Consider the following 230,686-nt stretch of genomic DNA (forward strand, 5'->3'; position numbering starts at 1 on the left):
GTGATGATTATGTTCTTCATTACACCATTAATTAATATTATTGTACCGGAATTTAATGTGCATCACCCGATTGAAAGGGCCTATATGTCTCTTCAATACGGAGGACAAGCAACACCATATATGATGATGGGGATTCTTTTGGCTGTCACAATTCTGGTATCCGCATTTATTTATATGTGGCAAATATTGCGGATCAATCCAGAGGTGGATGAAGATGAAGCGAAACAAGCTTCTTAGTATCATACTGCTTATTGCTGTAGTGTGTAGTACAACGACTGCTGTTTATGGGGAAGGTAATACCAATAACCCTCCCGAGCCAAATATTTATGAAAAAAGAGAGATTAATATTATTAATAATGGCCGAGATAGCAGTATTCAGCGAGATCAGTTACCGCAAGAGCAGCTAGGTTTAACATTTGAAGAACGGGAGCTGACTGAAAGTGATTTGCTAGAAGGTGAGTTATTTCAAGTGTCGGTTATTGAAACAAACACGATTACGACGAAATCAGATCAATTAGGATTATTTTCAACAGAAGATATAGAGATGAGAAGACAAATAGAGGATATTGGATCTGAACAAAGTGATTACGATATTGTGCTAGTGCTTATTGTCGCTGTTGTTTTCATCATTCTTCTAATGTTTGTAATCATTATTCCTAAATTAAAGCCTGCTCCTCCACCTAAAAAAGTAAAAAAAGCATAAAATAAAGAGCTGTCTTCATCCATGTTGATGAGGACAGCTCTTTTATTATTTAACCATTTAGTCTACGTATTTTAAGGCATGTAAATGTAGAAAAACAAAAGAAACAAGAATTGACGATATGGTCGCGGGAAAAAAGGGGGGACATCTCAATACTTATATTGTGAATTTATGACCATATGTGTTTTTTTAAAAAAGATATCCATATGTTTAAATGACAGTACATTGAAATCTTTTCTAGTTAATTAAAAGACGATAAAAATAAAATATTATGTTTATTAGTTTAATAAAAGTGGAGTAAAGAGTGATTTTAATAATTACATAACATTAACATTAATAAGTTAATATTTATATTGATAAATAGTAAAGGATTGTTTATAATTTATTAGAAGCATTCGTACGTACAAATATTATTTTTAAAAATAAATTTATAAGCATGTTCGTATGAGAAATGTTATTTGTACGTATTAAAATGATGAAAGTAGAGGTGAGTCCGTTATAACGTTTTTGGTTTAAATTCCTCGTCTGTTTTGTAAGCGTTATCAGTCTTGTTTGGATTTAATAATCTATGTATCTAAAATGGTTAACTAACTTAATATTTATTAAGAAGTGGGGGAAGAAAATGAAACATATGTCTAAAATAATGTTAACGTTTTCTTTAGCGGTTGTGTTGTTGGCTGGGTGTGGTGGTAATAAGAACACGATAGAATTTTGGACGCCATTAACTGGAGAGGATGGTGCCAACATGGATGCCCTTGTCGATGCTTATAATGCAACAGAGCCTGAGTATGAAATTAACCATGTTATTACCTCCGATATGTATACGAAAATGTATACAGTCCTAAACTCAGGAAGTGGTATTCCAGATCTATCGATTATTCATGCTGATCGTGTTCCCAATTTTGTTAATCAAGGTTTATTGGAACCGATGACCTCCATTCTAGAGGCACATCCAGATATAAACGAAGAGAATTATCTATTGGAAGCTTGGGACGCCGGTACGGTTGACGATACTCAATATACCGTTCCGTTAGATATTCACGGTAGCGCTATGTATTACAATGCGGACTTATTAGCTAAATATGATGTTGAGCATTGGTTAGATGATGATGTTGTGACCTTTGATGAAATGTTATCTTTACAAGGCCAGCTTGAGGAAGGTGAGTATGTTCTTAACGATGCCTTATTAAGCTGGGTCATATTTGCACAAATTCAAAACTTAGGCGGTGATATCCAAGATGAGAATGGGAATCCTGCTGTTGATACACCAGAAATGAAAGAAGCTATTGAAGCGATAAAAGAGCTTTCTGATGCAGGGCTAATGACACCTTTTGGTGAAGATGGCTACTTAGCATTTCAGTCAGGTAATGTGTTGTTCTCTACTGATGGGACGTGGAGTTCACTTGGCCATGCTGAAGTGGAAGGGCTAAATTTTGGGGTTACAAATATTTATGCGTTTGAACCTGATACGTTTCATAATAGAGCTTCCTCTCACTTATTTGCTATGTTAACGAGTGAAGATCGGACAGACGAGAAAGAGGAAGGAATTGGTGAGTTTTTAGATTTCCTCCGAGAAAATTCGATGGAATGGGCAGAAGCTGGACAGATCGTAGCAAGTGTTGATGTTATTGAAAGCCCAGAATATGAGAACTATATGCAATCCTTCTTCACATCAACTGAAAAGCAAACTGACTCATTATACATCTATACGTATGAACATTATCCTTATATTGCAGAAGCACTAGATAATTATTCAGCTGATATGGTACATGGTGAAATAGGAATTGATGAAGGGTTAGCAGAAATGCAACGCTTTGTAGATGATCGCGTATCTGAAGGAACACTTGATTTAGATAATGTGGTAACTGACGAAGAAGAGGGAGAGGAAGAGTAGATCATCATTGGGAGTGATGTGTCGGGTGACCGGTACATCACTTCTACACAAAGGAGTTTGTATAACCATGAATAAAAAAATAAACTTAACACCTGCTTTCTTTATCGGCCCTCACATCATTTTATTCATCGTGTTTATTTTGATCCCCTCTATTTATGGTATTTATGCCTCATTTACGAGGTGGAACTTAGTTAGCGATCCAGTTTGGGTAGGTTTAGATAATTATCGAACAATCCTTTTTAATGAGGACTCAACCTTTTACCATCAGTTTTATAATGGAATGAAAAACACGTTTATTTTTGTTGTAATTAGTGTTCCGATCATGATTGTGCTCCCTTTAATGATTGCAGTATCAATGGAGCATAAAGAAGTTAAATTAAAGAATCTTTTTCAAACGCTTCTATATATTCCTGGCCTTATTTCTATTTCAGCCGCGGCACTAATTTGGTCACTTATTTTTAATAAGCAATTAGGTGTTGTTAGTAATGTGTTTGGCTCTGAACCGGTGTGGGCTGCCACACAACCCTATGCTTGGATAACAATTATTATGATTACTGTATGGGCTGGAATAGGTGGAAATATGATTATTTACCGTGCTTCTATTAACGGTGTCTCTGAAGACTTATATGAATCAGCTGAAATTGATGGAGCTGGATCAGTTAGAAAATTCTTTCATGTTACCTTGCCGTCTATTCGTTTCCCGTTAATTTACACACTTATCATGTCAACTGCAGGTGCATTTAACGTGTTTGCTCAACCATTAATGATGACAGATGGTGGGCCGGGACAAAGTACGACCGTACTCATGATGTATATCCGTGATTTAGCATTTAGTCACGGTGAATCGATTGCAGGTATTGCGTCTGCGATGGCTGTGTTACTTGGAATAGTCATTTTAGTCATTTCAGCGATTCAATATTACTTAATGAGTCGTAATACTGCGTAAACTAGGACTCGGATGTTTTAACGGGGATAAGAAAGGTAGGGTTAGAAGAATGAAAAAAAAGATGAAAGTCTCAAAATATTTATCATACTTATTTCTTATTATTGTATGTGCGATCTGGGTTATTCCGGTTATGTTTGGAATTACGACATCATTCCGATCGCAAACAGAAGTTGTCAATGAAGGGTTTAGGTTGCTCCCTGTGAATTGGATCGTTGATAATTACGTCACTATTTTAGAAAATACCTCGACAGCACCAATCATGCAATGGATTTGGAACTCTATTTTTATAGCGACCACACATACCTTATTAGTTATAGTTGTTATTTCTATTACCGGATACGGCTATACACGAATGAAATTTAAAGGAAGAGATGCTTTGTTTTTTACGTTACTTGCAATTTCTTTCTTTCCCAATGTCGTAAATCTCATCCCTTCTTATAAAATTATCGACATTTTAGGTTGGGTTAACACACCTTGGGCGATGATTGTTCCTGGTTTAGCAGGGATGGCTAATATCTTTTTAGTTAGACAATTTATGAAAGGAATCCCAAGAGAGCTAGACGAATCGGCACGTGTAGACGGAGCGAGTGATTTTCAAATATTCTTTCGCATCATCTTGCCGCTTGTAAAGCCAATACTTGTCGTATGTGGTCTCTTTTCTTTTGTCGGGTCTTGGAATGATTTCCTATGGCCGGTCATCGTGTATACAGATGTGCAAAAAATGCCAGTCACTGCAGGTTTATTGCTACTTCAAGATGTATATGGAAACTATCGAATGATTGGACAGTTGATGGGGTCAGCGATTTTGGCGATTATTCCCACATTATTGTTATTCTTCTTTGCCCAAAAATATTTTGTTCAAGCTATTAAATTAAATGCTGGTATTAAAGGGTAAGTTGGAAGACCTTAAACGAGTATGTGGAGCAATAACAATAGTAGTAAAGCGAGGGGAAGACGATGAGCAGAGGTCTTGAAAGGAAATTATTAATAATTGGGGCGGCGTGGAATATGATCACAGCTTTATTGACGATCTTTAATTATTATTCCTGGTTTAACAGAGAGGGAGCCCAAAGACTTGAGGCAGTAGACTTGAACACAGCCATAGCTGGATCTCAAATGGTTAATAATATCCTTCAAATCATTCTGATCTTCGGTATATTTATGCTTGTAGGGGCCATTATAACCTTTCTAGTTGCGGTCAAAATAAGAGATAATGAGATTCAGAAAAAAGTCGTTATTTGGATTGGATTTTGGGCAGTTGTCCAACTTATGTCAATGGATTTAATTGGTGTTTCTATTTATTTGATAGCTTTTGTTGTGTATCTTGCTAAAAATAAAGCGATAAAAATGAGCTATGAGACTGCTGTTTAAATAACCCACATTTCTAGTTACGTGGTAATAAGACTTTGTAGCTTTCGTACATTCCTTAAATTTCACAACGGACAATAGAAGAAGGAGCTGACAGTCTGTGATACGTATAAAAAAAGGGCAAGAACTTAATATAACAGGTAAGTTAAAGGAAACGATTGAACTGCCAAAAAGAGTGCCAGTGGAATTAGAAAATGGTGTTAAAGTGTATATGACTGTAGAATGGGGGACATCGGCATCTGTTAAATATGAAGAGACTGGAACATATTCAATGTCAGGAAACGTGATTTTAAAAAATTACTCGAATCCATTGATAGAGCAGCGAGCTGATCCTTATATTTACAAGCATACAGATGGTTATTACTACTTTACCGGTTCTTATCCTTTATATGATCGGATTGTATTGAGGCGGGCAAAAACAATAGAAGAGTTGTCAGATGCTGAAGAGGTTGTGATTTGGGAAGCACATGAGTCAGGGATTATGTCTGAACATATATGGGCGCCAGAATTGCATTATATTAATAATAAGTGGTACATCCATTTTGCTGCCGGGGATAAGGCTGACGTATGGGCTATCCGACCATACGTACTTGAGACGGATAGTGACAATCCTCTAGTAGGAAACTGGGAAGAAAAGGGACAAATAAATACACACTTCCAAAGCTTTTCGTTAGATGCTACGACATTTGAACATAAAGGAAAGCGCTATTTAGTTTGGGCACAAAAAGTTGATAATGATTCAGTTTCCAATTTATATATTGCTGAAATGGAGAATCCGTGGACGATAAAAGGAGAACAAGTTCTACTGGCCACACCTGAATATTCTTGGGAACAAGCCGGTTTTTATGTAAACGAAGGACCTGCCATGATTAATCGAAATGGAAACGTATATATCGTTTATTCTGGTAGTGCTACTGATGATAGATACTCTATGGGCTTATTAATCGCAGAGGAAAACAGTGACTTATTAAATCCCCAATCATGGACTAAATTAGCCGAGCCTGTCATGGTATCCAATGAAAAAACAGGTGAATATGGTCCAGGTCACAATAGTTTTACCGTGGCGGAAGATGGGGAAACAGACTTACTTGTTTACCATGCACGGCCCTATAAAAAAATTGAAGGAAACCCACTTTACGATTTTAACAGACATGCTCGGGTGCAAGAGCTTCTCTGGAAAACGGATGGCTCACCATACTTTGGTATTCCTGGGCAAAGGTTAGTTGAAGATAACCCAGAAGTTAAGATGACCGTTACCATTACTGAAGATTAACCACATAGTCGCGTCCTATTTCCAAAATGTTTCTTCACAACATTTATTAAAATGAACAAATAAAATCCTCTACATGCCACTTGTTACGAGTGGTGTGTAGAGGATTTTAGGATTTCCATTTTTGCTAACTGATTGTTTTAATGTCTCCGTTTTCAACAGGTGATCGTCCAATGGAATAGTAATTTATATTGGCAGACGCAACCGTGTTTAAGTCATAGCAGTTTCGTCCATCAAAAAGAAGCGGAGTCGCCATTTTTTCTTTAAATACACTCAAATCTAATTCTTTAAATTCAGGCCAATCAGTAATGATAAACACTGCGTCTGCTCCTGCAAGTGCTTCTTCTGTACTGTCAACATATGTGACGCCCTCCGGAATGACTTTCTTTGCGTTATCCATAGCGATGGGATCATAAGCCGTCACATCAGCACCGGCTAATAATAATTCACTGCTCACAGCGATAGCAGGTGATTCTCGCATATCATCGGTGTTCGGCTTGAAAGCAAGGCCTAAGAGTGCCACTTTTTTCCCTTTTAATGACCCCATAACGGTTTTAGCTTTAGTCGTTAAGCTAGAGTGTTGCTGATTGTTTACGCGAATAACAGATTCTAGTAACTCGAAGTGATGATCGTTATTGGCTGCAATTTGAGCAAGTGCTTTTGTATCCTTAGGAAAACACGAACCACCATAGCCGATTCCAGCATTTAAGAATTTACTGCCGATACGGTCATCCATGCCCATCCCAGTAGCGACATCTTCTATATTGGCCCCGACTTTTTCACAAATGTTAGCAATCTCATTAATAAAACTAATTTTTGTGGCTAAAAAAGCATTTGAGGCGTATTTAATCATTTCAGCGCTTCTAACATCTGTACGATAGACTTGGATACCGAATGGTTTATTAATGTCTTCGATAACATCTCCAGCTTCTTTTGAATCAGCACCAACGACAATACGATCACCATTAAAGGCATCATAAACAGCACTACCCTCACGTAAAAACTCAGGGTTAGAGACGATATTAACCGTTACCTTATGAATGAGTCGTTCGCGAATCTTTTTTAATATATAGTCGTTTGTGCCTACGGGTACAGTACTTTTAGTCACAATAATGACATCATCTGATACGTGTGTCGCAATATCAGCAGTAACTTGGTCAATGAAACGCAAGTCAGCGGTACCATCTTCTTTTTCAGGTGTTCCCACAGCAATGTAGATGACATCTTTGCTATTAAAACCTTCTTCATGACTCGTCGTAAAATGGAGTCGTCCAGCTTCTATATTTCGTGCCATAACCTCATCAAGACCAGGTTCGTATATAGGGGATTTCCCTTCTTGCATGCGCTTAACTTTATGTTCGTCAATATCAATGCACGTCACATCGTGTCCGATATCCGAAAGTGCCACTCCTGTGACTAACCCGACGTATCCTGTTCCTACTACAGCAATTTTCTTCATGATGGTCCTCCTATAATTCTGTAAAAAGCATTAGGCTTTATGATAATAAAGTGCTTGAATGTGAGATGCCTCACGAAAGAACCAGTATGTACCTGACATGTTATAGTGTAGGCTTTCACATACTAGGTTGTACATCCTTTTATATCTTTTTCTCTAAATACTTTTGTGATACACCTTTTAGATAATCAATCATATTATCTTTTAAATCATCTCGTTGTAGCGCAAAATCAACAGTGGCTTTTACAAAACCTAATTTATCCCCCACATCATAGCGCTCTCCAGCGAATTGATAGGCGAGTACAATTTGGCTGTCATTCAATGTTTTAATGGCATCTGTCAATTGAATTTCGTTACCGGCCCCTGGAGCTAGATTATCTAAAATATCAAATATTTCTGGTCTTAAAACGTACCGGCCCATAATAGCATAATTAGATGGTGCTTCTTCTTTAGCTGGCTTTTCAACAAGGTCTGCAACATGAATGACGCCAGGTTCAATTTCAGCAGATTTTGGGGATACGATACCATATTTGGAAACATCCTCATCAGGCACTGGCTGCACACCCACAACTGATGAATTGTAGCGTTCAAAAACATCAATTAATTGTTTAAGACAAGGGTTTCCATTGGCTTGAACGATATCGTCCCCTAAAAGAACGGCAAACGGTTCATTGCCAACAAAGTGTTTAGCACAACTAATGGCATGACCTAATCCTTTTGGTTCTTTCTGGCGAATATAATGAATATTTGCCATATTTGAAATCTGTTGAATTTCTTCAAGAAGTGTTAATTTTTCTTTTTTTAATAATGTTTCTTCCAATTCATATGATTTATCAAAGTGATCCTCAATGGCTCTCTTTCCTCGCCCGCTGATGATCATAATATCTTCTATACCAGATTCAATGGCTTCCTCAACTATGTATTGAATAGTTGGTTTATCAACAATGGGAAGCATTTCCTTTGGTTGAGCCTTGGTGGCAGGTAAAAATCGAGTTCCGAGTCCAGCGGCAGGTATAATCGCTTTTTTAACTTTAGGCATTGTCGCCACTCCTTTCATTCTCTTTTCTACAATACAACCAAACATTTCTACAAGCAAGATTATTTAGATGAAGATTTCGTCAATATTAGTAAAAAAACCTTCTATTTAATAATATATGATCATAAATAAGGGAAAATGTGAAAAAAACATCAATAAATCTTTACGTATTTGAATTTCTAACGTAGAATAGATTATTGAGGTTTTATAAATGATAAACTGTATATAGATTAATTTTGACACCAGTTTACAATAAAAAAGGAGTGTCATGATGGCACGATCTCTTAGTAAAAATAAAAAAAGACCTCGGTCTGTCTTGAAAATTATGCTTATAACATTTTTAGGAGTGTTTCTTTTAGCAGCTGGCGCTTTAGCTTATATGGTTCACCAGCTTGCTAGCGTGACCTCAAGTGCCCAACAAGAGCTTGAACGAGGTGAACGCTCTGAACTGCGGGAAGAAGCAGTTAATCCCGATATCGATCCTGTTTCAATTCTCTTTCTAGGGTTAGATACGCGAGATGGCGACTTAAGTGGAAGAACAGATGCGATGGTCCTCGTAACATTTAACCCGGATGAAGGCACTGTTAAAATGTTGAATATTCCCAGAGATTCTAGAGTGAATATTAGCGGCAGGTATGAACAAGACAAGATCAACCATGCTCATGCATACGGTGGAATAGACATGACTGTCGAAACGGTCGAGCAACTTTTGGATATCCCTGTTGATTATTATGTTTCACTTAATTTTGATGCTTTTATGGAAATTATAGATGATATAGGTGGTATTACAGTTGATTCACCGATGACATTTACTGAAACAGATAACGCTACTTATGGCACGTTGACGATATACGAAGGTGAACAGGAATTGAACGGGGAAGAGGCACTTGCATACGTCAGAATGAGAAAGTCAGATCCTACAGGTGATATTGGACGTGGAGAACGACAAAAAGAAGTCATAGAAGCTGTTATTCGAGAAATGGCCTCCTTTAGTACGATTACACGTTTTAATTCATTAATGGATACAATAGAGCGTAATTTAGATACGAATGCCAGTTTCAATGATATTGTTGCTATGCACTCATACGCAAGCGAACTGGACAACATTGAATCGTTAAATTACGACGGGATAGATTACATTGAAGAAGGTGTTTATTACTTCGTACCAGATGAACGATCGATTACATTAGTGTCACAGCGGTTACAAAAACATTTAGGTTTACGTCAAACGATCGACAGTTATTTACTTGAACCGACAGATACGCAAGAGCCTTCTACAGAGGGGGATGTTGGTGGACAGGGTATAGAAAGCGATACTCCGGAAGATCACTATGTACCTGAAGAGACAGACGTCTATCAGCCGCAGCTAGGTGAAAGTAATAGCGGATTTTAAAAAAATAATGGACAATCTTTATGGCTACATGTTATACTACTAAACGGTGATAAAAACAGCTTAAATAAAGAAAATATATAAAGAAATAACCCATAATTTTTGTTTTTCAATAGTATATGAGCACATATATCTAACATAAAGTGATATATGTGATTGAAATGATGAACGATTGATAAAAGTAGGAGAGACCTTACCGCCTCTCCTACAGGCTCTATTAATTAAGACTCTTCATCCTCATGATCTTCTTCAGTAAGAGCAAAGCTTTCATTGCTCTCCAAGCCAAGATGAGTTCTTAGTTCACCGCTGAGCTGTAATCGCTCTTCTTCGGGGACAATTAAGTACCAGACACCATCGATCATATCTCCAGTTCCTGTGAGTTCCAGTGTTTCCTGATTACGTGTTGCACTCATATAGTTTTGTTGCAAACTAACCATATTGTCGAATGTTAAATTTGTCATAATATTGTTACCTAAGGCATCTAAGATAGACTGTGCACGGGTTATTGAGCTTAGTTGAGCGCCTTCTTTAATCATGCCATGTACGATTTGTCGTTGGCGTTCATTTCGGCCAAGGTCGCCTCGTGGATCTTCTTTTCGCATACGTGCATAAGCTAAGGCTTGATCACCATTTAAGAAAAGCTCGCCTTCATTAAATTCATGCCCGTTTTGTGAAAAAACTAGTTCATTTTGAACACTAACACCACCGAGCGCATCGACCATCTCTTGAAAACCGTCCATATTGACTGTTAAGAAATAATCAATAGGGATATCTAGGTAGTTTTCGATAGCTGCAATTGCCATATCTGGACCGCCAAATGCAAAAGCATGATTTACTTTGTCTTGTTTACCGAGCCCAGGTATATCCATACGGGTGTCTCGGGGAATACTTACCATTCTCATAGATTCATCATCAGGGTTAACTGTGACTACCATCATTGTATCTGTACGCCCTGAGGTGGATTCTTCCGCATCAACACCGAGTAGTAAAAACGATACAGGTTCTCGCGCTTCCATATTGACTACAAATTCTCTCAAATCGGGTTTTTCGCGGTTAAGTTCTGTATGCATACTAGAATTGACCGTTGTTTGGACAGATTTATAGAGATAAAACCCGTACCCTCCTACAGCTAATAGGCTGACTAAAAACAACGCTCCTAAAATAATCATTACTTTTTTCATCGAATCCCCCCACTTTTTAAATGGTTACAATTTTAGTATAATAAGATTGCTATAACTTAGCAATCAAATTTTAAAAGATTCTGAAAAAAAATAATAACTAGCCTGTGATATGGTTTTTTGGGTGAATTCTGCTGCTTGGATAAGGGGGAGCTGTACTAGACTTGAAAAAGTGAGCAAGTGCTTTGCCTGCTTGCCATTAGTGAGTCAATACAAGTATCGATGTTTATCATAAGTAAGTTGTCCGTAAAACCCCCGCTAATTGAAGGTTCGTTTTATGATAAATAATCTAGATCTAGAAATAGTCATGGGAATCTTCTGTTTACTAAATAGTTGGAAAATATGATACTTAATTAAAGAGTGGTAGAAGCTAAAATAGGTGAAGAAACCAGATGATGTACTATTAAAAATTATGAATTAAAAACAAGCAATGATTGATTGGATGTGTTAAATCCAACCGGTCATTGCTTGTTTCATCACAGATAAGCGTCCGTAAATCTCCCTGCTCAAATTAGAGAGCTGAGCGAAAGCGCCACTGATTGAACGGGCGTTTTGTAGGATGAAATTTGGTTTCGACTCTGTCTTTAACGATAACTTTCAGCGACTGCCAATTTGAATCGCCATGTTAGTCTATATATGCAACGAAAAAATTAGATGAGCAGCGGTAACTCTATATTCGTTTTTTATATGTCAGTATGCTGTATGCTATTACAAGAAATTTGGTGAAGTAACACGATAAAAGTGCCAATAAAGGCTTTTTAATAAGGTGTTTTACATACATTAATGGTATAGTAGACGGATAGTTAGAGCTAATTAATTTACCTTCACAAACTGGTACAGAAATGGCTTGAGAAATTCCTACTTCTAACTCTAGTTATAAGCTATATAAAGTGTATAATATAGGTGATCATAATCTTGGTAGATTGGTGGAGTTCATCACACCATCTCGTTCTATAAGCAAAAAAGAAATTTTGCTTCGATAAAGAAAGATTCAAGCTACACAGATAGTGATGTATTCTAAAAAGATGCGAGGTTCATGTAATTCTTCAAAATTGGTACGAGTCATATTATAGTTTTAAAGTTTACTAAATGAACTGTAAGAAATGAATTAGAGGAGTGAGTCACTCATGAAAGTCAGAAAAGCAATTATCCCTGCAGCTGGTCTCGGAACTCGTTTTTTACCAGCCACGAAAGCACAGCCGAAAGAAATGCTTCCGATCGTTGACAAACCGACTATTCAATACATTGTGGAAGAAGCGATTCAATCTGGTATTGAAGATATTTTAATTGTTAGCGGACGTGGAAAGCGAGCCATAGAGGATCATTTTGATAAATCTTACGAGCTTGAAGAAACCTTGCTAAAAAAACAAAAGATGGTCATGCTTGACGAAATTCAAGCTATCTCTAATTTGGCAAATATCCATTACATTCGGCAAAAAGAGCCGAAGGGACTAGGGCATGCGATTAATTGTGCAAAACATTTCATTGGCAACGAACCTTTTGCTGTCCTTCTTGGCGATGACATTGTGCAAACAAAGGATACACCATGTCTTAAACAATTAGTTGATGTCTTTGAACGATATAATTCATCTGTTGTAGGTGTCCAACCTGTTCCAGAAGAGGAAGTATCAAAATATGGGATCGTTGCACCAAAAACATCCGACGTAGATGAAGGGGTTATCCACGTCGCTGATTTAGTGGAAAAACCTAAACGAGAAGAAGCGCCATCTCGCTACGCCATTATGGGCCGTTACGTTTTAAGACCAGAAATCTTCACCATTTTAGACGAATTGCCACCAGGTGCTGGAAATGAAATTCAATTAACAGATGCCATAAAAAAATTGAACGAGGAACAGGTGGTGCTTGCCTATGAATTTACTGGTGACCGTTATGATGTGGGGGATAAACTAGGTTTTGTGAAAGCCACTGTCGACTTTGCGTTACAACGTGAAGATTTACAAGGAGATATGCTTACGTATTTAGAAAGTGTCATAAAAAAACAATTAGTGAAAGAATCATAGAAGGACCTTTATGAGAACACTAGCGGTAGTAGGTACTGGTTATGATGTGACATGTATGGAGATAGATGAAGCTAAAGTAAAACGCATGAAAAAGGGGAATCTTCTTTATCCCACTCTTAAGGGGCAGTAAAACCTGATTGAAGCTTAGCTTTATACAGAAAAGTATCCGTAAATCTGGATCAAAATAGAGAGGAGAGCTAACTCTATTTTGTGTAGTTAAACTATTATAGTCTGGATGACCTCCTTTATTGGACTGCGCATCCAGGCTTTTTTATGCTTCTTTCGATTAAGTTGAGTCGATGACACCGTATCGTTATGTGTTTGCCCTGATGATTAAAAGGCTGTTTAAGCCATCTGCCTATAATAAGAGGCTTTCAGGTTTAATCACAGATTAACCGTCCTAAACCTCCTGCTTCAAAATAGAGAGGAGATAACGGACCCTAATGTCCTAATTGAAGGTTTGTTTTATGATTTCGCTATTGATTTTCTATACGGCTACTAAAGAAATTGTATCTCACCCCATCCCCCCTTAATAAACGCCTCTTGACGTTTGAAAATTTTACATATATAAACCAAATTCATCATAGTAACATACACCTGTAAAAAACTCATAGGTGGCTCTTTCGCTAAGAACAGATACTTTCCCGCTGGTTCGCGCTCCTAATGAATAGATGGAAATTTCAGTGTACACATCCTCCTAGACTCACCATTTTCCACTGCACACTTACATTTCAAAGATATATTTCTTGGACATGAAGTTCCCTCACCCTTTATATTTCCCAGATCTCGTTTTTAACTAATCAACGATCCGTGATTTCAGACAACAGACACTTCAACATAAAGTAAATGTAAAATACCTATACACATCTAAAGAACTAGGTATATTACACTTTAAAACTAACTTTCTCTATGCGCGAGTGAAAAAATCTAGTAATATTGAACTAGTTTATAAATAAAAAAGTATTAGAAGTCATTTTGGAGGGACGTTAATTGAGTATCTATTGGAAGTTATTTTTATCTTATGGTGTCATGATAGGGCTTATCATTATGACGGGGATTTTAGTTTTTATTGGTGTGAATCATGTGCATGAAAACGTGGATAGTATGTACGAAGAGAGGGTCGTACCACTTACCACATTAGCAGAAATTAGCCAGTTAGCAGAAAACACACGTGTACAAATGGTGAGCGCTGTATTAAATCAAAACGAAGAGTTAACTGAACGAGCTGAGCAAAACCTAGAAGATATTCATGAATTGCTTGAAAACTATCATTCGAATATTCATGATTCATCTGAACAACAGCTTTTTGATGATTTTGTTAATAATTGGAATGGTTTTGATGAGATCGTAAAACAAAATATTGCACTAATTCGAAATGACGATTATTCAGAAGCCCAAGCCGGCTTGGGGAGAGGCGGAGAACCTTTTGGTCGTGCAAGCGACCAGCTCAGAGAGTTAATTGATTTAAATGAAGACATTTCGACCAATTTGTATGAAGCAAGTAACAATAGTTATCAATTGGTACTGATGTTATTACTTATAGCAGTAGGTGTCACGATTGTTGTAGCCGTTATTTATGCATACTTCCAAGGAAAGTCAATCATAAAACCGCTACATGAATTAGGTCGCTTTACAGAAAAAATAGCCGCAGGTGACTTGACAGGTGATATGGGAACACTGACGAAGAGAAAAGATGAAATTGGAACGTTAGCTGACAATTTTCAAACTATGTCATTAAACTTAAGGACTATGCTAACAGACGTTATTTCTTCTTCAGAGCAAGTGGCTGCTACTTCAGAACAGTTGATGGCAAGTGCTGAAGAATCTCGCTCTGCTTCTGAAGAAATTACCACATCCATTGTAGAAGTATCTGAAGGGGCGGCGGAACAAACAGAATATGTAGTAACCGCTAAAACTAATGCGGATGAAGTGAAAGAAGATAATAAAACAATTTCAAACCGACTTCATAATGTTCAAGAAAAAGCGAACGAGGTTAATGATTATTCTAATAAAGGTAACGAAGTTTTAGCCGGCACAATGGATCAAATGAGTGTGATTCAAAGTCAAAACGATAGTTTAGCAGATGTCATTGGGAAGCTGACAAAACAGTCAGAAGAGATTGGAAATATCGTGGAAGTGATTACAGATATTGCTGAACAAACAAACTTACTAGCATTAAATGCAGCTATAGAAGCAGCAAGGGCTGGAGAACATGGAAAAGGGTTTGCGGTAGTAGCAGATGAAGTGAGAAAACTAGCTGAAGTCTCTGCTGAATCAGCAGCCAGTATTCAACAAAGAATCGGTGTTATTCAAACGGATATGGGCAGAGCGTCACATGAAATGGAGCAAGGGAAAACCACATTCAAAAATGGGATGGCGTCAATTACTGAAGCTGATCAATCCTTCCATCAAATTCTGAATGCTGTTAAAAATATGAATGAAGCCGTTAAAGAGACAATGACTGTTTCGGACAGTGCGATTCAATCCACAGCTCGTATGGCAGAAGAAATGGAACGGATTTCTGAAAAAACAAAAAGCTTTACAAATAGCGCTGACCATGTGGCAGCAGGTGCTGAAGAACAAAATGCCACGATGGATGAAATTTCAAAAGCTTCTGCTGGACTTGCACAGCGGGCGGAAGACCTTCAAACGCTTGCTAGTAAATTTAAAGTCTCATAGATTGGACCTTTGTTTGAGGATCATCATGCTCTTTAGATTTGAGAAGAGAAAAATGATCCTCATGCATATATATAAAATAGGTTAAAGAAGGTGACGATAATGGAAGTAGGTCAAACAGAAAATGTGAAATGTATGGCAGCTTTAATAGATCCTGACGGCAAATTTAAATACCAGTACAGGGATGAGGTATTAGATGTACACTGCCCTGTGGTCTCATCATTTAATGATGTCCCACTTACAGCAAACCTTGTATTTTACTATGTTCATCAAGAGGAGGATGTGGACTTTCTCACTTCCATTATCAAAGGTGTAGGGAAGACGTTCAGAGGAAAAATCGTTTTAGTGACAAACCCTTTATATAATACGGAATGTATAAGTAAGTTACTTATATTACCAATTCATGGTCTTATCTTTACTAATACATTTAAAATCTATATGGATTCTGTAGCGACGTTTTTTGATAGTTACCCGTTTTTACTAGATCCAGAGCTTCACAAGGTGGTAGCTGAAGATATCTTCACTATCAAGCATAAAAGTAAACCAATAAAAAAATTCGTTCTAAATGACAAACAGATTGAAGGTATTTTGAAAGAAAACGAAAAAATCGTCTTAGAAAAATTAATAAACGGTAAATCTACGGGTGAGATTGCAAACGAAATGTATTTTGCCCCTTCAACAATTAATAATGTCATTGGGAGAATTTTAATGATTTTAAATGCGAATGATCGTACAGAAGCTGTCGTGAAAGCTATCCGAAGTAACTGGGTGTCGAGTATTAAGTAAAACTGTTAAAAGATGAAATGGAATACATTTAGCAATAAAATTAAGGTAATATTATTTATTCTCATCGCTGTTCATTCCATTTTCATCCTATATATCTAAGCCGATCTTAAATGGTTTTCATTGTTAATAATAACTGCCTACACCCTGTAAGATTACGAATAGACTGAAAACAGTCGTTATGATAGAAAAAATTAATAAAATACCACTAATGAGTAGATACTTCGCAAAATGCTCAAGCAAGTGTTCGATAGCATCTTCTGATGATGTTTCTAAATATCGTCTTGCTTCAGTACCCGCCTTATAGAGTAGATAGCCCAAAAATGCTGTCACAACACCAGTAATGAGACCAGAAAAGGAAGAGGCCATAAGACTTATTATGACTGACATTGCCCCTAATATAATGGACCCTATTCCACAGATTTTTCCCCATATTGAGATTCGATTCATGATGTTTTCCAACTAATTTCACTCTCCTTTTTAATAACTTACTAATTGTATGATAGAAGCTGCTAAATAATCGAGGTAGTATCGTCCTATTTTTTAACAAACACAGCATAGATTAAGTAAATGCCTAGGTACATTGTGTCATCATGAAGTCAGACAAGAGGTTACTTACAATTATTTATAAAGTATTTGTAACGATATGATGATAAAGGCACGTTAGATTAGTTATGAATTTTAGGGAAATAATAACGTTCTCTATTCTGACATACACCGAATGTCCTGTTTTTAAATAATTTCCCTATAAATGATTGAAAAGATAAGGAGATTATTGCAAAAATTAGAAAGAGAGACGTTATGTTGAAAGGAGAATGTCGTTGCGACTTAAGTTTATGCTTATACATATGATGTTGTTAATGGTGATAATGGGAGGATGTGACGTTAACGTGCCAGACACACAAGCGTTTCAAGATGAATTTACAAGTGAGTTTATGCAGTCAACGTCGGAAACAGAAGAAGGTTACTATACATTTGAATCAGGGACTGGCGGGTATACGATGTTGTTTCCTATAGAAGGACAAATAGATGACGCCACATATTACAACCAAAATGATTTCAATGAAATCTTTACGTTTGGTGTAAGAAACGAAAAAGATAATTTGGCTTATGGTTTTAAGTTAACATACGAAGATCGGGGAACGACAGAGAGGATAGATACATATTTAAAAATATTATCAAACAGAGTTAATTATGATGGTGAATATAATATATTTAAACAAAATAATAAAACGTACTATTATGCCAAAAGGGAGATAAAGGCAAGTAATGCCTATTTTATTTTTGGCTATATTAAGGCGGATAATGATAAAAAAGGGATTGAATTTATTAGCAATATTTCTTGTTTAGATAATGATAAATACTGTGAGATAGAGATTAAAAGTGAAGAAGAAAAAATTAAAAAAATTATGACGTCAATTGAGTTTAAATGATATGTAAAAGGTGTTGAGAGGGATGGGAAACAGAGAAATTCTTGATTCGGATCAAGTGAGAGCAAGAATGATCCAAATGGAATATAAAGAGATAACCGAATCAGAAATACGCCGTATTTATATAGAAGAAACAGGTACTGAACCACCTGCCAATATCACCATCTACTCATCAGAGGATTTCCCCGAGCTTCGAGAAGGGGATTATTACTCAGGTTTTGATGGCTCAGCTATTCATTTTTATGATGAAGAAAAAGGAATCAATCAAGTGTATACCATTACCCGTGGCAGTGAAGAAAGCGAGAAAGACAGTTGGAAATCTTTTAGGTGGGATAGACTATTTCCTCATAATAAACTCAGTGTAAAATGGTTATAAAGACATATTAAATTAGTTGTGGGATTTGGTTGAAACAATAATATAATCTATTGTTATATATAACGAATGTCCTGTTTTTAAATAATTTCCCTATAAACGATTGAAAAGATAAGGGGTTTATTGTAAAAATTAGAAAGAGAGACGTTATGTTGAGAGGAGAATGTCGTTGCGACTTAAGTTTATGATTATACATATGATGTTGTTAATGGTGATAATGGGAGGATGTGACGTTAACGTGCCAGACACACGAGCGTTCCAAGATGAATTTACAAGTGAGTTTATGCAGTCGACGACGGAAACAGAAGAAGGATATTATACATTTGAATCAGGGACTGGCGGATATACGATGTTATTTCCGACTAATGCACGTATTGGGGATGGAACTTATTATAAACCAGCTAACGAATATGAGCGTTATAGTGTTGCTAATCAAAAAGAAGAAAAAAATATTACCTCAGGAATAAGAATAACATATGAAAATAACCCCTCCATGGAAAATATCGATATTAATTTGAGTGTTCTTTCTATGAAAGCAGGTTATGAAGGAGAGTATGAAACATTCGAATTAGAGGGTAATGTATACAATTATGCTAGTTATGTTTATGAAACACTTAATGGGATAGAAAATCATTATTTTATTAGTTTTATAAAATCTGAGAATAGTACTCAAGGAATAATGTTTATTTATTCAGCATCATGCTTAGATAGTGGTGAAGAATGTGAAATAGACGTGGGATACGAGGAAGAGGTTGCAAAGAAAATAATGACATCAATTGAATTTAAAGATGGTGATTGATATGACAAATAAGGAAGTGCTGGGTTCAGACTCTGTAAGAGCGAGAATTATCCAAATGGAATATAAAGAATTAACCGAATCAGAAATCCGCCGCATTTATATAGAAGAAACCGGTACTGAACCACCCGCCAATATTACGATCTACTCATCAAATGACTTTTCTGAGCTTCAAAAAGGGGATTATTACTCAGGTTTTGATGGCTCAGCTATTCACTTTTACGATGAAGAAAAAGGGATTAATCAAGTGTATACCATTACCCGTGGTAGTGAAGGGAGCGAAAAAGATAGCTGGAAGCCAAAAGATTGGTTTTATAATTTATTTGGTATAGGGTTAGGACAAAATGATAGTCAAATATCTGATGCAAAAAGGTTTACAGAGTTAGTGACTAAAGAGGTCAATAAATCTAATGATTCTCCCATACCTATAAAGAGTATAGGTATGGGACACTCTCTAGGAGGAAACCTCATTACTACTTTACAGCTTATTACTGGCCAATTTGATAATGTCTACGCAGTAAACCACATTCCTCCTAGCATATATCAATTGGCATCTATTGACTCTATATTTGCAAATGAATTAAATGCAATGTTCAAACTAGATTTAGAAAATAACTTCAACGCCATCTACGACATTGATCCCACTGAACTTAAGGAGTTTACGGAAGCGTATTATAAAGAGCGTATTGATGAGACGACGATTAACCGATTGAATATGGAAGAAGACCTTCTATATGCGATGTGGGGGCTGTCGGGATTTATTGATATTGGTGTTGGTGATCCGATGAATTCTATTGAAGGCTTTGATGGGTTACATGACTTTATGAGTCATATTTCTGACGAGGATATGAGAATTGTCCGCCTTTATTTTGCACAATTTGTACAAGGTTATAACAAAGATGGCTTTGATGGTGCCATACGTGAGATCACGGGATTTAGGTTCGATTTACTTGATGATTTAAAAGAAATATTTAGTTCCCATTCAGAAAGTAATATATTCAAAGCAGCTTGGGATACAAGAGAATCAAGTGCCGACTTAGCGCGTGGGTTTGGACCAATGTTACGGGATATGGGTGAGAAAATTCCTCAGCTATATGATGATTTAGTCGTGCTCTATAACAATATTGATCCGTTATTAGATGCTCTTGTAGACTTGGAGGTAATCACCCCCGTTGAACGACAGGAAATTAAGCGAAGCTTAGGTGAAATTTTAGAAAGTGTCGGCAATATAAAAATGTATCTAAATGGGTCTCTAAATCAAGGTTGGATTAATTTAATACGGTCAGGTTATTACATTTACCAAGAAGTCAACAACATCATGGCTAACGTTGACAATCTTAAGCTCCATACAGAAGGATTAATGGACTATTTTGGATTAAGTGGTGAGGCTCATAAAATGAACCATGTCGTCAATGCTCTTGGAAAAAACAGTGAGGGAAATGTGACGAGAGTGTATGAAGGCGGGGATATGTATTTTATTAAACCTCAGGACGTCTTACAAAAAGGAGATAGCCTTCTTGATCGCTTAAAAGAGATGCCAAAGTCGGGCGAGTCACTGTTGAGTGAATTGCGTGACGTAATGGGTAGGGGAAAAGGTCTCGGTAAACTATTCCCTATGTTAGGGCTTGGGTTGGCAGGGGTTTCGGCGATGCGATCCTTCATTGGGGCGAATCAACCTATTAAAGTGAACATATCGTCAGCAGTTAGAATTTATCAAAAAGGCCAGTCAACATGTGATGAAATTAAGTCAGAAGTTGCAAAACTTAAACGCTTATATGAATCAGAATATGAAGAAGGATTTAACGACTGGAAAAGAGTGCTCACAACAAAAATGAATAACATGGAGCAATCTCCTCGGTCTTATCAACAGGAATTGCTTGGTCACACGCCTCCTAGTGCAGAAAAAGTTTGGAAAATTACTAAAATTACCGTTCATGAGGAAGTGGATCCTCTCCCAGCCGCATTGACAGAAAACTTTGAATCTATTTTCGCGTACTATGAAGAAGAAATGGTTGATACGTTGGCACGTGTCGAGCTCATCAAGGAATCAATTGAGACATTATTCAGTGAAGAAGAAGAAATAAGCCACCTTTTTACAATAAACTATCAATAAAGAGAGAGAACAGGGGAATACAATTATGGGGCAAATGACCACTAGTTATCAGTTTATGAGATACATAGACTCACTAGATAAAGCTGGTGTTTTTAACCAGTCATTGGAACGAATTGCAGAGAGACATGAGGAACTAAAAAAGTTTGTTGAAAAAGAGTTACAACATTCCCATGGCGAGATGGTGACGGAAGTGTTGGATGACATAAAGACAACGAGTAAGAATTATCATGACACCGCTGCGCTCTTTCAGCAAGTAATGGATCAAGCAGAAACCGCGTATATAAAGCATTTGAACGCTATGAGATTTCAAAAAATAACGGTGTATTATGACGAAATCGAAACAGGTGTGGGGTCATAGTCACTTACTTTGTACGCTATATCATGATGTAAGGCATGCATCTGGAAATAGCGTTTTTTTGTTGCCATAAAAAACATTGGATTCCCGTGCTATAATCATTCACGAGATACTTGACCCATGGATAAAAGGAGAGGACAGCCAATGCCACAGTTAATCGAGTATGTCTCTAAATCAAAAACAGGATTCGAGAAAGACATGGAAGATACATATTGTGTGACTGATAACTACGCCGCGGTCATCGATGGTGCCACAAACGTATCAGGCCAATTAATTGACGGCAAAACGCCTGGTCAGCATGCGGCACAGCTCATTAAACAGACGATTGAAAGCTTGCAAGGGCCTGAAACCATTGAAGACATTATCACGCAAATAAACGACAGCTATGCTTTATTTTATCGTGAGTATCAGTTAACGGAGGTTATTAAAACAAAACCGTTTTTACGCCCTTCAGCTACAATGGCTTTATACAGTGGCTATGCTCGAAAAGTATGGCTCATCGGTGATTGTCAATGCTATGTGAACGGTCAGCATTATCAGCATGCAAAAGAAGTGGATGCTGTCGCCTCACAAGCAAGACGGTTACTAGTAGAAGCAGAATTAGCCAAAGATAAATCAGTGGCGGACATTGTAGCGTCAGACACAAGTTTTGAGAAAATTAAGCCGTTAATTCAAGCCCAATATGCTTTCACTAATCAACCGCCTTCACAGCCTTTTAGCTATGAAGTGATTAATGGTGAACCGTTATATATGGAAAGCTTCCAAACGGTGGAAGTGCTTGTTGGCATCATCTCTCTGGCGCTTGCTTCCGACGGTTACCCGCACATTTTTGCTACACTAACAGAAACGGAGTCCCATTTGGAACACGTATTACAACGTGATCCGTTATGCATTCATGACAATGTATCCGTTAGAGGCGTCACAAATGGTAAAATCTCTTATGATGACCGTACATATATAAACATCCGGATTGAGTCTGGCAGCTGAACGAGTTTAGCATAAATAACCGTCCGTAAACCTCCCGCCTTAAAATAGAGAGGCAAGCTATTTAGGTGAGAGAAAACGGCCGCTAAAGTCCTGATTCACTAAACCATCAATCAGTGGAAGAACAACGAAAACTTCCACTGATTGATGGTTTGTTTTTAGTATTTACTAAGGGTTGCTTTTAGATGACCGCTTAGTGATAGAAAGGCTAATTAATTATCGTATTCTCGCTCTAAGCTAAAAAATGTGCTCATCTTCTATCGTTTTACAAAAGAAAAAATAGCTCTCTTTCTATGTTGAGCCAGATCAATCATCTGATTAGATGATTGAATAACGGGGAATATAGACAGCAATTAAATTCTATTAACGTATTTGTAATGACAGTCTTGCCATCCCTAAATGATGTACGAAAGGTAAGGCTATCATTTGGGGATAGGGGGTTCACAAATGGTACGTGGAATATGTGGAAAAAGACGAGGAAGGGCTGAGAAAAAGGGTTTAAGCGATGCCCGTCAAAGAAAGACGGGAGTTTTGGGGGCCGTCGTACTTATTGTTTTTGCATCGTTTATTGGTATAGTTACTTATCAGGCATTCTCTTCTAACTCCTCTCATATCACGGTTGAACTTTTAAAAGAACGAAAAAGTCCAGTACTGGATAGCAACGTAGATAAGCCACTTCCCACATTTTTTAAAGAGCAAGACGAGGAACTTAGTACAGCGAGTATGATTGAAGAAGCCCAGCAATCTGTTTACACCATTGTTACAACGGAAGAACAAGGGTCCGGATTCTTATATAATAACGAAGGACATGTGATTACGAGTGCCCATGTTATTAATGATAGTGCCTTTGCCTCTGTTATAGCCGAGGATGATACACATTATGAAGCGACGGTTGAAGGGATATCTGAGTTTATGGATGTGGCTGTGCTTTATGTACCAGAACTAGATGGGTTTGAGCCATTCCCACTAGAAACCGATCAACAATATGGAGCGGGAGAAGATGTTCTAACAATCGGAAGCCCAGAAGGTATGCAAAATACTGTGACGTATGGGGAGATCATCACAACGGAGGAAAACTTATTGATAGAAGAATACGAATATGAAGATCTATATGAAATATCAGCTGATATTATAGAAGGAAGTAGTGGCGGTCCCTTAATTTCAGAAAATGATCAAGTGATTATCGGAATGAATGCCGCCAGAACGTTTGGTGAAAATGCAGTGGGCTATAGTGTTCCGCTATACAAACTAGAAGAAATCATTGAGGATCTCATAAGTTGACAGTTCGAAGAAGGAAAGGAAATAAACTCTCATAAGCTATTAATTAAAGATATAGAGGCTTGGACAAAACCCAGTGATTAAGAACGGCCCTCACTTATGTGAGAGCCGTTTTTTAAATGGTTGGTGGTTCATCTACCAATCTTCACTTGATTGTTCCTCAGTCTCTATTAACTCAACCACTTTAAAGCCATCACTGGTGAGCTTTACCTCGTACTGAGATTCAAACGTTTTACGTTTTGTTTCATGATCGTCTTCATAATAAATAATATAATCTTCAAATGTTGTGACTGTATAGGTCTCATTGTCTGCTGGACTCACCTCAAGAATGTCAGCCCCCATGAACGTTTGGGTAATGCTGCGACCGTCTAGGTAATCAGCGTAATCAGTAATAGATTCTTTGTATTCAGATGAGTCATCATAAATGTAACTAAACGTGTCGTCAGCAGTGCCACCATTTATTAATCGTACGTTTGCGCGGATAAAGTCGTTAAATAAATAATCGAGATAGGTCTCTGCTTCAGCCTGGTACTCTGCTTTTGTAGCCTCTTCTTGACGCGCGACAAATGCTTTTAGCTCTTCTTCATAATCAAATGTGATTGTAAGATTATCGCCGGTAAAGGTTGTATAGGTTCTTTCACGATTCATTAAGGTCCATGACTCAGAACCAGTATTATAGAGAAGTTCGTAGTAATATGCCTCTTCGTAAGGAACGAGTGCTATGTCATCATCATACCAGGACTCATCCTGCTGCCAGTCCTCAGTGACTTGAAGATAAAGCCACCATTGCGAGCCAGTTTGTTCAATATAACTTCCTTCCTTAAAAAGGTGTACATTCTCTAACACTTGAATACGATTATTCGTCATCTCATACAGGTTAGTGCTATGGTCAGTGAGCAATGCTTCAAGATCGGATTGGACCTCTTCAAGCAATGCATCGCTAGCTTCAAGGTGAAGGTCAAGATAACTACGATCAGCTTCAATAGGGAGGGATGAGACTTGTCCGAACGGTGTTTCTTTTTCAATATGAAATGCCATTGAACCATCCAAGAGAACTGGTCCGACAAAGTTAGGACCACGCCCGATAAACATATTGGTCGTCTCACCGTTTATAAATAACTCTGCATCGTCCACATTAGCTGTTAACTCAATATCATCGACATTAAATTGAAGATAGACAGGTGCATCGAAGAAATGAGAAGTGTGGATAGAGTGTTCAAGTTCAACAAAATCGGTGGCAAGCTCAGCGGTGATCTCGTAGTTCCCTGGGGCGAACGCACCTAAATCATACAAACCCTCAGCTGTTAATTCATAGTCTACAGGGTCACCATCTACTTTAAATGAAACCTCTTCTTGATGAACTTCTACTTGAAGAGGGATTGCTTGAAGCACGAATTCATAACGATCATATAGGAACCAGCGTTTCCCTGTTTGTTCAAAAGTGAGTGCTGTTAATCCAGAAGATGCTCCATGGGCTGCTGATAATGTGTTTGAGTCTCTTTGCAGCCACTCACGTTTTTCATCTAAATAGTGATTTAAGCCATTCATAGCGTGGGCATGCTCATGATAAAAATGAATTAAGTCTTTCGCATGGTCTTCAGTTAACGGTTGATCTGTCCCTTCCAGGTGGAGGTACTGTAAAACCGTGTCATGATCTTTTTCTTCTACAGCTGTACGAAATTGCTCAATGATTTTTGTTCCGTCAGCAAGGGCGTCCCCCGTTTTATATACACCAAATAGAACAATAATACCTATTAATCCAGCGGCAACTATTTTTTTCGGCTTACTTGGACGGGGAGAAGACGGTACCACAGATTCAGTCGAGCGTAAATCGCCACCACATGACGGACAAAAGCGTTTGTCTTTCTGTTGTTCTACCCCACAATGTTTACAATAATTCATCGATGTGACCTCCTAATAGATTTAAGAGCGAAACCATGCTGTGACATACATGACGGCAGAACTGAAAGTGAAAGTAGCCAGTGCTGATAGAATGAATGTAACGCTAATTGATGCATGAAATCCCTCAAGGGAAACGATAATACGTAAGAAAAAGGCAAGAAGTAAGCTTAATAGCGTATATGTGCCACTTGCAACGAGCAGTGGTTTAACAAAGCTTTTTCCATAGGTTTGATGCAAAATGATACCTGTCCACACGAACAAAGCCACTGGAATAAGCAAACCGGCTATGACAAAAGGAGAAATACCTCCGATCTCTAAATTAAGAAAGAAAGGGTGGTCACTGGCTGAGAAAAGCCATAATGTTTCACGACCATAGGCACTTAAAAGCATGTCAGGCACTTGAAGTTCAATTGTCTGAAAGTGAATAAGTGGAATAAGATAAGCTGCCGCTTGTAATGATAAGATGAAAGCTAACGTGCCAGCTTCAAAGATGGCCACTTCCTGCATCATATCGCTGTTATAAATATAGATAGTATAGATAGCGAGTGTCGTGAATGATGTGATTAAAAACGCTCTAACTCCGAAATAGATACTCTTTCCGTTAGGAAGCAAATCGTGTAATTCTTTCCCTGATCGTCCTTTAGGAGACGCAAGCAGAAAGCCAATGAATGAGAATAATGTCATGGTGATAAAACTGACACTAAATGCTTGAAACATTGAAAATGATAAACTAACTTGTACTGTCGTATAAAATTCTTCAATTGTCATTGTCCGCCGAGCAATTAAGGCCGTAATCGCCATCATGAGGCCATAAACAATACCACTTGATAAAGCTAGCTTTAGCTTGTCTTTAGGTGTCAGGGTAGTGATTCTTTTGCCAAATATAAAGCCAACTAAACTAAATATGAGTGCCATAAGAATAAGACCGTGGACCACGCCGGCTTGAAACGTTTGAGCGCCCAAAAATTCTCCGGGAATGGTCATGGTTACTTGAACGGAATGAAGATACATTAAAAAGTCAGTCAAACGAAAACCAGTCATAGATAAAATATCAAATTCACCTAAAAAATAATTGGAGACACTGTTATGAATAATAGATGCCACTATAATCATGGCAATGAAAGCGGAAGCGGCTATTTTTAAGCCATCAGCTAACCTTCTTTTGATAGATTCTTTCTGAAATTTCCCTGTAGAAAATAGTGCGGCCTTTCGCTCGGAGGGGGACGGAGAGGAAAGGTGAAAAGATGCCCCACAATGCTCGCAAAATTGATTTAATGCATCTTGGGTGGTTCCACACTTGCCGCACTGTTTTTCGGTAGATGTTGTGATATTAGAAGATGAGAGTTTTGTCCCGTCTTCAGGGCAAAATGTGTGTTGGTCGGAAAACGTATTTCCGCATGTCGAACAATGCATGTTGTCAGCTCCTTAATTAGCGGTCATTAATCGTATATCAGTTTAAATGTCTGTCATGGGTCCTTTAAGTACGTAATTGTTTAGGAAAATGGCGTTAATTGAGGTCTTTCATAGTTTAAGGTCAACCAGGATTCGTTAACCCTTTATCATATTTCGTTTAAATTCTTCAAAATATTGGTTATTGTATGGCGTGATTTCTCCCCTCTCAGCGTAGTGACAAGTCCATAGGATTTCCTTAAATGATTTTAAAATAAACACATGTCTTTATGACTATTATTCTTGAAATATATTCATAAAACAAGGGGAGAAGATATATTTCAACCTTTTATAAAGGGAATTATACTAATAACCTAACAATCTAAATAAGGTAATAAAAGGATTAATTTTCGCAAAAACAGCCCACGTTAATACAGGGCTGTTTAGTGATGCTTGGTAACGGTGTTTTAAACAATGTTATTAAAGTCTCTTGCTTGATGATCGAGCTTCTCAGCAGATTGCGAAATATCAGAAAAGTCCTTAATAGCTGTTTCAACTTGCTGCTGAATAGTTGTGATATTTTCCTGAGCTTTTGTCGTACCTAAAGATATTTTTTCAACTTCTTTTGTCATATTATCGACGTTATTTTTTATTTCGATAATGGTGTCGTCTACTGAAGAAGAAAGCTTACGTACTTCACTTGCCACCACATTAAAACCTCGTCCATGTTCACCAGCTCTTGCAGCTTCAATTGCAGCGTTTAATGCTAATAAGTTGGTTTGTGCTGCTATATCTCTTATTGCTTTTACGAAATCCCTAATTTCACCGGCCTGATTTTGTAGGTTCATTAACGTGCTAGTATTTTCAGAGGAAACGCTCGCAATTCTTTCAATACTTTCGAGGAGATGGTGGCTTCGTTCAATGCCTTCTTCTGAGCGGGTTGCTAACTCTTCAGACATGGATTGAAGGTCATTTACAACATCCGTAATGGCATTCTGTCTTCTTGTAATGTTAGTCGCAATCTTGCTAACACCGATGACACGATGATGGTCATCGAAAAGCGGCATGTACGTGGCTTCAAGCGCAATGCAATTTCCATGTGCATCCAATCGATCGATTTTATCTTGAAAGCTTTTTCCGGAAAATAAGCTTTTCCAGAAGGAATCATATTCAGGACTCTCTGCAAATTCAGGTAGACAGAACTCTTTGTGAGACATACCGATCATCTTTTGGACAGAGTAGCCCATCACATCTGCGAAGATCGTATTAACATATGAAACACGCCGTTCCATATCAAATCTAATAATAGCAAGATTTGATTCGATCGCTTTGATAACAACCTCATCATAAATTTGTTCAGTAGAATTCATGGTTAACACCCCTTAAGTGTGGTCGTGATTAGCACACGTCTTATAGCAGAAAATAGTGTTCTGACGTCTAACTAACACGTTTTTTTAGTCTATTTGTAATGATCCTTAGTACCTATGTAATTAGAGATCATACAGTAACACACATACTAGAGCAATAGTTGCTATAGTTATATAAGTAACTTCATCAAAAAGCATGAATAAAAGATAAAAAATGTAAAATAAGATGAGGGTAAGTAGGCCTAAAATCCAGAAGGATGCTGACTAATAGATTGATTACATATACATTTACTTTAAAAATCTAGCACTTAATGTGAGATTTAATATTTATATCAGCAAATGATTCCGATTTAGTTTTACTTTCTATGAAGTTGCTATCGTATATCTTCCTATTTAATATGGGATCATAAATAACGTCTTTTCAGAAAATCAGTGATATAAGTCTTTAAATGTTTTAAATGAATTCATTTCATAAGTCATGGTTGTATTGTTATTTCAGAACGTAATGATTTATTTTCATTACAGATGAACACTTTCCGTGGGGATCGCCTTCAACTCATTTTACCTTTACAAAGCTAAATGGCGTTTCAGGTGTCGCTTCTTCCCATAGGAGTTGCCATCTTGCATTCCAATTCTTCGTTCCTAATGACGAACAATTTATTGTAAATTCCCAATATTATTCGTTATATTGATCGCGACATGGGATTATGACTTTTATTCAAGTGCAAGTAATAAGCTTAGTAATGGGAAAGTAATAGATTACTCATTCCCCTTTCACAACTATCCGCCTAGAATAACTTAGGTTATGTCTCTGTTCTCCGAACTAAAGACACCCCCCCATTTTCCTGTTTTTCATTTCAGTTCTTTTTATAGCGAAAAAAGGTCAACAATGCCAAAGAAATCAGCTAAACTAACAGAAGGTATATCTAAAAGTTAGTTAGTAACGATAATTTAATGACTCCCTCATTATAGGAGGCTATACAAATGAAGTATCTGTGTTTAATAAGTTTCAGTGTCGTGTTTTTACTAGGGGGATGTGTGACAATGAATGATAGTAACCAATTACAAGATGATCAATCAGAAATAGAAGAGGTTCATGATAGATACGTAAATGTAACTGACTATACAGGAGAAGGCTATGATCTACCGGACGGTGAGGCGACAGATCCTATCGCCACTGAAAAAATGACAGAGATAGAAAAAGCCGTAAGCACTTTTTTCCTGGAAGAATACAAGACAGACGTGATTGTTCATAATGCGGTGGGCAATGCAGATGGCGCAACCGTTTTTGTCCAATCTATTGGTGAGCCCCAATTTCATACATACGCGATGATTGGCATTGACGTAGAAAAGGGAGATATCAAAGCGGAGAACATTTGGACAGAAACAAATCAAGTAGAGCAAGCGATCTTTAGTGGGTTATTAGTTATGATAATGGAAGAAGAATTTTCTGAGTTGGATACGTTCATTTCAGAGATCGCAGCCACTCATCCAGTCGTCGGATTGAGGGAAGAAGCAATTAATAATGTTAAAGCAACGGCGTATACGACACCGTATTACTTTGTCCAGCCGCTGGCACTAAGAGATGAGATGGAACAGATTACACAACTCTATTTTGACAATCCTAATATTAGCGCTGACGAGTTGCGCCAACATTTTAATAAAGAAAGTTATGATGCCGAGAAACTCATTATTTCAATCAGCTTTTTTATGGAAGAGAATGAGCCAGAACCGGCACTTTTTGATAATATTGTGGACAGTTTCAAAGACGTAGAAGGCGTACCCCGTGCCAATTATACATTATCGTTGCATGATAATAAGATTAATAAACAATCAGCTAGCGGAGATCAAAATAACTCACTGGAAATAAGTGACATCATAAAATGAAGGGGGGGATTAATGTGACAACAAATGTGAAGCAAGCGATAAATACAACGATTACGACAGATCAAGACTTGGTAGAATTAGCAGGTTTACACGCCTATTTAGAATATGGTAAAGACCAAGTGTTTGAAGTAAATGAAAAAGTGTACAGAGTTAGAGATAGTTATTTTAATGAAGACCCTACAGGACTGGATGCCATGACCATTCAAAATATGACCTCGGGTGAATACCATATTGTGTATATGGGTACGAATGTCCATGGTAAATATGGAACAGCAGATATTGTGACAGATGTGAAACTGCTAACAGCACCTGTACCTGCCCAGCTTGAAGGAGCTGAACACTATTTTGTAAAAATGGAGCAGAAATACGGGGAGATAACATCTGTAACTGGCAACTCTCTCGGTGGTGCATTAGCGAATATGGTTGGTGTTAGACATGAGCATGTTCGTTCTGTTACATTAAACCCTGCTTTACTCCCTGCTAACGCTGTAGAGACAGATAGAGAGTATGAGAATATCGTCAATTATATTGGCCAATATGATATTTTAAATCTTGGTGTAAGTTCTATTGGACTGGGGAACCAAGTGCCTGGTGCTAGACATACGATTTATAACGGGATACCTTCAACGGCGGGAATTGGGTTCAATCACACAGGTTATATTCGTGAAGACGGCAAACATGTTTCTCATGTGACGGTAGGAACAGAAGGGGCACCGGGCTATGGGGTTATTAAAGTAGATGCCCATTATCATCTCGTATCTAGTATTTGGACAGGTCAGCCTTTGTATGGGGGAAGATCAGAACGAATCGACCTCAATGTTGAGACGATTAGACTGCTAAGTGATGGCATAGAAACTTCTGTGTTAGATAGGTTAGACTGGGCGCAGCAATATGTTAATCATTCAATGGAGATCATCACACATGAAAGTGCGGTATATGATGCTCGTTTAAACCAATTACGTGAAATTTACCAAGAAAGTGTTGAAAACATTGTCGAGGATGGTTTGTTACGGTATATCCGGTTTGGGAATGGCATGTTTAAGCAAGTTATACAAGGGCTTCATATGGTGGTAGATGTTATTGAGGCAAGGTGTGAGTCTTTAAACTTTTTGTTAGAATATCCACCGGTAGCCTTGTTAAAATTTATAACGAAAAAAACGATTGACTTGGACGCTGTATTTGCTGAAATTAGAAGTTATCTCAGGAGGCTAGAGGACCAATTAGATGAATTTATAGCCGCTATTGACGATATTGTAATGAGGAAAATTGAAGACATTTTTAAAGCAGGACAGGAACGTTTTCATGATGTGGTCGTCGGAGAGCTTGCCTCTCACTTTAACTATGTCACTACAAACTACAGTAATATGTTTGACCAAGTAAAAGAATTCGGGACTCAAGTCGATCAAGTGGCAGTGGCATTTGAAACAATCGACAACCGTTTAGCAAGTGCTATCTCCAATCAGTCTGCTGTGGGCGATGTGGGTAAAATTCAGCAAACCACAGCTGTAGAAATGATAGAGTCACCCTATCTCCTTAATTTCATGGCATTAAAAGAACAGTGTTTAAATATTGCAATGGAGCAATTTAAAACGGGAAGCAGTTTTATCGTGCTTCCGATAGCGACGAGCTTAAAAACGACAGTGAGCTTAATTGAATGGTCTGGTGAACAGATTACATCAGTTATTAGAACGGGGACCAATATTCATTTGTATGGCAACCCTGGTAATCTTATTTTAAGCACATTTACGAACTATGATGAGAATGTCAAAGCAAAAGTGAATGAAATACTGGAGCCGATGGACGAGTTAAACGAGATGTTACGTGGTGTTCGTACAGGTCTACAAAAGTTTTTAACGAATTATCCCGTGGTCGTCGATAATTTAAGACCATACATCGATTCTGCCTTATTCAATGATTCCGGCTATTATAATATTCACATTTATAACTCGGCGGCGACGTCTATTTTAAAAGACATGCAGCTCCTGTTTGACGATATCGTCTTTCAATTATCTGACCATGAGGCAGAAGCGATCACTGTCTTGCACGATGTCTCCTCAAGTGTGAAAACGAATATGAGCATTTTAGAAGAACAGATTGAGCGAGCCGCAACGTGGTAAGAAAGAAGTTATATATCACTACCATAAGGTATAGAGTTGGAGTTTAGGAAAGCATCCTAGACTCTTTTTCATTTTTTTTAACCTCATATTTAGGACGTGTTTGGAAGTGAGGGTGAATTCGGATAATCGTGTTTGTTAGTGAGGATAGAGTGCTGTCTATTTGGATAATGCCACGAGTCATCCTTACAAATCTAGCAAATCGTATCAACTGTTGTCGAGAAGCTTTTGTTTCGTAAAATAGGGGCCTATAAAGTATAACGGTTTCTCTCTTTATAAGACTAAGCTATATTTTTTTGTTCAGCAAAAAAAATGAGGCTCATTGTCTTTTTCGACAATTTCCCGGGAAATATCACGGATTTAATTGTCATAGAGAGGCGGGTAGATAAGTGGGGAGCCGATTTAGCTATTTTAGGGTTTACTTATGATAGGAAATCTCTATAAAAATCTAAAAAATATCTCATTTCACTCAAGTTGGCTCTCAGAGTGACTAATAAGATGTATAATTAAAAAGAATACATGATTAATTATGAAAAACGTTAGTTTGAGAGAACATGAATGATAATAGAGGTGTTGAAAATGGACGGCCAAGCATTTTTACAAGTGATCGAAACTCATATGAAAACAGAGGATGAGATTATCCAGAAATTTGTTCTAGATATCCTTCACAAAAGTTATATTGGCGATGAGAACACATTCCTTATAGGACTTGAAGCGAATGAACTATATCTCCAAAAGGAAAAAACAGAAGGCTCTTTATTACCTTATTTAGAGCACCTGCCCGTCTCTCATAGAGAAGTAGAATACATATTAGAGCGCCTTCGTAATGATACGGTTTCAAAAGAGCAACAACCCTTTTATACAGACATTTTAAATCATTTAGATCCGTGTCTTGCTAAAGCCTATCAACATCTTATTTCACAGGTGTTTAAGAAACAGGGCATTCAACTAGGCCGCATGGATTTCTATACAAGTCTTTGCACTGATCAGCGAGATATTGTATTGCAAAAGTTTCACAAAGTTATTCATACGTTAGAAGTCAACGGAACCTTTGATAAAAACGTGTTTATTTTAGGGAAACAAATCGCGTCCCTTATGGTCCACCGTGAGATGATAGGCGCCCTTGAAATCATTCATAGAATTAAAAAAATGAAAAGCAAGTCTATTCTTTCATATCGTGATTTATATGATGTTGTGTTGGCCGGTGAGATGAGGTTAGGGGAAGCCGTACCGGAAATCCTTGCTTTAGCGCAATGGCATTATAGAAATGAATTGTTTTTAGAAGAAATGTGTTACATGCTTATTAAAGTTGGCGCGGAGGAAAATAGTGTCATTGAATCGGTAAAGGCTTTAATTCATGATCCGCGGTTAAGTCATTATGCTATTTATATTCTTAGTAATATTAAAACAGTTAAAGCGAGAGAGACATTAGTGCAAGAGTGGGAACATGTGCAAGGTAAAACAGAAAAAACAATGATTGCGGCAGGTTTATGTGAACATTTAACGGTAGATATGCTATCTAAGATTGACTCGTTTATTCAACATGAAGGCTATGATGAAGCAGTTGCTACACTGGAAGAAGGCCTGTATTGTACGGCTGTTATTCATGACATTGATCATCCAGAAATGGCACGATGGAAAGCATCTCTACAAGAAAGACAAAAGGTTGATAACGGTGTGGAAGAAAAGGGAGAAGAGACACGGTCGAATGACAGGGAAAATCACGTACCAAATAAAGAGGAGTACCAAGACGAAGTGAATGATGAGGCGGCAGAACAATTGGAAAATCAGCGTTTAGAATTGACAGAACAGTCTGCTGACATAGTGACTGAGGAAGAACTACATCGTGACGAAGTGGATGAAGGCAATGAAGCCATAATGGTAAGAGAATCAACTTACTCACAAGAAATGGAAGAAGACAATGACACCATTATGGAAAGAGACACGCCTTTCTCGCGAGAAACGGAAGCCACTCATGAGGAAATAAAAGCAGCGGTTGAACGAATATATAAAGCTGGTCTTCGGCGAAAGCAAGTGAAAGTTGGACGAAATGACCCCTGTCCATGTGGAAGTGGACACAAATATAAAAAGTGCTGTATGTAAGATTCTTTCTTTACGACAATTGAAATGCCAGTGATCTAGAGGAGAAAAGTTATAATAAAGGGAGTGTGGCAAAAGGTGCTATTTGGCACAGTCCCTTTAGACATGGCATAGATTTTTTAATACTATTTTATTTGTAACGCTCTTCTTTAAATGGGTTGGCAGTCATTGAGTAGCCAAGCTCTTCCCAAAAACCCTCCTCATCTTCAGTCATAAATTTAATGCCAGAAACCCATTTTGTTCCTTTCCATAAATAAAAAGAAGAAGGTGGGATAAACCGAAGGGGGAAACCGTGCTTAGCAGAAAGGGTTTCCCAACCTTGATTATGATCTTTCCACCTGTAAACAAATAACGAATCGTCACCTAAGAGGTTATCAAGTGGTAAGTTGGCTGAATAGCCGAATCGGTCCCCATTATAATAACCAAATATTTTTACATGTGTAACACCTTCACGTAAAGTGACTAAATTTAAAAATTCTCGAAAAGCGATCCCTTCGAACGTGTTGCCAAACTTCGACCATGTCGTGACACAGTGCATGTCGATTGAAGATATTGTTTTAGGCAGACGCATGACCTCATCATAAGTTAGGGATAGTTCCTTCTCAACTTCTCCAAAAAGTTTGAAATTCCAATTATCTTTATTAAAAGAATATACGTCTCCCTTATGTAAGATAGGCCATTTCTCTGTTTCGAATTGTCCTGGAGGCAATTGATTTGCCATAATAACCATCTCCTTTAGAATAGTTCGGAAAGCTAAGCAAAATAATAGGAAAAAAAAGATACAATTGATAAACTAACTGTAATGCCACAAATAGATATACCCATGTATAGTTGTTTTTAAAATTAAAAAAGGAGTGTCCAATGTCTATGAATAATAGCAAACGGATGGAAAAAATACCACTATCCATTCTTGATCTCGCACCAATTCTCGAAGGCGGAACGGCAGCGGATGCTTTTAGAAATACGCTTGATTTAGCTCAACATGCTGAGCAATGGGGATACCATCGTTATTGGCTTGCGGAGCACCACAATATGCCGGGTATTGCCAGTGCTGCTACGTCTATTTTAATTAGTCATGTAGCTCAAGGCACGTCAACTATGCGTATAGGTTCTGGAGGGATTATGCTTCCGAATCACGCCCCACTCATAATTGCAGAGCAATTTGGGACATTGGCTTCTCTTTATCCAAATCGGATAGATTTAGGACTTGGTCGAGCCCCAGGTACAGATCAACGTACGGCTTATGCTCTGCGTCGTGGGGATCTTACTAATGGTGATGATTTCCCAGAACAATTAAAGGAGTTAAGAAGTTACATTAATCCTGAATTGGCTGAAGGAAGACTTGCTGTCCGTGCTGTACCGGGGGAAGGCCTTGATATCCCTATTTGGTTGTTAGGATCTAGTGGATTTAGTGCAAGGTTAGCCGCAGAGCATGGATTGCCATTTGCTTTTGCTAGTCACTTTTCTCCTGAAAATACATTACCCGCATTAGACTTATATTATAACCAATTTACACCTTCGCAAGTTTTGCAGGAGCCTTATGCAATGGTTGTAGCTAACGTGGTGGCAGCGGATACTGAAGAGGAAGCCAGTTTTCTATCTTCAAGTCTAGAACTGCAATTTTTAAACCTCATCCGTAATACACCAAGTAAATTGCAGCCACCAGTAGAAAATATAAAAGAATTGTCGTCAGATTACGAGAAGACAATTTTAAAAAAGCAGTTCGGTTCTGCCGTCGTTGGAACAGCGGATAATGTGAAAGAACAGCTTCAGACGTTCTTGTCTGATACTGGGGCTAGTGAGATGATGATTCATTCACAAATTTATGACCATAAAGCAAGACTGCGCTCATTTGAAATAGTAGCGAATGCCATGCAGATTAATCGTTAAAATAAGAGCTTGAACGCTAGGGGCCACCTGTGTTCAAGCTCTTTGTGCTATTTATCCTACTCTTGAGGGGCAGTACCCCCCCCACACTAATTGAAGTTTAGCTTATAACAATTAACCGTCCGTAAAACGCCTGTCTCAAGATAGAGAGGAGAATCTATTTACGTGGGTGATAATGGATGCTAATGTTCTGATTGAAGGTTCTTTTTATGAAATAACAAAACTAGTAATATACACATGCTCTAATTCTACATCCGAGTAAGCCTTATTCAAGCTCTCTTTTATGTCTTCTTCAAATTGTCTTAATTGATCTGGACCTCTAAAAGCACTGCGCTTCTTTCCGGAAATGACGTCAGTAATCGTATATTTAAGTAACGATTGACCATCTGATAATGTTGTCACTTGTGAACTATCAGTAACGACGAATGCAAACGAGACCCTAATGAATTGACCATTGTCCAGCATGTAACCATTTTCTTCTAAATGATAGATGCGGTCCCATTCCTCTTCTTTTGTAAAATCAGCATAAGCTGTTTTAAGCTTCTCATTAGGAATGGCGATCAGGACAACACCTGAAACTAATATAATTAGTGCTAATAAACTTGCACTCAAAATAATAACAAGACGGCGCTTTCCAGTCTGTGTCTTGCTAGTCTCACTAACTTCCATTTCTTCTGCCATCTTTTAAATTGCCCCCTTTTACAGTTGTGCTCTTATATTCAATCATTATAAGATAATACTTTAGTCCCGTATATGAGCCATTTATCTAAACTTTAACAGTAGTATTATTAAGGTATAAAGACCTATTATAAAATATTAATTAGTTCTATTTTCATAAAAATAGCTGTAAAAAATTATGACAAATGCGGTAAAATTGTTGTTAATATCTATCTCAATAAGGTAATATATTAAAAAGTCTTAATATTTTTGATCTTACTAATAGTTTGTTAAAAAAGGAAAAAGACTTTTAGTTTTATGACTATGAATCGGGAGGATAAAAGATGGCGGTATGGAATCGACTTAACATTCGAAATAAAATGTTAACTGTGTTTGGACTTGTACTTATTTTATTTTTAGCAGGTATCGGTTATGTTTACCCACAATTAGCAGCAACACAGGGGGATATTGAAGAACAAAACCTTCGAAGTGAACAAGCGTTGATCGTTACGGAAGTAGGGTCTCTATTTCGATCGATGTATATTATTGTGAGTGACTCTGTACAGACCGGTGAGTTTGATGAAGAAGCATACATAGCTGATGAGACACGTCTCAATGAATATTTAGACGATCTACAACCGGATATGAGTACACATGATGAGCAGGAATTGTTTGAGCAGATTTACACAGCTAAAGATCAATATGGAGAGATTGTCAGTCGTATTGTAGGAAGAAGTGTTCATTCTTCTGGTGAAATTGTAGCATTAAATAACTTACGGAATGAAACGATGACACACATTGAATCGTTAACAGACTTGATGAAAGCACGGGCTGACGATGCTGGGAAAGAAGCTGTTTCATCTCTCGGTGCTGTTCAGATCACATTTTTAATCACGTTTTTAGGAGCCACCATTATAGGATGCATATTGTTCATTTTATTCAGCCAGAACATAAGTCAATCTTTAAAAAAGGCAGTCGGCGTGGCTAAGAATATTAGTGAGGGGAATTTACGTATAGAGACACTAGAAGATAAACGTGATGATGAAGTTGGGCAACTCATTCAAACGATGAATCACATGACAACGAATCTACAATCAGTGTTTCAAGGGATCACAACTATTTCTACAGATTTAGCCTCTTCAGCAGAGCAGATGAGGGCTGGAGCTGATGAAACGAGTCAAGCAAGTGAACAGATATCATCTGCGATCCAAGAAGCAGCTATGGGCACAGAAAATCAAATGGGGCGAACCCATGAAGTTAAGCAAATGATTGATAACATGACGAAATCAATGGATAGAGTGACAGCAAATTCAAAAGACGCCAATGAATTCGTTATATCCTCCAGCACGCAAGCACAAGAGGGGAGTTCAATTATTAAGCAGACTGTGGAGCAAATGGAAACGATAAGAGAGCATTCCTCAGAATCCCATGTAAAGGTTAATAGTTTAGGTGTGAAGTCTGAAAAAATTGGTGGTATAGTGTCAATGATTACGGACATTTCAGATCAAACGAACTTGTTAGCCTTAAATGCAGCAATCGAAGCAGCTAGAGCAGGAGAAAGTGGTAAAGGATTTGCGGTAGTTGCAGATGAGGTAAGAAAATTAGCTGAACAAACGCGCTCCTCAGCAGGAGAAATAGAATCTATGATTGGAGATATTCAAGAAGATATACAATCCTCAATGCATTCAATGGAGCTTGGTGGAAAGGCCGTGGATGAAGGGGTTTTATTAGTTGATAAAGCCGGTGATTCTTTTAAACAGATTGCTAATGTTGTGGAAAATATATCTGTACAGATGGAGGAGATCACAGCTTCAATTGAGGATAGTGCTCTTCATGCGCATAAATTGGCATCGGTAGCAGATGACATTGCTAATGAAGCGGAAGCCGTGGCTGAAAACACGCAAACGGTAGCAGCCTCTGCAGAGGAAACGAATGCTTCAATGGAAGAAATTGCGGCTAATTCATCTAACTTAGCAACATTATCAGACGATCTTAAAAATCGCATCGGTGTTTATCAGATATAATTAAAATTTTTAGATCATAAATGAACAACAACAGATTGCTTTTAGTAACGATTTCAAATCAGCGATCATTTTTCTTGAGTAATAACGTTACCTCTTACATGATTAGTCAGTCCTATTTATCACAAGATAACCGTCCGTAAAACGCCTGCCTCAAGATAGAGAGGTAAATCTATTTAGGTGGCAGATAACGGACGCTAACGTCTTGATTGAAGGCTCGTTTTATGCAGCCCTATGGCTGGTTTGTGGGGAAAATTACTAGAAAGGCGTTATTTTAAGATGAACGACATAATTTAAACTTGGCGCTCGAACAAAAATAATATAAGAATGATCTTATATATGTTTCTAATATAGTAATGAATTTTGGGGAATAAAATAAATTTTTTTTGAAGTGGATCCGAAACGGTGCACTAAATGAATGGAAGTATCAGAAAAACACGTATTATGACATCTTATGTCATAAATTTATTTTATTACTAAAATTAGGGGTTCGTGTGTTATAATCTATCTAACAAAATTAAGAGGGGATTAGTTATGTCGGATGCAATCTTTAAAAAACGTAAAGAACTACTAGAGCTAGCAGTTAAGAATGGGCTAAACTCTACGCCTACCATAAAATGTAGCCAAGAACTTGATGATATGATTATCGCTTATCAGAGAACGCAATTAGCTAAAAAACAAGAACCTTCTCCAGCATATTAATCGGATCAGATAGATCGCTAATCAAGAAAATGAGCTAGGTGAACGTATCCTAGCTCATTTTCTATTTTAATTTGTAAAAGAATTGCCCTAAAAACAAGCTTAATGCTTACAGGGCAATTCTTTTTTAATTGAGTTGATTACATAATGATATTTTTTGTTCAAACTTTGACCTCCTTCTTTGAATGATAATATTCATTCAATTAGGTTAGTAAAATTTTTCTGGGAGCTCGGAGGACAAAATCGGATAAAACTAAAAAAGTATTAATTAATTTTCAAAGGCAGCAATATAATAGCATCACAACCACTCACTATATGAAAAGTGGAGAAGGAGGGATAATTAATTTTTATCTTGAGATCGAGTAAAGGGGGATATTGATGAAACAATATGGGTTAGTCATGATAGTTGTCGTTATAGCGGCCATGCTTATTAGTTGTAGTTCTAACGAACGTAATGATAGTGAAGGTAAAATAGGACTGGCATTGCCCACACAATCTTCTGAGCGTTGGGTGAAAGATGGCGAGAATATGGTAAAAGAATTTGAAGAGCTAGGGTATGACGTAGATATTCAATATGGTGAAGATGTAGTAGAAAATCAAATTGATCAGATCGAGAACATGATAACTCAAGGTGCGGACTTAATTGTTATCGCTTCCATAGATGGTGAGGCATTGACGAGTGTCCTTGAAATGGCGGAAGCGTCGGATATACCTATTATCGCTTATGATAGATTAATCATGAACAGTGAGCATGTTAGCTATTATGCTACTTTTGATAATTATCAAGTTGGTGTCCTACAAGGTCAGTATATTGAAGAACAATTAGGATTAAATAATGGAGATGGTCCTTTCACAATAGAGCTATTTGCCGGTTCTCCTGATGATAACAATGCGTATTTTTTCTGGGATGGGGCTATGTCAGTACTTGAACCTTATATGGATGAAGGTCTTTTAAAGGTAAAAAGTGGGCAGGATGCTTTTGAACAAGGGGCCACTTTACGATGGGATGGCTCATTGGCACAAGAGCGAATGGATAATATTTTAAGTGCGCATTACGCTGATACGAATCTTGATGCTGTTTATTCACCATATGACGGTATAAGCAGAGGCATTATTTCTTCTTTAACATCAGTAGGGTATGGCAGTGACAATCAGCCACTTCCTGTCATAACGGGGCAGGATGCTGAATTATCGTCTGTCAAATCTATTATAGCTGGTGAACAAACACAAACAGTCTTTAAAGATACGAGAGAATTGGCTAGACAGGCAGTCAATATGGCTGATGCGGTATTACGTGGAGAAGAACCAGAAGTGAATGACACAGAAACGTATGATAACGGAATAAAAGTTGTGCCTTCCTATTTAATTGAGCCAATTTCCATTGACAAGGATAATTATGAAGACATCCTGGTTGGCAGCGGCTATTTTTCGGAAGAAGAGCTTAGATGACCCGAGATAACGAGAAGGTGATTTGGCCTTATCACAGATAATCGTCCGTAACACCCCCACCTTAAAATAGAGCAGAGATAGTCACTCTATTTAGGTGGGAGTTAACGGACGCGAATGTCTTGATGGATTGAACAACCAATCTGTGGGGAAGGACCAACGCCCCCCTTGATTGTAGGTTTGATTTATAGGTGCTAAATCATCTTCCATTATGTGAAAGCAGGTGGACCTAATGTCTCGAACAATTCTAAAAATGGCTCACATATCTAAAGTTTTTCCTGGTGTAAAAGCTTTAGATGGTGTAGACCTTGAAGTTGAAAAAGGAGAGATCCATGCGCTGATAGGTGAAAATGGAGCAGGGAAATCGACATTAATGAAGGTGTTAAGTGGCGTACATCCTTTTGGGACATACGAAGGTGATATTTTTTATAAAGGTGAGCGATGTGAGTTTAAAGATATTAATTCTAGTGAGGCTAGAGGGATCGTCATTATTCACCAAGAACTCGCCCTCATTCCTGAGATGTCAATTGCAGAGAATATCTTCTTAGGTAATGAACAAGCAACGAAAGGGTTGATTAATTGGAGCGACACTATCTTAAAAACAACGGAACTGTTAAAAAAGGTAGGCTTAAAGATAGATCCTCAAATGAAAATCAAGCAAATTGGTATTGGTCAGCAACAACTCGTTGAAATTGCCAAAGCATTATCCAAAAATGTACAACTCCTCATATTAGATGAACCTACAGCTTCACTTAATGAAGAAGATAGCGCTAATCTATTGCGTCTTTTAAGAGAATTTAAACAGCTAGGGATGACGTCCATATTGATTTCTCATAAATTAAAAGAACTATTAAGCATTTCAGACAGTTTAACGATTTTGCGTGATGGACAAACGGTTCAATCTTTATCTCTAAAACGCGAAAACATATCAGAGGCCATGATTATAAAAGGAATGGTAGGAAGGGAACTAGACCAATTGTATCCGGAAAAACAGGCGGAAATTGGTGAAACGGCTTTAGAGATTAAAAATTGGTCAGTGGATGATCCAGATAATCCTGAAAGAAAACGACTTGACCGTGTCACTCTCACTGTGAAAAAAGGGGAAGTAATCGGTATCGCTGGGCTTATGGGTGCAGGACGTACGGAATTAGCTATGAGTATTTTCGGTAGATCATATGGGCGCAATATTCGTGGAGAAGTTTATAAGAACGGAAAGCTGATAGATGTAAGTACAGTAGATAAGGCAATATCGAATGGTCTTGCTTATGTCTCAGAAGATCGGAAGGAATTTGGTCTCATTTTAATGGATAGCGTCAAAAACAATCTGACGCTTGCAAACCTTAAAGCTATTTCTCATTATGGTGTTCTTAACTTAAATAAAGAAGTGGAAGTGACAAAAAGATTAATCAAAAAAATGAATATTAAGACCCCAAATCTAGGACAGAAAACGGAACATTTAAGTGGGGGAAATCAGCAAAAAGTCGTGCTCGGTAAATGGCTTCATGCAGAACCAGATGTTCTTATTCTAGATGAGCCAACACGGGGAATAGACGTAGGGGCCAAGTTTGAAATCTATAAGATTATTCGATCGCTCACTGAACAAGGGAAGAGTATCTTACTTATTTCATCAGAGTTGCCTGAAATCCTCGGTTTGTGTGATCGGATTTATACCCTTAATGAAGGCAGAATTACAGGGGAGTTAGTAAGACAGGATGCGGATCAAGAAAAACTGATGATGTATATGACTGAAAGTTGGAGGTCTTAATCTATGACCAAACTAAAATTATTAGTGACTAACAATGTAAGAAAATTTGGTATGATCATTGCTTTAATTGGTATCGCACTTTTCTTTCAAGTATTAACAGGAGGGGCTTTATTAACACCGCTCAATGTGACAAATATCATTATGCAAAATAGTTATATTATTGTTCTTGCCATTGGGATGATGATCATTATTATTACAGGTGAAATAGACTTATCTGTCGGATCAGTAGCAGCTTTTATAGGAGCATTAGCTGGTTTTTTTATGGCTACGTTAAGTCTTCCTGTGAGTGCAAGTGTTTTGATTTGTCTTATTGTAGGCGCCATAATCGGAGCTTGGCAAGGATTTTGGGTGGCGTATATGCGCATACCGTCCTTTATTGTCACCTTAGCTGGGATGCTTTTGTTCAGGGGGTTAACACTTATTGTGCTTGATGGACGAACAATTGCACCACTTCCAGATTCGTTTAGGACGATGAGCGCGGCGTTTTTACCTGATATAAATGCAGGCGGAGAAATTAAGTTACTCACCCTTATTATTGGTTTTGTTGCGTCTGTTCTCTACATTTTATATGAAATAAGATTGCGTAAAGTCGCGAAATTTTATAGATTTAAAGTCACTTCTAAGGGCTTTTTCGTATTTAAAATTAGTTTTTTTGTAGCAGCTCTTAATCTATTTACCTATTTCCTTGCCCTTTATCGGGGGTTACCGGTCGTATTGCTTATTCTGGTTACGCTTGTGCTCGGCTATTCTTTTATTATGTCTAAAACAGTACTGGGAAGACACATTTATGCAGTGGGAGGAAACATGAATGCGGCTCAATTATCAGGTGTAAGAACTAAAAAAATGAAGTTTCTTGCTTTCGTAAATATGGGTGTTCTAGCTGCATTGGCAGGGTTAATTTTCACGGCAAGACTCAATGCTTCAACACCTCAAGCAGGCACATTGTTTGAATTGGACGCTATTGCAGCTGCAGTCATTGGTGGAGCATCTTTTAGTGGAGGAGTAGGATCTATTTTTGGAGCGGTCATCGGTGCCCTTGTCATGGGTGTTCTAAACAATGGCATGTCATTGATGGGGATAGGAACAGATTGGCAGCAAGCCATTAAGGGCCTTGTGTTATTAAGTGCCGTGGCCTTTGACGTATTAAATAAAAATAAAGGAAAAATATAGAGAACCTGGTGAACCGTCCGTAAACCTCTCAGTTCAAATAGAGAGGTGAGATAAAGCTATTAAGATGGGAGAAACTACCAATAAGTGGGAGAGGGCCATACCTCCACTAATTGAAGGTTCGTTTTATGACGTTGTGAGCAGGCGAATTTAATAAATTTAGTGTGGAAGCCATGTTTGTTGTGAATATCTCTCCCAATAGAAATCTGGCTTCCTATGAACTTATCTATGAGAGTTCTTTTCATGGCCAAAGAGTCTAAATGAAAAAGTCAGCCTATAAAAGGCTGACTGGGGAATAGCTTATTAAACCATAACTTTGCATATATCATTAGTGAACTCAACAGGATCCTCAACGGGAAGGCCTTCAATGAGACGAGCTTGGTTATACAGGACATTTGTGTATAACTTAAGCTTTTCTTTATCGTTCGTTAAAGCGTGTTCTAGTGCTTTAAATATATCATGGTTGGCGTTAATTTCTAAGATTTTTTCAGCTTGGACGTTTTGGTTATCTGGCATAGCTTGAAGGACTTTCTCCATTTCAATAGTAACTTCTCCTTCAGTTGTTAGACAAACAGGATGGGATTTAAGGCGCTTAGAGATTCGCACATCGCTGACCTTATTTCCTAGAACTGTTTTCATCTCATCAAACAGTTCCTTATGTTCAGCTGGAGTATTGTCTTCAGCATCTTTTGTTTCCTCATCTGTATCAAGCCCTAAGTCCCCGCTAGACACATTCTTAAATTCTTTTTCATTATACTCACGAAGCATTTTAATCGCAAACTCATCCACATCTTCAGTGAAATAAAGGATTTCGTACCCTTTATCAGCCACCATCTCAGTTTGTGGCAATTTTTCAATCCGATCATAGGAATCCCCTGTAGCATAATAGATAAATTTTTGATCTTCAGGCATGCGATCAACATAATCAGAAAGAGAAACAAGCCCTTTTTTCGTAGATGAATAGAACATGAGTAAATCTTGCAAGTCATCTTTGTTAGCGCCAAAATCACTGTAGACACCGTATTTTAATTGACGACCAAAGGCATTATAAAATGTCTCGTATTTCTCGCGGTCATTCTTCATAAGTGTCTTAAGCTGTGATTTAATTTTAGATTTAATATTTTTTGCAATCGTTTTAAGTTGTCTGTCTTGCTGGAGGATCTCCCTTGAAATATTTAATGAAAGGTCTTCTGAATCAACCATTCCTTTAACGAAACTGAAGTAATCAGGAAGTAGCTCAGAGCATTTTTCCATAATCATAACGCCACTGGAATAAAGCTCAAGTCCTTTTTCGAACTCCTTCGAATAATAATCGAAAGGCATCGTTTCTGGTATAAATAAAATGGCATTGTAACGAATTGTCCCGTCCACATTAATGTGGATATGTGTCAGTGGTTTGTCGAAGCCATAACGTTTTTCTTGATAAAAATTATTGTAATCGTCATCAGTAAGTTCTGATTTATTTTTGCGCCAAATTGGTACCATGCTGTTAATTGTTTGCTCTTCTGAAACTTCTTCAGTTTCATTATCGTCGCTACCTTCTATTGGTTTATGGACAGTGACATCCATTTTTATTGGGTAGCGGATAAAATCAGAGTATTTTTTAACAATAGACTTTAGTTCATATTCTTCAAGGAACTGATCATAGTTTTCTTCGTCGGCATTTTCTTTCAACTTAATTGTAATCGTTGTTCCTGTATGTGATTTCTCTGCTTCTTCAATTGTATAGCCATCGACACCGTCAGATTCCCACACGAAAGCTGTTTCCTCACCAAAAGCTTTTGTTAAAACAGTCACAGAATCAGCTACCATAAACGCGGAATAAAAGCCTACACCAAATTGTCCGATAATGTCGTGCCCATCTTTCATTTCGTTTTCCTTCTTAAACGCAAATGAGCCACTTTCTGCAATGGTTCCAAGATTCTTCTCAAGTTCTTCTTTTGTCATTCCGATTCCTGTATCCTCAATTGTTAAGGTACGATCATCCTTGTTGGTAGTAAGTTTAATGTAAAAATTGTCTTTATCGAATGTAACTGAATCATTCGTTAATGCTTTATAATACATTTTGTCAATAGCATCGCTTGCATTAGAGATTAATTCACGGAGAAAAATCTCTTTTTGTGAGTATATGGAATTAACCATCATTTGCAGGAGGCGTCTTGACTCTGCTTTAAATTCTTTCTTTACCATCATCATGTCTCCCCTTTATATGTAGTTTGAAATCTTATGGATCAATGTTCCTCTAGTAAGGAGGTGTTAACTATTAGCACTCGTTGCTGGAGAGTGCTAATTCAATTTTTATTGTACTTAAAAATATTTAATTGTCAATATTCCTAGTCACAAATTCAGCAATAATTTGGTAAAAAACAGTGAGCATGCTGTGTATTTATAACTTACAAACTGATCGAAGCGAAAAATAATGTATACTAGAGGCATATCATTTAGCTAAAGAGAGGTATAAAAGATGTTTTGTCACAGGTGCGGGGAAGAACTCATGCCAACAGATACAAACTGTCCTACTTGTCGAGCGAAGCGCCGACCAGCTCGGAAGAATGTTTATCTCCTTATAAGTGTGTTCTTTTTGCTAGGAATAGGAGCTGGCATTTTAACTATATTGACTACTTCTCATTGGTCATCACCTGAGGAAGTGGTGTCCACATTTTTATATGAGCATGATAAAACGAGAGAACAGTTCACATTTCCAACTCCTTTTATTGTTAAAGAACGAGAAGAACCAAGAGACTTGACAGAAATGGTTGATGAAGCTCAAAGTTGTGTATATACAATTGTCACGCATAATGAGCAAGGATCGGGTTTTCTCTATAATGAACATGGTTTTGTAGTGACGAATGCCCATGTTATTGATGGAAATTCGACAGCGCTTATAACTACGAATGAAGGTAATGAATATGTAGCAATGGTGGAAGGTTTTTCTGAACATTTGGACATCGCCGTATTATATGTAGAAGAATTAGAAGGAATTGAACCTTTTCCTATAGATGAACATAACATTTTCCCCCCTGGTGAAGAAGTGATAGCTTTAGGAAGTCCGAATGGTGTTAGTAATTCGGCGACAATTGGTGAAATCACTCATTCGGAAAGAGATTTGGTCATTGGCCCTTACACCTATGAAGATATGTATGAAATGACGGCTAGTATTCAGGAAGGTAATAGTGGTGGACCACTTCTATCAAAAAATGCAGAAACATTCATCGGTATTAACGCTGCAAAAAATGTAAATAATCCATCAATTGGGTACAGTGTGCCACTTTATAAAGTTCGGGACATTATCGATGACATTATTTCTTATTAAGTCTATCTTCCCTTAAATGTTTGCCCTAGCTTAAGGCTTTTTTGTGAAGTAATAGCATCTAGCTATTGTATGAAAAGCCGAGCCAATAAGGAAACTGAGGTCCTTTAGAAAAAAAGTGGCCTTCACTAAATTATTATCTTAGCCATCATTCACTTCGAAATTATGGTATAATTAGGTAAATATTTTAGGGGAAGGGGTTATATATGACATCTAATGAAAAGGATTCTTTTAAAGCTGTTTCAGGAATGAAACCCCCTCATCGGCTTCGAAATCGGCTTCGAAAAAGTCATGTATTTATGACATGGTTCGAACGTATTTTTGCATTAGGAGTTTTGGGAACATTGATTTTTCTCATTGTTCATCCTGCCTATAGCGTGTTAGACTTCCCTACTGTATTTTTATGGCTATTTTTCCTCATTATATTTTCCACCACGTGGAACTGGAGTTTTTATTTAGGTTGGAATCAACGGTTTGATGGGAGAATGTGTTATGTGTTAGAAAATGAAGGACTGGCGATCTACTTTAATAAAAAAAAGCTAAAACTAATTCCTTATCGAGACATGAGACATGTAAGTGAATTGAGGGAACCATTAACGAACATGAAAAATGTCCAGCTATTTGGGGATAAATATTGGGTGACCCCGAGATTAAGCTCAGGTACGAGCCAACAATATCCGACCATTCTTGTTTTTTCGACTATGATTGATAAAGGTATTTTGATACAAATGACCTACGAAGCACTTTTAATCTCTCCGGAAAACCCTGATTTTTTTAAAAAGCGTCTTTCGCTAAAGATCTCTGAATGCAGTGTTAGTGAGCCTTCTACGAAAAATTCCTACACTCTTTATTAATTTTACACATATTTGAATGTTATAGACAATAGGCTCAGTAATAAGGATATTTTGAGCGGTTACGTGACCTCTGATGGAGGAGTAACCGCTTATTTTTTATGAGATGGTACTTTTGATGGTCATTTTATGGTATAAAATAATAGGATATGTCGTTAATTAATTTAGGAGGGGAAGAAATGACTACGTTTATCATAATAGGTTTAATAGTGGTGGCGGTTATATTATTAATCATGTCGTTTTATAAGGAAGATTCAAATCATGAAGTAGACCAAAAAATAGAAAACTTTTCTATAAGTTTAATGAAGGAAATGGAACACTTAGATAATAAATTAAAACAGCTTGAAAAAGTTGTTAAGGAAGAAAGACATGTGAAAGATCTTAATCATGTTGTACAGGATGCTGAGGCGATTAAGAAACAAATTGAAAGTCTATCAGCTGAAGGACACAATAATGAAGAGATTGCTCAAGCTGTACACTTGCCTATAGAAGAAGTTGAAAAAGTGATGGTAGAAGAAAAGAAAAGCGAGGTTGTATCAGGATGACGAGAAGCAAATTACGTAGTACAGCAGTAGGCATTCTCATTGCAACAATTGCTTTAGCACCTTTTATTATCTTCGCTGATGATAATAGTGATGCGGCAACAGATGAAGGGCAAGTGAATGAGGAGCAGCCAGACAAAGAAGATTCACATGAAGAGAATGGGTCTGAAGTACTTGTGACTGAGCAAGATATGCTTCAATATATTGAAGAGAATGATTTAGTCGCATTAACCGCTGCTAAATTTGAAGAGCTTCAAGAAGATATAGACCGTTTATCTGAGTTAGAAGACGAGTTGGCTGTCCTTCAAGAGGAGACTGAAGCTGCATCAGTAGATGATGAGGGAGAAGAGTCTACAAGTGACTCTGACGATGTACATCGGCTGTATTTAGTTATTGGTTCTGGTATGAGTGCAGGTGAAATCGCTAATGTCCTAGAAGAAACGAATATTATAAGCAGTGCTAGTGACTTTAGAGAATATATTGAGAATAACGATTTGGAATCAGCGATTAAATCTGGTCAATTTATGCTTGACAGTACAATGAGTGTGAGTGAAATCGTCGGGAAAATCACATAAAAATTGGGGATAGCGGCTGATCGTCACTGCGTGTGGCGAAGGATATCTCTCACTTAATGTAACTTTCGATAAAGGGATAGTTTTTCTGGGTATTGTTTTCTTAACAGACTGTCCAAGTCTTAACTAAATGAGTCGATTTCCGATTTTATAATGTTAGAAGTTAACTTTAAAACGAAATGATCATGTTGAAACGAGGCAATAGATTCTTTGTCTCGTTTTTTTTGCATCATAACGAGACTGTTAAAAGGCGTGTAATAAAAACATTACCTTTTTGTTAGATACCAATCTAATGCATTTTTATATAAAACTTTCTCAGCTTGTGAGGTTGATAAAGCGTTGTAAACTAATTCAATATCAGAATGATCATATGGTCGTTTAGCTCTTGTGGAAGGTAAATCAGTACCAAACATAAGAGCAGCAGGGTTGATAGCATAAATGGATTTTAATGTCTTCTCAATATCAAGGTCCCCTCTACCAAAACCTGTTGCCTTAACTCTCACCCCTTTATCTACTAAGTAAAAAAGGTGTTTGAGACCTTCTTTTGATAAACCTAAGTGATCGATTGAAACGGCCGGGAGACTTTCTAAAGTGGTGACTATTTCCGGCAAATATTTAGAATCAATATACAATTCTACATGCCAGCCTGCTAATTCATATATCCTCTTTGCAACATCATTTAATTTAGATAGGACGTCGTTTCCACTTCGTTGAACATTAAATCGAAGGGCTCTAACACCAACATTATTGAGTTCTAGAATGTCTTCACCTGAGATGCTATAAGGTAATTGTGTTACCCCAACGAAATTTTTTCCTAACGTCTGTAGTGCATCAATGAGGTAAGATTGGTCAAAGCCTTGAAAAGACCCTGAGACAACGGCTCCGCCAACAATTTGCAAATCATCAACTCTCTCCTTATAATCCTGACAAGTAAAAGGCTCAGGAAGAAAATCTTGATTTTTTATTAACGGAAATCGTGGGTCAATGATATGAAGGTGGGAGTCAAACATTTTTCTCATACATGATTCACATCCTCTTTTTAGTGACTAACTCTATATGTAAAATACTAACACAATATCGCCTTTTAAAAGGAATATACTCTTTGAATTGGCAGATTGCTTAAAAGCTGACTAAGCTTTTTATAGTCTTAACATAGTACTCAGGCTGAAAGGGGGCGTGTATAGATAAATCTCCTTTTCGGTCTGAGTACTGTTCAGTGGTAGGTCATATAGTAGTTTGATACACTTGAAGTAAATAACTAATCAGGAGTTGAGAGGATTGGGTGTACCATCTGTTGATCAAATAGTGAATGTCATTGAAAAGTTAGTTGAAATTCCAAGTCCATCAGGAAATACGAAAGAGGTTATCGCATTTGTTGAAAATTATTTGTCTCAATTCGATATAAATGTGAAACGAAATCATAAAGGGGCGCTTATAGCGACACTCCCTGGAAAGGATGATAAGAAGCATCGGATGCTTACGGCTCACGTGGATACACTAGGGGCGATGGTAAAGGAAATTAAGCCGAGCGGGCGTCTTAAATTAACGCCTATCGGAGGTTTTCGATTAAATGCGATTGAAGGGGAATACTGCACCATCCATACTTCTTCGAATGGTAAAGTATTTAACGGTACGATTCTCATGCATCAAACCTCAGTACATGTCTATAAAGATGCAGGAAAGGCTGAACGAAACACAGAAAATATTGAAGTAAGAATTGATGAAAAAGTTACTTCTGCTGAAGAGGTAAAGGAATTAGGCATCGAAGTGGGGGACTTTATTTCCTTTGATCCTCGCATCCAAGTGCTGGACAATGGCTTTATTAAGTCGCGGCATCTTGATGATAAGGCAAGTGTCGGCATTCTCCTTGAGCTGATAAAGAGTATGTCTCTCCAAAAAATAGAGTTACCGTATACGACACATTTTTTAATATCTAACAATGAAGAAATAGGCTATGGGGGAAACTCAAATATTCCTCCAGAAACAGCGGAATATCTAGCAGTTGACATGGGGGCGATAGGAGATGGACAGACAACCGATGAATATACCGTGTCAATTTGTGTGAAGGATGCAAGTGGTCCTTATCATCTTGGTTTACGACAACACCTTGTTCAATTAGCTAAAACCAACAATGTGAATTATAAATTGGACATTTACCCATATTATAATTCAGATGCTTCTGCTGCTATTCGCGCTGGACACGATATTATTCACGGATTAGTAGGACCGGGGATTGACTCTTCTCATGCTTATGAACGGACCCATACCTCATCCATTAAAGAAACGTCCACCTTGCTTTGGCATTATATTCAGTCACCGATGGTTGAGTAGCGATCTTTTCTCTTTAAGGGCACATGAAGATCTACTCTTTCGGAAAGTAACTATAATGTATATCAATTAATAAGGCGACCACGGTAGTGACTGTGGTCGCCTTGAATAATTTATAATGACATCCTATTGCTGGTGATAGATCCTCTGACGGAAAAAAAGGTCATTTCTCTCATGTATACGTCTACACTTGAATGTTTATTCGCCCAAAAATCTTCACTTGAAATCTATTTTCAAATATGTGCAAATTGTTTTAGAAAAGGGCGCTTAATAGAAGAAAGGAACTGAGTTACCAAGCAACTAGGTAACTCAGATAGGTGGTCTTTTCATCATATGAAGAATAATCACAAGAATAGAAAAAAGTATTATAAAGAAAAGCCAATGAGAATGATCCAATGCAAACAAAGGAGAATGGATTAGTGAGCTTGGACAGGCAATATCCCTTTCTTCACAAGGCGAGAGAAATTGAGGGGTGAAACAGGTTGACTAAATAAGTAACCTTGAACAAAATGACATTCCTCTTGCTTTAAAAACTTCAGCTGGTCGGTTGTTTCTACGCCTTCTGCGACTAAACTAATGCCGAGACCCTTGGCCATTCTTATAAGGGTTGAAATAATAATGCTGTCTTCCTTTTTTTGTGGAAGGTTAGCGATAAGTGATTTATCAATCTTTAAAGCATCAAGCTGAAATTTTAACAGATGGGTAAGTGACGAATAACCGACACCGAAATCATCTAACGAAATTCTAACACCTAATTGTTTCAAAGATTCTAGCCGTGAAAAAATAAGCTCAGAAGATTGGATAAGAGATGTTTCTGTAATTTCAATTTCAAACAGATGCGGTGGGATATGATAGTGAGTTAACGCCTGTTTGACTTTCGTAATCAAATCTACTTTTGTGAGATGGAGGGCTGAGATATTAACTGAAATAGGAATAAGAGGTAGCCCTTCGGATTCCCATTTTTGCATCTGCCTACAGACGTTCTCTATTACCCAGTCTCCGATATGACAAATGAGATCACTCTCTTCAGCTAAAGGGATAAACTCTCCTGGAGACACATGTCCTAATTTGGGATGCTCCCATCTTAATAAGGCTTCACCTCCAGTGAGGAGTTGTGTTTCTGGAGAAACCTTTGGCTGATACTCAATAAATAATTGGTTAGTTTGTAGTGCGTTACGTAAATCTTTCTCTAAAGAATAGCGGTGTTTCGATTCCGTCGTCATCGTTGAACAATACACTTTAAATGTATTTTTACCGCCGTTTTTGGCATGATATAAAGCCGTTTCTGAATTTTTCAAGAGATGCTCGAGATCTTTTCCGTGTTTTGGGAAAAGAGCAATGCCGATGCTTCCTGTAATATAGAGTTCATAATCTTTGATCTTAAAAACAGGGCGTAAACTTTCGAGGTATTTAGCAGCTTGATGTTTAGCTTCTGCAAGTTCACAGCTGGACAAGATCACTGCAAATTCATTCCCACTGATCCTTGAAATATAATAATCAGAATGAGAATGTTCTTTCAGACGACTGGCTGTATATTGTAGCAAGTCATCCCCAATTTCATAGCCGAGCATTTCATTAATATGTCTAAAGCGATCCAAGTCAACGTGAAAAATGGCAAAAGTATCGTTAGCCTGTTGCGCTAGAGTTATTTTCTTTTGAAGTGTTTCTTCAAAATGCAAGCGGTTCGGCAAACCTGTGATATGGTCATGATAAGCGATATGTAATAGCTTATTTTCCATTTCTTTACGACACGTAATATCTTGAATGATACCATCCAATCGAATAAGTTTGTTATGGGAATCTAATATCGGATAAGCTTTAAAATGGCCCCATCTCAGTTGGCCAGAAGCATGGTAAAATTGGTAATGAAAGGACGTTTGCTTACCATCTAGCAGGCGGTTAATTGCTGCTGTTACATGGTCTTTGTCTTTAGGATGAATTGTTTCCTTCCAAAGCTTATTAGGTCCGATTAAGTCTGATAGCTTCCATCCCGTAATCTCTTCAAAATCATTTGAGCAAAAAATGATTTTTTTGGTCGTCATATCGAGAGACCAAACGATCTCTTCTATTTGATTGTAAAGGTTCTCTGCTTGAATGTTTTTTTCTATAAGCTTATTTTTAATAGAATGATACTCTGTCGTGTCTTGAATCACCCCGGTTAAACATGCGCTCAACTGGTCACCTTTCTTAATCGGCTTTCCATGTATTCTAATATAGGCAATCGATCCATCGTGTCGTTTTATAGGACAAGAAACCTCTAGAATTCTTCCCTTAAAATATAAATTGTTGATAGATGATTTAAGATGTTTTAGATCTTGTTCTTTAAGAAGGTACTCATATTGCTCAAGCTCATTCATTGATGTAATCCGTTTCTTAATGCCTAATATTTTAGATACTTGTTTAGAGCAATAGAGTTTTTGTGTATGGGAATTATAATGCCATATGCCTCCCTTCACTATTTCTTGCAGTTCATTCAGATTATTTTTTATTTTCAGTAATTTAGAGCTATATTGTGTAATATCCTCAATATTTTTAGCTATACAAGCAAGCTTTTGAATCCCTTGCTCATTTACATAACTGGTGACGTACAAGATAACATGGATACTTGTCTTCTGTGGTGTCGTTATAATAGTGGAAATTGAACGACTGTCTTGACCTAACATTAAGGTTTTTATACTGTCAATTGTATTATTAACTAAGCTGCTATCAATAAATTGATAAAGTGAAAGACCTATGAGATCTTTTTTAGCGCCACCTAGTAACTTTTCAGCAGCCTTGTTTAAGCTAATAAATACGCCATCACTCTTAAGAATAAATGCTGCCTCAGGGTTTAAATCATAAAAAATCGAATAGTCGTCCTGACCTCTGTAAGTCGAAGTGTTTGTTATGGCCTTTCGGTGTTTATACTGTTTAAATCTCATCATGGCGGTAACTCCTTCCATAAATAAAGCATCTCAACGTATCCTTCATTAGATAGACTCAATGTAAGGGGTTGTTGCGATAATGATACAAAGTTCTTATTGCAGCAAATATAAAGTGGTCTACTCAATGGATGGAGAATGACAATGTCAAATTGATCTTTCAATAGCTTTGTTAAACACAAAGGAATAATAGTTTTGCTGAAAGAAGATGTTTACATGAGATCGAAAGCGTTAATATAAAACATAAGATATCCACATAGTACCATAATGTAAGTTGGATAGAGAACAGACCAAGCTATAAGTGTAACAAAATAGTAATCTTGTAAAGATTCTTTCATATTATTGAATTAGAAAGGATGTCTCATAAATGGGTGTGGAAAACAAGTTGGATAGATCATGGCATAATATAGACCCTGATGATGTTTTGACAAGCTTTGAGACCGATGACATGAATGGATTAACGTCTGACATGGTTAGTGAAAGATTGAACAAATATGGTGAGAATGCCTTACCTGAAAAGCAATCAGAAAATAGGTTTATTAAATTTTTGAAACATTTTAATGATGTTCTTATTTATGTCTTGTTGGTGGCAGCTTTCGTTACAGGTTTCCTTGGTCACTATATCGATACTATCGTTATTGTGTTAGTGGCTGTTATTAATGCAGTGATCGGTTATTTTCAAGAAAGCAAGGCTGAAAAAGCATTAGAAGGTATAAAAAATATGCTCTCTTTAGAAGCAAACGTACTCAGAGATGGTGAAAAACAGATCATTCATGCAGATGAACTTGTGCCAGGAGACATTGTCTACTTAAATTCTGGTGATAAAGTACCTGCTGATCTCCGTTTATTATCAGCTAATCAATTAAAAACTGAAGAAGCGGCTTTGACAGGTGAATCAACGTCAACAGAAAAAAGCATTGATACATTAGACGAAGAGACAGTTCTAGGTGATCGGTTAAACATGGCATTTTCCGGAACCGCAGTTACCTCAGGTAGTGGACATGGTGTTGTGATAGCTACGGGAACACATACTGAAATTGGAAAAATCAATGAGTCAATCAATGAAGTTGAGGAATTGAAAACCCCGCTTATGAAGCAGACAGACCGTTTTGGTAAAACAGTCGCTGTTTTTATTCTCGCAGCCTCAGGGCTTATTTACTTGTTTGGTATTTACTTAAGGGATTATGGCGCTGCTGAACTGCTTCTTTCTATCATTGGATTGGCCGTTGCGGCTATACCTGAAGGTTTGCCAGCCATTATCTCGATTATTCTTGCCCTTGGAGTCCAAACGATGGCGAATAGAAAAGCCATTGTGCGGAATTTGCCGTCAGTGGAGACATTAGGAGCTGTATCAGTTATATGTTCAGACAAAACGGGAACCTTAACGAAAAATGAAATGACCGTCACGTCTGTCAGTACTATAGAACATGATTACAAGGTAACAGGTACAGGATATGCACCAGAAGGGGAAATTAAACAGCATGATCAAGAAGTGGACGTGAATGATCATCCTGCGTTAAGAGAGCTATTGATGGTCATGAAAACGTGTAACACAGCTTCTTTAAAACAAGAGGATGGAAGTTGGTATGTGGTAGGTGAGCCGACAGAAGGATGTTTGTTAACATTAGCTGAAAAGGCAGATAATCATATTCCTAGAGGTGACATATTATCGACGATCCCCTTTGATTCTGACTATAAATATATGGCTGTTTTAACGGAAAATGATGAAGGGAAATATATTTATATTAAAGGGGCTCCTGATCGCCTTTTCCAAATGGCTGAAGCAAGTGATGACAATTTTGATAGAGATATTTGGGAAGAGAAAGTAAAAGCGCGCACAACAAAGGGAGAAAGGGTACTAAGTGCTGCGTATAAAAAAGTTTCTGATAATGTGACTAAAATACATCATGAGGACTTGGACGAGGGCGTTATATTTCTAGGGTTGACAGGTATTATTGATCCGCCTCGTGAAGAAGCGATTAAGGCGATTGAAGAGTGTGCAAAAGCAGGAATAAACGTGAAAATGATTACAGGAGACCATAAAGATACTGCATTAGCCATTGGCGAAAAAATGGGGATAGGAGATGGTGAGAAGGGTCTTGAAGGAAAAGAGATAGATGCTATGTCAGACGAAGAATTGTCAGAGGCGATAATGACTTATGATGTGTTTGCACGCACAAGTCCTGATAATAAATTACGTATTGTTAAAGCTTTGCAAAACCATGATAAAATTGCGGCCATGACTGGAGATGGGGTTAATGATGCCCCAGCATTAAAGCGAGCTGATATTGGTGTAGCAATGGGGATAAAAGGGACAGAGGTGGCTAAGGAATCGTCTCAAATGATTCTTACAGATGATAATTTCGAAACAATCGTCGGTGCAGTAGAAGAAGGGCGTCGCGTTTATGCAAACTTAAAAAAGACCATTCTATTCATTTTACCGACTAATGGGGCTCAATCTTTTCTCATTATGGCCAGTATCCTTCTCGGCACGATGATGCCCCTTACACCAATCCAAATATTGTGGGTAAATATGGTCATCGCCATAACAGTATCGTTAGCTCTTGCCTTTGAGCCTGTGGAAGCGGGAGCCATGAGACGTCCTCCACGACCGGTTAAAACACCATTGCTGACCTCCTATTACATTTTTCGAATCATTTTCGTTTCCCTGTTAATTGGAGGAGGTACATTACTTTTAAATGTAGAATTGCTAAGTCGTGGTATTGATAACAATATGATTAATAGCGTGCTTTTGCACACCATCGTCATGATGCAAATGTTTCATTTGTTTAATTGTAGGAATGAATTAAGCATTGCTTTTGATAAAAATTTCTTCAAAAATAAAATTGCTTTTCTCGTATCAGGCGTTCTTATCTTGTTACAACTCGCTTTGTTGTATTTACCATTTATGAATGTGGCATTCGGTACGCAGCCATTGGACATCATCTATTGGATTGTGCCAATTTTAATGGGCATGACAGTATTTGTTATCATTGAAATAGAAAAAGCGATTACACGATATCTTCTACAAAGACGAGATGAATGACAAGTTGATTATTAGTAAAAAGCCCATTCACTTTAGGGATTGGGCTTTTTACGTGATGCCGCAGGCTCATGATGTAGACATGTTTTTTTAGCTGATATGTTTGTATAAGTTTTGTTAATTAACATGTCTCGTAGAGAGGGAGATGTGGAGGGCCACACCATTAAGCTTTTGTAGCTTAGCTGACAGGAAAATGGTTTACCTTTATATTTTATCTCTTCGAATTCAGGCTTAATATATTTTTTTATGCCTGGAGAGATAAATGAGTGATACATATTGACGGCAATAGGCAGTGTTTTTTCCAAGCGAACTTTTTCATAATCAAAAATAATGCCATTTCCCTTTCCTAATAGTTCAAAGACGCCTCTCATATCGATCGGCCCTCTCATGACAAAAATAATAGGGTTTTGTATTAAATCAAGGATATTCATTTCTTTTAATTCATTTTGCCTTTTTACTGGATAAGATGTTAAATAGACGAAATGTAAAGATTGAGGTTTGCCCATCGAATGTAAATATCGTCTCATGATGTATCCCTCCTATTCTAATAAATAGTCATAATGACCTAATTTAATTTAATAATATTAGTTTATATACTCATTTTTTATATTACTCGATCTATTATATATGAAAAAGAGGTACAAATGTCTAATACCTTTTTACTTGTTTTGAGGAAATTTATATTAATAAGCACTACTTGAATAGAAATGGTTAGAGGAAAACGTGGAAAATCCTCTATCAAAGGAGGTGAGTTATAAATGAAAAGATCAATTAAGGATTTTTATAATGTTATGTAGCGGTTGGTGTTTTTAAGTGGACGAAGTGACCGTTGTATATATTCGTCTTAAAGGTTAATGAGAGTTTTTAAAACGTTAGAACAAAGAGGGGGAAACAAGAAGATTTGACTTACGACTCTCTTATATAAGAAAGAGAAAAAAGCTGTTACTTGATATATAAATATATGTTAAATATAACATACTTTAGTCCCTATTATTTGTGAGGTAATCGTGATAAGTTGAAGAGAAATTTACCATACTGACTTGAATTATGTTTAAAGATAAGGCCTTCTAAGTAGCTAGCTGTCCCTTTGAAACCCTCTATAAATAGACAAAAAAGTTAGAAAAAATTGATTAAACCGCATATTGTTTGGTACTATTAAACATAATCTCACGGGATTCTTTGTTGTGAGTGGGACAGTTTATGTCAAAGATGACACAAATTGTCCCACTTACAATGACATTAAGTGCGGGATTTTTAACTTGAAGGATTTTCTGACATTATAACAGGAAAGCTAAAGGTGCGAGTCTTACAAAGTTATACGGCAGCCACATTCAATTGCACTTCTCAGCATGCATTGTGTCATGCGCTTACAAAATCACTTACTAATCTAAGTAAGTGAGGTTTTTATACAGGAGGATGATAAAATGGTTGACAGAAAAGACCCAAACGCTCGTTTAAGAAATGATGTAAAAAAGCTTGGCAACATTTTAGGACAGGTTTTAACTAATCATGGAGGAGAAGAGCTTTTCCAAGCTGTTGAGGAAATCCGAGAGATGGCAAAAGGTTTACGTGAAGAGTTTAATCAATCACAATATGAAGGGTTAAAAGAGAAAATTAATGGGTTGCAATCTCCAGCGAGACAAGATGTGATTCGAGCCTTCTCAACTTACTTTCATCTCGTTAATATTGCAGAACAAAACCATCGTATTCGACGTTCACGACAGTATCGCATGCATGAAGATGGTACAATACAGCCCATTTCAATTGAAAGTGCTGTAAAAACGTTAAAAGATGACAATCATACGCCAGAAGTCATTCAACAAATTTTAGATGATTTGTCCATAGAGCTCATTATGACTGCTCATCCTACAGAAGCTTCTAAGAGAACGGTATTGGAAATTCAAAAGCGAATCTCACAGATCTTACAAGAATTAGACAGCCCACTCCCAACTCGTAAAGAACGAGATGACTTAGAAGAAAGTCTTGTCAATGAAGTAACGGCTTTATGGCAGACCGATGAATTGCGGCACAGAAAACCATCTGTTATTGGCGAGGTAAAAAATGGCCTTTACTATTTTGATCAAACACTGTTTGATGTATTACCTGCGATTCATACAGAATTAGAAGATCAACTGGATGACTATTTTCCTGGTAACCAGTGGCGTGTCCCGAATTTTCTCTTTTTCGGTTCTTGGATTGGGGGGGACAGGGATGGCAATCCATTTGTAACCCCTGAAGTAACGTGGGAAACGTTAAAGCTTCAGCGAGAATTAGCTTTAAAAAAATATGAGGAAGCATTAATTGATCTTATGAGACGCTTCAGTCATTCCTCAGCACGTGTAAAAATTGACGAAACGTTAATCTCAACAGTGGAGAAAGAAGAGAAGACCTATTTGAAGAAAACGGAAACTTGGCCGATTAAGTCTGAAATATACCGTCGTAAATTTGCTATTATACTAAAGCGACTTCGTCAAGTAGGTCATTCCAAAAATGGCTATTCCGAAGCGGAAGATTTGCTAGCAGATTTACAACTTATCGAAAAAAGTGCCCTAAGCCACCAGCAACAAGGTCATAAGCTGAAAAAGTTGGCTAAGTTAATTAGACAAGTAGAATTATTCGGCTTTCATCTTGCCACATTAGATGTGAGAAACCATAGCGGTGAACACGAAGTAGCTATTGCGGAAATGCTTAAAGTTGTTAAGATATGCGATAACTATGCTTCTCTTTCCGAAGATGAGAAGTTGTCAATATTGCAACAAGTATTAGAAGATCCTCGGCCGCTCATGCTGTTAAATGAAGATTATTCAGAGGAAACACAAGAAATCTTTAAAGTTTTCAAACTCATTAAAGAAGCGCATGAGGAATTTGGTCACCGAGCAATAGAAGTCTATCTCGTTAGTATGACGAAATCTTCAAGTGACTTGCTTGAAGTGCTTGTTCTTGCAAAAGAAGCAGGAATTTATAAGCTTCATGCCGATGGGACGGTGGAGAGTAACATCACTGTGGCACCACTTTTAGAAACGATTGATGATCTCATTGCTGGTCCGAAAATAATGAAACGATTATTTAATATGGATGTTTATCGCCATCACATCCGTGAACGAGGAGATCATCAAGAAATCATGCTTGGCTACTCCGATGGGAGTAAAGATGGCGGAACGTTAACAGCTAATTGGAAATTATTTAAAGCTCAACAGGAAATTCATGATATGGCGCGGGAATTTGATATCGGTCTAAAGTTTTTCCATGGTCGAGGCGGGTCCTTAGGCCGTGGTGGCGGACCATTGAACAGAAGTATTGTGTCCCAGCCAGCAGAAACATTAGGAGACGGTGTAAAAATAACGGAGCAAGGAGAAGTTCTATCCTCCCGTTATTTATTAGGGGATATCGCTTTCCGTAATCTTGAGCAAGCAGCGTCAGCATTAATTTCCTCATCGTCAAAAGTTCATACTGAGACGGTTAAAGTAACAGGATTAAAGAAAGAATGGGAAGAAGCAATGGAAATTATTTCAGAACATTCCCTAAAAAAATATCAAGAGCTTGTATTTAATGATAAAGATTTCTTAACCTATTTTAAACAGACAACACCTTTAAATGAACTGAGAGAACTCAATATCGGTTCACGACCGATGGCGCGGAAAAATAGTGATAAATTCGAGAACTTAAGAGCGATTCCGTGGGTATTTGCATGGACGCAGTGCCGACAAAATATTCCTGCATGGTATGCTTCTGGTACTGGTTTAGTAGCATATGCTGCTAAAAGTGAGGATCACCTTAACGTCTTACAAAAAATGTACGCTGAATGGCCATTTTTCCATTCCACAATTAATAATCTTCAGATGGCGCTTATGAAAGCTGATTTACAAACGGCAGAGGAATACGTTGGATTAGTAGAAGATAAAGCGATCGGTGAACGTATTTTTAATGATATTAAGGATGAGTATCATCGTACAAGAGACATCCTATTGAAAATATCCCAAAATGTTGATTTACTGGGGCATACACCAACGATTCAAGAATCTGTGTATCGACGTAACCCTTATGTGGATCCGTTGAGCTATTTACAAGTGGATCTGATTAAAAAGATGAGAGATTCGAACGGGCAAAAATCAGATGAATTACTGACAGAAGTACTGCTCACCATTAGTGGTGTTGCTGCTGGACTCATGAATACAGGTTGATTTTGGGTCAATAACTAATAACAGATGCCCTTTTATGGGTATCTGTTATTTTGTATGTATAGCACAAGGGAGAGAAAATTCTCCAGTAATGACGAGTGCGAAAATCTGTTTAATAGAGATACGGGTAGCATGTTGAAAGATGTAGGAGTAATACGTCACTTTATTATATTTTAAAATGAGTTAAAATAGAGAAACGACGATGACACTCGGACGCCTAATCCTATTCTAAGTAAAGGCTCCTCTGCTGTCTGGATGTTTTGAGAGTTAGTAAAAACATAGAAGAGTTTCGTGTAAGGGTCATGTCTAACGAAGGCTAAAGTTATGAGAAGGGGGTTGTACGATGAGTCGTGATAGTAACCAAAAAGATCCTCGTTTTAAAATTGCGAATCGAGAAGCATTAATAGGAGTTGGAGTTGTTCTAATAAATTTTGGCTGGTGGTACGGGTTTGCTTATGGGCTTGGCTCAGGCTCTGTGGAAGAGTATACATATGTGTTCGGTTTCCCAGCGTGGTTTTTTTATAGCTGTATCGTTGGATTTGTAGTGATGGTAATACTAGTCATAATTGTTGTCAAATACTTTTTTACATACGTCCCTTTTGAGGTTAACCAATCAGAGAATGAGTCAGAAGGAGGACAGGAATGAACTGGGCAGTTGTAGTACCATTAATTATTTTTTTCTTTATAATATTTGGCGCGGGATTTTGGTCATTGCGATTTGTAAAGAAATCGAATCAGTTTTTACATGAATATTTTCTTGGTAGCCGAGAGTTAGGTGGCTTTGTCCTTGCAATGACAATGATAGCGACATATGGAAGTGCAAGTAGTTTCATTGGGGGACCTGGAGCTGCTTATACTCAAGGACTAGGTTGGGTTCTTCTTGCAATGGCACAAGTAGCCACAGGTTATTTTGTTTTGATGGTACTGGGAAAAAAATTTGCTATTTATGCGCGAAAGTATGATGCGGTAACGTTAATTGATTTTTTAAGGATGCGTTATGCAAATAGCCGTGGCGTTGTTTTTATATCAGCAGCAAGTATCATTATCTTTTTATTTTCAGCGATGGTGGCTCAGTGGGTAGGTGGTGCCAGGTTAATCGAATCACTTACAGGACTAGAATATACAACAGCATTATTTATATTTGCAGTGACAGTTCTAATTTATGTCATAATCGGGGGTTTTAGAGCGGTCGCGTTAACGGATATGATCCAAGGCATCGTAATGGTGTTTGGCACACTTATTATTTTAATTGGTACCATTGTGGCGGGAGGCGGTATCTCTGCCATTATCACTGATTTGGCAACAGAAAATCCAAATCTAATATCCCCATTTGGGCATGATGGTGGCTTAACACCAGCTTATGTCTCCTCCTTCTGGATTCTAGTTGGTGTAGGGGTGTTAGCTTTACCTCAAGTCGCAGTGAGAGCTATGTCGTATAAAAATGCCCGTTCTATGCATAGAGCTCTCATTGTTGGTACGTGCGTCGTAGGATTTATTATGCTTGGTATGCATTTAATTGGTGTATTTGCAAGACCTGTTATGCCAGGCATTGACGTCCCTGATAAAGTGATGCCATTAATCACAATGGAAGTTCTACCACCTTGGTTGGCGGGCATGGTGTTAGCGGCCCCTTTGGCTGCTATTATGTCTACAGTGGATTCGCTTTTACTCATTGTCAGTTCAGCAGTTGTGAAAGATATCTATTTAAATTACATAAACCCAGATGCGGAAGAGAAACGGGTAAGGCGTATGAGCCTATGGGTGACGTCTCTTCTAGGAGTGGCTATTTTCACTGCGGCCCTCAGTCCGCCTGATTTACTCATTTGGATGAATTTATTTGCTTTTGGAGGATTGCAATCCGCTTTTATTTGGCCAATTGTGATGGGGCTTTACTGGGAAGGCGCTAATAAGTACGGTGCCATAACGTCTATGCTGACAGGGATTATTAGCTATGCATGTATTCATAACCTTTACCCGCACATGTTGGGTGTGCACACGGTCGTCTTCCCTGTTATTTTTTCCTTCATGACATTTATCATTGCCAGTTGGTTAGGAAAAGAGAAGGAGTTACGCCCCTTGAAATCTGCATAAGTATTAAAAATATGGCGAATACCAAGATACTTCCCAGAGGAAAAATCCTCTGGGTTTATTTTTTGACAGCTAACTCCCGACACAAAATAGGAAGAAGGGCTAACTCAATTTAGGCGGGAGCTAATGGACGCTAATGTCCTGATTGACTCAACGCCTAATCATGGGGGAGTAAGAAAATGTCCGCTGCTTGAAGTTCGGTTTTATTATTCTTAGACGTATATTGTAAGAGCTAAATAAAGAAAATGGCTAAATTTACAAGTGGATAAGCTCTCAAGAATAATAGAGGCCAATACACTGGTTTGCAAAATGCGTTATGATGAAGACCAATCTAAAAAGGAGGTTTTAAAAATGGCCAAGAGGCTGTCGGTGTTCGTCGGGGTATTGTTTGTGTCATTGTATGTGTTTCAGGTGACGACTAACATTCCAGATGTTCATTCGGTGAGATTTCAGGACCCTTTGTTACAAGCTGACAGCGGAAGTGAGTTAGAGACTATGAACAACCAGAAAGATGTGTATGGAGATCCTTCTTTTGGACGTTGGCAGGAGAACAGTCGTGAAACAGTGGTTATTAGCAGGCAGGGAGACGTATATGTGCATACTGGAAGCAGTAAGACAGTCGCGAATTCTAATAACCATTTACAAAATGTATATCCGTATCAATTACCGGCCATGACTGACACGGACACTAAAGCACCCATTCTCCGCTACTTTGATCACATAATTGTTATGATTTTAGAAGAGTTAAGTATGGCAGTAGTCATTGGAGTATATATGTTCTGTAGATTTCAGTATTTAAGGCGGCAAAAAGAGCAGGAGAGTTTAGACCAATTACCTTTCATCTTTTGGAAATAATAAAGCCCCCCCTTTTTGCAGATGATCTCTGCAACTTTTTTTGTTTAAAAGTAATAAAAAAGCGTTGATAGAAACTGTTAGCAAGGTGAAAGGGAAATTAACATAGCATTTTCTTTTAAAGTGACTAGATGTCGTTTTTTATTTTATACGTCTATACATATTTTTTTAGATATTTCTTCATACTTGTTGTAGATTTTATGAGAAAAGAGTGAATACCACGTCTTATTGAATTCAAATTATTTCTAATATAGTATAATAGAGGGTAGTTATAAACTGATATTGTTTTCAACTAAGAAGTTAGTAACCTCTGCTGCTGAGAAAATAGTTTATTCCTCGTATTTTATTGGCGTTCAATTAATTCAAAAAGAAAAGAAGTCAAAGCTAAATGAGCTTTGACCCTATTGATTCTTGAACTTAAAAAGAATCTGGTACACTGTGCTGATTAGGTAAATCTTTTACCGCAAAAGCGTCTCCTCCACTAAATGAAACAATTCCACCAAGTAGTATCGTCACAACACCTAACGCCATAAAATATTTTTTCATTATGTCACCCCCTTTATCTAATCTACAATTTGACAGGCTGCTTAAAGTTCCAAAGGTGCATTCTCATTTAACTATTAATTTAGGAGGGAATTGATAATGAATTATGAGTTAATAGGCGAAAATATAAAGATGTACAGAGAAAAAGCAGGGATGTCACAGACAGACTTGGCTGACGGTATTTGTTCTCAAGCACAAATTAGTCGAATCGAAAAAGGGGAAGTCATACCATTAAGTACGACGCTTTACCAAATAGCGAAAAAGCTAGAAATTGATATAAATGATTTCTTTAATATGGCCCACTACAAACGATTTGACTACATTAACGAAGTGAAAAACGAGATACGAAAGTCTATTAGATTGAAAGACTATCGGACAGTTTATGATATAGTGAATAGTGAAAAAAGAAATGCCGTTTTTTCTTCCCTTGAGCATCAGCAATTTTTAATGTGGCATGAAGGTATTTCAAGTTATTATCTAAAGAAAGGATTCCGCAGGTCTCTTGATGTCCTGCTAAAATCTTTACAATTAACTCGTTCAAAAGAGAAAACTCTTTATTCGGCAACTGAAATTGAGATACTCAATAGTATTGGGATTATTTTCAATGAAGAGGGAGAGTTAACCCTTTCAGTTCAATATTATGAGCAGGCACTGAGAGAAATGCATAAATGTCAAAAGAAAATGGATTTAACAAAAATTAGAGTCTATTATGGCTTAACAAAATCGTTAACGGCACTTGGTAGACACCGTGATTCATTTGCCTATGCTCAAAATGGCATCCGCCTCTGTGCACAATTAGAAAGTTTATATTTATTGGGAGAGTTGCATTTTCAAGCTGGCATGAACTGTTTTCATATGAAACAATTAAAAAAGTCAGGAGTTCATTTATATAAAGCACAATTAACTTTTGAAATTATGGATAATGATGAATATGTGGAGATTATTAAAGCGAATATTAAGGAGCTATTCCCTGTTTAATAGCATGGTTCAACTGAAGTGTAACGCTTCTTTGCAATAGGCATGTTTTGTGGCGTCTGATGACTATTTAAATTTATTAGTTCGCTGGAGGTGAAAGGTTTCGTAGTAAAGGGACCTATTTGACAGCCCTTTTCCATATAACCCCCTTTTGAATGACACTATGAAAAGAATTTGCCCTTTTCAACGTCGTTAAAAAAAATTATAATCAGACTATAAAAAATATTCAGAACTTTGAAGAGAGGCATAAACAGCCAGACTAAAAGGAGAGGGGCTAAACTCATATGGTAGAAAATTTAACACCAATTATTATTACTTTCATCGTATATCTCGTGGCTATGATGGCGTTAGGGGTAATCGCCTACCGATTGACAACGAATTTATCAGATTATGTACTAGGAGGACGGAAGCTTGGAGCAGGGGTAGCAGCATTGTCCGCTGGGGCATCAGATATGAGTAGCTGGCTATTGCTTGGGCTTCCCGGCGCACTTTATGCAGGTGGGCTTGTTGAAGCGTGGATTGCTATTGGATTGGGAATCGGAGCATTTATCAACTGGCAATTTGTAGCGGGACGTCTGAGAGCTTATACAGAATTAGCGAATGACGCCATTACACTACCGGACTTTTTTGAGAATAGATTTGCTGATAAGTCTCAATCGTTACGCATCGTATCGGCATTGCTCATCTTAATTTTCTTTACGTTTTATACATCCGCTGGATTAGTGGGAGGTGCTATATTATTTGAGAACTCATTTGGACTAGATCAAGGGTTGGCGTTGTGGATTGGCGCTCTCGTCATTATTGGTTATACGTTTATGGGAGGCTTTCTTGCTGTAAGTTGGACAGATTTCGTTCAAGGCATCTTAATGTTTTTAGCTCTTATCGTTATACCGATTGTGGCTATTGTAGATTACGGCGGCTTTGGTGCAACCTTTGAGCAAATAAGAAGCATGGATCCAGACAACCTTAATTTAATGGGAGGGGTCGGTGCCATAGGGATTATTTCCTTATTAGGTTGGGGACTTGGCTACTTTGGTCAACCTCATATTATCGTTCGCTTCATGGCGATTCGATCAATGAAAGAGATACCTAAAGCAAAAGCTATTGGTATCTCATGGGTGCTCCTTTCTATGTTTGGGGCAGTTATGACTGGTCTTGTAGGGATTGCTTATTTTGCTGACCAACCACTTGAAAATCCAGAAACGGTCTTTATTGCTTTCACACAAGTATTATTTCATCCAATCGTAGCTGGTATATTACTTGCCGCTGTATTAGCTGCTATTATGAGTACGATTGATTCGCAACTACTTGTCTCCTCATCAGCACTTGCAGAAGATTTTTACAAAGGAATCATTCGAAAAAATGCAAGTGATAAGGAACTTGTCCTTGTAGGACGAATAGGCGTCTTAGTTATTGCGATTATTGCACTTATATTGGCACAAAATCCTGACAGTACCGTCTTAGATCTTGTGGCGAATGCTTGGGCTGGTCTAGGAGCGACATTTGGACCTCTCATTCTATTCTCACTTTTTTGGAAGCGAATGACACGAAATGGGGCTCTAGCAGGAATGATTTCTGGAGGAGGAGCCGTGTTTATATGGATTACTTTTTTGAAAGCAGAAACAGGCTTTTTCTCACTATATGAATTAGTCGTAGGGTTTTTCATTTCTTCCATCATGATTATTTTATTTAGCTATTTTAGTGCACCACCGTCACCTGAAATCACAAAAACATTTGATCGTGCGAGAGAAATGGATAAGAAGCGATTATAAAAATCTTATAAAAACGGATCGTCTTGGGAATAGAAAGAGACGATCTGTTTTTATAATGTCTTAAATGGATGGGTGAAAGTCATAATGCAATGTCACGCTCATATAACGATTATTATATAAAATGTTCGTCATTAGAAACAGAGAATTTGAACGAAAGTGGTGACACCTGTGGAAAAAAGCGAAGTCTGAAAATCCATTATGGCTGAGCTTTGCAAAGGCAGAATGAATTGAAGACGAGTTCCACGCAAAGCGTCCATTAGTAGTGAGAATGAGTCATAATGTGTGGCAATAACGATACAACCAAAGCGTTGCAAGTGAGTTTGCTAACCTTCTCCTCATTAAGGTTACTATTATTCGCTGAAAACATCCGTTGTAACGCTTATAAATCATGCATTACCTCTCGTGCAAAGCATTCTAATCCAGCGATTTATCACATGATTAACTCAACTACCAACCAGTGGGAGAAGAACGAAAGTGCCCACTGATTGGAGGTTCTTTTTATCACGGCTACAACACCTCCTATAATAAGCCTCTTTATTATATTTCCGACTATTTATAGCTGTTTTAGAAGAATAATTAAAGTTTTAGTCGTATTTTGTCGAAATAACTAGAAAGTGATGGTTAAATGTGTAGACCTTCAAAATAAATTTATGTAAGATAGAACTAGTTCTTAATCATGTATTTAGAGTAAGATGATATCCACATATAGGCTTAAAGACATTATTGTGAAGAGGCTAATTTGAGAAGTTAAGAACGTGTGATCTATGATCCCCTCTACACGTGCAGAGATTTCGTGCATCACACATTTAATGACACAGCAGATTGTGATATGGCTATTAGGATAAAGTATGTTACCTTTTTCATTAATAATTATCTAGCTCTATAAAAAGGGGATAGTGTTCATGAGTAAAATAGACAGTCAGCCTAAAAACATATTAATCTTTTCTTTATGCGTGGCTGCTGTGCTTATTTTTGTCATGCTCTATCAATCTAGCGATATATTATTTGGGAAGAATAGTGACGAAATAGAAGATTCATCTATGCAGAAAGTAGCCATACTAACTTCTGATGAGATAAGAGATCAAAGTTGGGGAAGTCTTGCTTATAGAGGCCAACTTAAAATTGAAGAAGAATTTGATATTTCCACTGTATTAGTCAGTGATTTAAATACACAAGACCGGATGTTAGAGGCAACAGAAGAACTGATTAAAGAAGGGGCGACCTTATTTATCGGTCACGGAAGGGAATTTTCCGAGACATTCACTCATTTAGCTGAGAAGTACCCTGACGTTTTTTTTGTCACGCTTCATGGAATGGGCAAACACAAAAATCAGGCTGTGTACACGTATGATCAAAGAAACTTAGAATATTTTATAGCTCTAGCAGCCTCTATGAAATCTGAAACTAAACAAATTGGGGTGCTTGAATCTACAAAAGAAGATAAAAGACATTCTAAATTTCAACAAGGTTTAGCTCATTATGCACCAGAGGTGGAAGTTCATACACAAGTAGTAAACAGTCGAGATGATGGAAAAAAAGCTGTGGAGCTTATGGAACAATTACTGCAAAAAGATGTCGATGTCATTTATTCCAAAGGGAATGCATTTAATCAAGACGTCATTGAATATGCGAAAAAGAAAGGCGTCTATATTATTGGATATCTAGATGACCAATCGTATATGGCGAAAGACCTTGTGTTGACAAGCCTTCTTAACAATGTAAGTGAAGCATATATAGCTATTATGAATGATTATTTTAGCGAAACAGGAATTACAGCAGGGGTTAACGAATTAACTGAGGAAGATGGTGTTTATCAACTTGCACCTTTGGGTCCGATGTTCTCTCACGAAGAAGTTGATTATATCATGAGAGAAATTGAAAAATTTAATGCAGGACAACTATTGTTTGAAGAAGATTGAGGGGAGAAAGACATGAAAGAATGGTTTAGTAAAATGACGTTCAGAAGTAAAATATTGTCTGTTCTCCTGATCATTACGATATTTTTAGGTAGTTTTTCCATCATCGTTATTCAATCATTACAAGAGATGAATCGAATTAGTGATGATCTTAGTAACAATAGTTTACCTGAACATTTTTGGCTATCTCATTGGGAACAAGAATTGATGTCTAAGGAATATATCATTGAGACAGCATTAAATACAGACTTTTGTTGTGGTTTTTTAGAAACGTATGAAAGACATCAGAGTGAGTCCGAAGAAAAAGTGAGTGACGCTCACGGTGAGGTTCCTGAGTCACTTCATTCATTAAAGCGTGATATTGATTTACTTGACTTCACTATTACGAACAATGTGAGGGGATTAATTGAGTATAACGATTATTCAGCGGCGGCCAATCTTGTAGAAGAAGGTTATTTACCACAATTAGAAGACCTACAGTCGATGATCACTCTTAAAAGAGATGACGTCATAGTTTCGCTAGAAGGACACACTGATAGGGTGTCCTCCATTATTAATGAAGCGCTTTGGCTATTTTTGATGATTATGACGTTAGCAATTTTAGTCGGCATTATAGCCTCATATCGAATAAGTGCCGGACTTACAAAACCGGTAGATGAAATTGAAGGAAAGCTTGATCAGATTGCGAGTGGAGATTACGGCTTATTACTTGAAAACCGTGGGCAGATTGAACTTCAGTCACTAACGTCTTCGATCAATAAAATGTCTCTTCGCTTAAAAGAGTCGTTTAACACGATTATTAACGATAAAGTTTACCATGAGCAAATTTTAAACTCCTTGCCATTAGGTATTGTCACATACGAAAAAAAGACAGAAGAACTATCGTTAAATGAAACAGCAAAAAAGTTTTTGGGTAACGATAGTGAGGCGATTCTAGACATTATAAAGCAAGGTATTTTTACAGAGAATAAAGCTTTTTGGCATATGGTTTCCTCACCAGAAATTTATCAAAATATTAAAATACCTTTTTATTCTAAGGAAGGTGACTATTATTTTCTCGTCTCCCAGTCTGAACTAAAAGATTGTCAGGATGACGTCATTGGGAAGGTCTTTTACTTTTTAGATATTACAGAAACAGAAGAGCTTGAGAAAAAAATTCAGCAAACTGAAAAATTAGCTCTTGTGGGGGAGCTCTCAGCAGGTGCTGCTCATGAAATCCGAAACCCATTAGCTGTGATAGATGGTTTCTTATCATTAATGAATAAGTCATTATCAAAAAAGGAACGCGAACAATTTCATATTCCTTTGTTAATTAAAGAACTCGAGAGAATTAATGTTATTATTGAAGAGATGCTGATGCTGACAAAACCGAGCGCGCCAAAAATGGAAATCACTTTTCTAGAAGATATTATTAACGACATCCTTCCACTTATCAACGATTCTCTCGGTCATGAGGATGTCATTTTTGAACTATCCATTGAGCGAATTCCACTCTATATGGATGCGGAACAAATTAAACAAGTATTCCATAATCTAATAAGAAATAGTATTGAAGCGATGGCAGGTAAGGGAGAAGTCACTATCCATAGTGATGCAGATGAAGGGAACTATCATATTTATATCGAGGATACCGGCCCTGGAATTCCAGAAAAATTGCAAAAGAATATATTTAGCCCCTTCTTAACATCTAAGGATAGTGGCACAGGTCTCGGGTTGACCATTGCTCAACGCATAATGGATACTCATAATGGAAAACTAACTCTTGTTTCCTCCTCAGAAAAGGGGACTTGTTTCAAAATAACTCTCCCTATCCCTTATCACAAAAAGAGAATAATGTAATTAAAAGGCTTAGGACTATGTCCCAAGTCTTTTTCCTGCATCGCAAGGAGAGAATTCAAATGATGAGAGTGACCTTCACTTCAGGCGGGTACTAATGTCCGGATTAAAGGGGCATTTTATCGCATTATTAAGTTATATAACTAGTCTCTTTGTTCTTCGAGGTATCCTTCAAGCTCTTAGTAAGGGAAAAAAGCTTTTGTTTTAAGGATGAAAGTATTTGAGAAGTTTGTCACCGTGACCTGAATAATGATATATGAATAACATATTCTACCCTTTTAAAATAGAAGTCATTTTTTAATATGGTTAAAATAAGAATCATGACAATCGACTTTGGACGTTAGATCTATTTTTGGTTATACGTCTGACTGCTATGGATACATTTGGGTATTTAGACCTAATTAGAAGGGAAAGAATCTAAATAGACATGGAAAACTTTTATTAAACAAGAGAGATCCCCTTTATTTACCATAAAAAAGAACCATTATACTGTGTCAAGAAATCGAGTTGCAGTTTCTTATCTTGTTAAACTTAGTCCTATCATCTATTAGTTTTTCTTATTTAGCATAAGAGAGTCATTATTCCTATGAAAATAGATGTGTATGATGAATAATTAAATTTATCCTATGTTTACGGTAATAACTGATACAGATTATAATGAAAGCGCTCTGGAAAATAAAGATAAAAGCAGGTCATTATCACTATTTTAAGGAGGCTAGAGGCATGAAAGATCGTTTTAAACAGGTCCGTCGATTAATCACAGCGAGTATGGCATTTTTTTTAGTAGCAACATCCTTTGTACCGTCAGTTAAAGGGTATAGTGGTTTTGTGGAAAGCACGACTAGCGATTACTTAGTGAGTGAAGCAGCAGTAAACACGACTCACGGGGGGAAACAAGGACCTAAACGACATGTAGAGGACCTCATTGATATTGACTCTACAAGTTTTGTAATTGATTTTGATAAAACATATCCAAAAGGGTTGCCAATCGAAAGATTAGTAAGTGTGTCATTTCATTTGGACAATGACGACGTGATTGAGCCAGATATAACAGATTATTATGTTTCTGAAGAGGATCGTTCACACGTAACAGTCGTGCATACCAATGATGATTTGTTAGGTGAAATTGGAACGATAAAAGCTAACAATGTCAATCTTGAATTTGATTATACAGAAATTGAAAAAACTATGTCCATTGAGGAAGTTAGGGATGGAGAGGTTGGATCCACTTATACGACTGAGGGTGTGGTAACAGCTCACTTTGAAACGGGTGGACAAACAAATATGTTTGTTCAGGATGAGTCTGCCGGCATCTTGCTGAGAGGTCCTGGTTTAGGATCTTTATATGATATTGGGGATAAAATAAAAGTGACAGGTGAGTTAGACCATTTTAGAGATATGCTTCAATTGCTTATTAGTGTGGGGAATTCAGAGGTTGTTGAGCAGCAGGTCGGACTTCCAACACCAAAGCTTGTGAGTGCAGAAGATTTTCAAGAGAATGGTGAGATGATTGAAGCCCAGCTTGTCATGGTTGAACAAGCTAGTGTGACTGAATTAAGAGATTTCGATGATTACAAGGCAACGGATGAGACTGGAGAATTCATCGTGCTTGGATCGGCAGCAAACGTACAGGAAGAAACCGACTATGACTATATAATAGGAGTCGTCAATTACCATTTTTACGAATCGAAATTAATGCCACGCTTTGATGAGGATTTGATTGAAGATATTACTGTTGTGCAACCAGTAAGAGCAACTCCAAACTCTTCTGAAGTTGTGGCAGGGTCTACCGTGCGCTTAAGTACATTTACCGACGAAGCAGAAATATATTATACAACGGATGGATCTGATCCAACTATTAATAGTACGCAATATGAAGAACCTATTGATGTCACAGAAGATGTTACTATAAAAGCGTTTGCTGTTAAAAAAGGGCTTTCAGATAGTGTTGTGACTACTTTTGAATATACGATTCTCCCTGAAGCCGGCACCTTGAATATTTATGATATTCAAGGAACGAGTCACGTTTCTCCTTATGAAAATATGATAGTGCGTGAAGTGCCTGGTATTGTGACTTATACACGAAATAACGGTTTTTACATGCAAAGCGAGGAATCTGATGGTGATGTGAACACCTCTGAAGGCATTTATGTGTATCGACCAGGTCATGACGTTTCAGAAGGTGATTCGGTCCTTGTAGATGGTCAAGTAATTGAGTATGAAGAGCAGGGTTTTGACGATAATCATGATTTAACGACCACCCAAATTGTCGGATCTTTCATTGATGTGGTATCTAGCGATAACTCTTTACCTGACCCAGTAATCATTGGTGAAGATAGAGACATACCTGATGTGTTATTAGCGGACCCAGAAAATTATGATATCAATGATCCAGAAATGTTCGATGCCACTGCTAATGCTCTTGATTTTTACGAAAGTTTAGAAGGGATGCTAATTGAAATCCCTGGACAGATAACTGTCACAGGCCCACAGAAATATAATGAAGTGACCATCATATCTGAGGAATGGGGTCTTGATAATCGGACAGAAGATGGCGGTGTTTATTTAACGGAACAGGAGTTAAATACGGAAGTTATGTTCATGAATGTCCCAAGAAATATGGTTGCAAAGACAGGTGATTTTTTTGCAGAGAGTATAGAAGGGGTTGTGGGCTATAACTACGGAAATTACAAAATACAACCAGTAGGCCCGTTACCGGATCTTCAAGAAGGGGATGCCGAGCGGAGAGAAGAGACAACGATAGCTTTTGAAGAAGATAAGTTAACTGTGGCTACTTATAATGTGGAAAATTATTATCCCGGGGTACCTGAAGAAAAAACGGAACGACTGGCAAATTCCATGGCGAATGAACTAGGTGCACCTGATATTATTACACTCGTTGAAGTGATGGATAATGATGGTGATGTGGATAGTGGAAATACGGATGCAAGTGAAAGCTATCAAACACTCATTGATGAAATTGCTGCTCAAGGGGGACCTGAATATGCCTATACCGATGTGGCACCGGTTGATGGAAATGATGGAGGTATCCCTGGTGGAAATATTCGGGTAGGCCATATTTATCGCACGGATCGCGTTCATATTGCCGAGGGTGATATTGGTGGTCCTACGGATGCTATTAAAATTGACGAGAATGGAGACTTAAATTATGTGTCAGGTTTAATTGAACCAACGAATGATGCATTTACATCGTCTAGGAAGCCTTTAATGACTGAATTTATTTTTAAAGGAGAATCTGTGTATGTAATAGGGAATCATTGGAATTCCAAGCGTGGCGATGATGCTCCTTTTGGAATGGAACAACCACCGGTACAAGGGAGTCGAGATCAGCGACAGGACATAGCTGAAATTATCCACGATTTTGTGTCAGAGTTAAAAAGCTACGATGAAGATGCCAATGTGGTTGTACTAGGGGATTTTAATGATTTTCCATGGTCGCCACCTCTTCAAATACTTGAAGGTAATGACATGCTTTACAATACCATTTATGAACTGCCAAGAGAACAGCAGTTTACTTACAATTATAATGGCAGTTCCCAGTCGTTAGATTCCATTCTCGTTTCCGAGCATTTACAAGCGGGATTAAAAACAGATATTATGACGATTAATTCTCAATTTATGGAGGCGCATGGGCGTGCCAGCGATCATGATCCAATGATAGTGCAGCTAGAGATACCGAATATTGACCCTGATTACGATATGGGTGATGTTATACCGCCTGAGATTATCTTTGCGAAAGATGAGCTTAATAGCGATCCAGTCATTCGGTTAGCGGTAGGCGATGAGTTTGTTCTGCCGGAAGTAACAGCCGTTGACGATGTTGATGGTGATTTAACAGACTGCATAGAGGTAACCTCAAATGTGGATATGTCTGAAGCTGGAACGTATGAAGTCCGATACACGGTGTCAGATAAGGCTGGAAATACAGCTGTGAAGCAACTCACTGTTATTGTTGGTGAAACAACTCCTTTAGCTGAAATAATGAATGGGTCATTTGAGGAGTGGGAAGGTAATCTGCCGAATAAGTGGTTTGGAGATGCTTCAAATATTGCACGGTCAAGAATCGCCAAGTCTGATGAGGCTTATACAGGGGATTACTCTGTACAATTAATAAATGAGAGCAGTACCCATAACCGATTTACCTCCCATGCTTACGGGATTGAAGAAGGAGCGTCATACGAAATAAGTTTCAAGGTTAAAGGAAACGGTGAAATTAGAAATGGTATGTATGCACCGGGTTATCACGGTAATAACTACAGCTCTTATTCACAGTATACGTTAGTTGAGAATGATGAGTGGCAAAACATCACATGGGACTATGAGGCACCTGGTCATGGAGAGGCAGAATTAATTTTTTCCATTCGTGAAACGGGTGGGGAACATCTGCTAATTGATGAAGTTATAGTGACCAAGAAAAACTAACGTTATTTTATTGAGAACGATGTGTAACCTTTATAACAATGATGTTTGTCCTGCCTTGTATGGCAGGACATTTACTTTTAATGAGAGTATAGCAGATACTTGAGAACCTCTTAAATGAAAATGGAAATGATTAACATGGTTTGTTGTGGTACGAATCATAAGCCGTTAATTGTTGTATTTCCTGTACTATCATAATGGATTAACGTGAGGTGGGAAAGGATATAACATGCATGGCTGAATAATTTTATCTTGTCATAATAGCATGTAGCGCTATTGAAGGGTGAGGAGGCTTATTTGTAGCATTATGGAATTTAATGGTAGTCAATGTGTTTCTCGATTATAACTATTACCTACATTGTTAATTGACACCTCATATTTTTATGTACGAGAGCTTTACTATCCTTTACATGAGATAACTGATGATTTTTCTAAGGAATTATTAGCTTTCTTTATTAGTCAGTGTCATAAGTCTACGTTGATTCTAATTAGTTTTATGTGTTTTAATGATATGTCTCAACAAATTATAGGACCCATTTAATCCAATTTAGCTGAGGGATAGTTTGTGACACATCATTTGAACATAGTGATGTTTTAGTGAATATAAATACAAAGTCTGTTTCTTTTAAAAATATTGCCTGCTATAATAAATAACCGATAAGTTTTGCTGGGAGGTACCGGCTTAACTTTTTCATAGGGGTAAGAGAAAGGATGATGACTTCATGCTCAAAACGTTATCAGCCGAATTAACGGTTTGTTCACAAGTAAATGAGGATGGTTTTTTGACAATCGCCGGTTTAGCTAACGGAGAAGGTCTAGCTGAAGGCAATAAATTAGAATTATATCTTGAACGAGTCCCAACTCAATATGAAAAAATAGCAGAGACAACGCTTGATGAATTTTGCTATTTTGAACTAGTAAATATCAAATTGGAAACAAGTGACCTATTGCAATCTCACCTGTATATTAAGGTTAATGAAAACATGTTGGAAAAGGTAAATGTGCATGCTGGCTAACTCAATGGCATAATCAGCAATCTTCGTATACACACTAAGGATGATAATAGACGAGAGCAAGGGACTTAAAACTGTAACCAACATGCTTAGAACTACTGAAATCGAGGGTAGCAAGCAATATTATCTCATTAAGAGATAGACTATGAGAAATGAGGGTGCCTTATTGAGAGGTTGCCCTCTTTTAGTAGGTGAAGTCCATGATTACTTCGAGAATATCAGAATGAATTGTCTCCTAACAGAATTGAGTAAAAGATATCTATTTATATAACATAAAAGGGAGCGTTTATTGATGAAGGAGCGCTATAAATTTATTTTGTATCATTTAATACCTCTTTTAGGATGGATGGGGTTAATATACTATTCCTCCTCTCAAACGTTTGAAGAGCAGACAGTGGAACCAATGTTATTAGACACTAACCTATCTTTTGTTTCTTCTTACTTTGGCTGGGTTTCCTTTTATTATGGAGACTCTCTCGTCAGCTTAGACACGAGGTCTCCTGCTGAATTTGTCGAGTTTTTCATAAGAAAAGGTGCTCATTTAGTCACTTTTGGTATTCTAGCTATTTTAAGCTATCGTGTATTTTCATATTTTTTTAAACATGTCGTCTACTCAAGCTTATTAGCTTTAGTTTTTGTGGTCCTTTATAGTGCGCTTGACGAGTACCGTCAAGCATTGAATCCAGGAAGATCAGGAATGGTAGAGGATGTTATTCTTAACTTTTTAGGAGGAATGCTGGGCGTCATCCTATGGGTGAAGATCTTGAAGGTAATTAAGAAAAAAAGGAAGAGATTTCCTGAAATGTAGTGTGATGGTGTTTTTTATCTTGTATACTTTTATAACATAGATCTTTTTAGCTGAATGTGAAACAGATAATATGAAATTAATGAAAAAATGGTTAGATGGCCTTGCTAGTTTTGTAGGCGCTGATTTAATAGAATACGGAAATGAATGTGATCATCAGTTGCCGACAGAAGATGGACACGATTTGTGGAGTGAGAGTGTTGTAAGCTTCTTTACCCCATAAATGTGACATACAAAGGTTCCGTTTCGGGGAAGAGGGGATAAATGACCAACATAAGCGATAAAGAAAAGGTACATTATCATCAATTCAATGGAAATTATTAAAATAGGCATCATTTTAAGATATAGGATATATTATAAAATAGCTATCGATCATAAGCTCTTATTTTAGAAGAAAAAGTTTAAATTATAAGCCGAAATGCTAGTAACTTATACAATGGTTAGGAGAATGGCCTCATACGTTTGTGTAGTAAGATGATGCCATTGGATAACGTGATCGATCATTCTACAACTAGGAGATTCTACATATAAAGCTTCCGGAAAATTATTCTCTGTTTAGCAGTTTTCTAGAACACTGCATCGCTAGTGAATAAAGTTATTTACACGAAGATTTGTGAGAATGGGGAATATTTTCTTTATTTTTGAGAAAAATGTTGAAAAATTTATACTACTAATATGAAGTATTTTTTATAAAGTTGCACTCACTTAAAATTGGAAGGTGTTTACTGTGATAAGGACAAAATTCATAATAGGATTGTTGACAGTTGTCTCAGTATTAACTGCTTGTAAAAATGAAGAACCACCCCATCCTGAGGAGACATTAGATGTTTATTTAGAAGCATGGCATGAACTCGTTTTTTCGGAAATGCATGAATTACTAAGTGATGCGAGTAAAGAAGAGATCGCAACTTATGATTGGGAGTTTACTGACAGGTACGAGAAGATTTATGGAGATTTGGAGATAACAACGATTGAGACGATGTATGAACCAGTTGATTATAAGGAAGAGAATAGCGATTTAGACGATTTAACAGAAGCGGAATATCCCGTCACAATAGAAATGAACTCTGTGGCTGGGACTATGGCTTATACAACGAATATTCGTTTAGTAAAAGTTGAAGAGGAGAATGAAAAGTCTAGATGGGAAGTGACGTGGGAGCCATCCCATCTAATGATGGGAATGGAAGACCCTCATGATCAGATAAGCGTAGATATTGTGCAACCTAATCGGGGGAGAGTATTCGACAGAGAAGGACGAGAATTAGCGATCAATGGTGAGATATATGAAGCCGGTATCGTTCCTGAAAGTTCGGATGACCTTGAAGCTTCCGCAGAACAATTTGCGTCAGTGTTAGAATTAGAGGAAGAAAAGATTATTGATATGGCGTCACGTTACCCAGATAATCCAGATTGGTTTGCTCCGGTGCAAACGATAGCTTTGAGTGATGATAGGGTGGAGGAATTATTAGATATTCCTGGGGTTCTCCTAAATCGCATTGAAGGACGAGAATATCCTTATGGTGAGATGACGGGCCATTTAGTGGGCCATATCGGACCTATTAGTGCAGAAGAATTAGAAGAAGTAGAGGGGGGAGGATACTCCTCTTCATCAGAAATCGGAAAAAATGGCATTGAGCTACTGTATGAAGATGAGCTGAGAGGATCAGCTGGCGTGACAATATCTATTATTACTAAAGAAGGAGATTTACGAGATCGGTTAATAAATTCTGATCCAGTAGATGGTGAAGATATTTATCTAACAATCGACATAGAGCTTCAGGAAAAGATGGCACATATTATGAGTGAAGACTCCGGTTCAGCAATTGTAATTGATCCCCTCACGGGAGAGACACTAGTGTTGCTTAGCCTCCCGTCCTTTGACCCGAATTTAAGATATTTACAATTGCCGGATCCAAGGGCAGAAGATTTGGTAGAGACAGATACTCTATTCGAACGGCGTTTTCAACGCACCTATACTCCTGGTTCAGTTTTTAAACCGTTTACGGCAATGGCAGGGATTGAAGAAGGAACACTTGATCCAGAAGAATTTTTAACAATAGAAGGAAGTCAATGGCAGCCGGATGATAGCTGGGGAGGCTATAAAATTACACGCGTAAATTCTCAGGAAACTGATGTGGATCTACAAACTGCTATGGCATTATCTGATAACATTTATTTTGCTAGACAAGCACTTGATTTAGGAAAAGACAGGTTTATGGCTTGGGCTGAGGAGGTTGGTTTTGAAGATGAAGGGTTTGTATTTAATTTTCCCGTTGATTCATCGACCATTGCCAATCATGATCTCGAAAATGAAATACTACTTGCTGATTCAGGCTACGGACAGGGAGAAATTCAAATGAGTCCTGTGCATTTAACGGCTCTTTATACGATTATGCTTAATGAGGGAAAAATGATTCAGCCAATTTTAATCCAAGAAAGAGAGGAAAGGGAAGGGAGTGAGCAATCGGGAGCTACTCCAGTAGTGGCAGCGGATACGGCACTGGTTCTCCATGAGACATTGATAAGTGTTGTGGAAGATGAAATGGGGACAGCTCACCGGGAAAATCCAGGACATAGTCGCTCATTGGCAGGAAAGACGGGTACCGCAGAAATGAAAGAAGCGCAAACAGCTGAAAATGGAGAAGAAATAGGCTGGTATGTTAGCTATGACTACGAAAATAAAGATTTATTAACAACCCTCATGATTCAAAATGTGGAAGATAAAGGTGGAAGTGGGTACGTGGTAGATTTAACTAACGCGTTCTGGACAGCCATTAATGAATAAAGATTTTTCCTATGCCGTAACGGTGCTTAAATATAATAAACAAAGGCTGGGGCAAATCTAACTGAAAAAATTATCCTTTAAAAGGTTCTAACTATCAAAAAAATGATGGTGGAACCTTTTAAAGTTGGGCCTTTTATCATTTTTCATTAACTGCTCCGGGTGATCTCCTTTTTCAAGTTCACTGCCATGGAGACAAACATTCACTCATTTTTAACTTTCTCTTTGTAACTTTACTAAAAATGAAACTAAAATTAGCTTTAAAAATTCTCAGACTAGTTCCTCATCAATCTTACATTTTTTATTTTTTCCATCCTTCTCATTCCCCTCCGAAAGCTTTTGTCAGATGGATGGCTTTTGTTGTTACGATAAAGTTTAGCAGGCCATAAAAGGAACGGGAGACACCCAAATTTCCATAAATCCAAATTATGTAAATTGACGCTTCTGTGAACTCTATTGTATTTTTTGCTAAATTAATTTATATTATAACTATCAACTTAGTGAAAAAGTTCACAAAACAATCTCGTTATAGTGTTAACCTACGACAAATCATTTTTAAGTTTTATTGTGAAATACATCACATATAATTAGAGGAGGCATACATGATGTTACAAATTACAGAACGAGCAGCAAACATTTATAAAATGGATATGGAGGTGCAAGCTGAAGAAGAGGTTCGTTTATTTGTAAGAGGAGCTGAAGGCTTTTTCTTAGGTGTAGAAAAAGAGACATCTGAAGAATCAGATTGGAAAACAGTTGTAAACGGCGTACGTTTCTTTGTTAAAGAAGATGATTTATGGATGTTTGATGGAAAAACATTGGACTTCTGTGATAAAGGTGACTGCATTAAATTACACTAATACTTTGTCATGGAATGGCTGATAAACAATTATCATGATTCTAACCTCATATAATAAAAACGCCTCCTTGAGTGTTTGGTTCGTTTATAACACGATGAAAGGTACGGCGTTTTTATTTAGAAAAAAATAGGTGTAGTGAAGTGAAGGATATCGATGCTTAACACTAATATGTGTAGCAGTTGAAGCAATCTGATACCTTACTCGTTGATTGAGCGATTAACTTTACCCTGATAAAACAAGATGTCTCTTCTGAGATATCTGTTTTTTTGTCTTATTAAGTGAACGGATGTTCAGCAGAAAAATCAAACAATGATAACTAAACGATATTTTGTCAGTTTTGTACAATGGACTTTCATGAAAGACAGCTCATGATGAGAAAGGGCTTATCAAAGATAACTGTCCATAAAGCTCCTGATGCAAAAGAGATAGAATAGGGTCATCTATTGAGGTAGGAGCTAATCTTTGTATTATGAAATTGATTCAAATATGACATTTAAAATAATGAGAAATCGTTAACTAACATGTAAATTTATTATTTAATCTGTAAGTGTACAAATATATGTATTGAGGGACCAACAGATAGATGAATATGCATTATTTATTGTAAACGCTTTATATATTTTTTTGAAGAAGTCAAGTGAAATGATGTATTTTTATAAGGTTATTATCATAGTTTTCTAGTAGACCTGTACGAGCAGGAGATTGTCATAGAGGTTACTAAATAAAAAGGTCATAGGGGGATCAAGGTTGGATAAGCCTGTTATTGAAGTTAAGCATTTGCAGACGCATTTTGTGACGGATAGAGGCACAGTTCCGGCTGTAAATGATGTAAGTTTTACTATTCATCAAGGGGAAGTACTTGGCATTGTTGGTGAATCCGGATGTGGGAAAAGTGTCACATCACTATCTATCATGGGACTTCTCCCCCAGCCACCTGGCCAAATCAAAGGTGGGGAGATTTTGTTTCGTAAAAAAGATTCAGATGAAGAAACGCCAGAAAATCTTCTTAATTTAAGTAAGCGTAGGATGAGGCAAATGCGAGGAAATGATATTGCAATGATTTTTCAAGAACCAATGACATCTCTTGATCCTCTGTACTCAATAGGCGCACAATTAACCGAAGCAATAAAGAATCATCAACAGATGTCGAAAAGCGCTCGTATTCAAAAAGCTATTTCTATGTTAAAACTAGTCGGTATCCCTCGAGCGGAAGAAGTTATTTATGATTATCCTCACCAGCTTTCAGGAGGGATGAGGCAGCGAGTCATGATTGCGATGGCGATGGCATGTGATCCGGAAGTCCTGATTGCAGATGAACCGACAACCGCATTAGATGTAACGATCCAAGCTCAAATTCTTTCGCTCATGAAGACGTTAAATCAGACAGAGAAAACAGCTATATTATTTATTACTCATGATTTAGGGGTGGTAGCAGATATATGCCACCGGGTCATTGTTATGTATGCTGGGAAAATAGTAGAACAAGGCGATGTGAGGAACATACTTAAAGCACCAAAACATCCCTACACAAGGGGATTAATTCGATCATTACCGAAATTAACTGATAAGAAAAAACGGCTCTATTCCATTCCTGGGAACGTTCCAAAACCAGGTTCTGTCATCCAAGGATGTTTGTTTGCTGAACGATGTGAGGAAGTGCTTGATGACTGTTTGAAGGATGAGCCGAAGCTTCTGTCATTGGGAGATGACCATCAGTGTCGTTGTTTTCTTTATCAAAGATAACTGTCTGTCAATTTCCCCGCTTCCAATTAGAGGAGAGCGACATCTATTTAGGTGGAGCTAACGGCCAGTAATGTTCCGATTTATTCAACTATCAATCAGTGGGAGAAGAGCGAATGGTAAGTGAACACAAAGACAATGGGTGACACAGCAGCAACGATAGAATTGAAGAGCTAATAGTGACAAGGCTATTACTCAAGCTAAAGGTAGGTGCCGTTTAAAATGTCTGAACCTTTACTCAAAGTTCAACATTTAAAAAAGTGTTTTGATACAAGGGGAGGTGTTTTCGCTCGGAAAACTGGTGAAATAAAGGCTGTGGATGACGTTTCGTTTAGTGTTAAAAGAGGAGAAGTCCTTGGTATTGTAGGGGAATCAGGTTGTGGAAAGTCAACGATGGGAAGAACGCTCTTAAAGCTAATAGAGCCAACCGCTGGAAAAATCGTGTTTGATGGGAGAGATGTCACGTCCTTTTCACCACGAAAGATGCGATACATGAGACGCAATATGCAGATGATCTTCCAAGATCCATACGCTTCCCTTAATCCACGTCATAAAGTAGAAAAAATTATAGGTGAACCATTACTTGTTCATGGAATAGGAGATGCAAAAGAAAGAAGAAAGCGAGTTAGTGAGATGTTAGAAGTAGTAGGTTTATCAAACGATCAAGGAAAACGCTATCCTCACCAATTTAGTGGGGGACAACGACAAAGGATCGGTATTGCTAGAGCGTTAGTCGTAAATCCGAAGCTAATTGTGTGCGACGAGCCGGTCTCAGCATTAGACGTGTCCATCCAGTCGCAAATCTTAAATCTGATGGAGGATCTCCGTGAAGCATTTAATTTAACATATATTTTTATTGCTCATGATCTCAGTGTGGTAAAACACATCAGCCATCGAATTGGCGTTATGTATTTAGGAAGAATGGTAGAGCTCACAAGTAATGACCACCTTTACAACGAGCCGTTGCATCCCTATACGCAATCATTACTTTCTTCCATACCAAATCCTGACCTAGACGCTAAACGTGAACAGATTATTTTGCAAGGAGAAGTGCCAAGTCCATCCAATCCTCCAGGAGGTTGTGCATTCCATCCAAGGTGTCCAGCGTGCATACCTATTTGTGAATCTGTCCGACCTGAATTTCAAGAAATTTCTGAAAATAGATTTGTCGCCTGTCACCTGTATGACAGTCAGACGATTTCTAACGATTAAAATTTTTTTTTTGCCACCGGTACGGTATTTACCCGGAAAACGAGTCTAATCATACCGAGAATGCTTTTAGAACGTGATTAAACAGAGAGAGATGTTCAACAAATATTATAAAAAGAAACTGAAAGGGGACTAAAAGATGTTACGTCTGGCCGCGTTAATAGGAGTGGTATCAGTTGGTTTATTTGTTACGGGTTGCAATAATAATGACAATGAGGTAACGATGGAGTCTAATGACAGTAACGACCATGAAGTGAACGACCACAATGACTTAGACAATGAAGGAAATGAACTTTCTGCAGATCAAACATTAATTTTCGCCCGAGGAGGAGATTCTGTTAGTCTTGATTATGCTAGTGTCACAGATGGCGAGTCTTCCCGTGTGACAACACAAATTTACGAGACGTTAATTGAATTTGATAATAATTCGTTTGATATTGGTCCAGGACTCGCAGAAGACTGGGATATGGAGGAGGGCGGATTGGAATACACGTTCTATTTAAGGGAAGGTGTGACGTTTCATGATGGGACACCATTTAATGCTGACGCCGTGAAACTAAACTTTGAGCGATGGGCTGACCCTAATCATGAGTATCACTTTGCCGAGGAAGGTTATACGTACAGCGTTTATGGGACACAGTTCGGTGGCTTCAGTGGTGACGAGGACCACGTGATTGAGGAAATAAACGTCATAAATGACTATGAAATTCAATTTGTGTTAAAAGAACCATTGGGGTCCTTTATGCAAAATATGGGTATGAGCTATTTCGCTATTACCTCCCCAGCTGCATTTGAAGAGTATGGACCATTAATTAATGAAAATCCTGTGGGAACTGGGCCATTTAAGTTTGTGAGTTGGAGCCGTGATGATCGTATTGTATTGGAGAAAAATGAAGCGTATTGGCAGGACGGTTATCCGAAGCTTGATCAGGTCATTTTTCAAGTCATTCCAGACAATGCCGCTCGGCTGACAGCACTTCGTTCCGGAGAAATTGATATTATGGATGGACTCAATCCAGATGATGTTCCCGTCCTTGAAGGGGAGGCGGGCATTCAAGTATTTGAAGGTGCAACTAATAATGTCGGATATTTAGGTTTTCACGTGGATAAAGAGCCGTTTAATGACCCTGCTGTTAGGCAAGCGCTAAATTATGCCATTGATAAAGAAACGTTAATTATGACACTTTACGCTGGTCTAGCAGAGCCTGCTAAAAATGCCGTGCCACCCGGATATCTCGGTTACAACGATCATATTCAACCTTACGCTTATGATCCTGAACGTGCTCTAGAGCTATTAGCTGAGGCCGGTTATGAAGATGGCTTCGAATTTGACCTATGGACGATGCCTGTGTCAAGACCATACATGCACGATCCAGAAAAGGCAGCTGAAGTTATGCAGGCGAATTTTTCGGAGATTGGTCTGACTGCGAACATAGTGACGATGGAATGGGCGACTTATTTAGAACGGACAGAGCAAGGGGAGCATGACGTATTTATGCTCGGCTGGTCAGGGGTAAATGGTGATCCAGATTATTTTCTAAGTAATCTTCTTCATGGAGATGCCATACCAGGAGGGAATAGAAGTTTTTACCAAAATGATGACGTGGATCGACTGTTAAATGAAGCAAAGCGACAAGTGGAAGAGGAGACAAGAGCGGATCTGTACGAAGAAGCACAAAGTATCATCCATGAGGACGCGCCGATGATTCCGTTAGTTCACTCTACCCCTGTTCTTGCTGGTAGTGATAGCGTTAAAGATTATGTTCCACATCCTTCCACAAATGAAGTGTTGACACATGTGTATTTAGCTGACTGATAAGCATGAGTAGAGCGCGTGTTTCAGCATGAACGCTCTGCTCCTTCTTCAATGAGACTGAATAGTGATAACTATGTATGAATAGGGATTGAGGTGAACAAGGTGATCTCTTATACGGCCAGGCGTTTATTAATGCTTATTCCAGTTTTAATCGGCATGTCGCTCATTACTTTTTCAATCGTCCACCTTATTCCAGGAAATCCTGCCCAAACCATTCTTGGAGAACAAGCAACACCTCAAGCTATTGCTGATTTAGAAGAAAATTTGGGGCTTAATGAACCGTACCTTGTACAGTATGGACTTTATATGAGGGATTTGGCACAAGGGGATTTAGGGACATCTTTAAGGACGAATCGCCCGATAAATGAAGAACTCTGGCCTTTCTTGGCTGCTACTATTGAGTTAACGATTTTCGCCATGATATTTGCTCTCATTGTCGGGGTAAACGCTGGAATTTTAAGTGCATGGAAACAAGGGTCCTTGTTTGATTACATGAGTATGTTCATTGCCCTCATTGGCGTCTCTATGCCTATTTTTTGGTTAGGATTAATGGAACAGTGGATTTTTGCACAGGAACTTGGCTGGCTTCCTGCATTTGGGCGTGAGAATCCTCGCGATCCCATTGATACCACCACTCATTTTTATTTGTTAGATGCTCTTATAGCTGGACGTCCTGATCAGTGGTGGACAGCTTTTAAACATTTGATTTTGCCGGGGATCGCATTAGGCACGATTCCAATGGCCATCATTGCAAGAATGACACGGTCAAGCATGTTAGAAGTACTACGTTCTGATTATATTAGGACGGTGGTGGCAAAAGGATCCGGAACGATTGCTGTAATTTATCGGCACGGGTTTAAAAATGCCATCATCCCAGTATTAACTGTGGCTGGTTTACAAACCGGGACCCTTCTTGGAGGGGCCATTCTCACAGAGACGATTTTTAGTTGGCCAGGTATTGGTAGATATGTTTATGAAGCTATTGGAACGAGAGATTATCCTGTTATTCAATCAGGTATTTTGGTCATAGCGACGTTATTTGTGTTAATTAATCTTACTGTTGATTTGTTATATAGCTATATAGATCCTCGTATTAAGTATTAGACTGGAAATGTGAGGGAGAGAGGAGATATGAAAGACGTGACAATGAAACAGAAAAGAATGTACTCAAATTCCAGTAATGAAGACGTGATTTCTCCTTGGAAAGAAGCTTATTGGCATGTTCGTAAAAATAAGTGGGCCTTAACGGGCTTTTTCATTATTATCAGCTTTATTTTAGTAGGTCTCTTTGCCCCATTACTGACACATTATTCGTATGATTCGATGAATGCTACTGATCGACTTCGTTCTCCTGATAGTGAGTATTGGTTTGGCACCGATGATTTGGGAAGAGACATTTTTACGCGAATTGTTTATGGCGCTAGGATTTCCTTGCAAGTTGGTTTTTTTGCTGTAACAGGGGCGCTCATTTTCGGGACGGCTCTCGGCGTTATTGCTGGCTTCTATCGTGGGTGGCTCGATATGATTATCTCCCGGATATTTGATATCATGTTAGCATTTCCGAGTATATTGCTAGCCATAGCTATCGTCGCTATTCTTGGTCCCTCTTTACAAAATGCGTTAATAGCAATAGCCATTATAAATGTGCCAATTTTTGGGCGGCTAGTACGTTCGAAAGTCATTTCAATCAGACAAGAAGAGTATATTCTAGCAGCGAAAGCCCAAGGAATGAAAAATAGCCGTATATTGTGGCAACACATATTGCCTAATAGTTTGGCACCGATAATTGTTCAAGCCACATTAGGGTTTGGGACAGCCATTTTAGAAGCTGCAGCACTGGGCTTTTTAGGCTTGGGTGCCCAGCCTCCAATACCTGAGTGGGGAAGAATGCTTTCCGATGCGAGACAATACATTCAGAGTGCTCCATGGCTCATGTTGTTTCCTGGACTTTCTATAATGCTGGCTGTATTGGGTTTTAATATGATAGGAGATGGTTTACGAGACGTGCTCGATCCAAAAATGAAACAATAAGAGTATTTATCACAAATAGCCGTCCGTGAAACTCCCTGCTCAAAATAGAGAGGGTAGCTAAATCTATTTAGGCAGGAGAAAACGGTCGCTCATGTCTTGATTCACGCACCTACAATCAGTGGAGGAAGAACGAAAACGACCATTGATTTTAGGTGCGTTTTATGTTGCAAGCCGTCGCACATATGACGGCTTGTTTATATTTATTGAGATGTAATACTCTCCTACAGTTAGTCTATACAGCGAATGAAGTCCTGATTTCTAGTTCAAGAGTTTGTTCAACAGTGGAATTGGTTCTTTTGACCTAATTGTTCGACAAAAACTGAAAGTTAGAAAGGTTTTTTTTATGTTGATATGTCCTTTTTTCAATAATACATAAGGAAAGAGAGCCACAGAAGTTGTATTCAAGGGAAAATTAAACCGGTAAGATCTCACTTTCATTATGATTGATATTTAAGAGATTAATAGCTGAAAATCTTATTCTCATGGTGAAAGCACTGTGTACTGATCAGAAGAAATACGATACTTCTTTCCTGACGCCATAGGTGAGTTAGAGTAGGGGAAGTTCGACATTTTTTTAAATTTAAATGCATCTTATATGTCTCAAAAATGTAATAACAGACAAATTTTCTATAAAACTATCGTTACTAAATGACAGAATTTCTCTATTTTCATTGTATAAGGAGAACTATTGACTTATTTTTATCAGAAAATAGTGAATTTTTGCTAATTTGACGTTAAAATGCTGGATAGAAGTACGTCACAACGATTGTGGACACGTTTGAACAAGAAGGGAGGACCACATATGACGTGTTCATAGATGTAAGTTAACCTCCAGCTTAAGTAAAACTATTTACCTAATTTCTCTACTTTTGATTCTCATTTCCACGACTGATTTCTTTCAAGCATCATGTACTCATTTCAAAATGACAACCTTCATTTTCCATAAGAATTGACTGAATAGCCATAATTGACAATGTGATAAGATCCACATTATTAAAAGGGAGTGGTTGATTTGCTAAGAAATAAACAGAGACAGCAGGGGATTATATGGATGATGGTGGTTGTTCTTATCATGCCAATGATCATGCCGCAAATAGTAAGTGCTACAAGTAATGGAACGTCTACTTCCTATTTAGAAGAGATGGATCAAGACGCACCTGTAGAGGTAGCCGATCATCTGATAGATGAATTTGATGATGAGGAATATGTGACATTCTTATTAAAAATGAAAGAGCAAGTAGATACAGACAAAATCGCTACGGATGTAGCTGCAAATAATATTCAAGTAGCTGGTACGACAGATTTAACGCTTGCACAGCGAACAGCGATCGTTTCCGAGCTTCGGGCGACAGCTACAGAATCACAAGTTGAAGTAAAAGATTTTTTATTAAAAGAAAAAGAGAATGGTAATGTTCAAGAAATAGAATCTTTTTATATTGTGAATGCTTTAGCAGTAACAGCAAATAAAGAGACATTGGAAGCTTTAGAATCGTATGCTGAGATAGATAAAATCCTTCCCAATGAGACGAGAGAACTACATGAAACCACTCGTACTCACGTGGAAGATGAGAATGCACCTTCAGAATTGCCACAAACGTCAGACCCAGAAGTAGAATGGAATATTGAGCAAATAGAAGCGCCGGATGTGTGGGAAATGGGCATCGATGGTTCGGGAATTGTCATCGCCTCGATTGATACTGGCGTGGAATGGGATCACCCTGCTTTAATAAACCAATATCGCGGTTTTGATGCTTCCACTGGAGAAGTAAATCATGAATTTAATTGGTTTGATGCTACCGTTGGAGAAGATGTCCCGTATGATGATTTAGATCACGGCACACATGTGACAGGAACGATGGTAGGAGTTGAAGAAGATGGTTCAAATAAAATTGGCGTAGCACCTGGCGCTCAATGGATTGGTGTTAAGGCCTTTACTGACGATGGCGGCACAGATATGGACTTGCTGGCAGCAGGTGAATGGATACTTGCGCCAACAGATGAAGACGGGAATCCTCATCCTGAATATGCCCCTGATATCGTGAATAACTCTTGGGGAGGAGGCCCTGGGCTAGATGAATGGTATCGACCGATGGTACAAAATTGGCGTGCCGCTGGTATCTTTCCAGAGTTCTCTGCAGGTAACACATCACTAACTAATCCTGGAGGTCTTGGCTCTGTAGCTAATCCAGCCAATTACCCAGAATCTTTTGCTACAGGAGCGACGAATGCTAATAATGAATTAGCCAGTTTCTCTTTGCAAGGACCTTCCCCATATGACGAAATTAAACCGGAAGTCAGTGCACCAGGAGTCAATATTCGCTCTGCTGTTTCAGGTGGAGGGTATGAAGGAGGATGGAATGGCACATCAATGGCTGGTCCTCACACCTCTGCACTCGCTGCTTTATTGTTACAAGTAGATTCTTCTTTGACAGTGGACGAGCTTGAAGACATTATAATGACGACATCGACACCAGCTACAGACAGTCAATTCCCAGAAACCCCTAACAACGGGTATGGGGCTGGAATTATTAATGCATATGAAGCTGTTACAGCCGTTAGTGATGGATTAGGTCGGTTGAGTGGTAGTGTTTTACAGGAGGGAGAAGATTCTGAGCCGCCTGTTCTCCAACATACGCCACCTGAAGAGGTGTTCGAAGGAATTGCTCTTCCACTTGAGGTAAGTGCGGAAGATAATGTGAGTGTCACATCGGTTATATTAATGTATGAAGACGATGGGGAATGGAAGGAGCTAGAGACACAACGAAAAAGTGGTGATTACCGGGCAGGCATTTATAAGGCGAACATGCCTGCTGACGCCATTATAGCTCCTGAAATAACGTATTATTGGGTTGTTGAAGATTTTGGAGGTCATACGGTTGAAAGTGACGTTTATACGGTAGAGGTCCACGACTCTGTTACGACAGGATATGTTCAAGATTTTGAAACTTATCCGGCTGGATGGTTGAGTTTTGGACAAAACAACAGCTGGGAATGGGGAAGGCCAAAAGTTGGACCTTCATCTGCTTATTCCGGTGATCATGTATATGGTACAAACTTAGCTGGTGATTATGCAGATGATATGGACGCTACGTTGATTTTGCCCCCAGTGCAAGTGCCTGATAAGGGAGACTTCTTCCTCGAGTATCATGAATGGTTTGAGTTTGAGATAAACTATGATTATGGCTATGTCGTTGTCTCTACCGATGATATGGATACATGGGATATTGTGCGGACAGTGAATGGCGTATCGGATGAATGGGAATCAGCATATGTTGATTTAAGTGACTATGCTGGGGAACGCATCATTGTTGGATTTAATGCGTATTCTGATTTCCTTATTACCGAGTCTGGTTGGTATATTGATGATGTATCATTAACCGATGAGGTTCAAAATACAGATGGTGGAAAAATGGAATTAGGTATTATTGATTCTGGGTTAAGTTTGTATTCCTCGTTTGGCTCCAAAGCAAATGGACTTGGACGTACAAATGGATTGCACTTAGGACGAACACCTACAAACCCTGCTGAGCATGTTCCACCAAAAGGAAAAGAGAGAGAATTGATTGCTCCTGAACAGAAAACAGATCAGCGACAGAAAGATAAAGACAGTTCAGGTGATGAACAAACGACCGCTGGATTACCGCTTGCAGCGACTGTAAAAGTGAACGAAACAGGTCGACGAACACAAACTAATCCAGCAAGTGGCGCATTTTCATTAACACATCCAGCTGGTCAATTCACAGTAAGGGCCGAAGCATACGGTTTCCATCCTTCTGAAAAAGAAGTATCCATTGAAGCTGATGAGACAGCAGCTGTACACTTTATGTTGGATGAACTAGGTGTTGGATCTGTTTCGGGAGCTGTTTTAAATGAAATTACTGAAGAACCAGTTGAAGGGGCTACTTTAATGCTTAAGGAAGACCCTCGAATTTCAGCAGTAAAATCGGATGAAGAGGGCCGTTATTCTATTGAAGCATATGAAGGGACCTATACGTTAAAAGTTGTGGCGCCATCTTATTATAGTTATGAAACAGAGATAACCATTGAGGAAGATGACATGACAATAGCAGATATTGCTCTAACACCTTTTATAGGGTATCCTGGTGAAATTAGCTATGATGATGGAACAGCTGAAAATGCTCGTGTTTTCTATGAAGCAGGCAATGGATGGGCAGTTAGAATGTCTCTTGAAGAGGGACAAGAGAAAGCCCTTCTCACAGGTGGATTACTCCATTTTTGGGATACTGAATGGCCACAACCAGGCGGTACAGACTTTCAATTAGCGGTCTATGATGCTGAAGGTAACGGCGGTGCCCCAGGTGAGAAAATTGCTGGGCCAATTGATGCAGAAGCATTGCGTGATGGATCTTGGACGCACGTAGATTTGAGTCAGGAAGGGATTATTGTCGACAGTGATTTTTATTTGGTTTATATTCAGACAGATGATAATCCACATGCGCCAGGTTTGGCAACAGACGAAAATGGGCCTTTTTCAGAACGAAACTGGGAGTTTGTTGGAGGGGAATTCTCACAAACACCAGCAGATGAAGGAAATTATATGATTCGTGCATTAGTTGATTATGAGGTGACAGTACCAGAGATTACCTCACCGGAAGACGGCTATATGACAAATGATGAAATAGTAACAGTAGAAGGAAATGGTTCACGAGACATTGATATGATTATTTATAACCAAGGTGAGGAAGCAGGAAACACAACAACAGATGACAAGGGCTTTTTCTCAGTTGATATCACACTAAACGACGGTGAAAATAAATTAACTGCAATAGCTGAAACACCATCAGGATCGAGTGGTGAGTCTGATCCAATTACTGTTATTCTTGATCAAGAGGCGCCAGAGTTGGAAATCCTCAGTCCAAAAGAGGGGGATAAGCTAAACAGTGAAACAGTTAGAGTAGAAGGAAGTGCCACGGATGAGTATCTTGACCACGTGACTGTTAATGGGGCGAAGGCAGAGTTAGACGAGGAAGGGTTCTTTTCCCATAGAATTATGTTAGATGAAGGAGAAAATGAGATAACAGTTAAAGCAGTTGACGGGGCAGGTAATGAGTCAGTAGAAACATTGACGGTTCACGCTAATTTTGGTAAGTATGTCTTATCTGACATTACCCCAGTAGAAGATACAGAACTCAAAGCAGGTGAGACGGTGCTTGTGAGTTTTCATGCAGAGGAAGGGCTCGATAGCTCATTCGTCATTCGAATGCCTTTAACGAATCTACCATCTGCTAACAGAACTGGAAATGCAACAGAACTGCCAATGAGAGAACAATCACCAGGTTATTATGTAGGCTACTACACGGCTACGTCTAATGTGAAAGCTAATGGAGCAGAAGTTGAAGTTATTGCGCGAGATGACTTCGATAACGAAGTAAGGGCGGTGGCAGATGGCAAATTGTTTATAAACGTTGATTAATAGAAATAGAGCTTATGACTGCTGGACACCCTAGAAATAACTTAACAATGGATTCGATCATCGTATACTGATGATCGAATCCTTTTTTTATTGTCTATCTTTTCAATGATGTTAGGGGGGATGATAACCCAATCATTTAGTGAGGACACCTAATATATAAGGCTTTTTATGCAAGATAAACAACACGTACTCCAATTTAATGAAAGAAAAATAAAGGCAAAAGTCCTAACATTTTTTAATCAAAAATGGGTTTAATTAACTTGAATTGTTTATAGATTAAATGGTACTTTAGGAGAGGTTCTAAAGTCATAGAGGAGAGTATATATGAAAAATATGAAAATATTAACTAAATTTCAGTTACTAATGTTCATCACGATCATTAGTCTATCAGTCATTGTCTTAGGGGTGACTTTTTTATCAGTAAAAAGTGGTATTGAGAGCTTTGCAGCAGAGAAGGCAAAATCAGATTTGGACTTAACCTACAATTATGTTAATGAAAAATATGAAGGAGAGTGGCACGAACAAAACGGAGAGCTATATAAAGGGGATCATCGCATTAACGAAGATTACGATTTAGCTGATGAGTTGGCAGAAATGACCGGAGGACTTATTACTATTTTCCACGATCGTCAACCTATTTCCACTAATCTCATTATTGCAGATGAACGCGCGGTTTCTGTGGCGGCGGAAGGTGAAGTGACTGAACATGTGCTTGAAAATGGTGAAAACTACGGTGGTGAAGCAGACATTCTTGGAGTCGACATGCAAACAGCTTATCGACCTATTTTGGCAGAGGATGGGAATGTTATCGGTATGTGGTTTACGGCTACTTCCCAAGAAAGTATTAATGCCATCATGTCAGATATTTTACTTCAAGTAGGTATTATTATTGTTATTGTCGTAAGTTTAATGACAGCTTTACTGATGTTTTTTACGAAACAAATTAAAGGAAGAATTACATCTATTTTAGATAGCTTAAAATTAGCAGGTGAAGGGGACTTTCGTAGCCACCATGACGATAATCGTCGTGATGAATTAGGGGAAATTTCAACTGGATTTAATATTATGAAAGAAAATTTATCAGAGTTATTACAGGATGTGACGACGGCTTCTGAACAATTGGCTTCTTCATCAGAAGAGCTTACGGCTACGAGTGAACAATCTGCTAAAGCAGCTGAAGAAGTAGCAAAAACGATCGATGATATTTCACGAGGTGCCTCACTTCAAGCAGCGGATACAGAAAAAGGTGCAGGAGAAGTTAATGAATTAGGTAAACTGATTGTTCAAGATCAACATTACCTTGATAAGCTTAATCAAATTGCAGAAGAGGTAACGAGTTTAAAGGATGAGGGATTGGCACTTGTAAACGATCTTGTAGATAAAACAACCACGAATAATGATGTGGCAGATCAAATTCATGATATTATTACGGAAACAAATAAAAACACTGAACAAATTGAAAATGCTAGCGGCATGATTCAAAATATTTCTGAACAGACAAACTTATTAGCATTGAATGCTTCAATCGAAGCAGCACGAGCGGGAGAAGCAGGTAAAGGATTTTCTGTTGTAGCGGATGAGATACGAAAACTTGCGGAACAATCCAATAGATTTTCTGAAGAAATTACATCTATTATTCATAAATTAGCAGAAAAAACGATGCATGCAGTTGATAAAATGAGCGAATCGAAAGAAGTATCACGACGACAAACGGAAAGTGTCACAGCTACAAGTGGCACTTTTGAAGGAGTGGCCACAGCCATAGAAAGTATGAAAGTAACGTTAGCGCAGTTGAATGAATCAGGAAACAGCATGGATATGAAGAAAGAGGAAATAATTTCGGTGATTGAAAATCTATCAGCCATCTCTCAGCAAAATGCAGCTAGTACACAACAAATGTCTGCAGCTGTAGAAGAGCAAACAGCATCAATGGAAGAAATTGCAGGTTCTAGCGAATCATTAGCCCATCTAGCTGAGGATTTACAGACTAAAGCAAGTAAATTCACTTATTAAGTAAAAGTAGTAAAGAGCACCTGGAGACTAATCGGTTAATACGTAATCTCCAGGTGTTTATTTAATTTCATCGGTTACTCAGCTTGTTCAATAGAGAAGAAGTTAATGATAAACAGGTAGGTGTGTACCATGAGCTTCGATTAAGTCATCACACATAGCTGTAATATCGGCGAGAGACAGTTCTGCACTCGTATGTGGATCAAGCATAGCAGCTTGATAGATATGACGTTTGTCGAGAGTAGTAGCTGCTTTAATCGTCAATAGTTGCGTATTTATATTTGTTCGGTTGAGAGCAGCTAATTGTTCTGGTAATTCGCCAATATAGCAAGGCATAATGCCATTGCGGTCTGCCACACACGGGACCTCAATACACGCTTTTGTAGGTAAATTAGAAATTATCCCACCCGTATTTAATACATTGCCACCAAATTTGAAAGGAATATTTGTCTCCATTGCTTCAATAATTCGCGAGCCATATTCGTGACTACGTTCATGACTTAATTCGGAATTATGCACAATATCCTCCCGCATTTTTTCCCAACCATTTATTTGATTGACACAGCGTCTTGGGTATTCATCTAATGGGATGTTAAATTTCTCAATGAGTTCTGGATACTGACTTTTGATAAAATAAGGATGATATTCAGCATTATGTTCAGATGATTCGGTAATGTAGTAACCGAATTTATCCATTAGTTCGAATCGGACCATATCATCATGCTTTTCCAACTGTTTTTCTTGAGCACGTTTTTTAATTTCTGGGTACAAGTCCATTCCGTCTTTTTTCACTTCTAGTAGCCATGCCATGTGATTGATACCAGCAATTTTTTCTTCAATCCTTTCATGATCCATCTCTAACCTTTCGAATAACTCCTTGGTACAGACCTGAACACTGTGGCAAAGACCGACGGTTTTGATAGATGTGTATTTGAGCATAAAGCCAGTCAAAGTGGCCATCGGATTTGTATAATTTAAAAACCAAGCGTCGGGGCAGACCTCTTCCATGTCGTTTGCGATAGCCTTCATGACTGGAATCGTTCGCAGTGTTCTAAATATACCACCGATACCCACAGTATCCCCAATGGTTTGGCGTAGGCCATATTTTTTAGGAATCTCAAAATCAATAACAGTACTCGGTTTATAACCACCAACTTGAATAGCATTAATGACATAGTTGGCACCTGATAAAGCGTCTTTTCTGTTTAAATATGAAACAATTCGAATCGTTTTGTTATATTTGTTCGCTAAATGTTTTAGCATTTGTTCAGATTCTTTTAAACGTTTTTCATCGATATCATGTAAAGCAAATTCTGACCCGTTTAGTGCCTCAACGAACATGCAGTCTCCAAGGACATTTTTGGCAAAAATAGTACTCCCTGCCCCGATAAATGTTATTTTTGGCATTGTAAAACACTCCTTTTGGTATATTATTGTTTCTTAAATCGTATAGAGAAAAAAATTAAATAATGTGATACATTAAGGTTAGTATGGAATATTAGCGCTTACAATGGTAAAAAGTTGTTAAGGGAGGGTAACATGTTGTCACTGGATAATTGGCGCGATATAAAAAAAGAAACTATTGCCTTTAGGCAAAGCGGCCGTTTTGAAACAGTCGTTGATCTTGATGTTATAGGGTTGGAAAAAAGAGTATCGACGGAATACAGGTGGCATGGCCTTGAAAGAAAAAGAGGAAATTCATTTGTTTTTCAATATACTCTTTCTGGAGAAGGGGCTATCGATATTCACGGATCAACCTTCAAGCTCACTCCAAGGAAGGCTTTTATGGTTGAAATACCAGGAAAACATTGTTACTATCTTCCGGACCATAGTCATAATTGGGAATTTATTTTCATTACTTTAAATGGGGTGGCGGCAAAAGCTTGCTGGGACCGCCTTTCACAAAGGCATGGTCCTATTTTAGATATTCCTTTAGAGTCACGTGTCATAAAAAAAGTATTTGATATTTATACTCAAGCAACTGAGAAAGCTTTTGAAGATGCTTACATGTCTTCAGCCGAAGCTTACGCATTTTTAATGGAATGCTATCGATTGCTACAGCCAGTTAAAGCAACATCACCTTTTCCAGAGAGCATGAATGATGCGTTAAATTTTATTCACCAACATTATCACGAGGACATAACGATCGAGGATATTGCCGATGCTGCCTATGTATCAAAGTATTATTTAATCAAAATATTCCAGAAGACACTAAACACCACTCCGGGCCAATATGTCACAAACATACGGATTGAAAAAGCGATAGAGCTCCTGGTGAATACGGACTTTACAATTAGAATGATTTCAGAAAAAATAGGCTTTTCTAATGACAATTATTTCAATAAAGTATTTAAAAAAGTAGTTGGGATTCCTCCTGGGGAGTTTCGTAAAAATAAACACCCTGTACCGTTTGAACGGATTGTAATTCATTAGTACACCGATTGTGGAGATATGAAACAATCCAAACACACATAGTATGTCTAAAAACTTGTAAACAATTTATTACAATGATACACTATTAATAAATTTACTAAAATTTTACCTTGTTGTACTATGGGAGGTCACGATGTGGTTACGATAAAAGATATTGCGAAACATGCGGATGTTTCGATAGCTACAGTATCCAGAGTCCTTAATAATGATAAGAACCTTTCCGTAGCCCAAGAAACCCGGGAACGGATTATGAGTATAGCTAGTGAATTAAATTATACCCCTGTCAGACAGAGGCAACAAACGAAGAATAAAAAACCGCCAGTTAATGAAGTGGAGATTGGGATTGTGATGTGGTGTTCGGAAGAGTATGAATGGGAAGACACATACTTTTTATCGATTCGCAGAGGAATAGAGAATGAATGTAACAAAAGGGGTATTTCAGTTAACAAGATTGTACATTTAGGCAATGCTAGCAATATGCAAATTGGCAATATTGATGGGTTGATTGTAGTCGGAGAAACAGATGAAGCTACAGAAGTAAAAATGAGAGAAAAAATTAATAAAAATATGGTGTTTGTAAATGACTCGCCCGATTCTGAAACCTTTGACTCGGTTGTATTAGATTATGAACAAGCCACACAAAAAGCGTTGGCTCATTTATTAGCACTAGGTCATACTGAAATTGGCTTTATCGGCGGAAACGGGATTAATCATACTACTGATAAAAAACAGAAGGAAGACCCGAGAAAGATATATTATCAAAAGATTTTAAAAGAAAAAAACTTGTTTAATCCAGATTATATTTATGAAGTTTGCGATTATTTTATGAGCAATGGGTATGAAGCGATGAAACAGGCGTTGAAGCATGAAAAACTACCTACCGCTTTTTTTATCGCAAGCGATGCCATGGCAATAGGAGCTATTAGAGCATTACATGAAGTAGACATTCAAGTACCAGGAGATATTAGTTTAGTTAGTTTTAACGACATCGATATGGCAGGCTTTGTTCAACCTTCTTTAACAACTATCAAAATATATACGGAGGAAATGGGGAAAATGGCTGTAAAACTCCTGCTAGATCGATTAGCTGGGCGCGAGGTACCAATGAAAGTAGTTGTTCCATCAAATCTAATTATAAGGGAAAGTTCTGCGGAAAAAAGTGAGAAGAAACGTTAACTACTCAACACCCCCATGTTGGAAATACCGTGTAAAGCTTAACTGTATATTTTAAGTTTCTAAAAAATGCGCATAAAACACAACATTCTTAATTCTTTTGAGGTGAAACGTGAACTAAGCACCATAAGAGAGGAAAGAAGCGTGTATGTGCTTTTTTTATTCATGTTAATTTTAGAGAAAGAAATTAATGAAATGTTATGTGTGAGGGAAATCTCTTAATGAAGTAGCGAAACTAATCTTATCTATACTAAATGTGTTAAGGGATAAGCCAACCAACTTCGTGTCTCAGGTGATGGGCTCTTGTAATCAGCTGATGTTGAGGCGCCACCTAATTTCTCGATCTTTCAGCTTTCTAAAATGTGAGATCGATGTGAGAAAGGATAATGTGGTTCCTTTAACAAACACGAACGGTTAATTGTCCCCTATTCGTGTTTATGTTAATTCAACAAAGATAGAATGGTAAGTAACGGATTAGTATAACAGTAAAAAAATAAAAATACCCCTTGCTTTTTTATTAAAACAGAACTATAATTTTACTTAAATAAAAGATTTTTTTAGTTAAATAAGATCTTTTGTTTACTTGATTTACCGTAATTGTTAGCTATAACATTACGCGGATAGTCTCATTATTAAACTAAATATCTAGGGGGAATAAAAATGAAAACGTTTTCCAAAGTGCTGGCTGTTCCTTTAACGATGGTTTTGTTGACTGCTTGTGGTAATGGAGATAATGCTAATGGAGACTCTGAGAATGTCACGTTATCCCTTTACTTAACACTTACAGAAGAGACGGCAGTGAATGCTGTTGAAGAAGTTATTGACGAATTTGAAGACGAATACCCTCATATTTCTATTGATGCTAATTTCCCAGCAGACGCGTATGAAGATTCTATTCGCGTTCGAATGGCTTCTAATGACTTACCTGATTTATTTGATACACACGGTTGGGCTAAAAATCGCTATGGTGATTATGTAGCTGATTTAAGTGATATGGAATGGGTGGAAAACTTTGACGAGTCAATGGAACCTCTATTAAAAGATGAAGACGGGAAAGTATACGCCTTTCCGTTAAATCAAGCAAACGACGGTATTATGTATAACGCAACAATGTTGGAGGAATTAGGTATTGACTTACCTGAAACAGTTGACGAGTGGATAGAGGCGATGGAGACGATTCGTGATGAAACAGATAATGACGTTTCACCATTGTGGATTCCTGGAAATGATCCGTATGCGATCGGACAAATTTTGGATCAATTCTCAACGCCTTTATTAGTCACAGATGAGGATAATAATTATGAAGAAGAATTGCTAGACGGCACATTTGATTGGTCAAATTACACATTACTTCCTGAAACAATGATGGAGATTAAAGAAAAAGATTTAATGAATGTAGACGCATTAACGGCAAGTCCTTCTCAAAGAGCACAATTGATGGCGCAAAACTTAATTGGTTTTACATTTGCAGACGGAGCCTTTGGAAGAGATGTCTATGAACTAAATCCAGACATCCAGGTAGGAACGATGCCGATGCCTGCGTTTTATGAAGGAGACGAGCCTAGCTGGATCGGGGGAGAGCGTCATACGATGGCGGCCTCTAATAACTCAGAAAATCTTGAAGAAGCCAAACTATTTATTGAATTTATGGCTCGCCCTGATAATGCAAGAAAAGTGGCAGAAGGGACGACACTTCCAGCAGGTATCAATGGAGTAGATGCAGATAATTACTACGCTGAATACTACGAAAAATGGTCTCACATTGATATCCAGCCTTACTTTGATAGAGTTTATCTTCCTGGCGGCATGTGGGATGTTTACGCAACAACTGGGTCAGACCTTATAGCTGAATCAATTACACCAGAACAAGTGTCCGAAATAATGGAGGCTGAATATCATCGTCTAAGAAGAGAAAATAATGAGGATGATGAAGAGGAAGCTAATTAACTCGTAATGAGGGGGGAGAATAATCTTTTCTCCCTTTCCTACTTTAATTCTGTATTTAATACGTGGTGAGCAAAAAAAGGAGAATAGAATCGAGCGAAGATGAATGAGGCTATATGCTAAAGAAAGCCTTATTAAGGAGTTGGAATTATGAGTGAGCTCATAAACAAACAAAATTCTACAATGTCTAAGAAAAGAAGAAAAATTTCCAAGGATGAATCCTCTCTCTGGTGGATGTATATACCAGCATTTACTGCTGTTTCCCTTTTTATCATATATCCATTCCTTAATGGCATACAAATATCATTTACAGATTGGGACGGATTCTCTCAGGACTCAAATTGGATTGGTTTAGATCAATACAAGAGATTATTTTCGGACCCGCTGACGTGGTTAGTTGTAAGAAATACACTTCTATATGGTGTAGGAAGTACCTTCTTGCAATTAACAATAGGGCTTTTATATGCGTTACTTTTGAACCGAAGTATTAAGTTTAAAGCGTTAACACGAACGATTATATATTTACCTGTTATTATAAGCCCATTAATTATGGGATACATTTGGGTATTCTTTTTTGCTTATCAAGGTGGAGCATTAAATGATGTCATCATGTGGCTTGGTTTTGATCCTGTTAATGCGTTAGGTAATCCAAGTGTAAATCCGTGGATCATCGTATTAGTGAATACGTATCAATTTGTAGGGATTTCCATGATTATTTATTTAGCAGGGTTACAGGGAATCTCTAAGGATTATTATGAAGCAGCAGATATTGATGGGGCATCAGCATTTCAGCAATTCAAGAAAATTACGCTTCCTTTATTAATGCCTTCAATTACAATTAACGTCGTTTTAAATTTAATCGGCGGATTAAAGTTATTTGATGTTATCGTTTCTCTTACTGGGGGAGGACCAGGTAATGCATCCCAGTCTATGTCTACCTTTATGTATACGCTGTACTTTAGAAGAGAAGATGCAGGATATGCGGCGACACAAGGGGTTTTAATGACATTTATGATTTTAGCCATTAGTTTGATTGCGCTTATATACTTTAAGAGAAAAGAGGTTGAGGCATAGTGAAAACTACCACTAAATGGTTGTTATCCATTCTAGCTTTAATCATATCACTTATCCATTTCATACCATTTTATATATTAATGACGACGGCATTTAAAGATCGAACAGATTTTAGCTCACGATGGTTATTTCCAGATTATGTGTCATTCGCGAATTTTTTTGATGCGTGGGAGCGGGCAAACTTAACGAATGCTTTTATGAATTCAATCATTATAACTGTCGGTGCAGCTGTATTATTGATCTTCTTTGGTTCGATGGCTGCTTATCCATTAGCAAGAGTAAAGTCTAAAGTGAACCAATTTATATTTGGTCTCTTCGTTGCCATCATGGTAATTCCACCGTTAGCAGCATTAGTACCTCTCTACAACTTGGTTGTTCAAATGGGATTGATTAATACTCATGCCATCGCTATATTAAATAACTTTGCTAGCTTTTTACCATTAACCATTTTTCTATATGCTGGGTTTATAAAATCTACGATACCTAAAGAGTTAGAAGAAGCAGCGAGAATAGATGGGGCGGGAACAGTAACACTATTTTTCCGAATTGTCTTTCCGTTATTAAAGCCGATTACTGCGACGATACTCATTATTTCATCTGTCTATATATGGAACGATTATCAATTCGCTATATTTTTCCTTCAAGATAGTAGCGTGCATACACTGACTGTCACGTTATCAAACTTCTTTGGAGAAAATCAAAATAACCTTAATTTAGTTGCAGCGGCAGCTTTAATGGCTTCTTTACCAATGATTATAGTGTTCTTATTTCTGCAGAAGCACTTCGTTTCAGGGTTATCTTCAGGAGCTGTAAAGGGATAATGATAGGACAACTTCGATACGTTTAATTAGGGATTTGGGAGGACATGCCATGGGAATTACTTATAACGAAAAAGACAACACGTTTCACTTACAGGCTAAAGATACTAGCTATATTTTAAATGTGCGAGAAGGTGGCTATCTAGCACATTTGTACTGGGGTAAGAAAGTGGAAAAGTATAACGGTTCGAATGCACTTCGCTATTTTGATAGAGGATTTTCGCCAAACCCTGTTGGAGCAGGAACAGATCGTACTTTCTCGCTAGACACGTTACCACAAGAATACCCTAGTTATGGCACTACGGACTTTCGCAATCCAGCTTTTCAGGTGGAATTGGAAAACGGTTCTACGATTACGGATTTCCGTTACCAATCCCATAAAATCTTAAAAGGTAAGCCAGCATTAGAAGGATTACCTTCCACTTATGTTGAGACGGAAGACGAGGCTTGGACGCTTGAAGTTTTACTGACTGATACAGTCATTGATTTGCATGCAACGGTCACTTATACAGTGTTTACTAACTTTAATGCGATAACAAGATCTGTTCGTTTACAAAATAAAGGCAATGAAAATATGAAGATAGTAAAAGCGGCTAGCATGAATGTAGATTTTCATGAAGCTGATTTTGATTTTGTGACATTGCCGGGGGCCCATATTAGAGAACGCTACATTTCAAGAGTGCCAGTTAGAGAAGGTGTTCAATCAATAGAAAGCCGTAGGGGAGCTAGCAGTCATCAACAAAACCCTTTCATGGCTTTAGTAAGAAAAGAAACGGATGAATGTCATGGTGAGGTTTTCGCCTTTAACTTTGTTTATAGCGGAAATTTCTTAGGTTTAGTTGAAGTTGATCAATTTCAACAGACACGTGTCAATATGGGGATAAACCCTTTTGACTTTTCTTGGCTTTTAATGCCGGGAGACTCATTTCAAGCACCAGAAGTGGTGATGGTATATGCAGATAAAGGATTCAATGACATGTCAAATACGTTTCATAAACTTTACAGAACAAGACTTTGTAGAGGGGATTTCCGTGATAAAGAACGTCCTATATTAATTAACAACTGGGAAGCCACTTATTTTGATTTTAATGAAAATAAAATAATGGAAATTGCAGAACAGAGCAAGGAATTGGGTATTGAATTGTTTGTCCTTGATGATGGTTGGTTTGGAAAGCGGGATGATGATTTTACCTCGTTAGGTGACTGGGTTGTAGATAAAGATAAGCTCCCTAATGGTATGAAGCATTTAGCTGAAAAAGTTGAAGCGATGGATATGCAGTTTGGTCTTTGGTTTGAACCAGAAATGATTTCAGAAGAGAGTGACTTATATCGGAAACATCCTGATTGGTGCATCCATGTTCCAGGTCGAGGCCGCTCTACTGGACGTAGTCAGCTTATTTTAGACCTTTCTCGTGAAGAGGTGTGTCAAAATATTATCGACCAACTAACAGGCATTCTTTCAAATGCCCCAATCAGTTATGTGAAGTGGGATATGAATCGGCACATGACAGAAATCGGTTCAGCCGCTTTGCCTGCTAACCGACAAAGAGAGACAGCTCATCGTTATATGCTTGGTTTGTATAAGATCATGGAAGAATTAACAACAGCGTTTCCGCATATTCTCTTTGAAAGTTGTTCAGGTGGGGGAGGGCGTTTTGATCCGGGAATGCTCTATTACATGCCACAAGTGTGGACGAGTGATAATACAGATGCTATCTCGCGCTTGAAGATACAATATGGCACAAGCTTAGTTTATCCTATCAGTACAATGGGAGCGCATGTGTCAGCAGTACCCAATCATCAAGTACATCGTACCACAACGTTAAAGACGAGAGGTCATGTGGCCATGTCTGGAAATTTTGGATACGAATTAGATGTGACAGAATTAACAGAGAGTGAGCGAAAGCAGGTTTTTCAGCAAACGGCTTTTTATAAAAAAAATCGTGCGTTAATTCAATTTGGTGACTTTTATCGTCTCAAAAGCCCCTTTAATGGGAATGATGCCGCATGGATATTTGTTTCACCTAACAAAGAAGAAGCTGTATTTGTTTATGTGACTATATTAGCAGAACCAGCACCGCCGTTTAAGAAGGTCAAACTTGCCGGATTAGATGAAAGTAAAAGCTATCACATTGAAGAGATTAATCACGATTATAATGGTGATGAGTTAATGAATATTGGATTAAACATCCCATTATTAGAAGGGGATTTCCAGAGTATAATGTGGAAGCTATCAGCGACTTAAACATACTAACAGTATGTGAGACATGGAGTTACTTTAAGTTTAACTCAGTGGAGGAGTAGACATGTTTGATTTTGACAAAAGAATAGAGCTCCCTCATAAAGAAAATGATGTTTTGGCTGTTGGGGAGCTTCTTATTGATATGATATCGGTTGACTATGATGGGGATTTCGCTGGGAAGACGTTTAATAAATTTTTTGGAGGAGCCCCTTCAAATATTGCCATGAATATCACGAAGTTAGGAGGCCATTCAATTGTCGCCTCGGCTGTTGGACAGGATGGTTTAGGTCGGTATTTAATTAACCATTTAAAAGAAGCGGGGATGGATGCTAACTATATTCAGGAAGTGGATTGTGCTACGAGTATGGTATTAGTAACCAAAAGTAAAAGGAGTCCATCCCCTATCTTCTATCGAGATGCGGACATGTATTTATCGTATACTCCGGAGTTAGAACAGGCATTAATGGCGTCTAACATCATGCACTTTTCTTGTTGGCCTATCTCAAGGGTGCCTGTGAGACAGACGATTGAAAAACTAATTGATTTAGCAAGAAAAGAGCGCAAATTAATTTGTTTTGACCCTAATTATCATCCAATGATATGGAAAAAAGATGAAGATGGGGTTGCTTATATTAAATCACTCATTGAGAAAGTTGATATTATCAAACCTTCTGAAGATGATGCTGAAAGGTTATTTGGAAAAGATACGTATGACAATCACATCGCTCATTTTCTAAGACTAGGGGCAAAGCTTGTCATTATGACTCTTGGTAAGGATGGTGCTATCGTATCTAATGGAAAAGAGACGATAACGCTGAAATCGCTTGCTACAGATGTGATAGACACGACAGGTGCAGGAGATGCCTTTTGGTCAGGATTTTACACGGCTATCGTAAAAGGATATACGATTAGAGAAGCGTTAAATTTAGGTTCAGCAGTCAGTGCTTATAAGTTGAAGCATGAGGGTGCTGTTGTTGAACTGCCGAAGCTCCCTGTCATAAAAAAGGTTTATGGAATTTAGGAGGACACGACAATGGCATTAAAAAATAAAGTACAGCTAATCACTTATCCAGATTCTTTAGGGGGAAATTTGCAAGCTCTTAACCATGTACTTTCCACTTATTTTCCTAAAACGTTTCAAGGTGGTGTGCATATTCTCCCTCCTTTTCCTTCATCGGGAGATAGAGGATTTGCACCATTAACCTATTTAGAAATCGAGCCTGAATTTGGAACTTGGGATGATATTAAAACCATTGGTGAAGAGTATGATGTCTTGTTAGATTTGATGGTTAATCACATTTCTAGAAAGTCGAAATACTTTCAAGATTTTTTAAAAAAGGGTCGAAAATCAGCATATGCAGACTACTTTATTACACTAGATAAAATATGGGGAGATGGGGAACCCGTCCAAGAAGATATTGACAAAATGTTTTTACGTCGCTCATTACCATACTCCACGTTCACGATTGAAGAAACCGGAGAGGAAGAAAAGGTCTGGACGACGTTTGGGAAAACCGACCCTTCTGAACAAATCGATCTTGACGTAAAGTCTGAGAAAGTCAAACAGCTTTTCTACGATTTCTTTCATAACTTTAAACAAAACAATGTGAAGATTGTGAGATTAGATGCTGTTGGATATGTGATCAAAAAACTCGGTACAAGCTGCTTCTTTGTTGAACCAGACATTTATCAGTTTTTAGATTGGATTAAAGACCTGGCTGATTCTTTAGATATCGCATTATTACCTGAAGTCCATGCTCATTATACGATTCAATATAAGCTGGCAGAACACGGCTGCTGGATATATGATTTTATTCTACCTTATAGAATTCTAGATACGTTGATTAACAAAAACAGTACTGCTCTTTACGATTATCTTGAAACGAGACCGGAAAAGCAGTTTACGATGTTAGACTGTCATGACGGTATTCCAGTTAAACCAGATATGGATGACTTAATTGATACAAAGGAAGCAAAAGAATTAGTGGATGTATGTTTGGAGAGAGGCTCTAACTTAAGTTTAATTATGTCTGATGAACATAAAGATGTGGATGGGTTTGATGTTCATCAAATTAGGTGCTCATATTATTCTGTACTTAACTGTGACGATGATGCTTACTTAGCAGCCAGAGCTATTCAACTTTTTACACCAGGAATACCACAAGTCTACTATGTAGGGCTTTTGGCAGGAGAAAATAATCACAAAAAAATAGAAGAAACCGGTGACGGAAGGGAAATAAACCGACAGAACTTTAGTGTTGAAGAAATCGAGGCGTCACTAGAAAAAGACGTCGTACAGCGATTATTAAAATTAATCGACTTTAGAAATGACTACGAAGCATTTAATGGAGACTTCAGTGTACAAAAGTCAGCGGATCATGAAGTTATAATGGGATGGGTGAAAGACGGAAAACAGTGCTCATTGTTTATTGATTTAAATAATAGTCAATCTATCATCAAGTATACCGGTGAAAATGGCGAAATTATTAAGTATTATGTATAACACTAAACACTAGTAAATATAATAAAGCTTTTTAAATAATGAATGATAAACGAGACAAGGTTTTAGCCTTGTCTCGTTTTTTTCGTGGGTCTAATAGATAAAAGAGATTGTGTACTTATATAAAGTGACTATAACGTATTTAAATTGAAATAGTTCCTTCATTGTCTGCTTCAGGTCTCACTTCATGTGAATTAATTCACCAGTAAATAGTTTACTAAATAATTTACTAAATGTATTGACTAATAGAGTTATAGGATTTATCATTTGTATGAAAGGGTTTTCATAAAATTTCTTAGGGGGATTTTAAGCATGAAAAAAACAGTTTTGTTGTGTTCTGCTATGGTTATGATGCTTGCTGCTTGTGGAAATGAAGAAACGACTGACAATGCCACAGATAATAATGGTGGAGGGGAGACTCAGACTCTGACAGCATGGGCTTGGAATATTAACATCCCTGTATTGGAAGAGGCGGCTGAACGTTTTGCTGAAGAGAATCCAGGTTTTGAATTAGATATTGTAGAGCAAGGAACACCAGATGTTTATCAACAGATTACAACAGGGCTTCAGGCAGGGGGACAAGGACTGCCTGACATCATGCTTATAGAAGATGATCGTGTTCAAGGTTACTTAAATTCATTCCCAGAAGCTTTTCTGGATTTGTCAGAATACGGTTTTGACGATGAGCATGGCGAGAAATTTCCAGAATTTAAAACAGAGTTATTAACGTTAAATGACAGCATATACGGCGTGCCGTTTGATGCAGGACCAGCAGGTGTTTTTTACAGAGTAGATTTATTTGAAGAAGCAGGAATTGACGCGAATCAAATAGAAACGTGGGATGATTTCATAGAAGCAGGCCATACGTTAAGGGAAGAACTGGATGTTGCTTTAACGGGAATTGATATTAACAATGATGACGGCGTTTACAGAATGATGCTGAATCAGCAAGGGACATTTTATTTTAATGAAGAAGGCGAAATCAATTTGAACTCTCAAGAATCTATACAAGCCATGGAAGTCGTCAAACGGCTTCATGAGGAAGGCTTAAATGAAAATCTTGTAGGGTGGGATGCATGGCTTGGTGGGCTTGCTAACGGTAACGTGGCAACGGCGCCTTCAGGCGCATGGTTAACTGGTTCATTGACTGAACAGGCGCCTAACTTGGAAGGGGATTGGGATGTTATGCCACTTCCAGCCTTTGAAGAAGGTGGGAACCGGGCAGCTAACCTTGGAGGAAGTAACTATATGATATCAGCAAACTCTGAAAATCCAGATCTTGCTTATGATTTTATGGCCTTTTTCGCAACATCTGAAGAGGTGCAACTTGCCGCAATGGAAGGCGGATTATTCCCATCTTTAAACACGATATATGAGGAAGGGGTCTTTTCAGAACCAGTTGCTTATTTTAATGATCAACCGATTTGGGAAATGTTTGCAGGAATGATGGAAGATATTCCATACGCTAACTACACTGGAAATTACGCTGTGGCGAGAGATGAAGCAGAAACGGCCCAAGCAGAAGCCGTTGGTGGGCGCTCAGTTGAAGAGGCGTTAGAACGAGCAGCCAATCAACTGGACAATCGTATAAACTAGTAAGTCAATGGAATAAAGGGTGGATTTTCCAGCCCTTTATTCACTATTTATTATAGATAATCGTCCGTAACTCCCGTCTTAACATGGAGAGGAGAGTTAACTCCATTTAGACAGGAGATACCGGACGCTAATATCTTGATTTACTCAACGATCAATCAGTGGTGATGAACGAAAATCTCCATTGATTGAAGGTTCGTTTTACTAAATTAGAGATCATTAATAAAGGCTGGGTGAAAAAATGAATCAGACGAATAGAGCACCGTACTTTTTTATAGCGCCAGCTGTTATATTATTTTTACTATTTACAGCTTACCCTATATTAGCCTCCCTTTATTTAAGTTTTCAACGTTATGAAGGGGGGAGCTACTCGTTTGTAGGTCTCGCTAATTATAGTCGATTAATGGGGGATTCCATCTTTTGGACCGCCTTAAGTAATACGTTTATTATCTTTATTTTCCAAGTTCCGATTATGTTAATTTTGGCGATGATATTGGCGAGTGTTTTAAATAGTCAGTTGTTAAAGTTGAAAGGTTTTTTTCGAGTATCGTTTTTCTTACCGGCGGTCACATCTCTCGTTGCTTATTCTCTCTTGTTTTCTGTGATGCTACAAGATAACGGCCTGTTTAACGAGCTTTTAAGTTATATAGGAATCGGCCCTATTCCGTGGTTATCAGATGCCACCTGGGCAAAAGTCTCTATTATTATGGCGATGACATGGCGCTGGACAGGATATAATATGATTATTTTTCTTGCAGCACTTCAGAATATTCCAGAAGAAATGTATGAAGCTGCGTCTATTGATGGAGCAGGGAAAATAAGACAGTTTTTCTCTATTACAATACCAAATTTAAAACCTATCATTCTATTTGCGGGTATTTTATCGACCATTGGGACATTGCAATTATTCGATGAGCCATTCAACTTGACGAGTGGTGGACCAGGTAATGCGACGATGACACTTGGGCTTTATATTTATGAAAATGGTTTTGAGTATTTTGACTTCAGTTATGGTAGTGCAGTGGCATATGTGGTTGTTGTGTTAGTAGCCGTGTTATCGTTTGTCCAATTCAAATTTACGGGTGATAAGTCATGAAACAAAAAACGAAAGCACAAGTGATGTTCGGTAAGGTTGGTATGTACGTATTATTGGGAATATTTCTCGTTATCTCAATCTTCCCATTCTATTGGATGTTGGTAGGTTCTACTAATAGCTCTGATAAAATGTTCACGAGTCCGCCGACACTTTCCTTTGGTGGGCAGTTTATGGAGAACTTAATTAATTTAGATAATACCGTTGGAATCGGAAGAGTACTGTTTAATTCGCTTTTTGTTTCTGGTACTTATGTTGTTTTAGCCCTTATCGTCAGCTCTACAGCAGCATATGCTTTTGCTAAATTTGACTTTAAGGGAAGAAATGTTATTTTCACGATTTTGATTTTGTCGATGATGATCCCTTATCAAGCCACATTAATTCCTCTCTTTCAAATGATGTCGGCTTATGGGTTATTAAATACGTATTTCGCGCTTATTGCGCCCCAATTATGCTATCCGTTTGCCATCTTCCTTATGAGACAAAATTTCCTTGCTTTTCCGAGTGAACTCCTGGAATCAGCTAGGTTAGATGGCGCCGGTGAATTTAAAATCTTTTTGAAGATCGTTCTTCCATCAATGAAGCCAGCATTAGCAGCTACATCTATTTTCTTATTTATGTATCAGTGGAACAATTTTATGTGGCCGCTTGTGGCTATTAGAACACAAGACATGTATACATTCCCTGTGGCGTTATCAACCTTAAGTGGTGTATCGTATACCGATTATGGACAAATGATGATGGGGATATCGATCGCCACTGTTCCAATTATGATTTTCTTTCTTGTTTTACAAAGACATTTTATATCAGGGATGCTAGGAAGTGCTGTTAAATAGAAAGGATGACACGATGCTCACAACAGATAAAGACCAATTTTTACTGAATGGCGAGCCGTTCAGAATTCTATCAGGTAGTATTCACTATTTTAGAGTGGTGCCCGGCTACTGGCGGGATCGTCTTGAAAAGCTAAAAGCTTGCGGTTTAAATACCGTGGAAACGTATATTCCTTGGAATTTTCATGAGCCTAACAAACGTGATTTTCGCTTTGAAGGTATGAGAGATATAGAAGCATTTATTAAGGAAGCTGATGCATTAGGATTGTATGTTATTTTACGTCCTTCTCCTTACATTTGTGCTGAATGGGAAATGGGAGGACTGCCGGCTTGGCTGCTAAAAGATAGGGATATGATGTTAAGGTGTGCTGACCCTAGCTATTTGCAACATGTAAAAGAGTATTACGATGTTCTTTTGCCTAAGCTAGCAACTTATCAATATTCTAAAGGTGGTCCTGTCATAGCCTTTCAAATAGAAAATGAGTATGGGGCCTATGGGAATGACAAAGCGTATTTGAAAGCTATTAAAAGAATGTATGAAGCGCACGGAATTCAAGAGTTATTATTTACATCCGATGGTCCTGATATGATAAAAGCTGGCTCACTCGATAATGTGTTAACGACATTGAATTTTGGGTCTAAAGTAAAAGAGGCATACGAGCAGCTCGAGGACTATAAACCAGGTATTCCTAAGCTGTGTGCAGAGTTTTGGATAGGTTGGTTTGACAGCTGGGGCAATCCTCATCATACACGAGAAGCTGATAATACTGGTGATGTATTCAATGACATGCTTGAAGCAGGTGGCTCGGTCAATTTTTACATGTTCCATGGTGGAACGAATTTCCATTTCTATAATGGCGCAAATCATTATCAAACATATGAACCTACAATTACGAGCTATGATTATGATGCCTTATTGACAGAGTCCGGTGATATAACAGATAAATACAGAAACGTGCATGAGGTTCTTCAGAACTACCATTCACAACTTGAACCGCTGCCAACGTTTAAGACAGAGAGGTTAGGGCCGCAAACGATTAAAATGACACGCTCCGTGAGTATTTTTGATACATTGTCGTCAGTTTCACGTCGATTACAGAGTAAAGCCCCACTTTCAATGGAACAGGCTGATCAAGCTTATGGTTATATGCTTTATCGAACACAAGTACCAGGCAAGGGGGCTTACACCATAGATTTAGAGCCTATTAGAGATCGTGCTTACCTTTATATTAATGGGGAATTTAAGAAAACGTTTTATAGGAATGATAAAATAAAGGAAATAAAGCTTGATTTTCCTAATGAAGTCAATATATTCGAGATTTTTGTAGAGAATATGGGCCGGGTCAATTATGGTAAGTATTTAAAGGATCGAAAAGGTTTAATTGATAACATATGGATTAATAATCAGTATATGTTTGACTGGGAGATGTACGCCATTGAGTTAGAGGATTTTTCATTAGATTTTTCAGATCAAACCGAGACGCGCTTTCCAAAGTTTTACACAGGGGAAGTTACGTTGGATCATCCGAAAGATACGTTTATTAATCTAGATGGCTGGAAAAAAGGAAATGTCTTTGTTAATGGTTTTAATTTAGGAAGATATTGGGAAGTTGGCCCTCAGAAAACGCTTTACTTGCCTGGTCCTTTACTTGTTAAAGGCGTAAATACACTATGTGTGCTTGAGTTGGAAGGAACAGCAACTGACCATATTTTATTTACAGACCAGCCGAATTTAGGATAATGTCAGGTACTAAAAGAAAGGAAGAAAGCAGATGGCAACAATTAAAGATATTGCAGATAGAGCTGGCGTCTCAGCATCCACAGTATCAAGGGTCCTAAACTATGACCAATCATTATCTGTGGCAGTTGAAACGAAGAAAAAGATATTTGAAGCAGCTGAGGAGCTTTCTTATCACAAAGTAAGAGGGAGAAAATCAGTTGAAAGGCAGATTGCTTTTTTACACTGGGTCAACGAGCGGGAAGAACTAGATGACATATATTACATGGCTATTCGATTTGGTATAGAGAAGCGGGCGGAAGCGTCACATGTAAAGCTATTGAAATATGATGAGCTTAACTTTGAAAATATTGAAGAGGACATAGAGGGAATCATTGCTGTAGGGCGCTTTAATCCAGACCAAGTGTCTCAATTGAAAAAAGTGTCTAAAAAAATTGTATTTGTGGATTCTAACCCAGATGAGGGTGTGTCAGATGCAGTTCTCGTAGATTTTGAATGGGTGACAAAATTGGTCATTGATTACTTTCTGAAAAAAGGATTTAACGATATCGGATTTATCGGTGGATATGAAACGTATAAAGATACGATTGCTCCGATTCAAGACGCTCGTGAGAAGTATTATCGTGCTTATATGGCGGAAAAAGGGAAATTAAACGAAGCATTTATCTTTGTTTCCAAATTCTCAGTCGAATCAGGCTATCAATTAATGAAAGAAGCGATAGAAAAATTAGGTGATAACTTACCAGAGGCTTTTTATGTGGCTAACGACCCTTTAGCTATTGGGTGTTTACGTGCTTTGCACGAGGCAGGAATATCAGTTCCTGATAGGGTGAGCTTAATTGGTGTCAATGATATCACCGTTTCCAAATACGTCTATCCTTCTTTAAGCTCCGTCAAAATTTATACAGAGCTCATGGGTGAAACAGCAGTGGACTTAATTTTAGAAAAAATAGAAGAAAAGCGAAAAGTAGCAAAGAAAGTCTATATATCGAATAAGCTGAAAATTAGGCAAACGTAATGTTTGTCTCTACATAAACAACGTTTAAGGCTGACGGACAATTATCGTTGGCCTAGGAGGAGATGGATAAGATGTATATCGGTGTAGATTATTATCCAGAACAATGGCCAAAAGAGAGATGGAAAATGGACCTCGAATTAATGCAACAGCTCGGAATAAATGTGATTAGGATTGGCGAATTCGCTTGGGGACTTATAGAGCCAGAAGAAGGCATTTTTGACTTTTCATTATTCGATGAAGCTTTAGACTTGATGTATGAATACGGATTTGATGTCGTGCTCGGCACACCAACTGCTACACCGCCTGCATGGTTAATTGAAAAGTATCCGGATGTCCTGCCAGTCGATAAATATGGACGTAAAATAGGGTTTGGTGCAAGAAGACATTACACGGTTAACAGTGAGGTCTATCAATGTCTATCCAAAAAGATAGTACAAAAAATGGGCGAGCATTATGGGCATCATCCAGCTGTCATTGGTTGGCAAACTGATAATGAATATGGGCATGAGCAATCAGATCGCAGCTACGGAGAATATGACAAGCAAGCCTTCCATGCTTGGCTTCAAAAGAAGTATGGAACCTTAGATGAATTAAATAAGCGGTGGGGGACGATTTTTTGGAGTCAGACATACACAAAGTGGTGTCAAATCCCAGTCCCAACTGTCGTCTATCAAGAACATAATCCTAGCCTGTTACTAGATTTCGATCGCTTTTGTGCGGACGCATACACACGTTACAATAAGTTGCAAGTTGACACGTTAAGAGAGTCTATTTCAGACAGGCAATTTATTACCCATAATTTTGTGTATACAGGGTTAGCCATTGATCAGTTGGACATGGCAAAAGACCTTGATTTTATATCGTTTGATAATTATCCCGTATGGGGGGGATTAGCAGAACCCATTACGCCAGCAGCCATTGCTCGACAGCACGACCTGTGTCGAGGGACCAAAGATGGAAAGAATTATTGGGTCATGGAGGAATTATCCGGGGCACAAGGGTGGAGTCAGATTGGTTATTTACCTAGACCGGGTCACTTAAAACTTTGGACATACCAAGCGATCTCTCGTGGCGCTGAGGCCATCGTCTATTTTCGCTGGCGTGCGGCACGTTATGGTACTGAACAATTTTGTCATGGTATTTTAGACCATGACGGAAAACCTGGAAGGAAATATGTGGAAGTGAAAGACGTGATTGCGTCTTTAGCCCCTTTCGCCGATAAATGGATAACCTCAAAGGTTCAAGCTGACGTGGCATTTTATCATGACCCAGAGAATGATTGGGCTTGGCAGATTCAACCGCAATCTGATCAATTTAATTATATAAATGAATGCCTTAGATTTTACGCACCTGCCCATGATCTGAATGTCCAGACAGATATGATTCGCGGTCATGAAGATTTCTCAACCTATAAAGTGATCATTGTTCCTATATACTTTTTGACAAAAAAGCATGTCAATGACCGGTTAAAAGATTATGTGAAACGTGGTGGCACTGTCATTTTCACTTATCGTGCAGGGGTAAAGAACGAAGATAATGTGGTCACTGATCTCACATTACCAGGAGACATTGCAGACATGGCAGGGATTTCGATCCGGGATTATGAGTCACTTAGAGAACAGAAAAGCTCATCAATTAGAGGGATTTCAGCTCCTCTTTTAACTCATAGGTCACCTGTCCATGTTTGGTGTGATTATATTGAAGCGGATTCAGCGGAAGTACTTGCCGTATATGAAGATGAGTGGTTTAGCGATAAAGCTGCGATAACGAAGAATAGCTATGGTAACGGAGATGTTTATTATATTGGTTGTGGTGTGGAGCACGATTTCTTAAAGCGCTTATATATTGATATTTTCAACAATACAGGGATAGCTGTCCACGAAACACCTTCTAATATAGAAGTGATAAGACGCGAGACGTCCTCTCACAGTTATTTAACAGTGCTTAATCATGACGTAAATCAAGGCTATGACGTTGAACTTCCTGACCAAGGACAGCCTTGGAAAGACATTGAAACTGGGAAAATATATGATAGGAACGTGCATGTGCCACGTCTAGGATGCTTAGTATGTGTGAGAGATAAATAGTGATTGGGGACAGTCTCCTCGGGGTAGTGGGGACTGTCTTTCATATAGTTGGACGTCTGTTAACGGAAACGACATCATGTGTATTTAAATGACTGCAGTTTGATAGTGTGAAATAACGGCAGGTTGGCACTGTAAAGTTTAGAAGAGATTCTTGAATCGGGTATTGGAGGGAAAGATATGAGTGTAGAGGTAATGTGTAATGAGCAGCGATTCGTCTTAGAAACGGCAAATACAGCCTATGTTTTAGATATACATGAAGGGGGTCATCTACAACATATCTATTGGGGAAAGAAATTGGCTCATAATTGTGATTATAAGGCGATGCGTCCTTTTGTGATAGCGCATTCCTCATTTGAAGCAACAAGAGGTGTGATGGGATATGAGTTTGTCCCGTGGGGTGAAATGGTTTATTCTGAACCGACATTTAAAGCGTCAAATTCAACAGGTGAAAGAGGATTCGATTGGATATACGAAGACTATAAGCTTGAAACAGTTAATGACCAACTCACCGAGTTATCTCTTTGTTTAACCGATAAATTAGGACGATATCGTATTCAGCTCATATACGGCGTGTATAAAGAATACGATATGATTAGTCGTCGTTTAGCGGTCATAAATGAGAGTGAAGAGCTATTAACTCTTGAAGCCGCTCGCTCTTTACAGGTGGCATTTAAACCTGGTCAAGTTAGTCGGTTCACTCATTTAGCAGGTAAGTGGGTTGGCGAATTTCAAGTAATCCAAGAAACGCTTAGTGAAGGAAGAAAGACAATTGATAGCAGGCGGGGTAATACATCCCATCAAGCTAACCCGTGGTTTGCAGTGGATGCGGATGCAACAGAAGAGACTGGTGATGTGTGGTTTGGGCATTTAGCTTATTCAGGAAACTGGGACATTCATGTGGAGAAAGATGCTTTCGGTTTAGTGCAGCTTTGTGGTGGTATGACAGACTTTGATTTTTCAAAAGTGTTAAAGGCTAATGAGTCTTTTGAAACACCTCCGTTTTTTATAGGTTATAGTGAAAATGGTTTTTCAGGTATGAGTCATCTGACGCACCGCTTTCAACGTGATGTCATCTTACCAAAAGATCATCGAGATCATTTGAGAAAAGTTCTCTATAATTCCTGGGAAGCGACTTATTTTGATGTGTCGGTGGACGAGCAAAAACGACTTGCAGAAAAAGCAGCAACTATCGGATGTGAGCTATTTGTCATTGATGATGGCTGGTTTGGTGAAAGGCATTCTGATCAAGCTGGTCTAGGTGATTGGTATGTCAATCAAGACAAATTCCCAAACGGGTTATCAGAGTTAATCTCACACGTTAAGTCTTTAAACATGGCGTTTGGTATATGGGTGGAGCCTGAAATGGTGAATAAAGATAGTCAGTTGTATGACCAACATCCTGATTGGGTCTATCAATTTTCAAACAAAAATCATACAGAGGCTCGTCACCAACTTGTCCTTAACCTTGGGAAAAAGGAGGTAAGAGCCTATATTAAGAATTGGCTTGGAGAGCTGCTTGCTAAGCATGATATTCATTTTATTAAATGGGATATGAATCGTGCCTTTTCAGAACCGGGTATAGTAGAAAAATCTCATGGTGCGATGAACCATACGAAAATGTCACACGACCAGCAACAGCTCTGGATGGAACATGTGAAAGGTTTGTATGAGGTTATTGATCATATCAAAAATAAGCATCCTCACGTTGTGATTGAAACATGCTCCGGAGGAGGTGGGAGAGTAGATCTCGGCATTCTTCAGAGAACTGACCAGTTTTGGACGAGTGATAATACAGATGCTGTTGATCGGCTTTCGATTCAATACGGGGCGTCATTTGCCTATAATGCGAAGGCGATGATGTGTTGGATAACGGATTCACCCAATTGGTTGAATCAGCGGGAAGTTCCTTTAACCTACAGATGTCATGTAGCGATGTTAGGGGCATTAGGAGTTGGAGGAAATCTTGACCACTGGGATGACATAGAATTGGCTGAAACTGCAAAATGGATCGCTTATTATAAAGAAATAAGAAGGACTGTCCAAGAAGGTAATCAATATCGGTTAGCTTCTCCGACAATCAGCTCCCGAACTGATTATACAGCAATACAATATGTCTCAGAAGATAAAAAACATAGCGTCGTCTTTCTATTTGAGGATGGCCTTAAATATGGAGAGCAGTTAACGTTAATAACGTTTAAAGGTCTTGACCCAGAAGCCTATTACAAAGACCAATCAGGCTTTAAAGCAACTGGCTCATTTTTTATGAATGCTGGCATTCAGTGGCAACTTTCAAAACAATACACCAGTGAGATTTATGAGCTACACAAATGTGAGGAATGATGGCACCTATCGGATCATTTAGAAACAAAATATTCGACTTTTTGCTAGCCATTTTTGTAAAATGAAGTAAGAAGCCATTTTATAAAGGGAAGGATGAGACTGCTAATGTATGATGTTATAGTTGTGGGAGCAGGACCAGCAGGCGCAAGCGCAGCTCTTTTTACCGCTAAAGCAGGCAAGAGAACTCTTTTGATCGACAGTGATAAAAGCATAACTAAGAAAGCGTGGATAGAAAACCACTATGGAGTAAAAGAAGTCACAGGGCCAGACTTAATAGAAACAGGAATTGAACAAACGAAAAAATTCGGTGCCATAGTAGAAAAAAGCGCAGTAACAGCTGTTATAAGTAACGAGAAAACTGTAAATGTCACAACTGAAAGTAGTACTTATGAAGCGCGTCATGTCATCTTAGCAACGGGTATCCTAGCTGATATAGCAGAAAAGTCTGGGATAGAAACAGTGGAAGGAACAGAACCACGAATTAAGACGGTCATTAAGGTAGATCGTGACGGTAAAACAAATAAACCAGGAGTATGGGCAGCTGGCACGTGTGCAGGCCTCAGTGTTCACACGATCATTACTGCAGGCCATGGCGCTGAGGTAGCGATTAATGTCATTAGTGAATTAAATGGCGAACGTTATGTGGATCATGATATTTTAAAATAAGGTAAAAAGGATTGGGAGAGGAGGACGATCCCAATCTTTTTTGCTCAAATCGGGAGAAAATTAGATTGTAAACGATTTAATACCTGAATAAAAGTTAAAATTATGAAATAGCCCTTTCGTTCGTTATAGAGTTTCTTTATACTGTTTGTAGTGATCATTTTAAGTGTGGAAGGAGGGGAGAAGGGAAATGCTGTGGATTAATAGGCTGAAGCGTCTGTTTCGAGAGGGTGAAGAGCATCCACAAGCTGAAGATCCGCTTCACATGGTGGATGACCTCTTAGATGAATTAAATAGTGAGCTTGAGGATATGAAAATATCATTAAATAAACAAGTAGCTGCTGAAAAACGTCTTAAACGGCGACTAGATGAGGCTAAAGTGGACTCATGGCAACGAGAAAAGGATGCCCGTCATTTTTTAGCAGAAGGTGATGACGATTCAGCTAGACTGGCGCTTATTAAAAAGGAGCAGTTAGATAAGCATGTTCAGGAAATTGCCAGCTTATATGCAGGGGCTCAGACACATAAGCAGGACATCATGCAGCATATTAATGAACAAATGGCGAAATACGAACATCTACAGCAAAAAAAGAATGATTTACAAATGAAACGAAACTTTCCTTCCCCTTCCGCCGTAAATGACATTGAAGAAGCAATGATAGTTGATGAGGCGAGTGGGAATACCGATTTAGGTCAGCAGGGATCAGATGATGAGAATCAGCGTGTTGAAAAGACATTGGAAGAATTAAAACGATCTATTAAGAACAGAAATTAGGTGGCATTATGGAGATGTTCGGTTATTCAATTGAATCCATTTACCTTTTTTTATTAATCGCTGGTGTTATACTAACAATCCTCTACATATTGATCGGCGATTTGCTTGAGGGGTTAATGAATATAGGGATTGATGGTCTCTTTAACCCGATCACAATCATTGGTTACATTACACTTGTAGGAGGATTTGGCTACGTTCTTGAAACAATCGCCTTTTTCATGGCACCTTGGACGATCTTAGTCATTAATTTGCTTATTTCAGCGATTGTGATTATTCTTGTGAATTATTTTATTATTCTTCCGTTTAAGCGATCCGAGAAAAATACCTCTTACTCTATTAAAGAATTAAAAGGGGCCGTTGGTGAAGTGTTTACTACCATTCCGGCTGATGGCTTCGGAGAGATTATTATTTCTCGCCCTCACGGGACTGTCAGTAAAGCCGCAAAAAGCTTTGATGGTGAAGCCCTTCCTGAAGGAACCAACATTCTTGTCATTGATATTGATGAGGAAGGTGTTTTTCTTGTGTCAAAGCACTATGACTAATAAAGAAGACTATAAATAAGCACGCTGATACTTATTAATGTTGGAAGTTTAGCTGACCATGTCGAGTGAAGCTCATTTAGTCAATTCGTCTAATCATGTCTCATAGAGGCTAGTCATGTTTCTTATTAATCCTTTAATAGCTCTGTTCTTATTAAAGGCTAACGTAAGACCCTCTAGCTATTGCCGATATGGCAGTGCCAGAGGTGAAAAAAAGAGTGAAGCATAAAAGACGTCATTACACATTAAAGGAGTGGAATAATGGAAGGGATGTTTTTAGTAGCCGTTGTAGTTGGTCTAGTATTTCTCGTTCTTTTGGGTGTTTACTTTACACGTTATCAAACATCTGGTCCGAACGAAGCACTTATTGTAACAGGTAGTTACTTAGGAAAAGGCAAAAATGTTTCGGAAGATGCAGAAGGTAAAAAAATGAAAATCATTCGTGGTGGCGGGGCGTTTGTTGTTCCAGTCTTCCAGCAATACGCTAAATTTAGTTTAGCTAACTATAGTTTGGATGTACGAACGAGTGGCGCTTATACTGAACAAGGGGTTCCAGTTTCCGTAGACGGTGTTGCGATTATAAAAGTAGGCTCAACGATGGAGGAAATCGCCACAGCTGCTGAACAATACTTAGGTAAAAAAACAGATGAATTTGAAGAAGAAGTCCAAGATGTCTTAAGAGGTCATTTACGATCCATTCTTGGCTCTATGAGTGTGGAAGACATTAATAACAATAGAGAAAGATTTAACCAAGAAGTGCAAGCTGTTGCTTCGCGAGATTTTAATAAAATGGGGCTTGAAATTAAGTCGTTTACACTACAAGAAGTAACCGATGCTCAAGGGTATCTTGATGCACTTGGTAAACCGAGAATTGCAGAAATTAAACGGAATGCAGCAGTGGCGGAAGCTGAGCGGAAGAAAGAAGCAAGAATTGAAAATGCCCGTGCAGAGCAAGAAGCTAAAGCCCAAGAGCTTATCAGAGACACAGAAATTGCCAACTCTGAAAAGGAAAAGCAATTAAAGATTGCTCAATATACACGTGAGCAAGATCAAGCTCGAGCCGAAGCTGATCAGGCTTATGATTTACAAACGGCCAAATCAAAGCAACAAGTAACACAAGAGCAAATGCAAATTCAAATTATTGAACGAGATAAACAGATTGAACTTGAAGAACGTGAAATTATTCGTCGTGAAAAACAATATGATGCAGAAGTTCGTAAAAAAGCAGATGCTGACCGTTATGAGCAAGAGCAAAGAGCTGAAGCGGCAAAAGTACAGCAGATGAGAGCTGCAGAAGCGAGCCAATATCAAATTGAAGCCGAAGCGAAAGCCAATGCTGATGCAGAAAGATATCGCGGTGAAGCAGAAGCCACGGTTACCTTTAAAAAAGGTGAAGCAGAAGCGAGCGTTATCTTTAAAAAGGGTGAAGCGGAAGCCGAAGCAAAGAAAAAACTGGCCGAAGCTTACAGGTACTATGGTGAAGCGGCTAAACTCAGCATGATTCTGGAGATGCTTCCAGCCTATGCAAAAGAGATTTCTGCCCCACTTAGTGCGATTGATAAAGTCACTGTTGTGGATACAGGCGGCAGCGGCAAGAATGGTGGTCCAAGTGGTGCTGGTAAAATGTCGTCCTATGTGACGGATTTAATGGCTACGCTACCGGAAAACTTGAAGGCGGCATCGGGCATAGATGTCAATGAACTTCTAGAAAACTTTACTGGAAAAGGTAATGTAGATTCAACAGATCACCAAGTACCAGCTGAAGCCCCTGAGAAAACGGAGAAACAAGTAGAAAATAATGAAAATTAATTACTAATTGCTTTGAGATAGTTTATCACACCATAACCGTCCGAAAACTCCCGCTTCAAAATAGAGAGGAGAAATAAATCTATTTAAGCGGGAGAAACGAACGCAAATACCTTGATTCACTCAACGATCAATCAGTGGGGGAAAAACACCCACTGATTGATCGTTCGTTCTATATTAGTGCAGTCTATGTCGTTATTATAGCGTCATAGGCTTTTTCATATGGACATACTTATAATTAACGCGTTTTTTATGTGGTGACAAAACAAAGGAATATCTCTCAAGAAAGGCACAATAAGTTTACCACAGATAAGCGTTCGTAAAACTGCCAGCTTGATATAGAGAGGAGAGCTAAAGCTATTTAGTCAGGAGTTAACGACCGCTAATGTCCTGATTAACTCAACTACCAATCAGTGGAAAAGAGCAAAACGTCCACTGATTGAAGGTTCGTTTTATGTGATTTTTGGTTTGCATAGAAACAACTTAGTTTAACTATCGTCTAAATAAGTGACGTTTGAAAGATACGACTTAATTTCTAAGTGAGGTGGAAGGAGCATGAAGTTATTTGTCATGAATCTCAGTCTAACGAGTGTTATCGTGTGCACGCTACTTACTTTATTTATAAACGATTTACAAGCTCATGCAGATGATTTTACAGACAACGTGATTGAATGGGAAAAAGAGGGTGTCGATCTTAATCATACTGAATCAACTGAAATCGTGTTAGCATATATTAATGACCATTTAAGTGACTCATTTGCAAGTATGCATATAGATAGAACTGACAATGATCTTGGTCTCCTCGTCTTTTCTTTCATTAACCCTATTGATAAAGCACATAAAGAAGAGATGGAGCAATTAGTAAAAGAACCGACAGACATTATATTTAGAAACGTCGATTATACTGAACAGGCGTTAAGTGAGAAGCAGGCAGAAATTGATGCGGAATGGACGTGGTTTGAAGAAAAAGGGATATCCCTTCTTCACACAGGTGTTGACATCATAGGTAATCAGGTAGAATTAGGTGTTTTACCGTACACGAATGAAACGGCTCAACTGATTTATGATGAGTTCGGTGAAGATATGATACATGTAGTTGAAGGTCAGGAGATAGATCTTCTAGTAAATGAGAGCAATTTATCCGCAAAAAATGACCATTTGAACGAAGCGGAAGTTAACGAAGTGAAAGACGAACACTCAATCTTTCAACACCTCCTTAATTTTTTCCGTCAACTGTTTGGATGAAGGTTGAATATCCAATGATACGAAGAGTTTTAATGCTTCATTAATAGGGAAGATCAGCCTATTAGTCGGTTTTACAGGTGAAGTTTTACCACAGACAACCGTCCGTAAAACGCCGCTGATTGAAGGTTCGTTTGAGAGAAGTGAGTTCGTTTAATTGAACATAGATATGAAAGGTAAAAGGGCATCTTTGTAAAGGTAGCTCTTTTAGTTTGAGTTTTAAGCCGATGCTTGAATTCATATGTTACGATAGATAAAAGAGTTTAAGAGATTAATTTTTCATTCCATGCAGAACGAGAATCACCTTTTGAAGGATATCATAGTAGGAAGAAGCGATAACATGTCGATTTTTATTTCAGTTGTGCTGCCCGTATTACTCGTGTTTTTAGTAGGCTATATCGTCCAAAAATGGCGCAAATTTGATATAAAGCCTGTTTCCACAGTGGCCATCTATATATTAACGCCTGCTCTAGTATTTAGAACGTTTTATGAAGCTGACATGAATATGCAATATATTTATATGGTCGTTTTTGCGTTAATTTTGTTGTTCACTTTAATTATAATCAATAAAATTTACTGTTGGCGTATGAAATACTCCTCAAGTACAAGTGATGGACTAATCTTATCTACAGCTTTTATGAATTCGGGAAATTATGGTGCCCCAATTATATTATTTGCATATGGTCAGGAAGGATTTGCTTTTGCAGTGTCCTTCATGGTTCTTCAGGCTGTCATTATGAACTTTTTCGGTGTTTATTATGCAGCTAGAGGGGTGTCAGGTGTTAAAACAGCGTTAAAGGTTCTCCTTGCCATGCCAGTCACTTACGCGGTACTTGGAGCTTTATTGTTGAAAATCCTCGGACTCACTGTCCCGATGACGCTTATGCAACCGGTCGATCTTATCTCACAAGCAGCTATCCCGACAGTCATGTTAATTTTAGGCATGCAGCTTGCAAAAATAGAGTGGACGACATTTGACTGGGGTAAAGTCTCTTATGGCAGTGTAGTAAGGCTCATTATTTCCCCCTTGATCGCCTGGGGAATAACTTTATTCTTACCATTAGATCCACTACTTGCAAATGTTTTAATCATTTCTGCTGCAATGCCCTCAGCGGCAACCATCGTCATGTATGCAGTGGAGTTTGATGCTGAACCGAAGTTAGTTTCTAGTATCACACTAATAACCACATTACTAAGTATAGGGACATTGACACTTATTCTGTCGCTACTAGGATAGATAGCGATGTTATACAGATTAAAAATTAAGCTATCCTCATTTTATAGATCAGTGTCTTTCTAAAGAGACAACCATGAATGACACTGTTATAATAGAATGTAATGATATAAGAGCGGAGGGGCTTGAATGGTAAAGAAAATTTTGGCAGTGGTAATGACTCTAGTTATCGTCAAAAAATTTATTCTACCTTTTATGACTGTTAAACGACAGCAGGTCTCACAGAATGGAGAAGGGGAAACTAACGGAACAACCACTTCTATAAAAGTGGCTCATGATAGGGAGCTGAATGCTGAAGGTGAAGAGGCGGATGGAAGGATATTAAATATTAATGAGGCGTCAGAGGAAGAACTCCTACACATTCCTGGTATCGGAAGTGATTTGTCAAAGAAAATTGTGCATGTTCGTGCAAATATTGGGGATTATAACCGAATAGAAGATTTACTCCAAGTGACGGGTATCGGTGACAAAAAACTAGCGACTATTAAGCCATATATAACCGTTACATAGATAGTAAGAATAATAATTTCATTTATTACAGATAACCGTCCATAAAAATTCCGGCTGGAAATAGTGAGGAGAGCCACATCTATTTAGTTGGGAGATAACGGAAGGCAATGTTCTGATTCGCTCAATTCTCAACTAACAATCAGTGAAAGGAACGGAAACACCCACTGATCGAAGGTCCGTTTTAGGTGAGGATGTGTTAAGTGAGATGTTAAGCTCTCGTAGTTTGTCATGGGAACCTATATGAGAGACCGTCTCAACTAATAAATATGAGTCATTAATCATAGGTCTGAAGACATGGTTCTGGACTATGATTTAGTTGTTAGACTTGCACAATGAGTGAAAAATATAAAAGCTGCCTAGATAAAAAGTCATCTAGACAGCTTTTTTTATTTTAAAAAAACGAGCAAAAGACTTATTTATTTGTATGTCGTTTCCAGTCATTGCGTTTCATTTTACGATAAATTTCTAAAGACTCTTTCAAATACTCAACTTCATCATCACTTAATTGTTCTAATGACAAGACCGGGTTTTCATGTTCTTGCTTTGAGTCATGATGGCCCAGTAGATCATCAGTGGACACATCAAAAAATCGAGCTAATTCCTTCACAAGTTGAAAAGAAGGTTCACGCTCATCGCGTTCATACATGCTGACAGCACTTTTACTAATATTCAGTTTAGCTGCTAAGTCTTCCTGCTTTAACTCATGCTGTAGTCTAAGCCTTTTCAATTGTTTACCAAATGAACTCATCGTCATCACCAATTTCAATGTAACACTCTTAAAAAATTTCAAAATAAAATATTACAATTTGTGTTGTTAATCCTCGTAATGTGTTTTATAATGGGATAAATTGTATCATGTGTCTTATCATACCTGTCTGCATATTGGAGGGAGCGCATTTGGAAACACGTCTAATGAAAGTTTGCGATGGTTTATCTATTATTTCTGTTCATGATCGCTTATTAAAATGTATATGGATAGATTTCCCTGGAGATAAAAGCTTTCCACTTCATATTTTTCATGTGATGGATCAACTGTTAAAAAAGAAAGCAATCAGTAAAGAGGCGATTCATGAAATGGAAATTCATATGCATCCGTGCTGGAAAATAACTATCAAGGAGGCACGAATTAACAATGACGATGCCTATGTTATTTACGTGAAAAAAATGAGTTCTTCGAAAATTACAAGCGTTGGTAAATACCCTAGAGAGATAACGATATTTAAGGAACTGGCAAGATTAACAAATAGACGGTACTCCCATCAAATTTTAAATATCTTTACGCCGATTGCCGTCATGCTTCAAAAACTATCAACGGAAACACACTTAGCAGACCATCCGTGGCTGGCGTATTTGTTAAAGGAAATCCATCGTGGGAAGGCTTACTTGCAACTGTACAATGATTTTTATAGAACCAAGGGAGAGACAGCCGTAGAAGTTATGAGTATGAAGCAGTTTTTAGAAGGTCTAATGACACGATTTTGTCAACTCTGTCCGGAAATGGAAGGGTGGCTGCGATACGAAACAAGCCCAAAATCAATTTACATTCAAGCTGATTTAAACAAAGCCTCAATGGCGCTATTTCCATTGTTTGAAAAGATGTTTTATGAATCGATGTCGTTTGATGGTATTACGTTATTTTCGACAGTACGGAATAATAAGTTCATATTATCTTTTCCAATATTCCACCTAAATTATACGAGAGATCCTGAATTTATTTTATGTCTTGCCATGGCAGAGAGGCATTTACAAGATGCTGGCGTGGAAACTGTTTATTTAAAAGAGGCTTGTGAAGTACAAATCCCTGTATATAAAGTGAAACAAGTTTCTGGCTAAACGTATCAGGACTCGCATGTAACAGACCCATTTTGGAGGGTCATACGTCTTCTTCTATGTAGTCACAGCCCTCGCGTTTAATATGTGCTTTACCGTGTGTTAAATCAGTCATCCACGCTTCAAAATCAGCTTCTTCTTTTGCATTTACGTAAATCCAAAGAGTGACTTGCTCCATATACTCACTATCACGAAGTATGTAAGAAGAAGCTCTTGTTTCATTTTCCACCTTTCCGAGTAGTGTATAATCAACGGTCACTTTATAAATCGTCATAAGATTTCTTTTAACAATCCCAGCTGCTCGTATCCCCTCACTTGTTGCCTGACTATAAGCCCGAATGAGTCCTCCGGCACCCAGTTTTATCCCCCCGAAATAGCGTGTTACAACCACTGCCGTATCTTTTAAACGTTGTTTCTTTAAAACGTCTAGCATTGGTACACCAGCTGTGCCAGAGGGCTCACCGTCATCATTGGCTTTCTGAATAAGGTCATGCTCTCCGATCATATAACAAGAGCAATTATGAGTGGCATTCCAATGGTCTTTTTTTACAGAGGCAATAAATGCTTGCGCTTCTTCTTCAGAAGTAACACGAAGTACGTGAGCAATAAACCGTGACTTTTGGATGATAATTTCATGTTCTACAAAATTTTTAACAGTAAAATAAGTCGAAAGCATGGATAAATCTCTCCTGTTCTAGCCGAAAATAGTAGAAAGTAGTTTATTAAACAGCCAGTTTAATACTACGTAATTATAACAATTATTAATTGTAAAAAATTATAGAAAAGTTGTAAAAAGACGAGGAATATGCGTTAATTTAGGGTATGATGGATAAGTAATCGTGTCAAGTTATAACAATTTATAAGTATCTTAGGATCATTTTTCTCTCAAAGAGAAAGAATTGTTATCAATTAGCAAATGGGTTAAAATGGTCCTTCGTTCGAGGTGTTATTTACCAATAAAATAACTTCGGCACCGTTTATTCTCTTAAATATGATAAGATTGTATACGACCACCGTAATTTTTCATACTGAATTTATTTATAAAATGTATCATTTGTCGGATTACCCCCATAAATCAAAAGTTGGTCACGAGTATATGTGAAGCAACGTAATATCATCCAAAAGACTGATTTATTTAATATAGCGGGGTCGTCATCCATGATCCGGAAGGTCTGACAATCATTAGATAACATGCACTGAATTAAAAGGGTATAATCTGTCGTCCTTTCACATTGATCTATTTGCTTTACAGAAAGTGAGGGTTTGGATGAGTTCCGTTCGTTCAATAGAAGTTATTTTAGAAAAAATGATGGATATGGTCGGAAGCAGTAAAGTAGAAATATTTGAAATAGGAGAAGAATCTCGTCATGAATACCAGACACTAAAAAAAGAATTATCACAAATTCAAGAAAAAGTCGTGCAATTAATCGAACAATCTGAAAAGACAGAGCTTCATTCACGATTTGCAAGAAACAGGCTGGCAGAAGTAAGCAAGCATTTTGCCAGTTACAGTGATGAAGAAGTTCGTGAAGCTTATGAGCAAGCTAATGATTATCAAGTGAAGCTAGCCCTCTTGCACCAAGAGGAAAAACAATTACGTGATCGAAGAGATCACATCGAGCGTCGGCTTATGAAGCTTGGGGAAACAATGGAGCGGGCCGATCACTTAATTAATCAAATTAATGTAGTGATCAATTATTTAACTGGAGACTTGCAACAAGTATCTGATATTATAGCCGATGCTGAAGAAATGCAGCAATTCGGATTGAAAATCATTCAAGCTCAGGAAGAAGAACGAAAGAAAATCTCCCGTGAAATCCATGATGGGCCAGCTCAAACGATGGCGAATGTGATGCTAAGATCTGAGCTCGTCGAAAAAGTACTTGATCAAGATGGGGTAGAGAAAGCTAGGGTAGAAATTCATGATTTGAGACGGATGGTTAAAAACTCGTTGAGTGAAGTTCGTAGAATTATTTATGATCTTCGACCGATGACACTTGATGATCTTGGACTTGTGCCAACATTAACAAAGTATCTGAGAAATGCAGAAGAACATACAGGTGTGTCTATTACATTCCAAAGATTAGGGAAAGACCAGCGTCTTCCTTCAGAAATGGAAGTGGCGATTTTCCGTTTTATACAAGAAGCGGTCCAAAATGCATGCAAACATGCAGAGGCAACAGAAATAGTCGTGAAGATGGAAATGAAAAAAGATATCGTAAATGCTGTTATTAAAGATGATGGTAAAGGGTTTGATCCTGCGGTAAAAAAAGAAGGCAGCTTTGGACTCGTTGGTATGAAAGAACGAATAAATATGCTAGATGGACGCTTAAGTATTGACTCTAAACCGGGAAAAGGAACGCTGATTATGGTACAAGTACCGGTTAAACCACCAGCAAATAATCGAGTTGCTGAAGTGTAATAGTCAATAAGACCTAAAAAAAGACGATCTTTGTCCGATATACAAATTAGACCCATTAGACGATCCTTTTAAATAGGAGAAAAAACATAACTGAATTCGTATAAATATATCATCAATAACAGGAGGAGAACGAAATGGAAAGAGAAAATCAACTACGCATAGTACTTATCGACGACCACCAATTATTCCGTGAAGGGGTTAAACGGATCTTAAGCATGGAACCTAATTTTGAGGTTGCAGCAGAAGGTAATGACGGAGAAGATGTTATAAATCTCGTAAGACAAACACGACCGGATGTTGTGTTGATGGATATTAACATGCCGAATGTGAATGGTATGGAAGCAACTAAAAATCTTGTAGAAACTTTCCCTGATGTTAAAGTTCTTATCCTTTCTATTCATGACGACGAAACGTATGTCACACACGTCTTAAAGACGGGGGCATCTGGCTATCTTCTTAAAGAGATGGACACTGAAGCACTCATTGAAGCAGTGAAAGTTGTAGGGGATGGGGGCGCGTATATTCATCCTAAAGTTACCCACAATTTAATTAATGAATATAGACGTTTAGCTTCTGATAATGGCACTGAAACAGAAATTGGTTTCAGAGAAGTGGAATACCGTAGGCCACTTCACCTTCTTACACGTCGTGAGTGTGAAGTTTTACAGCTTATGACAGATGGGAAAAGTAACCGAGCTATCGGAGAAGCTTTGTATATTAGTGAAAAAACGGTTAAAAACCATGTGAGTAACATTTTACAGAAAATGAACATGAATGATAGAACACAAGCGGTCGTTGAAGCGATTAAAAATGGATGGGTAAAAGTTAATTAAGCTTTTATCACAGATGACTATCCGTTCCCTGCTCAACATAGAGAGGAGAGCGATATCTATTTAGGCGAGAGCTAACGGACGCTAATGTCCTGATTGACTCAACTGACAATCACTGGTAGAAGAACAAAAACCCCCACTGATTGACGGTTCGTTTTATATCTTATATAAAAAAGTAAACATGCACCTGTGTCTACGACAGGTGCATGTTTGTGTGGACATGCCTAGTTATCCCTTGATATTATAGGGATAACTGAAGTTATGAGAAAAGAAAAACTGGATTCTCATAATGCAAATAAAGAAGGAAGAAGTGAGAATCTTTATGAGTGATATTGCAATAGTAACTGACAGCACAGCATATATCCCACAAGATTTACGTAAGCAATACAATATTACAATGGTCCCTCTTAACGTTATTTTTGGGGAAACGGTCTTTAAAGAAGGAGATTTAACCACAGAGACATTTTACGAAAAAATGAGGGAAGCTGATGAATTACCAACGACATCACAGCCTTCTATTGGTCTTTTTGAAGAAACGTTTCATCAGCTTGGACAAGAACACGATGAGATAATCGTCATTACACTATCAAGTGGCATTAGCGGCACTTATCAGACAGCTGTTGCGGCTGGAAATATGACAGATAATGTGAACGTGCATGTGTTTGATTCAGAAGTCAGTTGTATGGTACAAGGTTTGTTTGTATTAGCTGCGGCAAAAATGGTGCGAAAGGGGATTGAATCTCAAGCCATTCTAGCTCAACTGGAAAGTATGAAAAAGAAGAGCCGTGCGTATTTTATGGCAGATGACCTCAGTCATCTTCACCGAGGTGGCCGATTAAATGGCGCTCAGCTTGTGGTAGGAAGCTTACTGCAAATAAAACCTGTTCTTCATTTTGACAACAAAGTGATTGTCCCTTATGAAAAAGTAAGAACTGCAAAAAAAGCACTAGCGAAAATATATTCATTGCTTGATAATGATGCCAAAGGTGGAGTTGCCTTGGATATTGTTGTGATTCATGCTAACCGGCCTGAAAAAGCAGAAGAAATAGCAGCAGAATTAAAAGGTAAATATCCAGCTACGAACGTCCACCTTAGCTATTTTGGTCCAGTTATTGGCACTCATCTAGGTGAGGGTAGCCTTGGCATCGGATGGGTAGAGACCCAAGTATAAATAAAAAATGAGACAAATTAAAAGGGAGGCAGCAAACTCCCTTTTCCTCTTATATTCTTAAATGAAACTGGAGCAGCCTCGCTTTAATACCTTACCCCTTTTTATCCCAGTAAGAGATCAATAATTAGGATATCCATTAAAAACATCATATCGTTAAAGGAGGTAGCACACTTGCGTTTTTATGCCGCTAATCAATGGGAAATAAACGATCATCCCACACTTTTTCCTTATTCATTCAAGTGTAAAAGGAAGCAATGGCTTATTCCTGAAAGGTTATTACCTTCGTCAATACCCCCTCATAACATTAAACGTTCTTCGCTCATTCGCTTATCAGACTATCCATTCACTAAATGGTATTTTCCCAACGTCAATAAAACCTATCAACCTGAAAAAGCATTAAAAACCATGTTAACGGGTCGACTGTTATTGTTAGACGAGGTTGTTCAAAAAATACCGTTGAAACTCATTCATGAACACGTGGGTAATGGCTATATACAGTATAAAGCAGGTCTAGATTTTAGAACCTCAGAACCTACGTGTAACAGATGTGGTAATAATGATTCATTTCTGTTTGGACGGTTTACATGTAGCCGATGTAAGAAAAATTGCATCTACTGTCGGGCATGTCTCATGATGGGACGTGTAACATCTTGTACGCCTTTACTTACTTGGGAGGGGAATGAGGAGCGAGTAATGAATGTGCCCCAGATGGCGTGGACAGGTTCCCTCACGTTAGAACAAGAGAAAGCATCAAAGTTTTTGAGACAACAATTAGAGACGCTAAAAGAACGAAAGGAGTGTCTAGTATGGGCAGTGTGTGGCGCTGGAAAAACAGAAATGTTATTTTCATTAATAGAACGAGCATTAAAGGCTCAGTTCCCGATTCTTATTGCAACTCCTCGAACAGATGTGGTATTAGAATTAATTCCTCGGTTGAAAGCCTCCTTTCCTAATACGGATGTCAATGGTTTTTATGGAGGAATAAGTGAAGAGGCCCGTTATGCTCAAAGCCAAATCTATGTGGCTACGACCCATCAAGTTCTTCGATACTCACGATTTTTTCCCCTTGTTATTATTGACGAAGTGGATGCTTTTCCTTATACACATGACAAGAAGTTACAATTCGCTATTGAGCGTGCAAGGGCCAGCCAAAGTCTTACGGTCTACCTTACTGCAACTCCCTCTAAAGCATTCAAGAAAAAGGTAAAAAATGAAGAACTGGCTTATGTAAAGGTGACCCAACGCTATCATGGCCATCCTTTGCCAGAACCTCAGTTCATTTGGATAGGTAACTGGCGGAAAAAGCTTTCAAAAAATCATCTTCCCCTTCCTCTAGCATCCTGGCTTTCTAAACATTTAAACGATCATAAACAAATTTTATTATTTTTTCCAGCAGTAAATGTAATGAAAATAGCCGAAAAAGTCATTAAAACAGTGTTCAAACAACAAAAAATAGATGCCGTTTATGCTGAGGAGGCAGAACGGAGAGAGAAAGTCATGCGTTTTAGAAATGGCCATACACGCCTACTGTTAACAACAACAATACTCGAACGGGGTATTACTATTAAGGATATTCAAGTAGCTGTCCTGGGAGCTGAAGATACGATATTCACTGAGGCGGCGTTAGTTCAGATTGCAGGTAGAGCTGGCCGTAGTCCAGTTGCTCCAGAAGGAGACGTTAGTTATTTTCACCATGGGAAAACTAAAGCTATGGTAGATGCGGTAAACCATATAAAACGAATGAATGATACTTTTTAACGTGAAATTTACACGCGTTATGTTAACTAGAAGGCCCATTAAAAGAGAGCGGGGGAAGAAGAATGACTGCTATTTTAAATGGAAGTGATCGATGTCTCTATTGCCATAACGTCTTTAGTACAGAGGTAAGCTGGCAGTCTTTTGTCGGAATTGAGGCTAAGAAGCTTCTATGTGCCGATTGTGATAGTAAGCTCGAGCCAATAAAGATGATTTGTTGTGATATGTGTGGACGCCCCATTCAACGTAAAGAAAAAACTAGTGGAAGGTTTAGTTTGAAAGGTAAGCATATTTCATCTAACGAACAGAACGGGGATTTTATTCCTTCTACTGGCACGAATAGCCTCCCTCCCTTGTTTAGTCACAATCCAAGTCACCTATGCAGCGATTGCCATTGGTGGTCAACTACACCGCTGTTATCGACACACCCTGTACAACATAGAGCTCTCTACACATATAATGTATTCATGCAAGAACTTATAGCCAAGTTTAAATATAGAGGGGATGCTAAGTTGGCTGAGTTGTTTACTGATGGACTTAAAGAACTAACAAAATCGATTGGTCGCATTGATTGTGTGACAGTCATTCCTTTAACAGATGAGCGACTTTGGGAACGAGGCTTTAATCAAAGTGCTTTATTAGCTCAGGCATTTCCTTGGCAGGAAATACTTCAACGTAGAGGGACGGCGGGGAAGCAAAGTAAGCGAGGGAGAAAAAGCAGGATTGCTGTGTTTCATGAGCATATTTTTGAATTTACGAAAGAAGCTAATGAAAGAATATGGAAGGATAAATATATTCTTATTATTGATGACATTTATACGACAGGGACTACTCTCCGGGCAGCAGCCGAGCTTTTTTATAGAAGAGGAGCAGCTATCGTATATAGTGTGACAGTAGCGCGAGCTGTTGGGCAAATAAAAAATAAGACTTAATACCTCGTTTGGAAAAGTCGATATAAAATATATATGAGTAGAAAGAGGGGTCAAAAATGCCTGAATTACAAAATTGTCCGAACTGTGATAAATTGTTTGTGAAAGCCCTACGACCGGTATGTGATGCATGTGCACGAGAAGTGGAAGAAAAATTCGAGACCGTTTACACATTCATTAGAAAAAGAGAAAACCGACGAGCTTCGATTGAAGAAGTGCATGAAGCTACCGAGGTTGAAATTGATCTCATTATGCAGTTTGTTCGTGAAGGAAGACTCCATTTATCACAGTTTCCGAACCTTACGTATCCGTGTGAGAAATGCGGAGCGAAAATTCGTGAAGCGCGCTTATGTGTTAATTGTCGTGATGAGATTAACGAAGGCCTTCAGGCAGGAGAAAAACAAAAAGCCTTTGAAGACAGGAAAAGAGATCGGGAACGAGCTCGTTATCAAACCTATAGTGCCCTTGGAGACAAAGTAAGGCGGGAAAAGCCATAGCTGAAAAAGTGTTCATCATTTGAGATGAGCACTTTTTATCTTGTTTTAAGGGTGGCAGGTGAAAATTAGAGTGTGAGCTAGTTTGCGGCAGGTCCAACTTTTCTAAACTCACGATGTACTTGTATTTAACCTCAACTGAAAACAAGGCTAATAAAGCAACTTAATTATGATAGAAGACGTTTCAATATGGATAAGAAAGTTAAGGATAGGAAATCATGAGAATGATACGACCGCGGCTTCAGAGTAAAAGTTATTTAATAGTTATCTTACCCAAACCATTCCTATACTAGGTCTAATAGTATATCTATAGCGTGTAATGCGGCGATTTAGTTTTAATAAATGATTCGTGTGACCTATAAGATTTTTTTCACGTTCATTAAAGATCATTAAACATTAGCCGATATAGAAGGTAGAAGAAAAGGTATAACAGTTATAAGCGAAGGAATTATAGGAGGTGCACAAAATGAAAATTAATCCAGCACATTCAATCCAACAATATCGAAAGTCACAAGAAGCACAGCAAAAAGTTGATCAAAATAAAATCAATCAATCTGATAAAGTGCAAATTTCGGAGGCAGCGAAAAAAATGGCTGAAGGAAGTGAAATCTCACCAGAACGTCAAGAGCATGTCAATCAAGTGAAACAGCAGATTGAGAATGGCACCTATAAAATTAACCATCAAGAAGTTGCCAGAAAGCTTTATGAATTTTGGGATCTTTAAAGATTAGTGAGGTGTAAATTGCGTGGTTGAGCAGCTAATACAAATTTTACAGGCGATGACTGTCGTACATGAACGCTTTAATGAGCAAGCCGTTAGAAAAGAAGAGATCATTAAAAAAGGAAATATAGAAGGTCTTGAACAAATCATGAAAGAAGAGTCGCCTTTTATTCAAAAACTACGCAAACTTGAAAACGCAAGACAGACAGTGATTCGACAATGGATGGAAGACAAAGGTATTTTTGAAGAAGAAGTGACAATGGCACATCTTCTGCCGCTGTTCCCTGAGTCTGAACGCGAACAATTACACTACTGGCAACAACGACTTATGACAGAAATCCATACACTAAAAAAACAAAATGATCTCAATCACCAATTGTTAGAAGATTCCTTACGCTTTGTAAATTTTTCAATCGATGTCATGTCTCCGAAAACACCATTTTCTAGCTACTCACATGATGGTAGGAATGAAGACTTTGAGGATAAGGAAGGCAGCGGACCATCATTATTCGATTCAAAAGCTTAAGCTATCTTTGTTAATAGACACGCTATTATTGTCTTGCAGAGTATAAGGAAATCTGAATCTATTAAAATAGGAAACAATTGTGCAAGTGATCATATGAATAAGGGTTAGAAGGAGAGAATAGCATGATATCAACATTTCACGGTCTTGAAACGATGCGCCGTGCATTAAGCACACAACAAGCAGCGCTATATACAACGGGCCATAACATTGCGAATGCCAATACACCTGGTTACTCTAGACAACGTGTTAATTTTACTCAAACTGAAGCTTTTCCTAATCCTGCATTTAACAAACCAGGAATACCAGGTCAGCTTGGTACAGGAGTTAAAGCCGGTGAAATTCAACGGATCCGTGATTCGTTTTTAGATTTACAATTTAGAGGCGAGAATGCCAAGCTTGGATATTGGAGTACAAAGTATGCGGCTTTGGAGCGCATGGAAGATGTGATGAATGAACTTGATAATGGAAATGCTAAAGTAATTAACCAATTTTGGCAGGCGTTAGAAGATGTGTCGGCGAACCCTGAGGATGCTGGTGCTAGAGCTGTCCTTCAACAGCGAGGGGTCGCTGTTGCAGAAGCGTTTAATCATACGTATGAGTCTATTGAAACAATTCAACGCGATTACCGTGATCAAATTGGGGTTGAAAACAGTCGAGTTAATTCAGTATTAAACCAAATAAATGAAATTAATAAACAGATTGCCAGCGTAGAAGTACACGGTTTACTCCCGAATGACTTGTACGATAAACGTGACCTGCTCGTGGATGAATTGTCTCAATTTATGAATATTGAAGTGGAACGTGTGCCTAGTGGTGGCAATGCGAAAGAAATGGCGGAAGGCCGCTATACAATCCATTTACTTGATAATAACGGTCAACGTTTAAATGACATCGTTCTACTCGATGGCTCCACGTTTGAATATAATGAAATATCTGTAACAGATGCTGATGGCGGTCAGCTTGATGGACCAGTTACAGAAATTTTAATTGGTGGCACTGCAATTGCTTTTGAAGATTTTAATTCAAATGGCTCACTTAAAGCCATGATAGAAGCTTATGGGTACATGGAAGGCGGCGAAGTTAAAGGTATCTATAACGAAATGATGCAAAATTTAGATACTATGATCTCTGTCTTTGTAGAGGAGTTTAATAATGTTCATAGCAGCGGCTGGAGCTTATCAGAAATTGAAGCAGGCGAAAAAGCCAACGGTGGAGCAGGTTATAACTTCTTTGAATTTGCAGATCCCCACGGTGGGGGGGTTCAAGGATCAGCTAAATACTTAAAAGTGTCAGAAGCTATCTTGAGTAGCACTGATAATATTGCGGCTGCTCGTGAAGTGCTAGATGAAAATGGCGATCCTACTGCTTATGCTGGTGACGGATCTAATGCGTTGAATTTAGCAAATGTAAAAGGTACTCAATTAAACTACGGTGGTCAGACGGCTAGCTTAGATAGCTTTTATCAAGGAGTTATCGGGCGTATGGCAGTGGGTGTCAGTGAAGCAAGTAATATGACAAACAATTTCCAATCGCTAGCGAACTCAATTAATGAAAGACGACAAGCTGTAAGCAGTGTGTCATTGGATGAAGAGTTAGCTAATATGATTCAATTTCAGCATGCATACAATGCGGCAGCGCGTAACATGACTGCAGTCGATGAAATGTTAGATACGATTATAAACGGTATGGGCCGAGTAGGCAGATAAATGATTTAATGGGGGAGGTGACGTAAAATGCGTGTAACACAATCAATGATCTCAACTAGTACGCTTCGGCATTTAAATACAAGTATGTCTCAACTTAAAATGTATCAAGATCAGCTTTCCACTGGTAAAAAGATTACTCGTCCTTCTCAGGATCCAGTGGTAGCGATGAATGGGATGCGTTATCGCACACAACTAGTGGAAGTCCAACAATTTAAACGGAATTTAGGAGAAGCATACAATTGGATGGATTCCGCCGATTCAGCTTTAAATGATACGACTAGTGCTTTACAAAGAATACGTGAGTTGACCGTTCAAGCGTCGAACGACACATATGAAGAAGGGCAAAGAGGGAATATTGCGGAAGAAGTCCGTCAACTAAAAGAGCATTTAGAGTCATTAGCTAATACAAAATCTAATAATAAATATATATTTAATGGTACCAATACGACAAATAAACCAGTGGACTTAGAAAACGACACATTTTCCACAAATACACATGATGTTGAGCTTGAATTGTTAAAAGGCGTTAAAGTGCCTGTTAATGTGAGTCCACAAAATGTTTTCTCTCAGCAAATGTTTAACGATATACAGCAACTAGAAAACATGCTGATGAATGAAGATACGACAGCAGAAGAATTGTCTGCCATGCTTGATACAGTAGATGGCCATATAAATAATGCGATTAATGAGAGAGCGGCTTTAGGGGCGAGAGTAAACAGAGTTGAAATGATGGATCAACGCCTTCAAGACCAAAAGGTATTAGCGACACGTATTATGTCCGATAATGAAGATGCTGATCTGGCAGAAGTTATTACACAATTATTGACACAAGAAAACGTCCATCGCGCAGCGTTGTCTTCCAGCTCGCGGATTATTCAGCCTTCTTTACTGGACTTTTTAAGATAGGCTCAGATTACCTAAAACTAGACTGTAGCATAAGTCTAGTTTTTCTATCTATGTAGAAGGAAAAATGTGCAAGAGGAGGAATGCTGATGACTTTACCACAGATAGCTATTTCCGCAGTTCAAGCTAAAACAGGGATTCAACAATCGCGTCCGTATATGAGTATGCGTCAGCCTGGACCAGATATGACAATTGACCAGAATGTAGCTGGAAAACTAAGAATAAGTACAACAGCCTCACGGCTATATATTGACCAAACAGAAGCTTTTGCAGATGCTGATGTAAAAAGTCCTTTACGCCGTGGGAAAGAAAATGCAGCTAAAGGGAATCAGAAAGTGATGCAATTTATCGCTGAAACGATGCGTCATGGTGAACAACTAAAAAAGATCGAAAACAATACTAATGCGCTCGCATCAGTAGCAAAACAGCGAAGCGAACGGGCACCAAAATCGTATAATTTTGCCGCTGTACCAGAGCATATGGGAAAGGTGAAAATTAATTACACACCTTCAGAACTCCAGTTCGATGCAGATTTACCGCATGTAGCTATTCATGTGAAGCGAAATAACCCTGAAATTCAGGTGCCGAGGTGGGAAACAAACGTCTATTTAGAACAAAAAAATAATATACACTTTTCTGTGATTCCAGGAAGTGCAATCAATAAAGAATTATAAGGCCTTGTGTAGAAACTACACAAGGTATTTTTATTGTTGTGGGAGGTTGTGTACGACGGCATCTTATCGAGATAAGGTTGCAAAATAAAAAAAGGGGTCGATATCTCTAGTCTTTTAAAGAGTTGAAAGAAGAAAGTATTAAAACATTGAATATTTTTAATTATGGATAGTGTGACTTAAAACTTGTTATCCTTAATAGAAAGAGAGTCCCTGTCTATTTATTTAAATATTTTCTAACAATGTGAATGACCATAATAGAGATCCCAACAATCTAACAAACCTAATGTCAATGAGAACTATGGCTTATTTTAAATTACATTTTAACAACGTTTATCAATTGACCGAGACACGGGCGCTATTTTTCGTTACAATGAAAAAAAGATGATATTGGAGGGATGATAGTTGCAAATAGATACAAAATATTCAGGTGTGACAGAGATAAATAGCCAAAACATTATTACCTTCAATCAAGGACTTCCAAGCTTTGAAGAAGAGAAGTCATTTATACTCCTACCCTTTAGTGAAGAACCTGGCCCGTTTTCAATATTACAATCTACTCTCACTCCCGGATTAGCCTTGGTGGTGATGACACCATTTGCTTTCTTTCCTGATTATGAGGCAGATTTGTCAGATCAGACGTTGGAGGCGTTACAAATCGAAAAGAGTGAAGACGTCGTTGTTTTTGTCGTCTTAACATTACGTGACACCCTTGAAGAGTCTACTGCCAACTTACGAGGACCCATTGTCATTAATACAGCGAAAAAAGTAGGCAAACAGATTGTATTAAATGATTCTGCTTATCATACGAAACATTCGCTTCAAACGGTCGCAGCGTCTGGGAAGAAGGGAGAATGAGCACATGCTTGTATTAACCCGTAAATTGAATGAGTCCATAAAAATTGGAGACGATATAGAAGTAACTATTATTGGTATAGAGGGAGATCAAGTAAAACTAGGGATTGACGCCCCAAAAAATATAGATATACATCGTAAAGAAGTCTATTTAGCCATTAAGGAAGAGAATAATGCTGCAGCAAATGGCTCTTTAGATGTTTTAAAACAATTAACAAAGGCTATAAAAGAAAGTAACAAGTAAATTTTTGTTTCTTAAAATGAATATCATAGCCTGTCTAAATAATTATCTAAGCTGTAAAACTAGGACAATAATCGGGTTTTAGACATAATTATAAGAAAAATTACCTTTTAATGCATAATTAAACAACAAAAGTCTTATAGATGTTACGACATTCGAATCTTGTCGCTTGAGATATTAGTATGTAATCTTAAGAGTAGACACATATGAAAGGGGATCCATCATGCACTCATTGTATTCTGCCGAAGATACAGCCATTACCGAAAAGGTCCTCTTTATCGATTATGATCACTGTCTTACAGATGATACTGCCCAAAAGATGTCAATGGCAGCTGGAGACAAAGAAGTGATTATCGAGAAGAGTTGTCCAGAAAATCTGGATCAAGTGCGCTATCTTTTTTTCTTGATTGAGGATCAAACAGTAGAAACCCTTCGATGGATCGAAGAGCAACTGGAAGAATTGAAGTCTAAAGAAACATTTACGTTAATTATGACGGTGAACCGTCCTACCAAATATTTATTTCCCTATTTAGCAAACGGTTTAAATGGTATTGTGTCATTACGTCATTTTATGACTCGGGGACAAAGGGTATTAGACACCCTTGATCAATTCGGTGTATTCCTTGAGCAGTATCTTCATAGAGAGCTTGTGACTGATCTGCAAAGGAAGAAACTGAAGGATCGTCCAATAAAGCGGCTCGTATTACGTACCGAGGATGTTAAATACATATTAACTCAAAATGAAAAGAAAGTATTGCAGCATATCTTAGATGGACATAATAACCGCAAAATTGCCGAACTTATGTATTTAGCACCATCTACAGTAAGCACAGTAATAAGCCATCTTCTGAAAAAATTAGGTGCAAATGATCGCACAGATGCTATGGTGCAAATTATAAGAAAAGGTTGGGTAGATGCAGTAAGGTAAAATAATGGTTAAAATACATTAAAATACAACTACCTAGAGATAATTTAACTCATAGTTTGTAAAGTAAATATGTAGGTGGATAAAAATACTAACTTGTAGAAGAAGACAGGACATTGTTCCTGTTTTTTTACGTATAGGCATATGATGAATAAGGGAATTTAGTATATATTTAAATATAATGTGGCTTTCAAAGAATATAGAGAGGGGGGTGAAGTATTAGCAAGTAGTTTATTATGAATAGAGCCAAAAAATAGGCCTAGTTTTTTAAAAAAATGATTACCTAAATGCATGTTCATTTCATTTCAATTGGGTATTTAGATCTAAAAAAGTATTAACTTATTCCCATTTAATATATTTTTAAACCCTTTCCGTCGTAAAAAAATATAGGACTAAATCACTCTTTTAATTAGTCAATTAAAACGTTAAAAAAGGAATAAAATTGAATTAACTACGAACTGTATCCCCTTTCATGACTTTATTAGACCTTATTCGACATTTTTCACTTGTTTGTCATATTTTTAGGAATATTGTTATAAGCCTTATTATCTGCTAAATTTTACATTATAAAATACTTCTAAAGAATCAGGTGATGAATAATGGATGAGAATAAAGTATCAGTTAGTCGTATTTTGATTGTGGATTTAATGGGTCTTATTGCGGATAATCATCTTAGTCAATTGCAGGTAAACCTTGAAAGAGCAAAGTTAAAGAAAACAGCAGAACTACCTTGTTCCTTCGAAAATGTAGACGTTTTATTTTACGTTCTTCCTAAAGAGAATCAAGTTGATTTGACTCACTTAAACAAAATAAGTAAAAAGTCACACATGAAAATATATTTAATGACTGAGGAAGTGTCAGCGTCTTTTATTCCGTACTTATCTTTTCCATTTGATGGATTATTCTCGCTGGAATTCTTTTATCGAAACGCCCAATTAGTTATCAATACAGTATATTCGACAGGACCGGTATTAGAACCAGCTATGCATCATCGCTTAGCGTTCGAAATTGATCGACGCCGGACTGTAAAGAAACCAATTAAACAGTTTATCTTAAAAAATGATAAAGTGGAGGGTTTACTAAAAGAGAATGAGCAAAAAGTTCTTCAATTACTATTAGAAGGGTGTAGCAACCAAATGATTGCCCAAAGATTGTACTTCTCTCCTTCGACGGTGAGTTCAACTATTAGCAGCTTACTTAGAAAAATGGATGTTCAAGATCGAACACAAGCGACTGTACAAGCGATTCGCAATGGTTGGGTTGAAAGTCTCAGATAGAAAAGTTCACTATAATGAAAAAAATAAGCCGATTTATTTTAAAACAGTTAAACAATTAAAGCGGATAACCGATAAAAGATGTGTAGGGTGATAAGGAAGGCAGCGGCCGAGGCTTTCCTTTTCACAACTATATAACTCTTCCGTATTCACATGGATGTGATAGGAAGTAAAACTCAAGGAGGAACTTTCACATGATTATTAACAATAATATGAGTGCAATGAACGCTCATCGTCAATTAGGTATTAACCAAAATTTTCAACAGTCTTCAATGGAGAAATTATCTTCAGGTCTTCGTATTAACCGTGCTGGAGACGACGCTGCTGGACTATCAATCTCTGAGAAAATGCGTGCGCAAATCCGTGGTTTGGATCAAGCAAGCCGTAACTCACAAGATGGTATTTCATTAATTCAAACAGCTGAAGGTGCATTAGATGAGTCTCACTCAATCCTTCAACGTATGCGTGAGCTTGTAGTACAAGCTGGTAACACAGGTACAAACGAAGAAGCAGACCTTCAAGCGATCCAAGATGAAATTGGACAACTTCAAGAAGAGTTAACAGGTATTGCTAACCGTACTGAGTTCAACGGTAAAACACTATTAAATGGTGACTTTGACGCTGATAGCGACAACAGCCTTGTGTTCCAAATCGGTGCTAACGCAACACAACAAATCTCTGTTAACATCGAAAACATGGATGCAGATTCTTTAGGTGATGGTACTAATTTTGTTTCTGGCATTGATGTAACTGGATTTGTTAACAATGCTGCTGATGAAGCTGGCGGGTTTGATGAGACTCTTGCAACTGTAGATGCAGCACTTCAACAAGTATCTGACCAACGTTCAGCATTAGGTTCTGTACAAAACCGTTTAGAGCACACAATCCGTAACTTAGATAACTCATCTGAGAACTTACAAGCTGCAGAATCACGAATCCGTGACGTAGACATGGCGAAAGAAATGATGGAATTCACTAAGAACAACATCCTTTCTCAAGCGTCTCAATCTATGCTTGCACAAGCTAACCAACTTCCACAATCTGTTCTTCAATTACTTGGTTAATACGTACTGAAATACAGCTTATATTTAATAGGGCAGGACTTAAAAGGAGACTTTTAAGTCCTGCTTTTTTATGGTCTCAGTATAAGTTGCTTTTTTTGAAAAAGTAATATAGATATAAACGACATGACGTCGTTTGGAAGGGACTGAAAGGAATATATTCTTACAGGGTTTATAAAACACTCTTATTTGAAAGAATGTGATAATACAATACCACGTTTAATATAATGAATAAGATTGGAAATCAATAATAAAATGTTCGTCATTAGAAACGAAGAATAAGAACGAAAGATAGTGGCTCCTGTGGGAAGACGAGGCCCGCGGAAAGCATCCATCTGTAGTGGACATGAGTCACAACTTTCGGAATACAACCATGATTTACCCCACTCTTAAGGTCCGATAAGTTAAACTACCAATCAGTGGGGGATGAAGGAAAACTCCCACTGATTGAAGCTTAGCTTTATGAAATCGATTCATTTAAAAATAAATCGTTAAATTTAATAAAAGACTAAACAATGTGGGGGACGAACCGATAAATAGAGTATAAGGCGACATGGAGAGCGACGGCCGACGCTTCTCACTCACTTTATAGACTAACTTCCACACAAGGATGTGACAGGAAGTAAAATTCAAGGAGGAATTATCACATGATTATCAACAATAATATGAGCGCAATGAACGCTCACCGTCAATTAGGTATTAACCAAAATTTCCAACAGTCTTCAATGGAGAAATTATCTTCAGGTCTTCGTATTAACCGTGCTGGAGACGACGCTGCTGGACTTTCAATCTCTGAGAAAATGCGTGCGCAAATCCGTGGTTTGGATCAAGCAAGCCGTAACTCACAAGATGGTATTTCTTTAATTCAAACAGCTGAAGGTGCATTAGATGAGTCACACTCTATCCTTCAACGTATGCGTGAGCTTGTAGTACAAGCTGGTAACACAGGTACAAACGAAGAAGCAGATCTTCAAGCGATCCAAGATGAAATTGGACAACTTCAAGAAGAGTTAACAGGTATTGCTAACCGTACTGAGTTCAACGGTAAAACACTATTAAATGGTGACTTTGACGCTGATAGCGACAACAGCCTTGTGTTCCAAATCGGTGCTAACGCAACACAACAAATCTCTGTTAACATCGAAAACATGGATGCAAACTCTTTAGGAACTGATGACACTTTAAATATTGCATCTGTTAATGTAACTGGCTTTGTTGGTAACGCTGCTGATGAAGCAGGTGGATTTGATGAAACACTAGCGATCGTTGATGCAGCACTTCAACAAGTATCTGACCAACGTTCAGCATTAGGTTCTGTACAAAACCGTTTAGAGCACACAATCCGTAACTTAGATAACTCATCTGAGAACTTACAAGCTGCAGAATCACGAATCCGTGACGTAGACATGGCGAAAGAAATGATGGAATTCACTAAGAACAACATCCTTTCTCAAGCGTCTCAATCTATGCTTGCACAAGCTAACCAACTTCCACAATCTGTTCTTCAATTACTTGGTTAATTTAAGGCAGAATATAGATAAAGGAGTAGTCCAAAATGGACTGCTTCTTTTTTTATGCCATTTAAATCAGGAATGCTTCAAAATAAATGTTTAGGGTTAGCCGTATTTGGTTTCACTTTCATTCATAATAGGGAAAATTGGGTTTCGTTTTAGTTATTAATGAGAAACTCATACTTGTATGTCACTATCGATTAGTAAGTCGCTGAACCTTGATCCTAAGAGGGATACGAGGAGAGAGGCCACCGTTGTAATTATTCTATAATGCGAATATTTTAAACCAATGTTCAAGAAAATGAGTGAAAAATATTTCAAAAAAACTAAAGATTTATTTAGACGAGCCGATAAAAAAAATGTAGGGTGATAAGAAAAGCGGCGGCCGACGCTTTTCAGTTCACTAAATAATGATTCTTCCGCACACAAGGATGTGACAGGAAGTAAAATTCAAGGAGGAACTTTCACATGATTATCAACAATAATATGAGCGCAATGAACGCTCACCGTCAATTAGGTATTAACCAAAATTTCCAACAGTCTTCAATGGAGAAATTATCTTCAGGTCTTCGTATTAACCGTGCAGGAGACGACGCTGCTGGACTATCTATCTCTGAGAAAATGCGTGCGCAAATCCGTGGTTTGGATCAAGCAAGCCGTAACTCACAAGATGGTATTTCTTTAATTCAAACAGCTGAAGGTGCATTAGATGAGTCTCACTCAATCCTTCAACGTATGCGTGAGCTTGTAGTACAAGCTGGTAACACAGGTACAAACGAAGAAGCAGACCTTCAAGCGATCCAAGATGAAATTGGACAACTTCAAGAAGAGTTAACAGGTATCGCGAACCGTACTGAGTTCAACGGTAAAACACTTTTAAATGGTGACTTTGACGCTGATAGCGACAACAGCCTTGTGTTCCAAATCGGTGCTAACGCAACACAACAAATCTCTGTTAACATCGAGAACATGGATGCAGCTTCTTTAGGAACTGATGACACTTTAAACATTGCTTCTATCAATGTAACTGGCTTTGTTGACAACGCTGCTGATGAAGCAGGTGGATTTGATGAAACACTAGCGATCGTTGATGCAGCACTTCAACAAGTATCTGACCAACGTTCAGCATTAGGTTCTGTACAAAACCGTTTAGAGCACACAATCCGTAACTTAGATAACTCATCTGAGAACTTACAAGCTGCAGAATCACGAATCCGTGACGTAGACATGGCGAAAGAAATGATGGAATTCACTAAGAACAACATCCTTTCTCAAGCGTCTCAATCTATGCTTGCACAAGCTAACCAACTTCCACAATCTGTTCTTCAATTACTTGGTTAATACGTATTGAAAAACTGACTTTTAACAAGCAGAGCAAAGTCCTGTATGAGGGCTTTGCTCTGTTTTTTTGTTGACAGGACTAAGGTTGATGTAACTGGATTTTAGTAGGAAGAGCTTTTTGTTTAAGCGATGTTTATTTTTTTCCTAACAAAAAGAAATTCCTACTTAATTTATAAAAAGGCAGTTTTTTTAACGAGTCAACAGTCGCACTATCGTTTCTTAATAAAAGGTAGTCGGCCTCACAGTAAATATATAATAGGTTGATAGTGTAAAAGTCATAGAGAACAATTCACTAGTAGTATTTATCGCAAAACGACCATGACTAAACTCAATAATAATCAATATATAAGAGAAAATGTCGAAACGATAGGTCTATCTGATACATCCTTATCATCTATCAAAAAATACACACTATATACTATATAATGAAAATATAACAAAAAAAGGAGTGGTTACATGAAAAAGGTGTTAAGTCTATGTTTATTTTTTCTATTAATACCACAACTGGTTTTGGCTGAAGAAGTGACTATTAATTTGGATGAGATCGATGATGATGTCGTATTAGACAAGTTGGAAGACTTTGAAGGGGAACCACTGGAAATTAAAGGGGAAGATGAGGATATTCATTCCTTACAAAAAGACGTTGAAAAAATTGTTGAAAATGATGCTGAAACTATTGAACCTCTTGATACTCCGATAAATGATAGTCCTAACAATGCTTATAGTATTGACATTGATGGTGTCTATCAGGATGTTTTGACGGAGGAAGGTCAAACTAAATGGTATCTTTTTGAAAACATAGAACAAGGTAAATTAACGGTCTTTTTGCAAACGGTTAATTCTGAAAATATCGATTATGACCTTCATTTTTTTAAATTAGATGAAGAGACAATGACGCTGGAAAATCAATTATCCTCCACTTATGGTCCAGGTATGAATGAACAACTTGCTCAGATTAGTGATGGCGGCATCTACTTCGTAGCAGTAAGTTCATGGGAAGGCTATGATGAAAATACACCATTTTATTTCACCGTTCTACATTCCTCTGATTATGATAGCCAAGAGCCTGATGATAATATATGGCAAGCAACCTTATATAATAATGAAATCCAAGTAAATGGAACGGTGGATAATGAATTTGACTTGGATTGGAAGATGTTATCGCTAGATGAAGAGAAAATATTAAATACTCAGTTAGAACATAATGCGGATGCATCCTATCAATTAGATATTTTTGATATGAATTTAAACTTGCTAGCTTCTTTTTCAGATAATCAAAGCTACAATAATTATGTTTTTCCTGAGGGTGACTATTTTATAAGAGTGGCATCTACTTCATCTTATGATGCAATGGAAGCCTATAACTTAAGTATGACTGAGGCAGGACCACCACCGTCTCGTGTGAATGTGACACGAATAGACTCAGATGGAGGGGTTCAAGGTTACATTGATTATGGATATGGAAACTTTTGGAGAATACGTTCGAATATAACGATTCATGGGCAGTTGCTTGATAATAATGGTAATCCAGTGCCGAATACGCCAGTTGAATTTACTGTCGTCCGTGAGATTAATAATACGCCGATTAGTGGAGCCTCTACAACAGATAGTGATGGGAACTTTTCTGTCAATGTTAATAATATTGGACCAGCAGCCGGCTACTTATCGTATTATACAGGGTATCGGATTCATTATTTCGACTTGATTCCCCTTATTGCTTCCTCTAACGGTGTTCAGTTGGCGTCAAATGAAGATGGGGTATATCACTTTGCCTATTCAACGTTTTAACTCTTAGGTGTACTTATACCGTTTTGCAGACGGTCCACATAAATATGAGGGCCGTCTTATTTTTATTGGTGTGGGACTTTTTATAGTACTAATAACAATAGGACATCCATCTTTTTGAATTTAAGTGAGCAAAAAAGCTAAACCAAAATTAATAGTTTCCGATATAAATAATAAATTGATAAGAAGGAGTGGATAACACATGGAAGTGAAATCCAATCAGTCGGTGGCGTCCGAATTTATTCAGCGGACGAAAGAATTCTATCCGCCTGAATCAACAGCACAAGGAAGTAAACAGGTAAGTGCCGCTAATCATGTTGAAGAGGCACAAAAAATTCAAAAAGAAGCGTCAAAAGATGAACTTGTGAAACAAGTGGATACATTAAATGATTTAGTCAATCATACTTTTACAAATCTTAAATTCCAGCTTCATGATGACTTAGATAGGTACTATGTTCAAGTCGTCGACCGTCAAACTGATGAAGTGGTTAGGGAAGTGCCGCCAGAGCAATTTTTAGATATGATTTCCTCGATGCTTGAGTATGCTGGTTTGATTATTGATAAAAAAATATAAGTATAATCTGTGATCCGGCTATGCCGGGTCATTTTTCTTGTGAGTAACAGTAAATATATTTTAATTTCTGTCGATATAACTATTAGTGAATGTCGCTATATATAAAGGAGTGAATATGATATGACAATGAGGCTTGGCGGTTTAGCTTCAGGAATTGATACTGAGTCGATGATTAAACAGTTAATGCAGGCGGAAAGATTACCGATGCAACGGTTGCTTCAAGATAAGATAACGATGGAATGGCAGCAAGATGCTTATCGAGAAGTGAACCTTCTTATGACGAATTTTAGAAATTCCCTTCAAGTTTCTAATGGTGGATTAATGAGTCGAGCAACGTTTTATCAAAAAGCAGTCACGAGCTCGAATTCTTCAGTTGTAACAGCGGTCGGAACGTCAAATGCCCAAAACGCTACAGCAACGATTCAAGTACATAACCTTGCTGAGTCTGCTACGTGGCAATCCACAGATGGTGCATTTGAAATGGATAGCAAATTTTTAAGTCAGCGGATGGGTGCTTGGACTGAAGGTGATGGTCCTGATATTGAATGGGACGCAGAGGGTAAAGCTGTGATGTCTTTTAGTGTTACTAAACCAGGCGAAACGAAAGAAACAAAAGTGAATATCACTGTTAGTAAAACAGATACAGTCAATAATGTAATAAGCCGAATGAATCGGTCACAAGTTGGTTTCTCTACTTTTGTGGACCAACGAGCAGATGGCACAGGGAAAACGGTTGTGTCTATGGCTCAGACAGGTGAAGGTGCTGATATTCGGTTAGTTGCCGATGCAAATGGCACCAACAATGCTGCAAGCTTTTTCGCTAGTCTCGGGTTTAATACAGCTGGTGGTGGTGAAAGTGTTTCTCTAAATGACACTGGGCATCAAGCAACAGCTGGTAAAAATGCTTCTTTTACTTACAATGGATATCAGATGGAACGTGCTTCCAATGAATTTACGGTAAGTGGTGTGACGTATACTTTACACGGCACATCTAACGATCCTGTTAGAGTCACGACGGCAACTGACACTGAGGCAGTGTTTAATAGTATTATGGAATTTGTTAACCAATATAATGAAATGATTGATAAAATTAATGGTTTATTGCGCGAAGAGAATTACCGAGATTACCGGCCGTTAACAGAAGAGCAACGTGCCGATATGAGTGAAAGGGAAATTGAGCTATGGGAAGAAAAGGCTCGAAGTGGTCTATTAAGAAACGATCCAATTCTATCAAGTGCTATGAATCAACTAAGGTCTTCTATATTCGGAACGGTTCAAAACGTCGATGGGGCATTTAACTCACTAGCTCAAATTGGCCTGACAACCTCTTCTGATTACCGTGATGGGGGTAAGATTGTTTTTGATACGAGACATATGACAATGCCTGATGGGACACGGTTAACGGGAGAAGACCGGTTGCGGCATGCCATAGAGAATAATCCAGAAGATGTTTATCAATTATTTAACGCCACTGGAGGCACGGATGCAAATGGAAACAGAATTGCTGGGGAAAGAGGAATCCTTGGTCGTGTAAATGACCAGCTTCGAACAGTGACTAACAGAGTGACTGAACGCGCTGGTCGAGAAGGAAGAACGCTTCAGCAATTCGCACTAGGTCGGGATATTTTAAGAGTTGAAGACCGAATTACTAATTTTGAACGTCGTTTGCAACAAATTGAGGCTCGTTATTGGAAGCAGTTCACTGCTATGGAGAAGGCCGTTCAAGAGATGAATTCTCAAGCCTCCCAACTGTTTTCAATGATGGGGATGGGTTACCAATAAATTAAGTGAAGCAAGTATGAAAGGGTGTATAGCATGGCAATGAACAATCCGTATGCAACATATAAACAAACGTCAATTGAAACGAAATCGAAAGGCGAACTGACTTTAATGCTCTATGACGGATGCATTAAATTTATCAAGCGTGCGGAAATAGCGATACACAATAAAAATCTAGAAGAGAAAAATACTAATTTAATCAAAGCACAAAATATTATTAGAGAGCTTATGGTTACTCTCCAAGGGGATTCTAGTTTAGTCGGAAACATGATGCAGCTCTATGATTTTATTTTAACGAAACTCATAAAGGCCAATACAGATAATGATGTTGAGGCATTAGCGCATGCAGAAGAACTTGTGACGGAATTTCGTGACACGTGGAAAGAGGTTGTGAAAATAGATAGACAAAATCGCCATGGGAATGGTGTGCAAGGTAGACAACAAGGAAAACAACCGAGCTTTTCTCAACAGTAAACAATTAATACTAAACATTTTGTTATGTGCACCGATATAAGAAACAAGATAGATAGTCGTAAGGAAAACAGAAAAAGGAAGCGAGAATCATCGCGCCTTTTTCTGTTTTTTTCTTTTTATAACGCCTAAGTCAATCGTGATGACGAGGAGTAGGCGAAAACAATTGAAAGGATGAGAGAATGCGAATTTCAGGAATGGCGACAGGAATGGATATTGAACAGATGGTTGGAGACTTAATGCGTGCAGAACGCATGCCATTAGAAAGAATGCATCAAGATCATCAAGAGCTAGTATTAAAAATGGATGACTATAGAGAAGTGAATCGGGGTTTCATGAATTTTCGATCCAATACATTTGATGGCATTCTCAGACAGTCCAATATGGGAGCTAAACTCGTCACGAGTACGAATGAATCGCTCGTAAGCGGAACAGCTACTTCTTCTGCTGGAGATGCCTCTTATACTATTTCAAATGTCGAAAGCCTCGCCTCTGCTGCCAATAATGCGAGTGTGGCAAGCATTAATGTAGGTGAAGAGGAATTTGACCCGAATGCACCGTTAGAGGATCAAGCTCATTTGTTATCAGGCAGTGAACATTGGGCAGGAGATGCCATTGAGTTCACGATTCAAACGTACGATGAGAATGGGGAAAGAGAACCCGTTAATTTTGAATTTGAAGCGGATGCCACGTTAAATGATGTGTTAGATGGGATTAATCGTTCATCAGCAGGGGTGCAGGCATTTTATGATCCGTTTAGTGAAAGAGTCTCTATATCTCGAACAGAGACAGGGGTTTTTAATGAAGATGGTAATGAAATGGTCCTCGGTTTTGCAGGTAATGACTTTCTAACGGATACGTTACAGTTGGATGGTGCGGAAGAAACGGGTGCGCAAAATGCACGTTTTACGATGAACGGACTCAGTGAGATGGAGCGACATAGTAATACATTTACAATAGATGGTTTGACCATCCAGCTTCATAATGAATTTGATGAATCGGTACAAGTGAGCGTGGAGAATGATACTGACACCATCTTTGAGACGGTTATGGGGTTTGTAGACGACTATAATGAGATGCTTGAGTATACAAATGGGAAAATAAATGAAGAGTACTATCGTGATTATAGACCTTTAACAGATGAACAAAGACGAGATATGTCTGAGAGTGAAATAGAATTATGGGAGGAACGTTCACAAAGTGGTCTTCTCCGTCATGATTCTATGCTATCAGGGGCTATGAATGAATTGCGAACGAAGCTGTATAATCACGTTGAAACAGGTGACCCAAATCAAACGTTCTCTCACCTGACTGAAATCGGGCTTGATACCTCCTCGGATTATCAGGAGCGTGGTCGACTAGTGGTAGATGAAGCGGAACTACGAGCAGCTATTGAGGAAGATGCAGAAGGCGTTTATCAATTGTTTGCGGCTGAAGGTGATGATGATAGTGAGCAAGGCTTAGCCCATAGAGTTCGGGACTCGTTAAATCATACAATTGAAATGGTAGGTCAGCGCGCAGGTCGTGCGGAGATGTCATCAAACCAGCAATTTGCGATTGGACGAGAGATTAACCAGGTTACAGACAGAATTTCTAACTTTGAGAGACGTATGGAACAGGTTGAAGAAAGATATTGGGCACAGTTTACACGGATGGAGCAGGCTGTATCTGAAGCGAATGCCCAAATGCAATCATTGATGCAAGCGATGGGCGGAGAGGGCCAAATGCCGATGTAAACAATCCTAAGAGTTAACTTGGTATTTCTTTAAAGGTTGAGAGTGGGGGCTTTAGGTCTTTAGCCAGATATTTAAATAGGTGTTTTCCCTTGTAAATATTTAATGAGATTTCTCCGATATAATCTAAAATAGCCATAAACAGATGTGTCTTTATGGATAGGGGAGCGGAGAAATGTCAATTATTCACGAAGTACACCGTGTAACAAAAGAGCTATACGATCATTTACAGCAGCCATTACCGTCTGAAGAAGCCAGGGATGACTATATTACAAAAATTACTGAGAGTTTAGAAGAAAGAAAGCAATTAATTAAGGAACTACGGCCACCAGAAAATGACGAGGAAGAAAAGCTAAAGAATGAGATCTTTTCGATGGGAGAAGAGGTCAATAATAAGTTGACAGCTATTCAAGGTATGATTCGAATAGATATTAATAAATTGAAAAAACGGAAGAATACAGGAAAAAAATACGAAAGTCCATATGAATCGAAGACGCTTGATGGCATTTTCTTCGACTCGAAAAAATAGACGTAATAAGACGATGTAGCCTGTGTGCTCCCTTAAATGATAAAACCTATTGTGACAATCAATAACGTCACAATAGGTTTTTATACGTCAATATGATTGTTGCCTTCGCTTAATTTCATTATTAATTAAAATGTTCAATGATAGAAAAAGCCCTTACAATAGATTAGTAATGTGTTTATCACCGAGAAGCGTCCGTAAAACTCCCTGCTGAAAATAGAGATGAGACTGACATCTATTTAGGCGGGAGATAACGGATGGTAATGTCCTAAATTGAAGGGCGTTTTATTTAAAACTAAGTGTTTTTTCATTTTGTTTAACTAAATGTCTATCTACGCGTTTTAATGTTTCCGACAGTTTCCTTGCCATTTGGAGGACAAGGTGTAGTCTAGTGCTTTGAAGTACAAGAAATTCCATCATGCCACCAGTGTTAACAATCCCAGCAATGTGAATATGTCCAGTCTCAGGTAAATCCTTGTTTAATGCGGCCCCAGGTTTAATCGGGCCTTCCCCAATAACAATGGTTCCGATCGAAGAGGTTCGCCCAAGACAAGCATCGACACCAATAATAAAGGGATTATCATATGTAGTCTGTATGGATAAAAGAGTTGACTCTAAATTTTTACTGTGGACAGGCTTTTCCAAAGTTCCGTATATATGCAGGTTCATGGGGCGTTTCTCTTTTAGCAAGGTTCCAGTCAAAGGGCCGAGCGAATCCCCTGAGGAACGATCAGTGCCAATAAAGACGACCACAATGGTGCTGGCGGTCTTCGGGATTAACTGTAACAATTTATCTGTCATATCACGACAGATAAGTGGTGACTTTATGGAGAAACGATTTGAATGATAGGGTGGCTGTTCAGGAGTCAGGCTCATTAACAGAACCTCCTATTCGTTATTGAGAACAATTATGTTCATTATAACGTCAAAGAGCCCTGATGAAAAGTGTTTTTTATAAAAAAACGAACGTTCCCAATGAAGAACGTTCGTAGACGAAAGCATGATAGACGTTAGAAATTAAGTAGGTAAGATTTTAAAGAGCTGGTTAGATAAGAGGTGGATGCAATAAGCTGGCACACTTATCCCGAAAAAAAATATAAAAGCAGGCATGAGATAAAAGAAAGTGCCTAACCCGATAATTGTAACGAAAAAAAGAAAGGTGACAGTTAAGCGTGTGAAAGGAAGAAAGATAGCCATCGTTAAAGATTGCTTTAATGTAAGGTCAAGTGTCACATAAATAGGGAAGATGACAATCAAGGCAATAATACTTAAAGTAAGACTTAAGATACCCCCAGTGAAACTTACCATTTTTAGTGCCCCACTCAGATGAGAAGAGAGCAGCAAGTTGATAACACCAACACTGATCATTCCCATAAAGATGAGATTTAGTAGGTTGGACTTAAAAAAAGCCGACCTAAATGATTTAAAAAAGAGATTAAAAATTGAAATCGGTCCATCATTAGTATGGTGAAAAGAGCGAATTACCGTAAACATGGCCATCGTAGCTGGAAAAGCACCGAATATTATGCCACCACACAGCGTAAAGAACGCCCATAAAAAATTAATATAAACGAATCTCATCAGCAAGTCACATATCTTATATATAGGTGAATTCATCCATGAGATGACCATGTCACACACGCCCTTCATTTATAGCTGGTAAGGTACCAGAGTGTTTTTAGTGCCCTTTCGCTTTATATACAAAGTAATCAAAATCGGCTGCTTTTTTTGTGCCGGCTAAATCTTGTGTTGCCATTCCAATAAATGTACCAGTAAATCGTACTTGGTCTGCGCTATCATCAGACATATGCGTTACATCAATGTTAGGACCGATGGGTGTCCAGTCATGTGTGCTATCTTCTTTATAAAAAAGCTGAAGTGTTTCTTTTTCAATAACCCCTCGCAAATAGATACTAGTGTCTTCTTTAACGGATATAGGGCTACCTAGAAGCTCATTGTAATGACCGTTTTTTGTTTGAATAATTTGCAGTGATTTCCCAACAGTTTCATGTCGACAAAGGTGTAAATAGACATGGTCATCTGTATCGTAAAAAATGATAAGACCGGCTAAGTGTTGATAATGGGAAGGCTCATAATCGACTTTTGTTTCAAATTCACATTGAAAAGCTGTTTGGCGGCGAGCGATGAGGCTCTGCCGATGTAAAGAGCTGAGCGACTCCATTCCTTTAAGTCTTAAATGGCCAGGACGTTCCGTTAATGAACACCACGAGTCTTCTGTAGGAATACGGAGGGAATTCCAGCAGGAAGACAAAGTATTCGTATCGAAGTCATCAATCGTTGGTTCTTCAGGGAATGGATGTTCGGCTAAATCTGGCGCAGTGGTCGTTTTAGCCGGGTATTGTCCGCCATCTTCAAGGCGTAGCCATCCGTCTTTATCCCAAATGACTTTTTGCAAAGCGGTTTCTCGCCCAAGTGTACAATACTTTTCTTTAAGTGGCCTTCCACATAAGTGAGCGAAATACCATTCGCCATTTTGTGTCTCCACAAGACTACCATGTCCTGCTTTTTGTAAAGCAAGTGATGGGTCCCCTTTTGAAGTGATAAGGGGGTAATGAGGGTCTGTTTCATAAGGCCCTTCAATTGTTTTAGCCCTGGCAAGTGTGGCGGCATGTTCATATTCTGTTCCACCTTCAGCTACAAGTAAATAATAGTAGCCATCTTTTTTGTAAAGGTGAGGTCCTTCGGTTAACTGAATGTCTGTTCCCTTATAAATGGATTTGACAGGCCCGATAAGTTTTTGCTCGTCCGCAGAAAATTCTTGTAAAACAATGCCCGCGAATGAATGGTTGTCTTGTCGATAATCCCAGATCATATTTAACAACCACTTACGGCCATCGTCATCATGGAAAAGGGATGGATCAAAGCCACTGCTATTTAAATAGATAGGTTCTGACCATGGGCCTTCAATATTTTCCGCTGTGACAAGGTAGTTGTGTGCATCTTTATAGGCGCCGTGCCACTGTTTGACATCCGTATAAATCAAATAAAATAGCCCGTCATGATAGCTAAGACATGGTGCCCAAATGCCTCCAGAATTCATGTTGCCAATCATATTCAGTTGGGAGAGACGTGACAAGGGACTTGAGATGAAGCGCCAATGAATTAAATCTTTAGAGTGATGGATACGAACACCCGGAAACCATTCAAAGGTAGACGTGGCAATGTAATAATCATCATCTACTCGCAATATGGAAGGGTCAGGGTGGAAGCCGGGTAAAATAGGGTTTGTAATCATGGACATAAACGATCGCTCCTTAATTTAAGAGATTATGATGAGAATGAGGGAAGGCCCCTATGATACACAAGTTGTTAATCAAAACGGTATACAAATATTATCCTTTGACAGAGCCTGACGTTATTCCTTCTACAATTCGATTACTTAACAGAACAAAGACAATTAAAATCGGTAAAATACTAATTACGAGGGTGGCGCCAATTGCGCCCCAATCAGTGGAATACTGTCCGATGAAGTTTTGAATACCTACCGTAAGTGTCTTATACTTGTCAGAGCTGATAAACGTATTGACAAAGACAAATTCATTCCAGTTATAAATCATATTAATAATCGCTGTTGTTGCGACCACTGGCGCTGTCATGGGAAGGATAATTTGGAAAAACATGCGGTGTACGGTACAGCCGTCCATGATAGCAGCCTCTTCTAACTCTCTAGGCAGGGTATAATAAAACCCAAGTAAGATCATGATGGTTAATGGTAAATTGAATGCTGTGTAAGTTAAAATAATCGCTAAGGGATGATCCATTAAACCAATATTTAAATAAAAACTAAAGAGTGGAATAAGCGTTGAATGGACAGGGATCATCAGTCCGACCATGAAGAGACCGAGAACGAATTTATTTAACTTCCAATGCATCCTTGTAATAGCAAATGTCACAAAGCTGGCTAACAGTACTGTTAATATAACGGCAGCTCCAGTTACAATAACACTGTTTAAAAAATAAACACCAATATTTCCTTCTGTCCAAACGTTTAAGTAATTCTCCCATTTAGGGCTGCTCGGCAATGCCAGGGGAGGTAAATTGAACACTTCTTGGTTGTCCTTTAGAGAGAAAAGAAATAGCCATACTAAAGGTAGTATTTGAATAACGCCCACGATGATGAGAATGAGATAGAGAACGCTGTGTGACAACTTATGTTTTAATGATGACTGAGCGACTTTAGGAGATGGTGGTAGCTTCTTTGCCGAAGAAACATTTAAGTCGCTAGTTTCTGATAGTTTCTCTTTCATATCTGAATTTTCCCCCTCTAGTATTGGACATTATCTTCACGAGAAGTGGTAAGCTTCCTGATCAAGTAAGTCACAAGTAAGATAAGAATTAATAAGAAAAAGCCGATTGCACTCCCATAACCGAAGTCGTTTGTTCTAAAAGCTAGTTTATACATGTATGAAGCCATCACTTCACTTGCGCCATTCGGTCCTCCGTCTGTCATGACATAAATAAGGTCAAAATACTTTAATGACCCGATAACAGCGAGAACAATGGTCACTTTAATAACGCCAGAAATGAGAGGGAGCTTTATTTTATAAGCGATCTGGAAAGGTGTAGCGCCGTCAATGCGGGCAGCTTCGACTAATTCATTAGGTATATTCCGTAATGCAGCATAATAGATGATGATGTAAAAACCAGCATATTGCCATAATATCGGGACGAAAATAGCAAAAAGAACAAGGCTTGTATCTGATAACCATAAGGGTGGATTTTCTATACCGATACTGGTTAAAAAACGATTCATGACACCGTTAGAAGGATGATAAATTCGCATCCAAAGTTGAGCGATCGCCACTGAAGACAAGAGCATTGGAATTAAATATATTTTTCTGAATACATCGGCCCCTTTTATTTGGGAAGCGAGTACGAGTGAGATAGCTAAGTAAATGATTAAACTCAAGACAGAAAAGATAGCAAGCAATAATGAATGATAAGCACTATTCCAGAAAAGGTGGTCGGAAATTAACGCCTTATAATTATCCAAGCCGATAAATGTCATAGGGCCAATCCCATCCCAATCCATTAACCCGTAATAGCCCGTTAATACAATTGGAACATAAATGAGTATAAGTAAGAGGATCAAGGCTGGTAGAGTATAAAGAGCAATGATTTTTTTGTCTGACATGATTTTATTCATAAGGACTCCCCTTTCAAATCAGTGAACCATGTAAAACGCCCTTCAATCAGTGGGAGTTTTCGTTCTTCTCCCACTGATTGTTAGTTGAGTCAATCAGGACGCTTATCTGTGATAAAAGGGCATATCATAGAAACGATATGCCCCTCCGTTTCTAAAAGTTAGTCTTCTTCAGAGAGAGCCTGTTCGTGCGCTTCCGCAAATTCCTCAGGGTTCACGTCATTGCCAAATAGTGACTGAATCATATTAAGGTGTGTTTCTGCCACACCGGCGCTCATTTGCACGTCAGCAAATAGCGTAATATTAGAAGCGTTATTTAATTCATCAAGTACGTCGATGAATAAATCTGGCAAGTCCACTTCATCGGTATTCACTTGAGTTCCAGGGATTACCCCAGCATCTTCTACTGAGTGCTTTCCCCACTCTTGGATAAAGTAGCGGACAAATTCCTTAGCTTCTTCTTTTACGTCCGAGTTTTCAGCCACGAAAAGACCTACACCAGCACCGCCAACCCAACTATTGATGTCGCCATCTCCACCTTCTACTTCTGGAAATTTAAAGAAACCAACATTCTCACGAAAATCTTGTGGAACCTCTTCGTTCGTTGTGAAATTTGGGAGATCCCAAGAGCCAATTAAGTACATAGCTGCATTGTTATTCATAAACTCAGATTTTGCTTCTTGATCAGATAAACCATTATAGCCAGCTACAAAAGCATCATGGGCGACCATTTCTTGGATTTTGTCAGCTGCGTCTATTAGTCTTTCATCAGTAAACTCTCCACTGCGGTCAATGGCAGAGTTTAAAGCATCAGAGCCCCCAATTCTATCTGCTAAATACATGTACCAAAGTGAACCCGTCCAGCGGTCGCGATTTCCTAACGCAATAGGGGTGACACCGTTATCGACGAGTGTATCGATGACGTCTATGAACTCCTCATAAGATTCAGGCACCTCTACGCCATTCTCTTCAAAAATGGCTTTGTTATAAAAAACAGGCGCGATATTTAATTCTAACGGCAAAGCGTAAGCGCTACCATTTATCTCGTAGGCTTCAACTGTACCGGCCACGAACTCGTCTCTTAACCCATCATCGAGAATTGTGTCAAGAGGGGCGAATAATTCACCATTCACATAAGGTTCTAAAAATCCCGCTGGCCATGTCATGCCCACATCGGGCAGTTGGTTTGAAGATGAGATAACTTGAAGTTTATTCTTATATTGCTCGTTTTCTAATACTTCCAGCTCAATGGTGACATGAGGGTGATTAGTTTCAAACTCATCAATAATTTGATTAACAATACGGTTATGATCAGCAGAACTTCCTTGAGGCCATAAATGCATAAATTCAATTGTCACATTCTCTTCTGTCCCGCCGGAATTGTTTGTATTAGTACCTGTTGTCGTGTTGTTTTCCGATCCACACGCTGATAGTACAACTAAAGAAGCAAGTGATAGAGACGTCATTATTGAAAGCGATTTCTTTTTCATGTACTTTCCCCCTTGAAAAGTTAATTATTTCATCAATAAGTATATCAACGGGTTACAAGGAAAATAAGGTCACAACGATTAGGGAAAATACCATTATTATTGGAGAAAGGATAATACCTTTAAACAGCTGTTACACGTTAATTAGACGAAGTATTCATAAGTTTTTTAGAGTTCTATCCACCGTGACTTTTAGATTCTACTTTTGAATGGACGTATTTCAATGTGAGCTATCACATATCTCTTTAGCTTGACCGGGACAATATTTTCGATATTGACTTGGTGTTATCCCTTCATTATCCTTAAAAAGTTTAATGAAATATTTAGCTGTCTGATAGCCTGCTTGTTCTGCAATAACTGCTACAGGAAGATTAGTAGATAAAAGTAGGTGTTTAGCATGCTGAAGTCTCCGGCGTGTCACATAGTCACTAAAGGTGATGCCGAGATGCTCTTTAAAGAGCACACTTAAGTAATTAGGATTTAAGTGAACAGCGTTGGCCACTTCTTTAATTCCTATTTTACTTTGATAATGCTGGTCAATGTGAGCAAGTGCATGACTTACTGACGTGGGAAAACCTTCAGAGGCATGGTTAACGTCAGCAAGCTTAGTATCAAATACTTTTTCCACATGATCGAGACGTGTTTTTTCAGCTCTCAGTTTCAGAGCTTTCGTTACAGCTTCGAGTAGTTTCTTTTTTTGAACAGGCTTGAGTAAGTATGTGAATACTCCTAACTCTAAGGCATGATGGGCATAATTAAACTCAGAATATGCTGAGACGACGATGTATTCAGTGGCATGTTTTTTTTCCTGAAGCTTTTCTATTAAACATAATCCAGACATCTCAGGCATTCTTATATCCGTTATGAGTAAGTCAATCATTTCTTTCTCGGCAATGTTAAACGCCTCATAAGCACTGGCCGCAGTATGAATAACTAGGAAAGCGTCTGTCCATGCTTCAAGCGTGCGCTTTATACCATCCCGTGAACGGGGTTCATCGTCAACGATCAAAACATGTTTAGTCTTCACTGGTTTTACCTCCTTTTTTAGGGACGATGATCGTGACAGTTGTTCCTTGATTAAGTTCACTTTCTATAGTCATACAGGTTGTACCCTCATCAGGATATGTGAGTTTCAGCCGTTTTGAAATATTACCAATAGCCAAGCCAGACCGGTCAGATGTAATTGGAAAATGTGTTTTCATAGACTGCTTTAATCTTTCTAATATGACAGTATCTATACCTGTACCATCATCACGGACACTTATTTTTACATCATTATTTTGATCGGTTACTGTTACAGTGACTTTACCAGGGACGACCTGATTACCTATACCGTGAACGATAGCATTCTCCACTAACGGCTGAATTAATAATTTAGGTATCATACAGGACAAAAGACTGCGATCAACATAAATCCCCCATGTAAGACGATCAGTAAAACGTAATTTCATTATATCTAAATAACGTTGAATATGATCGATTTCATCCTTTATCGTCACCCAATCTTCACGTTGAATGTCACTAATCGTATACCTAAAAAGCTGTGCCATCGTTAAAATCATATTTGAAGCCTCTTCATCTTTCTCTTCTAATGTCCAATAAAGCGCTTCCAAAGTATTGAATAAAAAATGAGGATTAATTTGTGCTTGAAGCGCCTTCAATTCAGCGCGATGACGTGTTAGTTCTTTTTCATAAACGACGTTAATTAAATAGTTCGTTGTTTCAACCATGTGATTATACGTATTATTGAGTTCAATCATTTCATTCGTTGAAATAATGGGAGGGCTTTCCTTTAGAGCACCTAGTTTCCCAAAGCGCATAGCTTGTGTTAAACGGTGAATCGGTTTAGTTAAGAATGTTGACAAGAAATAGGAGGCCATGCTAAATACGATAAAACCGATTGCTCCAGCTATAAAAATAGCGGTCCCAATGCTAGACAAACCAGTTACTAATGTATTAACGGGTTTAAGCATAATGAATGACCAGCCAGTTGTATCGGAAAAGACACGAACTCTAACATAATCGTTTTCTTGTAAAGTGACGACTTGGGAAGTGGTATTTAACTCAACTTCTGATAGTAACTCTTCAGGAAGGTTCGTTGTAATGAGCTTTTCCTCATTGTCAACTAATAGTGCATAATCTGTCTCCATATCGATCTGTCCATACTCACTTCTAAATTCAAAGAAATGAGTATCAATCTTAGTTAATAAATAGCCGCCGTGAGAGAAGTTATCATCTAGTAGGTTAATTTGTTTAATTGTGACAAAAGCTTCCTCATCATGTGGATCGGCGCCACCCCATACCATTCTACCTTGTTCATCCTCAGCTTGCTGAATTTTAGCTGAGTCTAGCCTTTCATATAATGGAAGTTCATTTAAGGGAAAAAGCCGTCGGTAATCAGTAAAGTATAATTCAAAGGAGGTGATCCCATTTGTGTATGCGAGATAGCTATTAATAACGTGATTCATTGATTGTCGTTCTTCGAAAGCAGTAAGTTGCCTATTAGATTGATCAACTAGTAATTGCTGAACGGAAGGATTAGTCGCGATCTGACTTGTTATCATTTCAATAGCCTCAAATTGCGAATCGATTCTCGCTAGGGTTTCGTTAGCAGTATGTTGGATTTGGTTTTCAGCATTGTTTTTTAAAATATCTATGACCAGATTGAATGTGATGATACCAACGAGCAAAAGAATGATTGTCATGGTGCCAGTAAATATAAAAAGAATTTGATTTCTCAATGTATTTGATTTTAATAGTCGTTGTTTGAGCAATGCTAGTCTCCCTTTACGTTTTCATGTAATTCTAGTAAACCATAAAATCAAAAAGAGTTTGTTTGTAAACGAGTTTTTCCTATTTTTAATAAGAAGTGAGCAGACTGTCGTCGAGCCCAATGTAGGTGTGGGTTTCATCTATTATGTCTGAAAAATGTAGTAAAGTAACTTCATTTTTAGCCATCGTCAATTGATAAGTTAGAAGCTTATTTTCTGTCCTCAGTCTATCTGTTTGAATGAAAGGAGCATCACATGATTTTAATATGGTTATTTGATCTTTCGATGGAAAACGTGGTCTTCCCATCTGCTGCCAAACACGCCAAGGATTTGCGTGATGTTCGTTAGTCATTTCTCTGTACAAAAAGACGTCATCAGAAGAAAACGGAATGGAGAGCGTGATTGTTTTGTCATGATTGTCTCCTTTGTCATGTATTAAGTTCCAAGCCACAATGGAAATGGTATTATCTCGATGCTTAGTGACGATCATTGTATCGTCTTTATAAAGACAAGTGTCACCTAATTTATTAAAGAATGAAAATAAATGGTAAGTTGGTTTCCGAATAGCGTGTAGTGCCATTAACCCGAAGCCGCCATGAAAAGGGGCACGTGGAATATCAAACTCTTCAAAAACGTCACTAAATGTCCAATAGGAAAAAGAAGAAACAATATCTCCAGCATGGCTTAAGATTTTGCCTAGGTACGCAGCATTATAGTTCGTATCATGAATAGGGTTGATTGGGCTATAAGACGTATTGTATTCGGTAATGTGAAATGGAAGTTCAGGATAGGGTGTGTCATGTATTAATTTTTTTACACTAGTCAGTTGAGTAAGCATGTCGTTAGGATCGGCCAAGTCTTGGTAATAATAGTCAGGCGTTTTTTTCTTTGGAGGCATAGAGGTATAAGCATGTCGACTTATAAAATCAACGGGTACTTGTTCTTTGTGGCAAAAATGAAGAAAATCAGTTATCCACTCATCAGTACCACCACAAATCGCTGGGCCCCCAACGTTTAAATCAGGATGAATAGATTTAATTGTTTTGGCAGTAATTTTGTAGAGTTGAAAATAAGCTTGTTTATCAGCGTTCTCCCAGAAGTTAGTTAGATTAGGTTCATTCCATACTTCAAACGGCCACTGTAACACTTCTTCAATTCCGTACCTTTCTACAAAATGGGCTACTGTATGATAGATGAGTTCTTCCCATTTCTTTTCATCAGCCGGAGGGGTGACATTGCCTTCCCAATAAAAGATAGTTTGGGTACCGGAAGCAAGTTTTTTAGGCATAAAACCCAACTCAACAAATGGACGTAAATTATTCTGAAGAAATGTATCGAAAATTCTATCAATATATGTAAAATTATAGAAAGAAGTAAGGGTGCCATCTACGTCTATTTCTTTATATATACCGATGTCTTCATGAAAAAGGCCGTGTCCTCTAATATAGTCAAACGCGATATCTTGTTGTAAACGTTCAAGATGATCAACATACTCTTTTTGTAAGGCTAAGCCTAGTCGGCCAGTTCCAATACATTTTTTCCAATGTTTATTAAACGGGATATCGTTTTCTCTAGAGACAATTATTTTCTCCATAAAGCCCTCCTTCATGTGGACATAAAGTTCAATCAATAAACTTTCTTACAACTTAAATGATGTTTATTTCTTTGTCAAGCGTTTTCATCTATACTCTTTATTTTCTCTCAATATCTTTTAAGTTACTGGCACAACTGTCAATTAAGAGTGGCATACCGAGAGGGGTGATGGGACAAGTTGCGTAAAAATAGTATGTAGAAGTGTTTCAATTAACAGGTTGTTGTGTATGATTAATGACTTTCTTGTGAGCTGATAGGGCCATAGCCATTGAAGCGTATGAAAACAATGCAACAGGGAAAAGGGGGATGAGGCCTGGAATTAAAAGGACAATTCTTAAAATGCTATACAAAACAATAGCCAAGGCTAATGTATGTAACGGTTTAGCTAGCCCGATAAATAACGCCGTTTTATAAGTCTTCATAATGGGATAATTGAAAAGAATGAGAGTGGGAAAAAGGTAGATTGAAAGAATGAAAAATAGCAGCGAAGCGTTGATAAACGTAAAAAGCATAACATAATAAAATGTGCCATCTATCACTGTTAAATATCTAAAATCTATATATAGTAGGTTGCTAACGATAAATAAAGGGATTAAGAGCAGGTTAGCTTTTAAAAAATACTGTTTGTAACTAACCCAAAACGATTTGAATACTGGGGGTTCTTTACCTTGAATCCATAGATGCATCACAGAGAAAATGGCGGCTGTGGCCGGCGCTAATCCTGCCACTATTCCTCCAGACAACGTAAATAAAATCCACAGAATATTAAGGTAAGCCATGCGCGTAATGAACACCATTATCTCATAGATAATTTTTAATACCCCTCTATTAAGCATTTAGTTCACTCCTTTAATTATGTTTTCATCTAATTACCTATTCTACACTAAAAAAGCCGATTTTTATAACCAATTAAAGGATAACCACATTCATTTTGGTTTATTAAGGAATTTAAAGAACTTATAGCTAAAAAAACATTGTTTTATCATTGAACTTTTGCTAAACTAATATATTAGTTAGACTAATAAACTAAAATACAATTAAACTTCCCAAATAGCTGTAACTTCGTAGACCTGTATGTCAGATCGTTTAGTGGAGCTTTTTTTTGTACAAGAAATGTAAGCGTTAACATCTAGGTGGTTCTTTATTTATAAAGGTTAGGGAGGAGGTTATTTGCAAATAGGACCTTACTAAATAAAAGGGAGGAAACAGAATGTTAAAAAGCATTTTAACAATTGGGATCTGTGGGGGAATTGCGCTTACTTTGATGGCAGGATGTAGTGGTGATGACGAAAGTACGGTGGAGGAAGATGGGGTATTCACAATGACAACTGCTCGTACACTAGGAGATGATACGGAGTTTCGTCCCGGAGAAGATGTTAATAATAACCCAGTGGTTTGGTGGGCAGAAGAGGAATTAAATCTTAAAATTGAAACGATTTGGACAGTGCCGCATGATGAACAATACAATACACAGTTGCGTCTAGCAATGTCTTCTGGGGAACCTTTACCAGACGTTTTTCTCGTTTCAGATGGCCAATTGAAAGCCGATTTAATTGAATCCGGTCTGGTGCAGCCAATTGATGAGGCATATGAAAAATATGCTACAGATAGAGTTAAGGATATTTTTGAGCAGTTTCCTGAAGCTTTTTACCCGTCCACAAATGAGGAGGGAATAAGGTATGGTATGCCGAGACTTTCTGGAGGAAACGGGTCAGATCCGTTGCTGTGGGTGCGAAAGGACTGGCTAGATAATTTAAACCTTGATATTCCAGAAACGTTAGAAGAAATGGAAGAGGTTATGGATGCTTTTGTAAATGATGACCCAAATGGTACTGGCGTAAATGACACGTTAGGTGTTTCGCTCGCTACTGCTAACGGCATGGTTACATGGCTTGCAGATGGAAGTTGGATATTTGGCGCTTACGGTGATTACTTACCAGGCCGCTGGAGTAAAGATGAGAATGGGGAACTTGTTTACGGTACCACACAAGATAATATAAAAGAGGGTTTAAATACTTTAAATAGGTGGTTTGAAAAGGGATATTTGGATCAAGAGGTCGGTTTGCTTGATGAGAATGGGGCGATTGAAAGTTTCGTAGCTGGTAATACAGGATTTTTGTCAGCTCCGCCATGGGGAGAAGGGTGGCCAGTAGGTGATATTTATGATAATGACCCTCAGGCAGAAGTTATTCCAATGCCATTACCTGCCGGACCTGATGGGAAAATTGGACGTTTAGGAGAAGGATTAATAACAGGGTCATTTTTATTTAGTGTTGATTTTGAGCATATGGATAAATATTTTGAGTATCTTGATGAAATTTACGGTTATACATTAGGCGAGTCGGATTATTTTGAAGACGGGATGTTTGAAGGTTATGACTATATTTATGATGAGAATAATGAACCGGTTTATGACCATCAGGCAATTGAAGAGTCAGAAGGTGTTCCTCGTATAGATCCTGGTGGCTATATGTTGCCTAGAAATGTACCGACTATCCCATTTATGTTGTACGACTTGGCGTCTGAGTTTTATTTGACGGACCGAGAACCGGAAAATGCTTATGAATACGGTATTGCATCAAATAACGAACAATATCTTGAAGCGGCTTATATCGTTAAACAACAGGATGAGTACAGAATTGAAAACGAATGGACTGGTGCCCCAACCCTTACGATGCAGGCAAGAGGGGAACATTTGGAAAGGTTGGAGCAGGAAATGATCGTAGACATTATTTATGGGAATCAGCCGTTAGACCATTTTGATGAGTTTGTGGAAGCGTGGAAGCAAGGCGGTGGTGATCAAATAACAGAAGAAGTAAACGAGTGGTACGAGGAAGTGCAAAATAATTAAAACGAGTGCTGCTCTTATTAACAGGGGGGGACTTGATGCCCCCTTTTGCCTTTTAAACTAAGTGAAGAGGAGGTTAATAGATGCCTAAAATGAATAACACTATTCAGGATACGGTCCGGCGGGTACCACTTGAGGCAAGAACTAAAAAACCAAAACAGCGATGGCATTTTAAACAGACGTGGCCACTTCATCTTCTCGTCTTGCCAGCAGTTATCGTGGCCCTTATTTTTCAATATGGACCGATGTTTGGCATTATTATGGCATTTCAAGACTTTAAACCTTGGCTCGGTTTTATAGAGTCAGAGTTTGTCGGGTTAAAGCATTTTATCACAATGTTTGAATACAATTATGCACGTCAAGTTATTTGGAATACCTTTGTCATTTCCATATTGAAGCTTATTTTTGGATTAATTGTTCCTCTAACATTTGCTCTAATGTTAAACGAAGTGTACCATATGCGTTTTAAACGAACAGTGCAAACCATTGTTTATTTGCCTTATTTTTTATCCTGGGTCATTTTAGGCGGGATGCTTATTGATATTTTATCTCCTAGTGGAGGGGTAGTGAACCAACTCCTTGGATTAATAGGTGTGGAACCAATTTTTTTCTTAGGAAGTAATGACTGGTTTAGAACGACTGTTGTTGTGAGTGATTTATGGAAGGAAACAGGGTTTAATACCATTGTTTTTCTAGCAGCTATAACGGTAGTCAATCCCAACTTGTACGAAGCTGCAGTGGTAGATGGAGCTAATCGTTGGAAACAAACATGGCATATTACTCTACCTGCTATGCGTCCGATTATTATTGTTGTAGCGACATTAGCTTTGGGCAACATCTTAAACGCAGGTTTTGATCAAATTTTTAATTTGTATAACCCACTTGTTTATGAAACGGGTGATATTATTGATACTTATGTTTATCGAGTAGGTCTTGTAAGTGGCGATTTTAGTTACGGAACAGCGGTTGGACTTTTTAAATCTGTGATTAGCTTAATACTTATTGTCATTGGGTATCGACTTGCTTATAAATATGCTAACTGGCGAATTTTTTAAGGAGGGATTTCATGCAGTATAAAACGAAAGGATATCGAATATTCACTGCGTTTAACTACACATTTATGATCTGCATTTCATTTCTATGTTTGTTCCCTCTTATTCATATTTTAGCTGTTTCCTTAAGTGGGTCTGCACCAGCTACTGCTAACATTGTCGGTTTGTGGCCAGTGGATTTTACTATTGATGCTTATGAACGAACGCTTGCCAATGAGAATTTTCTGCGTTCATTAGGGGTGTCAGTCACCCGAGTTATTTTAGGAACGGCTATTTCCATGACGCTTCTTTTATGTGCTGCTTATGCACTCTCAAAGAATGATAGCGAGTTTAAGGGAAGAAAAATATATATGTGGTTTTTTGTTTTTACTATGTTATTTAATGGGGGACTCGTTCCTACTTATATTGTTGTCACACGGTTAGGGCTGACAGATACTATCTGGGCATTAGTACTCCCACCAGCTATCAATGCCTTTAATATGATTTTACTGCTCAATTTTTTTCGAACGTCCGTCCCTCGTTCTCTAGAAGAATCAGCTTTTATTGATGGCGCAGGACATTTTAAGATTTTCCTGAAAATATATCTTCCCATTTCTGTACCGGCTATCGCCACAATTTCATTGTTTACGATGGTTTTCCATTGGAATTCCTGGTTCGATGGTTTGATCTATAATACAAATGCCTCTAATTATCCCTTGCAAACATTTTTACAAACAATCGTTGTTCAACAAGATTTTAGTAACGTAGATGTGGATGCAGACATGATGAGAAATTTATCTCAACGTACAGTCCAATCAGCACAAATATTTATTTCTGCCCTTCCTATGCTCATTGTTTATCCGTTTTTACAAAGGTTCTTTGTTAAAGGTATCGTCCTTGGCGCTGATAAAGAATAGCTTGACCGTAACTTAAACTCTTTTTTTCAAAAACTTTGAAGGGAGATGGAATGTATGACACAAGGCCAATATCATTTAACCACTAATTATCCTTTTGAAAATGATCAAGTCACTAGTTATAAGGCTTGGCTTCAATATTCTAAAAGTGAAGGAAAATATGCTAAAACGGTGTCCCCGTTCTTAAAGACTATTTCGTCCAGTTGTGATGCCTCTCCGATCCTATGGTCAGCAATAGAGGAGCTTAACCAATCGATAACGGAAATGTTCGATTTTTCTCCATTCATTTCATTTGAAGTGATGAGTGGAAAGGGTGTCGTTTTACAACTTTGTTCTGAGAGTGAGACCCGTCTTCAAGATGAAGGATATATGATGTATACAGAGCCGAATGGCCAGCTTATAATCAGCGGAAAAACAGAGACTGGTATTCTATACGGCACATTTCATTTGCTCCGTCTATTACAAATGGAAAAGCCAATTGACAAGTTAAATGTCATCGAGAATCCTGCCAATTCCTTACGGTTATTAAACCATTGGGATAATATAGATGGTTCGATAGAGAGAGGATATGCGGGGAAATCGATTTTCTTTGAAAAAGACCAATTTAACCAAAATTATGGTAGATTAAAAGATTATGCTAGAATGCTTGCTTCAATTGGTGTTAATGGGATAGCCATTAATAATGTGAATGTCCATCAATTAGAAACGAAATTAATAACACCCGAGTATTTAACGGGTGTTGAAAAAATAGCTGCCATATACCGTGCTTACGGGGTGAAAACATTTCTAAGTATTAATTTTGCAAGCCCAATTGAACTAGGGGGATTAAACACGGCAGATCCACTTGACGAAGAAGTCAAAAGGTTCTGGGAGCATGCTATAAAAACGATTTACACGCATATTCCTGATTTTGGAGGTGTCGTTGTTAAGGCTGATTCTGAAAACAGACCTGGACCATTTACGTATGGAAGAACACAGGCGGAGGGAGCCAACATGCTTGCAGAAATAATTGCTCCCTATGATGGTCTTGTCATTTGGCGCTGTTTTGTCTATAACTGCCATCAAGATTGGCGCGATCGAACGACTGATCGTGCCAAGGCAGCTTACGATCACTTTATGCCGCTAGATGGGGACTTTCATGAAAATGTCGTGTTACAGATAAAGAATGGCCCGATGGATTTTCAAGTGAGAGAACCTGTATCTCCTCTTTTAGGAGGACTGAAGGAAACAAATCAAGTGATAGAATTTCAAATAACCCAAGAATATCTTGGCCAACAAAAACATCTCGTTTATCTAGTCCCTCAATGGAAAGAGGTGCTTGAATTTGAAACTTATGCAAAAGGATCGGGTTCTACCGTCAAGAAGATTGTTAGCGGTGAACTATACGATAGAAAAAATAATGGGGCAGCAGCTGTCGTAAACGTAGGCGATGACTATAATTGGACCGGTCATACGTTGGCTCAATCCAATCTTTACGGCTACGGAAGACTTATGTGGTCGCCAGAAATGACAGCAGAAGACATATCAAACGAATGGATCATATGCACGTTTGGAACAGATCCTCTAGTATTGTCAACCATAAAGGGTATGCTACTTAATTCTTGGACAACATACGAAAACTATACTTCTCCTTTAGGAGTGGGATGGATGGTTAACCCAGGGCATCATTATGGTCCGAATGTTGATGGGTATGAATATCAAGCATGGGGAACGTATCACTTTGCTGATTGGAAGGGCTTGGGGGTGAATCGTACAATGGCTACTGGTACAGGGTTTAGCGGGCAGTATTATCAAAAGAATGCGGAAAAATATGAATCACTTACTGACTGTCCGGAAGAGTTGCTGCTATTCTTTCATTATGTTCCCTATTCATATGTCTTGTCGTCAGGAAAAACGGTCATTCAGCATATTTATGACACGCACTTTGCTGGCGTCGAACAAGTTGAGCAGTATCGGCAACAGTGGAAACAACTCCAAGGAAGAATAGACAAAAAGCGTTTCGATGATGTGGCAACAAAGCTTGATATGCAATTTGAGCATGCTAAAGAGTGGCGAGACATAGTAAATACGTATTTTTACCGAAAATCAGGAATTGATGATCAACATAACCGTCCAATTTACTAAATGATGTGTGTCTGTGGATACATCTCTAAATGGGGAGGGGCTAAGTCATAATTGGAGAGCCATGAGATAGCGCCTTTCTTTTTTCATTTAGTGTTACGACAAAGGCGACCGAAAGTAAATAAAAAGATCATGAGAGCCGCGTTATCTAAAAAATGACTGGAGGAGCAGGGGGAGTATTTACCTGCTCCTTCTTCAATAGAGTATGTTAAGAGTTTATCTTATGAGAGTGAGTGTAGGATGACACTAATCTCTATTCGTCTGTATAAAACTGTCTTTCCAAAAACTGTTCAATTGTAAAAGCTGTCATGCCTAATAAAGTAGCGTGTTGATGCTGTTGGGAAAAAGTGATGTCGACTGATTTTCTTAAGTGAGTTAACGTTTGGGTGGCAATCACTTGCTCTAATTCGTTTTTAAGCAAGTGTTCTGCTTTAGCTAGGCGATTACCAATAATGATTTTTTCAGGGTTAAATGTGTTAATGATATTGTTAATTCCGATGCCTAAATAATGTGCTGTCTGGTTAAAGGCGTCTTTCACTTGATCACTTGTTTCCGCTCTCTCAATCATTGTTTCAAGCGTCACATCTGATAAACTTTCACCTTGGGCAGCACACATGTTTAATAAAGCCATTTCTGACGCATACATTTCCCAGCATCCTTTACTACCGCATCGGCACGACAGGCCATCCGCCTTTACGATCATATGCCCCATTTCACCGGTAAAGCCATTGGTTCCACGGAAAAGCTCATTATTTAAGATGAGTCCAACACCAATCCCGATTCCTATGCTTACATAAATAAAGTGATTTAAGTCTTGGGCACTTCCGTATGTTTTCTCTCCATAGGCTCCTGCATTTGCCTCATTTTCAATAATGACTGGGACACCGTATTGTTCAGTAAAGATATCTTTTAAATTTGACTGCCGCCAATCAAGATTTGGCGTTATGAGAATATCATTTTCCGTATTAACTAAGCCTGGGATGCCGAACCCAATTCCAATTAAACCATAAGGTGTCTTCGCTGTAGTAGACAAAAAATGATCAATGACACGGGTTACTTCCATAACAGTTTTTGTAAAATCATGTGTGTTAAACGGTTGAAAAAATTTTTCGATAATAGTGCCTCTTAAATCAGTGAGCACACCTACCACATAGTTGACGCCAATATCGATGCTGATCGTATAACCGGCTCGTTCATTGAACTTTAGCATTAAAGGTCGCCGTCCGCCACTTGATTCACCTAATCCTATTTGATAGCAATAATGGTCATCAATTAATTCATCTACAAGAGTAGAGACAGTTGCTTTCGTTAAATTTAACGTTTGAGCAAGTTCTGCCCGTGAAATCGGTTCATATTTTCTAATCGCATTTAAGATAATCATCTTATTTGTTAACTTGACTGTCTGCTGATAAGAGGCCATTTTTCGGAACTCCTTTTTATATACTTAATTAATATAGTGTATTATGTTTCTCGCTTTCAGACAAATAAGTCATTTTCATAATGATGTATTTAAAGCAATAACTCGAATAATATGCAATAAATTTTACCATAGATAAGCCTCCGTAAACCTCCAGCGTCAAAATAGAGAGGAAAGCTAACGGCCACTAATGTCCTGATTGACTCAACTACTAATCAGTGGGAGAAAAACGAAAACTTCCGTAATATGAAGCTATGAATGAAAGGAACCATCATACAATAGAGTGAAACAATGAATCTAAATGTTCATAAACGTCATATAATTGTCGTAAATACACTTAGTTAATTCAATAGACAAACTAAGTATATACTGATAAAATGACATTAGCAATGAAATCTATCTATAAAATGGAGGGTTTATTATGGCATATTTTAATGACGTCCCTAAAATTAAGTTTGAAGGTTATCAATCTACAAATCCATTTTCATTTAAGTACTATGATGCTGAAGAAAAAGTTGGCGGAAAATCCATGAAAGAGCATTTAAAGTTTTCTGTTGCTTATTGGCACACCTTAACGGGAGATGGTGGGGATCCGTTTGGAGCTGGCACAGCATTACGGCCATGGAATCACTTAAGCGGCATGGATCAAGCAAAGGCGAGAGTAGAAGCGGCATTTGAATTGTTCGAAAAGCTTGATGTGCCTTATTTTTGCTTCCATGATGTAGATGTGGCACCTGAAGGAAGCTCGTTAAAAGAAACAAATGACAACCTTGATGTGATTGTGGCGATGATAAAAGACTATATGAAAACGAGTCGAACGAAACTACTATGGAATACAGCGAATATGTTTACACATCCAAGATTTACGCATGGTGCAGCTACAGCTAACGATGCAAATGTATACGCTTACTCGGCAGCGAAAGTGAAGAAAGGATTAGAAGTAGGGAAAGAGTTAGGTGCAGAAAACTACGTGTTTTGGGGTGGAAGAGAGGGCTACGAAACTTTACTAAATACAGATTTAAAGCTTGAATTAGATAACTTAGCTAAGTTTTATCATATGGCACTTGATTACGCGAAAGAAATTGGCTTTGATGCTCAGTTTTTAATTGAACCTAAGCCAAAAGAGCCGACGACCCATCAGTATGACTTTGATGTGGCAACAGCAACGGCATTTTTACACCAATATGGACTGGAACAAGATTTTAAGTTTAATATAGAAGCGAATCATGCCACATTGGCCGGACATACGTTTGAGCATGAATTGCGTGTAGCACGAACGAGCGGCATGCTCGGATCTGTTGATGCTAACCAAGGAGACACGTTACTTGGCTGGGATACGGATGAATTCCCTACTGACCTTTACGCCACCACACTAGCTATGTATGAAATTTTGAAAAATGGCGGTCTGGGCAGAGGAGGATTAAACTTTGATGCGAAAGTTCGCCGTGGCTCATTTGCCCCAAATGATTTATTTCATGCTCACATTGCCGGGATGGACGCATTTGCCATTGGCCTTAAAGTCGCCAACAAGTTAATAGAAGATAACTTCTTTGAAACGATACTTGATAACCGTTACGACACCTTTAAATCAGCTATAGGCGAGAAAATTACCGCTGGAAACACAAATTTCAAAGAACTAGAGCAACATGCTCTTCAATTAGATACAATTGAGGTGAAATCAGGCCAAGTTGAGAAAATTAAAGCGCAATTAAATCAGTATTTATTACGTGTGAATGAGCTATAATCTGTAGCTGCCATTAAAATAAATAGGGGCTTGTCATACTTAAGACACGCCCCTTTCTCACTGGAGGAGACAAGCAGATGGGGTATGTTTTAGGAGTAGACTTAGGCACGAGTGCAGTGAAAGTGTTGTTAGTTAATCGAGATGGGGCTGTCGTGACAGAAGCTGTTACCGAGTACCCGCTTTTCCAAGAGAAACCGGGGCATAGTGAACAAGATCCTGAAGATTGGGTGAACGGAACGATAAACGCGATCAAAGCTATCACGGAAAACATATCTGATCTAGAAAAAATTGAAGGTATCAGCTTTTCAGGTCAAATGCACGGCTTAGTTCTCCTAGATGAAAAGAATCAGCCGTTACGTCGTGCCATCTTATGGAATGACACTCGAACGACAGAACAGTGTCGAGAGGTTGAACAAAAGGTTGGAATCGACCTCCTTCACACAATTACGAAAAATCCAGCACTTGAAGGGTTTACGTTACCTAAACTCATGTGGGTAAAAAAATATGAGCCTGAATTATTCAATAAAGCGACTACGTTTGTATTACCAAAAGATTATGTGAGGTATCGTTTAACAGGTGCTTTACACATGGATTATTCTGATGCGGCAGGTACTCTCCTGTTAAATGTGGCAAATAAAACATGGAGTGAGGAAATGTGTGCAAAGACAGGTGTGCCGCTAACCTTGTGCCCGCCACTCGTCGCATCTCACGAAAAAGTGGGGGTGTTGCGTGAAGACATAGCAAAAAAATGTGGGCTTTCTTCTCATGTAGCCGTCTTTGCTGGTGGGGCAGATAATGCCTGTGGTGCCATAGGAACAGGGATTTTACGAGAAGGTGTGACATTAAGCAGCACAGGTACATCAGGTGTTATTTTATCCTATGAAAAGGATGGGGATAAAGAGTTTAATGGTCGTGTCCATTACTTTAACCATGGAGAAGAGTCCGCCTTTTATACGATGGGCGTAACGCTTGCGGCAGGTTATAGTTTAAACTGGTTCAAGGACACGTTTGCACCTCATAAATCGTTTGAAGAATTAGTGAAAGAAGCTGAAGCATCTCCACCTGGAGCGAGAGGACTCCTATTTACACCTTACCTCGTGGGGGAACGAACGCCTCATGCCGATGCGGATATTCGGGGAAGCTTTATAGGCGTCCACTCCGGACATTCATTAGGTGACTTTACTCGGGCGGTCATTGAAGGGGTGACATTCTCATTGAATGAAACAGTGGAGTTATTCAGAGAGCATGGCAAGACAGTGGATAAAATAGTGTGCACTGGTGGCGGGGCCAAAAGTGATTTATGGCTGCAAATCCAAGCGGATATTTTTAACGCCACGGTCGTGAAATTAAAAACGGAACAAGGACCGGGAATGGGAGCTGCGATGCTGGCCGCTTACGGACTAGGCTGGTTCTCTTCATTAAAGGGGTGTTCAGATCATTTTATTGACGAAAGCGGGCAGTATGAACCGAGTGCTGAACGCGTTGCTGCTTATCGTGACTTATTTGGTATCTATCAACGAGTGTATAACCAAACAAAAGACATCACCGCTGACCTTAAACCGTATCGTTCTCTCTAATGTGAAAACTATAGTAAAGCCGCTTCAGAAATTCGTTTCTGAAGCGGCTTTATATGTGATGGCACCTAACATTGACTTAGACACGAAAGAGAAAAAGGCATCAAAGTGATTCTTTCGACCTGCTTTGTCGTTTAGGGGAAACGACTCATTTCTTCTGTTTACATTGTAGCATCATAGCCAGTTACTTTATAATGAGGCATATTATACCTAAAAACTCGGCACTTTTATCACTGATAACCGTCTGTAAAACCCCCAGCTCAAAATAAAGAGGAGAGCTAAAGCTATTTATGCGAGAGGTAGCGGACGCTAATATCCTGATTCACCTAACTACGAATCAGTGGGAGAAGAGCGAAAACTCCCACTGATTGAAAGTTCGTTTTATGAAGTGCCATTCTATAGGGAAAGGAAGAACATGCCGTGAAACATAAAAAACGCATTATTTTAGGGGCTATACTCCTTATGTTATTACTGTTAGGGGGAGTGATCTGGATGAACAATGGTTTCGGTGACTGGTCAGAGAGAAATCGAGAAGAAATTGAAGAGAATGTAAAAAGATATGTGGCAAGGTACAAGTTAGATCCTGATAAAGTGGAAATTGTTACGATAGGTAATCCACGGAAATACCCCACTGGTGAAGAGGAATTTAGAGTTTATTTTCGATACTATGGCGACCCGTATTTTGCAATGGATATTAAAGGAAACCCAGATACACTGTCTATTATCGACCGAAATGAACGTATAGTATCAAGAGTTTTTAATGAGCTCTATTTACATGCTCGTTATGACGAATTAGCACCGACAATAGATTATCTTCATTCGCTCAATATAGAAGATCCACTGAGGCCTAAGGAAGAGAAAATTCAGTTTTTTCAAACAAATGTAGGAATTGATCCCCAAATTAATGAGGAGGTTAGAGAAGCGTATAAAAGCGGTGATGATTTGGAAGAAATAAACAATTATATTGAAACAAATCTAGATAAGCTTAAACGGTTAGATTCAGATATAGATATTATTGGAAATAAAGAAGGATTAGATGAAGTCGAAGCATCAGCTATTGAAGCAGAATTAAAAGCCTTGCTTCCTCGTTCTACGTATTATGTACAAATTGGTGTGAAAGACTTGTCTACTGGCGAGAGTCAAGGATTATATGAAACGCTAAGAGTTCCGTGAGGGGGATAAAACATGAACTTGCAAGGCGATACTTATGTAAGGAATGAGTCATTTTCAGAAGCGGAGCATCAGCTTATTGGCATGAAAATAAGCTATGAAGCAGAAGAAATTGCAAGTGAGATTGAGCTGTTAGGAGAAGAGGAAATCGAAAGGAGAATGTTACTAGAATATCAAGAGGTATTAAACGATAGGTCAATTCGATTTGTTAACGATGTTCCTCAATACTTAAACACAACAGTGGAAGTTGAAAGTTATCTTGTGGAGGGGGCGCCGATAAAGGAACTTGAAGCAGGTAACCACATAAATGCGATCACAAAAGGTGACCCATCTAACCCAGAGGAAATTGTCGTTGTTATACCTGGGACAACATTTTCTGATTTTGCTGATGTGGAGCAAACATTTGTTAGGACTAGAAATAGATTTTTTAATTATAGTGAAGAAGCCATTGAATATGTTGGACAGTTAAGAGAAAAATATCCAGATGCAAAAATAACCGTGGATGGACACTCACTGGCTGGAAAGATTGCCATGCAAATTGGTATGACCTATCCTGATGTAGAGGTTAATGCGTATAATCCAACAGGTCTTGATAGTGAGTTCCGAAAAATGCTTAAGGAAAATAGGCATTATGATAATATTAATGTTCTTATTTATGATGATGAGATCGCTGGAATATGGCGGTCATACCTGTATATACTGCATGATGAGCCAGGAATGAGTATGGAAGGCTTACCATTTAATGTTCATCAAATGACAGTTAAAGACCTTAATGAGATGGCTCAAACTCTTCCAGATTGGATACATGATCAAAATTTTGACAAAATGAGTAGGTTGAATTTATTAACAAAACATTCCAACGGTGGGTTTAGAGCTTTAAATGGCTCGTTAATTGATGTGTTCAATTTAAATGAGCTGTCTTTTACGAGAGGTTACTTGGGTGCTTCCGATATTGTTTTCGATAAGGGGCGCTATTTAGAACTTGTAAGTTTGTTAAGAAACGAGTTTCTTCCAAATTTAACGAAAGCCATGTCTTTACATGAACAGGTAGAAGAAGATGCAGAGTCAAGTTTAAAAGGTGTGTTTGAGCAGGCGGAGAGTGAATTAAATCAAATTAATGTGGAAATTGGTTCGTACGGTGATCCGCGCCAAGGACGGTTAAACACGTTTAAAGAGGATTATTTCTCACAAGGAAAATACAGATGCTATGATGCAGGCAGCTTAGAAGCAGTAATGGCTAAAAATAACCGAGTGAGGCAAAAAATGCAACAAATGGCGATGACATTAGAAGCGGCAGCGGAGAAATTTGATTGGGAAGATGAGCTAATAGCTGGAAAATTGAATAAAAGAGGATGAGTACAGGAATGGGGCGACATAGTTATGATTATGGTAATAAAAGTATTAGAAATGATGACGATTTCCACCTCTATTCAAAAATAAGTTATGAAATTGATGATGTTCTTAAGCGGGCTAAGAGGAATGCAGAAAGTGAGAGTCAGGCTATCAAAGACAATGACAAAGTCAATCAAGATGTGACGACGCAAATGTATTTAATAGAGATTATGCTCGATTCCATGCTAATCCACTTAGGCTATCATTTAAAAGGGGAAATAGCTGAAGCGGTCATAACTGAGTTTATCCAATTAAGAAAGGAAATCTATGAGTACAACGAAGAGTGGATCGCGTTTCGTAAAACATTTATTTAAATTATAAAGGTCTTATATATAACTCTTTTTCTCAAAGACAGCTGATATGGCTGTCTATTTATTTGTTATGTTGACTCAGCCGTCACGTTTTTAGAGCTTTCATTCTTTATTACTGGATGGGTTATGTCTGATAAACTAAACGTAACACAGATTTTTTTGAGGTGAGATATTATGACTGCCAAATTAACGGAAGCCCAACAGACGTTTTTAAAAATGTATGATGACTTATTAAACGCAGTGGAAAAAGCCGTGACGTATGTAAGTGAATGTTATAAGAATAATGATTGTGATATTGGTGATCGGTTGCTGAAAGGTGTCACGAGCGGTCTGTTACCTTATGATGAGGAAAACATGACAATACAATCTATTTTTCATGACGATAAAGAGGCTTTAAAGGCGTTAAATACGTTTCAATCAGCGGTCCAGTCAGCTGTCAATGTGGATGAAATGTTTACAGGGGCAGAAGAACGACTAAGGTTTTTGCACGAGTCACTGTTACGACAGCAAAAAGAATGGCAGACGTTTGTTAAAAAAAAGATGTCATAGCTTTTCAATGTAGAAGTTGTCACTTGAGTGTCGTTAACCTTTGGGTTATCTAGCCCCCCCCACCTCAATGCATCGTGTAGATGGAAACTTTTAAGAGACGCCACCTGATTTCTCGGGGTTTTAGCTTGCTGAAGCGAGTTCACTATCCGTTTAAAAGTAAGGTGTGCTCCTTTAACAATGAAGCACACCTTATGTGATCGTGCTAATTCTATCTTAAAGTAACGTTATCAACGTATAGAGCAGTTTGACCACTGCTATTATCTGCCGCTGAAAATTGCACGCCTATTTCCCTAACATGATGACTATTTTCGATGTTGTTTAAATCAAAAGATAACGTTGTTCCTGAGTTGGAGCTATTGATACGTGTAAAAGGACCGCTATGCCATGTATAATCAGAGCCCGTTTTCACGTAAAGTCTTGCATTCATGCCATTACCGGGATTTCCCCAATTGGCATGGCGAACGGTTGCGTTGAGCTGAGAGTATCCGTGTAGATTACGACTTTGTTCACTATACAGTTCATGTGAAGAATTTGAGGTTAAATTTACATCGGCTTTTAAAGAGTAGTTACCTGAAGCACCCCATTCTGTTACGGACCAAGGGCCACCGGTCACGTTGCTTCCATGCCACCCTTGTGTGCTTCCTTCAAAGTCATACAAGGTAGTAGCAGTTGGCGGTTCAGGGTGACCACCGTTATCATCTGTAAATACGGTGGATGGTTTGGAGGTTTCCTGTAAGCCATCGGCCCCGTGGACAATTCTATTCCCCCAATCAGTTAAATGTTGACCAGCCCAGTCTTCTGAAAGGTCTAAATAGTCCCATTCGGTACTGTTGCCTTTCCAAGACCAAGCGAGCCACCCTGTGCCAGTTTCTTCAGAATAACTAAGGATTGTATCTTCATCAACATCACCATCAGTATGTCTATGACCGAATTCACCTATTACGAGAGCAAGGTCTTGATCTATGACTCTATCAATATTTGATCTAACAGTGTTAGCATCACCACCAGCATACTCATACATATGGATGGAGAACATCGTATTTTTTAACGGATCTGCATTAAACACATCTTGTCCGTAATCATGAATAGATTGCGGATATTGCCCCCATCCTGCTGCATCAACCATTAAGGTGTGTGTTAAGCCGGCATCGCGAAGCTTCGGAATGACATCAATATAGCCATCGGCCCAAGCTGAGCCATCCCAACTCCCATACCACTCGTTTGCAATGTTAATAATAACCGTATCTTCTTTACCGATAAGCGCATCTTTCATTTCTATCCAATAATCAACGGCTCGATTTAAATCACTGCGCGAATCGCGACCCGTGGCATCATGAACTTCAACGACAGCCACCATTTTATTTTGCTCCGCAAGCTCAATGACTTCACGAATGGTGTCAATGTCGTCTTTTTCCCATTGACCGCCATCTGATAAAACAATACGAATCGTGTTGGCGCCTTGCTCTGCAATGGCAGGAATAGCTGTTGAAGCGGTGTCTTTATACCAAGCATGTCCATGGTTAATACCTCTCATGACAAATGGCTGCCCATTTGCGTCATATAACGTATTGCCATCAACATAAAAGCCTGTACTTGCTGCTGATGGGGACGTTGTAATCCCCATTATTCCCACACTTATTATAAGTGTGCAAATAATTAAATGATAAATCTGTGATAACTTTTTTTTCATGTTATTACTCCTCCTTGTGGGTTATTTATATTATCTGAGTGGCAAGTCACATCCTCCTTTCGGGCCGTTTTTCAGATAATTAAAAGTTGATGAGGGGCAAGTAACCACGTTTTTTGATCTTTAAAAAGTAAAGTATTATCTTAAAGTTAATTTAGGTAATCGATAAAGTCAATTACTTGATTGATTATTAATATTAAAAACTTAATAGTAAGCTTAAATATAGATAATGTCATAATGTTTTATGGAAATGAGTAGATTGTTTTACGGACTTTAAGATTATTCATTTTTTAGGTAAACTATTGTGAAAAGGATTGTTTTTATAAATGTTAACTAGAAAGGAGTAAATTAACGTGCCGACAATTGACTTACCTTTATCCGAACTAAAAGTATACAAAGGGACTAATCCAAAACCGGTTGATTTTGATGACTATTGGGAACGTGGGCTTAGTGAAATGCGTGCGGTCGATCCGCAAGTTCATTTTAAGAAAAGTGACTTTCAAGTTCCTTTTGCCACTTGCTATGACATGTATTTTACGGGTGTTAAAGGGGCGCGTATTCATGTGAAATATGTGAAGCCAGTGTCTGTGTCTGACCCTGCGCCAGCTGTGCTCATGTTTCACGGTTACAGTATGAACGCTGGGGATTGGAGCAGTAAATTGGCTTATGCGGCGTTAGGTCATGCCGTATTTGCAATGGATGTCAGAGGACAAGGGGGGGAATCAGAGGATGTTGGCGGTGTTAAAGGGAATACATTAAAAGGTCATATTATAAGAGGGTTGGATGACGATAAAGATAACTTATTCTTTCGGGATGTTTATCTCGATTGTGCCCAATTAGCCCAAATAGTAATTGGAATGGACGAGATTGATGGAGCCAATGTATCGGCTACAGGCTGGTCACAAGGTGGTGCTTTAACGTTAGTATGTGCCTCATTGGAGCCGCGAATAAAAAAAGCAGCGGCTGTTTATCCTTTTTTAAGTGATTTTAAACGTGTGTGGGAATTAGATCTAGCGATTGATGCGTATGAGGATATTAAACATTATTTTCGACGTTTTGATCCACAGCATAAGCGTGTCGAAGAGGTCTTTACGACTCTTGGATATATCGACATTCAGCACCTAGCCGAAAGGATTCAAGCAAAAACGCTCATGGCAACCGGATTGATGGATACCATTTGTCCCCCTTCAACACAGTTTGCAGCATTTAATCGCATTAAGTCAGAAAAACAATTAGAAATCTACCCAGACTTTTCACATGAAAATTTGCCGGGTCTTCACGATATAATCATGCAATATTTACGTTCATAATTGGAAAGCCACGATGCTGTTTCAAAAGTCTAAGCTTTTGAAACAGCTTTTTTCATGACTTGTGCCGTCGTCATAGACTTACATTAGCTGTGTCCCCCTTTTTGAATGCATGAGAGCCGACTTTAGTATTCAATAATACCAATTTTAAGGTGATTAAAGATTGACAAGTAAGCGTTATCACTATATGATTATTTTATAACTTAAACGATAAAGTAATTTACAGGAGGTAATAAATTGATGTAAGGAGGTGAAAGAATTGGAGAAGCAAAGAAAGTTAGATGAATTGTCGCAAGAGCTTAAAAATGAATTAGTGGCTAATATTCTCCCTTATTGGGTAACACATGTGATGGATAAAACAAACGGCGGATTTTACGGGTATCTCACGACTCATAATAAAGTAGACGAGAAGGCACCTAAGGGGGGCATTCTTAACTCAAGAATTCTTTGGACCTTTTCAAAGGCCTATCATGTATTTGGTAATCGTCACTACTTAGAGACTGCGAATCATGCTTATGTCTATTTAAGAGACTTCTTTTTAGATAAGGAAGATGGTGGTGTTTATTGGATGGTGGATCATAAAGGGAAACCTCAAGAAACACGAAAGCACATATACAACCAATCCTTCGCTATCTATGCGTTAGCTGAGTATTTCAAAATAACATGCCATGAAGAAAGTCTTCAAATAGCAAAAGACATCTTTTATTTAATAGAGAAATACGGTTACGATAGGCCGTATAAAGGCTATTTGGAAGCGTTTACTAAAGAGTGGAAGATGGAGCAAGATCCTCGTTTAAGTGAAAGTGATATGGAGGCAGAAAAATCTATGAATACACACCTTCATATTTTAGAAGCCTATACGAATCTATTTAAGGTGTGGAAAAGTCCTCAACTAAAGGAGCGGATCACTGAGCTGATCGATGTGATGCTAAAACACATCGTTGGCCCGACTGATCAATTCACGCTATTTTTTGATCGACAGTGGCACGGAATGGCAAATATTATATCTTATGGACATGATATTGAAGGCAGCTGGTTGTTATATGAAGCTGCAGAAGTTCTAGGAGATGAAAAGCGACTTGAAAAAGTAAGAAGAACATCGATTGATATGGCAGAAAAAGTAGCGATAGAGGGTTTTTCTGAAAGCGGAGGATTAATAAATGAACGTGAAGGCGACGATGTGGATGAAGAAAAAGTATGGTGGGTGCAGGCAGAAGGGATGGTAGGCTTCTTTAATGCCTATCAATTAACGTTAAGTAACGATTATTTAGAAGCGGTCTATAAGTTATGGCGATTCACTAAACAGCATATGGTCGATAAGCACTATGGTGAATGGTATTGGAAATTAGATGAGCAAAACAATGCCTATCTTGATAGACCTAAAGTAGAGCCTTGGAAGTGCCCTTACCATAATTCCCGATGTTGCTTTGAATTAATAGAGCGTATCGATCGTTGTAAATCTTAACTTGAGAAAGGACATTTTTCGATGGACTATATTAAAGGTATGACGTGGGGCTGGATAGGAAATAGCGAGGATTGGCGTTCAAACGAGGCAGAACGTTCTATGGAAGAAATGACAAACTTAGCAATTAACTGGACAGCAATTGCTTTTCAAGGTTTACAAGAGACGGCTCATTCACCGGACATAACATTTGCAGAGCCACCAATGGTCACAGATGAGAACGTACGGTGGGCAATTGCCAAAGCGAAAAGTCTTGGTCTAAGCGTCATCTTAAAGCCTATTGTTAATGTAAGAGACGGAACGTGGCGAGCGCATATTAATTTTTTTGATAAGGATGTCCCTTGTGAACCTACATGGTCACAGTGGTTTAAAAGCTATGAGTCTTTCATGTTACATTATGCCAAATTAGCAGAGGATACAGGATGTGAGATGCTTTGTGTTGGCTGTGAAATGGTACAGACAGAAAGGAGAGAAAAAGAATGGCGGGATTTAATTCAAAAAGTCCGCCAAGTGTATTCTGGCATCATCACGTATAACTGTGACAAATATCAAGAAGACGAAGTGACCTGGTGGGACGCAGTTGACGTGATGTCTTCTAGTGGTTATTACCCGATAGGGTCTTGGGAACATCATAAATCGCGCATAAAAAAAATTGTGGAGTCGTGGCAAAAACCGTTCTTCTTCATGGAAGCAGGGTGTCCTAGCCGTCTCGAATCTGGTTCTGTTCCTAACGATTGGAATAAGAATCGAGGGCAAATCGATATGGACGAACAAAGAGTGTTTTATGAAGAGATGTTTAAATTCTTTCATGGGCAAAAGTGGTTTTATGGATTTATGTTATGGGATTGGCCAGCTAATCTTTATCGTCTTGAGGATGCAAGTGAAAATGATGACTACTGTGTTTACGGAAAGCCTGCGGCTGAGGTCATTAAATCATTTTTTACCTCAAATAAAATAGCTAAGAGATAGAAAACACGGCTAGTCATTGGCAACTTGATATAAAACGACGCTTCGACATGATAAAAAGGTGTTTACATGGAGGGGAAAAGAATGGCTCAATCCGTTTATCAAAAGTCTACAAAATTCTCCAAGTTATTGTCCTCTAGAAATTTTAATTATAAAAAACAAAAAATGCTAATTATTGTTTTGTTTTCACTTATTCCTGTGACATTACTATTAACATTTTCTTACTTACCTTTAGTTAATATGATCATTTATAGCTTCCATAACTGGAACGGGATTAGTCCGAACAAAGAGTGGGTCGGTTTTCACAACTATGTCCTCATGTTTACGAGACCAGAATATTTTGCTGTATTTGTCGTCAGTTTATATTACTTTTTTGCCACCTTTATTCAGATGGGCCTCGCGTTATATTTTGCAACGGTTTTGAGTTTTAATGTCAGGTTCAAAAATTTTTTCAAAGGCGTTATATTTTTCCCTTATTTATTGAATGGCGTCGCCATTGGTTTTATTTTTCTATTTTTCTTTCGACCAGAAGGGACGCTAGATTCATTACTTAGTTTGATAGGTTTAGGGGAATATACACAACTTTGGCTTGGAAATCCTGATCTTATCAATATATCATTAGCAGGAACTTCCGTGTGGCGTTACATGGGGTTTAATTTCATCATTTTTCTCGGGGCCATTTCGTCAATTTCAAAAGAGATATATGAAGCAGCAGATATTGATGGTGCAAATAGTTGGCAAAAATTTAGATTCATTATTCTACCTAGTATTAAGAGAATTGTCGAGCTTAATCTAATACTTGCGATTAGTGGTGCTATCGGTGTGTTTGAAATTCCATTTATTATGACAGGTGGTGCTAATGGCAGTACGACATTTGTGATCCAAACGATGACAACAGCATTTGAATATAACCGTATTGGACTTGCATCAGCCATGGCGGTTGTCCTGTTAATTATCATCATTATCGTGACGTTGGTACAACGATTACTGCTAAGAGACAAGGAGGCGTGACAATGAAATATTTTTGGGCAGTTATGAAGTATTTGTCACTCATAATTGGTGTGTTAATTACTGCAATACCCATCATTGTCGTCCTTTTTGCCTCTTTTAAAACACGGGAAGAATATGCCACAACAGGACCGCTTTCTCCACCAGAAAGTTGGATGAATGTTGAAAACTATGTCCGTGCGTTTACTGAAGGTAATATGCTTCTTGGTTTTGCAAATACAGCATTTATGCTCGTTGTTTCCGTCTTTTTTGCGATTCTTTTTGGCGCAATGATTGCTTATATCTTAAGCCGCTTTAAATTTCGCGGGAGTAAAGTGTTACTAGGTTTGTTTTTACTGGCTACTTTAATCCCAGCGGTGACAACACAAGTTGCCACGTTTCAAATTATTAGTGGATTAGGTTTGTTTAATACGAGGTGGTCTGCCATCGTCCTTTTTATGAGCACAGATATTATCGCGGTATATATTTTCTTGCAATTCCTAGATAGAGTTTCAATATCGCTAGATGAGTCAGCAATGTTAGATGGTGCTTCGTATTTTACTATCTTTAGAAAAATTATTTTACCGCAACTAAAACCTGCCATGGCAACGGTCTTAATCATTCGTGGCGTCACGATTTACAACGACTTTTATATTCCATTTTTATATATGCCACGCCCAGATCTGCAAGTTGTTTCAACAGCCTTATTCCGTTTTCAAGGCCCATATGGGTCACAATGGGAAGTAATTTGTGCAGGCGTTATCATCGTCATTATCCCGACTCTGATTGTGTTTGTTTTGTTACAAAAATATATATATAACGGATTTACTGAAGGATCAGTGAAATAGCTAAAGACTCTTATAAAATGAATAGCATTGATTAGTAGAGAGGACAAGATATGGCGTAATTATTTGTGAAGGAGATGACATATGGATGGGATATGAAAAGAGGAGCCTACCAATCGCATTGTCATTTTAGCACAAATAAGCGTTCGTAAAACTCCCGGATCAAAATTGAAAGGAGAGCTACCTCTATTTAATCGGGAGTTAACGGACACTAATATCCTGATTATCTCAACTACAACTGATTGAACGTTCATTTTATGGGAAAAAGGAAGAAATTGTTTTGCGTAAGTGGTATCACCATGGAGAAATGAAGTGTAAGAGAAACTAATCAATTTTATTTGTTTGGAGGAGAAGGCATGACTTTAAAACCAAAACGATATGCTGAAGGATTGGCTAAAACTCCCCCGATGGGATGGAACTCATTTAATACTTTCGGGTGTGAACCAACGGAAGAGTTGATAAAACAGAGTGCAGATGTCATGGTAAAATCAGGTCTTTTAGAAGCAGGATACCGCTATATCAACATTGATGACGGGTGGATGGCAGACGAGAGAGATAGTGCTGGTAATCTAGTTCCTGATCCTCAAAAATTTCCGAACGGCATGAAACCCGTCACTGATTATATCCATGAAAAAGGACTTTTAGCAGGCACCTATTTAGGCTGTGGCCAAAAAACATACGGAGAAAAACCAGGAAGCTTAGGATATGAAGAAAGAGATGCACAATTAATTGCTGATCAAGGGTTTGATTTACTGAAGTATGATTACCGTGAACTCCCAGGTGATCCAATAGGAAGAGGGGTGAAAGAAGATTACGTGACGATGAGGAACGCCTTGATGAAAACTGGTAGTGACATGGTCTTCAGTATTTGTGAACATGGGAAGTCACATCCAGAAACGTGGGCTCAGGAAATTGGTCATATGTGGCGTACAACGCCAGATATTAAAGACAGCTTTGATGAGGATATAAACTGGGGCTGGTCAATTAATCATATTATAGATGAGACCCATGCACTTCATCACTACGCAGGGCCAGGTGGTTGGAACGATCCAGATATGTTAGTCGTGGGGATTAATGGATTAAACGATTGGCTTGGACCCGGCTGTACGTATAATGAATATAAATCACATTTTAGCTTGTGGTGTCTCCTCGCAGCCCCTCTCCTTATTGGTTGTGATATTCGAAAAATGAGTGAGGAAACCAAAACGATTTTACTAAATAAAGAGATGATTGCCATTAATCAAGATCCATTAGGTATACAAGGTCGTCTTCTTAAAAAAGAACATGGGATTGATTATTGGGTAAAACCTCTTGCGAATAATGACATAGCTATTGGCTTGCTAAATCGCTTTAATGAGCCTAAAGAGGCTGTTCTTAGCCTGAGTGATCTCCTCGAAGACGGAAACTATTTAATGAAAGATGTATGGACAAATGAACGGAAGGAGCTACAGTCAGAATGGATAAGTAAAACATTGAAGAGCCATGAATGTGCGGTTTTTAGACTTATCTCTAAAGAAAAATAGAAAGTTTATTAGATTGAACAATGGCCCGTGTGGTGATAATACGGGTCATTTTTTGCATGTCTTTATAAGAATATTTATAGTGATTAATTGCATCACCTTCATAGTAACATGCTCCTGGAAATTCTACCTTATCCATGGAGCTCCCGTTACAAAAAGCACATTTTCTGAGAGTTACTGGTTTATTACCTCTATCACTTACTGTTACTATTTCAACTTAATACCTATCTAACTTACATCGCAAACGATCCTCCCTCTCTTTATTATTCTCACACCCGTTGACAAGAAAGCGATTACATATTAACCTTAAGTTATTATTACTTTAACGATTAACTAAAAAAGAAGGAGGAAAGAAAATGAACAAAAAATTGGGGCTGGTTTCAGGATTAAGTATGCTTTTAGTTTTTTTAGCTGCGTGTGGAGATGAGAATACTGGTGGTAATAATGACGGAATAGTGAAGGATGAAGAAGCGAATAATGGTGAAGTGGCTGGAGATATAACCGTATTAATTCATCGAACAGACATCGTAGATACTGCTTTTATGGAATATAAAGAGCGTTTTAATGAAACCTATCCAGATGTTACTGTCACGTTCGAAGCTATTACCGATTATGAAGGTCAAGTTAGTACTCGTATGAATACAGATGATTATGGGGATGTACTCATGATTCCTGATAATGTACCAATCGAAGATGCGCCTCATTTTTTTAGACCACTGGGAAATACAGAAGAGTTAAATGAGATATATTTATTCGCAGATGAATTTGCATATGAAGGTAGAACGTACGGCCTTCCTATTACGATTAACTCTGATGGCATTCTCTACAATCAAGCTGTTTTCGAAGAAGCAGAGATTGATAGTATACCAGCAACACCCGAAGAATTTATATCTGCCCTGCAAATGATTAAAGATAACACTGACGCCATTCCACTTTATACAAATTACGGTGACAGTTGGCCATTAGACCAATGGGAGACGAACCGGCTTGCCATTGCTGGGGATGAACAGTTTACCAATGACCTTCCACATAATAAAACACCTTTTGCGGAAGGAGAACCACACTATATTCTTTATAACCTCATGTATGAAGTCGCTAATCAGGGACTTATCGAAGGTGACCCCCTCACCACGGACTGGGAACTTTCTAAACAAATGCTTGCAGATGGCGATGTTGCAACTATGATTCTCGGCTCATGGTCATATGCTCAAGTAGAAGAATTAGCAGAGAACCCTGAAGACATTCAATTTATGCCATTCCCTTACACTCATGAGGATGGAACCGTCTATGCGACGGTGGGACCGGATTTTAATATTGGTATTAATGCTAATACAGATTATCCTGCAGCAGCGGAAGCATGGGTTAAATTTTTCCTAGATGAATCAGGCTATTGGGAAGATGAAGGTGGTATTTCACCTAAAGTAAGTGATGAATTCCCTGATTTCTTGGAAGCATATGAAGAATTAGGAGTAGAATTCATTTCTAATGCACCTGCTCGTGACGGGGAACAGGGCTTGGCAGATCGCGTGGATAGTTCGGGGGAAGTGGGTTTATGGAATTCAAGGTTTAAAGAGCAAATTATCGAAGCGGGCATTGGCAACCGCGATGAATCATTCGATGATATTATGAACCAACTTAACGAAAGATGGCAAGATGGTCGAAGCCTTGAAGGTATAGAATAAGTGTCGATTTAAACTTAAACAATAACTTTGTTCTTTTTGCGGCTCCACAAGGTAAACGACTTCTCATTCATGTTATTAAGATACAGAAGTTTCTAAATGGGGCCGCACTTTAATGAATAAAAGTAGGTATACAGGTGAGCACCTTTACTACAAAGGAAGGGTGGAATATATCGTTAGTAGAGTATTTCAGTAGTCAAGATAGAGTAATAGAAAAAGAAGAGGTGAACTAGATGATACATAATCACTATTATGGGATGTTAGAAAAACAAGAGAAACTGCTGTCCAAGCCAAATAAAGTTAATGATAAGTTTTATAATGGGATTTATGAAAAGTATAAAAATCCTGTACTTACAAGACATCATGTTCCTTTGCACTGGAGGTTCGATTTAAATAAAGAAACGAATCCGTATTTTATGGAACGTTTAGGTATTAATGCCACCTTTAATCCTGGAGCCATCTATTGGAATCATCGCTATTACTTAATCGTTAGGACAGAAGGGGTAGATCGAAAATCATTTTTTGCTCTAGCGGTAAGTGACACGGGCATTGATAATTTTAGATTCATAGACTCACCTTTAACATGGGAAAGTATAGATGAAGAAACGAATATGTATGATATGCGACTTGTTGAACATGAAGACGGCTGGATCTATGGAATTTATTGCTCAGAAAGTAAAGACCCATCAGCAAAGCCATTCGACACGTCAAGTGCCGTAGCCCAAGCTGGACTCGTGAGAACAAAAGATTTTAAAAAATGGGAGCGTCTGCCGAATATTAAAACGCCATCACCACAACAGAGAAATGTTGTCCTCCATCCAGAGTTTATTAATGGGAAATATGCATTATATACGCGACCACAAGATGGATTTATATCCACAGGAGCGGGAGGAGGAATTGCATTTGGCTTATGTGACTCACTAGAAAATCCTGTGATTGATCATGAAACAGTGATCGATGAGAAGGTGTATCATACGGTTTATGAAGTAAAAAATGGTCAAGGGCCAGCACCGATAAAGACACCTAAAGGCTGGATTCATATAGCTCATGGTGTGAGGAATACAGCTGCTGGATTACGGTATGTTCTCTACACATTCGCTACTCAACTGGATGCCCCGCATAAAATAATTGCCAAACCGGGAGGCCATTTCATCGCACCTTATGACGATGAAAGAACGGGGGATGTATCAAATGTGATTTTCTGCAATGGGGCTGTCTTGAATAAAAAGGGGGAAATCTTCATATACTATGCATCGAGTGATACGCGTATTCATATAGCCAAAACAACGATTGATAAGTTAACAGATTATACGTTTAACACGCCAGAAGACCCGTATAACTCGTTAGAGTGTGTGAGACAGCGAATAGATCTGATAGAAAAAAACCTACACTTACTTAAAGGAAAGTAGTATCATATTTATAGTATACCCTGTGTTGTGAGGAGGTGGCTTAGTTGCGGAACAATGTGACGATGAGGGATATTGCTGACAAAATTGGTGTGAGTAGTGTCACGGTCTCTAAAGCTTTAAATGATAAAGAAGGCGTGAGTGAAGAATTAAGAAAAAAAATCCAAAGTTTGGCTGAAGAATTAGGTTATAGATTTAATTCAACGGCTAAATCTATGAAGGAAGGCTTATCCTATAATATTGGGGTCATCATCCCGGAACACTTTATTGGGGAAACGAAATCCTTTTATTTAAGCTTTTATCAAGAGATTACCAAACACCTTGAAAGTTATCATTATTATGGGATTTTACAAACGCTCTCACAAGAAGATGAAATGAACCATGTCCTTCCTGGGACATACTACGAAAATAAAGTAGATGGCTTTATCATTCTTGGCCAGATTAGTAATGAGTATCTTAATGTGTTAAAAAATAATGGTATTCCACTTATTTGCCTGGACTTTTATACGGATCAAACTGAAGTTGATTGTATTATTACGGATAACTTCTATGGCACTTACGAAGTAACAAACCATTTAATCAAGATGGGACATAGAGAGATCGCATTCGTTGGAAATATTTATTTTACGAGCAGTATACAAGACCGCTATTTAGGCTATTATAAATCGTTACTTGAGCATCGTCTCCCCTTAAAAGAGCATTTTATCATAAATGACCGTGATGATAATGGGACGTTTATAGACATTCAGCTACCTAAAGAGAGACCGACAGCTTTCGTATGTAATTGCGATCAAGTGGCGTACAATGTCGTTAAAAAATTGCAACTTCTAGGTTACCGGGTACCTGAAGATTTTTCGGTAGTAGGCTTTGATAATGACATTTATTCGACGATTGCTTCACCACAACTTACGACGGTACAAGTAAACGTTCCGGAAATGTCTGAAGCTGCTGTAAGAAATATTATAGACAAAGTAAGGGATAATCAGAAAGCATCAGGAAGGGTATTAGTGAAAGGAAAAATTGTTCAAAGGGATTCAGTTGCTGATATCAATTCAAAATTGAAAAAATAAAACATGCGATAGATATGAAAACCAACAATTGACGATATAGCCATTGTTGGTTTTTTTGTATGTGATTAGAAAAGGGTGAGTGGGCGGAGATAGCGTCGAAACTAAGTTGATTTTAAGTGCAATCTAGTTCAGATCGAAGTAAAAGTGAAGCTTGAAACTGATATATACAGAAAAGAAAATTGACATGAAAGCGCTTCTAAGGTATCTTTATATTATAACCTTAACGATAAACTAAAAATTAGCTATTGGCTAAAAAGTAGAGGAGTTTGATGAATGACAGTTAAATTAATTGGGGAACAGCTAACAAACATACCCTGGGAAGACAAGCCAGAGGGACTGACAATGCCAGTTTGGCGTCATACGACCAATCCTGTAATTAAACGTAATCCTGCGAAAGGGATTGCTAGAATATTTAATAGTGCCGTCATCCCTTACGATAATAAATTTCTTGGTGTATTTAGGGCTGAAACAACAAATGGCAGACCTCATCTGCATTTAGGCTATAGTGATGACGCCTTAAATTGGGAAATCGACGAACAGAAAGTGACCTTTGTTGATGATGCTGGAGCTGAATTTCAACCGAGATATGCATATGATCCGAGACTCATTAAAGTTGATAATACCTACTATATTATTTGGTGTACGGATTTTTATGGTGCTTCTATCGGCATGGCAAAAACGCACGACTTTAAGACATTTATAAGAGTTGAAAATCCATTTCTACCATTTAATCGTAATGGCGTACTATTTCCAAGAAAGATTAATGGTAATTATCTGTTATTATCACGTCCAAGTGATAGCGGTCATACGCCTTTTGGAGATATCTTTTTAAGTGAAAGTCCAGATTTAACGTATTGGGGGAAACATCGCCGTGTGATGGGAAAAGGTGGAGAAGGCTGGTGGCAAAATGTTAAAATTGGAGGCGGACCAGCGCCTATTGAAACATCTGAAGGATGGCTTATATTTTATCATGGGGTAACAGGCACTTGTAATGGCCTAGTATACAGTATGGGCGGCGCGATTCTTGATTTACACGAACCATCAAAGGTAAAGTACCGGTGTAAAACATTTTTGTTGACCCCTGAAACAGAGTATGAAGAAAGAGGCTTTGTCAATAATGTTATCTTCCCATGCGCTACATTGAGTGATGCACAAACAGGGCGTATTGCTATTTATTACGGGGCTGCAGACACTTATGTAGGGGTCGCTTATACAGAAGTAAATCAGGTAGTAGATTATATAAAAGAACACCATGAACAAGTGGAGGATGATCAAGAAATAGGGACAATGTAATAGAAAATAGGTGTATAGGCAGACTCTAAAAGTCTGCCTTTCTAAATGGGGCAAACAGATAAAAAAATAGGTATAAGGAGGAGGGGAAATGCTGTTTTTTGTACGTCTTTATAAATGTATGATGACGAGTCTATTATTCTGGTATTTTTTATTTAGGGGTATGGTTGTTTACAGTCTTCTCCCATCCTCCTATGCGTTAGTTAAAACAACAGCAGATATTACCCTTAAGCAAGACATTACAAAAGATGGGGATGATATTCCTATAGGAGACCTGTTTAAAGCCTATTATTCAGCATATGCTCATTTGAAATTACCTTCCTTTATGTTCACAAATATTTTTCTCGTGCTGTTTGCTTGTTTATATTTCATTAACCTTGAAGAAGGAACGACCGCCCTGTTGCTTACGATTGTACTAATTTACTTATTTTCCCTTTCTTTCATGATGTTCACTTATACAATTCACTTACTTGGACACAATCAGATGAATTTCTCTCATGTCCTTATCTATGCTTTTACGAGTTGTATTAAAAATATTGGTATTTCCGTTAGCCTAATTGCTATATTAGCCATATTTTATTATATCGGAACAGTTAACTTTATTTTGTTCCTAGTCAGTTTTCCATGCTCTTACGCTTTTACTATGAAAGCATTATTGACTAATGTCACTATCGGAAAAGCACCTGTAAACACTTAAATAAGATTTATGAGTACATTTTTATAACAAGGAATTTTTAATAGTCAAAATGAGATAGGCTATATCGGCAGTTCCATGCTAGAAATCAACAGCAGTGTACAGCAATTAAAAATGTGCATTTTGGCAATGAAGAATATGCGCGAATTAATAAAGTAGCACAAACCATGACTTTGGTTTGTGCTACTCATGCTCTTATTATAACGATTAGCGTTAAATAACGTTTTAAAAAGTCGATGGATTCTCAGGAAAGACTCTCACTTCTATATATGCTGGTTCTTTTGATGAATCTGAGGTATAAATTCCCTCGATGCCTAACCAAATTGATTCAAACTTTGTTATAACCATATCTTCTTCATAAGATGTTGTTTTATCTTTTCTATCTTTAGTAAGGTCTGCGTTTTTCAAAGTTATAATATCCAAGTTTAATAAGAGATATTATTTGAGGTGTAAATGGAAGTTTAAAACGTAATGTTTAATATCAGCCTTTAAAAAAGTTGAAGCGAATATTGTGTTTGAGGAAATATTACTTATATGAAGGAGGAGAAGAGAGTTTAAGAATCGTAAGCAAACGAAGCAATGTTAGTCAGCTATGACAATTAAGTTGATTGCCTATCTAGAACGGAACGTAAAAGAACATCCTCAGAATTGATAGATTCAGCATATTTCATTTCAAAATTAACTTTTAACTCTTGAATGCTGTCCTGTAGTCCTTTCAACAGCTCATCTTGCTCAAATAATTGTTCGTGAAGATCATCAAGATCATCTTGTTTGGCCATTTTTGCATCAATTTTAGCTAGTTTATGCATAATGTTTTTTATTAAATCTTTTTCTGTCATAGAACGGTCTCCTTATAAAAGTGTGATTAAGATAAAAATGAGTGATTATTATATTTAGGGAACTTTTGAATTTGGAGGATAAAACCAGTCATACATTTAATTAGAAGGGGATTCTTCTTCTGATGATGGGAGAGGTGGGCTAGGAATAGGAACTTTTTCATGACTAGGTGTACCATCAGTCATTTTTTTCATCTGCAAGAACGTGACATTTTCAGCCACCACATCTGGTACTGTAAGTCGTTTTTCTTTTTCTACTTCAAATGATCTCATCTGAATACGCCCATTAACAGAGACTAAAGAGCCTTTTGAACAGAAATCAGCTATTCTTTCTGCTACCTTGTTCCAGGAGATAAGCTGGACGAAGTCCGTGTCATATTGGCCTGCTTGATTTTTAAAATGTCGTCGAACTGCTAACGTAAAGCGTGTGTACGATATACCTTCTCTCGTAGTTTGTAGGGAGGGCTGTCTAGCTATTCGTCCAATAAGCGTAAATTGATTTAACATTTAATGAACCACTCCTTTATTTAACAAGTTATTTAATGAACCAATTTCATCAAACAAAATAGATCTGAAAAAACGACTCATACATGGATTTTCTGCTACAGACGAGCGCTTTCCCGAGGGATCTCCTTCAGATAAATGATGCGATAACAGCATTCGCATCATTGGATCTTAATTAGCTGATCCTCTGTGAGTCATCACCTTTCACTTCAGTCCTTTCTTCAAAAACAACAGTTGATATAAACAATTTAGAATTACTGGCTTATTGATGTTGTAAATACAATTGTGAAATTCATTCTAATTTTCGCCCCCTTTCTTAGAAATTAAAAGAAGAAGGAATCAAAATGCAATATTTAATACATAATGATTCCCCTTCGTTGTCATGCTTGTGTCCACAACCGCTGAGGATCTACACTTAAATATGATATAAATAATCCATGGAAACTAAGTATAGAGATAGTCCTTGAAGGAAGGAGGGATGTAGAGCACTTGAACCGCAGAAGAAGGTGTGGGTTCAATAGAGAGGATATTATTAGAACAAGTGAATATCAACTTGTTTAATAATTGTTGAGGATGATCGAAGATATAGATAGTAAGTTCCTTTTCATGAAAAAAATGTTATCTATAGTCGTATTTTATTGGAATATGTTAACATTATCAATAGGTATAAAGAACTAATAAAGTGATTGTATAAAAAAGTAAGTTTTAATAATTTCCAAATTTATTTAATAAAACATTTTAATAAAATTTGATTTGTAAGCGTAACCATAACTGATTTATCAAATTATCGAAATTTGTCAAAATAATCAGTAAAAAATAAATTGACGTTTTTAACTTCCATTGTTATATTGAAAATGAGGGGTATATACCCACAGATTTTTAACGAAGGGAATGTGTTAAGAATATGCAGGGAAAAGTAAAATGGTTTAATGCAGAAAAAGGTTTTGGATTCATTGAAAGAGAAGATGGAGACGATGTATTTGTACATTACTCTGCCATTGATCAGGAAGGATTCAAAACACTTGACGAAGGCCAAGAGGTACAATTTGAAATCGTAGAAGGTGCTCGTGGTCCTCAAGCTGCTAATGTTGTTAAAATATAATTCGCATCCCTGAGTTAGTTTTTATTCATATGACCGGTTTAAATGATCATTAGTTCATTTAAATATAGTGTTGAATAGATGGTTTAGGGAATGAAAGCGAAGAATTACCCGTTTTCCAAAAGGAAAGCGGGTTTTTCCTTCTCTATGCTATGTGAATAATTTCCAATGACATTGTAAATACTAAGCGCTAACGTACTTACCTAAAATGCATTGATGACATTTTTTGCTCAATAATATAACTGTTTTAAACTAGTAGGGAGAGGATATGAACATGTATGTGCACAAATTTCTTGGAATTTCGACTTCATTAGATAAAAAAGTACAAATTTTATTTAAGTTTTAGCAGGAATATAAAGAGGGAATGAAGAATATTACATACATAACCGATTAAGGAGGAGTTTGCTTATGAATTTTAATATTCGCGGTGAAAACCTGGAAATTACCTCATCTTTAAAGGAGTACGTTGAAAAGAAGGTAGGCAAACTTGAAAAGTACTTTGATACTATCCCCTCATCAGATGTACACGTGAAAATGAGTGTTCTCAATAGTGTTCAAAAAGTAGAGATCACTATTCCGATGCCAAAATTATTATTACGTGCTGAAGAAAAGCATACAGATATGTATGCAGCGATAGATCTAGTGATTGAAAAATTAGAAAGACAAATTAGAAAGCACAAAACAAAAGTAAATCGTAAATTTCGTGGTGACGACAGTTTAAAATATATGTTTAAAAATGAGTTAGAACCGTTAGCAGAGGAAGACCCTGCTAATGATGATGACATAGAAATTGTAAGAACTAAACGATTTGATCTTAAGCCTATGGATATTGAAGAAGCTGTCTTACAAATGGATATGTTAGGACATAACTTCTTCGTTTTTGCTAATGCAGTGAGTGGATTCACGAACGTTGTTTATAAGCGAAAAGATGGTCGTTACGGGCTTATTGAACCTGAGTAATCCCCTTTAATATTGAAAACTACAGAAACTGCTCCTCCATTATTAGAAACATTTAATAATTGGAGGAGCAGTTTTAAATTTTTTTCATATGTAATTTGTTATATTAGATAATTTTGAATCATTTCTTAAGAGACCATATAACGCACAAAAAAAGGCGTTCACACACGTAAAATGTGAGAACGCCTTAATAAAATCTTAACAGTTTAAAAGTAATGACTTATTTATTTTTAATACGAACGCGATCAGTTTCACCTGTCTTAGTTTGACCATCTTTTTCAATAACCACGGCTTGAGAATCACTTAAGTTAGTGAAAATGATTGGAGTCATAACAGATGGTGCTTTTTCTTTAATACTTTCAAGGTCGAATGTAAGTAGCTCTTGGCCAACAGTGACGTCATCACCTTGTTGAATATGAGCCTCAAATCCTTCGCCTTTTAATTTTACAGTATCAATACCAACGTGAATAAGGATTTCTGTTCCATCTTCAGCTTGGAGCCCGATTGCATGCTTCGTTGTAAATAAGTTAACGACTTTTCCATCTACAGGAGATACTACACGACCTACAGTCGGATCAATTGCGAAACCATCACCCATCATCTTTTCAGCAAACATTTTGTCTGGAACTTCTGACAATGGCTTAATGATACCTTCAATTGGCATTGCAACTGCGACTTCACTTGTTACTGGGCCTGTAGTTTCAGTTGCTTCCTCAGGGCTTTCAGGGACAGGTGTGTTACCTTGGATGATGTCTTCCATCTGCCCTTTAATCGTTTCAGAACGTGGTCCGAAAATAGCTTGAATGTTTTTATCAACCTGCATAACTCCTGATGCACCTAACTGTTTCAAGCGGTCTTTATCAACTTTTGAGACATCATCAACAGTAATGCGGAGACGAGTGATACAAGCGTCTAAATAAGTTAAGTTTTCTTTACCACCGAAAGCTTTTAGCACTTCGTAAGGTAATTCAGTATTTCCTGCTTTTTTAGAATCTCCAGCTACCTCATCGGCATTTTGCTCTTCACGACCAGGAGTCATGAGGTTGAACTTTAAGATCGCAAAGCGGAAACCGAAGTAGTAGATAACTGCAAAGACTAAACCTACAGGAATCACTAGCCACCAAGCAGTTCGGTTAGGCAAAATTCCATAGAGGAAGAAGTCAATAACCCCTCCGGAGAATGTCATCCCAATTTTAATGTCTAAAATATGCATCGTCATGAACGATAACCCTGCAAATAGCGTGTGAACAACAAACAATAGTGGTGCAACGAATAAGAAACTGAATTCAATTGGTTCTGTAATACCCGTTAAGAAAGATGTAAGTGCTGCAGATCCCATAATACCGGCAACCACTTTTTTCTGACTAGGCTTTGCACAGTGGTAGATGGCTAATGCAGCTGCTGGAAGTCCAAACATCATGAATGGGAACTTACCAGTCATAAAGGCACCAGCTGTTAGTTCAGCACCATCTCGAATTTGGTTAAAGAAGATCTGCTGATCACCACGGATAAGGTCTCCTGCAGCGTTCGTATAAGTACCGAACTCAAACCAGAAAGGAGAATAGAAAATGTGGTGGAGACCAAAAGGAATCAAAGCTCGTTCCACAACACCAAAAATAAATGTCGCTAACGTACGGTTAGATTCAGTCATGAAATATGAGAATGCGTTTAAACCGTCTTGAACGTATGGCCATAAAAAAGCTAAAAGTGTACCAACGATAATTGAAGAGGCGGCTGTAACGATTGGTACAAAACGTTTACCAGCAAAGAAACCAAGATATGAAGGTAGTTCTATATTGTAATATTTGTTATACATATAGGCACCGAGCAAACCAGCTATAATACCGCCAAAAACACCCGTTTGCAAAGTTGGAATCCCAAGAACACTTGCATATTCAGGGTGGTCTGCAAGCATACCTGCATCAACACCACGAATAACACTCATTGTTACATTGATAATTAAATAACCAATAAGGGCGGCAAGACCAGCAACACCGTCTCCTTTGGCTAAGCCAATTGCAACACCGACAGCAAACAATAATGCGAGGTTAGCAAATACGATATCACCAGCTGATTGCATCATTTCAGCAATAAGTGAAAAGATTGCACTATCTAAAAATGGCAATCGTGCTATCATATCAGGATTCTGCATCGCATCACCAAATGCAAGTAGAATCCCGGCAGCTGGTAGTAATGCTACAGGGAGCATAAGGGAACGACCAACTTTTTGTAACGTTCCAAAAGAATTCTTAAACACGTAAACTCCTCCTTTAATTTTGTTCTAACAATAGGATGTGTAGGAAACGATCGAATCATGACAACAAAAAAGACATGAGCTAAAAAGAATGTAGAAAACCAGTGTGAAGATAAAGAAACTTCACGCAAAAAATGGTTTTAAACTACAATTCTTTTTTCACTCATGCCTGCTTTACCAGTAACACGGAAAAAGAGTAGTTATCCAAAAATGGACGAATTATATAAGTCAAGTATTCGGTTGTGTTGAGTCCAAACGTTGTAAATGTAATGTTAGATAAACTGCTTCTGCATCAGGAATGGACACTTGTAAGCGCTGTTGCATAATTTTAATCAGTTTCCAAGATAGATTGTAGCATACGGGATATTCAACTTGCAACACCTTTTTTAAACTGTCTTGATTTTCTACGTATGTTTCTGTTTGAACCCGCTCAATCGCATGGTGTAAGTGCCTAACTAGACGTAAATAATTCATGTCTTTACGACTTATTTTAATTTTTAAATAATCTTCAATAATTAAAATGAGTTCACTTACCAGTTGAGTATGGTGATTAATTTCCGCTAAATTACGATTTGTTAAAGCACTGTGAATGTGTAATGTAATAAATCCTATTTCACCATCTGGAATTCGTATATCGAGTTTCTCATTCAGCCATTCTGTTAATTCCATGGCCGCTGCATATTCCATAGGATATGCTAGTTCAGTCTCATGCAAAAAAGGATTTTTAATTCCTTGACCTTGTCTAATTCGCTTGGCAGCAAAATAAAGATGGTCGGTTAATCCTACATGGATATGCTCATGGAGTTTCGTTTTAAATCGTGCTTCCAGTTTTTCAATAAATTCATTCATAACGCCAATGAATTCTTCGTCTACATATTCTAATAAATTCATGTATTGCTGCTGTTCATCTTCATTTTTTAACACAAAAAATTTTTCTGCTTTGTCTCCGGCGATCTCTTGCCCAGGTTCTTTACCAAATCCAAGTCCTTTTCCAATCAAGACGACCTCTTGATAGTCTGGGTGTTCAGCTATCACGACATTATTATTTAATATTTTTTTTACGGACAGCATAAATAATCAACTCCGAGATACATAATAGAAAAAAATACCAGTAGCAGAGAAATGTTTACAGCCAACAAATGAGTTAACACTCATATTTAAACCGAGCATGAAGGATGAAAAGCGCTTCCAGTACCTGTATTATAGAAAAATGTATGAAATAGATCAACTTCTTTATCAAAAAACAATGACAATTTTACTACATAAACTGATTAATTTGTCATATTATCACGATTTATATGGTAACAGATTTATCACAGTTCGCATATTAGTAAAAAATATGTCGATCGTGAAAACATAATTAAAAAGGCTACAGCTACACTGCTTGTATGGTGGAAGTCAACCTGTTAAAATGTAGGGTAGCGTATTAAAGGAGAAGGGAGTCTTGGCCTCTTTGATTAAAACACAAGATTAAGACGATATAAAGACGTCGTCACTATACTACTAATATAACGTGGTTATACATATTACAAATGAATCCCGGAAAAAAATAAATGAATTTGAACTAGTCTAGACTCTAGCTCTATATCGGGATAAAAAAGAAAGGGAGCAATGTCCAATGTTAGGTTTATTAAAAAAGGTCATTGGCGATACAGATAAAAAGCATTTGAAAAAGTTAGAAAAACTTCTTGATGAGATAGAAAGCTATAAGGACGATTTAAGCAAATTGAGTGATGAGGGTCTTCGTCAAAAAACTGAAGACTTTAAACAACGTTATCAAAATGGTGAAAAACTTGAAGAAATGTTAGCTGAAGCCTATGCTGTTGTTCGAGAAGGTTCTACAAGGGCTCTTGGAATGACTCATTTCCGCGTCCAGTTGCTTGGAGGAATTGTCCTTCACCGTGGGGACATCGCTGAAATGAAAACCGGTGAAGGTAAAACGTTAGTCGGTACTTTACCAGTTTATTTAAATGCTTTAACTGGTAAAGGTGTACATGTGGTGACAGTTAATGAATACCTTGCTCGTCGTGATGCAGAAGAAATGGGAAAGCTGTTTAATTTCCTCGGTTTAACTGTTGGATTAAACGTGAGTGGTATGTCGAAAGAAGAAAAAAGAGAAGCCTATGCAGCAGATGTTACATATGGGACAAATAATGAATATGGCTTTGATTACTTACGAGATAACATGGTTACCTATAAAGAGCAAATGGTGCAACGTCCTCTTCATTTTGCTATTGTCGATGAAGTTGACTCTATTTTAATTGATGAGGCCAGAACCCCTTTAATTATTTCGGGTTCTGCTAACCGAACAACTGAACTGTATACAGCTGCGAACTCTTTCATTCGCATGTTGAAAGACGAAGAGGATTATACGTATGATGAAAAAACAAAGAATGTCCAGTTAACGGATGAGGGTGTCAGTAAAGCAGAACGTGTGTTTAATATAGACAATCTATTTGATTCAGAGCACGTCCAGCTAAATCATCATATTAACCAAGCTTTAAAAGCTCATAAAGTCATGGTGAAAGATGAAGATTACGTTGTGGATGATGGAGAAGTGGCAATCGTTGACCAATTTACTGGACGGTTAATGAAAGGACGCCGATATAGTGATGGTCTCCATCAAGCTATAGAAGCAAAAGAGGCGTTGGAAATTAAACGAGAAAGTATGACACTTGCTTCAATTACCTTCCAAAACTACTTCCGAATGTATCAAAAGTTAGCAGGTATGACAGGGACTGCGAAAACAGAGGAAGAAGAATTTCGAAATATTTATGGAATGAACGTCTATTCGGTACCGACGAACGAACCGGTCATTAGAGAAGATCGTCCTGACTTAATTTATAAAACGATGGACGGGAAATTTAAAGCTATTATTGAAAAAATCCATGAATTATATGAAAAGGGCCAGCCTGTTCTTGTAGGGACTGTTAATGTGGATACATCCGAATTGATTTCCAACATGTTAAAAAAGAAAAGGGTCCCTCATAACGTTCTCAATGCTAAAAATCATGAACGAGAAGCTGAAATCATAGAAAATGCTGGGCAACCAAAAGCTGTCACAATTGCAACTAATATGGCTGGACGTGGAACAGATATAAAATTAGGCGAAGGTGTTAAAGAATTAGGAGGTCTATTTGTTCTTGGAACAGAACGTCATGAAAGTAGACGTATTGATAACCAGCTGCGTGGTCGTTCTGGCCGACAAGGGGACCCGGGACGCTCCCAATTTTATCTGTCATTAGAAGATACTCTTATGAGACGATTTGGTTCGGATAACATGAGTAAAATGATGGGAAGAATGGGGATGGATGAAGACCAGCCTCTTGAAAGTAAGCTTATTACACGAGCTGTTGAACAAGCGCAAAAACGAGTAGAAGGAAATAACTTTGATGCACGAAAACAACTCCTCCAATATGATGATGTTATGCGTGAACAACGAGATATTATTTATGAGCAACGTATGGAGGTTCTCGAGGCTGAAAACTTACGTCCAGTTGTAGAAAAAATGCTTGAATCAACTGTTGAACGACAAGTTAGTCTATATACACCAGAAACTGAAGTACCTGAAGATTGGAATTTACAAGGAATTGTGGATTATATTAATGCCACTGTCTTAAGCGAAAATGAAATAACGCTGCGCGAGTTAGATGGTCTGGAACCTGAAGAAATGGTTGAAGAAATTATGGAGAAGGTGACAGAGGACTACAATCGACGTGAAGAAGAGTTTACGGCTGAAACGATGAGAGAATTTGAACGAGTTATTCTTCTGCGGACAGTAGATTCAAAGTGGACGAGTCACATCGATCAAATGGATCAACTACGCCAAGGGATTCATCTGCGAGCCTATGGCCAAAATGACCCATTAAGAGAATATAAATTTGAAGGATTTGAAATGTTTGAGCAGATGATAGCCACGATTGAAGAAGAAGTTTCACGATATGTTATGAAAGCGCAAATTCAGTCTAACCTTGAGCGGAAACAAGTAGCTGAAGGAAAAGCTGTTCATCAAAGCTCAAATGAAACAAGCAAAGAGAGCAAACGAAAAACCCCATTTACAAAAGGACAGACCATCGGACGGAATGACCCTTGTCCGTGTGGTTCAGGGAAAAAATACAAACAGTGTCATGGAAGATAAGAAGCGATAGAAACGTTAAAAGGTGCTTTTAATAAAAGCACCTTTTACTTCCAAACTGAAAAAAAGATAGAAATAATTTTAGAGGTGATCTTACATGGAAATGTCAGAAATAACACAAGAACTATCAATGATGGCTAAACGATTAGCGGACTTTAGGGGGTCTCTTTGACTTAGAAGAAAAAGAAACCCGAATTGCTGAACTAGAAGAGAAAATGTCCGATCCTATGTTTTGGGAGGATCAAAATGCAGCTCAAAAAGTGATAAATGAAAATAACGCTCTGAAAAATATCGTGAATACGTATAGAAAATTAGAAAGTGATCATGAAGAGCTCGATGTTTCCTTGGAATTATTGAAAGAGGAAAATGACAGTGATCTAGCTGATGATTTAGAACAAGGTGTTAAGGATATTGGCAAGCGGTTAAACGAGTTTGAACTGGAGCTGTTGTTAAGTGAACCACATGACAAAAATAATGCCATTTTAGAGCTGCATCCAGGAGCGGGTGGAACAGAATCACAAGACTGGGCCTCTATGCTGCTTAGAATGTATACAAGATGGGCAGAAGCTAAAGGCTTTAAAGTGGAAACGACAGATTATCTCCCTGGAGATGAAGCAGGGGTGAAAAGTGTAACCTTATTAATTCAAGGTCATAATGCCTACGGTTATTTGAAAGCTGAAAAAGGCGTTCATCGCCTCGTTAGAATTTCACCTTTCGACTCCTCAGGCCGTCGACACACATCATTCGCTTCCTGTGATGTCATGCCTGAATTGGATGATAATGTGGAAATTACGGTATCACCAGATGACCTAAGAATTGATACGTTTAGGTCGAGTGGGGCAGGGGGACAACACGTGAATACGACAGATTCTGCTGTTCGTATGACACACTTGCCAACAAACACTGTGGTCAGTTGTCAGTCAGAACGTTCCCAAATAAAAAATAGAGAAAAAGCAATGAAAATGTTAAAAGCTAAATTATTTCAACAGGAAATGGATAAACAGCGTCAAGAAGCTGAAGAGCTTCGAGGTGAGCAATCAGATATTGGTTGGGGCAGTCAAATTCGCTCTTACGTCTTCCATCCATACAATATGGTAAAAGATCACCGGACAAATGTTGAAACAGGGAATACACAAGCTGTTATGGATGGTGAGCTGGCACCATTTATTGATGCGTATTTAAGGTCTCAAATAGACTGATCTGTTACTGCTTACTATTGTGGAGTATTCTAAACTAAAACGTTACTAACTGATATATATATGAGCGAGATCCTTAGGGGAACAGAGGGAAATTGACAATCTGTTTCTCTAAGGTTTTTCATTTTTATCAAAGATAACTGTCAGTAAAACTCTGGTTCAAAATAGAAAGGAAAGGTAATAATCTATTTAGGTGGGAGGTAACGGCCGGTAATGTCCTGGGTGAGATGCATTTTATAGGGGGATTTTAATAATAGAGTTTCTCTCATCATCTCAACAATGCTGAAAATGAGGGTTAATCTTAATTCAATCAGTTAAAGCGTTAACTGAGTCGTGTTTACAGCAATTTTGCAGGGTGCTATACTACGAAAAGTGCTTGTAAATAAATGTTACATAATTCTTTCATTTTAAAATAACAAGGTGATAGCAGATGATGAAAAAGCTTCAACGTAGAAAAGAAACCAACCCTCTTAATACGGCGCAAAGAACGATTATTGAATTTTTATATGTCCTTACGGGGTCGGCAATTGTAGCTGTGACATTTAACCTCTTTCTCTTACCTAACCAAATCGCCTCTGGTGGTGTCTCTGGGATATCAACTATTGTCTTTAATATAACGGCTTGGGAGCCTGCTTATACACAATGGGCGTTGAATATTCCTTTATTTATAGCTGGGATTCTTTTACTTGGGGGTAGTATAAGAGGCAGTATATTATATGGAACAAAGACGTTAACGGGAACACTATTTTTACCTTTCATCGTGTTTTTAACAAGAGATTTGCAGCCCGCAACTCTCGACCCTTTATTAGCATCTATTTTTGGTGGGGTAGGAGTTGGTGTAGGTCTTGGTATTGTTTTTAGATCTAATTCTTCTACAGGGGGGACAGATCTAGCTGCTCAAATTATTAACAAATATACAGGACTGTCTCTTGGAGTGTGTGTATTTATAATGGATGGTCTTGTAGTGAGCGCTTCGGCTGTTGTATTTGGCTTTGAATTTGCTTTGTATGCTTTAATTAGTCTCTTTACAACGAGTAAAACGATTGATTTTGTTCAAATTGGTATAGGTTACTCCAAAATGGTCATAATAATTTCAGAATTTGAAGAAGAAGTAAAGCAAGGCTTGTTAACAAAAGTTGATCGTGGTGTCACGAAAATTGCGGGGTATGGAGGCTATACTAACCATGAAAGACCCATGTTAATGTGTGTTGTTAGCCGAAATGAAGTGACCAAACTAAAAAGATTAGTTCAAACAATAGATCCAGATGCTTTTGTTATTGTCAGTAACGCCTCAGAAGTACTAGGTAAGGGTTTCAAAAAGTAGTAAATCAGTTATAATAAAGTTAGGTTTCAAAACCCAATCACACTATAAATTTCTAGGAGGGGAAACGAATGAAGAAATGGATGTTTGCTATATTTGGGACAGTACTTGTTTTAAGTGCCTGTGGGGGCAATGATACGAACATGAATGAACCAGCGCCCGAAAATAATGGTAATAATGCAGAAAACACAGAAAATACTGCTGACAATGGTGAGTACGATTTAGCAAATGGTGAGCAAGTTTACGTTCAAAATTGCGCGGCCTGTCACGGTGGGGATTTAACAGGTGCTTCAGGACCTGGTCTAGAAACGCATACAGCTGAAGAGGTGGAAGCGGCGATTCAAGAAGGCCCTGGTAGTATGCCGGCAGACCTTGTTACAGGTGAGGATGCAGCCGATGTAGCGGCATGGATAGAATCTCAATAGTAAAATATGTAACAAAACCTGGGATTGTATTTCCAGGTTTTGTTTTTTTACGACATATCACTTATACGCGATTTATTCATTACTTAATTGTTACATAACCTCATTATAAACAGATAATCGTCCGTAAAACACCCGCCACAAAATAGAAAGGAGAGCTAACGGACGCTAATGTCCTAATTCACTCCCCCACTCGTAGACAGGCAGTCTACCTAACTTAGCATTTATCCCACAATGAAGTTTGTTCAACAATATGTTTTAAATAATAGTGGAAAAATCTGATCATATAAGCTTTATTGAAAGTGTGAATTGGAGTTTGTCTAATTCATAAAGGCAAAAGAAATATAAAAGAACTATAAATAAATCAATGATTTAATCCGAACTATGTATAAGAGGTATTTAACTGGTAATTTAATGGCTGTTGTACCAATCTATGACTATCAATAATAGCTAAAATACTTGCTGTGAAAAGGTTTAGAAAATAGTTGTGTATTAGATTTACCTAAAATAACCAGTTGTTGCTATTTGAAATGAAATTGTAAAGAAGTTTAACTTCCACCGACAAATTTTGATGCTATAATGTATAGGAGTAAAAAGATTGTCGTTATTAAACTGTTGAACTTTCAATTAGTACTCTTTTTAAATATAAAGCTGTTTCAATATAGTAACAATTTCAGTCCACAACAAGAGCATCAATGACAACAAAAGAAGAAGGACAAAATGATTGGGATGTGAAAATATGATTCAAATGCAGGATGTATGGAAAACGTACCCTAATGGCGTTATGGCTGTTAACGGGATTTCTATCTATATAAAGAAAGGTGAATTCGTCTATGTAGTTGGGCCAAGTGGTGCTGGTAAATCCACGTTTATCAAAATGATCTACCGTGAAGAAAAACCGACTCGAGGCGAAATTACAATTGATAACCAAGAATTATCAAAAATGAAGGAACGCCATATTCCATATTTAAGAAGAAATATTGGCGTTGTTTTTCAAGACTTTAAACTGCTTCAAAGTCTTACAGTCTATGAAAACGTAGCTTTTGCTATGGAGGTCATCGAAGAAGATAAAGAAACGATTAGACAACGTGTTATGAATGTCTTAGATATTGTTCGCTTGAAGAACAAAGCACGTTTCATGCCGGACGAGCTTTCTGGAGGAGAACAGCAGAGGGTGTCGATTGCAAGAGCAATTGTTAATAATCCGGCAGTATTAATTGCAGATGAACCGACAGGGAATTTAGATCCTGAAACGTCATGGGAAATTATGCACATTTTAGAAGAGATTAATGAGCGAGGGACAACCATTGTGATGGCTACGCACAATCGGGACATCGTAGATAATATGCGAAAACGCCTGATTGCGATTGAAGGCGGACGCATTGCTCGTGATGAGCTGAGGGGGACGTACCGCTATGAAGGTTAGAACATTAGGCCGCCATATGAAAGAAGGCAGCAAAAATATAATAAGAAATGGCTGGATGACATTTGCTTCTGTTAGTGCAGTGACTGTCATGCTATTGGTTGTGGGTGCATTCTTACTACTTATTATGAACGTTAATCATTTTGCTGACTCGCTAGAAGATGATGTAGAGGTAAGGGTCTTTATTGAACGGACAGCTGCCGAAGAAGAAAAGGAAGTACTCTTAGACAATATTGAGGATATGACGAATATTGCTTCTGTCACCTTTATTCCGAAAGAAGAAGGGTTGGAACAATTTATTGATAGTCTCGGTGAGCAAGGGGATTATTTCGAAGGTCTAAGAGACGAAAACCCTTTAAATGATGTTTACGTTGTTCGTGCTCAGCAACCGCATGAAACTGAAATGATCGCAGAAGAAATCGAGCAATTTGACTATGTAGAAGGTGTAGAATACGGGCGAGATATTTTCGACCAGTTATTTACGGCTACTGACTTTATTCGAATAGCGGGAACGGTGCTTATTGTTGGGTTGCTCTTTACAGCTATATTCCTGATCGCTAACACAATTAAACTAACTATTATTGCCAGAAAGCGCGAAATTCAGATAATGAAACTCGTAGGTGCTACTAACGGCTTTATCCGCTGGCCTTTCTTTGTTGAAGGATTGTTATTAGGGACCGTAGGGGCAATTATTCCAATAAGTGCTTTAGGTTACGGCTATCACTATTTCTACAATACGATAGGTGAGCAGACTGGGATTGATTTCTTCCAATTCCTATCTCCTAATCCTCTGGTCGTTCAAATGGGGATTTTGTTATTAGTTATCGGTGCCGTTGTCGGAGTTTGGGGAAGCTTGATGAGTGTCCGGAAATTCTTGAGAGTTTAGAATTTCCGGGACTAACTCCCTTCCATATAGATTTCCAAGGAAATAATTTGTGATTTAATAAGGAGGTTTATGCGTGATAAGAAAATTTTCGTTCACTATAGTGATTGCTGTATTGGTTTTTACAGCGCTTTCTGGCTCTTTGAATCTACATAATGAGACAGCATATGCGAATACAGGTGAAGACCTTGAAAGAGACATAGATTCATATAAACAGGAACAAACTGAAAAAGAACGTGAAGCTGCTGAAAAAGAAGAGGAATTAGAAAGTATTGAAGAAGAGATAGATGATGTTAAAGAAGAGATAAAACAATTAGATGATGAAGTAATAGAAACTAATGAACACATTAGTACGAAAGAAGCGGAAGTAGAGGAAACAACAGCGAGAGTCGAACAATTACATGAAGATATAGAAGAGTTAGAGGAACGCATTGCTGCTCGTGATGAGCTATTAAAAGAACGAGTGAAGTCCATGTATCAAAATGGCGGTAACGTCAACTACCTTGAAGTTGTGCTTGGCGCGCAAAGCTTCGGGGATTTAGTAGAGCGTGTTTCTGCCCTAAATTCAATTGCTCAACAAGATCGTGCTATTCTAGAGGAGCATATTGAAGACATGGAAGCTCTTGAAATAGCTACAGAAGAACTAGAAAATGAATTAGCCAGCCTTGAAAACCAAATGGCTGAATTGGAAGTATTAAAAGATCAATTAGAGCAACAACTTGATGCTAAAGGTGTTTTAATAGCTGATTTAGAAGCACAAGGATATGAAATTGAAGATAACCTCTTATCTATTGAAGAAGAAAGAGAGCTTCTGAAAGCGCAAGAAGAGGCAGCGAAACAAGAACTGGCTGCTTGGGAAGAAGAACAAAAAAGATTAGAAGAAGAACGACGAAAGAAGGAAGAGGAAGAGCGACGTCAGCGTGAAGAGGCTGAACGGCAAGAAGCTGAACGAAAAGAAGCGGAAAAAGCGAGTCAATCAAGCGGCTCCTCATCTTCCAATAGTACAAGCTCATCGTCAAATAATAGTTCCAACGAAACAGCTTCATCGTCAAATGGAGGGTCTGCTACATTCCATAGACCAGCTAATGGGCGTGTGACGTCGGGATTTGGAAGTAGGACACATCCTGTTTATGGGACAACACGCCAACATAATGGGATTGATTACGGACGAGATGGTGGAACAGGTATATTTGCTGCTGAAGCAGGGACAGTTGTTTCAGCGAGAAGTATGGGAGGATATGGGAATACGATTATCATTACACATGTTATCGATGGTAAAACGTATGCCACGTTATATGCCCATCTAGCTTCTTTCAATGTGTCTGTTGGTGATCGCGTAAGTAGAGGTCAAAACATTGCGACAATGGGGACAACTGGAACTTCCACTGGGGTCCATCTTCATTTCGAAGTTCATCCTGGAGGCTATTCTGGAGGCTCATCAGCAGTTAACCCTGCCCCTTATTTACCATAATAACAAGTGAAACTATGAATAAAAAAGAAGGTCCAATAGTATATTATACTGGACTCTTCTTTTTTTGATGATTAAATAGTTTGCTCCGATATAATGGAAAGTAATAACGGATGATCGTATGTATAGAAAAAGTTCACCCTTACTTTTTGCATAAAACATCGTCAAAGGCCTTTAATATGACCAGAGACAAAACATAAACTTCTAACATCGTATATTTTACGGGAGATGACTTAATAAAGATCTACATGTTAAAACATTCTTCAATTACTTAAATGAAGTATTTCATAATTTAGGCTAACTTTGATATGATAAAGATAGCTTAGAGGGGGATTTCGACATCTTCCAAAGTTTAATTAGGGAAAAAGAGGTGGGAAAGTGAATAAGAATAAAATACTCCTCCCGGTTGCGGTGGCGATCTCCCTCCTATTAGGAGCCGGTGGAATGTATACTGCTTTAGCAGCGATAGATAATGATGAAGCAGCAATGGTAATGGAGTCAGGAAATAATGACAATTCTGAAGGTAATGAAGGACATGACCCAGAAATAACAGAAGATCAGTTAAAAAAACTTGAGCGAGCTTTTGACATTATTTCTGAACAGTATGTGAATGAAGTTGATGAATCTGAGCTCCTTGATGGTGCAATCCATGGTATGTTAGAAGTATTAGATGATCCTTACTCAGTATATATGGATGAAACAACTGCAAAAGAATTTATGGAGTCGTTAGACTCTTCTTTTGAAGGTATCGGGGCAGAAGTGAGTATGACAAATGGAAAGGTGACAATTGTAGCACCATTCCGCGACTCTCCTGCCGAAGAGGCTGGGCTAAGACCAAATGATCAAATTATTGAAATTGATGAGGAGAATATTGAAGGGCTTTCTCTTTATGAGGCAGTGTCTAAAATTCGTGGGGAGAAAGGGACAACTGTCACATTAACTATAGAACGCCCAGGAGTAACAGATCCTATATCAATTGATGTTGTACGTGATGAAATTCCAATTGAAACAGTATACGGAGAGATTATTGAAGAAGAAGATCAATCAATTGGTTTAATAGAATTACGGTCTTTCTCGGAAAATACAGCAGAACGTTTTGAAGAGGAATTGATTAAACTAGAAGATGAAGGAATTGATGGTTTAATCATTGATGTGCGTGGTAATCCTGGAGGCTTTTTGCAAAGTGTTGAAGACATTGGCAGCCTGTTAATACCCGAGGGGGAAGCTATTGTACAAATAGAAGACCGAGAAGGTGAACGGATGCGTCATCTTTCAAATCTGGAAGAAGAAAAAGAATATCCAGTTGTCACTTTAGTTGATGAAGGAAGTGCTTCAGCTTCGGAAATTCTTGCAGCGGCATTGAAAGAGGCTGGTGGCTATGATGTTGTTGGAAAAAGTACATTTGGAAAAGGGACCGTTCAACAAACTCTGCCAATGGGTGATGGAAGTGAGATGAAATTAACGTTATTCAGATGGCTAACGTCGGACGGTAATGACATTAACGAGGAAGGTGTCGAGCCAACTGTTGAGGTAGAACAACCTGAGTTTTTCTACGTTTCCCCAATTGATGCTGAAGAGACACTAGTGATTGATATGACGAACGATCATATTGCAAGTGCTCAAATTATGCTTAAAGGGCTAGGGTATAAACCTGGAAGAACTGATGGCTATTTTGATGAAACGACTGAAGACACCGTCTCCGACTTCCAAGATGATGAGGGACTTGACGTCACTGGTGAAATTAATGAGGAAACAGCTGACCGTTTGCAAGAGTTAATCATTGAAGCAGTTCAGAACAAGAAAAATGATAGACAACTCAAGAAAGCTTTAGAGCTTTTGACGAAAGAATAACTTGTTATTAACCGGTCATCTCCTAAGATAGCCGGTTAATTTTTTATTTTGACAGTAAAGTGAAACTATTTTCCTCTATATAAGAACGGATTCAAATAATGATTTTTCTTTTTTAGTAAGAGGGATCAACTATGCTATCACAAATACAGGTTGACAAGGGTTCATACCCTTTTTTAACAGGGTGGAGAGAAAGAAGCACTTTCTTCTGAAGGAAATCAATAATTTTATTAAAAAACAGCTTTTTTTTTCTGAAAATTCATTTACAATGAAAGGAAGGGACAGTTAGAATCAGTATGGGAGTTTATGTCACAACATGGCTATTTTGTACGTAAGGTTCCTGTATGTTCGAGGAGGCAGTTATTATGGATGTAATAGGATTTGAAATACTTCAAGCAGTAGGTAGATTCTTTTTACACCCGCTTACATATGTGATCATACTCGTCATCTTTTTGTATAATTTACGGCGAGTGAAACGGGAGCGAAAGGATTTTCATACCCGTGTATATGATGTAGTTTCATGTGTGGTATCACCCTTAGGCATTTCCTTAATATTTACTATTCTAGTGTCGGCAGTGACACTATTACTAGGCATTTATTTACAACCCGGCTTTTTAATTTTAATGTCATTGTTGTGGATAGTATTGATACCTTTTCGCAATGCTAGGTGGTTAAGTATGACGACCATCGTCTCACTAGGGATGCTTATCGTCTTCTTTCTACCAGAACTCACATTCCAACATCCGTTAGTGAATAGCTGGTTAAATGATTTAGAGACAACCTCATTGTTAAATGTTGCGTTACTTATTACAGTGCTGCTTATCGCTGAAGCGATCCTTGTATTAATAGACGGCTGGAAACAGACGTCACCAGCTATTATCAAAAGTAAGCGGGGAAAACTAGTTGGTGAACATCGAGCTTCGCGCTTTTGGTTTATCCCTGTTTTTTTAATTATTCCTGTTGGAGAATTAACTAGTGCAGGCTGGTGGCCAGTACTAGATATACCAGGGACATTTTTTGGGATTGCCCTTCTCCCATTTGTGCTAGGATTCCGTTTAAACATACATGCCGAGTTACCAGTTCTAGGAGTGAAACGGGTTGGGAAACAGTTGTTGCTCTTGGCTCTAGGTGTCACCCCTTTGGCGATTATGTCCTATTTTTACCCATTAGTAGCAGTGCTAATTCCAGCTGTTGTTTTAATAGCGAGAGAATTAATTTTTGTATTATATCATCGAAAAGATAAAGGTCAAACAAGTTTTTTTGCTCGCCGAGAGAGCGGCTTACGGATTGTAGGAGTATTACCTGGCTCTACAGCTGCAAAGATGGGGTTGGAGATAGGTGAAATAATCGTTAAAACGAATGGACGTGAGGTCTATTCCCAGCGGAATTTCTATGATGCGCTACAGCAAAATTCTGCTTATTGTAAATTAGAGGTACTAGATACTAATGACGAATTACGCTTTGCCCAATCATCTATCTTTCAAGGCGATCATTTTCAAATAGGCTGTTTGTTTGTTCCAGATGATGAGTTCGGAAATCTGTCGTACCGAGGTCTTCGCTCTTCTGTTGTCATTAACCAAGATAGATCAGAATTGACTGAGCACGAAAAGGAAAATGAGGGTGAGGAACACAGAGAAGATGAGGTAGTGGCTAGTGATCATGAAAAATCGAAGGAAAACGTTAGTTCTGAAAATGACGATACTTCTCATGAAGATGATGATCATACTAGTGAGGATCAATCGGATCAACCCCATGTTTCTCAGGAAGAAGTTGTTGATAAAGAAGCTTTCTTTAAGTCAGCTAAAGATGCTTATGAAACAGGCAAACCTTACGGACAAGCTGAAGGATTAACCTCTTTTTATGACGAATTTCGAAAAATGAAGTCTGAAAGAAATAAATGGCGTCCTAAAATGGAAGACGAAATAGAAGAAGAACAAGAGAAGAAGAAAGAATATAATGACTAAAAGTGTGGTTGGAAAACTGTCGAATGGCGGTTTATCAACCATTTTTTTTATCACAGATAACCGTCCGTGAGGAGAGCGGCATTATTAGGAGAGAGATAACGTACGCTCATGTTATGATTCACGCAACTAACAATCAGTGGGAGAGGAACGAAAGCGCCCACTGATTGAAGGGTTTTATTGAGAGGCTTAAGACATTTAAAAAATGAGTGTTTTAAAAGAGAATGAGAGGTGTATTGTAAGAAATATAAGACCATGCTGTTAGTAATAAATAAACCACTGTTATACGTTATATTTTTGATTAGATAGATTACGTTTACGACGGGCTGTTCGGTTTTTTGATATTGAAGGGAATATTTGTTCGTGTTTTGTGTAAAATATGCTATAATGAAAAATGTCATTGTAAGCAGAAAGTGAAGAAGCTACCTTATCAAGCGAAGTAATTGATTTTAATATATTAAAGAGATAACCTCGTTAAAAGATATAGAAGTTTATCTTAATTAGTGAAAAGTTGTTGAGCAACCTTAAAGTACTTAACTCAGATGTAAATGGTGTTATACCGCTGTTTTGTTAATTCATATACATAACCTGGTTTTATAGAGATGAAAAGGAGGAAGTGCTGTGTCTGGGAAATCTTTAACGCCTTTTGAGCTCGTTTCTGCATACGACCCTCAAGGAGATCAGCCGCAAGCGATAAAAAAACTCGTTGAAGGGATTAAGAGCGGAGAAAAATATCAAACCCTACTTGGGGCCACTGGAACTGGTAAAACATTCACAATATCAAATGTGGTGAAGGAAGTAAATAAGCCTACATTAGTCATTGCTCACAATAAAACGTTAGCTGGCCAATTATATAGTGAGTTTAAAGAATTCTTCCCTAACAATCGGGTAGAGTATTTTGTGAGTTATTATGATTATTATCAACCAGAAGCTTATATTCCTCAATCAGATACATTCATTGAAAAAGATGCCAGTATAAACGATGAAATAGACAAGCTTAGGCACTCAGCAACAAGTTCATTGTTTGAAAGAAAAGATGTGATTATAGTAGCGAGTGTTTCGTGTATTTACGGTCTCGGTTCACCAGAGGAATATGGTGACCTAGTCGTATCGTTAAGAACTGGCATGGAACGTGAGCGCAATGACATTCTTAGACAGCTTGTTGATGTGCAATATGAACGAAACGACATCAATTTTACCCGGGGAACATTTCGTGTGCGGGGAGATGTGGTCGAAATTTTTCCAGCTTCAAGAGATGAACATTGTTTGCGAGTCGAATTTTTTGGGGATGAAATAGACCGTATTACTGAAGTGGATGCGCTAACTGGCGAAATTCTCGGAGAACGGGAACACGTCGCGATTTTTCCAGCTTCCCACTTCGTCACTCGAGAAGAAAAACTAAAGCGAGCAATTGTTAATATTGAAAAGGAATTAGAAGAAACGCTTAAAACACTTCATGAACAAGGAAAGCTGTTAGAAGCACAACGCCTTGAACAGCGGACTAGATATGATATTGAAATGATGCACGAGATGGGTTACTGTTCTGGCATTGAGAATTATTCCAGACACTTGACCTTCCGAGAAGCCGGTGCAACACCGTATACGTTACTCGATTATTTTCCAGAGGATTTTCTTATTGTAGTGGACGAATCTCACGTGACACTTCCACAGGTACGGGGGATGTATAATGGGGACCAGGCACGTAAAAGTGTCCTTGTAGACCACGGTTTTCGTTTACCTTCTGCTAAAGACAACCGTCCTTTAAAATTTGAAGAATTCGAGAAACATATACATCAAACTATATTCGTCTCTGCCACACCTGGACCATATGAAATTGACCATTGTCCTGAAATGGTGGAGCAAATCATTCGACCTACCGGTTTGTTAGATCCATTGGTCGACATTCGCCCGATTGAAGGGCAAATTGATGATTTAATAGAAGAGATCCGATTGCGAAAGGAAAGGGAAGAACGAGTCCTTGTCACAACGTTAACGAAAAAGATGTCTGAAGATTTAACAGACTACTTTAAAGAAGTAGGTATTCGTGTTAAGTATTTACATTCGGATATTAAAACCCTAGAGCGCATTCAAATTATTCGTGAATTAAGAAAAGGAGAATTTGATGTCCTTGTCGGTATTAATCTATTGAGGGAAGGACTTGATATTCCTGAAGTGTCACTCGTTGCCATATTGGATGCTGATAAAGAAGGCTTTTTAAGATCAGAGCGTTCCTTAATTCAAACGATGGGTAGGGCAGCAAGAAATGCGAATGGATACGTCATTATGTATGCTAATAAAATAACGAATTCTATGCAGATAGCACTAGAAGAAACAAAACGTCGCCGCAACATTCAAAAAGCACATAATGAAAAGCACGGTATTGTGCCTCAAACGATACAGAAAGCCATTCCTGAACTCATTCAAGCTACTTATGCTGCTGAAGAAGAAGAAGCGTACGAGGCTTTCACGAAAGCACCGAAACAAAAATTAAGCAAGAAAGATCGCGAACAAGTCATCGAGCGAATGGAAAAAGAAATGAAAGAAGCGGCTAAAAACCTGGACTTCGAACGGGCAGCAGAGCTTCGCGATGTCATTATAGAATTGAAAGCGGAAGGGTGAATGAACATATGGCATTAGACAATATAGTTGTTAAAGGGGCTCGCTCTCACAACTTGAAAAATATCGATGTGACAATCCCGCGGAATCAGCTTGTCGTTTTAACTGGACTGTCTGGTTCCGGGAAATCGTCCCTAGCATTTGATACGATCTATGCAGAAGGTCAGCGTCGCTATGTAGAGTCTCTTTCTGCTTATGCCCGCCAGTTCTTAGGGCAGATGGATAAACCTGATGTTGATGCTATAGAAGGTCTCTCTCCTGCTATTTCAATCGATCAAAAAACCACGAGTAAAAACCCTCGATCAACCGTGGGGACGGTGACAGAAATTTATGACTATCTTCGTTTACTTTTTGCCCGTGTAGGGAGGCCGATTTGTCCGCGACATCATATTGAAATCAGTTCGCAGACTGTTCAACAAATGGTCGATAGACTGGTGGAGTACCCCGAACGAACCAAAATGCAAATACTAGCCCCGATGGTCTCTGGCCGAAAAGGGACACATGTTAAGGTATTAGAAGATATTAAGAAACAGGGCTATGTACGTGTAAGAGTGAATGGTGAGATGCGTGAAGTAGCTGAGGATATCACGTTAGACAAAAATAAAAAACATAATATTGAATTAGTGATTGATCGAATAGTAATGAAAGAGGGAATTGAATCTCGACTCACTGATTCTATGGAAACAGCGCTAAATTTAGCTGATGGTCGCGTTATCGTCGATGTCATCGGTGAAGAAGAACTATTATTTAGTCAAAAACACGCCTGCCCTCATTGTGGATTTTCCGTCGGTGAGTTAGAACCTCGTATGTTTTCATTTAACAGCCCATTTGGTGCGTGTACATCGTGTGATGGATTAGGGCATAAGCTTGAGGTGGACCTTGAACTAGTTATTCCCGACCCTTCCCTAAGTTTAAAAGAAGATGCTATTATTCCTTGGAAGCCGGTAAGTTCCAGCTACTACCCATCATTACTTAAAAGCGTATGTGATCATTTTGGGATTGATATGGATGTCCCTGTGGAAAAGCTACCTAAAGAGCAAATGGACAAAATCTTATATGGTAGCGGGAGTGAAAAAATCTATTTCCGATACGAAAATGAGTTTGGTCGCGTAAGAGAAAAAGAGATTTATTTTGAAGGTGTTTTAGAGAATATTTCTCGCCGTTATCATGAGACAGGATCGGATTATATTCGTGAACAAATGGAAGGGTACATGACCCAAAAGCCTTGCCCAACATGTAAAGGCAATAGACTAACAAAAGAAGCATTGTCTGTTAAGATTAATGAACGTCATATTGGGCAAGTAACGAATCTTTCAATTACTGAAGCGAAAGCATTTATTGAGAATCTCAGCTTAACTAATAAAGAAATGGCCATTGCTAAGATGATTTTACGAGAAATTGAAGAAAGACTAGGCTTTTTAATTAACGTAGGACTTGACTATCTATCACTTTCTCGTGCGGCTGGCACACTTTCTGGTGGAGAAGCTCAGCGTATCAGACTGGCTACACAAATCGGATCATCATTAATGGGAGTACTCTATATCCTTGATGAGCCTTCAATTGGGCTTCATCAAAGAGATAACCATCGGCTTATAAAGACGCTAGAACGAATGCGTGATTTAGGGAATACACTAATCGTTGTTGAACATGATGAGGACACGATGATGGCTGCAGATTATTTAATAGATGTTGGACCAGGTGCTGGGGCTCATGGAGGAGAAATTTGTTCAACAGGCACACCAGAAGAAGTGATGAAAGATCCCCATTCGTTAACAGGGCAATACTTATCAGGAGACAAATTTATCCCCTTGCCTGTGGAAAGGCGTCAGCCTGACGGAAGGAAGATACAGATAAAAGGGGCAGAAGAGAATAACCTTAAAAACACAAATGTGACTCTTCCACTAGGGGTGTTAATAGCTGTTACAGGTGTATCAGGCTCAGGAAAAAGTACCCTCATTAACGATATTTTGTACAAATCGTTGGCACAAAAATTGACTACTGCTAAAACGAAGCCTGGTAAAGTAAAAACTGTTGAGGGAATTGAACAATTGGAGAAAGTTGTTGACATTAACCAATCCCCGATCGGCAGAACACCGCGATCAAATCCAGCAACTTATACGGGCGTTTTTGACGATATACGAGATATGTTTGCCATGACAAATGAAGCGAAGGTGAGAGGGTATAAAAAAGGGCGTTTCAGCTTTAATGTGAAAGGCGGGCGGTGTGAAGCTTGCCGAGGTGATGGCATTATAAAAATTGAGATGCATTTTCTCCCAGACGTTTATGTGCCATGTGAAGAGTGTCAAGGCAAACGCTATAACCGTGAAACGTTAGAGGTGACCTACAAAGGTAAAAATATTTCTGATGTTTTAGCGATGACGGTAGAGGAGTCGTTAGACTTTTTTGAAAATATTCCTCGTATTAAGCGAAAAGTCCAAACACTTTATGATGTAGGCCTTGGCTATATGAAACTTGGACAGCCTGCTACAACCTTATCAGGAGGGGAAGCGCAGCGTGTTAAACTGGCTTCCCAACTGCACCGGCGTTCTAATGGAAAGACTTTTTATATTTTAGACGAACCAACCACGGGGTTACATGTGGCTGATATTGATCGCTTATTGAAAGTGCTCCAGCGCCTTGTAGATAACGGGGATACAGTGCTTGTTATTGAGCATAATTTAGATGTGATTAAAACAGTGGATCACATTATTGACCTTGGACCAGAAGGTGGAGATAAAGGTGGAACCTTAGTAGCACAAGGGACGCCTGAAGAAGTAGCTAAAGTGAAAGGATCCTATACAGGCGAATTTTTAAAGCCGGTACTCGAACGGGAACGGGCTAGAATGTCAGAAAGAATGAAGGAAAAAGAGCAGGCTGGATCCGCTTCATAACGAGTCCCTGGATACATAATGTATCCAGGGGTTCCTTTTATGACAGTTGCAAAACGACTAATGGTGTTTTTTAGTGTTAACTTTAGTAATATGACTTTATAATAGAAAGTGAAGAGGGTAAATACCTTATATGGCCAAAGCCTACCTATATATACGATATATCACAGATCACCGTCTGTAAAACTCTGCTCAAAATAGAGAGGTGGTAGTAGACGCTAAGTCATGATTGACTCAACGTCCAATGAGTGGAAGAAGAAAAAAAAGCTCACTGATGAAAGGTTTGATATGTTTGCCTTTTGAAACCTCAACCTCTATTATGACGTAAATTATGATTAATAATAAAAGGAGGAATTCCCATGCATGAAGAGAGAAAAATGATACTAAAGATGATTGAAGACGGGAAAATTTCAGCTGAGGAAGGGTTACAGCTCTTAAATGCATTAAAGGAAAATGGTAAGAGTGATGCCACACCAGAGCGGTCGAAAGGGGACGAACAAGCTAGAGGGCCTCATAGTGAGACCATGGACAGCGAAAAGGAGACAACGAAAAAACAGACGGATTATTATATGACGAAAGATGTTAAGTGGGATAAAGAAGGCTATCGTCGGTCTCAAGAAAAAACCTCTTCTTTTGCTACGAAATTTTCAGAGTTTATCGATGAAGCGGTTCATAAAATAAAGGAAGTAGATTTAGATTTTAATTTTGGGTCATCTGTTGACGTCCATCATATCTTTCAGCATCGCGATGCGCCTGTAAAGGATGTTGATATTCGTATAGAGAATGGGAATATTACCCTTCTTCCTTGGGGAGAAGAGGATATACGAGTGGAATGTCATGTGAAAGTGTATAAGGTACGAGATACGGAAGAAGCACGACGACAATTTTTAAACGATGTGACGTTTGATTATAATGATGAAAAACTTAAGCTAGAATCTCGTAAAAAATCGATGAAAGTTAACACGATGATATATGTACCAAAAAAAGAACTGGAAAAAATCAAACTTTATGCGTTTAACGGCAAAATTGCAGGGGAAAATGTGGCAGTAAGGAGTATTGATAGTCGTACAGTCAACGGCAAAATCACGTTTAACGAGCTAAATGCTGAGAGTGTGCAGTTAGAAACGGTTAATGGCACGGTTTCACTTGATCACTTAAATGCAGGACAATGCGATGTCAAAACAATGAATGGAACGGTTGCTCTCAAGACCGTAAGAGGAGATTTAGAAGCTGAAACACTTAATGGAACCATTCATTATACCCTTCTAAAGACATCAGATGCCAGAGCATATATTAAAACCACTACTGGCAGTGTGAATGTGCATCTACCTGAGAATATTAAGGCAGAGGGAGAATTAAAGTCTTCTGTTGGAGGCATTAAATGTGATTTGCCAGCTATGTCAGTTATAGATGAAAAGAAAGAATTTGCGAGCAAAAAGATGTCTTTCCTCTCAAATAAACAGGCAGAAGCGAGCTTTTACATTGAGGCAGAAGCAGCTACAGGTACCATCTCTGTTCATAATTAACTAAGTGTCAAAGGAGAGAAGTAGAAGATGAAGCGCTTATATCGAACGAGTCATGACCGTAAACTTGCAGGAATATGTGGAGGATTAGGGCACTATTTTAATATTGATCCTACGATCGTCAGAATTGTATTATTGCTTCTCATCATTCCATTTAATGTGGGGATTTTTTTAGCCTATATTATCGGGATATTTGTTATCCCAGATGAAATGGATGTGTCATAAGAATGGGGTGGCTTCTCCAAATTATCGTAAACGCAGCGGTTCTTCTTATTATCGCTCATTTTTTTCAAGGTGTAGAAGTAGCAGGCATTTCCTCAGCAATAGTAGCAAGTGTTATCCTAGCTATCGTTAATTTAATCGTGAAACCGATCTTAGTCGTCTTGACTTTGCCCGTTACTGTTATGTCTCTCGGCTTATTCCTATTCGTTATTAATGCCGTCACATTGATGCTTACTGCCTCTATTATGGGAAGTAGTTTTGTCATCGAAGGATTTGGTTTAGCCATTGTTGTAGCGATCATTTTCGCCATTCTCAGTGCGCTTATTCACTCATTTGTCGTGGATCCCTTTACAAAAAGATAACTCTAAAGACTCCGTTTGATTAAGATTCAACAGTCAAACGGAGTCTTTTAGTATCAATTTATTTGCACGACTTATTTTAATTCTCAAGTGCCACAGCCATAGTCCATAGTAGTGTCAAAGTGATACGCTGAATAGCGTATTCAATAGGATTATGCACCTGGCGGCTAACCGTCTAAGATAAAATAATCTACTTTAAATTCAAGTTGATGTTTTGCAAACGGATAGATGATGGGTATGCTAAAATAAACGTAGTGACTAAATAGATGCCATCAACTAGAAGGAGGCGCTTTTCTATGGGAGAAGTGACAGCGAAAGATTTAATCAAAGAATTCAAATTTAAACTGTTAAATAATGAAGAAGCAGTAGCGTTTCGACCAGTAACAACAAGTGATATATCACGGCCTGGTATGGAAATGGCCGGATATTTTACATACTATCCGGCTAAACGGATTCAATTGTTAGGTAAAACAGAAATGTCGTTCTATGATGAATTAGATGAAGAGGCGAAAATTGATAGGATGGAAGGGCTATGTACATATGATACACCTGCAATCATTCTTTCAAGAGGAATGGAAGCGCCTGAAAACCTCATTGAAGCGGCAGATAGAGTGGGAGTCCCTGTTCTTTCCTCTCCAATGACGACAACACGCTTGAGTAGTCAATTGACAACATTTTTAGAAAGCCGCTTAGCACCGATGACAGCAGTACATGGCGTGTTAATTGATATTTATGGCATAGGTGTTCTCATTACTGGATCAAGTGGAGTAGGAAAAAGTGAAACGGCGTTGGATCTTGTTAGAAGGGGACATCGCCTCGTGGCAGATGATTCTGTAGAGATTAGAGAGGAACATGATAATGTTCTTGTAGGAAGAGCTCCTGAATTGATTAAACACTTGTTAGAGATTCGTGGACTTGGGATTATCAACGTTATGACACTTTTTGGTGCAGGGTCTGTTAGGAACTTCAAGCGAATCGGATTAACGATAGACTTAGAAATATGGGATCAAAAAAAACAATACGATCGTCTTGGATTAGATGAAGAAACAATTAAAATTTTTGATACTGACTTACCTAAAATAACACTCCCTGTGAGACCTGGGCGAAATTTAGCTGTTATTATAGAAGTAGCAGCGATGAATTTTCGCTTGAAACGGATGGGGATTAATGCAGCAGAACAGTTCTCTGAACGGCTTAATCATGTTATTGAAGAAAGTGACAGAGAAGAGTATTAATGACAAGGGAACTTTTCATAATTAAAACGGTTCACTTGTGAAAGAAAAGCTTTATTTTTATTTGAAGGTATTTTCTTCAACTATTTTTCACATGTATGATACATTATAAAATGAATGGACAGTTGGCTGGCCTGCTGTCCTTGAAAATTTGGTCATAAAGGTATCACGGTCATTCTATGTTATTTACTTGTTCCATACAGAAGTGTGGCGTTATATAACATAGACATAGCTATTATAAGAAAAAGAGGTGTACATATGTTTATCGGAACGATCCAACCGTTGAATCCAGTTGCATTTGAACTTGGGCCCTTCACTGTTTATTGGTACGGTTTATTAATTGGGCTTGGAGCTTTTATCGGTTACCTCATTGCTAATCGTGAGGCGAAGAAGCGGGGTATGCCTGCCGATATGTTTGCTGATTTGCTCCTTTTCGCATTACCGGCGGCTATTGTAGGCGCTAGAATTTATTATGTCATTTTCCGTTGGGAGCAATTTGCGGAAAATCCGGTGCGGGTTTTTTATATTTGGGAAGGTGGTCTGGCCATTCATGGCGGATTAATAGGCGCTCTATTAACAGCCTATATCTATGCGAGAATAAAAGGCTTATCTTTTTGGAAGATTGCAGATATTGCTGCACCGAGTATCATTTTAGGGCAGGCTATTGGGCGCTGGGGTAATTTTGTGAATCAGGAAGTTTACGGTGGTGAGGTATCTAGAAGTTTTTTAGAGAACTTAATGCTTCCAGACTTCATTATTAATCAAATGTATATACAAGGTGCTTATCATCATCCGACATTTCTATATGAATCTGTCTGGAATATTATCGGTTTTATACTCTTGCTCTGGTTACGTCGTGTTAACTTACGTCGTGGGGAATTATTCATCTCGTACGCTATATGGTATTCAGTAGGACGATTCTTTATCGAAGGTATTAGAACTGATAATTTACTGATTTTAGACGTGATAAGAACTGCTCAAATCGTTTCTATAATCACGGTGATCGGAGGTATTATTATTCTTATATACCGCCGAAAAACTGGGTTGTCAGCCCCGCGTTATTTAGATGATGGAACTACTTCTAAATCAAATAAACAAAAACGAAGTAAACCGAAGAAAAAGAAGTAACAGATTTGCTATGTCAACAGAAGGGGGGCCAGCCGGATGAAAACATTAAAAAATGGTTTGAAGAGCGGTCTTCTGACGACATGGAAACTTGGGAAAATTATCTTTCCTGTCACATTGATTGTCACCATACTTGGCCATACAGTGGTGATGGATTGGTTAACAAAACTACTATCTCCTTTTATGGGATGGATCGGTTTAACTGGTGAAGCCGCTATTCCAATTGTTTTAGGGAATGTGCTCAATTTGTATGCAGGTATAGGCGCCATGTTGACAATGGATTTAACGGTGAAACAAGTTTTCATTCTAGCTGTGATGCTTTCATTTTCCCATAATCTCTTCATTGAATCAGCTGTGGCCAAACAAGTGGGTTTAAAAGTATCGATTGTATTATTAGTTCGTCTTGGACTTGCTTTTATATCTGCGTGGCTTATTCACTTGTTTTGGCAAGGCGGTGAAGAGAAAGCGACGTACGGTTTTATACCAGCCAGTGGATCAGAAACGATTGAAGGGTACGGTTATATTATCCTACATGGAATAGAGAGTGCTCTATTCGGAATTGGTCAACTTGCCATAATTGTGATTCCTATTATGCTTTTTATTCAAATAATGAAAGATTTACAGTGGCTGCCTGTTTTTTCAAAATGGATGAGTCCATTTACAAAGCTGCTTGGTGTCAAACCTAATACAGCGACAACGTTGGCGTCTGGATTAGTGTTTGGATTAGCGTACGGTGCAGGGGTTATGATTCAGGCGGTTAAAGAGGACGGGGTAAGTAAAAAGGATCTCTATCTCGTGTTTATTTTTTTAGTAGCATGTCATGCTGTTATTGAGGATACTCTTATTTTTGCACCATTAGGTATCCCGCTTTGGCCGTTACTTGCCGTTCGCCTTATCGTAGCTACTTTGTTGACAGTGACGGTTGCTTTTGTGTGGAACAGACTCGAAAAAAAGAAGTTAAAACACGAAGAGCAATCAGCTATCTCTTATTCTCATCGTTCGTCATAAGCTAGCTTTGAATTATGAAAGGATGTTAACGTATGGTACAACGCAAAAGCATAAATACAGTCTTATTTGATCTCGACGGTACATTAATCAATACCATTGATTTAATAATTGCTTCGTTTCTTCACACGATGGATACTTATTACCCGGGGCAATACACACGAGATGATGTAATTTCGTTTATTGGTCCTCCCCTTTCTGAAACCTTTTCTAAACTTGATCATAGTAAATTAGATGAGATGACGACCACCTATCGCACGTTCAACCATGCACAACATGATGCGCTTGTAAAAAAATATGAAGGTGTTTCAGAAACACTAGTCGCATTAAGAAATGAAGGCTATAAGATGGCGATTGTGACCACGAAGCGACGAGATACGGCGATACGTGGTTTAGAGCTCATGGAATTAGATCAATTCTTCGACGTTATTATTTCATTGGATGAAGTAGAGAAATATAAACCGGATCCAGAGCCATTATTAAAAGCGTTAAGAGCCCTTAAAGCAACACCAGATCAAGCCATAATGGTAGGGGATAGCGAGCATGATATTCTCGGTGGCAAAAATACTGGAACAAAAACTGCAGGTGTCGCTTGGAGTGTTAAAGGAAGCGACCATTTAGCATCTTTTGAGCCGGATATTATGCTCAACAACATGACGGATTTACTGACATATTTAGAAGTAACGTCGTCTAAATAATCCATACAAGTTAGGCAGGTGGGGGGCTATGGGCAGAAAAACAGAGCGTTACCCTGTCAGTGAGGCGAACTCATTGTGGCAAGTTTATAAAACAGTGCCTTTTTTTAAAGTAGTAAAGAATTTTATTGTCATACAAGTGGCACGATATACACCTTTTCTTGGAGTTAAGAACTGGTTATATCGAACTTTTTTACGTATGGAAGTAGGGGACAAAGCAGCTGTCGCGTTAATGGTGATGATGGATGTAATGTTTCCTGAAAAAATTACGATAGGTAAAAACTCGGTCATTGGGTACAACACGACCATTTTGGCCCATGAATATTTAATTAAAGAATATCGGCTTGGACGTGTCACGATTGGAAATAATGTCATGATCGGAGCAAATACAACTATTCTCCCGGGGGTCACGATTGGAGATGGTGCAATCGTATCAGCAGGGACTCTTGTTCATAAAGATGTTCCACCGGGATACTTTGTTGGTGGTAATCCTATGCAACTTATAAAAGAAACAGAAGGCAGCCATGAATAAGTGATTATTCAGCTGCTTTTTTTTATCCCCTCTTAAGAGGCAGTAAAATCCCCACCTGAAAACTTAAGAAGATCGAAAAGTTTAAGTGGGGGATAAACTGCCTCTAAAGGCCCGATAAGTTAAACTAACAATCCGAGGGGGATGAAGGCAAACGCCCACTGATTGAAGCTTAGATTTATACAAAAAGGTTTATCGTTTGAAATAAGATGAGCAGTTTAAAGGAACTTTAATATTGACGTAATGCTATTTCCCTTGTAGACTACTCTTAAGGTCTTTATTACTCTATCACATTAGCGAAATAAAGTGAAGTTGTTAAAAATGATGTCTGAAATCGTCAAGTTGTTAATATACAAACTAAATGAAAGCGGAGAAGGTGAGGGACGTCATGTCAAAGCTATTTATGTTCGAAAAACCGTTAGGAATGAGAGATACGCTCCCAGAGCTTTATCAACTAAAAAAACAGGTTAAAGAAGCCATCTCTAAAGAAATGGGACAATGGGGGTATGTGCCAATTGAAACACCTACCTTGGAGTTTCACGAAACGGTGGGATCAGTCTCTGCGATTCTTGATCAACAGTTATTTAAGCTGTTAGATCAACAAGGTAATACGCTTGTGCTCCGGCCTGATATGACAGCACCCATTGCAAGAATTGCGGCTTCCACCTTGAAGAGTGCTAATCGGCCATTACGTTTAACGTACGATGCACCAGTATTTCGTGCTCAACAAATCGAAGGGGGAAGACCAGCTGAATTTGAACAAGTTGGTGTTGAGCTTATCGGTGATCAGTCTAGCAGTGCTGATGCTGAGGTGATTTCCCTGATGATGGCGTCCCTTCATTGTGCAGGCGCATCTCAAAGCAAAGTTGCTATTGGTCATATCGGTTTTGTAAATGCCTTTCTAATGGAAGTACTAGGAAATGAAGCGCGTGTGAATCACTTTAGACGTTACCTATACGAAAAAAATTATGTTGGTTTCCGAAAAGAAGTTGAACAATTGTCTCTTTCTTCAATTGATAAGCAACGGCTTTTCAAATTATTACGATTAAAAGGTGGCCCAGATATTATTTTAGAAGCGGAAGAAATTGCTGAATCTGAGGAAGCGCTTAACGCATTGAAACAACTTAAACATTTATTTTCTATACTTAATACCTATGAATTAGAGGCAAATTTAATCGTAGATCTAAATCTTGTGATGCATATGAGTTATTATACTGGAACCGTATTTGAGGCGTATAGTGAACGACTTGGATATCCGGTAGGAAGTGGCGGACGTTATGATCATTTACTTAATGAGTTTGATCACCCTGAAGCAGCTACGGGCTTTGGGCTGAGACTTGATCGTCTAACGGAAGCGATTGGTCAAAGTGAAGTATCTATTAATCAAGATGTTTGCCTAATTTTCAGCCATGATCGCCGAAAGGAAGCGATGAAAAAAACAAAGGAACTACGTCTGCAAGGTTACTCAGTAGTGATGCAAGAGTTAAGCGGTATTAAGGATGTGGATGCGTATTCTGCTCAGTTTGAAGATGTGATCTACTTCGTTGGCACGAATGGAAAAGGGGGGACGACTTCATGAGCAAAGAATGTTTAACGGTAGCGATGCCTAAAGGCCGCATATTTGAAGAAGCAGTTGAATTGCTTAGAGAAGCAGGATACCCTTTACCGCCAGAATTCGAGGACTCACGAAAGCTTATCATTGAAGTCCCTGAGGCGAAAATGCGTTTTATTCTGGCGAAACCCATGGATGTCCCAACCTATGTTGAACATGGTGCAGCAGATGTAGGTGTGGCTGGTAAAGATGTAATGATTGAGGAAAAGCGAGATGTTTATGAAGTGCTTGATTTAAAAATTAGTGCTTGTTACATGGCAGTTGCGGCTTTACCTACCTATAATAGGGGTTGCGAAGTTGCTCCTAAAATCGCATCTAAATATCCTAATCTTGCTAGTGAATACTTTCGGGAACAAGGTGAACAAGTGGAGATAATCAAACTTAATGGTTCAATAGAACTGGCCCCGATTATTGGTCTTGCAGATCGGATTGTTGATATTGTGTCCACAGGACAAACCTTGAAAGAAAATGGACTAGTAGAAGTAGAGACAATGATGCCTATTACTTCACGCTTTATTGTCAACCCTGTAAGCTATCGCACGAAGTCAAACGACATTGATGATATGGTAGACAGGTTGGCTGATGTCATTGATGCGAAAGAGAGGAGTCTATAACCGTGAAGATAATACCTCTTAAAGAGACAGTTTCACTTAAACGCGCCATTAATCAAGGAACTGATAAACAACGTCAAACGGTGGCTGCTATTCTCGAAGATGTAAAGAAAAAGGGGGATGAAGCCCTTCAAAAGTATACATTCATGTTTGATAAAGTAGAAATAACGGATACCCTCGTATCACCTGAAGAAATCTCCGAGGCGTATGACGCTGTTTCTCAAGATACGTTAACCATTATACGAGAAGCCATTAACAATATCCGAGATTTTCATGCTCGCCAAGTTCAACAATCGTGGATGACCACGAAAGAGGATGGCACTATACTGGGTCAGAAAGTGACGTCTCTAGATGCTGTTGGTGTGTACGTGCCTGGAGGTAGAGCCGCCTACCCGTCTTCGATTATTATGAACGTCGTACCAGCTCAAGTTGCAGGAGTCAAGCGTATCGTCATGACATCGCCACCTCAGAAAAATAATACATTAGATAATATCGTGCTCGTGACAGCTCATGAATTAGGCGTAAAAGAAATTCACAAAGTAGGTGGTGCTCAAGCAATTGGGGCGTTAGCTTACGGAACGGATTCTATACAGCCTGTAGATAAAATTGTCGGACCGGGAAATATTTATGTGGCACTTGCTAAACAACTTGTGTTCGGTGTTGTAGCCATTGATATGATTGCCGGTCCTAGTGAGATCGCTGTTTTAGCCGATCGTACGGCTAACTCAGCTTATATAGCGGCAGATTTATTATCACAAGCAGAGCACGATCCAATGGCTACAGCTATTCTTGTTACAACTGACCATTCTTTAGCAGAGAAAGTAGCTCAAGAAGTATCGGAACAGTTAGCCACCCTGCCAAAAAAAGCAATAGCAGAGGAAGCGATACAACATTATGGCGCCATTTATTTAGCTGAAACGATGGAACAAGCTGTTGAAGCAGTCAATGAATTAGCCGCA

At 38.2% G+C, this 230,686-nt stretch carries 180 protein-coding genes and 2 pseudogenes (2 of these 182 running past the window's edge); 146 read left to right on the forward strand and 36 right to left on the reverse strand.

Annotated features, from left to right (window positions below):
- From esaA to BK581_RS15545, 7 genes are all read left to right on the forward strand, one after another.
- A protein-coding gene (gene esaA, locus BK581_RS15515; RefSeq protein WP_078579016.1) for a type VII secretion protein EsaA crosses the window boundary here: on the forward strand, positions 1-237 show its 3' portion. It extends 2,619 nt beyond the left edge of the window; 237 of the gene's 2,856 nt are visible here — the last part of the coding sequence; the start codon falls outside the window, past its left edge; the stop codon is at positions 235-237.
- A complete protein-coding gene (essA, locus tag BK581_RS15520) occupies positions 215-703 on the forward strand; it encodes a type VII secretion protein EssA (protein ID WP_078579017.1) in 489 nt (162 codons plus the stop codon). Before esaA ends, essA begins: the two co-directional genes overlap by 23 nt.
- Before the next feature lie 619 nt (positions 704-1,322).
- Complete coding sequence (locus BK581_RS15525; protein ID WP_078579018.1) at positions 1,323-2,594, forward strand: extracellular solute-binding protein; 1,272 nt, start codon at positions 1,323-1,325, stop codon at positions 2,592-2,594.
- Positions 2,595-2,661: 67 nt separating this feature from the next.
- The gene (locus BK581_RS15530) at positions 2,662-3,540 is read left to right on the forward strand and encodes a carbohydrate ABC transporter permease (RefSeq protein ID WP_078579019.1); all 879 of its coding nucleotides are present in this window, start codon (positions 2,662-2,664) and stop codon (positions 3,538-3,540) included.
- Positions 3,541-3,589: 49 nt separating this feature from the next.
- A complete protein-coding gene (locus BK581_RS15535; RefSeq protein WP_078579020.1) occupies positions 3,590-4,435 on the forward strand; it encodes a carbohydrate ABC transporter permease in 846 nt (281 codons plus the stop codon).
- 62 nt (positions 4,436-4,497) lie between these two features.
- Positions 4,498-4,911, forward strand: a complete 414-nt coding sequence (locus tag BK581_RS15540) for a DUF4064 domain-containing protein (protein WP_078579021.1) — start codon at positions 4,498-4,500, stop codon at positions 4,909-4,911.
- A 100-nt stretch (positions 4,912-5,011) separates the two neighbouring features.
- Complete coding sequence (locus tag BK581_RS15545; RefSeq protein WP_078579972.1) at positions 5,012-6,181, forward strand: family 43 glycosylhydrolase; 1,170 nt, start codon at positions 5,012-5,014, stop codon at positions 6,179-6,181.
- Between the two features lie 124 nt (positions 6,182-6,305).
- Here the strand turns inward: BK581_RS15545 and BK581_RS15550 are convergent, their stop codons facing one another.
- Both BK581_RS15550 and galU (BK581_RS15555) read right to left on the reverse strand, forming a co-directional pair.
- Complete coding sequence (locus BK581_RS15550) at positions 6,306-7,637, reverse strand: UDP-glucose dehydrogenase family protein (protein ID WP_078579022.1); 1,332 nt, start codon at positions 7,635-7,637, stop codon at positions 6,306-6,308.
- 139 nt (positions 7,638-7,776) lie between these two features.
- Entirely contained in the window at positions 7,777-8,673 is an 897-nt protein-coding gene (galU, locus tag BK581_RS15555; RefSeq protein WP_078579023.1) for a UTP--glucose-1-phosphate uridylyltransferase GalU, read from the reverse strand.
- Between the two features lie 268 nt (positions 8,674-8,941).
- On the opposite strand from galU (BK581_RS15555), the gene BK581_RS15560 reads away from it, so the two are divergent.
- Positions 8,942-10,063, forward strand: coding sequence for an LCP family protein (locus BK581_RS15560; RefSeq protein WP_245829087.1), 1,122 nt, complete (start codon positions 8,942-8,944; stop codon positions 10,061-10,063).
- Between the two features lie 218 nt (positions 10,064-10,281).
- On the opposite strand, the gene BK581_RS15565 is transcribed toward BK581_RS15560, so the two are convergent.
- Positions 10,282-11,241 carry an LCP family glycopolymer transferase gene (locus tag BK581_RS15565; protein ID WP_078579025.1) on the reverse strand — a complete coding sequence of 320 codons (960 nt, stop codon included), beginning with the start codon at positions 11,239-11,241 and terminating at the stop codon, positions 10,282-10,284.
- 1,124 nt (positions 11,242-12,365) lie between these two features.
- On the opposite strand from BK581_RS15565, the gene galU (BK581_RS15570) reads away from it, so the two are divergent.
- A complete protein-coding gene (galU, locus tag BK581_RS15570) occupies positions 12,366-13,259 on the forward strand; it encodes a UTP--glucose-1-phosphate uridylyltransferase GalU (RefSeq protein WP_078579026.1) in 894 nt (297 codons plus the stop codon).
- A gap of 559 nt (positions 13,260-13,818) precedes the next feature.
- On the opposite strand, the gene BK581_RS20470 is transcribed toward galU (BK581_RS15570), so the two are convergent.
- Entirely contained in the window at positions 13,819-13,950 is a 132-nt protein-coding gene (locus BK581_RS20470) for a hypothetical protein (RefSeq protein ID WP_276327426.1), read from the reverse strand.
- A 299-nt stretch (positions 13,951-14,249) separates the two neighbouring features.
- On the opposite strand from BK581_RS20470, the gene BK581_RS15575 reads away from it, so the two are divergent.
- Entirely contained in the window at positions 14,250-15,938 is a 1,689-nt protein-coding gene (locus tag BK581_RS15575) for a methyl-accepting chemotaxis protein (RefSeq protein ID WP_078579027.1), read from the forward strand.
- A 99-nt stretch (positions 15,939-16,037) separates the two neighbouring features.
- Positions 16,038-16,721, forward strand: coding sequence for a response regulator transcription factor (locus tag BK581_RS15580; protein ID WP_078579028.1), 684 nt, complete (start codon positions 16,038-16,040; stop codon positions 16,719-16,721).
- A 123-nt stretch (positions 16,722-16,844) separates the two neighbouring features.
- Here the strand turns inward: BK581_RS15580 and BK581_RS15585 are convergent, their stop codons facing one another.
- Positions 16,845-17,180, reverse strand: coding sequence for a DUF5362 family protein (locus BK581_RS15585; RefSeq protein WP_078579029.1), 336 nt, complete (start codon positions 17,178-17,180; stop codon positions 16,845-16,847).
- A 359-nt stretch (positions 17,181-17,539) separates the two neighbouring features.
- Here BK581_RS15585 and BK581_RS15590 point away from each other — a divergent pair, with 359 nt between their 5' ends.
- The 7 genes from BK581_RS15590 (at position 17,540) to BK581_RS15620 (ending at position 24,050) form a co-directional block, all read left to right on the forward strand.
- The gene (locus BK581_RS15590) at positions 17,540-18,151 is read left to right on the forward strand and encodes a hypothetical protein (protein ID WP_078579030.1); all 612 of its coding nucleotides are present in this window, start codon (positions 17,540-17,542) and stop codon (positions 18,149-18,151) included.
- Between the two features lie 22 nt (positions 18,152-18,173).
- Complete coding sequence (locus BK581_RS15595) at positions 18,174-18,524, forward strand: DUF6792 domain-containing protein (protein ID WP_078579031.1); 351 nt, start codon at positions 18,174-18,176, stop codon at positions 18,522-18,524.
- Positions 18,525-18,690: 166 nt separating this feature from the next.
- Positions 18,691-19,320 carry a hypothetical protein gene (locus BK581_RS15600; protein ID WP_078579032.1) on the forward strand — a complete coding sequence of 210 codons (630 nt, stop codon included), beginning with the start codon at positions 18,691-18,693 and terminating at the stop codon, positions 19,318-19,320.
- A gap of 1 nt (position 19,321) precedes the next feature.
- A complete protein-coding gene (locus BK581_RS15605; RefSeq protein ID WP_078579033.1) occupies positions 19,322-21,430 on the forward strand; it encodes a DUF6792 domain-containing protein in 2,109 nt (702 codons plus the stop codon).
- A gap of 25 nt (positions 21,431-21,455) precedes the next feature.
- Entirely contained in the window at positions 21,456-21,788 is a 333-nt protein-coding gene (locus tag BK581_RS15610; protein WP_078579034.1) for a hypothetical protein, read from the forward strand.
- 141 nt (positions 21,789-21,929) lie between these two features.
- Positions 21,930-22,772 (forward strand): hypothetical protein, encoded by an 843-nt coding sequence (locus BK581_RS15615; RefSeq protein ID WP_078579035.1) that lies wholly within the window; start codon positions 21,930-21,932, stop codon positions 22,770-22,772.
- Positions 22,773-23,216: 444 nt separating this feature from the next.
- Positions 23,217-24,050, forward strand: coding sequence for a S1C family serine protease (locus BK581_RS15620; RefSeq protein ID WP_078579036.1), 834 nt, complete (start codon positions 23,217-23,219; stop codon positions 24,048-24,050).
- A gap of 132 nt (positions 24,051-24,182) precedes the next feature.
- Here BK581_RS15620 and BK581_RS15625 read toward each other — a convergent pair whose 3' ends face one another.
- The 4 genes and pseudogenes from BK581_RS15625 to BK581_RS20370 form a co-directional block, all read right to left on the reverse strand.
- Positions 24,183-25,949, reverse strand: coding sequence for a TcaA second domain-containing protein (locus BK581_RS15625; RefSeq protein WP_078579037.1), 1,767 nt, complete (start codon positions 25,947-25,949; stop codon positions 24,183-24,185).
- Positions 25,950-25,970: 21 nt separating this feature from the next.
- Positions 25,971-27,362, reverse strand: a complete 1,392-nt coding sequence (locus BK581_RS15630) for a zinc ribbon domain-containing protein (protein ID WP_078579038.1) — start codon at positions 27,360-27,362, stop codon at positions 25,971-25,973.
- A 443-nt stretch (positions 27,363-27,805) separates the two neighbouring features.
- Positions 27,806-28,147: pseudogene (locus BK581_RS20365) on the reverse strand (methyl-accepting chemotaxis protein); the annotation flags it as partial.
- Between the two features lie 192 nt (positions 28,148-28,339).
- Positions 28,340-28,708 (reverse strand): annotated as a pseudogene (locus tag BK581_RS20370) (PAS domain-containing protein); the annotation flags it as partial.
- A 981-nt stretch (positions 28,709-29,689) separates the two neighbouring features.
- Here BK581_RS20370 and BK581_RS15640 point away from each other — a divergent pair.
- The 3 genes from BK581_RS15640 (at position 29,690) to BK581_RS20375 (ending at position 34,809) form a co-directional block, all read left to right on the forward strand.
- The gene (locus tag BK581_RS15640) at positions 29,690-30,592 is read left to right on the forward strand and encodes a DUF1672 family protein (protein ID WP_078579040.1); all 903 of its coding nucleotides are present in this window, start codon (positions 29,690-29,692) and stop codon (positions 30,590-30,592) included.
- Between the two features lie 14 nt (positions 30,593-30,606).
- Positions 30,607-32,709, forward strand: a complete 2,103-nt coding sequence (locus BK581_RS15645) for an SA1320 family protein (protein ID WP_078579041.1) — start codon at positions 30,607-30,609, stop codon at positions 32,707-32,709.
- Positions 32,710-33,285: 576 nt separating this feature from the next.
- Positions 33,286-34,809 (forward strand): SEC-C metal-binding domain-containing protein, encoded by a 1,524-nt coding sequence (locus tag BK581_RS20375; protein ID WP_245829089.1) that lies wholly within the window; start codon positions 33,286-33,288, stop codon positions 34,807-34,809.
- Positions 34,810-34,936: 127 nt separating this feature from the next.
- Here BK581_RS20375 and BK581_RS15655 read toward each other — a convergent pair whose 3' ends face one another.
- The gene (locus tag BK581_RS15655; protein WP_078579042.1) at positions 34,937-35,527 is read right to left on the reverse strand and encodes a molybdopterin-dependent oxidoreductase; all 591 of its coding nucleotides are present in this window, start codon (positions 35,525-35,527) and stop codon (positions 34,937-34,939) included.
- Positions 35,528-35,667: 140 nt separating this feature from the next.
- On the opposite strand from BK581_RS15655, the gene BK581_RS15660 reads away from it, so the two are divergent.
- Entirely contained in the window at positions 35,668-36,696 is a 1,029-nt protein-coding gene (locus BK581_RS15660) for an LLM class flavin-dependent oxidoreductase (protein ID WP_078579043.1), read from the forward strand.
- A 204-nt stretch (positions 36,697-36,900) separates the two neighbouring features.
- Here BK581_RS15660 and BK581_RS15665 read toward each other — a convergent pair whose 3' ends face one another.
- Positions 36,901-37,374 (reverse strand): flagellar basal body-associated FliL family protein, encoded by a 474-nt coding sequence (locus BK581_RS15665; protein ID WP_078579044.1) that lies wholly within the window; start codon positions 37,372-37,374, stop codon positions 36,901-36,903.
- A gap of 320 nt (positions 37,375-37,694) precedes the next feature.
- On the opposite strand from BK581_RS15665, the gene BK581_RS15670 reads away from it, so the two are divergent.
- The 5 genes from BK581_RS15670 (at position 37,695) to mmsB (ending at position 44,451) form a co-directional block, all read left to right on the forward strand.
- Positions 37,695-39,374 carry a methyl-accepting chemotaxis protein gene (locus BK581_RS15670; protein WP_078579045.1) on the forward strand — a complete coding sequence of 560 codons (1,680 nt, stop codon included), beginning with the start codon at positions 37,695-37,697 and terminating at the stop codon, positions 39,372-39,374.
- 531 nt (positions 39,375-39,905) lie between these two features.
- Complete coding sequence (locus BK581_RS15675; protein WP_078579046.1) at positions 39,906-40,073, forward strand: aspartyl-phosphate phosphatase Spo0E family protein; 168 nt, start codon at positions 39,906-39,908, stop codon at positions 40,071-40,073.
- A 420-nt stretch (positions 40,074-40,493) separates the two neighbouring features.
- Entirely contained in the window at positions 40,494-41,519 is a 1,026-nt protein-coding gene (gene chvE, locus BK581_RS15680) for a multiple monosaccharide ABC transporter substrate-binding protein (RefSeq protein WP_245829230.1), read from the forward strand.
- A 229-nt stretch (positions 41,520-41,748) separates the two neighbouring features.
- Positions 41,749-43,281, forward strand: a complete 1,533-nt coding sequence (gene mmsA, locus BK581_RS15685; RefSeq protein ID WP_078579048.1) for a multiple monosaccharide ABC transporter ATP-binding protein — start codon at positions 41,749-41,751, stop codon at positions 43,279-43,281.
- A 3-nt stretch (positions 43,282-43,284) separates the two neighbouring features.
- A complete protein-coding gene (gene mmsB / locus BK581_RS15690; protein ID WP_078579049.1) occupies positions 43,285-44,451 on the forward strand; it encodes a multiple monosaccharide ABC transporter permease in 1,167 nt (388 codons plus the stop codon).
- 300 nt (positions 44,452-44,751) lie between these two features.
- Here mmsB and htpG read toward each other — a convergent pair whose 3' ends face one another.
- Positions 44,752-46,638 (reverse strand): molecular chaperone HtpG, encoded by a 1,887-nt coding sequence (gene htpG / locus BK581_RS15695; RefSeq protein ID WP_078579973.1) that lies wholly within the window; start codon positions 46,636-46,638, stop codon positions 44,752-44,754.
- A 304-nt stretch (positions 46,639-46,942) separates the two neighbouring features.
- Between htpG and BK581_RS15700 the strand changes: the two genes are divergently transcribed.
- The 4 genes from BK581_RS15700 (at position 46,943) to BK581_RS15715 (ending at position 49,726) form a co-directional block, all read left to right on the forward strand.
- Positions 46,943-47,761: a S1C family serine protease gene (locus BK581_RS15700; protein WP_169837749.1), complete on the forward strand. Its 819-nt coding sequence runs from the start codon at positions 46,943-46,945 to the stop codon at positions 47,759-47,761.
- 203 nt (positions 47,762-47,964) lie between these two features.
- Positions 47,965-48,612, forward strand: coding sequence for a PH domain-containing protein (locus BK581_RS15705; protein ID WP_078579051.1), 648 nt, complete (start codon positions 47,965-47,967; stop codon positions 48,610-48,612).
- Positions 48,613-48,788: 176 nt separating this feature from the next.
- Positions 48,789-49,154, forward strand: coding sequence for a hypothetical protein (locus BK581_RS15710; RefSeq protein ID WP_078579052.1), 366 nt, complete (start codon positions 48,789-48,791; stop codon positions 49,152-49,154).
- Complete coding sequence (locus BK581_RS15715; RefSeq protein WP_078579053.1) at positions 49,151-49,726, forward strand: hypothetical protein; 576 nt, start codon at positions 49,151-49,153, stop codon at positions 49,724-49,726. The genes BK581_RS15710 and BK581_RS15715 overlap by 4 nt, the downstream gene beginning before the upstream one ends.
- Before the next feature lie 263 nt (positions 49,727-49,989).
- On the opposite strand, the gene BK581_RS15720 is transcribed toward BK581_RS15715, so the two are convergent.
- Positions 49,990-50,742, reverse strand: a complete 753-nt coding sequence (locus BK581_RS15720) for an amidohydrolase family protein (RefSeq protein WP_078579054.1) — start codon at positions 50,740-50,742, stop codon at positions 49,990-49,992.
- A gap of 259 nt (positions 50,743-51,001) precedes the next feature.
- Between BK581_RS15720 and BK581_RS15725 the strand changes: the two genes are divergently transcribed.
- The gene (locus BK581_RS15725; protein WP_078579055.1) at positions 51,002-52,054 is read left to right on the forward strand and encodes a M42 family metallopeptidase; all 1,053 of its coding nucleotides are present in this window, start codon (positions 51,002-51,004) and stop codon (positions 52,052-52,054) included.
- Between the two features lie 413 nt (positions 52,055-52,467).
- On the opposite strand, the gene BK581_RS15730 is transcribed toward BK581_RS15725, so the two are convergent.
- Positions 52,468-54,975 (reverse strand): bifunctional diguanylate cyclase/phosphodiesterase, encoded by a 2,508-nt coding sequence (locus tag BK581_RS15730; RefSeq protein ID WP_169837751.1) that lies wholly within the window; start codon positions 54,973-54,975, stop codon positions 52,468-52,470.
- Positions 54,976-55,339: 364 nt separating this feature from the next.
- Here BK581_RS15730 and BK581_RS15735 point away from each other — a divergent pair, with 364 nt between their 5' ends.
- The gene (locus BK581_RS15735; protein WP_078579057.1) at positions 55,340-58,018 is read left to right on the forward strand and encodes a cation-transporting P-type ATPase; all 2,679 of its coding nucleotides are present in this window, start codon (positions 55,340-55,342) and stop codon (positions 58,016-58,018) included.
- A gap of 32 nt (positions 58,019-58,050) precedes the next feature.
- Here the strand turns inward: BK581_RS15735 and BK581_RS15740 are convergent, their stop codons facing one another.
- Positions 58,051-58,542, reverse strand: coding sequence for a hypothetical protein (locus BK581_RS15740; RefSeq protein WP_078579058.1), 492 nt, complete (start codon positions 58,540-58,542; stop codon positions 58,051-58,053).
- A gap of 897 nt (positions 58,543-59,439) precedes the next feature.
- Between BK581_RS15740 and ppc the strand changes: the two genes are divergently transcribed.
- The 4 genes from ppc to BK581_RS15760 all read left to right on the forward strand — a co-directional run bounded on the left by ppc (position 59,440) and on the right by BK581_RS15760 (position 65,136).
- A complete protein-coding gene (gene ppc, locus BK581_RS15745) occupies positions 59,440-62,196 on the forward strand; it encodes a phosphoenolpyruvate carboxylase (protein ID WP_078579059.1) in 2,757 nt (918 codons plus the stop codon).
- A gap of 340 nt (positions 62,197-62,536) precedes the next feature.
- Positions 62,537-62,839, forward strand: a complete 303-nt coding sequence (locus tag BK581_RS15750) for a YhdT family protein (RefSeq protein ID WP_078579060.1) — start codon at positions 62,537-62,539, stop codon at positions 62,837-62,839.
- On the forward strand, positions 62,836-64,284 hold the full coding sequence (gene panF, locus BK581_RS15755; protein ID WP_078579061.1) for a sodium/pantothenate symporter: 1,449 nt from the start codon (positions 62,836-62,838) through the stop codon (positions 64,282-64,284). Before BK581_RS15750 ends, panF begins: the two co-directional genes overlap by 4 nt.
- Before the next feature lie 348 nt (positions 64,285-64,632).
- Complete coding sequence (locus BK581_RS15760; protein ID WP_078579062.1) at positions 64,633-65,136, forward strand: hypothetical protein; 504 nt, start codon at positions 64,633-64,635, stop codon at positions 65,134-65,136.
- Between the two features lie 414 nt (positions 65,137-65,550).
- On the opposite strand, the gene BK581_RS20475 is transcribed toward BK581_RS15760, so the two are convergent.
- On the reverse strand, positions 65,551-65,679 hold the full coding sequence (locus BK581_RS20475; RefSeq protein WP_257819643.1) for a hypothetical protein: 129 nt from the start codon (positions 65,677-65,679) through the stop codon (positions 65,551-65,553).
- A 96-nt stretch (positions 65,680-65,775) separates the two neighbouring features.
- Here BK581_RS20475 and BK581_RS15765 point away from each other — a divergent pair, with 96 nt between their 5' ends.
- From BK581_RS15765 to BK581_RS15840, 17 genes are all read left to right on the forward strand, one after another.
- Positions 65,776-66,654: a helix-turn-helix domain-containing protein gene (locus tag BK581_RS15765; RefSeq protein ID WP_078579063.1), complete on the forward strand. Its 879-nt coding sequence runs from the start codon at positions 65,776-65,778 to the stop codon at positions 66,652-66,654.
- Positions 66,655-66,935: 281 nt separating this feature from the next.
- A complete protein-coding gene (gene putP, locus BK581_RS15770) occupies positions 66,936-68,423 on the forward strand; it encodes a sodium/proline symporter PutP (protein WP_078579064.1) in 1,488 nt (495 codons plus the stop codon).
- Between the two features lie 902 nt (positions 68,424-69,325).
- Positions 69,326-70,342 (forward strand): BMP family ABC transporter substrate-binding protein, encoded by a 1,017-nt coding sequence (locus BK581_RS15775; protein ID WP_078579065.1) that lies wholly within the window; start codon positions 69,326-69,328, stop codon positions 70,340-70,342.
- Between the two features lie 12 nt (positions 70,343-70,354).
- On the forward strand, positions 70,355-72,178 hold the full coding sequence (locus tag BK581_RS15780) for a sensor histidine kinase (RefSeq protein WP_078579066.1): 1,824 nt from the start codon (positions 70,355-70,357) through the stop codon (positions 72,176-72,178).
- Between the two features lie 720 nt (positions 72,179-72,898).
- Positions 72,899-76,618 (forward strand): FN3 associated domain-containing protein, encoded by a 3,720-nt coding sequence (locus tag BK581_RS15785; RefSeq protein WP_169837753.1) that lies wholly within the window; start codon positions 72,899-72,901, stop codon positions 76,616-76,618.
- 719 nt (positions 76,619-77,337) lie between these two features.
- Positions 77,338-77,631, forward strand: a complete 294-nt coding sequence (locus BK581_RS15790) for a hypothetical protein (RefSeq protein WP_078579068.1) — start codon at positions 77,338-77,340, stop codon at positions 77,629-77,631.
- A 289-nt stretch (positions 77,632-77,920) separates the two neighbouring features.
- Positions 77,921-78,436 (forward strand): VanZ family protein, encoded by a 516-nt coding sequence (locus tag BK581_RS15795; RefSeq protein WP_078579069.1) that lies wholly within the window; start codon positions 77,921-77,923, stop codon positions 78,434-78,436.
- A gap of 70 nt (positions 78,437-78,506) precedes the next feature.
- Entirely contained in the window at positions 78,507-78,656 is a 150-nt protein-coding gene (locus BK581_RS20180; RefSeq protein ID WP_169837755.1) for a hypothetical protein, read from the forward strand.
- 504 nt (positions 78,657-79,160) lie between these two features.
- Positions 79,161-81,218: a penicillin-binding transpeptidase domain-containing protein gene (locus BK581_RS15800; RefSeq protein ID WP_169837757.1), complete on the forward strand. Its 2,058-nt coding sequence runs from the start codon at positions 79,161-79,163 to the stop codon at positions 81,216-81,218.
- Between the two features lie 599 nt (positions 81,219-81,817).
- Complete coding sequence (locus BK581_RS15805) at positions 81,818-82,075, forward strand: hypothetical protein (protein WP_143709699.1); 258 nt, start codon at positions 81,818-81,820, stop codon at positions 82,073-82,075.
- A gap of 747 nt (positions 82,076-82,822) precedes the next feature.
- Positions 82,823-83,818: an ABC transporter ATP-binding protein gene (locus tag BK581_RS15810; protein ID WP_078579072.1), complete on the forward strand. Its 996-nt coding sequence runs from the start codon at positions 82,823-82,825 to the stop codon at positions 83,816-83,818.
- A 219-nt stretch (positions 83,819-84,037) separates the two neighbouring features.
- Positions 84,038-85,027 (forward strand): ABC transporter ATP-binding protein, encoded by a 990-nt coding sequence (locus tag BK581_RS15815; protein ID WP_078579073.1) that lies wholly within the window; start codon positions 84,038-84,040, stop codon positions 85,025-85,027.
- A 136-nt stretch (positions 85,028-85,163) separates the two neighbouring features.
- Positions 85,164-86,840 carry an ABC transporter substrate-binding protein gene (locus tag BK581_RS15820; RefSeq protein WP_078579074.1) on the forward strand — a complete coding sequence of 559 codons (1,677 nt, stop codon included), beginning with the start codon at positions 85,164-85,166 and terminating at the stop codon, positions 86,838-86,840.
- A gap of 102 nt (positions 86,841-86,942) precedes the next feature.
- On the forward strand, positions 86,943-87,944 hold the full coding sequence (locus BK581_RS15825; protein ID WP_078579075.1) for an ABC transporter permease: 1,002 nt from the start codon (positions 86,943-86,945) through the stop codon (positions 87,942-87,944).
- 27 nt (positions 87,945-87,971) lie between these two features.
- Positions 87,972-88,871, forward strand: a complete 900-nt coding sequence (gene nikC / locus BK581_RS15830; protein ID WP_245829092.1) for a nickel transporter permease — start codon at positions 87,972-87,974, stop codon at positions 88,869-88,871.
- 1,051 nt (positions 88,872-89,922) lie between these two features.
- Positions 89,923-94,305, forward strand: a complete 4,383-nt coding sequence (locus BK581_RS15835; RefSeq protein ID WP_095995562.1) for a S8 family serine peptidase — start codon at positions 89,923-89,925, stop codon at positions 94,303-94,305.
- 324 nt (positions 94,306-94,629) lie between these two features.
- Positions 94,630-96,318, forward strand: a complete 1,689-nt coding sequence (locus BK581_RS15840) for a methyl-accepting chemotaxis protein (protein WP_078579077.1) — start codon at positions 94,630-94,632, stop codon at positions 96,316-96,318.
- Between the two features lie 102 nt (positions 96,319-96,420).
- On the opposite strand, the gene melA is transcribed toward BK581_RS15840, so the two are convergent.
- Positions 96,421-97,722: an alpha-glucosidase/alpha-galactosidase gene (gene melA / locus BK581_RS15845; RefSeq protein WP_078579078.1), complete on the reverse strand. Its 1,302-nt coding sequence runs from the start codon at positions 97,720-97,722 to the stop codon at positions 96,421-96,423.
- 132 nt (positions 97,723-97,854) lie between these two features.
- Here melA and BK581_RS15850 point away from each other — a divergent pair, with 132 nt between their 5' ends.
- The 22 genes from BK581_RS15850 (at position 97,855) to BK581_RS15955 (ending at position 125,970) form a co-directional block, all read left to right on the forward strand.
- Positions 97,855-98,748, forward strand: a complete 894-nt coding sequence (locus BK581_RS15850; RefSeq protein WP_078579079.1) for a helix-turn-helix transcriptional regulator — start codon at positions 97,855-97,857, stop codon at positions 98,746-98,748.
- A 135-nt stretch (positions 98,749-98,883) separates the two neighbouring features.
- Positions 98,884-99,924 carry a LacI family DNA-binding transcriptional regulator gene (locus BK581_RS15855; protein WP_078579080.1) on the forward strand — a complete coding sequence of 347 codons (1,041 nt, stop codon included), beginning with the start codon at positions 98,884-98,886 and terminating at the stop codon, positions 99,922-99,924.
- A 651-nt stretch (positions 99,925-100,575) separates the two neighbouring features.
- The gene (locus tag BK581_RS15860; protein ID WP_407690352.1) at positions 100,576-101,868 is read left to right on the forward strand and encodes an ABC transporter substrate-binding protein; all 1,293 of its coding nucleotides are present in this window, start codon (positions 100,576-100,578) and stop codon (positions 101,866-101,868) included.
- A gap of 147 nt (positions 101,869-102,015) precedes the next feature.
- Positions 102,016-102,939, forward strand: a complete 924-nt coding sequence (locus BK581_RS15865; protein WP_078579082.1) for a carbohydrate ABC transporter permease — start codon at positions 102,016-102,018, stop codon at positions 102,937-102,939.
- Positions 102,939-103,760: a carbohydrate ABC transporter permease gene (locus BK581_RS15870; RefSeq protein ID WP_245829095.1), complete on the forward strand. Its 822-nt coding sequence runs from the start codon at positions 102,939-102,941 to the stop codon at positions 103,758-103,760. Before BK581_RS15865 ends, BK581_RS15870 begins: the two co-directional genes overlap by 1 nt.
- Positions 103,761-103,809: 49 nt before the next feature.
- Positions 103,810-106,002, forward strand: a complete 2,193-nt coding sequence (locus BK581_RS15875) for an alpha-galactosidase (protein ID WP_078579083.1) — start codon at positions 103,810-103,812, stop codon at positions 106,000-106,002.
- Positions 106,003-106,063: 61 nt separating this feature from the next.
- Positions 106,064-107,020 (forward strand): carbohydrate kinase family protein, encoded by a 957-nt coding sequence (locus BK581_RS15880; protein ID WP_078579084.1) that lies wholly within the window; start codon positions 106,064-106,066, stop codon positions 107,018-107,020.
- Positions 107,021-107,032: 12 nt separating this feature from the next.
- Complete coding sequence (gtfA, locus tag BK581_RS15885; protein ID WP_078579085.1) at positions 107,033-108,502, forward strand: sucrose phosphorylase; 1,470 nt, start codon at positions 107,033-107,035, stop codon at positions 108,500-108,502.
- 309 nt (positions 108,503-108,811) lie between these two features.
- Positions 108,812-110,095 (forward strand): ABC transporter substrate-binding protein, encoded by a 1,284-nt coding sequence (locus BK581_RS15890; protein WP_078579086.1) that lies wholly within the window; start codon positions 108,812-108,814, stop codon positions 110,093-110,095.
- Positions 110,096-110,333: 238 nt separating this feature from the next.
- A complete protein-coding gene (locus BK581_RS15895) occupies positions 110,334-111,188 on the forward strand; it encodes a carbohydrate ABC transporter permease (RefSeq protein ID WP_078579087.1) in 855 nt (284 codons plus the stop codon).
- Entirely contained in the window at positions 111,185-112,021 is an 837-nt protein-coding gene (locus tag BK581_RS15900) for a carbohydrate ABC transporter permease (RefSeq protein WP_211273965.1), read from the forward strand. The genes BK581_RS15895 and BK581_RS15900 overlap by 4 nt, the downstream gene beginning before the upstream one ends.
- Positions 112,008-113,759 (forward strand): glycoside hydrolase family 35 protein, encoded by a 1,752-nt coding sequence (locus BK581_RS15905; protein ID WP_322788441.1) that lies wholly within the window; start codon positions 112,008-112,010, stop codon positions 113,757-113,759. Before BK581_RS15900 ends, BK581_RS15905 begins: the two co-directional genes overlap by 14 nt.
- 31 nt (positions 113,760-113,790) lie before the next feature.
- The gene (locus tag BK581_RS15910; protein ID WP_078579088.1) at positions 113,791-114,774 is read left to right on the forward strand and encodes a LacI family DNA-binding transcriptional regulator; all 984 of its coding nucleotides are present in this window, start codon (positions 113,791-113,793) and stop codon (positions 114,772-114,774) included.
- A 62-nt stretch (positions 114,775-114,836) separates the two neighbouring features.
- A complete protein-coding gene (locus tag BK581_RS15915; RefSeq protein WP_245829098.1) occupies positions 114,837-116,861 on the forward strand; it encodes a beta-galactosidase in 2,025 nt (674 codons plus the stop codon).
- A gap of 177 nt (positions 116,862-117,038) precedes the next feature.
- Positions 117,039-119,201: an alpha-galactosidase gene (locus tag BK581_RS15920; protein WP_078579090.1), complete on the forward strand. Its 2,163-nt coding sequence runs from the start codon at positions 117,039-117,041 to the stop codon at positions 119,199-119,201.
- A gap of 105 nt (positions 119,202-119,306) precedes the next feature.
- Positions 119,307-119,867 (forward strand): FAD-dependent oxidoreductase, encoded by a 561-nt coding sequence (locus BK581_RS15925; protein ID WP_078579091.1) that lies wholly within the window; start codon positions 119,307-119,309, stop codon positions 119,865-119,867.
- Between the two features lie 187 nt (positions 119,868-120,054).
- Complete coding sequence (locus tag BK581_RS15930) at positions 120,055-120,639, forward strand: PspA/IM30 family protein (RefSeq protein ID WP_078579092.1); 585 nt, start codon at positions 120,055-120,057, stop codon at positions 120,637-120,639.
- Positions 120,640-120,647: 8 nt separating this feature from the next.
- Positions 120,648-121,181: a hypothetical protein gene (locus BK581_RS15935; RefSeq protein WP_078579093.1), complete on the forward strand. Its 534-nt coding sequence runs from the start codon at positions 120,648-120,650 to the stop codon at positions 121,179-121,181.
- A gap of 258 nt (positions 121,182-121,439) precedes the next feature.
- A complete protein-coding gene (locus tag BK581_RS15940) occupies positions 121,440-122,987 on the forward strand; it encodes an SPFH domain-containing protein (RefSeq protein WP_078579094.1) in 1,548 nt (515 codons plus the stop codon).
- Between the two features lie 552 nt (positions 122,988-123,539).
- Positions 123,540-124,229: a hypothetical protein gene (locus BK581_RS15945; protein WP_078579095.1), complete on the forward strand. Its 690-nt coding sequence runs from the start codon at positions 123,540-123,542 to the stop codon at positions 124,227-124,229.
- A 337-nt stretch (positions 124,230-124,566) separates the two neighbouring features.
- Positions 124,567-125,463 carry an AEC family transporter gene (locus BK581_RS15950; protein WP_078579096.1) on the forward strand — a complete coding sequence of 299 codons (897 nt, stop codon included), beginning with the start codon at positions 124,567-124,569 and terminating at the stop codon, positions 125,461-125,463.
- A 126-nt stretch (positions 125,464-125,589) separates the two neighbouring features.
- Positions 125,590-125,970 carry a ComEA family DNA-binding protein gene (locus tag BK581_RS15955; RefSeq protein WP_078579097.1) on the forward strand — a complete coding sequence of 127 codons (381 nt, stop codon included), beginning with the start codon at positions 125,590-125,592 and terminating at the stop codon, positions 125,968-125,970.
- A 412-nt stretch (positions 125,971-126,382) separates the two neighbouring features.
- Here BK581_RS15955 and BK581_RS15960 read toward each other — a convergent pair whose 3' ends face one another.
- The gene (locus BK581_RS15960) at positions 126,383-126,727 is read right to left on the reverse strand and encodes a helix-turn-helix domain-containing protein (protein ID WP_245829232.1); all 345 of its coding nucleotides are present in this window, start codon (positions 126,725-126,727) and stop codon (positions 126,383-126,385) included.
- 140 nt (positions 126,728-126,867) lie between these two features.
- Between BK581_RS15960 and BK581_RS15965 the strand changes: the two genes are divergently transcribed.
- A complete protein-coding gene (locus BK581_RS15965) occupies positions 126,868-127,803 on the forward strand; it encodes a hypothetical protein (protein ID WP_078579099.1) in 936 nt (311 codons plus the stop codon).
- 40 nt (positions 127,804-127,843) lie between these two features.
- On the opposite strand, the gene BK581_RS15970 is transcribed toward BK581_RS15965, so the two are convergent.
- A complete protein-coding gene (locus BK581_RS15970) occupies positions 127,844-128,476 on the reverse strand; it encodes a YigZ family protein (RefSeq protein ID WP_078579100.1) in 633 nt (210 codons plus the stop codon).
- 591 nt (positions 128,477-129,067) lie between these two features.
- On the opposite strand from BK581_RS15970, the gene BK581_RS15975 reads away from it, so the two are divergent.
- From BK581_RS15975 to BK581_RS16090, 24 genes are all read left to right on the forward strand, one after another.
- Positions 129,068-130,222: a sensor histidine kinase gene (locus tag BK581_RS15975; protein WP_078579101.1), complete on the forward strand. Its 1,155-nt coding sequence runs from the start codon at positions 129,068-129,070 to the stop codon at positions 130,220-130,222.
- Positions 130,223-130,356: 134 nt separating this feature from the next.
- A complete protein-coding gene (locus BK581_RS15980; RefSeq protein WP_078579102.1) occupies positions 130,357-131,055 on the forward strand; it encodes a response regulator in 699 nt (232 codons plus the stop codon).
- Between the two features lie 286 nt (positions 131,056-131,341).
- A complete protein-coding gene (locus BK581_RS15985) occupies positions 131,342-132,223 on the forward strand; it encodes a DegV family protein (protein WP_245829101.1) in 882 nt (293 codons plus the stop codon).
- 171 nt (positions 132,224-132,394) lie between these two features.
- The gene (locus BK581_RS15990; protein ID WP_078579103.1) at positions 132,395-133,981 is read left to right on the forward strand and encodes a DEAD/DEAH box helicase; all 1,587 of its coding nucleotides are present in this window, start codon (positions 132,395-132,397) and stop codon (positions 133,979-133,981) included.
- 62 nt (positions 133,982-134,043) lie between these two features.
- Positions 134,044-134,910, forward strand: coding sequence for a ComF family protein (locus BK581_RS15995; RefSeq protein WP_078579104.1), 867 nt, complete (start codon positions 134,044-134,046; stop codon positions 134,908-134,910).
- A gap of 56 nt (positions 134,911-134,966) precedes the next feature.
- Positions 134,967-135,404, forward strand: a complete 438-nt coding sequence (locus BK581_RS16000; RefSeq protein ID WP_078579105.1) for a TIGR03826 family flagellar region protein — start codon at positions 134,967-134,969, stop codon at positions 135,402-135,404.
- Between the two features lie 463 nt (positions 135,405-135,867).
- Positions 135,868-136,125 (forward strand): flagellar biosynthesis anti-sigma factor FlgM, encoded by a 258-nt coding sequence (gene flgM, locus BK581_RS16005; RefSeq protein WP_078579106.1) that lies wholly within the window; start codon positions 135,868-135,870, stop codon positions 136,123-136,125.
- A gap of 22 nt (positions 136,126-136,147) precedes the next feature.
- Entirely contained in the window at positions 136,148-136,648 is a 501-nt protein-coding gene (locus BK581_RS16010; protein WP_078579107.1) for a flagellar protein FlgN, read from the forward strand.
- Positions 136,649-136,770: 122 nt separating this feature from the next.
- On the forward strand, positions 136,771-138,354 hold the full coding sequence (gene flgK, locus BK581_RS16015; RefSeq protein WP_078579108.1) for a flagellar hook-associated protein FlgK: 1,584 nt from the start codon (positions 136,771-136,773) through the stop codon (positions 138,352-138,354).
- Between the two features lie 27 nt (positions 138,355-138,381).
- A complete protein-coding gene (flgL, locus tag BK581_RS16020; protein ID WP_078579109.1) occupies positions 138,382-139,260 on the forward strand; it encodes a flagellar hook-associated protein FlgL in 879 nt (292 codons plus the stop codon).
- A gap of 86 nt (positions 139,261-139,346) precedes the next feature.
- Positions 139,347-139,931 (forward strand): DUF6470 family protein, encoded by a 585-nt coding sequence (locus BK581_RS16025; protein ID WP_078579110.1) that lies wholly within the window; start codon positions 139,347-139,349, stop codon positions 139,929-139,931.
- A 402-nt stretch (positions 139,932-140,333) separates the two neighbouring features.
- Positions 140,334-140,786 carry a flagellar assembly protein FliW gene (gene fliW / locus BK581_RS16030; RefSeq protein WP_078579111.1) on the forward strand — a complete coding sequence of 151 codons (453 nt, stop codon included), beginning with the start codon at positions 140,334-140,336 and terminating at the stop codon, positions 140,784-140,786.
- A 4-nt stretch (positions 140,787-140,790) separates the two neighbouring features.
- Entirely contained in the window at positions 140,791-141,027 is a 237-nt protein-coding gene (gene csrA / locus BK581_RS16035) for a carbon storage regulator CsrA (protein ID WP_078579112.1), read from the forward strand.
- A gap of 220 nt (positions 141,028-141,247) precedes the next feature.
- Positions 141,248-141,952 carry a response regulator transcription factor gene (locus BK581_RS16040; RefSeq protein ID WP_078579113.1) on the forward strand — a complete coding sequence of 235 codons (705 nt, stop codon included), beginning with the start codon at positions 141,248-141,250 and terminating at the stop codon, positions 141,950-141,952.
- Positions 141,953-142,548: 596 nt separating this feature from the next.
- Positions 142,549-143,226, forward strand: a complete 678-nt coding sequence (locus BK581_RS16045) for a response regulator transcription factor (protein ID WP_078579114.1) — start codon at positions 142,549-142,551, stop codon at positions 143,224-143,226.
- A 191-nt stretch (positions 143,227-143,417) separates the two neighbouring features.
- On the forward strand, positions 143,418-144,287 hold the full coding sequence (gene hag, locus BK581_RS16050) for a flagellin Hag (protein ID WP_078579115.1): 870 nt from the start codon (positions 143,418-143,420) through the stop codon (positions 144,285-144,287).
- 644 nt (positions 144,288-144,931) lie between these two features.
- The gene (gene hag, locus BK581_RS16055; RefSeq protein WP_078579116.1) at positions 144,932-145,804 is read left to right on the forward strand and encodes a flagellin Hag; all 873 of its coding nucleotides are present in this window, start codon (positions 144,932-144,934) and stop codon (positions 145,802-145,804) included.
- Positions 145,805-146,263: 459 nt separating this feature from the next.
- Positions 146,264-147,136 (forward strand): flagellin Hag, encoded by an 873-nt coding sequence (hag, locus tag BK581_RS16060; RefSeq protein WP_078579117.1) that lies wholly within the window; start codon positions 146,264-146,266, stop codon positions 147,134-147,136.
- 456 nt (positions 147,137-147,592) lie between these two features.
- A complete protein-coding gene (locus tag BK581_RS16065; RefSeq protein ID WP_078579118.1) occupies positions 147,593-148,924 on the forward strand; it encodes an Ig-like domain-containing protein in 1,332 nt (443 codons plus the stop codon).
- Positions 148,925-149,123: 199 nt separating this feature from the next.
- Positions 149,124-149,495, forward strand: a complete 372-nt coding sequence (locus BK581_RS16070) for a flagellar protein FlaG (protein WP_078579119.1) — start codon at positions 149,124-149,126, stop codon at positions 149,493-149,495.
- 120 nt (positions 149,496-149,615) lie between these two features.
- The gene (locus tag BK581_RS16075; RefSeq protein WP_078579120.1) at positions 149,616-151,277 is read left to right on the forward strand and encodes a flagellar hook-associated protein 2; all 1,662 of its coding nucleotides are present in this window, start codon (positions 149,616-149,618) and stop codon (positions 151,275-151,277) included.
- Between the two features lie 33 nt (positions 151,278-151,310).
- Positions 151,311-151,748 carry a flagellar export chaperone FliS gene (fliS, locus tag BK581_RS16080; RefSeq protein ID WP_078579121.1) on the forward strand — a complete coding sequence of 146 codons (438 nt, stop codon included), beginning with the start codon at positions 151,311-151,313 and terminating at the stop codon, positions 151,746-151,748.
- 179 nt (positions 151,749-151,927) lie between these two features.
- Positions 151,928-153,481, forward strand: a complete 1,554-nt coding sequence (locus tag BK581_RS16085; protein WP_078579122.1) for a flagellar hook-associated protein 2 — start codon at positions 151,928-151,930, stop codon at positions 153,479-153,481.
- Positions 153,482-153,653: 172 nt separating this feature from the next.
- Positions 153,654-154,007 (forward strand): hypothetical protein, encoded by a 354-nt coding sequence (locus tag BK581_RS16090; protein ID WP_078579123.1) that lies wholly within the window; start codon positions 153,654-153,656, stop codon positions 154,005-154,007.
- Between the two features lie 282 nt (positions 154,008-154,289).
- Here the strand turns inward: BK581_RS16090 and yyaC are convergent, their stop codons facing one another.
- The 10 genes from yyaC to BK581_RS16140 form a co-directional block, all read right to left on the reverse strand.
- A complete protein-coding gene (yyaC, locus tag BK581_RS16095; RefSeq protein WP_078579124.1) occupies positions 154,290-154,880 on the reverse strand; it encodes a spore protease YyaC in 591 nt (196 codons plus the stop codon).
- Between the two features lie 141 nt (positions 154,881-155,021).
- Positions 155,022-155,585, reverse strand: a complete 564-nt coding sequence (locus BK581_RS16100) for a YesL family protein (protein ID WP_169837759.1) — start codon at positions 155,583-155,585, stop codon at positions 155,022-155,024.
- Between the two features lie 97 nt (positions 155,586-155,682).
- On the reverse strand, positions 155,683-157,266 hold the full coding sequence (locus BK581_RS16105; protein WP_078579126.1) for a glycoside hydrolase family 43 protein: 1,584 nt from the start codon (positions 157,264-157,266) through the stop codon (positions 155,683-155,685).
- Positions 157,267-157,357: 91 nt separating this feature from the next.
- The gene (locus BK581_RS16110) at positions 157,358-158,272 is read right to left on the reverse strand and encodes a carbohydrate ABC transporter permease (protein WP_078579127.1); all 915 of its coding nucleotides are present in this window, start codon (positions 158,270-158,272) and stop codon (positions 157,358-157,360) included.
- Between the two features lie 17 nt (positions 158,273-158,289).
- The gene (locus BK581_RS16115; RefSeq protein WP_078579128.1) at positions 158,290-159,171 is read right to left on the reverse strand and encodes a carbohydrate ABC transporter permease; all 882 of its coding nucleotides are present in this window, start codon (positions 159,169-159,171) and stop codon (positions 158,290-158,292) included.
- Positions 159,172-159,329: 158 nt separating this feature from the next.
- Positions 159,330-160,658 carry an extracellular solute-binding protein gene (locus tag BK581_RS16120; RefSeq protein ID WP_078579129.1) on the reverse strand — a complete coding sequence of 443 codons (1,329 nt, stop codon included), beginning with the start codon at positions 160,656-160,658 and terminating at the stop codon, positions 159,330-159,332.
- 217 nt (positions 160,659-160,875) lie between these two features.
- The gene (locus tag BK581_RS16125) at positions 160,876-161,682 is read right to left on the reverse strand and encodes a response regulator transcription factor (RefSeq protein ID WP_078579130.1); all 807 of its coding nucleotides are present in this window, start codon (positions 161,680-161,682) and stop codon (positions 160,876-160,878) included.
- Positions 161,672-163,429, reverse strand: coding sequence for a cache domain-containing sensor histidine kinase (locus BK581_RS16130; protein WP_245829104.1), 1,758 nt, complete (start codon positions 163,427-163,429; stop codon positions 161,672-161,674). Before BK581_RS16130 ends, BK581_RS16125 begins: the two co-directional genes overlap by 11 nt.
- A gap of 85 nt (positions 163,430-163,514) precedes the next feature.
- Positions 163,515-165,020, reverse strand: a complete 1,506-nt coding sequence (locus BK581_RS16135; protein WP_078579131.1) for a GH39 family glycosyl hydrolase — start codon at positions 165,018-165,020, stop codon at positions 163,515-163,517.
- Between the two features lie 205 nt (positions 165,021-165,225).
- On the reverse strand, positions 165,226-165,855 hold the full coding sequence (locus BK581_RS16140) for a YesL family protein (protein ID WP_078579132.1): 630 nt from the start codon (positions 165,853-165,855) through the stop codon (positions 165,226-165,228).
- Positions 165,856-166,229: 374 nt separating this feature from the next.
- Here BK581_RS16140 and BK581_RS16145 point away from each other — a divergent pair, with 374 nt between their 5' ends.
- The 4 genes from BK581_RS16145 to BK581_RS16160 all read left to right on the forward strand — a co-directional run bounded on the left by BK581_RS16145 (position 166,230) and on the right by BK581_RS16160 (position 171,936).
- A complete protein-coding gene (locus BK581_RS16145) occupies positions 166,230-167,870 on the forward strand; it encodes an extracellular solute-binding protein (protein ID WP_078579133.1) in 1,641 nt (546 codons plus the stop codon).
- An 89-nt stretch (positions 167,871-167,959) separates the two neighbouring features.
- Positions 167,960-168,922, forward strand: coding sequence for an ABC transporter permease (locus BK581_RS16150; RefSeq protein ID WP_078579984.1), 963 nt, complete (start codon positions 167,960-167,962; stop codon positions 168,920-168,922).
- Positions 168,923-168,933: 11 nt separating this feature from the next.
- Positions 168,934-169,815 carry a carbohydrate ABC transporter permease gene (locus BK581_RS16155; protein WP_078579134.1) on the forward strand — a complete coding sequence of 294 codons (882 nt, stop codon included), beginning with the start codon at positions 168,934-168,936 and terminating at the stop codon, positions 169,813-169,815.
- 54 nt (positions 169,816-169,869) lie between these two features.
- Positions 169,870-171,936, forward strand: coding sequence for an alpha-glucuronidase family glycosyl hydrolase (locus BK581_RS16160; RefSeq protein WP_078579135.1), 2,067 nt, complete (start codon positions 169,870-169,872; stop codon positions 171,934-171,936).
- A 250-nt stretch (positions 171,937-172,186) separates the two neighbouring features.
- Here BK581_RS16160 and BK581_RS16165 read toward each other — a convergent pair whose 3' ends face one another.
- Positions 172,187-173,353: an ROK family transcriptional regulator gene (locus tag BK581_RS16165; protein WP_078579136.1), complete on the reverse strand. Its 1,167-nt coding sequence runs from the start codon at positions 173,351-173,353 to the stop codon at positions 172,187-172,189.
- A gap of 418 nt (positions 173,354-173,771) precedes the next feature.
- On the opposite strand from BK581_RS16165, the gene xylA reads away from it, so the two are divergent.
- The 6 genes from xylA (at position 173,772) to BK581_RS16195 (ending at position 180,090) form a co-directional block, all read left to right on the forward strand.
- Positions 173,772-175,094 carry a xylose isomerase gene (gene xylA / locus BK581_RS16170; RefSeq protein ID WP_078579137.1) on the forward strand — a complete coding sequence of 441 codons (1,323 nt, stop codon included), beginning with the start codon at positions 173,772-173,774 and terminating at the stop codon, positions 175,092-175,094.
- Positions 175,095-175,171: 77 nt separating this feature from the next.
- On the forward strand, positions 175,172-176,671 hold the full coding sequence (gene xylB / locus BK581_RS16175) for a xylulokinase (RefSeq protein WP_078579138.1): 1,500 nt from the start codon (positions 175,172-175,174) through the stop codon (positions 176,669-176,671).
- Positions 176,672-177,088: 417 nt separating this feature from the next.
- The gene (locus BK581_RS16180) at positions 177,089-177,841 is read left to right on the forward strand and encodes a hypothetical protein (RefSeq protein WP_078579139.1); all 753 of its coding nucleotides are present in this window, start codon (positions 177,089-177,091) and stop codon (positions 177,839-177,841) included.
- A 12-nt stretch (positions 177,842-177,853) separates the two neighbouring features.
- Positions 177,854-179,194 (forward strand): hypothetical protein, encoded by a 1,341-nt coding sequence (locus BK581_RS16185; protein ID WP_078579140.1) that lies wholly within the window; start codon positions 177,854-177,856, stop codon positions 179,192-179,194.
- 8 nt (positions 179,195-179,202) lie between these two features.
- Positions 179,203-179,544, forward strand: a complete 342-nt coding sequence (locus tag BK581_RS16190) for a hypothetical protein (RefSeq protein WP_078579141.1) — start codon at positions 179,203-179,205, stop codon at positions 179,542-179,544.
- Between the two features lie 171 nt (positions 179,545-179,715).
- The gene (locus tag BK581_RS16195; protein WP_078579142.1) at positions 179,716-180,090 is read left to right on the forward strand and encodes a hypothetical protein; all 375 of its coding nucleotides are present in this window, start codon (positions 179,716-179,718) and stop codon (positions 180,088-180,090) included.
- A 208-nt stretch (positions 180,091-180,298) separates the two neighbouring features.
- On the opposite strand, the gene BK581_RS16200 is transcribed toward BK581_RS16195, so the two are convergent.
- Complete coding sequence (locus BK581_RS16200; protein WP_078579143.1) at positions 180,299-181,780, reverse strand: glycoside hydrolase family 5 protein; 1,482 nt, start codon at positions 181,778-181,780, stop codon at positions 180,299-180,301.
- 350 nt (positions 181,781-182,130) lie between these two features.
- On the opposite strand from BK581_RS16200, the gene BK581_RS16205 reads away from it, so the two are divergent.
- From BK581_RS16205 to BK581_RS16255, 11 genes are all read left to right on the forward strand, one after another.
- A complete protein-coding gene (locus BK581_RS16205) occupies positions 182,131-183,087 on the forward strand; it encodes an alpha/beta fold hydrolase (RefSeq protein WP_078579144.1) in 957 nt (318 codons plus the stop codon).
- Between the two features lie 256 nt (positions 183,088-183,343).
- Positions 183,344-184,549 (forward strand): AGE family epimerase/isomerase, encoded by a 1,206-nt coding sequence (locus tag BK581_RS16210; RefSeq protein WP_245829106.1) that lies wholly within the window; start codon positions 183,344-183,346, stop codon positions 184,547-184,549.
- A 21-nt stretch (positions 184,550-184,570) separates the two neighbouring features.
- Positions 184,571-185,515, forward strand: coding sequence for a glycoside hydrolase family 113 (locus tag BK581_RS16215; RefSeq protein WP_078579145.1), 945 nt, complete (start codon positions 184,571-184,573; stop codon positions 185,513-185,515).
- 81 nt (positions 185,516-185,596) lie between these two features.
- A complete protein-coding gene (locus BK581_RS16220) occupies positions 185,597-186,523 on the forward strand; it encodes a carbohydrate ABC transporter permease (protein ID WP_078579146.1) in 927 nt (308 codons plus the stop codon).
- Between the two features lie 2 nt (positions 186,524-186,525).
- Positions 186,526-187,347: a carbohydrate ABC transporter permease gene (locus BK581_RS16225; RefSeq protein ID WP_078579147.1), complete on the forward strand. Its 822-nt coding sequence runs from the start codon at positions 186,526-186,528 to the stop codon at positions 187,345-187,347.
- Between the two features lie 353 nt (positions 187,348-187,700).
- Positions 187,701-188,867 (forward strand): glycoside hydrolase family 27 protein, encoded by a 1,167-nt coding sequence (locus BK581_RS16230; protein ID WP_078579148.1) that lies wholly within the window; start codon positions 187,701-187,703, stop codon positions 188,865-188,867.
- Between the two features lie 353 nt (positions 188,868-189,220).
- Entirely contained in the window at positions 189,221-190,546 is a 1,326-nt protein-coding gene (locus tag BK581_RS16235; RefSeq protein ID WP_078579149.1) for an ABC transporter substrate-binding protein, read from the forward strand.
- A gap of 230 nt (positions 190,547-190,776) precedes the next feature.
- Complete coding sequence (locus tag BK581_RS16240; RefSeq protein ID WP_078579150.1) at positions 190,777-191,952, forward strand: glycoside hydrolase family 130 protein; 1,176 nt, start codon at positions 190,777-190,779, stop codon at positions 191,950-191,952.
- Between the two features lie 44 nt (positions 191,953-191,996).
- The gene (locus BK581_RS16245) at positions 191,997-193,019 is read left to right on the forward strand and encodes a substrate-binding domain-containing protein (protein ID WP_078579151.1); all 1,023 of its coding nucleotides are present in this window, start codon (positions 191,997-191,999) and stop codon (positions 193,017-193,019) included.
- A gap of 273 nt (positions 193,020-193,292) precedes the next feature.
- On the forward strand, positions 193,293-194,312 hold the full coding sequence (locus BK581_RS16250; RefSeq protein ID WP_078579152.1) for a glycoside hydrolase family 130 protein: 1,020 nt from the start codon (positions 193,293-193,295) through the stop codon (positions 194,310-194,312).
- 88 nt (positions 194,313-194,400) lie between these two features.
- Positions 194,401-195,006, forward strand: a complete 606-nt coding sequence (locus BK581_RS16255) for a hypothetical protein (RefSeq protein ID WP_078579153.1) — start codon at positions 194,401-194,403, stop codon at positions 195,004-195,006.
- Positions 195,007-195,228: 222 nt separating this feature from the next.
- On the opposite strand, the gene BK581_RS16260 is transcribed toward BK581_RS16255, so the two are convergent.
- The 3 genes from BK581_RS16260 to BK581_RS16270 all read right to left on the reverse strand — a co-directional run bounded on the left by BK581_RS16260 (position 195,229) and on the right by BK581_RS16270 (position 196,346).
- Entirely contained in the window at positions 195,229-195,411 is a 183-nt protein-coding gene (locus BK581_RS16260) for a hypothetical protein (RefSeq protein ID WP_078579154.1), read from the reverse strand.
- A 191-nt stretch (positions 195,412-195,602) separates the two neighbouring features.
- On the reverse strand, positions 195,603-195,842 hold the full coding sequence (locus BK581_RS16265; protein ID WP_078579155.1) for a hypothetical protein: 240 nt from the start codon (positions 195,840-195,842) through the stop codon (positions 195,603-195,605).
- A gap of 96 nt (positions 195,843-195,938) precedes the next feature.
- Entirely contained in the window at positions 195,939-196,346 is a 408-nt protein-coding gene (locus BK581_RS16270) for a single-stranded DNA-binding protein (RefSeq protein WP_078579156.1), read from the reverse strand.
- A gap of 901 nt (positions 196,347-197,247) precedes the next feature.
- On the opposite strand from BK581_RS16270, the gene BK581_RS16275 reads away from it, so the two are divergent.
- Together BK581_RS16275 and hpf are read left to right on the forward strand one after the other, a co-directional pair.
- A complete protein-coding gene (locus BK581_RS16275) occupies positions 197,248-197,445 on the forward strand; it encodes a cold shock domain-containing protein (protein WP_078579157.1) in 198 nt (65 codons plus the stop codon).
- A 405-nt stretch (positions 197,446-197,850) separates the two neighbouring features.
- Positions 197,851-198,402: a ribosome hibernation-promoting factor, HPF/YfiA family gene (gene hpf, locus BK581_RS16280; RefSeq protein WP_078579158.1), complete on the forward strand. Its 552-nt coding sequence runs from the start codon at positions 197,851-197,853 to the stop codon at positions 198,400-198,402.
- Positions 198,403-198,619: 217 nt separating this feature from the next.
- On the opposite strand, the gene ptsG is transcribed toward hpf, so the two are convergent.
- Positions 198,620-200,656, reverse strand: coding sequence for a glucose-specific PTS transporter subunit IIBC (gene ptsG, locus BK581_RS16285; RefSeq protein ID WP_078579159.1), 2,037 nt, complete (start codon positions 200,654-200,656; stop codon positions 198,620-198,622).
- A gap of 225 nt (positions 200,657-200,881) precedes the next feature.
- On the reverse strand, positions 200,882-201,724 hold the full coding sequence (gene glcT / locus BK581_RS16290; protein WP_078579160.1) for a glucose PTS transporter transcription antiterminator GlcT: 843 nt from the start codon (positions 201,722-201,724) through the stop codon (positions 200,882-200,884).
- Positions 201,725-202,271: 547 nt separating this feature from the next.
- Here glcT and secA point away from each other — a divergent pair.
- The 22 genes from secA to hisD all read left to right on the forward strand — a co-directional run.
- On the forward strand, positions 202,272-204,791 hold the full coding sequence (secA, locus tag BK581_RS16295) for a preprotein translocase subunit SecA (protein WP_078579161.1): 2,520 nt from the start codon (positions 202,272-202,274) through the stop codon (positions 204,789-204,791).
- Between the two features lie 94 nt (positions 204,792-204,885).
- Positions 204,886-205,987 (forward strand): peptide chain release factor 2 gene (gene prfB / locus BK581_RS16300; protein ID WP_143709701.1). Its coding sequence is split into 2 segments (ribosomal slippage): positions 204,886-204,957 and positions 204,959-205,987, totalling 1,101 coding nucleotides; the frame shifts between segments, so codons are not numbered across the junction.
- 430 nt (positions 205,988-206,417) lie between these two features.
- The gene (locus BK581_RS16305; RefSeq protein WP_078579162.1) at positions 206,418-207,308 is read left to right on the forward strand and encodes a YitT family protein; all 891 of its coding nucleotides are present in this window, start codon (positions 206,418-206,420) and stop codon (positions 207,306-207,308) included.
- A gap of 68 nt (positions 207,309-207,376) precedes the next feature.
- Positions 207,377-207,730, forward strand: a complete 354-nt coding sequence (locus BK581_RS16310) for a c-type cytochrome (RefSeq protein WP_078579163.1) — start codon at positions 207,377-207,379, stop codon at positions 207,728-207,730.
- A gap of 736 nt (positions 207,731-208,466) precedes the next feature.
- On the forward strand, positions 208,467-209,153 hold the full coding sequence (gene ftsE / locus BK581_RS16315) for a cell division ATP-binding protein FtsE (protein ID WP_078579987.1): 687 nt from the start codon (positions 208,467-208,469) through the stop codon (positions 209,151-209,153).
- Positions 209,143-210,036, forward strand: a complete 894-nt coding sequence (gene ftsX, locus BK581_RS16320) for a permease-like cell division protein FtsX (protein ID WP_078579164.1) — start codon at positions 209,143-209,145, stop codon at positions 210,034-210,036. The genes ftsE and ftsX overlap by 11 nt, the downstream gene beginning before the upstream one ends.
- A 73-nt stretch (positions 210,037-210,109) precedes the next feature.
- On the forward strand, positions 210,110-211,504 hold the full coding sequence (locus BK581_RS16325; RefSeq protein WP_078579165.1) for a murein hydrolase activator EnvC family protein: 1,395 nt from the start codon (positions 210,110-210,112) through the stop codon (positions 211,502-211,504).
- 375 nt (positions 211,505-211,879) lie between these two features.
- Positions 211,880-213,352, forward strand: a complete 1,473-nt coding sequence (locus tag BK581_RS16330) for a S41 family peptidase (protein ID WP_245829110.1) — start codon at positions 211,880-211,882, stop codon at positions 213,350-213,352.
- 362 nt (positions 213,353-213,714) lie between these two features.
- A complete protein-coding gene (locus BK581_RS16335; RefSeq protein ID WP_078579166.1) occupies positions 213,715-215,313 on the forward strand; it encodes a PDZ domain-containing protein in 1,599 nt (532 codons plus the stop codon).
- A gap of 618 nt (positions 215,314-215,931) precedes the next feature.
- On the forward strand, positions 215,932-217,929 hold the full coding sequence (gene uvrB / locus BK581_RS16340) for an excinuclease ABC subunit UvrB (protein WP_078579167.1): 1,998 nt from the start codon (positions 215,932-215,934) through the stop codon (positions 217,927-217,929).
- Between the two features lie 8 nt (positions 217,930-217,937).
- Complete coding sequence (gene uvrA, locus BK581_RS16345) at positions 217,938-220,817, forward strand: excinuclease ABC subunit UvrA (RefSeq protein ID WP_078579168.1); 2,880 nt, start codon at positions 217,938-217,940, stop codon at positions 220,815-220,817.
- A gap of 356 nt (positions 220,818-221,173) precedes the next feature.
- Positions 221,174-222,340: a DUF4097 family beta strand repeat-containing protein gene (locus BK581_RS16350; protein WP_078579169.1), complete on the forward strand. Its 1,167-nt coding sequence runs from the start codon at positions 221,174-221,176 to the stop codon at positions 222,338-222,340.
- Positions 222,341-222,367: 27 nt separating this feature from the next.
- Positions 222,368-222,562, forward strand: a complete 195-nt coding sequence (locus tag BK581_RS16355; RefSeq protein ID WP_078579170.1) for a PspC domain-containing protein — start codon at positions 222,368-222,370, stop codon at positions 222,560-222,562.
- A gap of 2 nt (positions 222,563-222,564) precedes the next feature.
- The gene (locus tag BK581_RS16360) at positions 222,565-222,921 is read left to right on the forward strand and encodes a phage holin family protein (protein ID WP_078579171.1); all 357 of its coding nucleotides are present in this window, start codon (positions 222,565-222,567) and stop codon (positions 222,919-222,921) included.
- A gap of 293 nt (positions 222,922-223,214) precedes the next feature.
- Positions 223,215-224,153 (forward strand): HPr(Ser) kinase/phosphatase, encoded by a 939-nt coding sequence (hprK, locus tag BK581_RS16365; RefSeq protein WP_078579172.1) that lies wholly within the window; start codon positions 223,215-223,217, stop codon positions 224,151-224,153.
- A gap of 255 nt (positions 224,154-224,408) precedes the next feature.
- Entirely contained in the window at positions 224,409-225,278 is an 870-nt protein-coding gene (gene lgt, locus BK581_RS16370; protein WP_078579173.1) for a prolipoprotein diacylglyceryl transferase, read from the forward strand.
- A gap of 36 nt (positions 225,279-225,314) precedes the next feature.
- Positions 225,315-226,283 carry a nucleoside recognition domain-containing protein gene (locus BK581_RS16375; protein ID WP_078579174.1) on the forward strand — a complete coding sequence of 323 codons (969 nt, stop codon included), beginning with the start codon at positions 225,315-225,317 and terminating at the stop codon, positions 226,281-226,283.
- Positions 226,284-226,315: 32 nt separating this feature from the next.
- Positions 226,316-226,978, forward strand: a complete 663-nt coding sequence (ppaX, locus tag BK581_RS16380; RefSeq protein ID WP_078579175.1) for a pyrophosphatase PpaX — start codon at positions 226,316-226,318, stop codon at positions 226,976-226,978.
- Positions 226,979-227,006: 28 nt separating this feature from the next.
- Positions 227,007-227,507, forward strand: coding sequence for an acyltransferase (locus tag BK581_RS16385; protein ID WP_078579176.1), 501 nt, complete (start codon positions 227,007-227,009; stop codon positions 227,505-227,507).
- Between the two features lie 385 nt (positions 227,508-227,892).
- Positions 227,893-229,083: an ATP phosphoribosyltransferase regulatory subunit gene (locus tag BK581_RS16390; RefSeq protein ID WP_078579177.1), complete on the forward strand. Its 1,191-nt coding sequence runs from the start codon at positions 227,893-227,895 to the stop codon at positions 229,081-229,083.
- Positions 229,080-229,730 (forward strand): ATP phosphoribosyltransferase, encoded by a 651-nt coding sequence (hisG, locus tag BK581_RS16395; protein WP_078579178.1) that lies wholly within the window; start codon positions 229,080-229,082, stop codon positions 229,728-229,730. Before BK581_RS16390 ends, hisG begins: the two co-directional genes overlap by 4 nt.
- 2 nt (positions 229,731-229,732) lie before the next feature.
- Positions 229,733-230,686, forward strand: the 5' portion of a protein-coding gene (gene hisD, locus BK581_RS16400) for a histidinol dehydrogenase (protein ID WP_078579179.1). The gene runs 315 nt beyond the window's last position; 954 of the gene's 1,269 nt are visible here — the first part of the coding sequence; it begins with the start codon at positions 229,733-229,735; the stop codon falls past the right edge of the window.

Origin of the sequence: Salipaludibacillus agaradhaerens (genome assembly GCF_002019735.1) — a bacterium.
Classification (GTDB): Bacteria; Bacillota; Bacilli; order Bacillales; family Salisediminibacteriaceae; genus Salipaludibacillus; species Salipaludibacillus agaradhaerens.

Coding starts and splice junctions, on each gene's coding strand:
- BK581_RS16265 (WP_078579155.1), bottom strand. CDS start 195,842: ATGACAGAAAAAGATTTAATAAAAAACATTATGCATAAACTAGCTAAA.
- BK581_RS16140 (WP_078579132.1), bottom strand. CDS start 165,855: ATGCTTAATAGAGGGGTATTAAAAATTATCTATGAGATAATGGTGTTC.
- galU (WP_078579023.1), bottom strand. CDS start 8,673: ATGCCTAAAGTTAAAAAAGCGATTATACCTGCCGCTGGACTCGGAACT.
- BK581_RS15540 (WP_078579021.1), top strand. CDS start 4,498: ATGAGCAGAGGTCTTGAAAGGAAATTATTAATAATTGGGGCGGCGTGG.
- BK581_RS16090 (WP_078579123.1), top strand. CDS start 153,654: ATGTCAATTATTCACGAAGTACACCGTGTAACAAAAGAGCTATACGAT.
- BK581_RS16190 (WP_078579141.1), top strand. CDS start 179,203: ATGGGGCGACATAGTTATGATTATGGTAATAAAAGTATTAGAAATGAT.
- yyaC (WP_078579124.1), bottom strand. CDS start 154,880: ATGAGCCTGACTCCTGAACAGCCACCCTATCATTCAAATCGTTTCTCC.
- ftsE (WP_078579987.1), top strand. CDS start 208,467: ATGATTCAAATGCAGGATGTATGGAAAACGTACCCTAATGGCGTTATG.
- hpf (WP_078579158.1), top strand. CDS start 197,851: ATGAATTTTAATATTCGCGGTGAAAACCTGGAAATTACCTCATCTTTA.
- lgt (WP_078579173.1), top strand. CDS start 224,409: ATGTTTATCGGAACGATCCAACCGTTGAATCCAGTTGCATTTGAACTT.
- BK581_RS15710 (WP_078579052.1), top strand. CDS start 48,789: ATGACTACGTTTATCATAATAGGTTTAATAGTGGTGGCGGTTATATTA.
- melA (WP_078579078.1), bottom strand. CDS start 97,722: ATGCCAAAAATAACATTTATCGGGGCAGGGAGTACTATTTTTGCCAAA.
- BK581_RS16000 (WP_078579105.1), top strand. CDS start 134,967: ATGCCTGAATTACAAAATTGTCCGAACTGTGATAAATTGTTTGTGAAA.
- putP (WP_078579064.1), top strand. CDS start 66,936: ATGGTAGAAAATTTAACACCAATTATTATTACTTTCATCGTATATCTC.
- BK581_RS16155 (WP_078579134.1), top strand. CDS start 168,934: ATGCAGTATAAAACGAAAGGATATCGAATATTCACTGCGTTTAACTAC.
- BK581_RS16235 (WP_078579149.1), top strand. CDS start 189,221: ATGAACAAAAAATTGGGGCTGGTTTCAGGATTAAGTATGCTTTTAGTT.
- BK581_RS16240 (WP_078579150.1), top strand. CDS start 190,777: ATGATACATAATCACTATTATGGGATGTTAGAAAAACAAGAGAAACTG.
- BK581_RS15595 (WP_078579031.1), top strand. CDS start 18,174: ATGGGAAACAGAGAAATTCTTGATTCGGATCAAGTGAGAGCAAGAATG.
- BK581_RS16250 (WP_078579152.1), top strand. CDS start 193,293: ATGACAGTTAAATTAATTGGGGAACAGCTAACAAACATACCCTGGGAA.
- BK581_RS15775 (WP_078579065.1), top strand. CDS start 69,326: ATGAGTAAAATAGACAGTCAGCCTAAAAACATATTAATCTTTTCTTTA.
- BK581_RS15920 (WP_078579090.1), top strand. CDS start 117,039: ATGAGTGTAGAGGTAATGTGTAATGAGCAGCGATTCGTCTTAGAAACG.
- BK581_RS15900 (WP_211273965.1), top strand. CDS start 111,185: ATGAAACAAAAAACGAAAGCACAAGTGATGTTCGGTAAGGTTGGTATG.
- BK581_RS20475 (WP_257819643.1), bottom strand. CDS start 65,679: ATGAAAAAATATTTTATGGCGTTAGGTGTTGTGACGATACTACTTGGT.
- BK581_RS16075 (WP_078579120.1), top strand. CDS start 149,616: ATGACAATGAGGCTTGGCGGTTTAGCTTCAGGAATTGATACTGAGTCG.
- BK581_RS16165 (WP_078579136.1), bottom strand. CDS start 173,353: ATGGCCTCTTATCAGCAGACAGTCAAGTTAACAAATAAGATGATTATC.
- BK581_RS16150 (WP_078579984.1), top strand. CDS start 167,960: ATGAATAACACTATTCAGGATACGGTCCGGCGGGTACCACTTGAGGCA.
- BK581_RS15815 (WP_078579073.1), top strand. CDS start 84,038: ATGTCTGAACCTTTACTCAAAGTTCAACATTTAAAAAAGTGTTTTGAT.
- BK581_RS16375 (WP_078579174.1), top strand. CDS start 225,315: ATGAAAACATTAAAAAATGGTTTGAAGAGCGGTCTTCTGACGACATGG.
- ftsX (WP_078579164.1), top strand. CDS start 209,143: ATGAAGGTTAGAACATTAGGCCGCCATATGAAAGAAGGCAGCAAAAAT.
- hprK (WP_078579172.1), top strand. CDS start 223,215: ATGGGAGAAGTGACAGCGAAAGATTTAATCAAAGAATTCAAATTTAAA.
- xylA (WP_078579137.1), top strand. CDS start 173,772: ATGGCATATTTTAATGACGTCCCTAAAATTAAGTTTGAAGGTTATCAA.
- csrA (WP_078579112.1), top strand. CDS start 140,791: ATGCTTGTATTAACCCGTAAATTGAATGAGTCCATAAAAATTGGAGAC.
- BK581_RS15760 (WP_078579062.1), top strand. CDS start 64,633: ATGGCCAAGAGGCTGTCGGTGTTCGTCGGGGTATTGTTTGTGTCATTG.
- flgM (WP_078579106.1), top strand. CDS start 135,868: ATGAAAATTAATCCAGCACATTCAATCCAACAATATCGAAAGTCACAA.
- glcT (WP_078579160.1), bottom strand. CDS start 201,724: ATGCTGTCCGTAAAAAAAATATTAAATAATAATGTCGTGATAGCTGAA.
- BK581_RS16105 (WP_078579126.1), bottom strand. CDS start 157,266: ATGTCCATGATTACAAACCCTATTTTACCCGGCTTCCACCCTGACCCT.
- BK581_RS15605 (WP_078579033.1), top strand. CDS start 19,322: ATGACAAATAAGGAAGTGCTGGGTTCAGACTCTGTAAGAGCGAGAATT.
- BK581_RS16360 (WP_078579171.1), top strand. CDS start 222,565: ATGGGGTGGCTTCTCCAAATTATCGTAAACGCAGCGGTTCTTCTTATT.
- BK581_RS15525 (WP_078579018.1), top strand. CDS start 1,323: ATGAAACATATGTCTAAAATAATGTTAACGTTTTCTTTAGCGGTTGTG.
- BK581_RS15950 (WP_078579096.1), top strand. CDS start 124,567: ATGTCGATTTTTATTTCAGTTGTGCTGCCCGTATTACTCGTGTTTTTA.
- BK581_RS15620 (WP_078579036.1), top strand. CDS start 23,217: ATGGTACGTGGAATATGTGGAAAAAGACGAGGAAGGGCTGAGAAAAAG.
- BK581_RS16115 (WP_078579128.1), bottom strand. CDS start 159,171: ATGAATAAAATCATGTCAGACAAAAAAATCATTGCTCTTTATACTCTA.
- BK581_RS15835 (WP_095995562.1), top strand. CDS start 89,923: ATGATGGTGGTTGTTCTTATCATGCCAATGATCATGCCGCAAATAGTA.
- BK581_RS15945 (WP_078579095.1), top strand. CDS start 123,540: ATGAAGTTATTTGTCATGAATCTCAGTCTAACGAGTGTTATCGTGTGC.
- BK581_RS16100 (WP_169837759.1), bottom strand. CDS start 155,585: ATGAGATTCGTTTATATTAATTTTTTATGGGCGTTCTTTACGCTGTGT.
- BK581_RS15890 (WP_078579086.1), top strand. CDS start 108,812: ATGAAAAAAACAGTTTTGTTGTGTTCTGCTATGGTTATGATGCTTGCT.
- BK581_RS15730 (WP_169837751.1), bottom strand. CDS start 54,975: ATGATGAGATTTAAACAGTATAAACACCGAAAGGCCATAACAAACACT.
- gtfA (WP_078579085.1), top strand. CDS start 107,033: ATGGCATTAAAAAATAAAGTACAGCTAATCACTTATCCAGATTCTTTA.
- BK581_RS16025 (WP_078579110.1), top strand. CDS start 139,347: ATGACTTTACCACAGATAGCTATTTCCGCAGTTCAAGCTAAAACAGGG.
- hag (WP_078579115.1), top strand. CDS start 143,418: ATGATTATTAACAATAATATGAGTGCAATGAACGCTCATCGTCAATTA.
- BK581_RS15560 (WP_245829087.1), top strand. CDS start 8,942: ATGGCACGATCTCTTAGTAAAAATAAAAAAAGACCTCGGTCTGTCTTG.
- BK581_RS15975 (WP_078579101.1), top strand. CDS start 129,068: ATGAGTTCCGTTCGTTCAATAGAAGTTATTTTAGAAAAAATGATGGAT.
- BK581_RS15640 (WP_078579040.1), top strand. CDS start 29,690: ATGAAGTATCTGTGTTTAATAAGTTTCAGTGTCGTGTTTTTACTAGGG.
- BK581_RS15670 (WP_078579045.1), top strand. CDS start 37,695: ATGGCGGTATGGAATCGACTTAACATTCGAAATAAAATGTTAACTGTG.
- hag (WP_078579116.1), top strand. CDS start 144,932: ATGATTATCAACAATAATATGAGCGCAATGAACGCTCACCGTCAATTA.
- BK581_RS15980 (WP_078579102.1), top strand. CDS start 130,357: ATGGAAAGAGAAAATCAACTACGCATAGTACTTATCGACGACCACCAA.
- BK581_RS16335 (WP_078579166.1), top strand. CDS start 213,715: ATGGATGTAATAGGATTTGAAATACTTCAAGCAGTAGGTAGATTCTTT.
- BK581_RS16220 (WP_078579146.1), top strand. CDS start 185,597: ATGGCTCAATCCGTTTATCAAAAGTCTACAAAATTCTCCAAGTTATTG.
- BK581_RS15925 (WP_078579091.1), top strand. CDS start 119,307: ATGTATGATGTTATAGTTGTGGGAGCAGGACCAGCAGGCGCAAGCGCA.
- BK581_RS16255 (WP_078579153.1), top strand. CDS start 194,401: ATGCTGTTTTTTGTACGTCTTTATAAATGTATGATGACGAGTCTATTA.
- BK581_RS15720 (WP_078579054.1), bottom strand. CDS start 50,742: ATGAGAAAAATGTTTGACTCCCACCTTCATATCATTGACCCACGATTT.
- xylB (WP_078579138.1), top strand. CDS start 175,172: ATGGGGTATGTTTTAGGAGTAGACTTAGGCACGAGTGCAGTGAAAGTG.
- BK581_RS15795 (WP_078579069.1), top strand. CDS start 77,921: ATGAAGGAGCGCTATAAATTTATTTTGTATCATTTAATACCTCTTTTA.
- BK581_RS16135 (WP_078579131.1), bottom strand. CDS start 165,020: ATGGAGAAAATAATTGTCTCTAGAGAAAACGATATCCCGTTTAATAAA.
- flgK (WP_078579108.1), top strand. CDS start 136,771: ATGATATCAACATTTCACGGTCTTGAAACGATGCGCCGTGCATTAAGC.
- BK581_RS15610 (WP_078579034.1), top strand. CDS start 21,456: ATGGGGCAAATGACCACTAGTTATCAGTTTATGAGATACATAGACTCA.
- BK581_RS15895 (WP_078579087.1), top strand. CDS start 110,334: ATGAATCAGACGAATAGAGCACCGTACTTTTTTATAGCGCCAGCTGTT.
- BK581_RS20375 (WP_245829089.1), top strand. CDS start 33,286: ATGGACGGCCAAGCATTTTTACAAGTGATCGAAACTCATATGAAAACA.
- BK581_RS15615 (WP_078579035.1), top strand. CDS start 21,930: ATGCCACAGTTAATCGAGTATGTCTCTAAATCAAAAACAGGATTCGAG.
- BK581_RS16145 (WP_078579133.1), top strand. CDS start 166,230: ATGTTAAAAAGCATTTTAACAATTGGGATCTGTGGGGGAATTGCGCTT.
- BK581_RS16230 (WP_078579148.1), top strand. CDS start 187,701: ATGACTTTAAAACCAAAACGATATGCTGAAGGATTGGCTAAAACTCCC.
- galU (WP_078579026.1), top strand. CDS start 12,366: ATGAAAGTCAGAAAAGCAATTATCCCTGCAGCTGGTCTCGGAACTCGT.
- BK581_RS16120 (WP_078579129.1), bottom strand. CDS start 160,658: ATGAAAAAGAAATCGCTTTCAATAATGACGTCTCTATCACTTGCTTCT.
- uvrA (WP_078579168.1), top strand. CDS start 217,938: ATGGCATTAGACAATATAGTTGTTAAAGGGGCTCGCTCTCACAACTTG.
- ppaX (WP_078579175.1), top strand. CDS start 226,316: ATGGTACAACGCAAAAGCATAAATACAGTCTTATTTGATCTCGACGGT.
- BK581_RS15550 (WP_078579022.1), bottom strand. CDS start 7,637: ATGAAGAAAATTGCTGTAGTAGGAACAGGATACGTCGGGTTAGTCACA.
- BK581_RS16390 (WP_078579177.1), top strand. CDS start 227,893: ATGTCAAAGCTATTTATGTTCGAAAAACCGTTAGGAATGAGAGATACG.
- BK581_RS15985 (WP_245829101.1), top strand. CDS start 131,342: ATGCAAATAAAGAAGGAAGAAGTGAGAATCTTTATGAGTGATATTGCA.
- BK581_RS16355 (WP_078579170.1), top strand. CDS start 222,368: ATGAAGCGCTTATATCGAACGAGTCATGACCGTAAACTTGCAGGAATA.
- BK581_RS16305 (WP_078579162.1), top strand. CDS start 206,418: ATGAAAAAGCTTCAACGTAGAAAAGAAACCAACCCTCTTAATACGGCG.
- BK581_RS16070 (WP_078579119.1), top strand. CDS start 149,124: ATGGAAGTGAAATCCAATCAGTCGGTGGCGTCCGAATTTATTCAGCGG.
- fliS (WP_078579121.1), top strand. CDS start 151,311: ATGGCAATGAACAATCCGTATGCAACATATAAACAAACGTCAATTGAA.
- ppc (WP_078579059.1), top strand. CDS start 59,440: ATGGTTGACAGAAAAGACCCAAACGCTCGTTTAAGAAATGATGTAAAA.
- BK581_RS15880 (WP_078579084.1), top strand. CDS start 106,064: ATGTTTGATTTTGACAAAAGAATAGAGCTCCCTCATAAAGAAAATGAT.
- BK581_RS15630 (WP_078579038.1), bottom strand. CDS start 27,362: ATGCATTGTTCGACATGCGGAAATACGTTTTCCGACCAACACACATTT.
- BK581_RS15930 (WP_078579092.1), top strand. CDS start 120,055: ATGCTGTGGATTAATAGGCTGAAGCGTCTGTTTCGAGAGGGTGAAGAG.
- BK581_RS16085 (WP_078579122.1), top strand. CDS start 151,928: ATGCGAATTTCAGGAATGGCGACAGGAATGGATATTGAACAGATGGTT.
- BK581_RS15875 (WP_078579083.1), top strand. CDS start 103,810: ATGGGAATTACTTATAACGAAAAAGACAACACGTTTCACTTACAGGCT.
- BK581_RS15530 (WP_078579019.1), top strand. CDS start 2,662: ATGAATAAAAAAATAAACTTAACACCTGCTTTCTTTATCGGCCCTCAC.
- BK581_RS15970 (WP_078579100.1), bottom strand. CDS start 128,476: ATGCTTTCGACTTATTTTACTGTTAAAAATTTTGTAGAACATGAAATT.
- BK581_RS15995 (WP_078579104.1), top strand. CDS start 134,044: ATGACTGCTATTTTAAATGGAAGTGATCGATGTCTCTATTGCCATAAC.
- BK581_RS16160 (WP_078579135.1), top strand. CDS start 169,870: ATGACACAAGGCCAATATCATTTAACCACTAATTATCCTTTTGAAAAT.
- BK581_RS15790 (WP_078579068.1), top strand. CDS start 77,338: ATGCTCAAAACGTTATCAGCCGAATTAACGGTTTGTTCACAAGTAAAT.
- chvE (WP_245829230.1), top strand. CDS start 40,494: ATGCTTATTAGTTGTAGTTCTAACGAACGTAATGATAGTGAAGGTAAA.
- nikC (WP_245829092.1), top strand. CDS start 87,972: ATGAAAGACGTGACAATGAAACAGAAAAGAATGTACTCAAATTCCAGT.
- panF (WP_078579061.1), top strand. CDS start 62,836: ATGAACTGGGCAGTTGTAGTACCATTAATTATTTTTTTCTTTATAATA.
- BK581_RS15935 (WP_078579093.1), top strand. CDS start 120,648: ATGGAGATGTTCGGTTATTCAATTGAATCCATTTACCTTTTTTTATTA.
- BK581_RS15840 (WP_078579077.1), top strand. CDS start 94,630: ATGAAAAATATGAAAATATTAACTAAATTTCAGTTACTAATGTTCATC.
- BK581_RS15535 (WP_078579020.1), top strand. CDS start 3,590: ATGAAAAAAAAGATGAAAGTCTCAAAATATTTATCATACTTATTTCTT.
- BK581_RS15750 (WP_078579060.1), top strand. CDS start 62,537: ATGAGTCGTGATAGTAACCAAAAAGATCCTCGTTTTAAAATTGCGAAT.
- BK581_RS15665 (WP_078579044.1), bottom strand. CDS start 37,374: ATGGCAGAAGAAATGGAAGTTAGTGAGACTAGCAAGACACAGACTGGA.
- BK581_RS15780 (WP_078579066.1), top strand. CDS start 70,355: ATGAAAGAATGGTTTAGTAAAATGACGTTCAGAAGTAAAATATTGTCT.
- BK581_RS15915 (WP_245829098.1), top strand. CDS start 114,837: ATGGATAAGATGTATATCGGTGTAGATTATTATCCAGAACAATGGCCA.
- BK581_RS16195 (WP_078579142.1), top strand. CDS start 179,716: ATGACTGCCAAATTAACGGAAGCCCAACAGACGTTTTTAAAAATGTAT.
- essA (WP_078579017.1), top strand. CDS start 215: ATGAAGCGAAACAAGCTTCTTAGTATCATACTGCTTATTGCTGTAGTG.
- mmsA (WP_078579048.1), top strand. CDS start 41,749: ATGTCTCGAACAATTCTAAAAATGGCTCACATATCTAAAGTTTTTCCT.
- BK581_RS15655 (WP_078579042.1), bottom strand. CDS start 35,527: ATGGCAAATCAATTGCCTCCAGGACAATTCGAAACAGAGAAATGGCCT.
- BK581_RS15705 (WP_078579051.1), top strand. CDS start 47,965: ATGACATCTAATGAAAAGGATTCTTTTAAAGCTGTTTCAGGAATGAAA.
- BK581_RS20180 (WP_169837755.1), top strand. CDS start 78,507: ATGAAATTAATGAAAAAATGGTTAGATGGCCTTGCTAGTTTTGTAGGC.
- BK581_RS15565 (WP_078579025.1), bottom strand. CDS start 11,241: ATGAAAAAAGTAATGATTATTTTAGGAGCGTTGTTTTTAGTCAGCCTA.
- BK581_RS16385 (WP_078579176.1), top strand. CDS start 227,007: ATGGGCAGAAAAACAGAGCGTTACCCTGTCAGTGAGGCGAACTCATTG.
- BK581_RS16270 (WP_078579156.1), bottom strand. CDS start 196,346: ATGTTAAATCAATTTACGCTTATTGGACGAATAGCTAGACAGCCCTCC.
- BK581_RS15715 (WP_078579053.1), top strand. CDS start 49,151: ATGACGAGAAGCAAATTACGTAGTACAGCAGTAGGCATTCTCATTGCA.
- BK581_RS15805 (WP_143709699.1), top strand. CDS start 81,818: ATGATGTTACAAATTACAGAACGAGCAGCAAACATTTATAAAATGGAT.
- BK581_RS15735 (WP_078579057.1), top strand. CDS start 55,340: ATGGGTGTGGAAAACAAGTTGGATAGATCATGGCATAATATAGACCCT.
- BK581_RS16040 (WP_078579113.1), top strand. CDS start 141,248: ATGCACTCATTGTATTCTGCCGAAGATACAGCCATTACCGAAAAGGTC.
- BK581_RS15910 (WP_078579088.1), top strand. CDS start 113,791: ATGGCAACAATTAAAGATATTGCAGATAGAGCTGGCGTCTCAGCATCC.
- BK581_RS16065 (WP_078579118.1), top strand. CDS start 147,593: ATGAAAAAGGTGTTAAGTCTATGTTTATTTTTTCTATTAATACCACAA.
- hag (WP_078579117.1), top strand. CDS start 146,264: ATGATTATCAACAATAATATGAGCGCAATGAACGCTCACCGTCAATTA.
- BK581_RS15820 (WP_078579074.1), top strand. CDS start 85,164: ATGTTACGTCTGGCCGCGTTAATAGGAGTGGTATCAGTTGGTTTATTT.
- mmsB (WP_078579049.1), top strand. CDS start 43,285: ATGACCAAACTAAAATTATTAGTGACTAACAATGTAAGAAAATTTGGT.
- BK581_RS15675 (WP_078579046.1), top strand. CDS start 39,906: ATGTCGGATGCAATCTTTAAAAAACGTAAAGAACTACTAGAGCTAGCA.
- BK581_RS15785 (WP_169837753.1), top strand. CDS start 72,899: ATGAAAGATCGTTTTAAACAGGTCCGTCGATTAATCACAGCGAGTATG.
- secA (WP_078579161.1), top strand. CDS start 202,272: ATGTTAGGTTTATTAAAAAAGGTCATTGGCGATACAGATAAAAAGCAT.
- BK581_RS15580 (WP_078579028.1), top strand. CDS start 16,038: ATGGAAGTAGGTCAAACAGAAAATGTGAAATGTATGGCAGCTTTAATA.
- BK581_RS16275 (WP_078579157.1), top strand. CDS start 197,248: ATGCAGGGAAAAGTAAAATGGTTTAATGCAGAAAAAGGTTTTGGATTC.
- BK581_RS15850 (WP_078579079.1), top strand. CDS start 97,855: ATGTTGTCACTGGATAATTGGCGCGATATAAAAAAAGAAACTATTGCC.
- flgL (WP_078579109.1), top strand. CDS start 138,382: ATGCGTGTAACACAATCAATGATCTCAACTAGTACGCTTCGGCATTTA.
- BK581_RS15765 (WP_078579063.1), top strand. CDS start 65,776: ATGAATTATGAGTTAATAGGCGAAAATATAAAGATGTACAGAGAAAAA.
- BK581_RS15660 (WP_078579043.1), top strand. CDS start 35,668: ATGTCTATGAATAATAGCAAACGGATGGAAAAAATACCACTATCCATT.
- hisG (WP_078579178.1), top strand. CDS start 229,080: ATGAGCAAAGAATGTTTAACGGTAGCGATGCCTAAAGGCCGCATATTT.
- BK581_RS16110 (WP_078579127.1), bottom strand. CDS start 158,272: ATGAAAGAGAAACTATCAGAAACTAGCGACTTAAATGTTTCTTCGGCA.
- BK581_RS15940 (WP_078579094.1), top strand. CDS start 121,440: ATGGAAGGGATGTTTTTAGTAGCCGTTGTAGTTGGTCTAGTATTTCTC.
- BK581_RS16215 (WP_078579145.1), top strand. CDS start 184,571: ATGGACTATATTAAAGGTATGACGTGGGGCTGGATAGGAAATAGCGAG.
- BK581_RS15740 (WP_078579058.1), bottom strand. CDS start 58,542: ATGAGACGATATTTACATTCGATGGGCAAACCTCAATCTTTACATTTC.
- BK581_RS16200 (WP_078579143.1), bottom strand. CDS start 181,780: ATGAAAAAAAAGTTATCACAGATTTATCATTTAATTATTTGCACACTT.
- BK581_RS15955 (WP_078579097.1), top strand. CDS start 125,590: ATGGTAAAGAAAATTTTGGCAGTGGTAATGACTCTAGTTATCGTCAAA.
- BK581_RS16350 (WP_078579169.1), top strand. CDS start 221,174: ATGCATGAAGAGAGAAAAATGATACTAAAGATGATTGAAGACGGGAAA.
- BK581_RS16225 (WP_078579147.1), top strand. CDS start 186,526: ATGAAATATTTTTGGGCAGTTATGAAGTATTTGTCACTCATAATTGGT.
- htpG (WP_078579973.1), bottom strand. CDS start 46,638: ATGGTAAAGAAAGAATTTAAAGCAGAGTCAAGACGCCTCCTGCAAATG.
- BK581_RS16310 (WP_078579163.1), top strand. CDS start 207,377: ATGAAGAAATGGATGTTTGCTATATTTGGGACAGTACTTGTTTTAAGT.
- BK581_RS16045 (WP_078579114.1), top strand. CDS start 142,549: ATGGATGAGAATAAAGTATCAGTTAGTCGTATTTTGATTGTGGATTTA.
- BK581_RS15625 (WP_078579037.1), bottom strand. CDS start 25,949: ATGAATTATTGTAAACATTGTGGGGTAGAACAACAGAAAGACAAACGC.
- BK581_RS15700 (WP_169837749.1), top strand. CDS start 46,943: ATGCCAACAGATACAAACTGTCCTACTTGTCGAGCGAAGCGCCGACCA.
- BK581_RS15865 (WP_078579082.1), top strand. CDS start 102,016: ATGAGTGAGCTCATAAACAAACAAAATTCTACAATGTCTAAGAAAAGA.
- BK581_RS16185 (WP_078579140.1), top strand. CDS start 177,854: ATGAACTTGCAAGGCGATACTTATGTAAGGAATGAGTCATTTTCAGAA.